The organism is Congzhengia minquanensis, assembly GCF_014384785.1.
In the GTDB taxonomy this organism is placed as follows: Bacteria; Bacillota; Clostridia; order UBA1381; family UBA9506; genus Congzhengia; species Congzhengia minquanensis.
This window is the reverse complement of record NZ_JACRSU010000002.1, coordinates 288358-519043: the sequence shown is the minus strand read 5'-3', so window position 1 is coordinate 519043 and position 230686 is coordinate 288358. Positions and strand designations below refer to the sequence as shown.

General features: G+C 40.0%; 236 protein-coding genes, 2 tRNA genes and 1 pseudogene (2 of these 239 running past the window's edge). 178 read left to right on the top strand and 61 right to left on the bottom strand.

The features are described 5' to 3' along the window. The 10 genes from H8698_RS07555 to H8698_RS07515 form a co-directional block, all read right to left on the bottom strand. Positions 1-1018 carry the start of a hypothetical protein gene (locus tag H8698_RS07555; RefSeq protein ID WP_249311995.1) on the bottom strand. 1625 nt of this gene lie to the left of the window's left edge, so only the first 1018 of its 2643 coding nucleotides appear in the window; it begins with the start codon at positions 1016-1018; its stop codon lies off the left edge, out of view. Beyond that, a complete protein-coding gene (locus H8698_RS07550) occupies positions 1011-1610 on the bottom strand; it encodes a BTB/POZ domain-containing protein (protein WP_249311992.1) in 600 nt (199 codons plus the stop codon). The genes H8698_RS07555 and H8698_RS07550 overlap by 8 nt, the downstream gene beginning before the upstream one ends. A gap of 335 nt (positions 1611-1945) precedes the next feature. Beyond that, positions 1946-3175: a hypothetical protein gene (locus H8698_RS07545; RefSeq protein ID WP_249311989.1), complete on the bottom strand. Its 1230-nt coding sequence runs from the start codon at positions 3173-3175 to the stop codon at positions 1946-1948. Further along, positions 3168-3329, bottom strand: a complete 162-nt coding sequence (locus H8698_RS07540) for a hypothetical protein (protein WP_249311987.1) — start codon at positions 3327-3329, stop codon at positions 3168-3170. The genes H8698_RS07545 and H8698_RS07540 overlap by 8 nt, the downstream gene beginning before the upstream one ends. Before the next feature lie 1137 nt (positions 3330-4466). Then, positions 4467-4754, bottom strand: coding sequence for a hypothetical protein (locus H8698_RS13505; RefSeq protein WP_430393572.1), 288 nt, complete (start codon positions 4752-4754; stop codon positions 4467-4469). 130 nt (positions 4755-4884) lie between these two features. Then, a complete protein-coding gene (locus H8698_RS07535; RefSeq protein WP_249311985.1) occupies positions 4885-5559 on the bottom strand; it encodes a hypothetical protein in 675 nt (224 codons plus the stop codon). Positions 5560-5791: 232 nt separating this feature from the next. Next, complete coding sequence (locus H8698_RS07530) at positions 5792-6523, bottom strand: HNH endonuclease (protein WP_249311983.1); 732 nt, start codon at positions 6521-6523, stop codon at positions 5792-5794. An 891-nt stretch (positions 6524-7414) separates the two neighbouring features. Then, complete coding sequence (locus H8698_RS07525) at positions 7415-9238, bottom strand: hypothetical protein (protein WP_249311981.1); 1824 nt, start codon at positions 9236-9238, stop codon at positions 7415-7417. 267 nt (positions 9239-9505) lie between these two features. Further along, positions 9506-9733, bottom strand: a complete 228-nt coding sequence (locus tag H8698_RS07520) for a type II toxin-antitoxin system HicB family antitoxin (protein ID WP_249311978.1) — start codon at positions 9731-9733, stop codon at positions 9506-9508. Positions 9734-9980: 247 nt separating this feature from the next. Continuing rightward, a complete protein-coding gene (locus H8698_RS07515; protein ID WP_249311976.1) occupies positions 9981-11213 on the bottom strand; it encodes a hypothetical protein in 1233 nt (410 codons plus the stop codon). 2375 nt (positions 11214-13588) lie between these two features. On the opposite strand from H8698_RS07515, the gene H8698_RS07510 reads away from it, so the two are divergent. The 4 genes from H8698_RS07510 to H8698_RS07495 are packed head-to-tail and all read left to right on the top strand — an operon-like array spanning position 13589 to position 14576. Next, positions 13589-13831: a hypothetical protein gene (locus tag H8698_RS07510; protein ID WP_249311974.1), complete on the top strand. Its 243-nt coding sequence runs from the start codon at positions 13589-13591 to the stop codon at positions 13829-13831. Further along, entirely contained in the window at positions 13831-14100 is a 270-nt protein-coding gene (locus tag H8698_RS07505; protein WP_249311972.1) for a type II toxin-antitoxin system YafQ family toxin, read from the top strand. The genes H8698_RS07510 and H8698_RS07505 overlap by 1 nt, the downstream gene beginning before the upstream one ends. 15 nt (positions 14101-14115) lie before the next feature. Continuing rightward, entirely contained in the window at positions 14116-14325 is a 210-nt protein-coding gene (locus tag H8698_RS07500) for a hypothetical protein (protein ID WP_249311969.1), read from the top strand. Beyond that, entirely contained in the window at positions 14325-14576 is a 252-nt protein-coding gene (locus H8698_RS07495) for a type II toxin-antitoxin system RelE family toxin (protein ID WP_249311968.1), read from the top strand. The genes H8698_RS07500 and H8698_RS07495 overlap by 1 nt, the downstream gene beginning before the upstream one ends. A gap of 92 nt (positions 14577-14668) precedes the next feature. On the opposite strand, the gene H8698_RS07490 is transcribed toward H8698_RS07495, so the two are convergent. Further along, positions 14669-14860, bottom strand: coding sequence for a hypothetical protein (locus H8698_RS07490; RefSeq protein ID WP_249311967.1), 192 nt, complete (start codon positions 14858-14860; stop codon positions 14669-14671). A gap of 216 nt (positions 14861-15076) precedes the next feature. Further along, complete coding sequence (locus H8698_RS07485) at positions 15077-15283, bottom strand: helix-turn-helix domain-containing protein (protein WP_249311966.1); 207 nt, start codon at positions 15281-15283, stop codon at positions 15077-15079. Between the two features lie 201 nt (positions 15284-15484). Here H8698_RS07485 and H8698_RS07480 point away from each other — a divergent pair, with 201 nt between their 5' ends. From H8698_RS07480 to H8698_RS07410, 15 genes are all read left to right on the top strand, one after another. Then, positions 15485-15682, top strand: coding sequence for a hypothetical protein (locus tag H8698_RS07480; protein ID WP_249311965.1), 198 nt, complete (start codon positions 15485-15487; stop codon positions 15680-15682). Positions 15683-15744: 62 nt separating this feature from the next. Continuing rightward, positions 15745-16482 carry a hypothetical protein gene (locus tag H8698_RS07475; RefSeq protein WP_249311964.1) on the top strand — a complete coding sequence of 246 codons (738 nt, stop codon included), beginning with the start codon at positions 15745-15747 and terminating at the stop codon, positions 16480-16482. A 123-nt stretch (positions 16483-16605) separates the two neighbouring features. Beyond that, positions 16606-16968, top strand: a complete 363-nt coding sequence (locus H8698_RS07470) for a hypothetical protein (RefSeq protein WP_249311963.1) — start codon at positions 16606-16608, stop codon at positions 16966-16968. 18 nt (positions 16969-16986) lie between these two features. Beyond that, positions 16987-17256, top strand: a complete 270-nt coding sequence (locus H8698_RS07465) for a hypothetical protein (RefSeq protein WP_249311962.1) — start codon at positions 16987-16989, stop codon at positions 17254-17256. A gap of 12 nt (positions 17257-17268) precedes the next feature. Next, positions 17269-17481: a hypothetical protein gene (locus tag H8698_RS07460; protein ID WP_249311961.1), complete on the top strand. Its 213-nt coding sequence runs from the start codon at positions 17269-17271 to the stop codon at positions 17479-17481. Positions 17482-17612: 131 nt separating this feature from the next. Next, entirely contained in the window at positions 17613-17876 is a 264-nt protein-coding gene (locus tag H8698_RS07455) for a hypothetical protein (protein WP_249311960.1), read from the top strand. Between the two features lie 12 nt (positions 17877-17888). After that, the gene (locus H8698_RS07450) at positions 17889-18287 is read left to right on the top strand and encodes a hypothetical protein (RefSeq protein WP_249311959.1); all 399 of its coding nucleotides are present in this window, start codon (positions 17889-17891) and stop codon (positions 18285-18287) included. Positions 18288-18422: 135 nt separating this feature from the next. Beyond that, positions 18423-20066 (top strand): class I SAM-dependent methyltransferase, encoded by a 1644-nt coding sequence (locus H8698_RS07445; protein ID WP_249311958.1) that lies wholly within the window; start codon positions 18423-18425, stop codon positions 20064-20066. Between the two features lie 31 nt (positions 20067-20097). Further along, positions 20098-20520, top strand: a complete 423-nt coding sequence (locus tag H8698_RS07440) for a hypothetical protein (protein ID WP_249311957.1) — start codon at positions 20098-20100, stop codon at positions 20518-20520. Between the two features lie 16 nt (positions 20521-20536). Further along, positions 20537-20818, top strand: a complete 282-nt coding sequence (locus tag H8698_RS07435; RefSeq protein WP_249311956.1) for a hypothetical protein — start codon at positions 20537-20539, stop codon at positions 20816-20818. A gap of 646 nt (positions 20819-21464) precedes the next feature. Beyond that, positions 21465-21659: a hypothetical protein gene (locus tag H8698_RS07430; protein WP_249311955.1), complete on the top strand. Its 195-nt coding sequence runs from the start codon at positions 21465-21467 to the stop codon at positions 21657-21659. 21 nt (positions 21660-21680) lie between these two features. After that, positions 21681-22709, top strand: coding sequence for a tyrosine-type recombinase/integrase (locus tag H8698_RS07425; RefSeq protein WP_249311954.1), 1029 nt, complete (start codon positions 21681-21683; stop codon positions 22707-22709). A gap of 28 nt (positions 22710-22737) precedes the next feature. Continuing rightward, positions 22738-23124 (top strand): hypothetical protein, encoded by a 387-nt coding sequence (locus H8698_RS07420; RefSeq protein WP_249311953.1) that lies wholly within the window; start codon positions 22738-22740, stop codon positions 23122-23124. Between the two features lies 1 nt (position 23125). Further along, a complete protein-coding gene (locus tag H8698_RS07415; RefSeq protein WP_249311952.1) occupies positions 23126-23677 on the top strand; it encodes a hypothetical protein in 552 nt (183 codons plus the stop codon). Between the two features lie 62 nt (positions 23678-23739). Then, positions 23740-24072: a YopX family protein gene (locus H8698_RS07410; protein WP_249311951.1), complete on the top strand. Its 333-nt coding sequence runs from the start codon at positions 23740-23742 to the stop codon at positions 24070-24072. 47 nt (positions 24073-24119) lie between these two features. Here H8698_RS07410 and H8698_RS07405 read toward each other — a convergent pair whose 3' ends face one another. The 5 genes from H8698_RS07405 to H8698_RS07385 form a co-directional block, all read right to left on the bottom strand. Then, positions 24120-24962, bottom strand: coding sequence for a hypothetical protein (locus tag H8698_RS07405; protein ID WP_249311950.1), 843 nt, complete (start codon positions 24960-24962; stop codon positions 24120-24122). Beyond that, the gene (locus H8698_RS07400) at positions 24949-25296 is read right to left on the bottom strand and encodes a helix-turn-helix domain-containing protein (protein ID WP_249311949.1); all 348 of its coding nucleotides are present in this window, start codon (positions 25294-25296) and stop codon (positions 24949-24951) included. The genes H8698_RS07405 and H8698_RS07400 overlap by 14 nt, the downstream gene beginning before the upstream one ends. 409 nt (positions 25297-25705) lie before the next feature. Beyond that, positions 25706-26131, bottom strand: a complete 426-nt coding sequence (locus H8698_RS07395) for a hypothetical protein (protein WP_249311948.1) — start codon at positions 26129-26131, stop codon at positions 25706-25708. Then, a complete protein-coding gene (locus H8698_RS07390; RefSeq protein ID WP_249311947.1) occupies positions 26131-26511 on the bottom strand; it encodes a helix-turn-helix domain-containing protein in 381 nt (126 codons plus the stop codon). Before H8698_RS07390 ends, H8698_RS07395 begins: the two co-directional genes overlap by 1 nt. A gap of 433 nt (positions 26512-26944) precedes the next feature. Continuing rightward, positions 26945-27163, bottom strand: a complete 219-nt coding sequence (locus H8698_RS07385) for a hypothetical protein (protein WP_249311946.1) — start codon at positions 27161-27163, stop codon at positions 26945-26947. Positions 27164-27319: 156 nt separating this feature from the next. Between H8698_RS07385 and H8698_RS07380 the strand changes: the two genes are divergently transcribed. The 6 genes from H8698_RS07380 (at position 27320) to H8698_RS07355 (ending at position 31417) form a co-directional block, all read left to right on the top strand. Continuing rightward, positions 27320-27607 carry a LysM peptidoglycan-binding domain-containing protein gene (locus H8698_RS07380; protein ID WP_249311945.1) on the top strand — a complete coding sequence of 96 codons (288 nt, stop codon included), beginning with the start codon at positions 27320-27322 and terminating at the stop codon, positions 27605-27607. 19 nt (positions 27608-27626) lie between these two features. Next, complete coding sequence (locus tag H8698_RS07375) at positions 27627-27842, top strand: DUF5659 domain-containing protein (protein ID WP_249311944.1); 216 nt, start codon at positions 27627-27629, stop codon at positions 27840-27842. A gap of 91 nt (positions 27843-27933) precedes the next feature. Then, complete coding sequence (locus H8698_RS07370) at positions 27934-28149, top strand: hypothetical protein (protein WP_249311943.1); 216 nt, start codon at positions 27934-27936, stop codon at positions 28147-28149. A gap of 21 nt (positions 28150-28170) precedes the next feature. Next, a complete protein-coding gene (locus H8698_RS07365) occupies positions 28171-28857 on the top strand; it encodes a hypothetical protein (RefSeq protein ID WP_249311942.1) in 687 nt (228 codons plus the stop codon). Continuing rightward, positions 28854-30587, top strand: a complete 1734-nt coding sequence (locus tag H8698_RS07360) for a hypothetical protein (RefSeq protein ID WP_249311941.1) — start codon at positions 28854-28856, stop codon at positions 30585-30587. The genes H8698_RS07365 and H8698_RS07360 overlap by 4 nt, the downstream gene beginning before the upstream one ends. A 14-nt stretch (positions 30588-30601) precedes the next feature. Next, a complete protein-coding gene (locus H8698_RS07355) occupies positions 30602-31417 on the top strand; it encodes a DUF6551 family protein (RefSeq protein WP_249311940.1) in 816 nt (271 codons plus the stop codon). A 163-nt stretch (positions 31418-31580) separates the two neighbouring features. Here the strand turns inward: H8698_RS07355 and H8698_RS13390 are convergent, their stop codons facing one another. Then, positions 31581-31751, bottom strand: coding sequence for a DUF6774 domain-containing protein (locus tag H8698_RS13390; RefSeq protein ID WP_346726834.1), 171 nt, complete (start codon positions 31749-31751; stop codon positions 31581-31583). Between the two features lie 59 nt (positions 31752-31810). Between H8698_RS13390 and H8698_RS07350 the strand changes: the two genes are divergently transcribed. The 37 genes from H8698_RS07350 to H8698_RS07170 all read left to right on the top strand — a co-directional run bounded on the left by H8698_RS07350 (position 31811) and on the right by H8698_RS07170 (position 59706). Continuing rightward, on the top strand, positions 31811-32254 hold the full coding sequence (locus tag H8698_RS07350; RefSeq protein WP_249311939.1) for a hypothetical protein: 444 nt from the start codon (positions 31811-31813) through the stop codon (positions 32252-32254). Further along, a complete protein-coding gene (locus H8698_RS07345; RefSeq protein WP_249311938.1) occupies positions 32251-32766 on the top strand; it encodes a hypothetical protein in 516 nt (171 codons plus the stop codon). Before H8698_RS07350 ends, H8698_RS07345 begins: the two co-directional genes overlap by 4 nt. Continuing rightward, the gene (locus tag H8698_RS07340; protein WP_249311937.1) at positions 32763-32957 is read left to right on the top strand and encodes a DUF551 domain-containing protein; all 195 of its coding nucleotides are present in this window, start codon (positions 32763-32765) and stop codon (positions 32955-32957) included. The genes H8698_RS07345 and H8698_RS07340 overlap by 4 nt, the downstream gene beginning before the upstream one ends. Then, a complete protein-coding gene (locus tag H8698_RS07335) occupies positions 32954-33580 on the top strand; it encodes a hypothetical protein (protein ID WP_249311936.1) in 627 nt (208 codons plus the stop codon). Before H8698_RS07340 ends, H8698_RS07335 begins: the two co-directional genes overlap by 4 nt. A 424-nt stretch (positions 33581-34004) precedes the next feature. Beyond that, on the top strand, positions 34005-34178 hold the full coding sequence (locus tag H8698_RS07330) for a hypothetical protein (protein WP_249311935.1): 174 nt from the start codon (positions 34005-34007) through the stop codon (positions 34176-34178). Next, a complete protein-coding gene (locus H8698_RS07325; RefSeq protein WP_249311934.1) occupies positions 34171-34566 on the top strand; it encodes a YopX family protein in 396 nt (131 codons plus the stop codon). The genes H8698_RS07330 and H8698_RS07325 overlap by 8 nt, the downstream gene beginning before the upstream one ends. A 412-nt stretch (positions 34567-34978) precedes the next feature. Continuing rightward, on the top strand, positions 34979-35596 hold the full coding sequence (locus H8698_RS07320) for a hypothetical protein (RefSeq protein ID WP_249311933.1): 618 nt from the start codon (positions 34979-34981) through the stop codon (positions 35594-35596). Positions 35597-35644: 48 nt separating this feature from the next. Beyond that, on the top strand, positions 35645-36292 hold the full coding sequence (locus H8698_RS07315) for a hypothetical protein (RefSeq protein WP_249311932.1): 648 nt from the start codon (positions 35645-35647) through the stop codon (positions 36290-36292). 38 nt (positions 36293-36330) lie between these two features. Beyond that, positions 36331-37029: a radical SAM family protein gene (locus H8698_RS07310; RefSeq protein WP_249311931.1), complete on the top strand. Its 699-nt coding sequence runs from the start codon at positions 36331-36333 to the stop codon at positions 37027-37029. After that, on the top strand, positions 36996-37334 hold the full coding sequence (locus H8698_RS07305) for a hypothetical protein (RefSeq protein ID WP_249311930.1): 339 nt from the start codon (positions 36996-36998) through the stop codon (positions 37332-37334). Before H8698_RS07310 ends, H8698_RS07305 begins: the two co-directional genes overlap by 34 nt. 95 nt (positions 37335-37429) lie before the next feature. Then, entirely contained in the window at positions 37430-37789 is a 360-nt protein-coding gene (locus tag H8698_RS07300) for a hypothetical protein (protein WP_249311929.1), read from the top strand. Positions 37790-38109: 320 nt separating this feature from the next. Further along, on the top strand, positions 38110-38724 hold the full coding sequence (locus H8698_RS07295; protein ID WP_249311928.1) for a DNA adenine methylase: 615 nt from the start codon (positions 38110-38112) through the stop codon (positions 38722-38724). 27 nt (positions 38725-38751) lie between these two features. Next, on the top strand, positions 38752-38925 hold the full coding sequence (locus H8698_RS07290; RefSeq protein ID WP_249311927.1) for a hypothetical protein: 174 nt from the start codon (positions 38752-38754) through the stop codon (positions 38923-38925). Positions 38926-39188: 263 nt separating this feature from the next. Continuing rightward, a complete protein-coding gene (locus H8698_RS07285) occupies positions 39189-39362 on the top strand; it encodes a hypothetical protein (protein ID WP_249311926.1) in 174 nt (57 codons plus the stop codon). A 43-nt stretch (positions 39363-39405) separates the two neighbouring features. Continuing rightward, positions 39406-39588 carry a hypothetical protein gene (locus H8698_RS07280; protein ID WP_249311925.1) on the top strand — a complete coding sequence of 61 codons (183 nt, stop codon included), beginning with the start codon at positions 39406-39408 and terminating at the stop codon, positions 39586-39588. A 1-nt stretch (position 39589) separates the two neighbouring features. After that, a complete protein-coding gene (locus H8698_RS07275; RefSeq protein WP_249311924.1) occupies positions 39590-40435 on the top strand; it encodes a tRNA(His) guanylyltransferase Thg1 family protein in 846 nt (281 codons plus the stop codon). Positions 40436-40480: 45 nt separating this feature from the next. Then, positions 40481-40924 carry a macro domain-containing protein gene (locus H8698_RS07270; RefSeq protein ID WP_249311923.1) on the top strand — a complete coding sequence of 148 codons (444 nt, stop codon included), beginning with the start codon at positions 40481-40483 and terminating at the stop codon, positions 40922-40924. Between the two features lie 43 nt (positions 40925-40967). Beyond that, positions 40968-41294, top strand: a complete 327-nt coding sequence (locus H8698_RS07265; protein WP_249311922.1) for a hypothetical protein — start codon at positions 40968-40970, stop codon at positions 41292-41294. Between the two features lie 17 nt (positions 41295-41311). Beyond that, positions 41312-42211 (top strand): radical SAM family protein, encoded by a 900-nt coding sequence (locus H8698_RS07260; protein ID WP_249311921.1) that lies wholly within the window; start codon positions 41312-41314, stop codon positions 42209-42211. Between the two features lie 167 nt (positions 42212-42378). Next, entirely contained in the window at positions 42379-43323 is a 945-nt protein-coding gene (locus H8698_RS07255) for an AAA family ATPase (protein ID WP_249311920.1), read from the top strand. A 19-nt stretch (positions 43324-43342) separates the two neighbouring features. Next, positions 43343-43747, top strand: a complete 405-nt coding sequence (locus tag H8698_RS07250; protein WP_249311919.1) for a single-stranded DNA-binding protein — start codon at positions 43343-43345, stop codon at positions 43745-43747. Between the two features lie 9 nt (positions 43748-43756). Further along, positions 43757-44131, top strand: a complete 375-nt coding sequence (locus H8698_RS07245) for a hypothetical protein (RefSeq protein WP_249311918.1) — start codon at positions 43757-43759, stop codon at positions 44129-44131. After that, on the top strand, positions 44121-46037 hold the full coding sequence (locus tag H8698_RS07240) for a CHC2 zinc finger domain-containing protein (RefSeq protein WP_249311917.1): 1917 nt from the start codon (positions 44121-44123) through the stop codon (positions 46035-46037). Before H8698_RS07245 ends, H8698_RS07240 begins: the two co-directional genes overlap by 11 nt. An 8-nt stretch (positions 46038-46045) precedes the next feature. Next, the gene (locus H8698_RS07235; protein WP_249311916.1) at positions 46046-46834 is read left to right on the top strand and encodes a RecB family exonuclease; all 789 of its coding nucleotides are present in this window, start codon (positions 46046-46048) and stop codon (positions 46832-46834) included. Positions 46835-46846: 12 nt separating this feature from the next. After that, positions 46847-50194 (top strand): PHP domain-containing protein, encoded by a 3348-nt coding sequence (locus tag H8698_RS07230; protein ID WP_249312313.1) that lies wholly within the window; start codon positions 46847-46849, stop codon positions 50192-50194. A 235-nt stretch (positions 50195-50429) separates the two neighbouring features. Further along, a complete protein-coding gene (locus tag H8698_RS07225; protein WP_249311915.1) occupies positions 50430-50624 on the top strand; it encodes a hypothetical protein in 195 nt (64 codons plus the stop codon). A gap of 131 nt (positions 50625-50755) precedes the next feature. Continuing rightward, positions 50756-51022, top strand: coding sequence for a hypothetical protein (locus tag H8698_RS07220; protein WP_249311914.1), 267 nt, complete (start codon positions 50756-50758; stop codon positions 51020-51022). Then, a complete protein-coding gene (locus H8698_RS07215) occupies positions 51006-51980 on the top strand; it encodes an HNH endonuclease (protein WP_249311913.1) in 975 nt (324 codons plus the stop codon). The genes H8698_RS07220 and H8698_RS07215 overlap by 17 nt, the downstream gene beginning before the upstream one ends. After that, the gene (locus H8698_RS07210) at positions 51970-52401 is read left to right on the top strand and encodes a nucleoside 2-deoxyribosyltransferase (RefSeq protein WP_249311912.1); all 432 of its coding nucleotides are present in this window, start codon (positions 51970-51972) and stop codon (positions 52399-52401) included. The genes H8698_RS07215 and H8698_RS07210 overlap by 11 nt, the downstream gene beginning before the upstream one ends. A 302-nt stretch (positions 52402-52703) precedes the next feature. Next, positions 52704-53381: an FAD-dependent thymidylate synthase gene (locus H8698_RS07205; RefSeq protein ID WP_346726838.1), complete on the top strand. Its 678-nt coding sequence runs from the start codon at positions 52704-52706 to the stop codon at positions 53379-53381. Positions 53382-53943: 562 nt separating this feature from the next. Further along, positions 53944-54387: a hypothetical protein gene (locus tag H8698_RS07200; RefSeq protein WP_249311911.1), complete on the top strand. Its 444-nt coding sequence runs from the start codon at positions 53944-53946 to the stop codon at positions 54385-54387. A 35-nt stretch (positions 54388-54422) separates the two neighbouring features. Beyond that, a complete protein-coding gene (locus tag H8698_RS07195) occupies positions 54423-54647 on the top strand; it encodes a thioredoxin domain-containing protein (protein ID WP_249311910.1) in 225 nt (74 codons plus the stop codon). Next, entirely contained in the window at positions 54631-56547 is a 1917-nt protein-coding gene (gene nrdD / locus H8698_RS07190) for an anaerobic ribonucleoside-triphosphate reductase (protein ID WP_249311909.1), read from the top strand. Before H8698_RS07195 ends, nrdD begins: the two co-directional genes overlap by 17 nt. Continuing rightward, positions 56537-57010: a 4Fe-4S cluster-binding domain-containing protein gene (locus H8698_RS07185; protein ID WP_249311908.1), complete on the top strand. Its 474-nt coding sequence runs from the start codon at positions 56537-56539 to the stop codon at positions 57008-57010. The genes nrdD and H8698_RS07185 overlap by 11 nt, the downstream gene beginning before the upstream one ends. Continuing rightward, the gene (locus H8698_RS07180; RefSeq protein ID WP_249311907.1) at positions 57010-57210 is read left to right on the top strand and encodes a ferredoxin thioredoxin reductase catalytic beta chain; all 201 of its coding nucleotides are present in this window, start codon (positions 57010-57012) and stop codon (positions 57208-57210) included. The genes H8698_RS07185 and H8698_RS07180 overlap by 1 nt, the downstream gene beginning before the upstream one ends. 642 nt (positions 57211-57852) lie before the next feature. Beyond that, complete coding sequence (locus tag H8698_RS07175; RefSeq protein WP_249311906.1) at positions 57853-58338, top strand: dUTP diphosphatase; 486 nt, start codon at positions 57853-57855, stop codon at positions 58336-58338. Positions 58339-58593: 255 nt separating this feature from the next. Beyond that, on the top strand, positions 58594-59706 hold the full coding sequence (locus tag H8698_RS07170; RefSeq protein ID WP_249311905.1) for a tyrosine-type recombinase/integrase: 1113 nt from the start codon (positions 58594-58596) through the stop codon (positions 59704-59706). Positions 59707-59828: 122 nt separating this feature from the next. On the opposite strand, the gene H8698_RS07165 is transcribed toward H8698_RS07170, so the two are convergent. From H8698_RS07165 to H8698_RS07155, 3 genes are all read right to left on the bottom strand, one after another. Continuing rightward, positions 59829-59904: transfer RNA gene (locus tag H8698_RS07165), tRNA-Arg, on the bottom strand. A 32-nt stretch (positions 59905-59936) separates the two neighbouring features. After that, positions 59937-60578: a redox-sensing transcriptional repressor Rex gene (locus tag H8698_RS07160; protein ID WP_346726833.1), complete on the bottom strand. Its 642-nt coding sequence runs from the start codon at positions 60576-60578 to the stop codon at positions 59937-59939. Between the two features lie 74 nt (positions 60579-60652). Next, a complete protein-coding gene (locus H8698_RS07155; RefSeq protein WP_249311904.1) occupies positions 60653-61066 on the bottom strand; it encodes a zinc ribbon domain-containing protein in 414 nt (137 codons plus the stop codon). Positions 61067-61250: 184 nt separating this feature from the next. On the opposite strand from H8698_RS07155, the gene H8698_RS07150 reads away from it, so the two are divergent. From H8698_RS07150 to H8698_RS07105, 10 genes are all read left to right on the top strand, one after another. Next, the gene (locus H8698_RS07150) at positions 61251-62546 is read left to right on the top strand and encodes a Gfo/Idh/MocA family protein (protein ID WP_249311903.1); all 1296 of its coding nucleotides are present in this window, start codon (positions 61251-61253) and stop codon (positions 62544-62546) included. After that, complete coding sequence (locus H8698_RS07145; protein WP_249311902.1) at positions 62543-63622, top strand: phosphotransferase enzyme family protein; 1080 nt, start codon at positions 62543-62545, stop codon at positions 63620-63622. The genes H8698_RS07150 and H8698_RS07145 overlap by 4 nt, the downstream gene beginning before the upstream one ends. Before the next feature lie 28 nt (positions 63623-63650). Further along, the gene (locus H8698_RS07140; protein ID WP_249311901.1) at positions 63651-65093 is read left to right on the top strand and encodes a nicotinate phosphoribosyltransferase; all 1443 of its coding nucleotides are present in this window, start codon (positions 63651-63653) and stop codon (positions 65091-65093) included. Positions 65094-65122: 29 nt separating this feature from the next. Then, positions 65123-65878 carry an SDR family NAD(P)-dependent oxidoreductase gene (locus H8698_RS07135; RefSeq protein WP_249311900.1) on the top strand — a complete coding sequence of 252 codons (756 nt, stop codon included), beginning with the start codon at positions 65123-65125 and terminating at the stop codon, positions 65876-65878. A 1-nt stretch (position 65879) separates the two neighbouring features. Beyond that, positions 65880-66587, top strand: coding sequence for a hypothetical protein (locus tag H8698_RS07130; protein WP_249311899.1), 708 nt, complete (start codon positions 65880-65882; stop codon positions 66585-66587). Positions 66588-66601: 14 nt separating this feature from the next. Further along, the gene (locus tag H8698_RS07125; protein ID WP_249311898.1) at positions 66602-67708 is read left to right on the top strand and encodes an AI-2E family transporter; all 1107 of its coding nucleotides are present in this window, start codon (positions 66602-66604) and stop codon (positions 67706-67708) included. Positions 67709-67780: 72 nt separating this feature from the next. After that, positions 67781-69052: an adenylosuccinate synthase gene (locus H8698_RS07120; RefSeq protein WP_249311897.1), complete on the top strand. Its 1272-nt coding sequence runs from the start codon at positions 67781-67783 to the stop codon at positions 69050-69052. Positions 69053-69130: 78 nt separating this feature from the next. Then, a complete protein-coding gene (locus H8698_RS07115; RefSeq protein ID WP_249311896.1) occupies positions 69131-69742 on the top strand; it encodes a stage II sporulation protein M in 612 nt (203 codons plus the stop codon). A gap of 25 nt (positions 69743-69767) precedes the next feature. Further along, positions 69768-70646 (top strand): site-specific tyrosine recombinase, encoded by an 879-nt coding sequence (locus H8698_RS07110; protein ID WP_249311895.1) that lies wholly within the window; start codon positions 69768-69770, stop codon positions 70644-70646. Positions 70647-70676: 30 nt separating this feature from the next. Next, positions 70677-71711, top strand: a complete 1035-nt coding sequence (locus H8698_RS07105) for a copper amine oxidase N-terminal domain-containing protein (protein WP_249311894.1) — start codon at positions 70677-70679, stop codon at positions 71709-71711. On the opposite strand, the gene H8698_RS07100 is transcribed toward H8698_RS07105, so the two are convergent. After that, on the bottom strand, positions 71708-72532 hold the full coding sequence (locus H8698_RS07100) for an AraC family ligand binding domain-containing protein (RefSeq protein ID WP_249311893.1): 825 nt from the start codon (positions 72530-72532) through the stop codon (positions 71708-71710). The two genes, H8698_RS07105 and H8698_RS07100, sit on opposite strands and share 4 nt — an antisense overlap. 110 nt (positions 72533-72642) lie before the next feature. Between H8698_RS07100 and H8698_RS07095 the strand changes: the two genes are divergently transcribed. From H8698_RS07095 to H8698_RS07075, 5 genes are all read left to right on the top strand, one after another. After that, positions 72643-74184 carry a hypothetical protein gene (locus H8698_RS07095; protein ID WP_249311892.1) on the top strand — a complete coding sequence of 514 codons (1542 nt, stop codon included), beginning with the start codon at positions 72643-72645 and terminating at the stop codon, positions 74182-74184. A gap of 110 nt (positions 74185-74294) precedes the next feature. Then, positions 74295-74370: transfer RNA gene (locus H8698_RS07090), tRNA-Trp, on the top strand. A gap of 333 nt (positions 74371-74703) precedes the next feature. Beyond that, entirely contained in the window at positions 74704-75081 is a 378-nt protein-coding gene (locus H8698_RS07085) for an SPASM domain-containing protein (protein WP_283245419.1), read from the top strand. A gap of 25 nt (positions 75082-75106) precedes the next feature. After that, complete coding sequence (locus tag H8698_RS07080) at positions 75107-76744, top strand: ATP-binding cassette domain-containing protein (RefSeq protein ID WP_249311890.1); 1638 nt, start codon at positions 75107-75109, stop codon at positions 76742-76744. After that, complete coding sequence (locus H8698_RS07075; protein ID WP_249311889.1) at positions 76741-78321, top strand: ATP-binding cassette domain-containing protein; 1581 nt, start codon at positions 76741-76743, stop codon at positions 78319-78321. The genes H8698_RS07080 and H8698_RS07075 overlap by 4 nt, the downstream gene beginning before the upstream one ends. A gap of 245 nt (positions 78322-78566) precedes the next feature. Here the strand turns inward: H8698_RS07075 and H8698_RS13500 are convergent. Further along, positions 78567-78692 (bottom strand): annotated as a pseudogene (locus tag H8698_RS13500) (S-layer homology domain-containing protein); the annotation flags it as partial. A 291-nt stretch (positions 78693-78983) separates the two neighbouring features. On the opposite strand from H8698_RS13500, the gene H8698_RS07070 reads away from it, so the two are divergent. The 13 genes from H8698_RS07070 (at position 78984) to H8698_RS07010 (ending at position 93058) form a co-directional block, all read left to right on the top strand. Next, entirely contained in the window at positions 78984-79253 is a 270-nt protein-coding gene (locus H8698_RS07070) for a PqqD family protein (RefSeq protein WP_177679299.1), read from the top strand. 34 nt (positions 79254-79287) lie between these two features. After that, positions 79288-80946, top strand: a complete 1659-nt coding sequence (locus H8698_RS07065; protein WP_249311888.1) for an ABC transporter ATP-binding protein — start codon at positions 79288-79290, stop codon at positions 80944-80946. Between the two features lie 52 nt (positions 80947-80998). Then, positions 80999-81982 carry a hypothetical protein gene (locus H8698_RS07060; protein ID WP_249311887.1) on the top strand — a complete coding sequence of 328 codons (984 nt, stop codon included), beginning with the start codon at positions 80999-81001 and terminating at the stop codon, positions 81980-81982. Between the two features lie 16 nt (positions 81983-81998). Next, positions 81999-82190, top strand: a complete 192-nt coding sequence (locus tag H8698_RS07055) for a hypothetical protein (RefSeq protein ID WP_177679800.1) — start codon at positions 81999-82001, stop codon at positions 82188-82190. A 4-nt stretch (positions 82191-82194) separates the two neighbouring features. Continuing rightward, on the top strand, positions 82195-83061 hold the full coding sequence (locus tag H8698_RS07050; RefSeq protein ID WP_249311886.1) for a hypothetical protein: 867 nt from the start codon (positions 82195-82197) through the stop codon (positions 83059-83061). Between the two features lie 7 nt (positions 83062-83068). Then, a complete protein-coding gene (locus H8698_RS07045) occupies positions 83069-84676 on the top strand; it encodes an S-layer homology domain-containing protein (RefSeq protein WP_249311885.1) in 1608 nt (535 codons plus the stop codon). Positions 84677-84688: 12 nt separating this feature from the next. Then, positions 84689-85408, top strand: coding sequence for a YveK family protein (locus tag H8698_RS07040; protein WP_249311884.1), 720 nt, complete (start codon positions 84689-84691; stop codon positions 85406-85408). A gap of 84 nt (positions 85409-85492) precedes the next feature. Next, a complete protein-coding gene (locus H8698_RS07035) occupies positions 85493-85969 on the top strand; it encodes a VanZ family protein (RefSeq protein ID WP_249311883.1) in 477 nt (158 codons plus the stop codon). A gap of 126 nt (positions 85970-86095) precedes the next feature. After that, complete coding sequence (locus tag H8698_RS07030; RefSeq protein WP_249311882.1) at positions 86096-87571, top strand: S1C family serine protease; 1476 nt, start codon at positions 86096-86098, stop codon at positions 87569-87571. Between the two features lie 195 nt (positions 87572-87766). Beyond that, complete coding sequence (locus H8698_RS07025; RefSeq protein ID WP_249311881.1) at positions 87767-88660, top strand: alpha-L-fucosidase; 894 nt, start codon at positions 87767-87769, stop codon at positions 88658-88660. A 62-nt stretch (positions 88661-88722) separates the two neighbouring features. Continuing rightward, complete coding sequence (trkA, locus tag H8698_RS07020) at positions 88723-90111, top strand: Trk system potassium transporter TrkA (RefSeq protein WP_249311880.1); 1389 nt, start codon at positions 88723-88725, stop codon at positions 90109-90111. Between the two features lie 14 nt (positions 90112-90125). Further along, positions 90126-91625, top strand: a complete 1500-nt coding sequence (locus H8698_RS07015) for a TrkH family potassium uptake protein (RefSeq protein ID WP_249311879.1) — start codon at positions 90126-90128, stop codon at positions 91623-91625. Positions 91626-91630: 5 nt separating this feature from the next. Further along, the gene (locus tag H8698_RS07010; protein ID WP_249311878.1) at positions 91631-93058 is read left to right on the top strand and encodes a Sapep family Mn(2+)-dependent dipeptidase; all 1428 of its coding nucleotides are present in this window, start codon (positions 91631-91633) and stop codon (positions 93056-93058) included. Between the two features lie 27 nt (positions 93059-93085). On the opposite strand, the gene cls is transcribed toward H8698_RS07010, so the two are convergent. The 4 genes from cls to H8698_RS06990 form a co-directional block, all read right to left on the bottom strand. Next, a complete protein-coding gene (gene cls, locus H8698_RS07005) occupies positions 93086-94636 on the bottom strand; it encodes a cardiolipin synthase (RefSeq protein ID WP_249311877.1) in 1551 nt (516 codons plus the stop codon). Further along, entirely contained in the window at positions 94620-95309 is a 690-nt protein-coding gene (locus H8698_RS07000; protein WP_249311876.1) for a TVP38/TMEM64 family protein, read from the bottom strand. The genes cls and H8698_RS07000 overlap by 17 nt, the downstream gene beginning before the upstream one ends. A 150-nt stretch (positions 95310-95459) precedes the next feature. Further along, positions 95460-96857, bottom strand: coding sequence for an NAD(P)/FAD-dependent oxidoreductase (locus tag H8698_RS06995; protein ID WP_249311875.1), 1398 nt, complete (start codon positions 96855-96857; stop codon positions 95460-95462). 53 nt (positions 96858-96910) lie between these two features. Continuing rightward, complete coding sequence (locus tag H8698_RS06990) at positions 96911-97486, bottom strand: DUF1836 domain-containing protein (protein ID WP_249311874.1); 576 nt, start codon at positions 97484-97486, stop codon at positions 96911-96913. A 158-nt stretch (positions 97487-97644) separates the two neighbouring features. On the opposite strand from H8698_RS06990, the gene H8698_RS06985 reads away from it, so the two are divergent. The 5 genes from H8698_RS06985 (at position 97645) to H8698_RS06965 (ending at position 104461) form a co-directional block, all read left to right on the top strand. After that, positions 97645-98514 carry a DegV family protein gene (locus H8698_RS06985; protein ID WP_249311873.1) on the top strand — a complete coding sequence of 290 codons (870 nt, stop codon included), beginning with the start codon at positions 97645-97647 and terminating at the stop codon, positions 98512-98514. Positions 98515-98619: 105 nt separating this feature from the next. Then, positions 98620-99471: a polysaccharide deacetylase family protein gene (locus H8698_RS06980; protein ID WP_249311872.1), complete on the top strand. Its 852-nt coding sequence runs from the start codon at positions 98620-98622 to the stop codon at positions 99469-99471. A gap of 1028 nt (positions 99472-100499) precedes the next feature. Next, positions 100500-101771: an AAA family ATPase gene (locus tag H8698_RS06975; RefSeq protein ID WP_249311871.1), complete on the top strand. Its 1272-nt coding sequence runs from the start codon at positions 100500-100502 to the stop codon at positions 101769-101771. Positions 101772-101784: 13 nt separating this feature from the next. After that, positions 101785-102399, top strand: a complete 615-nt coding sequence (locus H8698_RS06970; protein WP_249311870.1) for an RloB family protein — start codon at positions 101785-101787, stop codon at positions 102397-102399. A gap of 13 nt (positions 102400-102412) precedes the next feature. After that, a complete protein-coding gene (locus H8698_RS06965) occupies positions 102413-104461 on the top strand; it encodes a hypothetical protein (RefSeq protein WP_249311869.1) in 2049 nt (682 codons plus the stop codon). A 55-nt stretch (positions 104462-104516) separates the two neighbouring features. Here H8698_RS06965 and H8698_RS13495 read toward each other — a convergent pair whose 3' ends face one another. The 7 genes from H8698_RS13495 to H8698_RS06935 all read right to left on the bottom strand — a co-directional run bounded on the left by H8698_RS13495 (position 104517) and on the right by H8698_RS06935 (position 110295). After that, positions 104517-104726, bottom strand: coding sequence for a TnpV protein (locus H8698_RS13495; RefSeq protein ID WP_430393570.1), 210 nt, complete (start codon positions 104724-104726; stop codon positions 104517-104519). Positions 104727-105083: 357 nt separating this feature from the next. After that, positions 105084-105287 carry a helix-turn-helix domain-containing protein gene (locus tag H8698_RS06960; RefSeq protein ID WP_249311868.1) on the bottom strand — a complete coding sequence of 68 codons (204 nt, stop codon included), beginning with the start codon at positions 105285-105287 and terminating at the stop codon, positions 105084-105086. Then, the gene (locus tag H8698_RS06955) at positions 105280-105708 is read right to left on the bottom strand and encodes a sigma-70 family RNA polymerase sigma factor (RefSeq protein WP_249311867.1); all 429 of its coding nucleotides are present in this window, start codon (positions 105706-105708) and stop codon (positions 105280-105282) included. Before H8698_RS06955 ends, H8698_RS06960 begins: the two co-directional genes overlap by 8 nt. Before the next feature lie 133 nt (positions 105709-105841). Then, a complete protein-coding gene (locus H8698_RS06950; protein WP_249311866.1) occupies positions 105842-106030 on the bottom strand; it encodes a cysteine-rich KTR domain-containing protein in 189 nt (62 codons plus the stop codon). 58 nt (positions 106031-106088) lie between these two features. Further along, on the bottom strand, positions 106089-106991 hold the full coding sequence (locus H8698_RS06945; protein WP_249311865.1) for an anti-sigma-I factor RsgI family protein: 903 nt from the start codon (positions 106989-106991) through the stop codon (positions 106089-106091). Further along, a complete protein-coding gene (locus H8698_RS06940; RefSeq protein ID WP_249311864.1) occupies positions 106991-107683 on the bottom strand; it encodes a sigma factor in 693 nt (230 codons plus the stop codon). The genes H8698_RS06945 and H8698_RS06940 overlap by 1 nt, the downstream gene beginning before the upstream one ends. A 56-nt stretch (positions 107684-107739) precedes the next feature. After that, on the bottom strand, positions 107740-110295 hold the full coding sequence (locus H8698_RS06935) for a stalk domain-containing protein (RefSeq protein ID WP_249311863.1): 2556 nt from the start codon (positions 110293-110295) through the stop codon (positions 107740-107742). Between the two features lie 429 nt (positions 110296-110724). Here H8698_RS06935 and H8698_RS06930 point away from each other — a divergent pair, with 429 nt between their 5' ends. Both H8698_RS06930 and H8698_RS06925 read left to right on the top strand, forming a co-directional pair. Next, positions 110725-110952, top strand: coding sequence for a transposon-encoded TnpW family protein (locus tag H8698_RS06930; protein ID WP_249311862.1), 228 nt, complete (start codon positions 110725-110727; stop codon positions 110950-110952). Further along, complete coding sequence (locus H8698_RS06925; RefSeq protein ID WP_346726832.1) at positions 110953-112653, top strand: recombinase family protein; 1701 nt, start codon at positions 110953-110955, stop codon at positions 112651-112653. Here H8698_RS06925 and H8698_RS06920 read toward each other — a convergent pair. Then, a complete protein-coding gene (locus tag H8698_RS06920) occupies positions 112642-116658 on the bottom strand; it encodes an SGNH/GDSL hydrolase family protein (protein WP_249311861.1) in 4017 nt (1338 codons plus the stop codon). The two genes, H8698_RS06925 and H8698_RS06920, sit on opposite strands and share 12 nt — an antisense overlap. Before the next feature lie 179 nt (positions 116659-116837). Continuing rightward, positions 116838-120842, bottom strand: coding sequence for an SGNH/GDSL hydrolase family protein (locus tag H8698_RS06915; RefSeq protein WP_249311860.1), 4005 nt, complete (start codon positions 120840-120842; stop codon positions 116838-116840). 257 nt (positions 120843-121099) lie between these two features. On the opposite strand from H8698_RS06915, the gene dprA reads away from it, so the two are divergent. Then, positions 121100-122260: a DNA-processing protein DprA gene (gene dprA, locus H8698_RS06910; RefSeq protein WP_249311859.1), complete on the top strand. Its 1161-nt coding sequence runs from the start codon at positions 121100-121102 to the stop codon at positions 122258-122260. Positions 122261-122281: 21 nt separating this feature from the next. Then, positions 122282-124354, top strand: coding sequence for a type I DNA topoisomerase (topA, locus tag H8698_RS06905; protein WP_249311858.1), 2073 nt, complete (start codon positions 122282-122284; stop codon positions 124352-124354). A 42-nt stretch (positions 124355-124396) separates the two neighbouring features. On the opposite strand, the gene H8698_RS06900 is transcribed toward topA, so the two are convergent. Further along, positions 124397-126370 carry an alpha-amylase family protein gene (locus H8698_RS06900; protein WP_249311857.1) on the bottom strand — a complete coding sequence of 658 codons (1974 nt, stop codon included), beginning with the start codon at positions 126368-126370 and terminating at the stop codon, positions 124397-124399. A gap of 165 nt (positions 126371-126535) precedes the next feature. On the opposite strand from H8698_RS06900, the gene H8698_RS06895 reads away from it, so the two are divergent. Then, the gene (locus tag H8698_RS06895) at positions 126536-127609 is read left to right on the top strand and encodes a hypothetical protein (protein WP_249311856.1); all 1074 of its coding nucleotides are present in this window, start codon (positions 126536-126538) and stop codon (positions 127607-127609) included. A 73-nt stretch (positions 127610-127682) separates the two neighbouring features. Then, positions 127683-128657 carry a GDSL-type esterase/lipase family protein gene (locus H8698_RS06890; RefSeq protein WP_249311855.1) on the top strand — a complete coding sequence of 325 codons (975 nt, stop codon included), beginning with the start codon at positions 127683-127685 and terminating at the stop codon, positions 128655-128657. Positions 128658-128668: 11 nt separating this feature from the next. Here H8698_RS06890 and H8698_RS06885 read toward each other — a convergent pair whose 3' ends face one another. Beyond that, positions 128669-129472 carry an AraC family transcriptional regulator gene (locus tag H8698_RS06885; protein ID WP_249311854.1) on the bottom strand — a complete coding sequence of 268 codons (804 nt, stop codon included), beginning with the start codon at positions 129470-129472 and terminating at the stop codon, positions 128669-128671. A 151-nt stretch (positions 129473-129623) separates the two neighbouring features. Between H8698_RS06885 and H8698_RS06880 the strand changes: the two genes are divergently transcribed. The 6 genes from H8698_RS06880 to H8698_RS06855 all read left to right on the top strand — a co-directional run bounded on the left by H8698_RS06880 (position 129624) and on the right by H8698_RS06855 (position 142232). Then, positions 129624-130496 carry an N-acetylneuraminate lyase gene (locus H8698_RS06880; RefSeq protein ID WP_249311853.1) on the top strand — a complete coding sequence of 291 codons (873 nt, stop codon included), beginning with the start codon at positions 129624-129626 and terminating at the stop codon, positions 130494-130496. Between the two features lie 158 nt (positions 130497-130654). Then, the gene (locus H8698_RS06875; protein ID WP_249311852.1) at positions 130655-133672 is read left to right on the top strand and encodes a right-handed parallel beta-helix repeat-containing protein; all 3018 of its coding nucleotides are present in this window, start codon (positions 130655-130657) and stop codon (positions 133670-133672) included. A gap of 16 nt (positions 133673-133688) precedes the next feature. Beyond that, positions 133689-134561 carry a hypothetical protein gene (locus tag H8698_RS06870; RefSeq protein ID WP_249311851.1) on the top strand — a complete coding sequence of 291 codons (873 nt, stop codon included), beginning with the start codon at positions 133689-133691 and terminating at the stop codon, positions 134559-134561. Between the two features lie 76 nt (positions 134562-134637). After that, complete coding sequence (locus H8698_RS06865; RefSeq protein WP_249311850.1) at positions 134638-136152, top strand: oligosaccharide flippase family protein; 1515 nt, start codon at positions 134638-134640, stop codon at positions 136150-136152. A gap of 30 nt (positions 136153-136182) precedes the next feature. Continuing rightward, positions 136183-139755 (top strand): helicase-exonuclease AddAB subunit AddA, encoded by a 3573-nt coding sequence (addA, locus tag H8698_RS06860; protein WP_249311849.1) that lies wholly within the window; start codon positions 136183-136185, stop codon positions 139753-139755. Between the two features lie 206 nt (positions 139756-139961). Next, positions 139962-142232, top strand: coding sequence for a hypothetical protein (locus tag H8698_RS06855; protein ID WP_249311848.1), 2271 nt, complete (start codon positions 139962-139964; stop codon positions 142230-142232). Between the two features lie 41 nt (positions 142233-142273). On the opposite strand, the gene H8698_RS06850 is transcribed toward H8698_RS06855, so the two are convergent. Next, positions 142274-144199, bottom strand: coding sequence for a peptidoglycan-binding protein (locus tag H8698_RS06850; protein ID WP_249311847.1), 1926 nt, complete (start codon positions 144197-144199; stop codon positions 142274-142276). An 18-nt stretch (positions 144200-144217) separates the two neighbouring features. Then, a complete protein-coding gene (locus H8698_RS06845) occupies positions 144218-144973 on the bottom strand; it encodes a hypothetical protein (protein ID WP_249311846.1) in 756 nt (251 codons plus the stop codon). Positions 144974-145250: 277 nt separating this feature from the next. On the opposite strand from H8698_RS06845, the gene H8698_RS06840 reads away from it, so the two are divergent. From H8698_RS06840 to H8698_RS06830, 3 genes are all read left to right on the top strand, one after another. Next, the gene (locus tag H8698_RS06840; RefSeq protein WP_249311845.1) at positions 145251-147842 is read left to right on the top strand and encodes an S-layer homology domain-containing protein; all 2592 of its coding nucleotides are present in this window, start codon (positions 145251-145253) and stop codon (positions 147840-147842) included. A gap of 216 nt (positions 147843-148058) precedes the next feature. Continuing rightward, positions 148059-148667, top strand: a complete 609-nt coding sequence (locus H8698_RS06835; protein ID WP_249311844.1) for a GTP pyrophosphokinase — start codon at positions 148059-148061, stop codon at positions 148665-148667. Between the two features lie 3 nt (positions 148668-148670). Next, complete coding sequence (locus H8698_RS06830; protein WP_249311843.1) at positions 148671-149336, top strand: response regulator transcription factor; 666 nt, start codon at positions 148671-148673, stop codon at positions 149334-149336. Positions 149337-149338: 2 nt separating this feature from the next. On the opposite strand, the gene H8698_RS06825 is transcribed toward H8698_RS06830, so the two are convergent. Both H8698_RS06825 and H8698_RS06820 read right to left on the bottom strand, forming a co-directional pair. Continuing rightward, positions 149339-150160 (bottom strand): DUF2238 domain-containing protein, encoded by an 822-nt coding sequence (locus tag H8698_RS06825; protein WP_249311842.1) that lies wholly within the window; start codon positions 150158-150160, stop codon positions 149339-149341. Positions 150161-150258: 98 nt separating this feature from the next. Next, complete coding sequence (locus H8698_RS06820; RefSeq protein ID WP_249311841.1) at positions 150259-151095, bottom strand: AraC family transcriptional regulator; 837 nt, start codon at positions 151093-151095, stop codon at positions 150259-150261. A gap of 130 nt (positions 151096-151225) precedes the next feature. On the opposite strand from H8698_RS06820, the gene H8698_RS06815 reads away from it, so the two are divergent. Both H8698_RS06815 and H8698_RS06810 read left to right on the top strand, forming a co-directional pair. Beyond that, positions 151226-153037 carry a beta-N-acetylhexosaminidase gene (locus H8698_RS06815; RefSeq protein WP_249311840.1) on the top strand — a complete coding sequence of 604 codons (1812 nt, stop codon included), beginning with the start codon at positions 151226-151228 and terminating at the stop codon, positions 153035-153037. Positions 153038-153148: 111 nt separating this feature from the next. Beyond that, positions 153149-154531 carry an MATE family efflux transporter gene (locus H8698_RS06810; protein ID WP_249311839.1) on the top strand — a complete coding sequence of 461 codons (1383 nt, stop codon included), beginning with the start codon at positions 153149-153151 and terminating at the stop codon, positions 154529-154531. Positions 154532-154553: 22 nt separating this feature from the next. On the opposite strand, the gene H8698_RS06805 is transcribed toward H8698_RS06810, so the two are convergent. The 3 genes from H8698_RS06805 to H8698_RS06795 form a co-directional block, all read right to left on the bottom strand. After that, the gene (locus tag H8698_RS06805) at positions 154554-156824 is read right to left on the bottom strand and encodes an AMP-binding protein (RefSeq protein ID WP_249311838.1); all 2271 of its coding nucleotides are present in this window, start codon (positions 156822-156824) and stop codon (positions 154554-154556) included. Positions 156825-156855: 31 nt separating this feature from the next. Continuing rightward, on the bottom strand, positions 156856-157884 hold the full coding sequence (locus H8698_RS06800; RefSeq protein ID WP_249311837.1) for a 3-deoxy-7-phosphoheptulonate synthase: 1029 nt from the start codon (positions 157882-157884) through the stop codon (positions 156856-156858). Between the two features lie 219 nt (positions 157885-158103). Beyond that, positions 158104-158403, bottom strand: coding sequence for a helix-turn-helix transcriptional regulator (locus H8698_RS06795; protein WP_177677471.1), 300 nt, complete (start codon positions 158401-158403; stop codon positions 158104-158106). A gap of 138 nt (positions 158404-158541) precedes the next feature. Between H8698_RS06795 and H8698_RS06790 the strand changes: the two genes are divergently transcribed. From H8698_RS06790 to murA, 3 genes are all read left to right on the top strand, one after another. Continuing rightward, positions 158542-161511: a GDSL-type esterase/lipase family protein gene (locus H8698_RS06790; protein ID WP_249311836.1), complete on the top strand. Its 2970-nt coding sequence runs from the start codon at positions 158542-158544 to the stop codon at positions 161509-161511. Further along, positions 161508-165386 (top strand): glycoside hydrolase family protein, encoded by a 3879-nt coding sequence (locus H8698_RS06785; RefSeq protein WP_249311835.1) that lies wholly within the window; start codon positions 161508-161510, stop codon positions 165384-165386. The genes H8698_RS06790 and H8698_RS06785 overlap by 4 nt, the downstream gene beginning before the upstream one ends. 220 nt (positions 165387-165606) lie before the next feature. After that, a complete protein-coding gene (murA, locus tag H8698_RS06780) occupies positions 165607-166872 on the top strand; it encodes a UDP-N-acetylglucosamine 1-carboxyvinyltransferase (protein WP_249311834.1) in 1266 nt (421 codons plus the stop codon). Between the two features lie 80 nt (positions 166873-166952). On the opposite strand, the gene spoVAC is transcribed toward murA, so the two are convergent. Next, positions 166953-167402, bottom strand: a complete 450-nt coding sequence (gene spoVAC / locus H8698_RS06775) for a stage V sporulation protein AC (RefSeq protein WP_249311833.1) — start codon at positions 167400-167402, stop codon at positions 166953-166955. A gap of 388 nt (positions 167403-167790) precedes the next feature. Between spoVAC and tig the strand changes: the two genes are divergently transcribed. The 11 genes from tig to rpsI all read left to right on the top strand — a co-directional run bounded on the left by tig (position 167791) and on the right by rpsI (position 177369). Beyond that, positions 167791-169203 (top strand): trigger factor, encoded by a 1413-nt coding sequence (gene tig / locus H8698_RS06770; RefSeq protein ID WP_249311832.1) that lies wholly within the window; start codon positions 167791-167793, stop codon positions 169201-169203. A 26-nt stretch (positions 169204-169229) separates the two neighbouring features. Beyond that, a complete protein-coding gene (gene clpP / locus H8698_RS06765) occupies positions 169230-169826 on the top strand; it encodes an ATP-dependent Clp endopeptidase proteolytic subunit ClpP (protein WP_177680182.1) in 597 nt (198 codons plus the stop codon). A 181-nt stretch (positions 169827-170007) separates the two neighbouring features. After that, positions 170008-171273, top strand: a complete 1266-nt coding sequence (gene clpX, locus H8698_RS06760; RefSeq protein ID WP_249311831.1) for an ATP-dependent Clp protease ATP-binding subunit ClpX — start codon at positions 170008-170010, stop codon at positions 171271-171273. A gap of 54 nt (positions 171274-171327) precedes the next feature. Further along, complete coding sequence (gene rimM, locus H8698_RS06755; protein WP_249311830.1) at positions 171328-171813, top strand: ribosome maturation factor RimM; 486 nt, start codon at positions 171328-171330, stop codon at positions 171811-171813. Positions 171814-171817: 4 nt separating this feature from the next. Then, complete coding sequence (gene trmD, locus H8698_RS13555; RefSeq protein ID WP_346726831.1) at positions 171818-173095, top strand: tRNA (guanosine(37)-N1)-methyltransferase TrmD; 1278 nt, start codon at positions 171818-171820, stop codon at positions 173093-173095. Between the two features lie 16 nt (positions 173096-173111). Beyond that, positions 173112-174005, top strand: a complete 894-nt coding sequence (gene truB / locus H8698_RS06740; RefSeq protein ID WP_249311829.1) for a tRNA pseudouridine(55) synthase TruB — start codon at positions 173112-173114, stop codon at positions 174003-174005. Positions 174006-174018: 13 nt separating this feature from the next. Then, complete coding sequence (locus H8698_RS06735) at positions 174019-174918, top strand: bifunctional riboflavin kinase/FAD synthetase (protein WP_249311828.1); 900 nt, start codon at positions 174019-174021, stop codon at positions 174916-174918. Then, entirely contained in the window at positions 174915-175679 is a 765-nt protein-coding gene (gene thyX / locus H8698_RS06730; protein WP_249311827.1) for an FAD-dependent thymidylate synthase, read from the top strand. The genes H8698_RS06735 and thyX overlap by 4 nt, the downstream gene beginning before the upstream one ends. Then, a complete protein-coding gene (locus tag H8698_RS06725; RefSeq protein WP_249311826.1) occupies positions 175679-176347 on the top strand; it encodes a dTMP kinase in 669 nt (222 codons plus the stop codon). The genes thyX and H8698_RS06725 overlap by 1 nt, the downstream gene beginning before the upstream one ends. Positions 176348-176522: 175 nt before the next feature. Then, positions 176523-176963: a 50S ribosomal protein L13 gene (gene rplM, locus H8698_RS06720; protein ID WP_177679502.1), complete on the top strand. Its 441-nt coding sequence runs from the start codon at positions 176523-176525 to the stop codon at positions 176961-176963. 13 nt (positions 176964-176976) lie between these two features. Then, the gene (gene rpsI, locus H8698_RS06715) at positions 176977-177369 is read left to right on the top strand and encodes a 30S ribosomal protein S9 (protein ID WP_177679500.1); all 393 of its coding nucleotides are present in this window, start codon (positions 176977-176979) and stop codon (positions 177367-177369) included. A gap of 134 nt (positions 177370-177503) precedes the next feature. Here the strand turns inward: rpsI and H8698_RS06710 are convergent, their stop codons facing one another. The 4 genes from H8698_RS06710 to H8698_RS06695 all read right to left on the bottom strand — a co-directional run bounded on the left by H8698_RS06710 (position 177504) and on the right by H8698_RS06695 (position 180649). Further along, a complete protein-coding gene (locus tag H8698_RS06710; protein ID WP_249311825.1) occupies positions 177504-178595 on the bottom strand; it encodes a tyrosine-type recombinase/integrase in 1092 nt (363 codons plus the stop codon). A 197-nt stretch (positions 178596-178792) separates the two neighbouring features. Next, positions 178793-179143 carry a double zinc ribbon domain-containing protein gene (locus H8698_RS06705; protein ID WP_249311824.1) on the bottom strand — a complete coding sequence of 117 codons (351 nt, stop codon included), beginning with the start codon at positions 179141-179143 and terminating at the stop codon, positions 178793-178795. Between the two features lie 21 nt (positions 179144-179164). Continuing rightward, entirely contained in the window at positions 179165-180073 is a 909-nt protein-coding gene (locus tag H8698_RS06700) for an ImmA/IrrE family metallo-endopeptidase (protein ID WP_249311823.1), read from the bottom strand. 117 nt (positions 180074-180190) lie between these two features. Next, a complete protein-coding gene (locus H8698_RS06695; protein ID WP_249311822.1) occupies positions 180191-180649 on the bottom strand; it encodes a helix-turn-helix domain-containing protein in 459 nt (152 codons plus the stop codon). 145 nt (positions 180650-180794) lie between these two features. Here H8698_RS06695 and H8698_RS06690 point away from each other — a divergent pair, with 145 nt between their 5' ends. Both H8698_RS06690 and H8698_RS06685 read left to right on the top strand, forming a co-directional pair. Continuing rightward, on the top strand, positions 180795-181046 hold the full coding sequence (locus H8698_RS06690) for a helix-turn-helix domain-containing protein (protein ID WP_249311821.1): 252 nt from the start codon (positions 180795-180797) through the stop codon (positions 181044-181046). 5 nt (positions 181047-181051) lie between these two features. Next, complete coding sequence (locus H8698_RS06685; RefSeq protein ID WP_249311820.1) at positions 181052-181228, top strand: hypothetical protein; 177 nt, start codon at positions 181052-181054, stop codon at positions 181226-181228. On the opposite strand, the gene H8698_RS06680 is transcribed toward H8698_RS06685, so the two are convergent. Then, on the bottom strand, positions 181225-181563 hold the full coding sequence (locus H8698_RS06680) for a DUF2513 domain-containing protein (RefSeq protein ID WP_249311819.1): 339 nt from the start codon (positions 181561-181563) through the stop codon (positions 181225-181227). The genes H8698_RS06685 and H8698_RS06680 overlap by 4 nt on opposite strands. 78 nt (positions 181564-181641) lie before the next feature. On the opposite strand from H8698_RS06680, the gene H8698_RS06675 reads away from it, so the two are divergent. Continuing rightward, on the top strand, positions 181642-181788 hold the full coding sequence (locus H8698_RS06675; RefSeq protein WP_249311818.1) for a hypothetical protein: 147 nt from the start codon (positions 181642-181644) through the stop codon (positions 181786-181788). A gap of 201 nt (positions 181789-181989) precedes the next feature. On the opposite strand, the gene H8698_RS06670 is transcribed toward H8698_RS06675, so the two are convergent. Beyond that, positions 181990-182190: a hypothetical protein gene (locus tag H8698_RS06670; RefSeq protein ID WP_249311817.1), complete on the bottom strand. Its 201-nt coding sequence runs from the start codon at positions 182188-182190 to the stop codon at positions 181990-181992. 194 nt (positions 182191-182384) lie between these two features. On the opposite strand from H8698_RS06670, the gene H8698_RS06665 reads away from it, so the two are divergent. From H8698_RS06665 to H8698_RS06485, 38 genes are all read left to right on the top strand, one after another. Beyond that, a complete protein-coding gene (locus tag H8698_RS06665; RefSeq protein WP_249311816.1) occupies positions 182385-183176 on the top strand; it encodes a phage antirepressor in 792 nt (263 codons plus the stop codon). 241 nt (positions 183177-183417) lie between these two features. Further along, positions 183418-183654, top strand: coding sequence for a hypothetical protein (locus tag H8698_RS06660; RefSeq protein WP_249311815.1), 237 nt, complete (start codon positions 183418-183420; stop codon positions 183652-183654). 116 nt (positions 183655-183770) lie between these two features. Beyond that, positions 183771-184154 (top strand): hypothetical protein, encoded by a 384-nt coding sequence (locus H8698_RS06655; protein ID WP_249311814.1) that lies wholly within the window; start codon positions 183771-183773, stop codon positions 184152-184154. A 98-nt stretch (positions 184155-184252) separates the two neighbouring features. Beyond that, positions 184253-184696, top strand: coding sequence for a hypothetical protein (locus H8698_RS06650; RefSeq protein ID WP_249311813.1), 444 nt, complete (start codon positions 184253-184255; stop codon positions 184694-184696). A gap of 14 nt (positions 184697-184710) precedes the next feature. After that, positions 184711-184902, top strand: a complete 192-nt coding sequence (locus H8698_RS06645; RefSeq protein WP_249311812.1) for a hypothetical protein — start codon at positions 184711-184713, stop codon at positions 184900-184902. Further along, on the top strand, positions 184902-186113 hold the full coding sequence (locus tag H8698_RS06640; RefSeq protein ID WP_249311811.1) for a DUF2800 domain-containing protein: 1212 nt from the start codon (positions 184902-184904) through the stop codon (positions 186111-186113). The genes H8698_RS06645 and H8698_RS06640 overlap by 1 nt, the downstream gene beginning before the upstream one ends. After that, positions 186110-186838 (top strand): DUF2815 family protein, encoded by a 729-nt coding sequence (locus H8698_RS06635; RefSeq protein WP_249311810.1) that lies wholly within the window; start codon positions 186110-186112, stop codon positions 186836-186838. Before H8698_RS06640 ends, H8698_RS06635 begins: the two co-directional genes overlap by 4 nt. A gap of 112 nt (positions 186839-186950) precedes the next feature. Then, positions 186951-187073, top strand: coding sequence for a hypothetical protein (locus H8698_RS13290; RefSeq protein ID WP_283245410.1), 123 nt, complete (start codon positions 186951-186953; stop codon positions 187071-187073). A gap of 20 nt (positions 187074-187093) precedes the next feature. Beyond that, complete coding sequence (locus tag H8698_RS06630) at positions 187094-189073, top strand: DNA polymerase (protein ID WP_249311809.1); 1980 nt, start codon at positions 187094-187096, stop codon at positions 189071-189073. An 18-nt stretch (positions 189074-189091) separates the two neighbouring features. Continuing rightward, positions 189092-189289 (top strand): hypothetical protein, encoded by a 198-nt coding sequence (locus H8698_RS06625; RefSeq protein WP_249311808.1) that lies wholly within the window; start codon positions 189092-189094, stop codon positions 189287-189289. Positions 189290-189313: 24 nt separating this feature from the next. Beyond that, positions 189314-191713 (top strand): virulence-associated E family protein, encoded by a 2400-nt coding sequence (locus tag H8698_RS06620; RefSeq protein WP_249311807.1) that lies wholly within the window; start codon positions 189314-189316, stop codon positions 191711-191713. A 261-nt stretch (positions 191714-191974) separates the two neighbouring features. Continuing rightward, complete coding sequence (locus H8698_RS06615) at positions 191975-192262, top strand: VRR-NUC domain-containing protein (RefSeq protein ID WP_249311806.1); 288 nt, start codon at positions 191975-191977, stop codon at positions 192260-192262. Beyond that, a complete protein-coding gene (locus H8698_RS06610) occupies positions 192252-193625 on the top strand; it encodes a DEAD/DEAH box helicase (RefSeq protein WP_249311805.1) in 1374 nt (457 codons plus the stop codon). The genes H8698_RS06615 and H8698_RS06610 overlap by 11 nt, the downstream gene beginning before the upstream one ends. Positions 193626-193803: 178 nt before the next feature. Next, the gene (locus H8698_RS06605) at positions 193804-194208 is read left to right on the top strand and encodes a DUF1492 domain-containing protein (protein ID WP_249311804.1); all 405 of its coding nucleotides are present in this window, start codon (positions 193804-193806) and stop codon (positions 194206-194208) included. 197 nt (positions 194209-194405) lie between these two features. Beyond that, entirely contained in the window at positions 194406-194720 is a 315-nt protein-coding gene (locus tag H8698_RS06600) for a hypothetical protein (RefSeq protein ID WP_283245409.1), read from the top strand. Beyond that, the gene (locus H8698_RS06595; RefSeq protein ID WP_249311803.1) at positions 194713-196020 is read left to right on the top strand and encodes a PBSX family phage terminase large subunit; all 1308 of its coding nucleotides are present in this window, start codon (positions 194713-194715) and stop codon (positions 196018-196020) included. The genes H8698_RS06600 and H8698_RS06595 overlap by 8 nt, the downstream gene beginning before the upstream one ends. A 4-nt stretch (positions 196021-196024) precedes the next feature. Then, positions 196025-197398 carry a hypothetical protein gene (locus tag H8698_RS06590; protein ID WP_249311802.1) on the top strand — a complete coding sequence of 458 codons (1374 nt, stop codon included), beginning with the start codon at positions 196025-196027 and terminating at the stop codon, positions 197396-197398. Between the two features lie 13 nt (positions 197399-197411). Next, positions 197412-198887, top strand: a complete 1476-nt coding sequence (locus H8698_RS06585) for a phage minor capsid protein (protein WP_249311801.1) — start codon at positions 197412-197414, stop codon at positions 198885-198887. A 5-nt stretch (positions 198888-198892) separates the two neighbouring features. Next, entirely contained in the window at positions 198893-199078 is a 186-nt protein-coding gene (locus H8698_RS06580) for a hypothetical protein (RefSeq protein ID WP_249311800.1), read from the top strand. Between the two features lie 23 nt (positions 199079-199101). After that, positions 199102-199308 (top strand): hypothetical protein, encoded by a 207-nt coding sequence (locus H8698_RS06575; protein WP_249311799.1) that lies wholly within the window; start codon positions 199102-199104, stop codon positions 199306-199308. 179 nt (positions 199309-199487) lie between these two features. Next, the gene (locus H8698_RS06570) at positions 199488-200087 is read left to right on the top strand and encodes a hypothetical protein (protein ID WP_249311798.1); all 600 of its coding nucleotides are present in this window, start codon (positions 199488-199490) and stop codon (positions 200085-200087) included. A gap of 21 nt (positions 200088-200108) precedes the next feature. Beyond that, complete coding sequence (locus tag H8698_RS06565; RefSeq protein ID WP_249311797.1) at positions 200109-201005, top strand: hypothetical protein; 897 nt, start codon at positions 200109-200111, stop codon at positions 201003-201005. A gap of 120 nt (positions 201006-201125) precedes the next feature. Then, positions 201126-201500, top strand: a complete 375-nt coding sequence (locus H8698_RS06560) for a head-tail connector protein (RefSeq protein ID WP_249311796.1) — start codon at positions 201126-201128, stop codon at positions 201498-201500. Beyond that, positions 201497-201964, top strand: coding sequence for a hypothetical protein (locus tag H8698_RS06555; protein ID WP_249311795.1), 468 nt, complete (start codon positions 201497-201499; stop codon positions 201962-201964). Before H8698_RS06560 ends, H8698_RS06555 begins: the two co-directional genes overlap by 4 nt. A 4-nt stretch (positions 201965-201968) precedes the next feature. Then, positions 201969-202448, top strand: a complete 480-nt coding sequence (locus H8698_RS06550; RefSeq protein WP_249311794.1) for a hypothetical protein — start codon at positions 201969-201971, stop codon at positions 202446-202448. Then, positions 202438-202893: a hypothetical protein gene (locus tag H8698_RS06545; protein ID WP_249311793.1), complete on the top strand. Its 456-nt coding sequence runs from the start codon at positions 202438-202440 to the stop codon at positions 202891-202893. The genes H8698_RS06550 and H8698_RS06545 overlap by 11 nt, the downstream gene beginning before the upstream one ends. Beyond that, the gene (locus H8698_RS06540) at positions 202894-203406 is read left to right on the top strand and encodes a hypothetical protein (protein WP_249311792.1); all 513 of its coding nucleotides are present in this window, start codon (positions 202894-202896) and stop codon (positions 203404-203406) included. 49 nt (positions 203407-203455) lie between these two features. Then, entirely contained in the window at positions 203456-203908 is a 453-nt protein-coding gene (locus H8698_RS06535) for a hypothetical protein (RefSeq protein ID WP_177679972.1), read from the top strand. Continuing rightward, the gene (locus tag H8698_RS06530; protein ID WP_177679973.1) at positions 203905-204462 is read left to right on the top strand and encodes a Gp15 family bacteriophage protein; all 558 of its coding nucleotides are present in this window, start codon (positions 203905-203907) and stop codon (positions 204460-204462) included. The genes H8698_RS06535 and H8698_RS06530 overlap by 4 nt, the downstream gene beginning before the upstream one ends. A gap of 66 nt (positions 204463-204528) precedes the next feature. Continuing rightward, positions 204529-204987, top strand: coding sequence for a hypothetical protein (locus tag H8698_RS06525; RefSeq protein WP_249311791.1), 459 nt, complete (start codon positions 204529-204531; stop codon positions 204985-204987). Further along, positions 204987-205337, top strand: coding sequence for a DUF2085 domain-containing protein (locus tag H8698_RS06520; RefSeq protein WP_177679974.1), 351 nt, complete (start codon positions 204987-204989; stop codon positions 205335-205337). Before H8698_RS06525 ends, H8698_RS06520 begins: the two co-directional genes overlap by 1 nt. Positions 205338-205525: 188 nt before the next feature. Further along, positions 205526-208531 carry a hypothetical protein gene (locus tag H8698_RS06515; protein ID WP_249311790.1) on the top strand — a complete coding sequence of 1002 codons (3006 nt, stop codon included), beginning with the start codon at positions 205526-205528 and terminating at the stop codon, positions 208529-208531. Between the two features lie 9 nt (positions 208532-208540). After that, positions 208541-208939 carry a hypothetical protein gene (locus H8698_RS06510; RefSeq protein ID WP_177679976.1) on the top strand — a complete coding sequence of 133 codons (399 nt, stop codon included), beginning with the start codon at positions 208541-208543 and terminating at the stop codon, positions 208937-208939. Further along, positions 208936-210258 carry a hypothetical protein gene (locus tag H8698_RS06505; RefSeq protein WP_249311789.1) on the top strand — a complete coding sequence of 441 codons (1323 nt, stop codon included), beginning with the start codon at positions 208936-208938 and terminating at the stop codon, positions 210256-210258. The genes H8698_RS06510 and H8698_RS06505 overlap by 4 nt, the downstream gene beginning before the upstream one ends. 12 nt (positions 210259-210270) lie before the next feature. Continuing rightward, positions 210271-212814 carry an SGNH/GDSL hydrolase family protein gene (locus H8698_RS06500; protein WP_249311788.1) on the top strand — a complete coding sequence of 848 codons (2544 nt, stop codon included), beginning with the start codon at positions 210271-210273 and terminating at the stop codon, positions 212812-212814. Beyond that, complete coding sequence (locus tag H8698_RS06495; protein WP_249311787.1) at positions 212811-213503, top strand: hypothetical protein; 693 nt, start codon at positions 212811-212813, stop codon at positions 213501-213503. Before H8698_RS06500 ends, H8698_RS06495 begins: the two co-directional genes overlap by 4 nt. Before the next feature lie 15 nt (positions 213504-213518). Then, positions 213519-214298, top strand: coding sequence for an N-acetylmuramoyl-L-alanine amidase (locus H8698_RS06490; protein WP_249311786.1), 780 nt, complete (start codon positions 213519-213521; stop codon positions 214296-214298). 11 nt (positions 214299-214309) lie between these two features. After that, on the top strand, positions 214310-214711 hold the full coding sequence (locus H8698_RS06485) for a phage holin family protein (RefSeq protein WP_249311785.1): 402 nt from the start codon (positions 214310-214312) through the stop codon (positions 214709-214711). Between the two features lie 479 nt (positions 214712-215190). Here the strand turns inward: H8698_RS06485 and H8698_RS06480 are convergent, their stop codons facing one another. Further along, a complete protein-coding gene (locus tag H8698_RS06480; protein WP_346726830.1) occupies positions 215191-215664 on the bottom strand; it encodes a tyrosine-type recombinase/integrase in 474 nt (157 codons plus the stop codon). A 76-nt stretch (positions 215665-215740) separates the two neighbouring features. Here H8698_RS06480 and H8698_RS13285 point away from each other — a divergent pair, with 76 nt between their 5' ends. After that, positions 215741-215875, top strand: coding sequence for a hypothetical protein (locus H8698_RS13285; RefSeq protein ID WP_283245408.1), 135 nt, complete (start codon positions 215741-215743; stop codon positions 215873-215875). A gap of 598 nt (positions 215876-216473) precedes the next feature. After that, positions 216474-217016 (top strand): GNAT family N-acetyltransferase, encoded by a 543-nt coding sequence (locus H8698_RS06470; protein ID WP_249311784.1) that lies wholly within the window; start codon positions 216474-216476, stop codon positions 217014-217016. A gap of 346 nt (positions 217017-217362) precedes the next feature. Here the strand turns inward: H8698_RS06470 and H8698_RS06465 are convergent, their stop codons facing one another. Next, a complete protein-coding gene (locus H8698_RS06465; RefSeq protein WP_177679498.1) occupies positions 217363-217884 on the bottom strand; it encodes a TetR/AcrR family transcriptional regulator in 522 nt (173 codons plus the stop codon). 131 nt (positions 217885-218015) lie between these two features. Here H8698_RS06465 and H8698_RS06460 point away from each other — a divergent pair, with 131 nt between their 5' ends. The 4 genes from H8698_RS06460 to H8698_RS06445 all read left to right on the top strand — a co-directional run bounded on the left by H8698_RS06460 (position 218016) and on the right by H8698_RS06445 (position 220637). Beyond that, positions 218016-218384: a hypothetical protein gene (locus H8698_RS06460; protein ID WP_177680515.1), complete on the top strand. Its 369-nt coding sequence runs from the start codon at positions 218016-218018 to the stop codon at positions 218382-218384. After that, positions 218385-219014, top strand: coding sequence for a hypothetical protein (locus H8698_RS06455; protein ID WP_249311783.1), 630 nt, complete (start codon positions 218385-218387; stop codon positions 219012-219014). Continuing rightward, positions 219007-219228 (top strand): hypothetical protein, encoded by a 222-nt coding sequence (locus H8698_RS06450; RefSeq protein WP_249311782.1) that lies wholly within the window; start codon positions 219007-219009, stop codon positions 219226-219228. Before H8698_RS06455 ends, H8698_RS06450 begins: the two co-directional genes overlap by 8 nt. A gap of 200 nt (positions 219229-219428) precedes the next feature. Then, positions 219429-220637, top strand: coding sequence for an MrcB family domain-containing protein (locus tag H8698_RS06445; RefSeq protein ID WP_249311781.1), 1209 nt, complete (start codon positions 219429-219431; stop codon positions 220635-220637). An 85-nt stretch (positions 220638-220722) separates the two neighbouring features. Here the strand turns inward: H8698_RS06445 and H8698_RS06440 are convergent, their stop codons facing one another. Continuing rightward, a complete protein-coding gene (locus H8698_RS06440; protein ID WP_249311780.1) occupies positions 220723-221148 on the bottom strand; it encodes a hypothetical protein in 426 nt (141 codons plus the stop codon). Between the two features lie 109 nt (positions 221149-221257). Further along, positions 221258-222361 (bottom strand): protein kinase domain-containing protein, encoded by a 1104-nt coding sequence (locus H8698_RS06435; protein ID WP_249311779.1) that lies wholly within the window; start codon positions 222359-222361, stop codon positions 221258-221260. An 85-nt stretch (positions 222362-222446) separates the two neighbouring features. Between H8698_RS06435 and H8698_RS06430 the strand changes: the two genes are divergently transcribed. Next, a complete protein-coding gene (locus H8698_RS06430; RefSeq protein WP_177680135.1) occupies positions 222447-222869 on the top strand; it encodes a hypothetical protein in 423 nt (140 codons plus the stop codon). Positions 222870-222872: 3 nt separating this feature from the next. Here the strand turns inward: H8698_RS06430 and H8698_RS06425 are convergent, their stop codons facing one another. After that, a complete protein-coding gene (locus H8698_RS06425) occupies positions 222873-223739 on the bottom strand; it encodes a LysR family transcriptional regulator (protein WP_249311778.1) in 867 nt (288 codons plus the stop codon). A gap of 124 nt (positions 223740-223863) precedes the next feature. Here H8698_RS06425 and H8698_RS06420 point away from each other — a divergent pair, with 124 nt between their 5' ends. Beyond that, the gene (locus H8698_RS06420) at positions 223864-224730 is read left to right on the top strand and encodes a DMT family transporter (RefSeq protein WP_249311777.1); all 867 of its coding nucleotides are present in this window, start codon (positions 223864-223866) and stop codon (positions 224728-224730) included. A 29-nt stretch (positions 224731-224759) separates the two neighbouring features. Here H8698_RS06420 and H8698_RS06415 read toward each other — a convergent pair whose 3' ends face one another. The 4 genes from H8698_RS06415 to H8698_RS06400 all read right to left on the bottom strand — a co-directional run bounded on the left by H8698_RS06415 (position 224760) and on the right by H8698_RS06400 (position 228232). Further along, on the bottom strand, positions 224760-225953 hold the full coding sequence (locus H8698_RS06415; RefSeq protein ID WP_249311776.1) for a pyridoxal phosphate-dependent aminotransferase: 1194 nt from the start codon (positions 225951-225953) through the stop codon (positions 224760-224762). Positions 225954-226022: 69 nt separating this feature from the next. Continuing rightward, the gene (locus H8698_RS06410; protein WP_249311775.1) at positions 226023-226748 is read right to left on the bottom strand and encodes an ABC transporter permease; all 726 of its coding nucleotides are present in this window, start codon (positions 226746-226748) and stop codon (positions 226023-226025) included. A gap of 3 nt (positions 226749-226751) precedes the next feature. After that, positions 226752-227504: an ABC transporter permease gene (locus tag H8698_RS06405; RefSeq protein WP_249311774.1), complete on the bottom strand. Its 753-nt coding sequence runs from the start codon at positions 227502-227504 to the stop codon at positions 226752-226754. Continuing rightward, a complete protein-coding gene (locus tag H8698_RS06400) occupies positions 227501-228232 on the bottom strand; it encodes an ABC transporter ATP-binding protein (protein WP_249311773.1) in 732 nt (243 codons plus the stop codon). The genes H8698_RS06405 and H8698_RS06400 overlap by 4 nt, the downstream gene beginning before the upstream one ends. A gap of 185 nt (positions 228233-228417) precedes the next feature. Here H8698_RS06400 and H8698_RS06395 point away from each other — a divergent pair, with 185 nt between their 5' ends. The 3 genes in view from H8698_RS06395 to H8698_RS06385 are tightly spaced (at most 4 nt apart) and all read left to right on the top strand, a layout consistent with a single transcriptional unit that may run on beyond the window. After that, positions 228418-228975 (top strand): RNA polymerase sigma factor, encoded by a 558-nt coding sequence (locus H8698_RS06395; protein ID WP_249311772.1) that lies wholly within the window; start codon positions 228418-228420, stop codon positions 228973-228975. Beyond that, positions 228972-229703, top strand: coding sequence for a hypothetical protein (locus H8698_RS06390; protein ID WP_249311771.1), 732 nt, complete (start codon positions 228972-228974; stop codon positions 229701-229703). The genes H8698_RS06395 and H8698_RS06390 overlap by 4 nt, the downstream gene beginning before the upstream one ends. 4 nt (positions 229704-229707) lie before the next feature. Further along, positions 229708-230686, top strand: partial view of an S-layer homology domain-containing protein gene (locus H8698_RS06385; protein WP_249311770.1) — the beginning only. Its footprint extends 2450 nt past the window's final position; only the first 979 of its 3429 coding nucleotides appear in the window; it begins with the start codon at positions 229708-229710; the stop codon falls past the right edge of the window.

The following is a 230686-nucleotide window of genomic DNA, read 5'->3' as shown; positions in this document are numbered from 1 at the left end:
TTTCGCCATCGTATCCGTATTTAGTTAATAATGTTTTCAATAATGAAATATAAAAGTGACTATTTAAACTGCCGTGCCAAAAGATACATTCATTATTGCTTACCCATCCTTCATACTCATAATTAAAATAATTACTTATTACTGGCGCACCATTTTTGGCACTATATACATCCATTGTATAACAATCAAACATTATAACATCATTTAGATATTTCTGAACATTATTTAAACAATATCCTAACGTTACCCCATCAAGCTCAATTTCCTGTATATTTCTTTTTATCCAAGCTCTTTCAGCCAATCTATCAACATACAACGTGTCTTGTTCCACAATATTTCCATCATTATCACGAATAGAACGAAGCACTGGAAGATTAACAAAACTGCTACTAATCAGTTTGCCGTTTACATTATAAATTTCCGATGGGAGTTCTGACGATGGCATAGTAGGCTGAAAAGGCTCATATGCAATACTATCTATAGCTTCGTCATTATATTCAAATAGGCCAAACTCACTTACAGTATAAGCATCTATAACATCTTCTTCTCCATGCACAATAATTTTTGTTAAAGTACACGTTTTAGTTGCTGTTAAAATACTTCGTTTTCCCGTTGACATTTCAAATGCTTTATATGACATACCAGTACCGAGTACATATGTACTTTCATTAGGATAACTTAAATCATCTTCACCAAAATATATTGAAGAGTAAGAATTAGAGCTATTATTAACACCGTTTGTAATTAAAAGGTATTTTTTTCCTTCCACAACATTAATCTTGTTAATGTTTGATGCTATTGAAAATTTAGAATTAATATTCCCATTCTCATTAGTCAACACACTCATATCTAATAAGTTATTACCCTGTTTTTGCTTTAACTGCCAGCTATCACCTGTAATTTTAAGAAAATCAACTTCCCCGTTAATTGTATCTGCCATATGTAAATTTCTTATTGCAGAATTTCTTTCAGTATATGTCGGCAGTGTGTCAACAAATTGAAATTGCTTTCTAAACATTTGCTGAACCTCCCGCAAATATACAAGCAGTTACATCCCATTTGCCATTATTATAAATAAGAGTGTATGTAATATGTTCATACTCCACTATAGGCTGTAAATAACTTAAAACAGTAGATTTGTTATATTGTGTAGTATCTGAAAAATCTAAAGTTCCACCATAACAAGAAATCGAAATTACTTTACCTTCTTGTCCATTTGTAATTGTAATTACTTTTGTTCCTGTCAAAGTAACAGAAGCATTATCTGATGTAGAAACATCCCAACTAATTGTGTCGCCGGTTGCATCCAATATCTCAGGTGCATGATAACCAAACTTTACATCACTTTCAGTTTTAGTATAAAAATTGCTCATATCTATTGCTGCACCGAGGGTATCCCAATTATCACCATTCCATGCGACATTCATCCCCGGTTCACCATATATTGATTTTGTTTCTATGTTATACATATCTCCAACTTTTGGAGAAGCCGGTAATTCATCTATATTTGCAATACTTCCACGGTAAACCAATGGATTTGGTATAGTGCTTACAATATCATTTATTTCTTTTATCTTTTTCATAAGAAGAGCATAAAGCGTCATATCCATAATATAATTAATTCTCACCCTCCTTATTTATAGTTCCTGCCATCCAGATGAAAACAGCATATATACTTTAATATCACCTTCGTTACGACAAATTAATGTGCTTCCCATAGGGGCGAACTCCTTGTATTTTGCAAATGAACCAGTTCCCCTTTTTGTCATTGTGGGAGCACAATTTACCTCTGACAATTCATCGCAACAAAATTCCATTAGTCCAACATTAGGACTATCTCCACAACGCGTACATATTCCAGGCAAACCTTGTCCCTCCTTCTATTCTCCTAAATTTATATTTAGTTTAATTTCATGTTATATTCATATAATTTACCTCTATTTTATTATAACTTAACATCATAAATACAATCCAAGCCATTGTCAGTAATGACAGATATAATCTGCTCTGGGCGATTTCTCAATCTCTTATCCATACAGTATTCATCAGCTCCACCTGAAAAACATCCTGCTTGAATTACCTTTGTATCATATGAAGTCATCATTGCATTAGTGTGACGATGGCCGGTGTAAATGATGTCTGGTTTCATACCAACATACATAGTTAACTTCTGAACTATGGTATTTAATTCATCTTTGTCACCATGTACACTGAAAATTTTCTGTCCTCGTACACTAAATATAGCAATAGAAGAGTCAATTGTATTTTCGTGGAATTTTACATTTCTAAAATTCTGTAATTTTGCTTGTAAATATGGAATAGCGAGTAAATCCATATTCTCGCCTCTCATATTATTTTCTTTCTTTTCATGTAACCTTGAGTGGTTTCCAGGACAAACAAATACGTTTACATTTTCAAAATGATAACTTAATTCTGATAAAAATTGTGATATGTAATCAGTAATGGTCAAGAACTGTTCAATTAAATTTTGGTTGTTTTCAATCCTCAAAGCTAAGTGGATAACTCCACTCACAAGTTCCGAGAGTATGATGTTTATATTTTCAGAACTATGTCTTAACTGAACTTCCAAAATTTTATCAAGATACCGATTTATTCTACTGCGAAGCACATTTTCGTTAAAAGTATTGAAATAATTATCAACTTCTAATCCGGTATGAACATCAAAAAACGTGCATATAATATCATTATCCGTCTTTAAAATGCCAGTAAACTGTTTAGATTCATCATAGGATAGAGGAGTAGTCTGATATTCAGAAATACTTCGTAGAATCTGTTCTTTGTAACTTTCCTTACGAGCTTCTTCACGAAGAATGCGTTTTAATTCATTGCGTTCATCTCTTGTTTTCACCTTTTCTTTTTCAAGAGACTGCTTCTGAATTTGCAATTCGTTAAAATATTTATCTTCACTCAATTCATTAAATACACCAGCTTCAAAAAATCTTTTTGCCTGTTGATAACATTTTCTGTAAGCTGCTTCCGTCCGATATTGAGATTCATCTTCTCTAAATTCTCTATTTATTAAATCTGCAACACCATTCCAATCAATATCTAACAGACCAGAATCTTTTGCTTGTCCCAACCTCCAAATGAAACTTTCTTCGTTTTCGTTTTCTAATCTATGTACATCAATAATATTACTCACCGCCTTATTCATTATCGTTTATATTGCGGCTGTCAATCACTAAATCTTCGTCAGTTTTAACCTTACATGATAATTCAACGTCTAAACCAGTGAAATCTTTTAAAAGATCACATATTTTTAAATCTTTACCTTCAATTGTAATAACACCATGTTCAACATCAATCATTCCAATAGCTTTTAATGCAACGCATGTGGATTTTCTATAAGTAAGTTCTTTAGCTATCTTTTATCAATCCTTTCCTTACCTAATGCTTGTGACATACGGGGAGTTCTCCAGATTTGGTTAAATCGTTTAACACATTTGGAGTTTCGATACAATAATATTTTGGATGCCTAGAATAAGTTTTGAAAATCTGCTTGTGAAATTTATACCCCTTCTTTTTAAGCATCATAGCTTCATATTTAGAAATTTCTTTCGTTTATATCACTCTTTCTTGAAAAAATTATGCCAAAAGGCATTCGCTTTTCTTTAGTGTGAAAATGCGCCAGAAAATATCACATTTGGTTGCAGAACAAGAACTTGCATCTTGACTAAAAGGTAATGAGCCTTATGTGCTTCTTTTACACTATTCTGCTATAAATGAATAAAAAAAGAAGTTTGGTACGCTGAACAAAAAAGAATCTTACCCAGCATACCAAACAGAAGAAAAAATATATAAAAATAAGAAAAAATACTAATGAGACATAAAAATAATACAAGAATACTCTTTATTATGGCAACAAAATAGGCCTTCGCCTTACATCAAAATATCGTCATAATATTCAGCCACTACTCAACAAAGCTGAGCATAAGGGAGCTACCCTAATACTTCTTTGTCGTTTGCATAAGCAATAATTGTAGCAAAGATTGGTTACTTTGAACTTTCACCCGTCATTCAGAACTTATTATTTTTTTAATCTATTAGTAAAATATAGTTTCAATGTCGATTTGGGCTACTTGTACACTGAACAGATTTTATACCTGCATTTCTGCAATTCAACGACACAACCAACTTAGTGGATTTTCTCTACAATCCTACATGGTTCCACCCATATAGGCATCAAGATTATTCTGCACAGCAGCGTCTATTATGTTGGCAATCTGGCAGTAACTTTTTACGGCAATATTTTTTTGCACTTATACTTAGCTTTGGTGGTTCCCACCTATCCAAAACATATCACTATGTTTCAGAAGATACCATGTGAAAGTATCCCATCATATAATATCTCGCTGTACGTACAATCTCGGCACGGTGACTGGCCGTTCTGCACCGAGGTATTCATCGCCATAAGAAAGAGTATTCTTGTATATTTATTTATTGAATTATACCATTTTGTGCAGTTTCCGCAGTTTTCTCTTAAAATGTTCCGTAAACCCTGCGGAAAGCTGTATTATGTATTCAGGGTCTATATACCCCGATGAACGCAAATTAGAATGATAATCCTTTGAGGATATAACATCTGAACACAATCTCAATCCCGAAAAGGGTTTGATTTCCACTATATTATCTTTATCGCCAAGTTTGTCTTGTACGATAAATTCCAGAGCCTCTAAAACTCTCTCAATTTCATATTTTGAATATCCTGTTTCTTTACATAATTCGTTTACAATATCTTTTTGAGTATACTGTACCTTGTTTTTTATAGAATATCATCTCCATTCACGGCTGGAAGTAGGGTAGTTTTATTAGGATAATAAGTATAAAACTACCCTCTCCCTCCATAGTAACTTAAAAAACTTCCTAACTGTAGGGGTGAAAATCGACCTTTTCGGTTGAATCAAGCCGTTTTTTTGTAATTTTATAGCCAATATTGAATAATTTTAAGTCGTTTCCACCCTCTTCTAATTGCTCAATTTCATCTATTGATTGTATAATACAATCGCTGTAACTGTTATTTCCGCAAGCCCACAATATCTGCAACAGAATATTTTTTATCTGTGTGTTATCTTTATTCTCAAGAGAACATAATAACTGAAACATAGTTGAAAAACCGATAGTCTCTCCGTCTATATCAGACTTGAGCGTATCATATAACATATTAGCCTCGTTCTGCTTTTCTTCTTTGGGCTTATCAGACGCATATAACGATTTGCGGTCAGAAATAAACCTTTTTATAAGACTGTAAATCTTATTTATTTGCTTTTGATTAACATTTGGACTATGATATTTGCCGTTATCCAAAATAGCCACGAACGGCAGCCATGTCTTTTTATATGGGTTCTTTATCCTGAAGCCATTTATTACAGTTTGTAGATAATCCATAGATGTCTGATATTTACAGTAATTCTTTCTTTGAGGATTATAATAGCCCTTCTGACGGGATATATGAGCGAAGAAATGTGGCATTTTCTTTTTATTATACTCATCGCTTAACTCGTCCCTATATTTCTTTCGCAACTTGTCCAATTCTTTCAAGTTATTTATGTCAAACTCTTTCTTTGCCTTATCACTTTTATATTATATCAAATACGCTACATTTGATAGTTGACGTAACCGTCAAGCCTTGTATTTTCACACAAGAATAGACTATATCTTCGCCCTCAACTTAATGATTGGGCGTACACCACTGTCTCTGCGATTTTAGAGCACATAGTCGTTGAACCTTCTCCTATTTAGAGCTTGGCTGCTGATTTTCGATTTTATATTGTTAAAGTAATAAATAATCTTTGCAATATTTTTGCTCTGCGAGTTCTCTTATTCTACAAGCGTCCTCATATGTATCGTATGACCCGAGATATATTCGTTTTCCATCAACATTGAGTTGCGCCGCATACCTATCATATCCCGACACCCTATAAACTCCTGTTCTTCCGCTAGTATTATTAGAACATTTGCCTCGATTAACACAATTCCCAGACCTGCTAATTATTCTTAAATTATCTCGTTTATTATCAAGAGGATTGCGATTAATATGGTCAATTTCTTGACCTTCTTGAGCATTTAGCAAAAAACGATGAATTTTAATTTCTTTTTTATTTACCTTGCCTACGATATATCCATTATTACAATGCCATGTGTAACAAGAAACAATGTTATAATCATCTAAATCAATCATAAATTGTGTTCCATCGAAACATTCAACTGCGCAATAGTTCTCATAAAATGTATATCTATTGCCGTAAAAGAGATTTTGTTTCCTAAAATCTAAAGGCTCTCTCAAATATACTTTCTTATTATTTTGTGGGATATTTAAGATAAATCTTGACAACTGAACATTTTTTCTGTTTATACAACCCTCAATTTGTCCCCTTCTATATCTCCATGTATAACAAGACACTCGTGCATAATCGTCCTTGTCAATTTTAAACTCAGTACCGTCAGCACATATTCCGACAACATAATCATCAATAAATCTATATTTGTTTAGCTTTCTTCTCATGAATTCCTCCTTTCTTTGTTTATTTACTACTTTAACTTTCGTAAACTTAGGATTTGACCATATTTACATGTCTATCATTTTTTCTGCTTTCGCCACATTCACACTTAGGCTATTATTTCATCCTTATGTTGTAGTTGATAGACCTTTACGATTTTCCAGCAATTCAATGTATTAATTTTTACGCATATTACTATACGCCGAGACTAATTCCGCTAATCTCTATACCCGACATAACATTTAACTGGCAAATGTCATAATATAATTCCTTAACATCATCATAAGAAGTTCCGTAATACATCTTATTCCAAAGCAATGAATTGAGTTCTTGCGATAAATTAACTATCTCTCCAATCTTGTTTACAGCCGTTTTAATATCCAAATCAGCCTGTTGTTCTGCTGTATAATACCTCTTTACCTTCTGTGCCTCTACGAAAGAAGCTGAGGTTTTAAATGTGTTGTAATTTCTTTTAGCGGCTCTTATAAGAACCTCGTTGTTAGTGAGTAGCACTGTGTCTGAATCGAACCTAAATACCCTCGGTTTCCCGATATTTATTAGGGGAGTAGAGCACATCTTTAACCTAAAAACTTTAAAATTCATTAATGTTAAAGTTTAGGTTAGTTGGCACTTCAAAATAGAGATTTTCACTCTGTCTCTATGGATTTCATTATCTCTGTTGAGATAGTATATCCTGCTCGTTGCACCTTTTAGAATGTCGCCACTCTAACTTGGCACAGGATTGTCATATGGCATATCAGCCACTTAGATTTTCCCTGTTAGCATAATTCCTAATTATCATTTCCTATAATTCCTAAACGTGAATTACACACCTTATATTTATAAGTTCACCAACTTTATTTTGAGGATGTTACCATCCAAAGCAGACCATCGTATTAATCTGCGCCACTTAATCTTTGCAATGTGTTTTCGCCTATCGAATTTATACACACAATCTCAGGAGTAAGATTAAAGTAACAATCAATCAACCTATTTTCTGTATTATATGGCAGCCATACATTCGACATAGAAATGTGAGGAGACCGAGACCCTAAAATCGTTTTATTGTACTCAAATCTCGTACTATGTATATTGCCTATACCTATCTGTGAATTACCCTTAAATGTCCCTATAGCCTGTTGTAACATCTCAATAGGATTGCCAAGCAGGGTAGAGTAGTTGCCATTCACATAGATGTGACCATTCTTTAAATTCTTATAATAAGACCTTAATAAATCTGTCAAAAACTCCTGATAATACTTTGTTTGAGTAAAATTGTCATTTACACACATAAGGTTATAAACTACCTCATTTTTATCCAACAAAGGCTTATTGACAATATCCATCTCGTCAATATCAGGATATTTGATATAATAACGCACAACAGCAGGATTATCTCGTAATAATTGAGCGAATTGCAATGATGGCTCTAATAACTCTCTTACTTCATCTTTCGATAGCTGCAAAGTATTTATGAGCTGATAATGCGTCTGTACGAGCCTTCCGCCAAAGAAATGCGTCTTTTTGTCATGCTTAACGACACCGAAAGAAGGATATATATAGTCCAACCACTCATCAAATGTGCTAAATTTAAGGTATTTAATGCTGTTAGGAGTGGTAATCAGCTTAATATCCTTAATGTCAGTAGCCCTTGTTTTGCCGTTCAACTGAGAAATCTGTGTAATATTATTATCTTTAAACCACTGCTGTATATTGCAGTTGAAACAGCAAGACTTGAACATCAAGTTCCGCAGCAATACCATTCCATATTCTTCGTATTCCCCAAACAACGACACATCCATTAAGGATTGGCCGTCCCATATACTATTACTGATTTCGCAGGTCGCTTCTTCAGTTTTTAATTGCCCTTCAACATTATAGGTCTTAATAACATCTTCGGTAAAAACACTATCATAGTCGTCAACCAACAAAATGTTTTCTGGCTTTATAGTTATAGTATCAATAATACTGCTTGAGGTAAGGGCTATTGAACCCTCATAAGCCGCAAGGTCAACATCTTGTCCATCCTTAAATTCAACGCCCCCTGAACTGAACCTTAAAAGTGGCTTAAACAATGGCTCGTTGGCAAACAAACACTTGCCCACACGGGCAGAACCGGGAGAACGCTTTAATCTACAATATTCAATACCATCGCATTTAAAGCCGTTTTTATACAAGTATTCTCTTAGTTGAGCATTGGTCATTAAAGTTTTGAGCTCTTTCCTTTTGACAATCTGCGCTTGCGTTGTCCCGTCTTTAAGTGTAATTTCCGCAAACTTAAAGCAGTAGGGGAGGTCTATATCGGTGTTTATAATCCTATTTGCCACCTGTACACCAACGATTTCACCATCTCTATTGGTTGCAATACAATCATCAAATACAAGCTCTCTGTAATCATAACCATACTTTACAAAAGTATTTTTATTCATCTGATTCCATTCTTTAACAGCATATTTGAATGTTACATTGATTATATTCGTAGTATAAAAATGCTTTTTAATCTTAAAAGCGAAGTCGTTGCGTCTGAGTTTCCGCCTATATATATCCTCTAACTCTATTAAATCCAAACTATAATCAAGTTTATTGATAAATTTTCTGAGGTTATACTGACCATTTTTGAGCTTTAGCGTATATTCGCTATCCTCATCAGATATGTAATGAGTCGCAAGGTATATGTCTTTACCGTCAACGCTGGGTATGAACACACCATTATTTAACAATTTATCACGCTCCTTTGTTCAACCATTTCTTTCTACGTATTTATCACTCATCATCGTCCATTGTTTTTAACTCGCCTCCTAACCACTCTATAAGCTGTCGTGTTGTCATAACACATTCTGAATGTATTTTTTCACCAACAACATTTTCAACATACTCATCCCCAGCATATATTCCTTCTCCGCAAATAGAGCAGAAGTCCCTAGTTGAAGGGTAGTTATAATTAGGACAACGTGAATGACAAGGATGCTGACGACATATTGAACACATTAAATCAACTCCCACCTTTCTGGTTCTTTTCCAAAATGTCTACATGCATCAAAATAACTGTCAACACTTTGGTGAAACATTTCCTCTAATTCTTCTACTGATGTACCATGAAAACTTAGTGAATCTGCAATTCCGAAAACTTCGCCAACAAAAATTTGGTCTTCAGCGTCAATTTTTACAATTGCATAGTACCCTTTATATTCCATAATTAATTTGGATAAATCCATTAAACATTACCCCTCTTTTTTTTATAGGCCTCATCCTCAGTAACCTCCATGTATTTTTATATAATATTTTAGATATATTACACTCTACTTATTTGTTATAAGAAAATTTTAAATTTTACACAAAAAAGAAGAGTTGGCTTAAGATCAGTCTGGATATATATTTTTATTTTGTGCTGGTACTTGAATTAAAATAATCATTATAATTTTTGACGAAAAGAACTCAAATCACCAATGATAAGTAAATCTGCTATATTGCGCTATTTTCACTTATCCATTGTTCTAATAACCCTCTCATGCGTACACTGGGTAGATAAATCCATATTTCATTTCCGTCACGAATAGCGGAACGCCATATAAATTGAAGCATTTCAGATAAAGCATAACCGTCTTCATCTATATCAATATTATTAGTAAGAAAAAAGTTTTTTACAAAAGGATTAAGATAACGATTAACTGGATACACGACTGAAGTTCTCTTCTTATATTCATTTGTTGCACGAGAATTAAGCGGTAAATATCCTCTCGTATAGCCTTTACCTTTTAACAACGACTTATAATCTTTAAATGTTGTCCATATATTGTCAGAAGAATTGTCACATCTTATATGTCTAAAAAAGTTAGAAATATTGTTTTTTAGTACTTGCATTGTTGAATTGCCTTTATTCCTAAAATACCATGTTTTAGATAAATCATGCTCTCTGTCACCGATCATATTAAGTTTCTCTAAATCACAGATATGAATCAATTTCCTATAATCATACTTTGGTTTATTTTGATTTTTATCATAAGCTGATAATTGATATGTATCCATTGAATTACCTACTACTGACAAATATGTATATGGTAGTCTATAGTAATCGTAGTAATATTTTTGGAGCTGCAAATCAAATCTGTATGTCAATATGTAAATGTTCCGAAAAGAGTTAAATGTCTCTATGGGGAATAGCCATACCATTAAATTGTCTCCATAACAAACAAGACTACCTAATTCGCATAATCTTTTTTCATTATCAAATTTGCCGGAATAATCCTTATATTTTTCTTTCCATATAAGTTGTTTGGTTTTATGATTAATGTCAACATATGTATTGGTTAGAAGGGTAAAGTCCTGTTTGCTTAACGAGTATTCATCTACAACATTTGCAACTTCATCCATTACTAATGTATAATTTGACGCTCTACATATATCAATTAGTTCATTGTCAAATTTTTGAAATAGAGCATGAGTTGAAACGATATTTTCACCTTTATCAATCATTTTTTTTATGTCATCTAACTTTGTCTGATTTTTTTCAAACTTAGGTGCCTTGAAGTGTTTAGATGGGCAATATTTCTTGTATCTATCAACCTCGTCTAAATACGGTGTTATTACCAAAAATTTGTTTTCTACTCCTGATGCGTTAATATGATTTATAATACTCTGAGATTTTCCCGCTCCCATAATGGCGTCAACTATATTCACATTGCAATTAAAATTCACTAAATTATCTCCTCCTAATCATGTTCCAATAATTTCTCAAATCCTGGCACCTTTTTTAAAAAAATGGTGTCAAGCCAAAAACGTAGTGTTTATCGCACTTTCAGCCTCTACCTGCCGTAGTAGCCTATTCTGTAAAAGTGCCAAAATCAAAAAAATATGTAGGTTTTATGCGGTTTTTAAGGTGTTCCCCTTATAAAAGATATATATAAAAGTGCCAAAATAATTTATATTACAATTTTTAAACATAAACATAATGAATTAACTATAATGGACTTGGCTGTCGTAAGACAGACAAGGGCAAGCCTAACTTTGCGAAGCAATGTTTGGCTAAGGGGGTATGGGGTCTCCCCATATAACAAGTTTTATTACAAATATCATTTATTTACCTCCATAAATGCAGTTCTGATATATTATTCTTTTTTTTATATAAAATTTCTCTATCAAACTATTTCTTTAACAACAGGTTCTTTGTCAAATAAAGTTTCTCTTTTAAAATGACTAATCTCATCTATTAATGTAATTTTTTGAAAATTTCTTTTCACTATATATAATTCCTTATAAATTTTTAATTTTGCACAAAAAATACACACAAAAATCAAAATTTGTGTGTTAAAAATTAAAAGCTTAAAATTATATCTATATTCAATTCTTGTGTTTTAGATATATAAAGTGATACATAAATTATTAAAATTGATTTAAGGCATAATTTTGGACGTATATTGTGGTAATTTAGTTGTGTGGTTTAGTTGATTTGTATAAAATGCATAAAAATATGATTTTATATTTATAAAAATTAGTGATTATAGCTATATATTTATGTGGCTTCGATATATTTTGTAGCCTATTTGATTGTAACAGGCTTGAAAATGTGATTATAATGGCCTTTTCTGATTAAAAGATTTATGTTTGATATAAAAATTTATTGATGAAAATTAGAGTACTTTATAAGATGATTTGTAATTTTCGATAATTTGTGCATTTTATCAAGGTTATTGTGGTGTTATGAGTTGTTATGAAATAAATTTAATAAAATAAGAATAGTGTTATTTGGCTTTGTTGATAGATTTGTCGAAGTCAATAACGAGTAAAATTCGATATTTTTGAGGTATGTTTGAAGAGAACAGATAGGGGCTTTTTAGACTATAAAATCATGTGAAAAAATGTAAACATACCCCCTTTTATAAACCCTTGCTATTACTGGATAAAATAATATATTACGTAATGTAATATACTATTTTAAATGTCTTAATTTAATTATGCTTTATTTAACTAAAATATTGTTGCATTTGCAACATTTTTAAATTTGTTCGCCTTTTCGATGAAATGAATAACGAAATCTGCTTTATATCATTATTAATCAAAACTAATAACAATAAACATTAATACATATAATAAAACATTAATGTATATAAATAATTAATAAAATCTGCTAAATAACTTATAATATCGACTATAAGCAAATAACATTAAACATAGTAACATCATAAATACTACCATAATATACACGAAATCTGTTATATAATAAATATAATAAAAAGCAAAAAACATTAATATAATCTTATACACACAATTAAAAAATAATGATATTTGTTTATAATTAAAATAACATAATAAAACAAGAAACGTTAATATATTAAAAATAATCTTGACATATTAAGGTTAATATGACATAATAATAAATATATACTAAAATTTTCCTAACGCAAGAAACGGTGTCGGTCTTATATATTAGACTGTCGCCGTTTTTTGTTTATTTTTGAAAGTAATTATATTTTATTACTTACAATCTCTAATTATCTTTAATTTGCTTCATTTTTCAGCCTTTTTTAAAAAATCAATATTTTTTTACGGCCATATAAATAGCATACATAATGTTATTCAATTTATATTATTAATACGCTTAAAATTAGCCTGTAACACATTTACACAATGTAATACCTCTTAAAAAATTCCATATATGACAAAAACAAATGATTTAATAATCGTCTTTAATCGTCTTTGATAATATTAAAGTAATATGCTATAATTATAACTGTAATAAAGGTTAAGACAAATTAAAACAAAGCAAAATAAAAAAGTGTACTGTTAGCAGTTTGACGACAGGCAACAGTACACTAAACAAAAAACTGAACCTTGACAATTAAATATAGAGTTGTATTTTTACAATCTCCATGATATAATTATACAAAGCTTTTTGCATATTTAGTATATCAAAACAATATTAAAAAGTCAAGTATAAATAATATCATAGTATGAGGTGTAAGAGTATAACAAAAGACTTTACATTGTTTGCTATTGATATTTACGGCAGAATATGTTATAATATATAAACAATAAATTATATGTTGTTTGTATATCAAAAAGGAGTGATAGTTATGTCAAATCGCGATAGAATTTTACAACTTATTGATGGTGTACCAGATACAAAACTTAGTTTTGTTGTAAAAGTAATTGAATCGTTGCAGGCATACGCAGGCGAAGAATTAAATGGTAATCATTCCCCGAATCAAGATACGATTGACGCAATAAATGAAGTTGCTAATATGCAGGCTACAGGGAAAGGGCAGCATTTCAAAGGAGCTACGAATGATTTCCTTGAAATGATGATGAATGACTAATGCTAAACTTAAACTGGAGTAGTAAATACAAAAAAGATTTCAAAAATTGTATTAAACGAAATTATGATTTATCTTTGATTGAAACAGTAATAAATACATTGCGTATTCCTGAACCACTGCCGGCAAAGTATTATAATCATTTGTTGCAGGGAGATTATAAAGGTTGTCAAGAATGTCATATAGCACCTGATTGGTTATTAATTTATCAAGTATTTGATAATGAATTATATTTAATCAGGACAGGAACACATTCAGACCTATTTGAATAAAAGGAGTGATGAAATATGTCAACAAAAGAAATTATTGTAAATCTTCTTGACAAAATACCAGATTATAAAATTGGTTATGTTTTAGCCTACATTCAAGGCATTACAGCTGATGAAGAAGCTGACGACTTATTTTGTGAAAGAATGGTGCAGAACTATTTGAACGACCCTGACAAAGACGAAAGTTTTACGCTTGACGAGTGTAAAAAGGAATGGGGAATTGATTGATGTATCATATAATCATTAAGAAAAAAGCAAAGAAATTCATTGACAAACTTTCGCAAAATGAACGGAATCGGGTGGTTGCGAATATTGAACGTCTGCCCGATGGCGAAGATATTAAACCATTAAAAGGGCATAAAGGGTTACTTCGTTTACGTGTTGGCCAATATCGTATTATTTACACGGTTAACAATGGTGAATTAACTGTTATTGTTGTTGACGCAGATAATCGCGGCGATATTTATAAAAATCTATAAATTAAATCAAACTAAATAACACTATAAATCAAAACGATGTAAAGTCTAATTATAGGCAATACATCGTTTTTTTGTTTGTATTTATTACTTGATTACTTGTCATTGTATCCGATAGCAGCATTAATCAGGTCAATTATAAAACGATTTTTACTAGTAATATTATTTACTTTAATATATCTATCTAGTGCAGCTACATTTTCTTTTTTCATTTTTATTGATTGCATTTTATATGTTTTAGCGTCGTATTTTTTATTGTATTCTCTTTGTTTTTCGCTGTATGCCATTATCTAACTCCTCTAAATTAAATTATATTACTGCCTATTATAACACGTAATACTGGTGTTGTCAACAACTTTAAAATTGTATGGCAATATGCATAAATACAATGCGTAATACTGTAGCATAATTGTATATATTTTATATAAAAAATACCGTAATACTGTTGACAAATACGTAATACTGTGTTATAATAAATACATAAAGAAAAGAATAAAAAATAATCAATCTTTATCCGGTATATATTCCATGATGTCTCCGGGTTGACAATGTAATAAGCGGCATATTTTATCTATAACTTCAAGTGATATATATTGATGTTTTGATATTTTCGCCATAGTTGCCGATGATACGCCGATTTTAAGCCGCAAATCTTCTTTTGACATTTCAAGGCGGTTAAGCATATCCAAAAGTTTATAATATTTTATCATTTTAAAACCTTCTTTCTAAAAAATATAATGATATTGTACCAAAAGCAGACGAAAAAGTCAAGAATAAAACTAAAAAAATCTTTACTTTATTAAAGAAAATTGTTGACAAAGTAAAGAAAATATGATACAATATCTTTAGAAAGATAAAGAAAAACAATTATAAAACAAATAAAAATTTAATTAATTAAAGGAGAAATCAAAATGAAAACAAATGTAAACACAAACAAAAAAGAATTTATTAACTGGGACGCAATTGTGTCATATATGGATGACGAAATAAGGGAGACTGTACATGCAGAATTAGCTCCATGTTCAGAACATGAATTTTTAAAAAGATATTTAGAACTAGACCCAGAGTTCAAGAAATTGTTAAAAGATGAATTTAATATGGAAGATTAATATAGCAGAATGAAGCGGTTACAAGCTCCGAAAGACCAAAAAAAGCAAAGGAGAATTTAAAAATGACGATTGATGAAATCAGAAATCTTATAGAGGAAGAAGCAAAAACTATGTTTATTGAAGAAATGGAGATAAAAGAACACAATATATATTTTGTGGATTTTGACGAATATTTCGGTTATAGTTGTTTAGTTTTCAAAAACAATCATCATATCTATTTTGCTGATGATTTTGAACTACACCATAAGGGAAAGACAAAAGACGAGTTAAAAGCATTTTACATTAAGAAAATGAACAATATTCTTTTTACTGAAGCAGAAATCACAGCACCGATAACAGAATACACCGAATACGACCGCAAAAGATATTATTTAAATAATTATTATGGAATGCAGGTTGATTATATTTCAATCTTTGGCAATCCTAAAAAACACCCGAATTTTGAAGAAGAAGTAAAAGGAATGATTTATAATCCTGTTGCATTTGCTTATATGTACGATGCGGAATTTGTCAAACATCATAAAGAACTATATCAAAAGTTGCAGGAGCAAAAAGAAAAGGCTGCTACAAGTTATGAATATTTAAAAAATGCTTTTTTATATGAAATGTATAATCACGAATACGGCACAAATTGGCAAGCAGACTATGACACATTATCAGCTTTTTACAATATCCAGTATCATGATGATGACTTGCAAGCATATTTTGATGAATTAAATTTCAATGATACACAAAAACAAGCATATTTAGATGCAAGAAAACAATATTACAAGGAGCAAAAAGAAAATGAAAACTATTAAAAACTATATCTTTACTTTTGAATGGGTGAAAGGTTGCGTAAAGGATTATATCATTAAATGGTGCAAGGAAAACAACATCAATTTTAAAAATGATTATTCCTTTTAAATAAAGGAGAATTTACAATGAATAAGGAATTAAAAAAACTATTAACAGAGGCGAAAAAATCAGGCTGGACAGTTACACAAGAGGACGGAAACGTTTATGATTTTGGTTGGTGGTCACCTGCTGGACAAGATTTTCATATACAAGTTGATACGGAAAACGATGTAGGATACTTTTTACATAATCTATATTCAGTATATAATGATTTTGATGTATCAGTGGAAACATATCTTTGGCTTGATGATACAGGGCATGGAAGAAACGGTGCACCATATGATATGAAAGATGTGTATGAAGATATGGAAACTTGTGAAGAGGCTATACATGACTTATGGGAAGCGTTAGATAATTGTTTGTGCAAATTACCAACGTCTGTCAATTAAAGAATTGAGGGAAGAAAAATGACAGCTATATTACATATAAAAACCCGGCAACATCGTTATAAAATCAATTTGCACCGACTCATAAAATTACTTGCAATAAGTGCAATAATAACCGCATTTATAGCTTTATATATTGATTTTTTCCGTTTTCCTGAAAGTTATTGTACTACATACAACTATCAATTAAAAAACGATTTAGCGGACGGGAACCCTGAAACTATGGAATACTACAATAATAACTATGTATCAAATGGACGTTTACTTTATGGGGATAGGTTTATAAAATAGGAGGATTTAAAAATGAAAAATATTTATGTTGTATTTGATTGTGAGCGGGACGGCAAACGTTACGCAATAGCGGAAACAATCAGAACAGGGGAGAACCTAAAAAACTTTATAGACAGGTACAGCGCCGATATATGCCATTTATGCGAAAGCAGAGCAGAAGCGGAGAAAATAGCCCTTGAATGGAATAATCAGCATACAAACGAAAAAAAGATTTTATATGTGTGACAGAAGCACCACAGACAGATTAGAGGACTACAAAACAAAATGTTTGTCAGAACTTCCGCAAGGAAAGAAAAACAATTTTACAAAAGTCAGTTTAATATTATCTTAAATAACTTATAAGGAGATTTGATGTTATGAAATTTTATACAGAATACAACGGAAATAAATATGAGTTTGAAAGCGGTGCAGAGGCTTATATATTCCACACAGGCATATACAACGAAGTGCCGGAGGAAAGATTGTTAAAATATGTTGCTTTTGTCTTTAGCCTTTATTTGAAGGATAGCAACAGAACACCACTTGGAGAACTTGCAGACTATATAGCGGAAAATTGGGATAAGGTACAAGGCAAGGACAGATGTGAAATACTTGATGTTTTTTATTATTCAATAGTATAGGAGGAATGGAAAATGATTGATGTTGATTTAAAAGAAACCATAAAACAAGACTGCAAATACTCAGAGGCATTAAAACAACATAAACAGGCATGGGCAAGGCATTATTTAAACGGTATGCACGAAGCAAACGACGATTTAAACAATAGTAACAGAAAGCTTATAAAAGCCTATGTAGAAGAATTCCCAGACGCAGTATGTTTACAAATATCCCCCTTAGAACTCTTTAGACCATCAGAAAAGGAACATTTATATAATTTTTGTTGTAATTATATTTTTGACGGTTCAAACGGAAATTTGGAAAAAGTGCAGAATGCGGCGGAATTATTCAATAAAACGACAAGCGTTGAAAACTTGAATAATTTAGAAAGAATACTGAAACGGTCAAACTGTCATGTCTTAGTGTGGAGCTAATAATAACACGTGAAAATACATTGTTATGAACATAATAAAAAAATGATAACACCATAACAACGGAAGCTGAAAGCAATTTAAAGTGGCATTATTATTAACACATAATGAAACGATTTTAAAGAAAGGCAATAAACAATGTTTAATAAAGATTTTTACCCAACACCGGAGCATTTAATCAATAAGATGCTCTCTGGTGTGAATTTAAAAATGATTAAAACAATTCTTGAGCCGTCAGCGGGGAAAGGAAATATAGTTGATAGTATCAAGAAAAAAGAGGGGTTGTTTAGTACATATTATAATAAAATTACTTTTGATATTGACTGCGTAGAACTTGATAAAAATTTACAACACATACTCAAAGGGAAAAATTATAGAGTAGTACATAATGATTTTTTGACGTATGAGACTATGAAGGAATACGACTTAATTATTATGAATCCTCCATTTAGTAACGGTGCTAAACATCTTCTCAGGGCGTTAAAAATGCAGAAGCGTAACGGTGGCGCGGTGATATGTTTACTCAATGCGGAAACATTAAAAAATCAGTGCAACAACGACAGAATAATTCTTTCAAGACTTTTGACGGAATACGGCGCAGAGATTGAATATATATCAAACGCATTTATAGGCGCAGAGCAGAAAACGCCAGTCGAAACGGCACTAATTAAAGTTAAATTACCGGAAGTCAAGAGACAGTCATTTATATTTGATACTTTACAGAAGGAGCAGGAACAAAAAGAAGTTGAATATACAGAGGAAAACAATCAGCTTGTCGAAAATGACTTTTTGGCGGCTATTGTCAAACAGTATCAAATGGAAGTAGAAGCCGGAATCAAACTAATAAAAGAGTTTTATGCGATGAAGCCTTATATTATGGCAGAATTTAAGAAGGACGAGGAAACAGGAGAAACAAAACAGACAGGAGGTTGCATTTTAAGGCTGAATTTAAGTAATAACTGGGACGGACAGTATAACACATTGAATATAAACTCGTTTATCCGAGAAGTGCGCGGCAAGTATTGGAAAGCATTATTTAATAATCCAAAGTTTATCGGACAACTTACCAAAAATTTACGGGACGATTATTACAACAAAGTTGAGGAATTAAAAGATTATGATTTCTCGCTTTACAATATCTATGAAGTTAAAATAGATATGAATAACAGAATTGTCAAAGGCATTGAAGAGGTTATTGTAAAACTATTTGAAAAATTGAGCTATGAGCATAGTTATTCAAACGAATGTAGTAAAAATATTCAATATTATAATGGCTGGAAAACAAACAAGGCGTATATAATCAACAAGAAAGTTATTATACCATTAAATGGATATTGGGGCGGATTTAGACCGACAAATTATAAGGTTATAGAGGAATTACAAGAAATTGAGAAGTGTTTTAACTATCTTGATGGAGTATTAACGGACGCGGTTGATTTGAAAGGGGCTTTACAGTTTGCGGAAGAATGCGGAGAAACAAAAGGAATTCAATTAAAGTATTTTACGGTTACTTTTTACAAAAAGGGGACTTGCCATATTACTTTTAGCAATGACGATTTATTAAAGAAATTTAATGTTTTCGGAAGTCAAAAAAAGGGGTGGCTGCCTCCTACATATGGCAAAAAACAGTATAAAGACATGACAGTAGAGGAAAAGGTGGTAGTAAAAGAGTTTGATGGAAGCGAATCGGAATATAACAAAGTAATTCAGAATCAACAATATTATTTGTTTGATGGAAACTCTGTTTTGATGTTAGAAAGCGATTTGCAAACAACAGAATAAAAGGTTGATTTTAAGAAAAGGGGTTTTTATTATGAATAAGTCTTTTATTATAGAAATGTTAAAAAATTGCAAATCATGGGAAGAGGGAACAATTATCACCTTTAGGCATAAAGATTGGGAGTTGATTTTTAGAAAAGAGGAATCAATTTATAAACCTTTTACTGTCAGCGGAAAGAAACGTAATTCTAATGAAACAATAAGTAGAAGATATACAAATGCTGAAAAGGCTTTTTTACATATATTAAATGGGTTTAATGAAAATACATGGGACAAGGTAAGAGAGGCCGCAAGAGGGCAAGTAGAGTTATATTCCGTAGACGGATATGAAATTGTTGACAGATTTGACGAGCGTTCCGAAGGGGCAAAAGTGGGTTATTCATTATATTACAATGGCAACGAGGACAGCAATAGATGGTTTAATATAGTTATTGAGCCTGTAGAGGTAAGCGAATAGAGAGGAGACGGAAACAATGAAAATAGGCGAGAAGGTTTGTATAAGTGTTCAAGCGCTATACAACACATACGGAGAAAATTTGTCGTGCTGCGGCATTGACAATAATAGTAGAGAAGGCAATTATTGTGATTTGTATTACGGTTTTGGTGAAATTGTATGTATGGATGGGGAAGAATGTATTATTGATGATATTGACAATAAGAACGAAACCGTTACGCTTATAAACGAATGTGGAGAGGAAACAACAACATTTTGGTTGAGTTTTGAGGAATATGGAACGGCTGTATTCAACAGATAAATGTATAGTGAATTATGGTTTTGTGGGATAGCTTTTCAAAGCAATATGAAAATAGCATCAGGACAATTGACGCTTGCAAAATTAAAAAATAGGAAATGGAGAGTTGATATATGGATAAAAACAGTTATATCGTTGTAGCAGTATAGAAAAACGGAAAATATTGTGCCTACGTTATTAAGCACTTTAACAGCAACAATCTATTAAGTACATTGGAAATAAAAGGCATACAGAGTGCTAATATTGTCAGCACAAAAAAGAAAGCATATGAGATTTGCAATGCTTGGAATGAAAGTTACAAGGCAAGAATCAAGCTGATTGTTTTGAACAACTTAGAGAGTGGGCTAAATCCCATTCTGAAAAATGGATTTTTTACCATGATTGTGGAGCTGGTGTTGCATATCCCATACCTATATGCAGACATATATTTGAAGTGAAGATTTATGATAGTCCACCTGACGGTATAGTAGTCGGTATGCTGCTATACCAAAGAGGGCGTAATAGAGGGGAGGAATGATAAATGTAAATGCAGAAGGCTATTTATGTATAACTTTAATATAGTATAAATTATATTGCAATGTCTTTTCAAATGTAATATAATTAATTTAACAAAATAAAACATTAATTTTTAATTATGGGAGGAATTATTATGGCTGGTTTTTTGGCAATAATTGGTGTAATTTATGTAATTTACAAACTTGTTTCAGAGGCAGGGGAAGAACCTTATGAACCTGGATGTATCCGTAATTCATTGCTGTTTAATCAAGATATGAATAAAGTTAGATTTAAAGAGATGTCACAGCGAGAATTGGATCGCAATATAAGAGAGGGAAAATATAGGTGATTTATATAGGGGGCAAGCGTGATGTGTTATAAGGTTGAAACTTATGCAAAATTAGCTACACAATTACGTGATAAAATGCAGGGTATGCCAGAGTTTATTGTAAATTTTATAAACAGCTATAAATCAACGGCAACAAGAAATAATAATTGGTGTATCCTTAAAGGATTTTTAGAATGGCTTTTAGACAGGAAATATATGGTCTGTAAAGACATTTTCAGTATAACTGCATCTGATTTTGCGACAATAACCGTAAGCAATTTAGATCAATATTTTGAATATTTACAGGGTAGTAAAAACAACACACTTGAAACAATATGTACTAAGAAAAAAGTGTTAAATGCATTTTGGAATTATCTTTTGGAAAATGGAAATGTTGAAAAAAATGTTGTAAAATTTGTTTCAAAATCAAAATATAAAACCGAAAAAAAACGCGGTGAAGTCAAAGTTCAAACAGACAAAGAACAGCAAGCATTTTTAAATCGTTTGTCAACGGGAAACAATAACGAATTTGATATTGAACGGAATATTGCTATTGTAAAACTGTTAGCCGGAAGTGGTATTCGATGTCAAGAGCTTATTAATTTAGATGTTTCAGATGTATTTTTGAACGGGGGAGAATTATTAAATGAAGGGGGCGAAACTAAAAGTCCTTTTATAAATATTCTTGGCAAAGGTAATATACAAGAATATGAATCGGTCTTTATATCATCTGAAGCTGCGGAAGCTTTAAACAAATATTTAATCGTAAGAACAAAATTTTTATTGGACAAGCATTCAGAATCAGAAGCTTTATTTTTGTCTAATAGAGGGGTAAGATTGAAAAAGACAGCAATAACAAGCTTTTTCAAACGATATTCTAACGGAGAAATAACACCTCATATGATGAGACATTATGTCGGAACAAAGTTATATGAGTCAACAGGAGATTTAATCTTGGTGCAGAAACAGCTAAGACATTCGAGTCGTGAAACAACTGCTAAATATTATGTTAAAACGAATAAAAACAATCTTATTAGTGCGGTTGGAAATTTGTCTGTGTATAGCAATTAAATGATTACTGTAGAAAGGGGATTTACAAATGGGAAAATATTATTATAGTGATTATGGAATAGTTACAAAAAAAGGGTTTATAGAATTGGAAGATAAATCATGTTGCGGTGGTAGTGGTGAACTTGTGTTTTTAGGAGAGTTTAATTCAATATCAGAAGCAGAAAATGATTTTAATGAATTTAAAGAATGGCAATTTGAAAATGGAATTAAAGTATGCGAAGATGAATATGACTATAATTTGCATTGCTTAAATGTTTATAATAGAGATGACTATTTAGGTGTGATTTATCCAAATACCATTGGGGATATGTTGAAATATCGTGTAGCTCTTAGTAATGGGGAAGACCCAATTTCCGGTGGTTGGGAAGATGGTTGTGGAAATCTCTGCACCTTAGATGGCTGGAATGAGTTATAATATGATAAATGATTATTGTGTAGGTATTGCTTATGGAACCGGATATTTTGTTAATGATGAAAAAGGTTCATATCTGGTTGTGAGAAATCTTGACAAATGGTATGTAGAAAATATTGCAGAAGCAACAGGTTATAAAGCATATGAATCTGCTAATAACATTGAAAGAGATAAAAAGAAACAGTGGGTTGTAAAGGCGAGAAATATACATACGTTGCCATCAATGTCAGATATACAATGCAAAAAAGATTTTTGTAGGGCTTACATTGAGTTACATGGAACAATTGATGTAAGGGTTACAAAGAGCATGTATAAACCACGATTAAGAGTGTATGGCAAAGAGAAAATTATTTCTTTTATTAATAACATTCTTCCAGCAAAAGAAAAGAAAATCCAGTATATAAAAAATCGTGTCAACGAAAAATATATTGGTGAAACTTGTGCTATATATTATCAGTCTAAAGTAGAAATATTGGAAATTTTACAATGGATTGATGGGCAATTAAAAAATGAAAAGGTGTGGGAAAAGTGGAATGATATTATGAAAAATTATTAATCTAAGGAAATGGAAAGAGAAAGATTGTTGGCATTGGAGAAGAAGTATTGAGGAGGTATTAAATGAGAATAAACTTTAAAATTGTAAAAAATGGAGAACAAATCTCATTAAGAGATGCAATAAAAGAAAAATATGTTTCTATTACGGACGAGGGTATATGTAATACCTCAGAAAATATTAAAATTTTTAAATCTACTGGTTTATATGATTATAATTCAAAAGAGATATTTGAAAATGACATACTTATTGATAACAAGGGAAGAAAATACAAAGTAGTAAATATATCTGGAACATTCTGCATTAAAGGTATTGGCAAGAACAAGGATTTTGAACCGTTTGCCTTAAATGGCCTAAAGCTTATTAATAGGGTTGATGGTTTAGAAATAATACAATGAAGGCCGTTTTACTGCAATAATGTAGTAAAACGGCCTTTCCCAAATGGTCAATGAATACAGTCTTGACATGGTAAATATCCATTTTTGATTGCGTCTTCTAATGTTAACTGTTTTAAATTTTCTCTATTTATGACATGACTGCATGTTGGCAAATGATATTTTGTGCCGGTTTTTGTAACGATTACTATATTATTTTGTTTTGTATTTTCATTAACAATATTAATTGATGGCTCAGATGATGCATTAGGTATAAATTCAGTAGTTTTATTTTGTAACGGCTGTGATGTTTGAATAGAATTAGGGATATTATTTTTATCAGAAGAGTCGTGCAAGTAATTCAATCCAAAAACAATCGACACAACTGTAAAAATACTGAATATTGTATATGTAAGCAATTTTTTAAATTTCAAAGTTTGGTTTTTGCGGTTATTTGCCTTAGAAAATTTCTCCCAATATTCTTCGGCACGTCCAAGCGGTATGTGAAAATTAACATTTAAATCATTCGCTTTTTTGAATGTTGTAGGTATTAGTCGAGGAGGGGCAAGCAATAAACAAGCCAGCAGATTAGCTTCTCGTTCATTGTCTGGGTCGTCAGAATCATGTTCCAATATATAATGTGCCAATTCATGAAATACATAAAAGCCCCAAAATTGTGCTGACTCATCATAATAAATTGTGTATTGTGGTTTGTTCCTAGTGCCATAATTACATAGAATAGCAGGATATGAATATAAAGGGCATTGTGAACCAGCATATTCCCCCATATATTCTATTTTCGTTTTACATTTAATTTGAAGCTGATTTGCCAGTCTTAATGGATTGTTAGGTATTTCTTCAACGTAATTTGTGTAAATTTCTGCTATTGAGTTTAATTGCTCATAATTTTTCATTCTCTTCTCCCGCTGGCAAGTGAGCCAACCCTTTCATATAAATTAAGGCGAGATGTTTGGATTCAGAATCAAGAATGTTCCACAGGTCTAAAACATCTAAGCTGTCAACTTTATTGTCATCAAGATAACTAAAAAAAGATGCAAGAGATATACCAAAACCATTACAAATTTTTGCTAAATTATAAATGGTTGGTACATGTGGAGCCTTAAGCATTGCTATTAATGTAGATTGAGAAATTTCAGAACGTTTTGCAAGTTCATAATAAGACCATCTTTTCAACAATCTTAATTCTTCTATTCTTTTGATTACAGACAATTCGTCAAAATGTTCCATGTTTCAGCACCTTTAATCATATTATAGTATATTATAACCAAAAAATAAAGGTGTTATGTATTGGAATAATATACTAATTTATCGTAGTATTTGTTGACAATTTTTGATGATAATGATATAATGCAGATAAAATATGTTATTTCGGAGGATTTTTATGAGAATAAAAAAGAGTTTACTATTGGTTTTGTTATTCTTATTTAAGCCCGGCAGTATTTGATCAAAAGTGTAAATTATTTTAATATATATTTAGATAAATGTATATTGTCTATTAATTGCGATAAAAATGGATATTTTAATATTTTTGATTATGCAGAATTGAAATTAAGTCAACAATTGTGGTTTAATTGATTGAATGTTATGTATATACCGTAAAAATAAAATAGACTCCCTTTATCATCAGGGAGTCTATTTATATTGTAATATATTCCATTCTTTGATAAACTTGCACTGCCTTTTCTATAAAAGAGTCTGGAAGACTTAAAAATTCAGCTATTTGCCATATTAATTGACAGCCATTATTAAATGCATCTTGCAGTTTTTCAAATGGTAAAAACTCTAATATTGCCGTTCTGTCTGCCATATATTCATGTTTTTCTATTAAATCGTGGGGACTATATAATTTGTGCGTTGCGCCGGATTTACAATGTCCATATTCATGTGCCAATATTTCAAATTCTTGATTGGAGTTTTCTATTTTGCTTTTATCAATAAATATTCCATATTTCCCATCTTGCTCGATTGTCGCCGCTTTGTAATTTGTGATAGTGAAAGGGAATACGGAAATATTATCATTTTCTATTTTTTTATATACTTCGGTTAAGTTTTTATTATTCATTATAAAATTCCTTTGTTTTTGTTTGATAATATTTTGGCCATCCGTTTCAATTCATCCTTATCTTCTTCCGTTAAATTTTTTTCCTCTTCATACATTGCATAAGTAAAGTCTGTTGTTGGATGTTTTGTATTTGTGTTTGCATTAGCTGAACCGCCGTAAGCGAGAAAATTAGGAAGGGTATCTTCCTGTTCAAAAAAATAATTCGGGGAAACGTTTAATATTTTTGCACATTCTGCAATTTTAGATTGTGGCATATCTTGTGTTCCTAACTCAATTTTATTTATTGAGCTTCTTGAACTATATTTTAATCTAGTTGCAAGTTCTTCTTGCGATAAACCCATTTCTATTCTTTTTTTTCTTAACCTTTGTCCAAAACTCAATATAAACACCTCTTTCTTTATTTATTATTATAATATAATGTTAAATAAATGTCAACAAATAAATACATTAAGTGGAAAATATATCAACATGCACAAATCAAGCTGTGTTTTTTTGTACAAAATAGATAAAATATCTACAAAACAAAAAAACATGTTGACAAATATGAAACACAGTGCTATAATCTAATTGTAGATAAAAATTCAACAAAAGCGAGGTGATAACAGTGACAAATTCTAAATTACTTTGTGAGTTGATAGACTTATCTAAATATTCAATATCTGATATTGCGTCAATACTTTGCATTAGCGAATCTAAATTAAATGCGAAAATAAATAACATTCAAGAGTTTACAAGTTCTGAAATATTATCAATTAGTCGGGTGTTAAATATTTATAATGTAAGTAAAATTTTTTTTACCCCTTGCGTAGATAATTATGCTACATCACAATTATTTAAGTGCGATGGAGAGTAAACTAAATCTTTATTGGCTGTAACATTAACTTTGCGAAATTGAATGGCTGTCAGCAACACGGCGATACATATTTTAGCTGTTAAATATGTAAGTGTTACTAACGTTACTGAAATAATCAATAATCCAAAAATCTGCAAGGTTGTGCTACAGCCCAAGCCAATAGAAAAAATATTGGACATAAATTCCTCCCTTCGATGAGGAGGAACATCTTAAAATCTATGTTCCCTCCCTATAATATTGCTGGAGATGGATGCAAATAGATTTAAGATTAGTTTAATTTTAGTACAAACCATAGCAAAAGTCAATAACAATTAACAAAGAAATGAGGTACACAAATGAAAAAGAGAAAAAACAATTTTATTAGTATTATCTCTGGTATAGCGTTCTTATATCTAATCGTAATTATTTTTTACATAGTTAAAATTCATATGGACATTAGAGACAAACCAAATTATTCAAATGAAGTTTATCAAATACAAACAGGCGACACCTTATGGGGGATAGCTGAAGCGAATGCGTCTAATAAAACAGATATTCGTGAGTGGATTGCGGAAGTGAAATCTATAAATGAATTGGAATCATGTGAAATTAAAAGCGGAGAAGAAATTATAATCTTAAAATAATTAAAAGGAGATATTAAAAATGAATCAATCAAAAAAATCAGTGACAATATTTAATCAACGACTGGCCGGATTTCTCATGTTACATGGGTTTACCTTATTAGGTATGACGGAAAACAAGTTAGACGCAAGCCCAACAAAAAAGAAAAACGTTTTTTTCTTTAAAAATTCGGAAGATTTACAAAAGGCAATTAACAAATGGGATGAAGAAAGGAAATGTGTAAAATGGGTTATATAGTTTGTAGTTTCGTCTTTTTTGTTGTTGGATTTACTATTTGTTCTATTTTAAACGAAGAGAACTCGCAAAAAAATAAAAAGGGAGATTAAATATGAATCAAAATGCTTTGTTTAATAGAGGGTTAAATAATGAAAATGTTTATGGAAATCAACAGCGTAAAATGAAAAGAAACAGATATTATCAATTAAAAGTTTTAAAAGGTGAATGTGGTGTTGTATCTATTAAAAGCAAACCATGGTTTTGCGGCGAGATGGACAATTGCTGTGACCTTTGCAGGATATGCTATAAGAAAAATATTAATTATTAAGAGTAAGCGGGGTGTTTAAAAATGTCAGTATCATATTCAAAAACCAATCAATGTGTTAGCTGTGGTTGTTACATATCTGAAGATAGGCAAGTTTGTTCTATATGTGAAAAAGAAGAGTTTAAGCCTTATAACTCTAAAAGATTACATAAAGATAAGGCATCTTTGTGGGAAGCGAATAAAAAAGAATTTGATAAAATTATTTCAAGGGAATACATCAGAAATAAAAAATCAATGGATTTTTTGCATATTGACAAAGAGGAATTTAATGAAATTTCTAATGTGATTATTGTCGAAAATCTTAATAAATTTGATGAACTAAAAGGAACATTAAATGCTTTTGTATCTTCGGTTTTAAAGAACAAAATTATTTCGTTCATTAATTCTCAAAACACAAATAAGAGGAAGGCTAACTATTTCACCAAGGGACTTAAAGAAAAAATATCTTCAAATGCAGACATGACTATAGAAGAAACTTTGACAGTTGATATTGATGCTGAAGTTAACGAAGATTTTGGATACATCCCTGCTGCTAATTACATTTCTATGCTATCTGAAAAACAAAAAACAATTCTAATCTTTAAACTATGTGGTTATTCCCATGATGCAATAATGAAAACACTTCACTTATCATATAGACAGTTTAATAATTTGTTGTTAAGTATGAAAATGATTGAGAAAACACAATTGATAAGGAGGATGGATCCATGAATAAAGAGCTTGAAACAAACAGTATTAATATGCTTGTTGAAAATGTAAAAAAAGATGTAGAATCTGGCTCTTTGCTTTTAAATCATCCACTTCAAAGGAAAGCACAGCAATGGACTGCCAGACAAAAAGGAAATTTTGTGCGTCGCATCCTCAGTGAGCAGCATATTCTTCCGCTAAACATTTGCACACAAAGAGACCCTATAACAAATTACGAATATCAATACTTAATTGATGGAAAGCAACGTGTTACAACATTAAATGAGTATATAGAAGATGGATTTGCTATTAGCACCCAGACTTCCAGCTCTATTATTAGGTATAGTGGGGTCAAATATGAAACGAGGGAACGTAATGGAAAAAAAGTTTTATTATATAAACGAGATAAAAATACAAAAAAAATAATCTTTACCCCGGTTTTAGATGAAAATGGTTGCCAACAGTATGGTGAATTTGAAATTGATATTCGTGGCTTAAAATTTTCCCAACTTCCTCCAGAATTACAAGAAAGAATTAAGAGATATAATTTTCCTGTGTTAATAAAAAGGAATTGTTCTGATGAAGAGATACAGCAAGAAATAATTGACTTTAACAGTGGCAGTGCCATGAATAAAGAACAAATGGGAATCAATTTACTTGGTACAAACTGGGCGGCAGAAGTAGCTACATTATCAAACTCTTCATTTATTAAAGACTGCTGTACCTTTACAAGGAATGATGAGGTTAAAAGTAAAATTGAAAGGTCAATAGTTGAAACATTATGTTTGATTTATTTTGAATGGAAAAATCAATATGACCATATGTGTAGTACATTAGTAGACCGGCTATCAAAAGAACATATTAATCAATTAAATGGTTTATTCTCAGAAATGTATGATATTGTCAATGGGGAACCAGAGGTAATCAATTATATTGATAGAAATGAGTTTCATATTGTTCTAGCATGTTTCTATTATTTTAAATCCCTTTCTTATAATAATGTGGTGTTTAAACGTTTCCTTAAAGAATGGGTAAACACATTAAGATTTGAAAAAAACATTGAAGCAGACGATGAATTTATTTCTTATGCTGAAGCGTTTGGAAAGGGGAAAACGGGAACAAAAACCGTAGGTGTTGTAACTGATAAATTAAATGAAATAAATAAAGCATTAGATATTTATCTTAATGCCGAATGTGACGATCTTGTGGAAGATGATTATCAAAACGAAGAAGCTCTCGAAAATAATTTTATATCAAATGAAAATTTATTATCCAATGAACGTTCAACTTTATTCCAAAATTATTATTCTAAGTTTCAAGAATCTAATTTAGCTTCCTTTGTTCCAGAAGTACAAGAAAAAAATCTGTCTGCCAGATGTTTAATGATGGCTGTGCAATCACCATTTTTTGATTTTACGAGTGAATATTTAGAAAAATTTACTCAATGGTTTGATAAAAATGGGAATATAGATATGTCGGAATACTGTTTATTATATGCAGATCAGTTATCAGATATATTACTTACTTTAGATGTCAATTCTTCCCGATTAAATATTAATACGATACCTTTCTTGCTCTTTGCCGTAAAGTATTTTAATGATGTAGAGGAAGATGAATATTTAGAAGATTGGCTAAAGTTATTTATGACAAATGAAATGCCAGATGAGGAATGTTTAGATAGTGCCAATATAACAGCTAAAACAAATTTTGTTGAAAGAAGTATTATAGAGTACTTAAAATCAAAAACAGCATAAGGAGTGACATAAAATTGAAAGTATTTGGTGGAAAGGCTATAAAGACAAATAAAATCAAACCAAATTATGCAAACATTTCATTGGAAAGTTTACATTATGCACCATACCAAAGGAAGCCTAAAGGAGAGTTGGTAAAGGCAATTGCTAATAATTTTGACTGGGATTTATTTGGGGTAATTTCTGTGAGTTATCGTGATGGCAAGTATTGGATTGTAGATGGTGGGCATCGTGTTGCTGGGCTTTCCTTAAAAGATAAATCGGCTAAAGTTTTATGCTGCGTATGGGAAGGTTTATCTTATGAAGAGGAATGTGCAAAATTTTTAAAATTCAATTCTCAAAGAAATTCATTAAATGCGGCAGAAAAATTTCATGCCAAAGTAGAAGAAGGAAATCCTGAAGCCATTGATATTGTAGCTATTATGAAAAAGTTTAATTTTTCATATGCTGGCTCTAATATAACAAATTGCGACATAATTAAACCTATTAATGCAGTTGAGTATATCTATTCAAAATATGGTTCTGAAGTTTTAAATAATACACTTGGTATTATTAAAAGCACGTGGCTTGGAGATAAAGAATCATTAACTTGTAAGGTTTTAAAAGGTATGTCAACATTTTTAAATGAATATCAAACGATAAATTTTACAATTTTAAGAAGAGCTTTAGATGGAATATCTCCAAAAGATTTAGAGATTGAAGCAATTGTGAAGGCGGGAATAAACAAAAAGAAAATTAGTTTGTCTGGAGGCCAATGTAAGTTTTACCATATTTGTTTGGCGATACGTGATTTGTATAACGAAAATGCCCCTAAAGGGAAAAGGATTGCTTAAATGGCATGGTTTTAAAAAAGAATATTTAAGTGTAATTATGGCTGTAAGTACTGCACATCACCCAACGGAGAGGGCACGGACATATTTGACGGAGATAGATTAATTGTTGGCTATGGGGTGTATCGCAAAATTAACTACTGCCCTATGTGCGGGAGAAAATTAATCAATCCTCGTCTTCTCTCCCACACAATTTCCCAGCGGCAAGGATAGTAGCGAGGGAATCTCCCAGCTGAGTAAAGACTGCGGCGAGAATAGAAATTTCCTCTGCGCTGAATGTTTTGGAAATAGCACAAGCGAGAGAAGATATTAAAGTTACTAATTCACATGGATTCAAAAAACCACCCCGTTATCAGTATATGATGATTGCGGCGTGGAGTGAAAAGGAGCGGAATAATGGTAAAAACACATAAGAGCAGCAGATTTGTATTATACACACTTGAAAATATACGGGACTGCGAAGATATAATTTTGCAGATTTTAGACACAAATTCAAATTTTACAAGCGGTGGAAAATGTTATCTCTGCGAGGTTGTCGGGCGCTATGAATATAACAATATCCGCTGCGAGCGGGACTTGACGGACGAGATATGCAGACAGAATGAGGAAATCAGAAGGCAAAAAAGAAAAATAGAGCGGTTGGAGAAAGAACTAATTAAGGAGCGTAACCGTACAATAGGCACTGCGTTCGTGGTGCATGGCAAGTGGGAAATCGCTGATACGGAACGAGGGTCATATATCAGATGTTCAAATTGTCATTATGATGAAGTTGACGGTTTTTCTTCTAATTTTAACTATTGCCCTAAATGCGGCGCGAAAATGGGAGGCAGTGAAGAATGAAAAAATATGAATTAACGAAAGAAAAGAAAGAATTTTTAGGCAGAACACTTTACCGTATAAGGGCGTTAAAGGATTTTGAGTTATTAGACGGCACAATTATACATGCCGGAGATTTAGGCGGATGGGTTGAAAAAGAGGATAATTTAAGCCAGGAAGGTTCTGCATGGGTTTATGGCGACGCATGGGTTTCTGGCGAGGCATGGGTTTATGGCGACGCATGGGTTTATGGCGACGCATTGGTTTATGGCAATGCATTGGTTTATGGCAATGCACAGGTTTATAGAATGGAACATATTATGACTTTTGGCCCGGCTGGAAGCAGGAATGGCACCACTACATTTTATCGCAATAAAAACAATGGTATATCGGTAACCTGCGGCTGTTTTAACGGCAGCATAGAAGATTTTTTAGCGCAAGTCAATGAAACACACAGCGACAACAAACATGGGCAAGTCTACCGTGCAGCGGCGGAGCTGGCAAAATTGCAAATTGATTTGGAGGGGGAGCAATGAATAACTGGATAAGCGTCAAGGACAGGCTGCCAACATGGAAAGACGGTAAAGTCCTTATCTATACTTGTTATGGTATAAGTGTAGCAGAAAAAACAGTCAACGGCAAATGGCAAGGAAAACACGCAACACAAAAACATATTACCCATTGGATGCCACTGCCGGAACCGCCTAAGGAGGCTGAAGAAAAGTGAAATCAGTATTAATAAGCATTAAGCCTAAATATTGTGAGCTTATCGCAAATGGAAGCAAAACAATTGAGGTACGCAAGACACGCCCGAAGATTGAAACACCGTTTAAGTGTTATATTTACTGTACGCATAGTGGCGTTACAGCCAAAGAACGAGACAGGAACATTTATACTGATTTTTCGGGTAAAGTCATAGGGGAGTTTGCGTGTGGCGGCATTACGAAATTGCACAATATCGCAACGGATAAATGGGATTATCTATCTGGAGATGCGCACGAAAATGAAAAAAAGCTGTGTACGCTCGGAGCGCTGCTCACTGAAAGCGAAGTACACAGTTATGCGTGCGGTAAATTTCTTTGCGCATGGCACATATCCAACCTTGTTATTTATGACAAACCGAAAGAGCTGAGTGATTTTAATATGATTGACAAAACAGCAGTAAAAGCGTGCAAATACAGAGAGCGGTGTTATAACAATCCTAATTATACAAACGGTGCATTGCTTTTAGGCGGATATGCTTGTACAAAAAAAGCAGAAATGGACTGGTGCAGGGAATGTAAAATAAAACCGCTGACACGTCCGCCGCAAAGCTGGTGTTATGTGGAAGGAGCAACAAACAATGAATAAATGTCCTTTTATAGCAACGAAAGAGTGTGAAATACCACCATGTAATAGTTGTGTGAATTTCATAAATTGTTCATTTAGAGATATTTGTAGTTTTGATATGCATTCTGGAAAGGAGCTTAAAAAAAGATGAAAAACACGGTAAAATGCGGCCAAAAAGGAGAGTAAAGACAATGGGGTATAAATCAGGCTTAATACAAAAATTAAAATTATGTTATTTTTGGCTTATTACTCCCACACGAAAAAATATGCTTACGTCCACATGCGAATACTGCGGCAGTTCTAATTTAGTTGCTATAAAACAAACACATAGAACTGATGGTAATTATAAAAATTATACATACAAACTCTTATGCATGAATTGTAAAGCCGAATGTGCTGGAACTCAAAGGTGGCATAGACATTCTGAGAGGGAGCGTGAGCAGCAATGACAAACTATGAGCGTGTTAAAAATATGAGCGTGGAGGAAATGGCTAATTTTATTTTGACCATATCTGATGATGAGGAAATCTTTTGTAAAATTATTAACGGCAAATTTATTTATGGAAGCGTTTGCGAGGTGATGCAATGGCTCGAAAGCGAGGTGACGGATAATGCGTGAAATACTATTCAGAGGGAAAAGATATGATGATAAAAATTTGATTTTAAGTGACAGTATTATGCAAACAAGTTATGGCTGTGTGAATTTATGGCATGAAGGGAAATGGATTGAAGTGATCCCCAGAACAGTCGGGCAATATACGGGTTTGAAGGACAAAAACGGCACGAAGATATTTGAGGGGGATATTGTTCAAACGAATAAGTTTTTTCTGTCTGTTGGTCTTAATGCAAAATATGTTATTGAATATGATGTGGAAATTGCTTGTTTTATTGGAACAATGCAAAAAGGTTGCGTTAAACATTTTACAACATTTCAAAACGATAGCGACCAATTTGAAGTAATCGGCAATATCCACGATAACCCGGAACTGTTAAATGGGGAGGATTAGTAAATAATGAAAACAATGAAATTGGGTGACGATATTTTAATTAACAAAGTTATAAGGGATTGCCCTATATGTAATAATACTCACGAATTACAATATAGAAAAAAATTTCCAATGCGATTGTTAAAGGTGAAAAAATAGAAACAGAAGAGTTCTATTTTTTGTGTACTGTCACTGAAGATGAAGAAAATGAATTTGTTTCAGCTAAAATGATGGATGAAAATTTATTGAGGGCAAAGGATGCTTATAGAAAAAAGCGTTTAAAAAAGGTTTAATTTATAAAAACAAACAGTATGCAGAAAATACAGTTTTTGAGGATGGAGTGCAAAAATATAAAAGAGGATACATTTTACAACTAACGGTGTAGAGGTAGAATAAAAGAATTAGCTATATAAGATAAGAAAGGACAGATTATTTGACAAAATTAAAAACTAAAGCAACATTGATAACTACAATAATTGTTATATTTTTTACAACGATTAGCGCAAATGCAACATTCACACATTTTCCACCAAAAGGATTAGGAACTATTCATACATACACGGTTTGGAATAAAATTAGATGGGGAGGAGATTGTAAGAAACTTATTAATTTTACAAAATCAAACAACGCATTATCAGATGCTTATGGGATTGTAAAATATGGCGAATATCTTGCCGGAGCAACTACTACAACGCTTGGACAAGTTGGTGATATGTTACTTGTTGTGCAAGAGGAAGGTATTATTTATCCTGTAATTATTGCAGACATTAAAAATCAAAATGATAAAGGCTGCACAATATGGGGGCATCAAAACGGCAAATGCATGATAGAATTTGAAATTTTATCACAATGTAGAAAATCTTTATATGGGACAAGCGGTGGTTATATCTCTCCTTTAATCAATAAGCCAATTTATAAAGTAATTAATATTGGTTCTGTTTATGATAGTACATATTATTTTAATAATCCAAGACAGGCCGTTTTAGATAATGGGTTAGAAGGATACTTTTTATTGCGCTCTCCATATGAGGGAGCTTACGTTGTTAGATAGTGCATTGGTCTTAAATTGAAGATTTCATTAAGAAAGTATGTGAAATAATTGGCACAATATGTAATTACTGATGGCGAAAAATATATTAAAAGCAACTTTAACGGCAAGGTTACTCAGGCGACAAATATTACTATGGCAGATGTTTTTGATACGAAGCAACAGGCTATGAGCTTCTTGAAAAATTCTATATGTAAGGCTTGGCAAAGAAAGTATTATGTGGCTGAGTATGAAAACGGAGATGTGGTTCAGTGTACAGTGCCGAAACCTCCTAAAACAATTAAAAAGATTACAGATAAGGTGTTTGAGATTAGCGACGAGCCTCTTGGTTTGACTGAATGGGAGCTACGGCTTGACGGTATGCAGAATCTCTTTCAGGATGCAGCTAAAAGAGCTAATGAGCTATCACAGGAAATGAGTGATATTGAAGCCAAAATTGTTGATTGGGAGCATTACATAGAGTTTACGAAGTTAAATGCAAGGGAAGGCTATAAAGCTTATTCTGCTCTGAACCGATTGTTTGAACAACGTAGAGCAATTAAGAATGAGAAAAAGTTGGTTAGTGCCATAAATCGTAATCAAAATTGTTCAAATGGCATGACGGAGATTATCAATGTTTTGGAAGGATTAAAACATCAAAAGTATCGGGCAAGAGCGTTGCCGGAATTGTTTGAGTGCGGTATTGATGAGGTTGTTTAAAATGTGAAATTTGTTACGGAAAACGAGGAGATAAAACAATGGAAATTATAAAAAATATCAATGTTCCTACGGGTCATATACTTATTGTTCAGGGAGATAAAGGGAGTTTGGAGTGTTTATCTATTGGAGATTATGGTAGACAAGCTAATGTTAAAGCTAAATTTTTAGGTCTAAACAAGGATATTGAGGGAGTGCCCAACGGAAAGTGTATGCCGTTGAAAGAAAAATGGGTTGTAACGATTTCCACTCAGTACGGCTGCAATAGTGCTTGTAAGTTTTGTGATGTTCCAAAGGTAGGAAGGGGAATAAACGCAACATATAAAGATATGAAAGAACAAATTGAGGTGGCTCTATCATTGCATCCAGAAGTTAAGGGCACAAAGAGATTAAACATTCACTATGCAAGAATGGGAGAGCCTTCTTGGAATCCTGATGTGTTAAGAGTATCTTACGATTTACATAAAATAACGAAGCCTTATATCGGAAACAGTATGATTCATCCTGTATTCACAACCATGTGCCCAAATAAAAACAGAAAATTATTTAGCATACTCCAAGAATGGACAAATGATATAAAAAATGATGCGTTCCGTGGAGATGCAGGATTGCAGTTTAGCATAAATAGCACATCGGATGAGCAAAGAAACGATATGTTTTCAGGTAATGCATTATCTCTTCGTGAAATATCTGACATTGTAAAGACTTGCCAGCCCCAAAAGGAAGAAAATATGCTTTAAATTTTGCATTAGCAGACAATTATGAAGTAGACGCACAGAAATTAAAGAGTTTGTTCAGCCCCAAGAAATGTATGGTTAAGATTACTCCGCTTCATATGACTCATTCTTGTGAGGAAAACAATATACAAACCTCTAATGGTTATACAAGTTTTGTTCCCTATCAAAAAGCAGAGGCAGATTTAATTGAGGCGGGTTTTGATGTATTGGTCTTTGTGCCCAGTAGCGATGAGGATGAGGGGAGAATTACTTGCGGAAATGCAATTTTAAGTGGTTCAATGCCTGAATGTGTTTATAACATAAGATAGAACAGTTATTTTATAAGAAAAGGAGTTAGATTGTGTGAACATTGAAACAAAATTATCTATAGGGGATCCAATGTACATTATAGAAGTTTTGGAATATGATAAACCAATTATATGTAGCGGATGTGGTGGCGTGGGCTACGGCGGTTCCGCCGTTTCTACGAGACAGAATTATATCCATAGAAGATATAAGTAAAAGGCCGAAATCAAAAAGCGAATATCCTTGTGTAAATGAATATATTGTCACATATAGAGGGATAGAATTGTTTTTAGCGGATATAAATGGTGATTTTTCGGATATTGACGAAATACTTAAGTATTTTGGAAATAGTAAGTATTCTCCGTTAATACATAAAATTAAGGCGCAATCTAAAAAGTTTGATTGGTCGGACGATGTGCCGATAAATCGAATTGACTGCAATACAGAAGGATATAATAAGTTCTTTGACAATTTGTAATAGAAGACGCATTTAAGGTGTGATTGTAAGGTAAGTTTTGTTTTGACATATTTATTAATTCAAATTAGCTTATTCAAGCGAAATTTTGCAAAATGTAGAGAATAATTAAATAAAGATAATTGTACCTGTTTTTAACAGAAATATTAAAAAGAAAGGAAAAATTAGGGTAGCTACTAAGGACATGTCACCTTTCTGGTGAAAGAAAATAAGATACGTTGGAAGTAAGAACAAATTAAGTAAGGATTTAGCACCAATTATCCAGGCTTATGTAACTGATGACACAAATGGTTATCTAGAGCCTTTTGTTGGCGGTGCAAAACATGATTGATAAAATTAAGTGTAGGAAAAGAATAGGTTGTGATATACATAAACAGTTGATTGAATTATTAAAATATGCACAGGAACATGAAACGGAATTGCCAGAAAGAATTTTAGAGAATGAATATAAGGAAGTTAAGCAGAACAAAGAAAATTATCCAGACTGGTATTTAGGTCTTGTAGGATTTTGTGCGAGTTTCGGTGCTAAGTATTTTGGTGGATATGCAAGGGATTCAAAAGATGACAATAGTGGCAAATGGTCTGCTGGTGCAATCAGAAATTTAAAGAAACAGATTTCTAATATTAAGGATGTTAAATTTATAAATTTAAATTTTCAATCGCTACCATTAGATAAAATCAAAAATTATGTTATTTATTGCGACATTCCTTATCGAGGAACTACTAAATATGCTACCGATTCTTTCCCATATGAAGAATTTTATGAGTGGGTTAAGGTAGCAAGTGTAAATAATACAGTTTTGATAAGCGAATATTCTATGCCAGATGATTTTACTTGTATTTGGCAAAAAGAAACTAAGACGTTGTTGGATAGTAATAAATCAAAAGCTGATAAAAACAACATAAGGATTGAAAAACTTTTTACATATATCAAATAAAAATACCAATAAAAAAGAGAGGGTTATATGATAGAGATAGATTCAAGAATTGCAGGTAGAACCATTATGACACCAATAAAATGCATAGACGCATCAATTGTTTACAGGCATAATGTCCCTAAAGGAAAATTAACTCTTGATAATGGATGGAGTGCTGTCTTTGAGTTTCTAATGTTAAATAAAGTAAAAACACATAATTAAAAGAAAGGAAAAATCACAAAGTTCCTATAGGGTAAAGTGCGCACTGCTTATGACGGTAAGCAAGTTTGGAACAAAAGAGATTTATGAATATTCAGCGAATCAGATTTGAAGAAGATCTGACGTTGGATAACATTGGCGGTTTTAAATCAGGAGACAAGATTCAGATGCGATAGCTGCTATCAATACTGACAGAAATTATATCTGTATAGAGAAAGACGTGGATATATTTGATGTTGGCAAGAAGAGAGTGGAGGAATATTTTAGTGAAAGGTAAAGAATTGCAGAAGATATGTGAACAATATCCAGATTTTGATTTTGAATTTTCCTTTACAGATGGATATTCAAAATTTCCTAACATAAGAAGTTTTAATAACTTGGAATTGTGTGATGTTGGACACAGTGACAAAGTGGTTGTTTTAAACGGAGAAGAGAAATAATACCAAAAAACATCGCTTTTATCGGAGTTGGAGGTTGCAGACAATGAGAGATTTTCAGAACGCATATCCTAATGATGGATACACAGAATTTGATAGAGTAATGGCTTGTTGGGCAATCAATCATAATGGATGGCGTAAAGCTAAAAAGAAATGGAGAAGAATAGGTAAGAAGAGAATCAGACGTGAAACACAAAAGATGATTAAGAGAGAATTGGAGGAAGAATAATATGCCGGTACATGATGATTTAGGTATTCGTATGAAGACATTCTACGAGCAGATACCGAAAACTAAGCTAATGAGAAGAACGCCAGTTGCCATCCGCATTGACGGAAAGGCGTTCCACACATTTACAAGAGGATTTCATAAACCTTTTGATGAGATTTTAATGAAGACTATGCAGGAAACCACAAAATTTCTTTGTGAAAATATTCAAGGATGTGTACTCGGATATACGCAGTCTGATGAGATCACATTGATTTTGATTGATTATCAGAAGTTTACAAGTGCTGCATGGTTTGATTACGAAGTACAGAAACTTTGCTCTATTAGTGCAAGTATGGCGACAATAGCTTTTAATCAAGCATTTGAAAGTAATGTTTTTAATTTTGAAGATATGCAACCAAATGATTTTGCCGAACATGAATGGAGCAGGTTATTAGAAGTTTATCGAAATGCTATAGATAAAGGTGCTATGTTTGATGCACGTTGCTTCAATATCCCAAAAGAAGAAGTGACTAATCTCATATATTGGAGACAGTTAGATGCTTCTCGTAACAGTATTCAGATGGTGGGACAGGCTAATTTCAGTCATAAAGAGTTACAGAATAAGTCTTGTAATGATATTCAGGATATGTTGATGACTCATAAAGGTATCAATTGGAATGATTTGCCTATATATCAGAAACGTGGAAGTTGTTGCGTTAAAGAAAGATATGAAGATTACAATGATATTGATTCTACAGACTCTAGTGTGCCAATTAGAACTCGATGGATTATCGACAAAGATATTCCGATTTTCAAAGGCGATGGCAGAGAATATATAGATAGATTGGTTAATGTTGGCGAGGAATAATCCGAATAAACCTGTCTTTTATCTCTTTTTGAAAGGAGTAAATAAATGACTTACAAAGAAGAATATAGAGATTTATTTTCTGTTCCAGAAGATTATTATTTAGCACATTGTATCAGTGCAGATTTTGGAATGGGTAAAGGAATCGTTATAGAATTTAATGAACGATTTGATATGAAGAGAAAGTTACAGAAGACTTATCCTGATTATATCAATCAGTGGCATCATAACAGAATGATTGGTGATTGTATTCAGCAAGATAGAGTATTTAATCTAATTACCAAAGAAAGGTATTGGATGAAGCCTACTTATGAATCTCTAAAAGCTGCTTTAGTAAAAATGAAAGATTTATGTAGCGAAATTTATGTAACAAAGTTGGCCATGCCGGTTATTGGTTGTGGGATGGACAGATTACAGTGGGATAAGGTTTCTGAAATTATCAAAGATGTTTTTAACAATGTAAGCATTGAAATTTTAGTGTGCAAACAGTGAGGTGAGGAAATAGTTTATACAGTACAAATGGATTTATATATAGATGATGAAATTAAATATAGGAGGTTTTATGATGAGACAGATTAGAAGAGGAACTTTTGAAACGAATAGTAGTTCAGTACATAGCATTACGATGTGTTCTGAAACAGATTATGACAAATGGGTAAATGGTGAATTATTTTATGACAGATGGGATGAGGCTTTAGTAGAAAAGACACCTGAAAGAGAAAGTGATGAAGACCATCAGTATTTAACATACGAGCAATTTAACGACTATAAGTATATTGATTACGAAACATTTGAAGATAGTTATAAGACTGCTTCTGGAGAGAAGGTAATTGCTTTTGGATATTATGGAGAAAATAGATAAATAGGAGAGGATGAAGAATGGAATTATTAGGAAGATATGTGAATGGAAATGTGAGAACAATGATTTTTGCAGATGGTACAAAGGTTAGAGAAACTGACGATGACGAATTTATGCCAGCTTATGCAGAGAATATAGACATAAAGATTTGTAATCGTTGTGATAGGGGGTGTAAATTTTGTCACGAAGGTAGTACACCGGACGGTAAGTTAGGTGATATTCTCAATGAAAACTTTGTGGACACGCTGCATCCGTATCAAGAAGTTGCTTTAGGTGGTGGAAATGTATTAGAACATCCTGATTTAATTTCATTCTTGCAGAAACTTAAAGAGAGAAAAGTCATTGCAAATATCACATTGAACCAAGTTCATTTTGAGAAAAATATTGAAGTTGTAGAGAATAGTATAAATGAGAAACTGATTTATGGTCTTGGTGTATCACTTGTAAATCCTACATCAGAGTTTATTGAGAAGATTAGCAAATTCCCAAATGCAGTTATTCATGTAATCAATGGTATATTAAAGCCTTCAGATGTTGAATTATTGGGGAATAAAGGATTAAAGATGTTAATTCTTGGATACAAAAATCTGAGAAGAGGATCTGAATGGTTAGCAGAAGACCATGAAAATATTGTTGTAAAACAGATGTGGTTGAAAGAAAATCTTGCAGACATTGTTAATAAATTCAAAGTATTGAGCTTTGATAATCTGGCAATCGAGCAGCTTGATGTACAGAGATTATTTACTAAAGAAAAATGGGATGAGTTTTATGCAGGCGATGACGGTAAAAATACTTACTATATTGATATGGTAGAGAGAAAATTTGCAAGAAGTTCTACTGCTCCATTTAATAAGCGATATGATTTAATGGATTCAGTGGATGAAATGTTTACTGTTATTAGAAAAGAAACAAAGAAATGATTGAAAGATGCTTATTATTGTAAAAAATTGAACAGTAGCTGATCCGCAGCATCACTTTATCTGTCCTTTCATAGGACTTTACATAGACTTATATAGAGTAATTTTATACTCCACTCTTTAAAGAGTGTTTATATATAAATTTTTATGATTAACAGGAGGACTTTAACTTGGCATTTCAGATAAAAAAGGCAAAGAGAGAGAAAATTTATGTAAAAGTGGCTCTTATGAGTCCAAGTGGCGGTGGTAAAACATATTCAGCACTTAGACTCGCAACTGGCATGGCTAATGAAATTGAAAAACAGACGGGTACTCGCCCTAAGATTTTGCTTGGGAACACAGAAGCAAAGCGTGGATATTACTATGCAGATGAATTTGATTATGACATCGTTGATATTGATGCCCCACATAATCCTGAGAAGTATGTTGAATTTGTAAACTTTGCTGTTAGCGAAGGTTATGGAATTTTGATTATTGATAGTTCTTCTCACGAGTGGGAAGGTAAGGGTGGATGTCTTGAACTTCAACAGCAAGCAGGTGGTACATATCAGGCTTGGGCGAAGGTTACGCCAAGACATAATAAGTTTATCGAAGCTATTGCCGATAGTCCTATTCATATTATTGCAACAATGCGTGGAAAAGACCAGTATGAAGTTGAAAAAGATGAAAAGGGTAAGACAAGCGTTAAGAAACTTGGGGTTGGTGCAAAGCAGAGAGATGGATTTGAATACGAGTTTACTTGCACATTATTGATTGACCAAAAAACTCATATGGCTGAAACACAGAAAGATAATACACATATCTTTGAAAATGAAACCGCAACGCTTCTTAACGAAACATACGGCGAAAAGATTATGCAATGGGCAAATTCCGGTGAAGGATATACGCCCGTAGTAAGAAAAGACGATGAAGACACTGCTACAACAGACAATATTGCAGAAATTAAGAAAGAAATTGTTGCAACTTGTGGTGCTTTGGGTGGAACGAAGAACGAGGAATTGATGACAACATTAAAGGCATTCGTTCCAAGTGGAAACCCCAACGCAATTAAATCAATAGATGATGCAAGGAAATGTTTAGAAAAAATACAGGGAATTAAGGCAGTACAGGCGTAATAGGAGGATATTTTAATATATGAATAAAGTAGCATTGGTTGGAAGACTCACAAGAGATGTTGAAACAAACACTACAGCAGCAGGTAAGTCAGTTGCTCGTTTCTCAGTCGCTATTAACAGAAAGTTTAAGAACGAAGAGGGTAACTACGAGGCAGATTTTATCAACTGTGTAGCATTCAGTAATACTGCTGATTTTGTGAGTAAGTATTTTAGTAAGGGTAACGCAATTGGCATTGCGGGCAGAATTCAAACGGGAAGTTATACCAATAAAGATGGACAGAAAGTTTATACAACAGATGTTGTCGTAGAAGAAGCTGAGTTTGTTGAAAGTAAGAACGCAAGTGGAAATACATCTGCTCCTGCTAATGATGTAAATGATTTTATGCCTGTAGCAGACGGGGACGATGAACTCCCTTTTAATTAAGGCACAGATATGACAGACAAAAAGTATGTCTGTGCCTATGGTCAAAAATGTTTACACCACGGAGAAAAGGTTAATTCCTCAGAATCCGTGGTGATAAACAAAAGACATTACCATTGGGACTGTGCAACGAGAAAACAAGAAATTAAGGAATGTGTGGACTTATATATGTCCTATATCGAAGATAAAGCTCAATATCCATTAGCAATGAGAGCAATAAACACATTGGTTTTCAAGTATAAAGTTCCAATAGAGTTTATTTTGAGAAGTATTGAAAATTCAAAAACTTATTACGAAGATAAACCTGTTCACATTCTATATGGATTGAGAAAAATGTTTTGGGAAAAAGAATTCGGAAATGTAGGTGGTAAGTCGATTGCTAATTGAACAAAAGGACATCGAAAAAGCAAAAAGTAAACTTGGTGATGATAATGCTTTTATAATGGCTGAGTTACTTGAACTTAATGATTTTGACGATAAGAACTTAAAGGCTTGCTGCCCTTATCACAACGAAGACACAGCAAGCTTTATATACAACAAAAAGAATTACTCATTTCACTGTTTTGGATGCAACAAGACAGTTGATATTATAGATATTTTAATGCAGAAAGGAAACACTTTTTTACGATCAGTTAAATATCTCTTTGAAAAAGCTGGTGTTAAATACAGTTTTGGAGAACAAGATGTTAAGACAAAAAGAGATTACAGATATCCTCAAGAAGTGCCTTTAACAGATAGAAAGAATGTTATTGATTATTGGGGTAAGCGAGGTATCTCAAAAAATGTAATTGATTATCTTGATATAAGAGAAGATTCACAAGGTAATGGTGTTTTCAATTATTATGATACAAATGATGTATTGACATTAGTTAAGTACAGACCAGCAAAAACAATCCCTAAAAAGTCTGGACAAGCAAAAACTTGGTGTCAAAAAGATGCTGATACTGCTCCAATATTATTCAATATGAATAGAGTAAACACATCAAAACCTTTACTTATTACAGAAGGTGAAACAGATTGTGCGAGTGCTATTGAAGCAGGGTATCTTAATACAGTAAGTGTTCCGTTTGGTGCTGGTAATTATCACTGGATGGAAGAGAATTGGGACTGGCTAAATGGCTTTGAGTCTATTCTTATATGGGCAGACAATGACGAGCCGGGCGAGGCTATGAAAAAGGAATGTATTTATAGACTTGGCACTTGGAGAACTAAATACATAACGACTCCAAAATACTTTGAAAAAGAAAATGGCAAGAAAATTCCATTGAATGACATTAACGACTGCTTACAGGTAGGTGGTGCAGATTTTGTAATGAATTTGATTTCAGATGCAAAAGATGTTCCTGTAAAAAGCGTTATTGATTATTCGGAGATTGACGAATTGGACATCTCTCAAATGGATGGTGTAAAAACAGGTATTAAGCCATTGGATAATGAGTTATTGAAGATATTCTATGGCTCTCTTACAATATTGTCTGGCCGCCCCGGAAGCGGTAAAAGTTCTATAATAGACCAAGCCATTGCTAACACCATTGATACTGACAAGTCAGCGTTTCTGTTTTCAAAGGAAATGCCTGAAAGAATGAGTGCAAATTGGTTTAATGCCATTATAGCAGGTCGCAGAAATATGGCAGAAAAATCAAGTGCTGACGGCAGAAAATATTATGTTGTTCCCTATGATATTCAAAAGCAAATGCAGAGTTTTTATAGCAAAAAACTCTTTATATACAGAGATGATGAACCAAATGATGTAGCATCTGTTCTTAAATCTGCTGAAGAATGTGTAAGAAAATTCGGTTGCAAACTAATTGTGTTGGACAACCTTATGATGTTGGATTTGCATTGTTCAGAAAGCGATAAAAACACAGCACAAACCAACCTGATAAATAACTTGATTAAATTCGCCGCTAAATTTAATGTGGCGGTAGTTCTTATAGCACATCCCAGAAAAACACAAGACTCAAATTCAGACATTGAAATGTATGATATATCGGGTACATCAAATATTATTAACCTTGCAATGCGTTCCATTGGTCTTAGGCGAGTATCAAAAAAAGAAAAAGACGACCCGAAATCCAAGTGGGGAAAATATGATGTTGTACTGACCGTCATAAAGGACAGGCTTTTGGGCAAAACAGACTTTCAAATGGGTATGTGGTATGACATAGTATCACGAAGATTTTATACAGATTATGATGAATATGATGCAAAATTTGCTTGGGATAAGAAGATTTATACAGAAAAATTACCTTATGTTGATAGGTCGTTAGAAGATGAATTTCCCGACAAATAGGAGAAACAATGAATAAAGATAGTTTTATAATTGATTCGATGGTTTGGAGTTTCTCAAGGTTAAGTTCATATCATCAATGTCCATACGGCTGGCGATTAAAGTACGTTGACTGCGTTGAGGGCGATGAGAATTTTTTTGCTCAATACGGCAGTTTGATGCACGAAATTTTAGAAAAATATGAAAAGGAGGAGTTATCCATATTTGAAATATCGCAATACTATGAGAATAGGTTTAACGATGTTGTCACTTGTGATGCTCCTCCTAATCCGTATATAGACATAAAACAGTCTTATTATGACAAGGGGCTTGATTATCTTGACAATATTGACTTAGACCTTGAAAATTACGAGGTGCTTGGAGTTGAAAAAGAAGTAACGTTTAAGATATTTGACTATGAAATGGTGGGATATATTGACTTACTATTAAAAGATAAAATCAAAGGAGACATAATTGTTTTAGACCATAAAAGCGGTAGTGTTAATTTTAAGAAAAATGGTGAAATCAGTTCATCAGAAAAAGAACACATTTTAGGGTTTAAAAGACAATTATATTTATACTCAATAGGTGTTATTGAGGAATATGGAGTTAAGCCAAAATATTTGAAATGGAATTTATTTAAGGATAGAAATTGGCTTACCTTTGAATTTAAAGACGAAGAATTTAAAGAGGCAAAGAAGTGGGCAGAAGATACGATAAAGAGTATAGAACAGGAAACATCTTGGTTTCCTAACCCTCAAAAGTATTTTTGTAATAATTTATGCGATATGAGAAACTGTGCTTGTGAATATAAACCATAAGGAGATGGTAATATACAAAACTATCATAAACATACTTACTTTTCAAATGTCTTAGTTGCAGATTGTGCCACTTCTTATGAAGATTATGTAAAAAGAGCCAAGGAACTAGGACACAAGGTTATTTCAAGTGTTGAGCATGGGTTTCAATCTAATTATTATGAACCCTATGAATTGGTGCAAAAAAATAATCAAAAAGTAAAAGAGAAGTTTGAAAACGGAGAGATAACAGAACAAGAATACAAAGACAGTTTATTAAAATTTGTTTTTGGTGCTGAAGCATATTGGGTAAAGGATAGAAAAAAAGAATATCCCATAAAAGATAAGGAAACGGGAGAAATCAAGCAAGATAAAAGCGGTAATATTCTTACAAAAAAAGACAGAAGTAATTGTCATATAGTTTTGTTAGCAAAGAATGAAGAAGGTAGAAGAGATATAAACGAAGCTCTTTCCGATGCTAATATAGATGGATATTACGGACAACCAAGACTTGATTTAGAGTTGTTGCTAAGAATTAAACCAGAGAATGTGTTTGTTACAACTGCCTGTATTGCCTATTGGAAATATGATGACATAGAAGAAATTACAAAATGCCTGCATAGTCACTTTAAAGATAATTTCTATTTAGAAGTACAATATCACAATACAGATGCACAAAAACAACTAAATAAAAGAATACTTGAATTGAGTAAAAAGTATGGGATAGACATTATCTTTGGCTATGATAGTCATTACATAGAAGAAAAGGATAACACGGAAAGAGATAATTACATATCAACAAGAAGAAAAAATTACAATATTGCCGAGGATGACGAAATAGGGTGGTATATGGATTATCCTTCAGAAGATATTGTAAGACAAAGATTGTTAAAACAAGGTGTTCTTAACGAAGAAGAAATTAACAGATGTATCGAAAACACAGATGTTATCTTGTCATTTGACGATTTGTATTTTGATAAAGAAATAAAACTCCCCCCTTGCGATTTGAATATGACACAAGATGAAAAAGACAATTGGTTAAAAGAAATTGTTTATGAAGAATGGGATAAAATTAAACCTACTGTCCCCCTCACAAGAATTAAGGAATATGAGGAAGGTATTGAGTATGAATTAAATGCAATCATTGACACTCATATGTCTGATTATTTTTTAATTGACTACAAACTTGTAAAAAGGGGGCTTGAAAAAGGCGGCATAATTACAAAAACAGGTCGAGGCAGCGGTGTTTCTTACTACTCAAATTCTTTGCTTGGATTTAGTAATATAGACAGATTTATTTCTCCTGTAAAACTATACCCCGATAGGTTTATGTCAAAAACAAGAATTTTAGAGACGAGAAGTTTGCCAGACCTTGACCTCAATCTTGGCAATCCTGAAGTATTTGCCGAGGCTCAAGATGAAATAATGACAGAGATATGTGGTAGTGGCGGACATGCATACCCTATGATTTCTTATAAGCCTTTGCAAAAATCTTCAGCTTTTAAACTGTATGCAAAGTCACAAGGTCTTGATTTTGATATTGCAAACGAGATAACGGCACAGATTGCACAATACGAAAAAGCACTAAAACACGCTGATTCGCCTGAAGAAAAAGAACAAATTAACCTTTATGATTTTGTTGATAAAGAATATCATCCGCTTTTAGATGAAAGCAAAAAATACCAAGGAATTATCAATGCAAAATCTCAAGCTCCTTGTGGCTATTTGATTTATGCAGGAGATATAAAAAGAGAGATTGGTCTTATAAGATGTGTTTCTGGCAATGACGATGGTACAGATGAAGAAAAAAGTGTTATCACAACTGTTATTGATGGGATGGTAGCAGAAAACTATAAGTTTGTTAAAAATGATTTGTTGAAAGTTGATATATGGCTTACTATCAATAAGATTTTTGAGAAGATTGGAATTCCTACATATACAGTTCCAGAGATAACTAAGATAGTTGAAAATGATGATAAAACTTGGAAGATATATGCTGACGGATACACTATGGGAATAAATCAGTGTGAGTCTGAATTTGGCAGAAGTTGTTGTATGAGGTATGCTCCAAGGAGTATGCAAGAGTTAACGGCACTTGTCGCAGCACTTCGCCCCGGATTTAAAACCCAGCTTGATAATTTCTTGGATAGAAAGCCATATTCAACAGGAATAAAAGAGCTTGACGAAATTCTTAAAGATAGTTTCCATTACATAATGTACCAAGAAAATGTTATGACATATCTTGGATGGCTTGGTATAGAGCAGACAGAAACCTATGCAATTATTAAAAAAATCAGTAAAAAGAAATTTAAAGAAAAAGAACTAAAAGAGTTAAAAGAGAAACTTTTAGCAGGTTGGATTAAAAACACTGGTGAAGAATGTGGATTTGAAAAGACTTGGGATATTGTTGAAGCGTTTTCAAAATATGCTTTTAATGCTTCACACGCTTACTCTTATGCTTATGATAGTGTTTATGGGGCATATTTAAAAGCACATTATCCTTATGAGTTTTATTCTGTTATGATGCAACACCTTTCGGAAAAAGGAGAAAAAGACAAAGTAACTGCCTATAAACAAGAAATGCAAAGGGCTTTTGGTATTAAAAATGGAAGTTACAAGTTTGGAAAGGACAATAGACAATTTTCGATAGACAAAGAAAATCATTGTATCAATCCATCCTTGCTGTCAATTAAGTCTTTTTCACAGAAAATTGCGGATATATTGTATGAGATAAAAGACATAAAATGCTCAACTTTCATTGAATTACTTGAAGTATTGAGAGAAAACGGAATTGCTGAAGCAAGGATAGTTGATTTGATTGATATTAACTATTTTAGTGATTTTGGTGGAATGGAATATTTAAAGAAAGTTCTTGAACTTTTTTTGATGTTTTACAAAAACAAAAAGTATTTGGTTCAGTATAAAAAAGAAAATGCTCTTAAAAACAATATAGATTTTGACATTATACGAAATCATTGCAAGTCTGAAACACAATTAACCTTTATGGGAATTGATGCAAGAGGTATTTTAAATGAACTCATAAAAGGAATTGAGAACAAAGAAGATTCTTGGAAAGACATAATTCAAAAAGGATTTGCTATTATGGATTATGTTGACATCATTGATAAAAAATTTTCAGGTTATTGTGTTGCAACAGATATAAATGTCGAATATTCACCAAAGATTAAACTTTATGCTCTTGCAAATGGTAATACAATTCCTGTAAAAATTACCAAGAAAATATATGCAGAAAATCCAATTAAGCGTGGCGATATTATAAAAGTTGAGTCACAGTACAAGAAACATAAGAAGAAAAAAGTAAATGGTAAATGGGTAGATAGTACAGAAAAAGAATGGTGGGTTGAAAAATACAAAATTATTTAAAAGGATGTGAAATAAATAAGTATGGATTATAAAGAAGCAACGGGTGAATATATTACACCATCTTACAAAACGATTGATGTAATTCAAAAAAGGGATCTAATGGAGTTATTACAGTCGTCAATCCTTAATGGGTTTAATGAGGAAGATTATATTGATGTAATTAAGGTGTTTCAACGAGTTATTCATAGACTTGAAAACGAGTAAAAAAATAAAACAAAGAAAGGAATAGAGTATTGTGACAAACAAGCAAGAAAAAGAAATAACTAAAGCAATTAAAGCAAGATTGGAGGAAGTTAAAATTCAAGGGATTAAAGTAGGGGCCAAAGGTATTCTTGGAGCTATTTTAAAAATGTGTAATGAAGGTAAAAGTGTTAATGACATAAAAGAGTTTTGTCAGAATTCTTTATATAAACAAAAGAATGGAGAATGAAAAGAATGGAGTGTGATAAATACAAAATTGTCTAAAATGATGGAGAATAAATAAGTATGGACTATAAAGAAGCAAAAGAAAAGATGTTGAATTTCTCAAATGAGCAGATGTAACAGAAAGGAGTTGATTTGATGGTTGAATTTGTGTCATATGACGGTAGATATCCAAATCTTTGCAGGGGCAAACTCATACTAAAAATAGATGGGAAAACAGTTCCAATGCCTAAATATTGTATGAACTCTGGTGGCACTACTTATTTTGACTCAAAAGGTGGCGAACATATTAGTAAGGGATTGTGGAGCATCGATGTTCCACAACAATTTTTAAAGTACAAAGACGAGATAGAAGAATGTGTAAATAACAATGTTTCGCTCGGATGTTGTGGAGGATGCATATAAAAGAGAAGTTTTATGCGATGAAAGTAGGTGGTGTCCAATAGGAAATTTCATAGATTTAACTGGACAAAAATTTGGTATGCTAACAGTTGTTGAAAGAGCCGAAAATAAAATTACACCCAAAGGACATTCATACATAATGTGGAAATGCGTTTGTGATTGTGGTGAAACAACAGTGGTTTCGGGAGCAAGTTTAAGAAGTGGTAACACTAAATCTTGTGGCTGTTATGCTGGTGGCAAATTTAAAAATATGACTGGTAAAAAGGTTGGAAGATTAACCGTGCTTAAGCAAGACGGATTTTCAAAACATGGTTATGCTATGTGGATTTGTCAGTGTGAGTGTGGTAATACTGTTAGAGTGTTTGGGCATTGTTTAAGAAATGGAAATACACAGTCTTGCGGATGTCTTAAAAATGAATCAGCAGCCAAAGTTGGAAAACTTAATGCTAAAACAAATAAATACGACTTAACAGGAGAATATGGCATTGGTTATACAAACAATAATGTTGAATTTTATTTTGATTTAGAAGATTATGACAAAATAAAAAATATAAGTTGGAGTATTGACGCATACGGCTATGTAGTAGGACATTCAGAAATCCATAATAATAAAAAAATTCGTCTTCATAGATTGGTTATGAGAGCAACAGAATTAGATGAAAAAGAGTTTATTGTAGACCATATCAACCATATTACAACAGACGACAGAAAAATTAATTTAAGAATCGTCACACAACAGCAAAATATGATGAATACAAAAATAACAAACCCGAATGGTATAAATGGTGTGTATGCATATAAAGACAAGTGGTGTGCGAGTATTGGTTATAAAAATCAAACAGTTTATTTAGGAGTTTATAACACAAAGGAAGATGCTATTAAGGCAAGAAATGATGCGGAATCTATGTACTATGGCGAATATTCTTATAGAAAAAGTATGGAGGTAGCAAATGCATATTAAAACCATTTATTTGTGTGGCTCAATAACGGGGCTTTCACTGAAAGAAGCACGGGAGTGGCGAATACGAATAAAAAATAAGATTCAAAACTCTGCTAAGGACATTGGCATCCCTATTAAGGTGTTTGACCCCTGTACATATTATAATTACGAAACTACAGATTATGACAGTGAGCATGAAGTACGACAGTTTGAATTACATATGTTGAAGAAATCTGATTTGGTAATTGTAAATCTTGCAAACTTTAGTAAATCAATAGGTAGTAGCCAAGAACTTGCCATAGCAGACGAGTATCGTATTCCGGTGATTGCTTTAAACGAGGACAAGCAAGAACTACATCCTTGGATTGAGGATTGTATTTGGAAGAGTTTTGATGATGAAAATAAGATGATAGAGTATATAACTTACTACTATCTACAATAAATCTAATATTCAATGATATATTATCACGGAACATCAACAATTTTTAATATACATAGGGTGATATTACCACCAAATATAACAGGTAATTTAAGAGAAGATTGGAGAAAAGCAAATCTCAATCAAGTTTATGTTACAGACTCACTATTATCTGCACAAAAATTTGCTTATAAATGTGCAGATAAATATGGTGGTAGCCCTATTGTATATAAAGTAAAACCAATAGGCAATTTATGGAGAAGAAAGGATACAGAGTACCTTGCTGATAAAGCATTGATATTGAGTGTATATAAGGAGGAACAACCATAGGTAAAATTACAATTTTAGAAGAAACAACGCGCAAGCCAATATCTTTAATTGGCAGGAGAAGTGCTATTTGTTACGGTAGCGACATAACGGACGACAAGAAAAATTATAGACGTGGCATGGATTGTATAAAATCGGGACACGGGCGCAGTTTTGAATATGTTAATGTCGAAATGATTATTGACAGCTATAGCTCACGCGTCATCCGTGAATATTACACCCATATTGCTGGCGCACCAACAAGATTGCAGTCATCAACACGATACATAGATTATGCAAATAAAGGTTTTGGTTTTGCAGTACCGCCCAAAATTAAAGCAAACAGAGAGGCATTATCCTTGTATTGCGGAGTTATGAACTATATAAATGAACAGTGTGCAATTTTAGAAAACGACTATAATATACCTAAAGAAGATGTTGCAAACTTACTTCCGCTTGGTATGACTACAAAAATTGTGGACAAGCGTAATCTTCGCAGTTTAGTTGAAATGAGCCACGTCCGTAAATGCAGCCGTGCTTATTGGGAATTTCAAGAACTATTTTACGACATTGAAAATGAGTTGTCAAAAATATCCGATGAATGGAAATGGATTGTGGATAATTTATTTGTTCCAAAATGTGAGTTTTATGGTAAATGTACAGAAAATAATAGTTGTGGAAGGAAAGTGAGAGATTGAAAAAATTTAAAATTCAATTTAAAAATATGGTTTGCGCCGAATGTTTCAATCAATTGTATGTAGATGAAATCTATCGTGGATTAAGAGAACAGTATGAACCTAATACGGGAGCAAAAGGATATACCAGTATATTATTATCAAAATGCAAATGTGGAGCAAAATATAAGATTGTTTTTGATTGCCATGAGTATAAAGACTTCATTACGGCGTGCGTGAATCACATAGTAAAAACGAAATCTGGAGAAAACTTTTGGACGAGGTAGCTTATTGAATAACTATAAAAGAGAATTAAGGAGAAAAGAGTGCTCAAGACATGATACAGTAATTCAGTGCTTTTATACATATAACAAGGAAACAATTACTACGGGTATTTGGATATTAACGCAAGAACAAATAAAAGAGTATTTAAATCTAAATTTTGAAGACAAATTACATTATTTTGATAACTTAGAAAATTTATATACAGGAGGATAAAAATACGAAAAGAATTTTTATTTTAAACGGGGCTGCAACAAGTGGTAAGGATAAATTTGTTGAGTTTGTTAAAGAATTTATTCCATCAATGCATTATTCTTATGTTTCAAATAGTAAAGAAGCTGCTATGGAATATTTTGGCTGGGGTGGAGGGAAAACGGAAAGAGACAGAAAGTTTTTAGCAGATTTAAACACACTGTCTTCTGAATATAACGACCAGCCATTTAAAGATGTAAAAAGTTTAGTAGATGATTTTTTGGATAATGAGCAAATTAGTATGTTTGATGATGAGTATAAGTTTTTATTTATAGATGCTCGTGAAATTTCAGCAATTGACAGAATGAAACAAGCGTTTAATGCAAAAACAGTTTTTGTTATAAGGAATGGAGTAGAAGCTATTAGGTCAAACCATGCAGATGCACAGACTGCAAAAAATTATGATTATGATTATATAGTTGAAAATAATGGTAGTTTTGATGATTTGAGAAACAGGGCAAGAGAATTTGTAGAATATGTTATTCGGTCATCGTGATACATATAAAGGTAAAAATAGAGGAGGATTGGTAGATGATTATATTATATAGTAACAACTGCCCAAAATGCAAAGTTTTAAAAAAGAAATTAGATGATGCTAATGTTAAATATACTGTTGTTGACGACACAGAAATTATGATTTCAAAAGGCATTGATTTACTTCCTGTGCTTGAAATTGATAATGTTATGATGGATTTTGCGACTGCGGTAGAATGGGCAAATAACAGACAGGAGTTAACAAATGGAGATAAATATTAAATTAAACAGAAATTTTACAACGGCGTATAATAGACTACTCAATGAATATGGAACTGAAATGGCAACAATTAATGGTTTTTCAGACGAACAACTAAGCTATACTGATTTTATTGATAATTTTGTTGAAACAGATACGGTTGCCGACTCTTCTATTGATGGTAATGCAAACGTTGGGCAAAAAGATATAGTAACGCTTATTAATGAAATGCCAAAACCCCACCAAAAATTGTTAGCGTTTAATAAGATTTATCATGAACTGAATGAGAAATATGGCTTCACGACTGCAAATGATTGGCTGAAAGCGGAGTGGGATGGGCATTTGTATATGCACGATGCCAACACTACAAGTTTTGTACATTATTGTTTTGCTTATGATTTAAAAGACCTTGCAGAGAAAGGTTTATATTTTATTGATAATTTCAATGCGGAACCGCCGCAACATCTTGAGACATTCGTAGATTTTGTTAAAGAGTTTGTAAGCTGGGCTTGTAATCGTAGTTCAGGGGCGGTAGGACTTCCCAACCTGATTCCATATATGTATTATTTTTGGAAAAAAGATTGCGATGATAATATTTATACAGATAATATAAAACATGCAAAACAGCAAATCCAGAGATTAATTTATGCTCTTAATCAGCCATTTCTGCGTAGTGGTATTCAATCAGCTTTTACCAATACAAGTGTATTTGACCATGCTTATTTAGAAGCCTTGTTTGGCGGGGCAGAGTTCCCTAATGGAACATTTATGATTGATGAAATAGAAGGTATAATGGATTTCCAAAAAGTTTACTTAGAAGAAATGAGTCGTATTCGTTCAAAAAATATGATGACTTTCCCTGTTAGCTCAATTTCTCTTCTTAAGCAGAATGGCAAATTTGTAGATGAAGAATTTGCTCGTTGGGCTTGTAAACACAATATGAAATGGAATGATTCAAACTTGTTTATTGATAGCTCTGTGACTTCGCTTTCAAATTGTTGCAGATTAAAGAGTAACATTGAAGATCTCGGATATTTTAACAGTATTGGTGGGACGGCGTTAAAGGTTGGTTCTGTGAAAGTAAATACAATCAATCTTGCAAGAATTGCTCTTGAAAATAAAACAGAAGAAAAATACTTATCTGCTTTGAAAGAGATGGTAATTTTAGATTTAGAGGCTCTTGACATTGTTAGAAATATCATTAAACGAAATGTTGAAAAGGGATTACTTAAAAACTTTACTCTTGGATTAGTAGATTTTGAACATCTTTATAATACAATTGGATTTATTGGTATTTATGAAACAATGAAGACATTCGGCTATACAAGGATTGACGAGTTCGGTAACACATTTTACACAAAGGACGCAGAAGAATTCGGCCGCAAAATTTTTGAGGTAATTCATACTACTAAATCAGAATTTATTGCTGATAAAGATTATCAAGTAAACTGTGAGCAAATACCGGGGGAAAGTGCGGCGGCTAAATTAATGAAGAAGGATAAATTTTTCTACCCAAGAAAAACTGTAGTAGATTTACCTTTGTATGGCAATCAATTTATGCCATTAGGAATTAAGACAACATTACAAGAACGAGTAAGAGTTGCAGCTTTGTTTGATGGTTTTTGCAATGGTGGAAGTATTCTACATGCCAATATAGAAGCTCCATTTACCACATTTGAACAAGCATGGGATATGATGAATTACATTAGTGACCAAGGTGTTACATACTTTGCATTTAACACTAAAATTCAGGCTTGTAGAAACAATCACGCATTCTTTGGGAAAACTTGTCCTGAATGTGGTAAACCAGTTCATACTGAATATTCGAGAATTGTGGGCTTTTATGTTCCTGTGATAACTTATTCAAAAGAACGAAAGTCGGAATATAAAATGAGAGAATGGGAAGATGTAAATGCGAATTAAAGGACTTATAGAAGAAGACTTTATTCAATATAAAAAGCCTTCAATGTTTATCATTTTTCCCACATGTACTTTTAAATGTGAAAAAGAATGTGGAAGAAAAGTTTGTCAAAATGCTACACTTGCTACCTCTCCAGATATTGAGGTTGGGGTTAAAACAATTATAAATCGTTATGTGAATAACCCTATAACCTCTGCAATAGTCTGTGGCGGACTTGAACCTTTTGATGCATGGGATAACTTATTACAATTAGTGTCATATTTAAGGACTCATTGGAACGATGATGTTGTTATTTATACGGGCTATAAAGAAAAAGAAATACAAGATAAGATTGATATATTAAAGCAATTTCCAAATATAATCATAAAATTTGGGCGTTTTATTCCTAATCAAAAATCGCATTATGACGATGTGTTGGGCGTGCAATTAGCAAGTCCAAATCAATATGCAAGGAGAATTAGCTAATGATGAAAATAACAACAAATCCAGATAAAGAATATGTAACAAATATAAGAGAGAAATTAAAAGAAAATTCAGGACACTGCCCCTGTAGAATTGTTAAATCCCCAGATACAAAATGTATTTGTAAAGAGTTTCGTGACCAAATGGAGAGAGGAGAAGAGGGATATTGTCATTGTGAATTATATAAAATAGAAAAGGATTGAGATTATGAAATTTGAAGTAATCAATGATAGAGGCAGAACTATAATGAGCACTACGTATATTTCTTGCATCCCAAACGACAGAGAGATTGCGTCAATGATAAAAGCGGGATATAAGTTCAAAATTGACGGAAAATCAACAAGCAAGAATAAAATAAAAGACTTAATAGACAAAAGGTCTGATTTAAAATAGATTAATTATGATTAATTGATATAAACTATAATGTTTATATAGCATTAAGAGAGGGCAAAAACGAAGCTGTGTAAGTTAATGTTACACAGCTAGGAAAACGATTTATCGTTTGTTATGTAAATTTAACTCAGCGTTAACTGAATTTACACCAACCTTTAACGTCGCATCATGATAACGCGAAATGGTGCTGAGAACCATCTTTACACATTTGATAACGAGTATTGCTATAACAATAATCGTCAAGCAAACTACAAGGATTGCAAACAAACTGTAAAGACCGTTGCACTGCACAGCAGCACTAATAATACCTTTCAAATAATGTCCTCTCTTTCTGCTACAACTTATAGTGGATTACCACCATCAAACTAAATAGAAGCAGCACAATTATTGTATATAAAATTAAAGCGAGTGTCAATATACATTACAATTTAATAATAAGTAGGAGGTAGTTAATGAACAAATTTGAGAAAGTAAGTTTTAAGAGATACAATTTAGATACCGTACATAGCAGAGAAGAATATGACCGAATAAAATTACCAGAGAGGAGCACACGGTGCTCTGCCGGTTATGATTTTTATTTGCCACATGATATTGTTATTCCATATGGAAGAAGCACGACAATAGCAACTGGAATAAGAGTAATATTAGATGACGATAAATTTTTAATGTTATGCCCAAGAAGCGGTTTGGGCTTTAAATATGGAATATCTCTCGCAAATACTTGTGGGATTGTGGATGCGGACTATTTTTTATCCGACAACGAAGGCCATATTTTCGTTAAACTCGTTAATAATTCACCTTTAGCAAATGGTGAAGATATTAAATTAAAAGAAGGCTCTGCATTTTGTCAAGGAATCATTTGCAGGTATTATGAAACAGATCAAGATGAAACCGATGCAATAAGGAATGGTGGATTTGGAAGCACAGATAAAAAATAAAAAGCAGCTAAGATTAACAAATTTTTGTAAAGAATTTGATGTCCCAAGAACAACGGCGTTAAAATGGGTTCACTCAAATGACTTCCCGGCGTACAATCTTTGCGGGCACTGGTATGTTGATTTAGAGCAATATTATAAATGGAGAAATAAACAACACCTCAAATCTTATAAATATGCTTGACGTTATCCGAGCACATATGATATTATGTAAATGGTATTGTATGTGCTCTATTTGTTAGAATGGAGTGTGTACAAATGAAAAAAAGAGCAGACGGTAGGTATTGCAAACAAGTATTGATAGGATACCAACCAGATGGAAGAAAAAAATATAAAAACATTTATGGTTTAACAATAAAGGAGGTAGAAAAAAAAGAGCGAGAACTAAGGTGTAAAATCGAGCAGGGTAGATATATTGAAAATCAAAATATAACTATCGCTGAATGGGCAAAAGAATGGCTAAATACTTACAAAACAGATGTTGAATATAATACGTTTCAAAGATATAAAGCAGTTATTAAAAATCAAATCAATCCATTGCTTGGAGAATATAATTTATCCAGTTTACGTCTAAATATAATTCAAAGATTAATAAATCAATTGTCAGAGAAATATTCATCATCAACATTACACAAGTTTAAGATAACTCTTAATCAACTGTATAAATGTGCAATTAAACTTCAAATGGTATATGTTAATCCATGCGATGGTTTAGTTATTCCCAAAAAAGAAAACCGGATAAGAGATGCAATACCAAGCGAGTTGATTCCTGTGATTAATCAATTTTGTGTAAATTACAAACACGGAGACTTGATAATGACACTATTATACACAGGGCTAAGAAGAGGGGAACTCATTCCTTTAACATGGAATGATATTGATTTTGAAAATAATTGCATACATGTTAATAAGGCGGTAGAGTATATCGGCAATCAACCAAATATAAAAACTCCAAAAACAAAAAATAGTATAAGAGCTGTTCCTATTTTGGATATATTAAAACCATATTTAATAAAACCGCCGAATACAAAAGTAAACGATTTGGTTTTTAAAAATAGTCTTGGGAACATACATTCATTAGTAAGTATTAGAAGATTATATGCTGATTTTGTAAAGTCGTTTCAAAAGTATCTCAGTGATAACGAAATAAATTTTACAGTAGATTTTACAATGCATCAATTTCGTCATACATATGCCACAATTTTATATAAGGCAGGTGTAGATATTAAAACGGCACAGAGTTATTTGGGGCACAGTTCTATTGACGTAACAATGGATATTTATACACACTTAGACCAAAAACATAAAGCACTCAATGCTGATAAACTAAATCAATTTTTATCACCTACAAACATAAAGTTACAGGCATAATTAAAAATAAAAATCAGTCAAAAATCAGTCAAAAGTAAAATTTAAACCATTACTGATAGAGAGTATTACAAAATAAAAAGCCCCAAAATACGCAAAATAACGCATTTCGAGGCCTTAAAGCTTGGTGCGCCTGATAGGATTTGAACCTACGGCACCCGGCGTCGGAGGCCGGTGCTCTATCCACTGAGCTACAGACGCATGAAAAGGTTTGTTTTTCAAACCTTTTCTATTTAATTTTCGTTTATCTTTGTAATTTTGTAGGATAATGTCATTAAACTGTCGCTTAAATGCACATTCTCTATAGCAACGTCGTCTGGAACCGCAATTTCTGTATATGAAAAATTCCAAAGTCCCTTAATGCCGGCAGAAATCAAACGTTTTGCAATGTCCCTTACTTCACTCCGCGGCAGCGACAGGGCAGCAATGTCAACGGTATTTTGCTTACAAAAATCTTCCAATTTCGAAATATCGCTGACAACAATACCTTTAATTGTGGTTCCAATTTTTTTTGCATCATTGTCAAAAATGCCGATTACTTTAAACCCGCGCTTCTCAAGATTTGCATAATTTACCAGCGCATGTCCCATATTTCCTGCGCCAATAATAATCAAAGAATATCCATGATTTAGTCCTAAAATTTCTCCGATTTCAGCATATAGGTTTGGAACATTATAGCCGTAACCCTGTTGTCCGAAGCCGCCAAAACAGTTAAAATCCTGCCTGATTTGAGAGGCCGTAACGCCCATTTTTTCGCTGAGCGCCGCAGAGGATATCCGGTTCACACCTTGTTTCATCAATTCGCCTAAATATCGGTAATATCTAGGTAGGCGCTTAATGACAACCATAGGCACTTCATTCTGTTCACTTTTCACTTTTCCACCTACATTTCACAAAACCTACAAGATAATATTATAAGGTAATTCTTCACATTTGTCAATAAAAAATTTTAAACCACATCGACCTCAGTAATTTCTTCCACATTTAAATCGTCATCATCCGGGTCGTTGTTTGTAAATTTATAGCCGCAGCCAGAGCAGAACTGCGCGTCGGCCGGGTTGCTTTTCGTGCAGTTAGGACAAATTTTTTCATTTTTTAATGTTGAGCTAACCTCAGAAAGCTCGTCAAGACGATCATAAAGCTCGTTAATTTTTGCAATTGTTTCTTCAATTTTTTTTGTATCCGGTTCAGCTCCGTCTTTTTGAGAAAGGTAAACCAGTTCGCCTAAAACCTTGAAGTTTGTTCCAATTTCCGATTTCGTGTTTACCATGCTGAGCTTCACTTTCGACATTTCTACAAGCTCGCTGGACTTTTTCGCCACTTTATCGGCTGTATTTTTGATTTCTGAGAAAAAATTATCCATTTAAAAAACCTCCTTTAAAGATATGTTTTATTCTTTTAGCGTTTATAATATTATATCATAAATAAAAGCAATGTGAAACATAATTTCAAAAATTTAATATTTTTTTAAATAAATCTGTTAATTTTATTGTAAAATAAGGATAATTATGTTAAAATTGAGTTAGTTTGTTTTGGATGGTGAGAAAATGAAAAAGTTGAAAGCAATCCTGATTGGAGCCGGGCTGCGCGGAATTACATACACAGACTTTATTGCGGAAAACCGAGATAAATTTGAACTTGTAGCCGTGGCAGAGCCGGCAGACAGCAGAAGAAATTATATTAAGAAAAAACACGCGCTTTCAAACGGGCTTTGTTTTACAGACTATAAACCACTTTTAGAAAAGGGTAAAATTGCGGATGTTGCGATTATTGCCACCATGGACAGGGACCATTTTGAACCTGTCATGGAAGCAATTCGTTTGGGCTACGATATTTTGCTGGAAAAACCCATTGCTCCCACGCCAAGGGAGTGCGAGGCCATAACCAGCCTTGCAGAAAAAATGGGTTCGCGCATTTTGGTCTGCCACGTTCTGCGGTTTACACCTTTTTTTGTTGCCTTGAAAGAGATTATCGACAGCGGCAAAATTGGGGAGATTGTTTCCATTTCCCAAATTGAGTGTGTGGGCAATGAACATCAGAGCCACAGCTTTGTCCGCGGCAACTGGGGAAACGAGGCAAAAAGCTCGTTTATGCTGCTGCAAAAATCCTGTCACGACATGGATATTCTGCAGTGGCTGATTGGAACAGAATGCAGACAGGTGCAGTCTTTTGGCAGCTTAACTTATTTCACCGAAAAAAATGCCCCCAACGGTGCGCCAGATTATTGCATTGAGGGCTGCCCTGTGGGAGAAACCTGTCCCTATAACGCTGTGAAGCTTTACTTAAAAAGCGACAGCGACTGGTTCCGTTCTGCCAGCACAAAAATGGTGAACCCGAATGACGATGACGTGAAAAAAGCAATCTCTTCCACACAATATGGCAAATGTGTGTTTCGGTGCGATAACAATGTAGTAGACCACCAGGTGGTAAACCTGCTGTTTGACGGAGGCGTTACCGTTTCGTTTACCATGTGCGCCTTTAACAAGGGAGGCCGAACAATTCACATTATGGGAACAAAAGGTGAAATTGAAGCGCGCTTAGAAGACAACAAGCCCATTCAGATTTATACGTTTGCGGACAAGGCCGTTTCCGAATATGATTATGCCGCAATGGGCGGAGAGGGGCAGGCCGGAGGGCACAGCGGCGGTGACGAGGGAATTATGGAAGCATTTTATAACTACATTGCCAATGGGGAAGCCGGCAAAAATATTTGCACGGTGGAACGCTCCTTAAAAAACCACTACATTGCCTTTGCCGCAGAACATTCAAGGCGTTCGGGCGCGGTGATAAACGTAGAGGACTATATGAATTCTATAAAAAATGAAGAGGATTATTCAATATGATTGAACGTTATTTATCAGATATTTGCGGTGCCTTCGGAATTAAATCGGAGGGCATATCCTTTGGCGGAGGCCACATTAATGACACCTACAGCGCAGAAAAAGACGGCTATCCCTGTGTATTGCAGCGGATTAACACAGAGGTTTTTAAGAATCCAGATGAGGTTATGAGCAACATTTTTCGCGTGACCTCTCATCTTCGCTTAAAACTTAAGACGTCAAACGGCGACGCAGACAGGGGAACGCTTCATTTCTTGAAAACAGCAGACGGCGCTCCTTATTTTAAAGACGGCGACGGCGACTGTTTTCGGGTTTATCGTTTTATTGAAAACAGCATTACGGTTGAAACCGTTTCAAAACCGGCGCAATTTTATGAGGCGGCAAAAACCTTTGGCCGGTTCCAGAACATGCTGGCGGACTTTCCTGCGGAACAGCTTTATGAAACAATTCAACAGTTTCACGACACACCAAACCGTGTGAAACAATTAAACGATGCAATTAACAGCGATTGCTGCGGCAGGGTGAAGGAGTGTTCACCTGAATTAGAATATGCCATGAAGCAGGTGCCTGAGGCGGGCATCGTTTGCGGCGCAATTGCAGAAAGCGCCGTTCCATGCCGCGTAACACATAACGACACCAAGCTGAACAATGTTTTGTTTGATGAGAAAACCGGTGAGGGGATTTGCGTAATTGATTTAGATACGGTAATGCCCGGATCCCTTTTATATGACTTTGGCGACGCCCTCAGGTTCGGCGCCAACACCGCCGCAGAGGACGAAACAGACCTTGACAAGGTGGTTTTTGATTTAAACCTGTTTGAGGCCTTTACCAAAGGGTTTGCTTCGGAACTGAAAAACACCATAACACCGGCGGAAAAAGAGCTTTTGGCGTTTTCGGCAAAGCTTATGACATACGAGTGCGGAATCCGCTTTTTGGCAGACTTTTTAAACGGGGATACATATTTTAAAACAAAATACAGAAACCATAATTTAGACAGAGCGAGAAACCAGTTTCAGCTCTGCCGCCAAATTGATTTGAAGCGGAACGAAATGAATAAAATTGTAAACGAAAGCTTTTAACGAAAGAGCTTAGATGGGAGTCTTTAAAATGAATATTGAAAATTTAACCCTGCTCACTGACTTTTATGAACTGACCATGGCCAACGGATATTTTGAGCATGGATTAAAGGACGAAATTGCCTATTTCGACATGTTTTTTCGAAAAGTGCCGGACGACGGCGGTTTTGCAATTATGGCAGGTTTAAAACAGCTGATTGACTATATTGAACAGTTAGAGTTCAGCGAGGAAGATATTGCATTTTTAAGGAGCAAAAACATTTTCAGTGAAGCATTTTTAACCTATTTAAAAGAGTTTCAATTTGAATGCGACGTTTGGGGGATTCCCGAGGGAACGCCGATTTTTCCCCACGAGCCGATCATAACCGTCCGCGGGCCGGTGATTCAGGCGCAGTTTATCGAAACCATGGTTCTGCTTTCCATTAACCACCAGTCGCTGATTGCAACAAAGGCAAACCGCATTGTCCGCGCCGCAGAGGGCAGAGCAGTGATGGAGTTTGGCTCCCGCCGGGCCCAGGGCTATGACGGCGCGATTTACGGCGCGCGGGCGGCGTATATTGCCGGCTGCTGCGGAACGGCCTGCACCATTTCTGAGCGCATGGACGGAATCCCGGCTTTGGGCACCATGGCCCACAGCTGGGTTCAGCTGTTCGACTCGGAATATGAGGCATTTGCGGCTTATGCAAAAACTTATCCCGATGCCTGCGTGCTTTTGGTGGATACGTATAACGTGTTAAAATCCGGAATACCCAACGCAATTAAAGTGTTTCACGACGTGCTGCTTCCGATGGGATTTCGCCCAAAAGGTATCCGCATTGATTCAGGCGACATTGCCTACCTTTCAAAACGCGCACGGAAAATGCTGGACGACGCCGGATTTTCCGACTGTACCATCACTGCTTCAAACTCCTTAGACGAATATATTATCCGCGACACGCTGCAGCAGGGTGCAAAAATCGATTCCTTCGGCGTGGGCGAGCGACTTATCACGTCTAAATCCGAACCGGTGTTCGGAGGTGTTTACAAACTGGCGGCCGTTGAAAAGAACGGAAAAATTATTCCGAAAATTAAAATCAGCGAAAACACAGAAAAAATTACAAACCCGGGATTTAAGCAGGTTTACCGGCTGTTTTCAAAGGAGAGCGGGGAAGCCATTGCCGATGTTATTACGCTGTTCGGCGAGGTAATTGACGACACGAAGCCCTATGAAATTTTTGACCCGGAACATACCTGGAAGCGGAAAACACTGACAAATTTTAAAGCAGAAAAAATAACGACGCAGCTCTTTTCCGGCGGCAAACGGGTGTATGACAGTCCGAATGTTCACGAAATTAAAAAGCACTGCGCCTTTGAAATTGACAGACTGTGGGACGAAGTGAAACGGTTTGAGTTCCCCCACAAATATTATGTAGATTTGTCGCCTGAACTTTGGGAAATTAAAAATAACTTGTTAAAAAAATATTCTGACGAATAATCGTCGTCAGATTTTAAAGGGAGAACATTATGCTTGCACTCATCACCGGCGCCAGCTCAGGCATTGGCAGGGATATTGCCCGCGTGCTCAGCAAAAAGGGTTACGACTTAATTTTGGTTGCCCGCAGGGAGAACCGCCTGGCAGAACTGAAAAATGAGCTGGAAACAAACGCGGAAATTTTTACGGCTGATTTAACAGAAGAAGCGGAATGTCTAAAGCTTTGCAGCTATGCAGAAAAGCTTGACATAGACCTTTTGGTGAATAACGCCGGAGCCGGGCTGTTTGGCGAATTTACGCAAACCGATTCAGAACGTGAAATTCAAATGATTCACCTGAACATTCGTGCAATGCACATTTTAACCAAGTTTTTTGTGACAAAATTTACGGAAAAAGATAGGGGCGTTGTGTTAAACGTCGCTTCGTCTGCGGCATTTCTTCCGGGGCCGTTTATGGCGGCATATTATGCCTCGAAAGCATATGTGCTTCGGCTTTCCCAGGCAATTAACGAAGAACTTTCGCAAAAAAACAGCCAGGTGTATATTTCTGTGCTGTGTCCCGGCCCGGTGGACACAGAGTTTAACAGCGTTGCTAACGTTCGGTTCAGCTTAAAGGGCTTAAGCAGCGAATATGTTGCAAACATGGCGGTTCGCAGCATGCTGAAGGGAAAAAAGGTGATTGTTCCCGGCTTTTTCATGAAATGTTCCCATTTTTTCTCGAAGCTGTTGCCGGATAGCATTCTGGTAAAGTTTGCAAGTCATTTTCAAAAAAAGAAGACGAGGGGTTAACATGATTATAAGATCCTACAAAGCAGTTGTAAAAGATGGAAAGCAAAGAGATTTAGAACAGTTTTTGGCGGAAAGAAAAGCACTGGTTGAGCGCGATTTTTATAACACGGAGAAAATTATGAACGCAAACGTGTTTTCCTTTCACAGCGAACTGTATTGCTACATAGAATCTATCGGTGAGGAGATTTTGCCGAACCAGCTTTTTTGCGGAATGGAGGAGTTTTTGACAAAATGGCCGGACGGTGAGGACAAATATTTTCATCCTATGACAAATATTTTTCATTTTAACGAGCCGCAGAGCGTGTCCCACTGGGCACGGAAGAAAAAGCCGGACTATTGTTTCGGTATGCTTGCAAAGCTGATTCCGGATTTGGTTTCAAGATATGTTTTTTATCACTACCAGTTTCAGGAGGAGCAGCCGGGCGCCGGCGACAAATATGGAAGCATTTTTTTAAGCGGCGATACAGCGTTTTATTACGGCGAAACGCCGGAGCTGTTTGAGCCTGCCCAGCACACAGGCAGTCTTACTACACACAATACGCCTAAAGGACACGAATGGCAAAAACTGATGGGTTCCCACTTCATCTGGTGGGATGAACGCTTCCCCGCCTGCAACATTTTAGAATATGACTGGGAAAAAAACGGATATCCCACAGGGCAGCGCAACCACCAATGGCTGTATTTAAAAAACATCTTTTCAATTTGTTAGCTTAGGAGACTTAAATGAAATATTTTGAAAGTAATTGGTTCAAACTGCTTATCACAGGAATGATTCTGATTGTTGTGTATAAATCGGTGGACAATATTAATGGCATTTTTTCTTTTTTCGGAACGTTGCTGGGCATTTTAATGCCGGTGATAATTGGCTGTGTGATTGCGCTTTTTGCCTACCGTCCCGTCTGCAAATTAAAAGGGCTTTTGTGCAAGGTGAATAACCGGCTTGTTACGTCTCACTCATTGGTCATCAGTGTTTTAATTGTATATATTATTTTCTTTGCAGTTGTGGCTTTGGCGTTTAACTTCATTGTGCCGGTGCTGTATAAAAATGTGGAAGAGCTGGTGACAAAGCTGCCGGGGTATATCGACAGCTTAAACGGTCTTCTGCGCCATGTTGAGTTTATTCCCCAGGTGGATTTGAGCTTTATTGGTGAAAAACTGTTAAGCTATTTTAATTTTGAACGGCTGAATGAGTATGTTTCTGTCATTACAGGCATTGCAAACTCCTTTGTTTCGTTCTTGGTAAGTATTATTGTTTCGATCTACATTATTTTAGAAAAAGAGCATATTTTGCTTTTTTTCAGCAAGATAAAAAAGCGGTTTCAATTTGACCACAAAACCGATGTGGTGGTTCGGTATATCAAAAAGATTATTAATTTATTCTACTCCTATTTTGCAGGGCTGTTAATCGATTCTGTGTTAATCGGTTCCATTTCCACAGTTGTTTTTGCAAGCTTTAAAGTGCCATATGCTGTGTTTTTGGGTCTTGCCGTGGCAATTGGAAACATGATTCCGTTTTTCGGGCCGATTGTTGCGGCGCTTGTCACCTATCTGATTGGAATGATTGGCTTAGGGCCGGTGAACGCCCTTTGGATTTTGGTGTTCCAGTTTGTTTTGGGTCAGATTGACGGAAACATCATTCAGCCAAAAATTGTGGGTTCTCAGGTTGGCGTCAGCCCGCTTTTGGTTTTGGTTTCGGTGACGGTTTTTGGCGGATTGTTCGGCCCGCTTGGCATGATTTTGGGCGTTCCGATCTGTGCGTCGGCAAAGCTGGTGCTGGAAGATTATTTAGAGGACGGCAAAATCGACGGCGAGAAACGTGAAATAACTTGAATTTTGGATACATTTCTGATATGATATTATAAGAAGTTTTATGGATTTAAATTTTGAAAGGAGAAATTTTTCATGGCAACAAAGGTTGTAATCGGTGCGCAGTGGGGCGACGAGGGAAAAGGGAAAATTATTGATATTTTAGCACAGGAGTCTGATGTTGTGGTGCGTTCCCAGGGCGGAAACAATGCCGGTCACACAGTTGAGGCCAATGGAGTGGAATATAAGCTGCACCTTGTGCCCTCCGGCATTTTGGGTAAAAAGACCCTTTGCCTCATCGGAAACGGCGTTGTGGTAGACCCAAAGGTTTTGCTGGAGGAATTGGATATGCTTACGGGAAAAGGCGTAAGCGTGGACAATCTGCGCATTGACCTGCGAGCCCATGTCATTATGCCTTATCACATTGTGCTGGACAACCTTGCAGAGCGTGCAAGAGGAAAAGGCGACATCGGCACCACCGGCCGGGGAATAGGCCCGTGTTATATGGACAAAGCGGAACGGATTGGAATTCGGATGTGCGACCTTTTTGATGAAGAAGAATTTGTTCAAAAAGCGCGCGCAAACACCAAGATTAAAAATCAGATTATTACGAAAATATACGGCGGCGAACCGCTGGATGCAGACTGCTTTATCCCGCAGTATTTAGAATTTGCAAACAGGCTGAGAACTTATGCGGCCGACACGTCTGTGCTGTTGTACGAGGCAATTCAAGACAATAAAAAAGTGTTGTTTGAAGGCGCCCAGGGCACACTGTTAGACCTGGACTTGGGTACATATCCATATGTCACCTCGTCCCACCCGGTTTCCGGCGGCGTCTGCGTTGGGTGCGGCATTGGGCCTACGCTGATTGACGAGTGCATTGGCGTAATGAAAGCCTACACAACGAGAGTGGGGAAAGGTCCGTTTCCCACTGAGCTGTTTGACGAAACCGGGGAACAAATTCGAAACATTGGCCGCGAATTTGGCACGACGACAGGCAGGCCGCGCAGAACCGGATGGTTTGACGCGGTGATTGGAAAATTTGCCGTTCGCACCAGCGGTCTTACGGGCATTGCCTTAAACAAGTTAGACACGCTTTCCCACCTGCCCACGGTTAAAATCTGCAAGGGTTATGAGGTGGACGGAACTCCCGTTTCAGAGTTTCCGGCAAGCTTAAAAGAGCTTTCAAAATGCACGCCGGTTTACGAGGAGCTTCCCGGCTGGGACGAAGACATTTCCTCTGTCAGGAGCTATCATGATCTTCCGCAGAATGTGAAAAACTATGTTTCCAAAATTGAGGAGCTTTGCGGGTGCAAGGTTTCAATGGTCGGCGTTGGGCCCGGAAGGGAACAAAACATTGTAAGATAAAATTTCTGTTCTGGAATGTGCTCTTTTCTCATAGTATGTATTGTACATGCTTACAAAATGAGAAAAGAGGGATTTTTCTTGATTAAGAAACTGAAAACGCAAATTGCAATTTTAACAGAAAACAACTTAAAAGGCTATATTCTGCTAAGCGTGATTTTTGCCGCCGGAGCGGTGTTGGCGTTTGCATTTCATGGAAAGGGCGCCCAGGAGGAAGAAATAAAACTTTATTTTACGGATTTTATTTCGAACGTAACCAATTCGGGCACAGACGCGATTAAAACATTTAACCTTTCCATGGCAAACTACATTCAGTTTGCAGTTGTCATGTTTTTGTCTTCGGTGACCATTGTTGGGGCACCTGCCGTTTTGATTTATACACTGGTGAAAGGGTTTTCATTTGGAACCGTTATTTGCTGTTTGTTCAAAGCGTTTGGCGCAAAGGCCTTTTTCATTATTTTGTGTGCAATTCTGCCGCATGTTATTATCATCGGCCCCTGCTGCCTGGCTTATGCCTTTCACTGTGCGAAAAGCTCCTATGGCATGTTGGCGGGCAACATCAATTTGAAAAAGAGCTTGCTTACCCCTTTGGGATTTGGCCTTTTGTTTTTGTGCATTGTGAGCATCGGCGCATTGGCGCAGGCATATATCGAACCGCTTTTTATAAAGCTGATTTCATCACAATTTGTTTAATGCAACATTGATTGGAGCAAGAACAATGTTAGATTTGTTGGAACAATATAAAATTTATTTAAACAGCAACAGGCTGTTGGACAACACGGCGTCGGCTTATTTTTCCGATGCGGCCCGCTTCACAGACTATGCCCTTGAAAAGGGAATTTCGGATTTTCGTCAGGTTGACAAGAAAATAATTTCCGAGTTTGTTCTAAAGCTGGAAAAAGAGCACAAGGCCGCATCAACCATTGCCAGGTATATGGCGTCGATGAAACGTTTTTTTGCATTTTTAACGGCTATTCATGCGGTGGACGGCAACCCGGCGGAGGGAATGAAGCCGCCGAAACTGAAAAAAGAGCTTCCCGAAATTTTAACTACCGAAGAGGTTTCGAAATTCTTGGAACAGCCCAACGGTTCAGATCCCAAATCTGTTCGCGACAAGGCCATGCTGGAGCTTTTATATGCCACCGGCAGCCGCGTTTCGGAATTGATTGACTTAAACGTGGGAGACGCCAACATTAAAATCGGCTACATAAGGTGCAGAAAGCACGGAGAAGAGCGGATTGTGCCTATAGGCAGAATGGCGCTTGCCGCCATGGAAAACTATTTAAATTTTATCCGCGATTCCATTGCCGCTCCCGGGGAACAGGCCCTGTTTGTAAACATGGCGGGGAAACGAATGACTAGGCAGGGATTTTGGAAAATTGTAAAATTTTATGCTGGCCAGGCGGGAATTGAAAAGCAAATTACGCCCCACACCTTAAGACATTCCTTTGCGGCACATCTTTTGGAAAATGGCGCGGATCTTCATTCCATTCAATCCATGCTGGGACATTCCGACATTTCATCTACCCAGGTTTATGCAAAATTGATTAATAACAGACTGCGTGATGTGTATGCAAAGGCACATCCCAGAGCTTAAGTTCTTTTACTATACGAAGGAGGAAAACAAATGAAAAAATTTATGAGTGGTTTTTGTTTATTTGCGATGCTGCTTACTGTCTGTTTAACGCCGGTGTATGCTGAGGAGGCTTACACCTGGGTAACGGAGCCGGTTTATGATTATATCGGTCTGCCGGGGACAACCCAGGCGCCGTTTTTTACCTTTATGAAAGACGGCCAGGGCGGATTTTTAAACGGAGGCGGACAGCCTGTTTTTGAGCAGTTTGCGGTAAGCGATATGGCCTCGTCGGCATTTTATTCCTGTGCGGACAACCATGCATATGCGGTGATTCACACAGACGGCGGGCTAACGGTTTTAAAAGATGACGGCACAAAATTTACCGGTGAAGAAGCAAAGGAACTGATTGCTACGATGGAGGTTGTGCCGGAAGAGGAAATTTTAGAAACCATTTCAAAAACGGCAGAGGGCGATTTTGACAAACCGAAAGCCATCAGTTTTTATAACGCCCAGGGCCAATTGCTGTTTGCGCCCATTCAGGCCTTGAATGCCGGTAATTTTCACAGCGGCGTGGCTGTTGTGGAAACAGAAAAAAACGCCTTTTCCCTTTTGGACGAAGCAGGAAACTTAATCCCGGTTCCGGATGTAAAATTGAACTTTACCGGGTTTTATTATGAAGACTTGTGCATTGCGGAAAAAGACGGCAAGTTTGGCCTGATTCAGCTTTCCTATCCCCGCTGCATATCTGTCCGCCTCAATGGAAACAAGGTTTATTTTGATCAGCTTCCTGTCATTGAAAACGACAGAACCCTGGTGCCCCTGCGGGCAATTTTTGAAGCATTAGACGCGCAGGTTACATGGGACGGAGAAACCAGAACGGTTTCCGCTGCAAAAGGGGACAGGTCGGTTTCGCTGACCATTGACGATGTAAATGCCACGTTGAACGGCGCGGCAGAGGTTTTAGATGTTCCTGCAAAGATTATAAACGACAGAACCATGGTGCCCGTGCGGTTTATTGCGCAAAGCTTCGGCGCAGATGTTGATTGGAATCCTGACACGAGAACCGTAATTATTACAGCAAACTAAATATTTTTTCTGTAGGCGTTTGGCGAAACGCCTACATTTTTTTTAAACAGCTTTGAAAACGTCAGAGGGTCGTCATACCCAACAGAGCGGGACACGTCGCCAATGCTCATGGACATGTCGGATAACAGTTTTTTTGCCTTGTCAATCCGAAAATCAATGAGAAACTCCTGGGGGGTAAGCCCGGTCAGCTCTTTAAAAATCACACCGAAATAACTGCGGTTCAGACGCACGTAATTTGCAATTTCTTCAACCGTTACTTTTCTGGAATAGTTCGTTTGAATATAGGCCGCCGCGTTTTTTACATATTCTTCTTTCGAGCTGAAAAATGCTTTCCCCTGAATCGACAGCAGGGAAGAGTTTTCCATTAACAGAGCCAAGAGCATGTAGAGGTATCCAATCATGCGAACCTGGCCGGTTACTGTGTTTCGGTTCAGTTTTTTCAGGCTTGTAAAAATTTGTGAAAAAGAATTTGTGTCTTGGTACTGAAATACCGGGTTTTCCGCAGAAAGCCCCGTTTGAGCAAGATAAAATTCGGCGTTAGCACCGTTAAAACCAATCCACGAGTAGGTCCACGGTTCTTTTTCATCTGCACGGTATGAGGTAATTGTTCCCGGCGTAATTAAAAAGCCCTGCCCGGCGGATAGGGAATAGCTTTTATTTTTGCAATGAAAAATCCCACTGCCCCGGCTGATGAGGTGAAGAAGATAGTGGTCGCGGTTGGCAGGGCCGTAAGAGTGGTTTGGCTGACACTCTTCATAGCCGTATTGATACACCTTTAAATCACTGTTTTTAATTGGGTTAATCCAGATATGTTCCAGCACATTGAGCGCCCCTTTCATACATATCATTATACCATAAACATATAGCAAAAATCCATTTACATTTTATAGTGAAAATAATAGAATTAAAAATAAAAAAGGAGGATATTTTTATGAAATATGTTATGATTTTTCATGCAAATTTAAACTATGCTTACCTCAATCCTGATAAGTATGAGTTTGTAATCCGCAACAGCTATGAGCTGACGTTTGACACCATGGCTGAAAATTTCCCGAACACAAAATATGTTTTCGAGGCTTCCGGCTATACCATTGAGCAGATGGCTCTGCTTACGCCCGACGTGCTGGAAAAGCTCAAAAAAGCAATTGCCAACGGCACCTGCGAATTTATGGGAAGCCCCTATGCACATCCCATGCTGCCGAATTTCCCACAGGAGGACGGCACCTGGGCCATTAAATTCTCAAACGATATTTTCAAAAAGTATCTTGGTATAACGCCTAAGAGCTTTTGGAACCCGGAATGTGGTTGGAGAAGCTATGTTCCCCAGCAGGTAATTGACAACGGATTCAGAAACTTAATCGGCGATTTTGAGGCCTACAGCCGTTCCAGACTGAAAAACGGCCAGCCTGTTCGTCCTGAAATTTTTGAAAAGGAATACAGCGACGATCCGGCGTTCTACAGCTTTGACTTTAAGTATGACTTAGAGGGCAGCGAGCGTGCTATCCATTTTCCGTTCAACAAAATTGAAGGCTATGAAACCGACAGCTTAAGAATGTTCCTGCGCACTGACCGCGTGTGCCAGTTTGCTGTTCGTCACTTCATGGGAATGGAAGGCTACAGCTTTGAAAAATATATGGATTTGATTAAGAAATATTCCCAGCAGAAGCCCGGCGAGCCGGAAGGCGCACTGGTTATTTTTGCAGATGATGCGGAATATATCGGAACAAACGGCTGGTTCAGATTGAAGTATCAGAATAAGCCGGACAATGTGTTTGAAAAGACACCGGAATCTCCTGAAAAGTTAATCCGCTTGGTTAAAGAAGTTGAAAAGCTTGGTGAGTTCATTACATACGACGAGGCCTGCAACAAGTTGCAGCCGTTAGACGATATTTTAAACGTAGACGACGACAACGCATGGCATGGCGCCCGGGCATCCACATGGGCTTCAACCCCCATGGCACGGATTTTGCGTCCCTGGCAGGACTTGGTTCGTGAAAAACTCCATGAGGTGAAAAACACGTTGGACGATGCGACTGTGGAAAAGGTTTGGTATCATTTAACCAACTCCTATAACTCAGATGGCCAGTGGCCTCCCACACTGCCGGACGCTCCGCACATTATTTACCCCTTTAACTATCAATATTGCTTCGAAAATCTTTTGGCGGCAGAACTTTTGGTAGGCGGGGTAGACAGGAACAAGCTCACCTCTTCCCCCATTGATACAATGAAGGAAATTTTAACAATTCAGCAGGATTTGATTTTAAATAAGGCGGACACGTTACTGGCAAGCGGAACAGACGATGAAAAGGCTGCGGCAAAACATGCCAAGGTGTTGATTGAAAAATCGAGAAATCTCGACTCTGTGTCGCTTTCTTCCGATAAAATTCTTTATCCGGCGGAATATACCATCCGCGCAAACATGCTGATTGAAGCAAGAAGACTTGTCGGCGGCGTTGTATTGGAAAGAAACTAACCATATAGTAAAGAAAGACGCATCTGTTTTGGATGCGTCTTTTTGATTAATTTTTTGTTTGGATATTGACAAATTTAAATGTATGTGGTATACTAATATCCGTTGAGTTTAGGGGTATAGTTCAGCTGGTAGAGCAACGGTCTCCAAAACCGTGTGTCGTGGGTTCAAATCCTACTGCCCCTGCCAAGGAAAAAGGCTTGAAACTGGTGATTTTACTGGGTTTTGAGCCTTTTCTTATTTTTTTAGAAATTTCAAAAATGTACGGTAATGCACAGCAATGAACGGTAAAATGTTAGTCAAAATGTTAGTCAGTTAGTCAAAATGTCAGTCAAAAGATTTTAATTAAAGTGTATGTAGCATCTATATTTTTATTAAAAATACTAAATCTATAAATTGAATAAATTATAATATTGAAAATAATACTAAATGAATAATTATAACTTATTGAGTTTATAAAATGATTATTTTGGAAAATTAGTTTGCCGAGTTTTGGATGGTGGAAGAATTTATAAACGGTGTATGGCGGGGAAAAATAAGTTGAGTTTTGACGCTAAAGGTAATATTTATCCTTGTGATAGCTTTGTAGGGATGGAAGACTTCTGTCTGGGCAATATTTATGATGGAATTTTAAAAGATAAACAAGAAAAATTTTTGATTAATAAAGTAGATGACAGACCTAAATGTAATAAATGTTGGGCAAAATATATTTGTGGCGGAGATTGTTTCCATAATTCTTTTTTATCAACTAAAAATATTCTAAATCCAGATCCAATATTTTGCATTATTAACAAAAAATTAATTGAATGTGCCTTAGGGCTCTACTTTTGTATTGGTAAAAATCATGATACAGAGAAATTACAAAGATACATTAAAGCAAAAAAACGGTTTTCGTTCTAATATGATTAGGGAGAGGTAAAAAACTATGTATCATAAAATAGCAAAACAAGTTTTTAGAAAAATCACTGTGATACAAAGCGTTAATTTAATAATATCTATGCTTTTATCTATTGTAGTTGCCCGTTCCCTGGCAAACATATGGACAAGCTTTAGTATTGACAATCAAAAAAGTGTGAGATTATATTTATTATTATTTACAATGGCTTTTTTTTGTCAAATTTTACTAAAGTATATATTCTCAATTTTTATTAATAAACAAAAAATAAAAACGACACAACGTTTCCATGAAATTATGTACTTTAATATAATTAACAGCGGCATAGACCGTGAAAAAAATGTAAAAAACGGAGATGTAATAATTTTTTTTCAAAAAGATGCAGAACAAATTGCATCATATTATTGTATAAATGTGCCGTTTTACATACAATCCATTATGGGCTTTATATGCTATGCCGCTTATTATTTATTTTTTATAAAGAGGCCTCTTGTTATATGTGTACTTTTTATTATTAGTCTTTTTCAGTTTTTGCCACCATATCTTACAAAAAAGTATTTTATCAAAAATTATGCAGCCGCGGGTCAGTTGGAAGGAGAATTGACTCAATGGATTATTTCTGGAGTGTCCGGTTTTTTTTCGCTTAAAATGTTCAATCTTCATAATTGGTTTTTAAAAAAATACGAAGAAAAACAAAGAAAGTTTCAAAAAACTGGGATGATTGCTTCAGCAACTTCTGCAACCCAGACATCTATCGAGCATATGGTTACATTTATTCAGCAGTTAGGATTTGCTGTTATTATCGGCTTTTTTTTAGTGTATCAATGGATTACTTTTGAAATGGCAGTACAATCTATTTCTTTATCAACCAATTTTTATTCTTTTGTTAAAAATTTTTTTACAATTGTAACTCAAAAATCCCTGTATATAGAGGCGATAAAAAGAATTTCTGAAGGCATTTCAAGGGATAACAGCGAGCAAGATTATGATAATAGAAAGGAGACCAAAGAAAGGTTAGAAAAAGCTGCCTTTTCTGCCTCCAATAGATTTAACATTCGTTCATTATCTTATAGAATAAATAATAAAATCTTTTTTGAAAATATTAATTATCAAATATCCGGTACCGGCATTATTTGGATAAAAGGGCCAAACGGCATTGGTAAAAGCACTTTGTTGCTGTTGCTTTTAGGGGAACTAGATAAAAATGAAGGTGAAATAAATTATGGCGATCAAAAAATATATAGGAGAAATGCTTACAAATGCTTTTCATATTGCCCTCAGGCTCCAGTTATGCTTAATATGTCTTCCAAAATACTAATTGAAATGTTTCCGGAAAGAAAAGAAAAAATTTTGTCGCTTTTAAAAGATTTCAAGATAGAAAATAATCTTTTAAGCCAACCTTTAAAGGATTTATCAGGGGGGCAGCGAAAAAAAATTATGCTTTCCATTTGCTTATCTTCTTCAAATCCCATTTATCTTTTGGATGAACCTGAATCTTCACTTGATGAAGAGGCTATTCGTATCCTGGAAAAATATCTAACAGAGCTAAAAGACAAAAAGCTTATTTTTATAATTTCACATGAAAAAAGTTTAGAATATTTGGCGCGGGAAGTCATTGTCATAAACGAGAAAAGACAGATAGTAAAAAAGGAGGAAATGAGAAATTGAAAAAAGACAATTTAAAAAAAGTCTGGATTATAATGTGGCCTGCGGCTATCTTGTTGTACATAAGTTATTTCTTGTTTTCGTTCTTTTCAGTATATATTGCAAATATTATGGGACAATTTGTCGATCATATTTTGGTTAATAATACGACTTCAGCAAAATCAATGTTGATTCAATTGCTGGCGGCATTTGTAATTAGTATTTTTGTAATGCCTCTACTTGATTTATGGGCAAACATTGCTTCTTTTAGACGAGGTCTAATTCATGATAAAATTATATTAAGTGAGTTTATGAAAAAGAAATTCAGTGATATGCGAACTTTTTCTACTGGCACCGCTTCACGAAGACTTCAGTATGACCCAATTGTTTTTCGAACCAGTGTCGTTATGACTCCTACAAGGTGCGTGGCTTATTTAACAACTCTCATTGTTACAGTTGTACTCATGTTTCAGATGAGCTTTATACAGTCCTTGATTTTGATGTTCTTAGTGGGGCTTTCACTCATTTCTACTTTTACACCATCCAATAAAATGGCTAAATTTGCAGAAGAGAGAAAATGTTATGAAGAAAAAATCAATTCGGATAGATTGGATTTAATTCAGTATAGATCCTTTTTTCATACCTCTCATATAGGCAGCAAAGAAGTCAAATATTTATCCGATTCATTTATTCAAGCATTTCAAAGAATTTTAAAAAGAGAAATTTATTTAATCCAAAGTCTGGATTTTTTTCGGGAACTCATCCTTTTACTTGGAATAATCTTTCTGTTTGTTTGGAAAATATTTTTTGGGGGAGATCTCTCGGTAGGAGAAATGATTACCATGTACTCCTATTTCATATCGATTAAAACACTGACAAATCAAATTTGCGGTCACTTAAAAGATTTTGCCCAAATTCCAAAAGCAATTGCAAGAATAGAAGAGTTAGTCTCGAATAAAGAAAAAAATTATCAAAAATGTTTGCCGAAAGAGTGGAACCAACTTTATTTAAAACATGGATTTTTTTCATATGTTCCTAAAAAAATGATTATTAATGATCTAAGCTTTCGTATTTCAAAAGGAGAATTTGTCCACATTAAGGGACAAAATGGTGCGGGAAAAAGCACTTTAATTAATCTCTTGTGTCAACTGGAAACTTTAGACAAAGGGGAGTTTTATCTTGATAAAATCCCTTTAAAAGCATTTAGTGTAAAAGAACTAAGAAATCAAATTGGCATCATGAATCAATTTCCTGATTTGTTTCCGGGTACTCTTTATGAAAATGTTAGAATAGCTAATTTAAATGCAAACAACTCAGAAATAGCTGCTGTTTTAAATAAAGTTGGTCTTTTAGAAATGAAAAGCAGGGTTCTTACAGGAACACGAGAAGAATTGTCAGGAGGGGAACAAAAAAAATTATCTCTGGCAAGATTGCTCCTAAAAAATAATGAAATCATTATTTTAGATGAACCTTTTGAATTTTTAGATGAAAATGGAAGATTTTTAATAAAAAACTTGCTTTTAGACCAACAAAAAACGAGAATAATAATTTCCCATTCTAATTTAGATTTTATAAATATAAATAGCTTAATAGATATATGAATCGGAGCTAAAGAGGACTTTGCAAAGAAAAAACCTCAGCATGGTTGGCGCGTTTCAAGGCTTTCGCCTGATAGGATTTGAACCTACGGCACCCGGCGTCGGAGATAAATGTTCCTGTAAAATGTTATAAAAACTATATCTTAATAATGTGCTAACCATACGGTTTATCAAATATTTTATTTGTTCATTTATAAAACAAAAAACCGTTATTATTTATAATCGTAATAAATAGGGTAGTCAAATGACTACCCTAAATTGTTTTTCATATACCTCAATTTGTTAATCAGTTTATAAATCATCTGACACATCTGCGCTCTATTCAAAGATTCATCAGGACAAAATTTATCTTCCTCAATCCCATTGATAATTCCTAAAGAATAACAATCTGAATTTCGTTATAGAATTTATCATTATCTGCAATGTCTTTAAAAAGTATTTTTATTAGAGTGGGATTAATCATTTTTTTGTCAAAAAAACGTTTACTCGCTTCTTTGCTTCTATTTTTTTTGTGCAGTTTAACATGGGGGAATAATAATTTTACATGCAATTGTATAAAACTGCAAAATATTTTAAATGATGCTTGACTTTTTATGTGAGGTATGTTAAAATTTAGTTAAATCATAATATGAACTTATGATTATGCCTTAATATTGGAGGCAAGTATGAAGATTAAAGACGGTTTCTTAGTAAAAAAAATAGTGGACGACTATCTTGTTGTCCCCACGGGGGACAATATTGTTGATTTTGCAGTTGCAGTTTCGCTAAATGAGAGCGGGGCATTTTTGTGGGAACAACTCAAATCGGACAGAACGAAAGAAGATTTGGTTCGCGCTTTAATGGCTGAGTATGAAGCGGTTGACAATGCTACTGCCGAAAAGGATGTTGTGGAATTCATCAGCCTTTTAAAGTCGCATGGTTTTCTCAGCGAATAACGGCGAAAAAAGCACTGGAAAGGCGGGTTATCCGTTGAAAAGGGACGGGAATTCGAATAAGTGGATTTTTAATAGAATTCGTTCGTATATCCCAAGATTAATTGTTTTAATTATAATTGTAACCGTCATTTCTTATATCAGCGTCCAGTTCGCCTTGGTTTCAAAAAGCTTGATTGACACAGCAACGAAGCAGACGGAAGGCAGTGTTTTCGGCAGCGCGGTGCGGTTGGGTGTTTTATTAGGAATTCAGCTTGTTTTACAAGTTGTATACATTAGAATACATATTAAAACCAGCGGAAAGCTGGCAATGTCTATTCGGACAGACCTTTTTTATTTGCTGATGAAAAAGGATTTTGGCGAGGTTGCCGCAATTCATTCGGGTGAGGTTTTAAACAGGCTGATCAGTGATGTTTCATTGGTTGCAGAGAAAATTACTGAAATTATTCCAAATGTCGTTGCGCTGGTATCAACCGTTGTTTTCAGCTTCGTGGCATTGTATGCATTGGACAGGCAATTTGCAATTGCGTGCCTTGCCTTTGGGCCTGTGGTATTGCTCGCAGCTTATATATATAGAAAAAAAATCAAAGATTTGCATATAAAGTGCAGGGAAAGCGACGGTAAGGTCCGCTCATTCCTGCAGGAAACCATTCAAAACTTTTTGGTAATTAAGGCATTTGGCAGGGAAAGAATCATGCGGAGCAAGTCAGAAGAACTCCAGTATGAGAATTTCAGGCTGAACGTAAAACGTTCTACCGTTGGAATTTTGGCAAATGTAATGTTTTTTTTGGCAGTTACAGCAGGCTATTATGTTGCCCTTGCCTGGAGTGTTTACCGGCTCAGCTTAGGGTTAATCACGTTTGGTACGGTAACAGCCGTGCTTGGCTTGGTAGGCCAGCTGCAGTCGCCGTTCCGTGAACTTGCATCTTTGTTTCCACAGTATTTTATGGTTTTAGCGTCGGTAGAACGGCTGATGGAACTGGAGGAATTAAAAGATGAAGTTCCGCAAACAATTTTAAATGAAGAAGAATTAAATCATTTTAAGTGTATCAAGTTCAAAAATGTGGACTTTTCATATAACACAGTAAAGGTTTTAAAACATGTTGATTTAACCGTTAATAAAGGCGAGTTCGTCGCGCTGTGCGGCAGCTCGGGTGCTGGAAAAAGCACGCTGACAAAACTGATTCTTGCCGTAATAAAACCGGACAGCGGAACAGTTAGCCTTGAGCTTGACGGCGGTGGGGAAATCGCATTTAGCTCCGGTACTAGAAAGCTGTTTTCTTATGTTCCTCAAGGAAATATGATTTTATCCGGCACCGTTCGCGACAATATTACCTTTGCCGATGAAAACCCTGTTGAAGAAAAAGTTCTTCGTGCGGTAAAGCTGGCGCAGCTTTCCGAAGCGGTAGAAAAAATGCCAAAGGGGCTTGATACGGTTTTAGGTGAAAAAGGCCACGGCTTGTCCGAAGGGCAGGTTCAAAGAATCGCAATTGCAAGAGCGCTTTATTATGACGCACCCGTTTTGCTGCTCGACGAAGCCACCTCTGCTTTGGATATTCACACGGAAGAAAAACTGCTTTTTAACTTAAAGCAAATGACAGATAAAACCTGTATTGTCGTTTCACATCGCAAAGAAGTGATGGATGCATGCGACAAGACCTATATTTTGCAGGATGGCACACTTGACGTGCTTTGATAAATTATCCCCGGCTTTTAAATTTTAATAAGCAATAAAAGGAGGAAAAGAAATGGTTAAAACAGGGGTATTCAAAAAGATTGCCGCTTTAACCGCAGCTGTTACGCTGGTTGGTTCTTTTGCTGTTGGGGCAAGTGCTGTCGGAATTTCAACTACGACAACATATGTTCAGGGCTCTGAAAACCAGAAAGTTGCAGTAACAGCAACTGTAACCGACGCCGGCAGCGAGGTTGAAGTGACATACTATGCAACCAACAGTTCTGGCGATGTGGTTTATGTTGACCAGGATACGGCGAGCACGGCCGGATCTGCTACATTTAATTATGTAACAGCCGCAGCCAATTTGAAAAGTGATGTAAAGGTTGGCTACACAGGGGCAACAGCAGCAACACCGTCAGATGTTACAGGCTACACAATTACATGCGGCGACAAATCGTCCGTTGTTCCGACAACAAACGAGGGCGGAACATTTACGTTTGCTTATGCAATGCCAGACGGCAAAGCGTTAGACACTGTTACATCAGACGATGCAACAGTTGTTAGTGCTTCTTACAGCAACGGCACGCTCACGGTTGTCCTTGGCGCTGTAATCAAAGACACAACACTTAACGTTGTAGTTAAAGATGCTACTGTATTAAACCCCACAGGCTCTTATATCCAGGGCGCTGCAATCGTGTCTGACGGAAAAACTGATGAATACACAACAGAAGAAGGTTCCAGCGATGTAACAAGTGCTGCCGGTAACAGAAAACTTTCAGTCATTGGTCAGGTTAAAGACTCTGATGTATACGGCATTATTGTTTCTGAAGCTGCAATTACTGCCGGTAATGTTACAGAGCTTCCTTCAGAAGGTGTGTATCAGGCAAAAGGCAAGAACGCAGATGGTTATTTTGCTGTTCAGCTGATTGACACGGCTACAGAAAATGCAGATTTCATTAAAGCTGGAACACCGTATTATACAGCAATTTATTACGCGACAGAGTCTGGTTATACAATTGTTGCTAACACTAATACGGTTACAGCCGTAGCACAGTAATCGGGAGGTAGAGATAATGAAAAGATATGAAAAACCAAGCATAAGTGTAATTGAATTACAGCTTAAAGAGAATATCGCTGCGGTTCCGACTACGGTTTATAAGGGTTCATCAAAATCAGCTGCGGCCAGCAATAGCAGCTTAGTTAGCATGGCGCTTTCTGAAGGCGGTACAGGTCTTGAAAAAGACGGTGACCTGGTAGTCAGCTAACTTTATGTACAAAATCGCAGGTGTAATTGTAAGGCTGGAAGGCTTAAACAGCAGCTACATCAGCCACAGAATGAAAAATTACAAAATTGAGGCGGGGGACAATGTGTCTGCCGACCTCAACATACACTTTAAAGAAAATAACTGCATCGTAGTGCCGGCGGGAAGAGATTTTCGCCGGCTTGATGCATGGTATTGGATTGACAGGGGCAGCGAAGGGTATTCCGCAGTAAAACAGTATTCAAAATATCGTGCGACTCTTATCAGAGCCGACATAGACAGACAGTGTAAAAACGCTGTTATTGAATATGTAGATATTAAGGACCATCTGGATGTTACCACGGATTATCTTCTGCATTTTGTGCTGGGTGATATTTTTGCTTTTTGTCAGACCGAACACCATGCAGCGGTGCTCCATTCGGCGGCTGTTGCATATCAGGGACAAGCCGTTTTGTTTTCCGCTCCTTCAGAAACAGGGAAGTCGACCCATGCCGGGCTTTGGAAACAGTTTTACGGTGACGACATTACGCTGTTTAACGACGATACGCCGGTGGTGCGAGAGTGTGACGGCAGCTTGTTTGCCTGTGGCTCGCCCTGGAGCGGCAAGACCGAAATTAATGAAAACAGGGAATATCCGCTAAAGGGTATTGTGTTTTTAAAACAGGCACAAACCAACACAATTCGAAAACTGTCAACAGTAGAAGCTGCAGTAAAATTATTGAATGAAACAAGAAAGCCGGTTTTTGAAGCGTTAATGGACAAGCATATGGAAGTTTTAAATAACATTATTACGAAAACGCCTGTTTATGAACTAGGCTGCACCATTTCACGTGAGGCAGTCGATTTGGTAAAAGATACTTTATTTCAGGAGTGATTTTATCGTGAAAAAATCAGTTTCAATGCTCATTTGTTTCATTTTGCTCGTATCGCTTGGAATAAATGTTCATGCAGAAGAATTCAACGATTTGCCTGAAAGCCACTGGGCTTATCAGGATATTATGACATTGGCCGGCGAAGGCACGGTAAACGGCTATGAAGACGGAAGCTTTCAGCCTTCAAAAACAGTGACCCGTGCAGAATTTGTAAAAATGATTGGAAAATGGGACCGGGCTTATGAGGGTACGTTTTCCGACCTTTCTCAAACACATTGGGGCTATGAGTATATTATGTGGTCCGGTTTAGAGCCGGAGGGTAACTATATTTATCCTGACAGGGAAATGCTCCGCAGCGATGTGATTAACTTAATTTGGAAAAGAAACGGCTCGCCTGAAAATAATGACGCGCCGTATGCGATATCAAAACAGGGAACCAACCGGGATGCAACTTCTTGGGGCTATACCATTGGCCTGGTACAGGGCGACGACGGATTTAACCTGCGTTTGGACAAGGCCCTTACGCGGGCAGAGGCCGCCACGTTAATTGTTCGTTCCAGAACAATTATTGCGGAAAACAAGCAATATCATTTTAAAAATGTAGTAAGTGAAAATTTGCTTGCGCAAACTTTTCATAGTGTATTCCCGGGAGAAACCTATGACAAAAATGCTACAATTACCTATGGAGAGCTTGCCCGTGCGGTAATGACGCTCGGTGCAGGCGGAAAGCCAATTTATTATGATAGTTCCAGCCTTGATACACACGATTTGTTTGAGCATGAGTATGCAAAGGATTTGTATGTGCTGGCAAATAAAGTATGGGGCAGTGAATATTACAGTCAGGAGAAAATTGATCAAAACGCGAACCTTCAAGACAGTCTTTCCGGCTTGGTTTACGGCCTGGTGAGAAGAGGCGGCAAAACCGTGAACTTAGGAAAGCTGGACGCGTTTTATGAAGACTGTGTTGATGCGAAAAGCACAACAATGGAAAACCTGTGCCTTTCTTACGCTGCAGCAGGGGGAGTGAAACTGACGGCAGGAGCACGTTTGGGTGCGGAACAGGAAGCAACCCTCGGCGACATTGCGGCGCTTTTGGTTCAGCTTGACGAGGCGGCAGGTTTAGAGTTGGGCTACATAGGTGACGCGATGTATAATGTAAAACTGAATAAAGACCTGTCAGTTTATCCTGCAAATTATGCTGATTATGCTTCCGTTATAGAGGGTGTACCTGTTTCGGTTTATAACTTGAAACAAGAAGCAACGAAGCCTGCGGAATATTACACCAAAGCGAACCAGTGTGCATTTGTTTATACGGCATTTTTAGGCGAGGTTAAAAATATTTTAAAAAGCGAACAGAACGTAAATGTATCCTTTACATTCTATCCTTCTCTAACCTACGAGGAGAATGGAAAAACCGTATTCATTGTCAAATGTACGGCCACCAGCGATACGGTTGATTTAAACAGCGCTTTTTCAAAGTTTTTGAAGGAAAAAACGGACTTAAAAGCAGTGCCGAATAAAGACTTTTTTGTGGCATTTGAAACATATCAGCCTTTGATGGATGTTTACCTCCCCAGCACAGGCGCATTTATTAAATCAATTATCATACCTGACTAAGGAGAAAATTTAATGGAGAAAGAAATAGATATTATAAATTTGCTACGGGTTTATTTGCATCGCTGGTGGGTTCTTCTAATTGGAATTTTGGTCGGAGGCATTATTTCCGGTGTGTTTACAGTGTTTTTTGTTACTCCGATGTATGTTTCCGCAGGGTCTATGTACACGGAAAACAGCAACGATGTGGTTGCAAAAGACGTTAAGGACGTTAATTTAAATACCCTAATGGTCCGCAAGGAACTTGTGCAGACATATGCGGAGGTTTTAACCAGCAACGTTTTTTTAAAAAAGGTTGCCGCTGAATGCGGGCTGGGTTATACCCATGAGCAACTGCTGAGTATGATTTCCATGTCATCAAAAAATGATACAGAAATACTGGTTATCAGCGTAGAGTCGCCGAATCCGCAGCACGCCTATATTATTGCGCAGGTAATAACAAATTTGGCGGAGGATCAAATCAGTTCAGTTGTGGAAGGCGGAAGTGTTAAGCTTTTGGACGAGCCTGAATATCCGCAGACGTTCTCTTCTCCTAATATTGGAAACAATGTGAAAATCGGTATGCTGGTAGGCTTGTTATTAAGCATGATTGCTGTATTTCTTGTAGAAATGCTGGATAATAAGGTAAAAGATGCAGAGTTTATTGCAAAGCAGTTTCAGCTCCCGGTTTTAGGCGAAATTCCGTATTTTGTAAACGACAGCAAAAAAGACGAGCCGGATTTTAAAAAAGCTTAAAATCAATTTGCAGACAGGTTACCGCCAGGCGGTAGCCTGTTTGGTTTTTACTTACGCAATTGTTTTGATTGAAAGGACACCAATATGCTGAAAAAAAGTATTTTATGGATTTTTGTCATTTTTATTTCTGTTCAAATTTTTTCCTTTTCTAGCGCTACCGCAGCACAATCGAACAGCACGAGCAAAAAGGTGACAGAAGTGGTAGTAGAAGTTGTAAAAAAAACACGCAGCGTTCCAAAAGCAAAAGAAGCAACCTTGTTTGAGACATGCCATAAAATTGTTCGGAAAACCGCACATTTCTCTGAGTTTATGCTGCTGGCAATTTTTGTTGCAGCTTTGTGCAGAAGCTATCGTTTTAATATGCACGTCACACTGATCATTTCTTTATTATATCCGCTTTTGTTTGCTGCGGCTGACGAGTTTCATCAGCTGTTTGTGGACGGAAGGAGCGGGCAGATAACCGATGTGCTGATTGATTTTTCAGGGGCATTGACAGGCACTTTAGCCTTTGTACTTTGTCGCTTTATCCTGTTACATATCCGTAGGAAAAAAAGCTCATAAATTCATCATTTTAGATTTTTTACTTTTAACATTTTGTTCATACCAACGTAAAAAAGATGGTTTATTATATAGATATACCAACAAAAGACAAAAATTATTTTAAATCTTTATACGGAGGTAACGACTATGGAAGATTATAACAAATTTGGCGCAAACAATTCAGAAAACCATGAAGATGATGTGAATAAAACCGTATACGGCGAAAATCCTGCGAATGTGGAGGAATGTCAACCTGAAGCCGCCAGCCAATCGGACAACGCGGAGAACCACGAAGGTTATCAGTGGCACGAAGACGATTTTGAACCGGTTATGTGCGGAACGGTGACGGATAAACACGCGTTATCGGTTTACCGGCCAAAAGTAAAAAAACATCCATTTAAAAATCCAATTTTTGTTGCAGTTGTCAGCGCTGTTGTAACGTCGCTTTTGTGTTTCAGTATTTTTGCAATTTCCTTTGATGCATTTACAGGCGGCGATTCCGATAAAAAACCGGCAAGCAACACCCTGTCCATAGCAAACAGCGGTCCGGAAGATTCCGTTAAGAATACCGCAACCACTGCGTCTGGCGGACAAATGGCAATTCCAGACATATACGACAAGGTTTCCCCGGCAGTTGTCAGCATTATTTCAACATCGAAAGCAAACGGCTCGTATCTGCAGAGTTCCACTGCAACCAGCAGCGGTTCCGGCGTAATTTTGACGTCCGACGGATATGTTGTAACCAACAACCACGTTATTGACGGTGCGGCAATTATCACCGTGAAAACAACTGCAAATCAGACCTTTGACGCCCAGGTAGTTGGGAAAGATGAAAGAACAGACCTTGCGGTTTTAAAGGTAGAGTCTGACAAAGAACTGCCATATGCGGAGCTGGGGGATTCATCCTCACTGCGCGTGGGCGACATGGCTTTGGCAATTGGCAATCCGCTTCAAGAGGCGTTAGCCAGCACGTTGACAGTGGGTTATATCAGTGCAATCAACAGAACAATGGTGATAGATGGCAGACAGATGACCATGCTGCAGACCGACGCGGCGATTAACCCCGGTAATTCCGGCGGTGCGCTTATCAACGTTTACGGCCAGGTTATTGGCATTAACACGGCAAAATCTACCGGATATGATGTGGAAGGCCTCGGATTTGCTATCCCGATAAACGAAGCAATTCCTGTGATTGAATCAATTATTGAGCACGGCTATGTTACCGGACGCCCCATAGTTGGCCTGACCGGTATAGACGTAACCGAGCAAATTGCAAAAGCCAACAATCTGCCTATCGGCGTGTATGTCCGCCAGGTTACAGAGGGCGGAGCTGCCGACTTAGGCGGCATTAAGGCCGGCGACGTCATCTTAAAGTTTGACGGCAAAGAAGTTAAAAGCATTGACGAAATTAACAGCATTCGGGACGACCACAAGGCCGGTGATAAAATAGAAATTGAAGTTTCGCGGAACGGCGAAAAACACAGCTTTACTATTGAACTGCAGGAAGAAAAGCCTGTTGATGAAAACGCACAGAACGAACAACAGAATTCTCAGCAGGAAGGCCAGCAGGGCGGACAGCAGTATCAGTTCCCGTCTGATTTCTTCTCCTGGTTTGGCTGGTAAAATTCGTCTATCCTCTCATTTTAGATAGAACCCCCCTCCTTCTATTTTTACAGAAATTATCCAAAAAGGAACAGTGCCACATGCTTGTGGCGCTGTTTCTTTTTGTCTTTATACAATCTATATGTTTTCCTTGACAAACGGGAAACGTTCATATATAATGAACAACGGACGAGAAGTTTTGTTAGGAGGATGTAAATGGACATCACAGAACGGCTTTTTAACCGGCGCTGGGGCGTTTTTACCCACTTTTTATATGGTGAGCCCGGGTCGCAGATACCTACGGAACAGGTGCGTCGCGACTGGAACCTGGCAGTAAACAATTTTGATACGGAAAAACTGGCGCGACAGCTTAATGATGTTGGCGCCGGCTATTATTTTATTACGATAATGCAGGGGCAAAAGTATATGATTGCGCCCAATGAAACGTTTAACAGAATTTGTGGCACACAGCCAGGAGAGGCGTGCGCAACGAGGGATTTAGTTTTAGATTTGTATCAATCCCTTTCCAAATATGACATTGATTTGTGCCTTTACTACACCGGGGACGGCCCATGGAAAGACAAGGTCTGCGGCCCGAAATTCGGTTTGTCCGACCCGCGGGGCAGCGTAACTGCAGCTTTTGTGGAAAAATGGTCGTCTGTGCTGGCGGAATATGCCCAGCGTTACGGCGATAAAATCAAAGCCTGGTGGATAGACGGCTGTTATGACTGGTTAGGATATAACAACGATAATATAAAGCTTTATTATGATGCAATAAAAAAGGCAAATCCCGAGGCTATCGTTACCTTTAACAATGGTGTACAGGAAAGTTGTTATAAATGGTTTTGTGATGAAGACTATACGGCAGGCGAGTTTAACGATTTAAATGTTATTCCCACCCAAGCGTTTTACGGAGGCTCCCGCGCACATATTTTAGCGCCTTTAGGAGCAAAACTGTGGCGCAGCAGGGGTGTGACACACGACAATGCATATTTGAAAGAATATGTAAAAAATGTAAACTGCGCCGGCGGTTTTGTAACCATTGATATCTATATTGACCACAGCGGAAATCTTGATGAAGAACAGTTAAATACCATCAGGGGATTATAAATTTTTAGAAAATTTATTAAAAATGAAATTTATTATATCAGTATTTTTTCGGAGGCGTTAACGTGTCTAAAAGAGAAAATCAAAACGTCGAAAATGGATTGCAGATTATTATTGTAGGTTGCGGAAAGGTAGGCAGTACGCTGGTGGCCCGTCTTTGTGACGAAGGGCACGACGTTACCGTAATCGACAAAAACCATTTTGTAATTCAGGGTATTTGTGAAACCTACGATGTTTTGGGGATAATTGGAAACGGTTCCAGCTACCAGGTGCAGATGGAAGCGGGAATTGAAGATGCAGATTTAATCATCGCCGTAACAGATTCCGACGAACTGAATCTGCTTTGCTGTACCATTGCGAAAAAGGTAGGCCGGTGCTCGGCTATTGCCAGGGTGAGAAACCCGGACTACAGCGAGGAGCTTTACTATCTGCGGGACAAGCTAGGCCTTTCGATGATAATCAATCCCGAGCTTGAGGCGGCGAATGAAATCGCACGCCTTTTGCGTTTTCCAACAGCGCTTTCAATCAATGCCTTTGCCAAAGGGCAGGTGGAAATGATTAAGTTTAAGCTTCCGGAAGGCAACGTGCTGGCTGGAAAAGCGCTATCAAAACTGCAGCAGAAAGACCAGATTTTGATTTGCGCTGTGGAGCGGGACGGACGACTGGTAATACCAGACGGCAACTTCATTTTAGAAGCGGGGGATATTGTTTCGTTTATTTCAACGGTGAAGAATGCCCACGTCTTTTTTAAAAAGATTGGTCTAAAAACCCACCGCGTTTCCAACGCAATGATTATCGGCGGCGGAAAAACCTCTTACTATCTGGCAAAACAGCTGATAGAGATGGGCATTGAGGTAAAAATTATTGAGCTGGACATGAAACGCTGCGAGGAACTGAGTTTGCTGTTAGACGACGCAATTATTATTTGCGGCGACGGTGCCGACGAAAAACTGTTAACCCGTGAGGGGCTAGACCAAACAGAATCCTTTATCCCGCTTACCGGTTTGGACGAGGAAAATATTCTGCTCACTCTCCACGCAAAACGGAACCCGAACATAAAAGTTATCACAAAGGTGAATCGAATTGCTTTCGACAGCGTAATCGACAGCTTAGAGCTGGGAAGCGTGGTATATCCGAAGTATATTACAGCAGAAACCATTATCGCCTATGTGCGGGCAAAACAAAACTCCATTGGCAGCAACATTGAAACCCTTTATCATATTTTTGACGACCGGGCAGAGGCAATTGAGTTTAAAATTGAAAAAGATTCGCCTTTGGCCGGAATTCCGCTAAAAAGGCTGCGGTTGAAGAAAAATTTATTAATTGCAAGCATCGCGCGGCAGGACAAGGTAATTATACCCAATGGCGACGATAAAATTCAAATCGGCGACAAGGTGGTTGTGGTCACAATGCAGGCAGGCTTTCGCGATATCAGCGATATTTTACAAAATTAAGTTGAGGGAATTAAATGAATGTTCGAGCAATTATCTATATTTTGGGCTGGATATTGAACATGGAAGGCGCATTTATGCTGCTGCCTTTTATTGTTTCTTTACTGTATGGAGAGCAAGAAGGTATCGCTTTTTTGCTTGTTGCGGTGCTTTGTATTTTAATTGGAACGCTGACAGTTTTAAAAAAGCCGCGGAACATGGTGTTTTTTGAAAAAGAAGGCTTCGTGACCGTGGCTTTTAGCTGGATTATGTTAAGTATTTTTGGCGCACTGCCCTTTTGCATCAATGGGGACATTCCCAATTTTACCGATGCGCTGTTTGAAACCGTTTCAGGGTTTACCACTACGGGGGCAAGCATTTTAACCAATATTGAGGCAATGTCCCGTTGCGGCCTCTTTTGGCGCAGCTTTACCAACTGGGTGGGCGGCATGGGCGTTTTGGTGTTTCTGCTGGCGATTATGCCCCTTACGAAAGGCGGCTCGCCAATTCATCTTTTACGGGCAGAAAGCCCCGGCCCATCTGTCGAGCGTCTGCTTCCCAAAGTGCAAAACACGGCATTAATACTTTATGTAATGTATTTTGTGCTGTCGCTGGCGGAATTTATTTTGCTTATTTTAGGCAAAATGCCAGCGTTCGACGCAATTACCGCTGTGTTCGGAACGGCCGGTACCGGCGGGTTTGCAGTGAGAAATGCCAGTTTTGCCGATTATTCGCCCTACATTCAATGGGTGGTTGCGGTGTTTATGATGTTGTTTGGCGTAAACTTCGGCATGTATTTTTTGCTGTACTTAAAAAAGTGGGGTAAGGCCGTCCGGTTTGAGGAGGCAAGATATTATTTTTTGATCATAATTGCAGCCACAGTTATCATATTTTTTAATATCTATCCTGTGGAAAACAGCATTGAAAGCACTCTTCGGCACGCCTTTTTCCAGGTGTCGTCTATCATCACCACAACGGGTTTTGCCACCATCAATTTTGATTTGTGGCCTGCGGCCTCAAAAGCAATTTTGGTAACGCTGATGTTTGTGGGGGCTTGTGCAGGAAGCACCGGCGGCGGTATGAAAGTTTCCAGAATTATGATTTTGTTTAAAACCGTGAAAAAGGAACTGATGATTCAGATTCATCCCGGCAGCGTAAAAAAAATTAAGGCCGAGGGGAAAATGGTGAATCACGAGGTTCAGCGGTCTATTAACGTGTTCTTTGTAGCATATATTTTAATCTTCATCGCCTCGGTGCTGCTGCTTTCTTTTGAAAACCAGGATTTGGTGACAACCTTTACCGCGGTAGCCGCTACGCTGAACGATGTGGGCCCCGGAATGGCAGCGGTTGGTCCCAGCGGAAACTTTTCCTTTTTCTCACCGTTTTCAAAATATGTGCTGATGTTCGACATGCTGGCGGGCAGGCTTGAGCTTTATCCGATGCTGATGATTTTTCATCTCGGTATGTGGAGATTCAGCCTGGGGCCGGCAATGAAACGGCGTGTTACACGCATTAAAAATATCAATAGCAGGGGATGATTCATTTGACGCTGACTGATCGGATAGACGAATTTCTTGTAGTTCACAAAAGCGAGATTATTCATGATTTAAAACATTTAATTCAAATACCCTCGGTAAAAGAAGCGGCGGCGCCCGGCGCGCCGAACGGCGCACCCTGTGCCATGGCATTAAATGCTTCTGCTAAACTTTTTCAGCGTATGGGACTAAAAACTAAGATTTTTGAAAACAGCGGATATGCATTGGCAGAGTTCGGCCAGGGGGACAAAACAATCGGTCTTTTCTCCCACTGCGACGTGGTGCCTGCAGGAGGCGGCTGGATTTACACAGAACCCTTTGTTCCAATTGAGAAAAGTGGTTTTATTGTGGGCAGGGGAGCAGAGGATAACAAATCTGGCGTGGTTGCCTCGGTCTATGCGGTGAAAGCAATTCAGGAGCTGGGGTTTTCTTTAAACAGCAAGCTTGCTGTGTTTGTGGGTTCTGATGAAGAAAGCGGAATGAGCGATGCCGATGCCTTTGTAAGGGAACAAAACATGCCGGATGTGTCCTTAGTTCCGGACAACTCGTTCCCTGTTTATGTAGGGGAAAAGGGCACAATGCGCTTTTTTGCGCAGTGCGGTGATCTGTTCCAGCAAGTGCGCAGTGTCAGCGGAGGCTCGGCCTTTAACGTAGTTTTAGATGAGGTTTGCGTGACCATAACTTATACAGACGCGCTGCAAAAGGAATTAACAGAACGGGCGGAACAGAATGGAAAAATTCAGATAAAGCAGAGGGGCAACGAGCTGATTTTAACGGCAATGGGCGTTTCAAAACACGCCTCTGCTCCCGAAGGCTCTGAAAATGCGCTGTTTTGTGCGGCAAACCTTTTAAAAAGCTGTTCTGAATTGCCTCAGGCGGACAGAAATATTTTCAGCGCAGTTACAGAACTTTTAAAGGGGTTTTATGGAGAGCCATTTGGCATTAAGCACCAGGATAAAAATTTTGGCAGGCTCACCTGCGCCAATGGAATTGCAAAAATGGACAATGGACGGTTAGCGTTAAGCTTTGATATCCGCTACGGAACAGAAGCTGACGGCAAAACCATTATTGATAACATCAACCGTGTGCTTACAAGCAAAAATTGGGGCATGACGGAACTGGAAAACAGAGCGGGTTTTAACAATGATGCGGAGAAAGAAGTTGTAAATGCTCTGCTTGCCGCCTATCAAACGGTTAGCGGCGACTATGGAGCAAAGCCGCAATACAGCGCCGGCGCAACCTATGCGGCACATTTAAAAAATGCTTTCAGCGTGGGGACCTGTGCTCCTTATAAATTTAAGCTGCCTGAAACTTTACCTCAGGGGCATGGCGGAATTCACCAGAAGGACGAAATGCTGCACATAGCGGGATTTTTAGAGGGAATTAAAATTTTAATTTTGATGATTCTAAACGCTGATAAAGCAATTCATAAATAAAAACCGGGGATTTTTCCCCGGTTTTTATTACATGAGGGGCGCAAACAGGCGGACAACTTTCTGCACAAAAGATTTTATGCGCCCGCAGGCGCAGTCCTCCGACAAAATTTCACCGCTTGACCTTAACATGTTCAAAAAGTCGTCCCGCATCTGGTTCACAGCAGAACTGTTTAGCAGCAGAACGCCGCATTCAAACTGCAGGTAAAGGCTTCTGTAATCTAAGTTAGCTGAGCCGACCACTGCCACCTGGTCGTCGGAAACAATAGTTTTTGCATGAACAAAGCCGCTGGTAAACTCATAAATTTTTACACCCTCGTCTAACAGCGTCTTATAATAAGACTGGGTTGTGAAATGAACAACGCGCTTGTCCCAGATGTGGGGCGTTAAAATCCGCACGTCCACGCCGCTTTTTGCGGCTAGCGTCAGTGCAGTTACCATATTGTCATCGATAATCAGATAGGGCGTGGTGATATATACATATTCTTTCGCGTTGTTTATAATCTGAAGATAAACCTGTTCGTAAACGTTTTCTAAATCCATGGGGCTGTCTGCAAAGGGAACCACAATGCCGTCGTCTGCAATGTCGCAGGCTGTTTCGTTCCAGGGATAAAACGCCTCATAATTCTCCTGCTGCTGGGTGCACACCGACCACTGCTGCAAAAAGATTAAAGCAAAGCTCCACGCTGCGTCACCTGTTACTTTCACTGCCGTGTCCTTCCAATAACCAAATTTTTCAATTTCATTGATATATTCGTCTGCCAGATTATTGCCGCCTGTAAAAGCAGTTTTTCCGTCAATCACTGCAATTTTACGGTGGTCTCGGTTGTTCTGGCTGGTGGTCAGTAGTGGCTTGAAGGGGTTAAAAACCGCACAGGATATGCCCTTATTCTTTAGAGTCTGACAATAATTTTTCGGCAAAATCCAAAAACAGCCAAAGTCGTCGTAAATAATCCGCACGTCTACGCCGCATTTCGCCTTTTCTTCTAAAATATCTAAAATGGTGTTCCACATTTTCCCCTGATGGATAATAAAATATTCCAAAAAAATATATTTTTCCGCTTTTTTCAGCTCTGCTATGAGATGCTCAAACATATCCTCCCCGGTTGGAAGATATTGCGTTTTTGTGCGACCAAACGCAGGAAAACCCGCATAGGACTCTAAATAGCGGATTTGAGGCTTAAAGTTGCTGGGTACCTCGCCATGGTATGTGTTTTCAGGAAGCCGAAACAGCCCGCGGGTTTTGGCATAGGTTTTTTTCAAAATTCTTTTGATACGTCTGGTGGAGGACTGGTTTGTAAAAAACAAATAGAACAATCCGCCGAATAATGGGAACAGCAAAATTAAAAACACCCAGGTAAATTTATAAGCTCCTTTAAAGCGCTGCATGACAAGACAAAGCGCCACATAAATGCTGACGGCAACAAAGACCCACTGAAGCACAATAAAATATCTGCTGGTAAATGCTGTTAAAAAAATTAAAAAGGCAATTTTCACCAGCAGCATTAAAATGATTAACAGACGTTTGCGAAACAGCGGCCCAAACCAGCTGTGCCGCATGCGATTATTTTTCGTTCCCATATTGTTTTTTCCTTTTCTGATAGAGTGCGTTTCCGATAAAAGAAGCGGCAGAAAGCAACAGTGCAATGCTCAGCGATATAATAAATGTGGGGGAGGTTGGGTCTGTGATGCTCGTTCCCGCAATGGTTGCCGCAATAACGCCTGGAAGCACGCCGGCAAGGCTTCCGGTCATAAACTTCATAAAATCGGTTTTCACCGAGCCCAAATACATGCTGACCAGGTCGACGGGTAAAAAACCAATTATGCGAAGAAAAAAGGAAATGAAAAAATCACTGCCGCGCTGTTTTTCAATCATGTCTGCCACCTTTGGGTGTTTGTCCAAAAGCTTTGTCACCATTGCCGCGCCGGAATAATAGCCAATGGCGTAGGGCAGCGCAAATGCCACCGCCATGCCTGCAATGTTTAACAAAACCGCCCAAAAGGACTGGAATAACAGCCCCACTGCCACTTGCAGCACAATGACGGGAAAGAACACAGAAAGGCTTTTTAATGCGTATAAAATTAAAATAAACAGCACAATGAAAATCGGCGTGGAAGGGGAGTGGGATAAAATATCCTCTGGCGAAAACTTGCCGCCGGACACAAAAAGGAAAACCACCGCCGCCAGCGTCAGAACGACGGGAAGTGTGCGCAGGACGTTTAAAACCATTCTATTTTCAAAAAACTTTTTCAATTTAATTCCTCCGAACCGACGGCTTCCATTACTGCCTTTCCGCGGCCATGGCATGAATAGGCTGCGCTGTATTATTTTATGTGTAGTATCAATAAAATTATGTAACAAAAAATGCATGAAAAATGGTTCCATGCACTTTCTTACTGTTCGTTAAGTTTCGTCTGACAGCTGCCGACCCATCAATACACCCATAACAGACGCCATCATAAGCCCCCGCGTCCAGCCGCTGGAATCGCCCAGACAGTGCAGCCCGCCGATGTTTGTGTTGAGGTTTTTGTCCATCTTCACACGGTTGCTGTAAAATTTGAGTTCAGGCGAATACAGAAGCGTTTCGTCGGATGCAAAGCCCGGCACAACTTCATCCATGGCCTGAATAAAATTAATTATGTTAATCATGGCGCGATAGGGCATTGCCGCTGTGATGTCGCCGGCCACCGCGTCCGGCAAAGTGGGTTTCAGGTTGGACTGGGCCAGCTCTTTCTGCCAGGTGCGTTTTCCGTCTAAAATGTCGCCGAAACGCTGAACCAAAATATGGCCTGCACCCAGCATGTTGGTCAATTCGCCCACCTTTTGTGCATAAGCAATGGGTTGATTAAATGGCTCGGAAAAGTTGTGGGAACACAAAATGGCAAGATTTGTGTTGTCTGACTTCAGTTCTTTATAAGAATGGCCGTTCACCACAGCCAAATCGTCGTCATAGTTTTCCTGGCTGACAAACCCGCCGGGGTTTTGGCAGAACGTGCGTACCTTGTTTTTAAAAGGTTTGGGATAGCCAATAAGCTTCGACTCATAAAGTACCTGGTTCACCTTTTCAATAACTTCGTTTCTAACCTCAACGCGAACGCCAATGTCAACAGTTCCGGGTTGATGGGCAATGTTGTGCTCAGCACAGATTTTTTCCAGCCAGTCGGCGCCCCTACGCCCTGTGGCAACGACGGTGTGGGAAGAAAAAATATCAAAATTTTTCTTGCCGTCTGAAACCGTTACGCCGCGGCACACGTCGCCTTCTAAAATTACATTGATACACTGGTGGCCAAACAAAATCTCTACGCCGTTTGCCAAAAGATATTTCTCAATGGCTAGATATATATCCTGGGCTTTTTCTGTGCCCAAATGGCGGATCGGGCAGTCTACAAGCTTTAATCCGGCTTGGATAGCGCGTTTGCGAATATCCTTCACTGCTTCTGTATTGCCTAATCCTTCCACATGTTCGTCCGCGCCAAATTCCAAATATATTTTATCCGTATAGTCAATGGTTTCCTGGGCGAATTCTTCGCCAATGATTGAGGGCAAGTCTCCGCCCACTTCATAGGAGAGAGAAAGCTTTCCGTCAGAAAAAGCGCCTGCGCCGGAAAAGCCCGTTGTAATGTGACAGTAGGGCTTGCACCCCACGCACTGCTTTGTTTTATCCTTTGGGCAGCGTCTGTTTTCAATAGACTGCCCCTTTTCCACAATCACAATTTTTTGTTTGCTGCCCCGGCGCAGCATCTCAATGGCGGTAAAAATTCCGGCCGGGCCGGCGCCGATTATCACAACATCTGTATTCATGTATGTCCTCCAAATTTTATGTTTAAATTTCCAAAAACAGGTAATTATAGTAATTAAGAATGTGTTTCGCCATTGTCCTGCATGCTGGCAATCCAGCCGGTGAGCAGCTTGAAAATGTTGGCAGAAATGGCCACCTGCAGCACCAAATCGTTCATTCTGTCCTGGTTGTTTTCCGTGAGGGACAAAATAGGCTGGGCCACTGCCGTAATCTGTTCTGTCACATAGGTAAAGGCTTTTGCCTGGTTTTTTACGAATGAGGCGTAAACTGCAGTGATTTCCTCTTCGTTCAAATCCGGCGGAATGATTTTCGAAATCATGGAAATGCTCAGTGTCTGCTTTAAAATGCAGACAATAATTAAATAGGCCAAATGCATTTTAGAATATTTCTTTTTCACCGGAGCAGGAATGATTTTTTGTTTTACATAGTTATTAATCATGGTGGGCGTGATAATTTTATCGTCGTTTGAAACGGCGCTGAAAATGCCCAAATAGTTGCTTAACAATATAATAACCTGGTCCATGTAGAGCTCAATGGTCGGCAGCTCGTCCCAGGTCGGCAAATGATATTCTTTTAACAGGCGCTCGCCCTCAGTGAAAATTTCTGTCAGGCGCTCCTTGCTATATTTCATAAGAATCACTCCTTACATAACTATTTTAACACAGAAGTGCTAAAAAAGCAAGAAAACCATTCCAAATTCTTACATGAAATTAACACAAAACCACTTGACAGGGTTTGCTGTATGTGGTAACATAGTATTGAATACCAGAATAATGGAGGTATGGAAAAATGGCTTATGAAATTATAACAGATTCATCATCAAACCTCAGCAAAAGCATGATTAAAGAAATTGGCGTGCGTATTTTACCATTGTCTTTTTTCATCGGAAACGAGGAATATAAAGGCTATAGAGAAGATGAAGAATTTGATTATGCTTCATTTTATGAAAAACTTAGAAGCAAAGAGAATGTGAAAACTTCGCTTGTCAATACCGATATGTTTATAGACGAATTCGAGAAAGTTTTAGAAGACGGAAAAGATGTGCTGGCAATTTTAATGTCCAGCGGCATCAGCGGCACCTATCAGGCTGCCAAAATTGCGGCGGACACGGTGCGCGAGCGTTTTCCCGACCGGCAGGTTATCGTGATTGATTCGCTGTCGGCCTCTATTGGACACGGACTTTTGGTATATTATGCCGCCAAGCTTCGGGAGGCGGGAAGAACTGTTGAAGAAGCGGCAGACTGGGTTTATAAAAACCGCTTAAAAATGGTGCATCAGTTCACGGTAGATGATTTGTTCTTTTTAAAACGCGGCGGGCGGCTTTCCGGCGGCGTTGCAATTATTGGCACCATTTTGCAGGTGAAGCCGGTGATGCATGTGGATAACGAGGGCCGTTTGATTGTGCAGGATAAGGTAAACGGCAGAAAAAAATCGTTAAACGCCATGTTTGAAATCTTTAAAAAGAACGTGAAAGACCCGCAAAACCAGGTTATTGCCATCTGTCACGGTGACTGTTTAAAGGATGCGGAATATCTTGCGGACAAAATCAGAACAGAAACAGAAGTGAAAGACATTATTATAAACTTTTGCGACCCGGTGATTGGAGCACATTCAGGACCGGGAACACTTGCCCTGTTTTATATGGGGGAAGCGCGTTAATAATAACGAAAAAAAGCGGACGGATTTTCGTCCGCTTTTTTTTATTGACAACACAGGAAATAGGTGATAAAATAAGTTCAAATTTTATTTGTGGGGTGACGAGAAATGAAACTGAACATGCGGTTTCCAGACGGAAAGCCAAAGGCCCTGACCTTTAGCTATGACGACGGTGTTTATCAGGATTTGCGGTTGATTTCTATTTTTAATCAATATGGGCTGAAAGGAACGTTTAATTTAAACAGCGGAAGTTTTGGCCAAATGCCGGGTGACCGGAAAAGTGGAAGAATGACAAAGGAAGACGTGGTTTCGGCCTATAAGGACTCGGGCCACGAGGTAGCGGTGCACGCCTTTACCCATCCGCATTTAGAACAGCTTCCGATTGACCAGGCCACAAAGGAGATTTTAGCAGACCGGGAGAACCTGGAAGAACTGTTCCACACAATTGTCCGCGGCGGCGCGTATCCGTTTGGAAGTTACAGTGATGAGGTTGTGGATATATTGAAAAACTGCGGGATTCGGTATTTTCGGACAACGGCTTCTACGGAGCAGTTTACCATTCCGATAGACTGGCTGCGGCTGCCCGCCACCTGCCACCACAAGAACAAACGTCTGATGGAACTGGCGCAGGAATTTGTAACCGACTCACCGGATTTGAAAGAAGGCTGGCGGCGTGAGCCCTGGCTGTTTTATGTTTGGGGACACAGCTATGAGTTTGACCAGAACACAAAAGACAACAACTGGGACTTGATAGAACGGTTCGCTGAATTTGTCAGCGGAAAAGAGGACGTGTGGTACGCTACCAATATTGAAATTTACGACTATGTTACGGCGTTTCGCAGCCTTGAAATCAGCTTGAGCGAGAAAATAATACATAATCCTACCGCACATACGATATTTTTTGAGTATGAGACAGAAAAACACCAGATCAACCCAGGTGCAACTATTTGTTTTGCATAAAACATCCCCGCCGGTATTAGGTGAATGGTAATAAGGAAGTATTGAAACCATTACCATTTATCGACAAACAGGGTGTAAAGAAAATACGCATTTCACTTGATTACAGCTTGATATGCGTGTTTTCTTTTTTTCTAAATGCTTACGGTCTATATGTCAGCATTTAGAGGTTAAAAAAGCCTTATTTTATGCGGCTTTCAGAGACCGAAACAGCCAAAGTAATGATAGTATATTAAAACCATCAAAAATGCACTTCTAACCGTCCCTTAAGACAGTAAAAGAGCATACATTTCTGTCTGCTTAAAATTCGTTTATCTGTCAACATCAAATTTCAATACCGATTTAGACGGTCCTTGATAAAACCGTAAAGTTAGAAAACAGGCTGTTAAAGCGAATTGCTCAAAAGATAAGTATACTACTTTTATTAAGTGGCATACTTATTTAATTTTATGTCGAACTATTAATATATGAATTCTGAGAGTGTTGAAGGCTTCTTAGACACAGTTTCCAAAAATTTAGACTAGTTTGCAGATGGCGAACTTTCAAAGCTTATGCTTACTACTGCTGAACCTTGAGGTATATCAATTGTAAAATAGCTCTTGAGACATAGCAGTTACCGCGGGAGCAGCATTAACGGCTATGTTTACAATCACCTCTGCTACAGATGTCCTCGTTGAAATTAACCATGGATTAGATTTTTTATTACAAGGTTTAATACGGATTAAAACAATTTAATTGTATAAGAAAAATTTTTTCATTCACGAGTTTGTATATTGGACAAGTAATTAAATATGAGTTTTCAAAAATTAATACTAATACATTTATGTATCTAACTGATAATCTTTTTGATAATCAATTAAAATTAATAACTGCCCATCAAAAAAGTTTTGCTGAACAAAACTGGCAGTAAGGCTATTTTAGCGCTTGTTATTTTGGATATTTGTGAATTTTTCGCAAATATATCAAATAAATGTTGACATTTTTGAGTTTTATGGATATAATGATAATATAATAAGAATGGAGGAATTATAATGTTAGTTGGATTTACATTTGAAAACTTTGCATCATTTTATAATAATACGGAATTTGCGATGACCGTAAGCGGTAATGACAGTAGATATAAGGAATTGAATACATTTTCAACGCCACATGGAGAACTTCTTAAAAGTTGCTTTATGTACGGTGCTAATGGCAGCGGAAAAACAAACTTTATTGGCGCGCTGGCATTTATGAAATATATTGTAACCGCAGAATTAGATGTTCAATCTCGCATTATATCAAAACCGAATCACTTTCTTTTTAACAATGTATCCAAAGATAAGCCGACAAGCTTTTCGATAGCATTTATTATTGAAGGAATTTTGTATGATTATGGTTTTTCGGTATTGAATAACAAAATAATCAAGGAATATCTTGATAAAAAAGATAAAAGAACGGTTAATGTATTTACTCGCAGCGGAAGCAATTTTGAAACTATAAAAATCAATTCAAAAGAATTTAAAAATGTCGAACACGTTATTAAAAATACTCGTGAAGATGTGCTATTCCTTTCATGGGCAAACTTCTGTAATAATGAGATGGCTATGAAAATTTATAAATGGTTTGAGGCGATTCAAATTTTTGATGCTGATGATACCAACCAGCTTTTATCTGTCACTGTTAATTATATGGAAGAACACGAAAATGGCAAAAAAGATATTGTTGAGCTTATGAATAAGCTCGGTATCCCAATTTACGATTTTGAAATGGAAATAACAGATGATAAGATGAGTGAAACGCTTATGGCAGCGCTTAAGAAAAGTTATAAAGAAAAATTTAAAAATATGATGAATGTCAAAAATATTGACTTGAAAGTGAAGCAGAGGGTTTACGACAAGGATTGGGATAATTACACAATATCTGATTTCGGATTTGAATTAGAATCTGCCGGAACAAAAAAACTTTTTGAAATTGCAGGACCAATTATTTCTGCCATAAATAACGGAAGCGTGGTGTTAATTGATGAAATAGACGCACGGCTGCATCCGTCATTGGTGCGCCAATTAGTAATGATGTTTAATTCACTCAGCCAAAATCCCAATAACGCCCAGCTTATCTGCAACACACACGATGTAACCTTGCTTGATGAAGATATTCGCAGAGATCAGATATATTTCCTTGAAAAAGATGAATATGGCGTAAGTAAACTCTACAGCCTTTGCGATTTTAAAGGTATAAGAAAAGACAGTAAAATTTTAAAACAATATTTACTCGGTGTGTATGGCGCCTTGCCTAACATTAAGGATTCGAGCATTAACGGTTAAGGGGGCTTGCAAGATGAACAAATACAAAAGAAAGGCTCCCTCACTTGAATTGCGAGACAAAGTGCTGGTACTTTGCGGCGGTAAGACAGAAGAAATTTATTTTAATAAATTCAAACAGAAGTACAAGTCCGGCTTGAAAAATGTTACGGTAAAGATTACTACATGTAAGTACAGTAATCCAATTGCAATTGTCGATGAAGCTATATCTTTGCAAAATGATTTTGATGAAATATGGTGTGTATTCGATAAAGATGATTTTAAGGACTTTGATGAGGCAATCAAAAAATCGTCACGTTATCCGAAGGTCAACTGTGCATTTTCAAATGAGGCTATTGAATATTGGTTTACGTTATATTTTTCAAACAAAATTGGTCCGATAAACCGCAAAAAGCTAAACGAAATGATAAGTAAACAGTTTGGCATCGAGTACGATAAAAGCAACGCAATTATTGAGCGTGTTTGTGAAAAACTATCTGCTTTTAACATTCAAACTGCTGAGGAATGCGCCAAGCGTGGATATGAGTATCACGAGTTAAACTCAAGTAAAAACTATTCCGATTGGCGCTCCTGCACATCGGTGTTTATGCTGACAAAACGGTTAAGAAAATGGAATGAGGCAAAAAGATAAGGAGGGAATTTTATTGAAAAAAGAGAGTAAAACTGCGTTAGAGCTAATGCGCTTAGAGGGGATTTGTAAACTAATCACAGATAATATTGAAAAGGAAGTTTTAGAAAACAGATATCTTCGTGTTACTGATAAGGGGAAAGTTGATGATTTAGAAAAAGCGATAAAACAGTGTACGAAATCACAACTTATAGATATTATTTCAATATCGCATGAAATAACGGATGATTTAATACAAAAATACTTTGATAATTACAGATATGGTATGAAACCTGGGTTCGTATTGAATTGGGCCAGTGGATTTTCAGGCAAAACATTGACCGAAAATAGTTTGAGAACAGATCTACAAACGCAATTATCTACATATACATACCAAGAAGGCTCATCGTATAAAAATCTGAAGTGTTCTAATGTCGTCAAATGGAATGAACATGGAATACCAGTATTTGAGATAAGTTTAAATTATCTTAAAAAACACAATTACATTGACGAGAATGATAAGTTTAACTATGTGTATGAGATGGTTGAATGTTTTGTTTGGGTGTGTTCCGAAAAAGGTTTCGTCGCAATTTATAATATGCCATCATCTGTTGAAAAGCTAATCAGAAAGGCATTCTACTCGATTTATGGGATAAAAATAATAGGCATATCGTTAGATAAAAAAATATTGGATACTATATTTGATTCATCAAACCGAAAAAAAGTTGCACTAACACAGTTAAAGGACAATCCTAATATGCCTCAAAAAGCCACTTTTTCAGATTCTCAATTTGGACAAAAAGAAACTGAGATTTTGAAAGATTTTAATGATGGATATGGTATTACATCTTGTTTATATGATGAAGATATTAAAGGTGATATTGTTACAATGGGTGTTAACAATAATAAAGGCAAGCTTTATATCAATAAAAATGTAAGTGCTGAGCAATTCAGGCAATGGAGTGTTGATACAATTGTTTCGATTATGAATTACTATTCAGATATATTGTCTGATGCCGGTGTTGAAAAGTTTCATAGTCTTAATTTATTTTCATCTAATGAGTGGAAAAGGATGGGGATTGCTAAAAAAGAACTATTAAAGCAACTCGCACTTGCAATGATAAAAATATCTATCAGCAGCATCGATGTACTTCCTGTAGATATTTCAGCATTAGATTTTTATAAAGCGTTTAGAAACGATAGTCAATATATTTTATACGGAAATTGTTCTACATGCAATGATGACGTGATACCAAAATGTCCAAACTGCAGTTCGCAAAATCTGAAACTTGTAGGCGATAAAATTGTATGTGAATACTGTGGTACCGAACATCGATATTGTGTTTGTGATTGTGGAAATAACATTTTTTACGATGCTATAGATGAAATCATTGCTGTTAATATTCATAACACATTGATAGAAAAAATAGTGGCTGAGATAATGGCTGTAGATTCAAATATACATTTAGATGCAAAAGATACGTATGTTTTGCAAAATGGTCATCTGAAACACATTAGGAAAGATGAATATAATGTCATAATGCCGCAAGATATAGAAGAATTTAAGTCTCTGTATGCCATTGACATCAGAAAAGATATGTTTGAGGAATATAGCAATGATATTGCTAAAATGGGAGAAAAATGCACTAAACCATCAATTGGCGCTTGTAACGAATGTAAATATAATCATGAAATGGAAACAAAAAATTGCATTTTAAAATTATTCACCGTATTTGATGAGTTTATTCCGCAGCCACATCAAGGTCACGAGTTTGGCGACATTAAATTGTCTGTTTCTGTTGGAAGCAAGTCTTACACGTTACAAGGCATATTGAAATCTAATCATTCTAAAATCACTAAATCTTCAACTACCGGTAAAGAGATTTTAAGTCAAGCAATTTCAGGATTGGTAGATGATAGGGTCGAATTATTGGCTATAATTGCACCAGCAACTTTTGATGTGCAGTTGATGGAGAACATTATATTTATTTCCAAACTGACAAAAAAGCATGTTGTTTTTCTTAACAATGATTTTATTTTCAGACTGTACGCTTTATATAATTATAAGTTTTTAAAAGTAGCCTAAGTCAATCGCCCTCGTCGCTTGGTCGCAACGAGGGCTGTTTATATATCTTCCGTTATTATTTTAGGACTTTATATGCATATTCATTCAACATAATTTCTTCTGCAGTATGTTTAAACTGCTCCATAGTAGAAATCCAAGCGAATTGGTCGTTTGCTTTGAGTTCTTCAATTATATATTGTTTAGCAACCAATTCTTTGATGAATGTATTCTTATGATTCGGGTTCAGAGATATTAGGGGATATAGCAATCTCTGATTTTCGTGCATGTTCCACCGTTCTTTTCAAAATATTAATTATATCCTATAAAGCTTTTTATGATTTCTATTTTTACAATATAGTATCAAACCGGTTATATAACTTTTTAATATTTTCAAGTATTTTCCGAGAATTAAATTATCCCATTTGCTCACATAATAATCGCAATATAGTTTTATTATCAAATCAATAATGCCGAATAACGAATCATTGAGCATTTAGAGCAAATTTACCCCTTATTTTATGCGGTTTTCAGAGGTTGAAACAAGCAAAGTAATGATATTATATTAAAACTATCAAAAATGCACTTCTAACCGCCCCTCAAAACAGAAAAAGAGTAACCGTTTTAATGGCTACTCTCAATCCGTTTATCTGTCAATTTCAAATTTTAATATCGCTTTCATCAGCTTTGCCCGTATTTCTTCCGCATACACATAATTGACAATATCGTTCTGTTTTGCAAAATACAGAATATATGCGTTATAATGCGCTAATATTTTTTGCATAGCAACTGTATCGGCGGCAACGGCATTTTTGATTGTTTCAAAGTCGGGCGGAATATATTTATTCATCTTCGCCGCCCTCCATAATCTCACGCAAATTTTTCAAGGCGCGGACATGAATATAGCTGATGTTTTTCTGTGATTTTCCAATCATCTCCGCAATATCTTTCAGCTTGTAATCGGTGAAGTAATACATCAGAATTACATCACGCTTTTTCTTTGGTAATTGTAATAAAGCTTTTCCCAAATCATAATCATTAACAGAAAAGATATATCCAAAGGCTTCAAAGTGATATTGTAAAATAGGGTATGTATCGCATTTCCCGCACTCTAAAAAATAATCGTTTAGGATTTCTTCAAAGGAAACATTGCGCTCTATATATTTGCTGTTTCCTCTGTAAAGATTGATAGCCTGATACCGTATTACCTTTTTGCAAAAGCTGTCAAAACAATGTCTGATATGTTCCTTTTGCTCGTCCGTATATTTCATTGTAATTCCTCCAACATTGATTTTTTGTTTTTCAAAATCAATGCCGGAGGGCGGTGAACGGCAGCAGGGTAAAAGAAAAAGCCGATAATTTGAGATTTCTCTGCAAATTATCGGCTCTGCGTCTGTTGCTTCGTTATAAACTCTGCGTCTTCGCGTCTGGCTCTTTTATAACTTCAATATTAAATTGTTTTGCGTTTACTAAAGTTTCATTTTTACACTTCGGGCAGAACAAGGGAAAGTTTTTTAATTCTGTATCTGCCCGTAATTTTACCCTTGATTTGTTATGACATATCGGGCAAAACAGCCATTTATCAAATTTCATAAATATTTATCGCCCTCCGTTGATTTTTAGTTTTTATTATTTTTATGTGTTAAAAATTCTAATTTGCCAGAGTTGAAAGTGGTGTACCGTTTTCTATTGCAGTATTGATATCCTTTGTGCTTTTGCCTTTCAGCGCTTTCATATTTTCTTCCAAAGTTCCGCCAAACGTATCCGTATATTCTTTCACAGCTTTCAGTCGCTCTGGGGAGGAGTTATATTTTCTGTTTTTTGGCTTTATTTCAAGATTTTCTTCGCTATTTGTATCAATATAGCCTAACACTTCAATCTCGGTATAGATTTCTTCGTTCGTAATCCCCTTTAACGCTGCAAAATTATCTTCAAGCGTTCCGCCGAACGCATTTGTATATGCTTCAACAGCTTTCAATCTTTTTGGGGAAGTGCGGTATTTCATTGCCCTGCTGTTTTCCTCTTTGTTCACATTTTTTACCGAAACTTTCCAATTATCTTTTTTCAGCTTTTCTGATATGGCAAGAACGCGATTGTTTAAGTTTGATTTATCTGTAACGACGTCAATTTCAATATCGTCATTGCGCTCATTCAAATATTTTTTTTCAAAACAGGCAGATACAATTTTATTCATACATTGCTCCGTATCTGCCGTTTGAAGCGGATAGCTTTCCACAAGACTAACAGCGTCCTCGTTCAATGGAACAACGGAAATAACCTTATCGAAGCAATTTACATCAAGCCGCACACTTGGGTTAATATCTATATAGATATAGCTTGACGGGGTGCGGTATGCCAGCGAATGCCCCGAAATCCCCGCAATAAAAATCACGGCGAAGCAAGCGGCGACTGCCATAAATTTTTTATGTGAATAGGCTGTAACATTGATTGTCTGCCCGATTTTATACCCTTTATCCTTTGTCTCGACCATATTTCCGTTTTTTTGAAAAATAATCGCCTTTCCGCCCTTGATGTCCATTACAATGCCCCGCATTATTGCCACCTCCTATATTCGGGGTCAAAATACTCCGAAAGTATTTCATAATTGCCGTTCATAATTAAAATCCCCATAATTAAATATTTCCTATGCCGTTCCAACACCTTTTTATTTACATTCAATGTAGAAAGTACCTGTTTTACAGGAAGTGTTTTTTTCTCATATACAGAAGCAAGTAATTCCTTTTCCCTTACGATATACTTCACAATTTCCACACAGGCAACTCGCGTCTTTCTGAATTTGGGCGCAGCTTTCGGAAGTTCAAAAAATGATATTCCAAACGGCGCAAGCTCCGATTTCAGAGAGAAAATTTCAAGCGCGGTTTCGGACATTTCCGTATTTTTATCCTCTATCTCAAACTCTGTTTCTTCGCCATTATCGTTTTTGGTTGAAAGACTGCTGAACGGCACAACACGGTTATGGCGGATTTTTACCCTATAATAGTCCTTAATTCTGTTATAAATACAAGATTTAGCAAACGAGTGAAAATAGCCTTTTCTTTCCTCATAGCTTGAAACAGCGTCATTAAATGCCGTAAATGCTACGGAAAAAATATCGTCGCTTTCATCTACAAAATGACCGGCCGCCTGTGCCGCACAGCTATAAATGAATGCCATATTTTCTTTGATAAATAACTCTCGCAAAGCGTCGTCCGTCTGTGCTCTCATTACTTTCTCGGCTATTTCCATTCGTTTCTCACTTCCTTGTTCGCCTGTATTCTATTGGTATTCTACCATAAAACGCCCTATTTTTCAATCAGCCACCGAATAAGATTGATTTCATTATCTAAATAAGCGAGAGCAGGAACATCTGTGTGTGCTGCGCCCTCAAATTCAGTCAGCTTTGCGTTTGCGTTTTTCTCGGATAGCTTTTTCATAAAGTCGATGGTATTTTGGGGCTTTACTATCGTATCTTCTGTTCCGACGAAAGTCCATACAGGCATTTGATTTAGGGCAGACAGCATATTTTCCGTAGGACGCATACCGCCGCTGCACGGCGCGATACAACGGAACATATCGGGATAGGAAGCCGCAATATTCCAAACACCCGCGCCGCCTATGCTAAACCCTGTAAGACTGACATTGCTGCTGTCAATTTTATAAGTATTTATCACATTCTGAATAAGGCTCACAACTGGCTGCTTGAATGAAATCCAATCTTGCTGTTCTTCAGGGAGCTGTGGTATCAGAACATAAGCACGAAGATCTCCAAAAACACCATCTGTTAAACTTTGGGTGAATATTCCTGCGGTCAGAAGCTGTTTAGGCTCTACACCTTTTCCGCTTGAGCCGTGAAGATAAACGATTAACGGCATATTTTCTTCGGCGTTTGACGGTGTGTAAAGCCAATAATTTGTTCCGTTAAATTCGTGTAGCGTCATAGGCTCTGAAATAATGATTGTATTGCTGTTTCCGTCCCAATCAACATTAAGGTTAAAACTTTCAGCAATAAAACGCACGGGAACAAGGGTTCTGTCATTTCTTATTTCAGGTGCGGTATCAAGCAAAACCTCATTACCGTTTACATATGCGGCAGTATTTCCGATAGTCATCTCGATAAGTATATCATCTTTTGTTATGGTAATTCCCTGTGTTTCGCCATTCCATATTACTTCTGCTCTGAGCGCTTCCGTAACGGCGCGGATTGGCGCAAGAGTTCTTCCGTTTTCAATTATCGGTTTCACGTTATCATACTTTTCATAATCAATGCTGATACCATTTACAAAAGTGTCAATGGAATAATCTTTTAATTCTTCTTTTATAGCTGCCAGTTCAGCTAAAACTTCTTGTCTGTCAGCAACATCAATATCTTTGAACGACGCTCGTATTTCTTTTAAATATGTAAGCTGTTCGATTTTGGTAGCCTTTACAAGCATCTTCATTTCCCTTAAACGATTGAGAGCGTCTATTTTTTCGGCTTTTTCTTCTAATCTTTCCTGACGCTGCGTGTTTTTATCGCTTGTATTGCTTGAGGTATTCGTTTCTGTCTCCCGTCCGCAAGTCGCTTCTACACTGTTTTCGGACGAGACATTATCGGCAATTTCTATATAAGAAATTGGCTGAACAATATATCTGTGCGTACTGCCCGTTTCCAAATTGCTTATTGTAACAGAGGTTTCTTTTGTCTTTTCAAGCATTTGAACAAATCCCGTTTTATCAAAATATTCAAAGATTTGATATTCCACCGCACCGGCGACAGACTGCCACGAAAGAGTAATGCTGTCAGAAGAAGCGGAGTTAGCTGTTACAATAGGAGCGTCAAGGGTTGCAAGCTCAACCTTTTGTTTTGGTTCAATGCCATTTAATACTTGAATGACACGGAAGCCCACATCTTCATATCCGGCATTGGCCTTTCTGCTTTCCTTGCGGTGTTCTGTCCGGCAATCCGTTCGTTCAGATTTCCACGAGCCGCCTTTGACGCCAAACTCTGTTGTGCTATCAGCATTGTTCCTTACAGTTGAAGTCCACTCCCAAACATTGCCCCAAAAATCAATCGCTCCGTGAGCGCCTCTTGTAACATCTGCATACTGCTCAACAGGTGTTCTGCTGTCATTTATGCCACAATTAAAATCAGCGTCTTTCGGCATATGTCCCGCCGCCAATTCCCATTCGCTTTCATTCGGAAGCCGATAGGTGTTTGTTCCGTCCTGTTCTGTCAACCATTTGCAATAAGCCTCTGCGTCCGCATAGGAAATATAATTTACGGGATAATCGCCCTCGCCTGCGGAATAATTACCGTTTGTCCAATTAGACGGAGCCTGTACGCCTGTTGCTTTTATAAATTCAGCATATTCCGCATTGGTAACGGGTGTACGCTTAACATAAAGGCTTTCACCTGCGCCCATAACAGGGATATACTCATATTGCGCCGCATTAGAAATTTTCCATTTCAAAAGACGCGTATCAGTAAACCGAAGCATACTGCTGTTGATACGGCTCCAATATGTAATATACATTTCCTGTACAATTTCTTCCATTTCAGCAACAATAGCTTCTCCGCTGGGCTTTCCTGCAGTTTCAGCTTTCAGCTCGGCAAGTTTTGTTTCTTTGCGGTCAAGCACCGCATTGTAATTTTCTATAACAATATCCCGCAAATTAAGATAATTTTCTTCTGTTGGATTTTTTTGATATAGAGAAATCAACTGCTTTGTTTCCTCGCTAAGTTCCGGCTGTTCCGTTTCAATGAAATCGCTGTTTTCGTACATATTTGACGCGCCGACTTCCGTAAATACAGCCGAAATCAGCGTTAATGTCATAATTCCCGTTAAAATCAAACTCATAATTTTTTGTGATAGTTTCATAATAGCTCCTCCTTGCATTTCTCGTTTCAAGCCGCTTGTATTACATAATACGAAACGTAAAATAAAAATTTGGGGGATATTTTAAAAAAATTCATGAAAATATTTGGCAGATTTTTATTTTTCACCGTAGTAGTATTGGAAAGAAATTTTGCAAAAATAGTAGTAATATTTCTGCTTTATTTGTTTCCTATATGAAAGTGCAACAAAAGCATAGATTTCATCTGGATAATGAGTAGAGGAACACCAAAAAGGGTTTGGGAATATCCCCAAAATTAAATCAATTTTATGCAAGTGTGGCTACACTTGCTGTGCTTGCTGTTCTTCAAAAACAGCAAGCAAGGTGGAAATTGCCTTTTCGTGATTGGGTACTCAATCGCTGTGCTTGCTCCTCTATAAAATTTAGTTTTTACGGGAAAGGACGGGATAAGATTGGATAAGAAAAATCAAGAAGACAGGTATGTTTCAATATACAAAATCGGTGGTACAACATACGAAGTTGAAACATCATTTTCAGGCACGGAAACACTAAACAATAAAATAATTCGGTTAATGCTTTCTGAAAAAATACAATCAAAAGGAGCTGACAATTCGGGAAAGGCGCGGTATAATTCAAATATACACTCTGTTTTGTCGGACAACAAAAAGGAGGAATGTTAAATGAATAAGTCCGACACAATGACTGCTTTATATTGCAGGCTTTCACAAGAGGACGCTTTGGACGGCGACAGCAATAGTATCATAAACCAAAAAGCAATTTTAAGCAAATACGCAAAAGATAATCAATATCCAAATCCACAATTCTATATCGATGACGGTTGGAGCGGAACAAATTTTGAAAGACCTTCTTTCAAGGAAATGATAAAGGATATTGAGGACGGAAAGGTTAAAACTGTCATTGTAAAGGATATGTCAAGGCTTGGTCGTGATTATCTGAAAGTAGGCTACTTTTCGGAAATATTTTTCCCTGATAATGACGTCCGTTTAATCGCAATCAATGACGGTGTTGACAGCTTCAAAGGTGATAATGATTTTACCCCGTTCAGAAATCTGTTTAATGATTTTTACGCAAAAGACACATCTAAGAAAATCCGTGCAGTGTTCAAGGCAAAGGGACAAGCCGGTGAACATTTGGGTGAACCGCCTTATGGCTATATGAAAAATCCCGATAATAAAAAGCAATGGATTATTGACGAGCCTGCGGCGGAAGTCGTGAGAAAAATTTATGATTTATGTATTGACGGAAAAGGTCCTACGCAGATTGCAAAGATTTTAAGAAAGGAAAAAGTGCTGACGGTAAAATCATATTATGCGCAAATGAAAGGTAAATCTTTGCCGGAAGAACCATATCGTTGGAGTGAGCAATCTGTTGCACATATTTTAGAGAAAATGGATTACATAGGCTGTACGGTGAATTTCAAAACTTATACAAAGTCATATAAACTGAAAAAACGTCTTGAAAATTCCAAAGAGAATTGGGCAATTTTCTACGGTACACAAGAACCGATTATTTCAAAGGAACAATGGGAACGGGTACAGGAATTAAGGCAAAACAAGCGGCGTAATACAAAAACAAATAAGCAAGGATTGTTTTCGGGATTGATATTCTGCGCTGACTGCGGAAGTAAACTTCATTTTGCAACCTGCAAAAGATTTGACAGCGCACAAGACCACTACCGTTGTTCGCAGTACAAAGGTAATACAGGAAGCTGTTCCGTCCATTTTATCCGTGAAGAAACTTTGAAGAAAATCGTACTAAATCAAATTTTTCAAATTACGGCAATGATGTACGACAATGCGGACGAGTTTTTTAATCTTGTGGCAAGGCAGCAGTTAGACGAGCAGGAAAAAGAAATACAATCAAAGAAAAAGCAAATATCAAAAATCCAAAAACGAATTACAGAGCTTGATAAAATATTCAAACGAATTTATGAGGACGATATAACAGGCGCAATCTCACACGAACGGTTTTTGAAATTGTCTGCTGAATATGAAACCGAACAAAAAGACTTACAAAAACAGGCAGATGAATTTCAACAGAAAACAGCGGAGTTTGACAGACAGCAAACCGACTTTAATCAATTCAGACAGATAGTACGAAAGTATGTAGGCATAACGGAATTAACGCCGACGATTGTCAATGAGTTTGTCAAGAAAATTATCGTCCACGCTCCCGATAAATCAAGCGGACATAGAGTACAGAAGATACAGATTGTTTTTAACTTTATCGGTGAATTTATCCCGCAGGACGAATTTATCCCCGATAAAAAGAAAGTTCCGCAGGAATATCATCCTGCGGATATTACTTCCTTATTACCCTCTGCATTTCCGGCGGGGTGTTTTTTTATTTTAATAATCTAATGTTGTTCCTGTAATGATGTTATAAATTAATACCTGATTGCCGGTGCTGTTGGGATGTTTTTGGTCAGAAACAACAATTTTTGCTGTATGTTTTCCCTTTGAACCAAGATTAAAGTTGTTATATCCTAACACAAGCTGGTTTGAAGTGATATTGTTATAATAGGTTTCACCGGAACCAACCTTAACGCCGTCAATATAAACGTCATACCTTCCGCCAACAATATTCAGACCGTGTTCAACGGCGAATACATTGCCTTCAAATTCAAACTCGAAAGAGTCACCAGGTGTTACAGACTTCACAAATTGTTTTGGGTCGGTGCCGCCGGTTGTCCACTTGCTGTCTTCAGCAAAAGTTGCTGTTTGTGAGGTTGTGAAACTGGTGTTCACACCGGTGCTTTCAGGAACAAGTTTATCTGCGCGGTCAAGGGGCTTTTGATAATAGCGTCCTGTTTCTAAGCATTTTTTAATTTCATTAAAATACACTGCATATCCTAAATCTGACGGGTGAACGCTGTCCTTTAAATAGCCGGCCTCTTTTGCATTTGCACCGTTTAATTCACGCTTGAGCGCATCTTTCAAGCTGATTTGCGGTATGCCATAGAATTCCGCCACCTGTTCATGGTAAGCTGTTGGGGTAGTGTAAGTTTCATTCGTTGTATAAAGGAACACGATATACGGAACTTTTTCTAAAGCTAACAGGCTTCTCACGATGCCTTCCATATATCTTCTGGTATCGTTTCCACTGTCGTTTACTGCAAATTCAACAAACACAATGTCAGGATCTTTTGAAACTACGTCGCGGTTTAAGCGGAGCAGGCCATACTGCGACGGTGTGCCGCCAACACCCATGTTGTGCCAGGTTACATCTCTGTCTGCTGTTTTAAAGGTGCTTTCAAACCATTTGCCAGTCAGCGCTGCATAGCAAGTTTCCTTTGAATTTGAAGAACCGGTTCCCTGGGTAATGGAACCGCCTAAAAATACGACGTTCACATGGTCATCGCCTTTAAAGGGATCGTTGTTGGCGTTCATAAAGGTCACTTCCTGCACATCTGCCACAGGTTTCAGGTTTTCGTCCCACAAGAGGAGTTTTACCGTAACGGCGTTAGATAGCACAGAGATATTTGAACCAAATATTTTTTCGCCGTCTGTGAAGTTTACCGGCTCTGAGTTGATTGCAACAAGCTTGCCGTTTGTGTCATACTGCGCAATATATGCGGTGTAGGTGCCTTCAATTCCCGCGGAGCTGATGCTAACCTGCCAGTCGACAGATTTCTGATCGTCGCCAACATAAATTGAGGTGTCTAATGCCATTACCACTTTTCCTGCAAATGTGCCGGTTGCGCTGTGGCCTGCATTGCCATTTACATCAATGGGGATAACTTCAAACTCAAGAGTTTTACCAAACAAATCGTTCGAAGCTTTAATGGTTGCTTTTCCTGCTTCATCGGCCTTTGCCGCTGCGATGAACGAGCGGGAATCGCCATTAACCGCATAGATTTTGATAATGGACTGGCCGCCGGCCTCTTGTGTATCTTTTCCGCTTACCATTTCAAAATCCCATGTAACGGTGATGAAGTCAGACGTTGTAAGATTTGTTTTATCGCTGGTAACTGTTACATTGGATGCTTTAAACTCAGCTTCTTTTTCATCAACAGGAGGCGTAACGGAGCTTTCCTGTTCCACAATGGAAATGTTCGCCAGGCTGAAGTTCGCCGACTCGTCTGTATCAATTGAGAATTCCGGCATGCGGTAGTGGCTGCCTTCGTAATTACATTCATACTCAAATTCATATTTTGTCCAGGTGCTTTCCAATGCCAAATTTGAAGTAAACGTTGCGTCGTTTGTGCTTACCCAGCTTTCACCGTTATAATATTCATAGTTCCACGCGGTGGGGGCTGCCTGGTCTTCGTAGCCGTTTACAGACTTCATTCTACCGAAATAGTCGTCTTTTACAATTTTTTCATTGGCGTTTGTTAGATTCAATGTAGAAGATTCGTGGCTGTTGCCCATAGAACCGGAGAACAGCATGAACGGAACATCACCCGTTTCACCTGTTTTTTCACCGTAGCCAACACCTAAATAATCTGCACTTCCGGGAGTGTTAATTGTTTTTGTTCCGCCGCCGTTCTTCACCGTAATGGTGGTTTCCTCTCCGTTACGTTCGTCCCCGATAATGGAACGGTCCATCACAGGAAGCAGATTTTTGCCGACTGCCGCGTCGTTGTCAGCTTTTGCCCAGAACGAAACGGTATATTTTTTCTTGTTGTCAATTTCAACTTCCTGGTGCATTTTGCCGTCAGCTTCTGTCAGCTTTAAAACATTTTCGTTGGCCAAGCCGGAGGCTTCAGCAAAGGAGCTGTCGGCTGTAATGGTGCCGTCGCCTAAAGCAGACGGGGTAAAGGTATCTGCGCCGGCTTTATAAAAATCGCTTCCGGAGCTTGCTTTTCTTCCGTCATAATGTGAAAAGCAGGCAGTGGAATCAGATGCGGCTGCAACTGACATGTCGCCGTTATACACAATGTTTGTGGGTTCCACTTTAAAATCATCAAGATAAACAACAAAGTCGTTTGCCTTGCATTTCACAGTTTCACCCTGCGCATTTTCATATGAAAAATAAATTGTTTCTCCGTTGTCGGGGTCGGTAACGGCAACATCATTTTTTGGCAGTTTAAATCTTAAATCAAATGTAGTATTCCATTCATTTTCAGAAGACCGGGAAAGAGACTCGTTTAACGTTTCGCGGTAATAGATTTCATAATACTTCCAATCTGTGTCATATTCAATATCCAAGCTTAAATTCGGCCATTTATCTTTCCGGCGCTCTAAGCGCTGTTCAGAAGTCCTCTCCTGAATAATCCACATGGAGCCTTTGGGATTTGCTTTAGCAAATTCCACAACCGCTTCCGATGTTTTAGCCCAAAAGCTGATTTTATAGGTGCGGTTATACCAAAGCTTTTTACTGTTGTCAGAAATTTTAGTATTTAAATCCATCAAACCGTCTTTTGAGCCGCCATATACCATCATAAGTGATTTTGTGGAATCCGGCAAAGCATCGGGCGTATCATCTACAAATTTTACAGAAGCGGCACTTTGGGCTGCGTAGGTAACGCCGTCGCCGCTGCCGGACAGAGTTCCTTGCTCAAAATCGTTGTCCCAGAAAGCCAGTTCTTGGGGTTCCGGCTCCGGCTCTGTGTCGTTGGAATGAGCAGCGGGCTGCAGGCATGCATTGTCTATGGCATATTCAATCCAATAGTCTTTTGACGTTACCGTAGATGATACCGTCACCTCTTTACGGGAATCCTGAAATTCCTGTGTGAAATCGGAAGCGGTGGCAATGGTATGGGCAGCAGAACCAAACCGGAAAAAGAGTTTCATATTGGCCAGCTCGTTGGGTTTTAAATAGCGGCCGCCACTTAAAGCACGCGGCAATGTAAACGTTGTTTTCATTGTGGCCCATTCGCCGGAAATTGTTCCGTCAGGGTTTTTGTCAAAAATTGTGTCACCTTTTACAGAAAAATTAATGTAATATGATCCCGTGTTCTTTTCATCTGTGGTGCACGCTGCGTCTGCGTATGTAGTTGCGCCCTCTGTCATGATAAATACATTAACATTTGGCTGAACTGCATAGTTTTGCGCAGACAAGAGTTTTATGTCCAGTGAAAGCGCATATTCTTTTTCGGGTATCAGTTTCACGCCGGAAATGCCGTCGTTTGAAATGCCCTGGTTGCCGGATTTAACCTCAATATGTGATGCAACTGCACCTTTTGAGCCGTTGGCACCTGGGGTGTAATATGCAGAGTTTACGCCTGCGGTTTGAAATGTTCCATTAGATACATTATCAAGCTTCATATCTGCATAGCTGAAGTCATTCTCATTTTCAAATGAGAAGAAGAATGCCTCATCTTCTTTCAAATATGAAGAGGCATTTGCCGCTTGAACCGTGACAGCGCTGAGCGTGCTCATCAAAAGTGCAAGCGAAAGAATGAGTGAAAAGATCTTTTTCATATACATTTTCTCCTTGTAAATTTTATATTACAATATTATTATATCATATTCAACAAAATCTTCAACACAAATATTGCAAATTATGTGCATATTTTGTGATGAATATTGCGTTATTGTATAAGAAAATCCCCGCAGGATTTATATCTTGCGGGGATTGTTTTTATTATTTTACTATTTTACTATTCTTGTACCCATGAACCGGTCATGATGGTAAAGAAGCGGTTTTGAATGTTACCGCCGGACGAGTTCGGACCGGGAACCATTTTCAGTTCAACCGTATGCTCGCCGTAATCTAAATCGAATAGTGCGGAGTTATCCTTGCACACCCTTTGATAACCGGTTTGACCATTGTAGTGTACGTCAAAGGTCTTTACCAGATTGCCGTCGACACGAACCTCAATGTTTCCGGCGTCGTTGTGCAAACCATATTCAAAGGCAAAAATATCGCCTGTGAAATTAATCGTCATCGTGTCGCCTACGGTTGTGGAATGTACGTAGTTACTTCCGGTGCTCCAGTTGCCATTCAGTTTTACAACGCTGCTGTCTGTGGCGGAAATAAAGTTCACTTCTGCAATAGTGCCGCTGTTTTCCATGAGTTTGTCACTGCGAACTACCGGCCGGTGATAATATCTGCCGCTTTCAATGCAGCGAATCACTTCGTCGACAATGATTTGATATCCGGCGGCGTTGGGATGTGTGCCGTCAGAGAAGAAGTCAGAGGCAGGTTTTCCTGTTTCTGCAAGTACTGCTTTGTAAGCTTCTAAATCGTCAATTAACGGCAGATTATAGAAGTCAGCCACCTGATTGCCGTAACCATTTGATTGGGTAAGGTTTTGGTTTGTGCTGCGCGTAAAGATGATATAAGGTGGATTATCCATTTCCATCAAAGTGCGAACAACACTTTCCATGTTTCTTCTTGTGTCGCGGCTGCCGTCATTTATGGTATGGCTGAAGAACACAACGTCGGGCTCTAACGCAACTACATCGCGCAAAACTCTCACTAAGCTATATTCAGTTGTAGTTCCGCCAACACCTTTATTCGTGCACGTTACTTTTACATTGTCTGTCGCATATGTTTGCTCAAACCACTTACTAACTTTGGTAACCCATTTGTTTTCTTCTGAACCTGCACCTGCGCCTGCGTAAAGCGAGTCGCCTAAGAATACAACGTTAATTTGGTCGTCGCCGGCAAAGGGGTCTTTGTTCACCGGCATCAGTTCAACCGTTTTTACGCTGGCCAACGGTGTGAACGTGTCGCTCCAAACCATCAACTTCACTTTCACTGCACTGTCCAACACGTTAATGTTAGAACCAAAGGTCTTTTCACCGTCTGTGTAAGAAATGGGTTCTAAGTCAATTTTCACAAGTTTATTGTTTGCGTCGTATTGCGCAATATAGGCAGAAGCCGCACCGGTTTCTGCTGCTGTTACGTTCACTGACCAATTGACAGATGTTTTGTTTAAATTAATGGCCAGGTCAGAGGTCATGGCAAGTGTGATTTTGCCGCTAAATAAGGCAGTGGCGCTGTGACCGCAGTTGCCGTTTTTATCTACGGGAATTACTTCAAATTCTAAGTTCTTGCCGAACAAATCCTGTGTTGCTTTAATGTCTGCCCTGCCGGCTGCATCTGCTCTTGCAGCTGCAACAAAGTAGCGGTTTGCACCGTCGTTAGCGTAAATTTTGATAAAAGATTTTCCATCTGCTTCTTGAGTATCTTTGCCGCTTTCCATTTCAAAATCCCACGATACGTTGATAGAATCGGAGGTGGTAAGAGATTCTTTGCTGCTGGTAGCAGAAACGTTTGAAGCTTTAAATTCGGAAGGTGTATCTGCCGGAGGCGGGGTTACAGGTTCTTCTCCAGATTCCTGTTCCACAATGGAAATGTTCGCCAGGCTGAAGTTAACGGCCTCGTCCGTATCAATGGAGAATTCCGGCATACGGTAATGGTCTCCTTCGTAATTGCATTCATAGTCGAACGTATATTCTTTCCAGCCTTCTGTTAAAGCCAGGTTAGAGGAAAACTCATCCTGGTTGTTTGTGCTTACCCAGCTTTCACCGTTGTAATATTCATAGTTCCAAGCTGTGGCAGGGGCTGCTTTTAATCTGGTAAAGTAGTCGTCTTTTACAATTTTTTCACCGGCCGCAGTCAGATTTAAAGTAGTAGAACTATGGCTGTTGCCCATAGGCCCCGAGAACAACATGAATGGAACATCGCCTGTTTCGCCGGTTGTGTTGCCATAGCCCATACCAAGATTATAGTCAGGGTTTGTAGGGTCGTTAATGCTAACCTTTGCGCTGTTATCTTTCGGTGTGATTTCAATTGTCGTGTCGTCGCGCATATCTCCAATGATGGAACGGTCCATCACAGGAAGCAAATTTTTACCAACAGCTGCACCATCGTCAGCTTTCGCCCAGAACGAAACGGTATATTTCTTCTTGTTGTCAATTTCAACTTCCTGGTGCATTTTATCGTCTGCTTCTGTCAGCTTTAAAACGTTCTCGTTGGCAATGCCGGAAACTTCGGCAAAGGTGTTGTCGGCTGTAATGGTGCCGTCACCCAAAACAGCGGGCGAGAAAGTGTCGCTTCCGGCCAGGTAGTAGTCCTGACCGTTATTTTTAGTTCTGCCGTCATAGTGAAGGAAAGGAATTGTGGAATCAGCGGCTTCAGCAATTGCCATGTCGCCGTTATACACAATGTTCGTGGGCTCCACTTTAAAATCGTCTAAATAAATTTCGAAATTCTTGGCTTTTTCCGTTACCGATTCGCCGGCCAATGTTTTATATGTATATGTTTTATCTCCATCTGCGTCCGTCGCGGGTGAGTCGCTTCTGTTACCGGGAAGTTTAAATCTGAAATCGAAAATGGTTGTCCAGCCGTCATTTTCAGATGACCGGGAAAGGGATTCATTCAGGGTTTCACGGTAGTAGATTTCATAATATTTCCAATTTGTATCATATTCTACTTTCAGCTCCATGTTGGGCCATTTGTCCTTCCGGCGTTCTAAGCGCTGTTCAGAGGTACGTTCCTGAATAAAGTGCATGGATTTTCCGGTGTTTTTTGCGTAATCTACAACAGCCTGAGAAGTTTTTGCCCAAAAGCTGACTTTATAGGTTCTGTTATACCAAAGCTTTTTGCTGTTGTCGCCGGTTTTGATTTTAAGGTCTAAAAGGCCGTCAGCGGAGTCTTTATAAACTGCTTTAAGAGCCTTGGTAGAATCCGGCAACTCCTCCGGTGTGTCGTCAGTAAACTCTGGAGTGTAGCTCATGGCTTCGTATAAAAGGCCGTCTTCGCCTGTGCCTAATTTTCCGCTCTCAAAGTCCTGATCCCAAAACGCCAGCTCCCGGGGTTCTGGCTCGGGTTCGGGATCAACAGATTCAGAGGTGTAAGCTGCGGGAAGCAGGCAAATGTCGTCTAACGCATACTCAATCCAGTAGTTTTTTCTAACTTCGTTTGGCCTTACCGTAACATCTTCACGTGTGGCCTGAAATTCAGGTGTAAAGTCAGATGCGGTGGCAATGGAATGTTCCGACGAGCCAAACCGAGCAAAAATCTGAAAATTGGAAAGTTCCCCGGCTTTTACAAAACGGTTGCTGCTAAACTGCGTGGGCACTGTGAAAGTGGCTTTTAAGGTCGACCACTCGTCAGAAATGGTGCCGTCGCTGTTTTTGGTAAACACCGAATCGCCCTTCACTTTAAAAACAGAGTAGTAAGAGCCTGTTGAGGACTCGCCTTCGGTGCATGCCGCATTGCTGTATGTTTTGGTGTTTTGCGTCATAATAAAGAAATTGACGTTGGGGCATACAGCATAGTTATAAGCTGACAACAGCTTAATGTTCATGGAGATTTCATAATCTTTTCCAGGAATCAGCTTGATGTTGTTAACCCCCGAGTTTTGAATTCCCTGGTTCCCCTCTTTTACCTCTGTGTGCACGGCAACCGCGCCGGCAGAGCCGTTGGCTCCGGGGGTAAAATATGTAGCTGCACCTGCTGTTTGAAACGTGCCGTCTGATCCATTGTCAAACTGCATGTCGGGTTCGTCTAAATCGCTCTTGTTCTCAAATGAGAAAAAGAACGCTTCTTCTTCTTTGAAATAAGAAGACGCATCTGCCGCGTGCACAGTGATGGCGCTGAATGAACTCATCAATAGCGCAAGCGAAAGAATGAGTGAAAAGGTCTTTTTCATAAACTTTCTCTCCTTGTAAATTTTAGTATACATTCTTATTATACCATATTTCACAAATTCTTCAACACATATATTGCAAATTATGTGCAAATTTTGCAACAATTATTGCACTTTTTGTAAAAAGCTTCCTTAATTGACACAATTTTATATGAAATAATCATGAATATTTTGCTCTCTGTTAAAAAAATACTTTACAATGGCCCAATTTTGTAGTAATTTAATATAGAAAGAATTTTTTTTAAAATGGGGTGGCTGATTTGGCAGAGTTAGATTTTTGGCTGTGGCTGTCTTTAAAAGAAAATTTGGGACACAATAAAATCACCCATCTTTTAGAAATTTTTGAATCTCCTGAACAAATTTTTAAAGCCGCAAAAAAGAAGCTGGCTGAGGCTGCCGGGTTAAGCAGTGACGAGGTTCATATTTTGTCTGATAAGGATTTAACGTCCTGCGCCCGGGTGAAAGAACAGTGCCGAAAACTTGGAATTCGGATTTTGACCTATGACAGTCCGTTCTATCCGGACAAGCTCCGGCACATTCCAGACCCGCCCTACGTGTTATATGTTTTAAGCCGCAAGCGGATTAATTTAAACGACCGGCCCTGCATTGCCATGGTTGGAAACAGGCTGATGACGGAGTATGGCAGATGTGCAGCAATGGATATTGCTAAGGGGCTGGCTGCGGCCGGCGTTGTTGTCGTCAGCGGAATGGCCCGCGGCATTGACGGCGCTTCCCACTCCGGCGCGCTTTCTGCCGGCGGCATAACAGTAGCGGTTTTGGGCTGTGGCTTGAATATTGCATATCCTCCCGAGCATTCGGAGATGATGGAGGCAATTAGCATAAACGGCATGGTTCTTTCAGAATATCCGCCGGGCACGCCGCCGCTTCCTCAAAATTTTCCTGCAAGGAACAGAATAATCAGCGGCATCTCAGACGGCGTGGTGGTTGTAGAAGCGCCGGAAAAGAGCGGCGCGCTGATAACGGCAAATTATGCGCTTCAGCAGGGAAGGGACGTGTTTGCAGTTCCCGGCGACATTACCCGCGGACACAGCAGGGGAACCAACAGTCTGATTCGTCAGGGCGCTGTTTTGGTTGCATCTGCAATAGATGTTTTAAGCGAGTATGAGGATGTGTACATAAATACATTAAAACAATGCATAAATAATTCAGAGGAAGAATATAAAGAGGAAAAGGAGCCGGACAGCGCAGCTTTTGCGCCGCTTACTGACGCAAGGTACGACGGTCTGTCCGAAACCGCAAAAAATATATTGACGCGCCTGTCGCTTGACCCCGTGCATTTTGACAATTTACTGAATGCAACGTCGCTGTCTGCGGATGAGCTTTCCTCAGAACTTACGATGCTGGAAATCGGAGGATTTGTAAAAACGCTTCCGGGGAAGAACTTTATTTTAAACGTCTGATACAAAAAGAGGAGGCCTAAAATGGCAAACAATTTGGTGATTGTGGAGTCGCCTGCCAAGGCGAAAACAATTAAACAATATTTAGGAAAATCATATAATGTGGTAGCTTCCATGGGACATATCAGGGATTTGCCCAAAAGTCAAATGGGGGTAGATTTAGAACATCATTTTGAACCGAAATACATTACAATCCGCGGCAAGGGCGAGCTTTTGTCAAAGCTGAAAAAAGAGGCAAAAAACGCAAAGAAAATTTATCTTGCAACTGACCCCGACCGTGAGGGCGAAGCAATTTCATGGCACTTGGCAAAGCTTTTAAATATAGATGAAACATCTAACTGCAGAATTACGTTTAACGAAATTACAAAAAATGCAGTGCAGACAGCCATTAAAGAACCGCGCCCCATTGATTTGGATTTGGTGAACGCCCAGCAGGCCAGAAGAGTGTTAGACCGGATTGTGGGCTATCAAATCAGCCCGATTCTGTGGCGCAAGGTGAAAAAAGGCCTAAGCGCCGGGCGGGTGCAGTCTGTTGCCACCAGGCTGATTGTTGACCGTGAGCGGGAAATTGAAAATTTTATTCCCGAAGAATATTGGACGGTAGACGCAAAACTCAAAACCCAGGCAGGAGAAGAGTTTGAAGCGTCGCTAAACAGCTGCGACGGTAAAAAGATCAAACCGGAAAAAGAGCCGGAAGTGAAAGCAATTTTAGACGAGCTGGCACAGCAGGAATTTGTAGTGGACAATGTGAAAAAAGGCGAGAAAAAGCGTAATCCCGCTCCGCCGTTTACCACCAGCACTCTGCAGCAGGAGGCGTCGAGAAAGTTAAACTTTACGGTGAAAAGAACCATGATGGCCGCCCAGAAGCTATATGAAGGCGCGGCGGTGGAGGGCCACGGCACCGTGGGTTTAATCACCTACATGAGAACCGATTCGTTAAGGCTTTCAAACGACGCTATAGCAGACGCGCGGGAGGAAATTAAAACAAAATATGGCGACGCACTGCTTCCGGGAAAGCCAAATGTGTATAAAACAAAAAACAGCGCCCAAGATGCGCACGAGGCAATCCGCCCCACCTATGCGTCGATTAAGCCTGCCGATTTAAAAGAATCGCTTCCCGCAGATATGTATAAGCTTTATAAGCTGATTTGGGAACGGTTTATTGCCTGCCAAATGAAGCCGGCGGTTTATGAAACGGTAAACGCCGATATTAAAGCCGGCAGGTTTGGTTTTAAGGCCAGCGGCTCAAAGCTGGTTTTTAAAGGATATATGAGCGTATATGTGGAGGGACGCGACGACGATAAAACAGAAAAGGACAAGGTGCTTCCGCCCCTTTCAAAAGATGAAATTTTAAAGCTGTTAAAGCTTTTGCCCAACCAGCATTTCACCCAGCCGCCTCAAAGGTTTACGGAGGCAACGTTGATTAAAATGCTGGAGGAAAAGGGCATTGGCCGTCCCAGCACCTACGCACCGACCATCACCACAATTACAGCGCGGGGATATGTCACGCGTGAGAAAAAGCAGCTGCTTCCAACAGAACTGGGTTCGGTTGTTACCGACATTATGACGGAGCATTTTCCGAACATTGTAGGCATTGCATTTACCGCAGATATGGAAAAGGATTTGGACGAAATTGAAGAGGGCGAAATCGACTGGGTAAAAATCGTAGAAGATTTTTACGGCCCCTTTGAAAAGACATTGAAAACGGCAGATGAGAAAATCGGCAAGGTGAAAATTGAGGACGAGAAGTCTGACGTTATCTGCGAAAAGTGCGGTCGAACCATGGTGTATAAAATGGGCAGGTTTGGAAAGTTTTTAGCGTGCCCAGGCTTTCCGGAGTGCCGGAATGCCAAGCCCATTGTGAAAGAAACCGGGGCAGACTGCCCCAAATGCGGCAAAAAGATTTTGGAAAAGAAATCGAAAACAGGCAAAACCTATTTTGGGTGCGAGGACAACCCAAAATGTGATTTTATGACGTGGGATATGCCCGTGGCAGGTGAAAAGTGCCCGAAATGCGGCGGCCTGCTGCTTTCTAAAAAAGGCAAAAAGAAACAAATTGTCTGTGCAAATCCCGACTGCGGTTATACAAAAGAATAAAGAAAAAGGCTGTACAGTAACGCTGTACAGCCTTTTAAAGTTTTAATAGTTAAGCACGGTGATTTGTGCACATTCGATTTTCGGAACAGTAAAGGAAACATATCCTTCTTTTTGGGTAAACGGAATTTCTTCCATTGACGGCGCCAAATAAACCTTTTTAATTTCTTTTTCCGTTTTAATTTTTACATCTATGTCGAATACCGGCACAATGTCTTCAATAATTTCAACACCGCTTCCACGTTTTACAGGAATGGCGTAAAGGGTGTGGCAAACCAGTCTGCTGCTTTCAGCCTGGTCCATCAGCGTGACAACGCCCTGGGCCGGGAGGCTGGTTTCAAGGGTTTTTCTTTCAGCAAGCAGTTTGTCTAATGTGTGCATTACAACACGCTTTGCAATAAGCGAACCCCGGGTTGCATATTCGGTGAAAATTTCCCACCCGATGTATGCGCCGTCCTTGCCTTCCGTTATGCCGGCACCGCCGTAAACGCCGGAAGAGGGGGCGTGTCTGTGAGAGCAAAAATGCTCTGCCGTTCTGTTAAAGTAGGGGTCACGGCGGGAGGCAAGCTCTTCGCCTGTGGTTTCGCATTTATAGCCCTGCGCATAGATGATGTAGTCAGAAATGTCCATATCGGGAATGTCAAAACCGGGACGCAGATAGTCCGGGCAAAATTCATTTTTGCCAACAAATTTTGCACCCAGGTCGAAAGCAAAACTGTCGTTTTCTTTTTTCAAACCAGCCGTGCCGGTGGCTAAAATTTTGCCGCCGTTATCTAAAAACGACTGTATTTTCTTTTGAAATCCCTCATCTAACCGAACGGCATCCGGCAAAATCAGCACGCTGTATTTGTTAAAGTCCGATTCAAAATCCACCACGTCGAACAGATAGTGGCCCTCCAGCAGCATGCGCACAGCGCCTGCCGTTGCACCGGAAACCCTTGCGCTGTCTGATGTTTTATAATAAGTCGCGGCAGCCTCGGTAGAAAACAGGGCAATGTCGGTTTTTGCCGTAACATGATCCAGCCACGGCTCTTTTTCTTCTAACTCTTTATAGGCTGCGCCAATGAGGTTATAGGTGGCCATGTCCATTTCACCGTTGGGGGCTAACTGGTCTCCCACAGAGGATTTTGCGCCGTTGGCCGCGGCTAAGGCCGCCTCGTAGCGCAGTGCATTTTTGTGTTTAAATCCGCCGAACTCACCCCACGATTCGTGAAACTTTCCTGTCATACCCAAAAATTCTTTCCCCAGCCCTTGTGCGTAGCGCGCAGACAGCGGAAAATGGTCGTAGCCCCAGCCGCCGGTGGGCAGGCTTTCCAGTTCTAAATGGGTGTTAAAGTCCGCCAAGTCGCGCCTGCCGTTTACAATGTGGCCGCCGTTATGGAAAACAGGCAGGCCGGGTTTTACAGAATCGATGGTTTCGCGCACACTGCGGCAATAGTTTGCATAAACCCGCTCTGCCAGGTCTAACGCATCGGCTTCGTTTGCAGGGTCTTTGCCCTCAGCAATGAGCTGAGCAACACAAGCGGGACAGTAGCATTTTCTCACCGACATAATATCTAAAAAGATGCCGTCGGCGTCGTAACGTTCACACACCTCTTTAATCTGCGCCAGAAGATAGGGTAAATAAGGCGTGTTTAAACAAAACATATGATATCTGGGAATTGAAAAGTCTGGCATCAATATGTTGCCGTTTTCGTCCCGGTAGTGGGCCAGCCATTCGGGATGTTCCTTTGCAGCTTTTTCGTCGTAACCCGCGCTGATGTAAACAGGCGTTTTCACGCCAATTTCGTGGGCCGCCTCAATCTGCTCTTTTAGTAAATCGAAAGAAAGGCCGGGGTGCATTTCGTTGGCGTCGGACGGATGGTAAGCCCAGCCGTGATGACACTTTGAAAACACGGTGATGGAATTCACGTGTCCGGCTTTTAAAGCTTCCTGAAACTGTTTTTTCGAAAAACGCGAGCCAATGTCGTCAATTTTTTCTGAAGTATGAAAGTCTAAATGTACCTGTCTGAAATTCATTTTTCCGCTCCTTTATTTTCTTAAAAATTTAGGTTAAATAGATTATATACCACGTTGATTTTAAAGTCAACAATATTCATTGACAATCCAATATAAAATAATGCTTGACAGGAAACGAATTTTCAGATAAGGTATAAATAATATCAGGCAGGGGAGGAAACTTTTATGTTAAGTGAAGCTTCCAAAAAACGCTACAGCGCTTTTTGGCAGAACGATGCAACAGACCGTTTTTTGGTATATTTGTCTGCGCCCGATGGCAGCAAAAGCCCGGCACCGGATTTTTCCGGACTGACAGAGGATGAGGTTAACTGGAAAGTACGCATGGATTTTGAATTCCGCGTGCTGCGGGAAAAGGAACGTATTTTGCATACAAATTATTATTGCGACGGGTTCCCAACCATATTTACAGATTTTGGACCGGGTTCCTTGGCGGCTTGCATTGGCGGAAGCTTCCAGGTGGCAAAAGACACTGTTTGGTTTGACCGCAATCCGATTATAAAGAATTGGGACAGCTGTCCCGAAATTAAAATTTATAGAAATTCTGAAATGTGGCAGGCAACGGATACCTATACCAAAATGCTCTGCGAGGCAGGAAAGGGCATTTTCTATACCTCCATTGCCGACATCGGCGGAACGCTTGACATTGCCGCGTCACTCAGAGGCACCAGCGAGCTGTTGTTGGACGTGTATGACCATCCTGAACAGGTAAAGGAACTGGTGAAAAAAATTCAGCCTGTCTGGAAAGAGGCGTTTTTCCATTTAAAAAGTATAACAGACGGCTATCAGGACGGCGTAACAAGCTGGATGCCCATTTGGTGCGAAAAAGCATATTTTCCGCTGCAGTGCGACTTTTCCGCAATGCTGTCTGCGGATATGTTTGAAGAATTTGTCCTTCCGGACTTAATTTATCAAACAGAGTATCTGGATCACTCCATTTACCATTTGGACGGACCGGGTGAACTTCAGCATGTTGACCACCTGCTTTCCATTCCGCGTCTGAACGCCATTCAATGGATTCCGGGGGCCGGCAATGCAGATGTTGCCGACGAATGTTGGTTTGAGCTGTATCAAAAGATACAGGCAGGCGGAAAGGGCTTGGTTTTGTTTGTTAACAGGCCGGAGATGCTTGAAAATCTGTTAAAGCACATTTCGCCCAAAGGCGTTTATATTTATGTGACAGACACAGACGATTATACGGCTAGACAATTAAAGGAACTGGTGGAAAAAACAAAAATATAACATTAAGGTGCAACTGTCTTGTCGGCAATAAAAGCGGATCATATTGAAAATATAAAGAAATGGAGAGACCGTTATGGAATTTATATCATACAAAGACACCTCTGTCAGATTATCGGGGCGGTGGGATACGGAACGGTTCGGCGCGGCTGTAACCACGGCGCCGGGGGGCACAATAGAACTTGCGTTTTGTGGAACATGCGCTGTTTTGCACTTTGACACAGACTGGAACGAACATCCTTTTCCCCATCTGTATCTTAGCGTGGACAATGGTGCGAAAATGGAAACACCTTTAAACCGGTATTTACGGATTGAGTGCGAAACAAGCGGGGCGCATTTTATCACGGTTGTCTTAAAGGGCGCCATGGAGCAGCAGCACCGCTGGCATCAACCGCTGGTGGGCAAACTTTCCTTTTTGGGATATGAAGCAGAAAAAAGCGGCACATTGCCGCAAGACGACCGCCGCGTAATTGAATTTATCGGCGATTCCATCACCGAGGGAGTTTTAATCGACGCATTTTATAACGACGAGCGCATAAACCAGAAAAACAGGCCCAACCAGGACGATGTAACCGCCACCTATGCATATCTTTCCGCCCGGGCTTTGGGGCTGAAGCCGGTCATTATGGGTTACGGCGCAGTGGGCATAACAAAGGGCGGCTGCGGCTCTGTGCCAAAGGTGATAGAAGCATATCCCTATAACTTCAGCGGTTCTTTTGCACAACCGCAAAACCCTGACATCATTGTAATTAACCACGGCGCAAACGACAGGGGCGCCAAGGAGGAAGACTATTTAACAGGTTATTGGGAATTTTTAGAGCTTGTGAGAAAAAGAAATCCGGCTTCTAAAATCGTGGTTTTAAGCGCGTTTTGCGGCGCGTTCCACGAAGCGCTGGGCGAAATGGTGAAGCGGTTTAACGAGCAAAAAGGGGAAACTGTTACATATATCGACTCTTACGGCTGGATTCCGGTAGAGCCTCTGCACCCGCTTCGCGACGGGCATTTTGAAGTTGCCCGGCATCTGATTCCTGAGCTTAAAAAACTGCTTTAAAAGGCCCGGTGTCATGACACCGGGCGGGCAGCCTTTTTTCGGTATGCAGACGGCGGCATGCCGCAGGAGTCTTTAAAGGCGCTGCTGAAATGTGAAAAGTTAATAAACCCGACAGACAGCGCAATTTCAGAAACGCTGTCTGTTGTTGTTTCCAAAAGCTTTTTTGCTCGCAGAATTCTAACGCTTTTAATATAGTCGTTAATGGTCATGCCGGTTTTTTTACGGAATTCGCGGCACAAATAATATTTGCTGGTGTGAACGGTTTTAGAGAGCGTATCTAACGTTAAATTTGATGCAAAGTGGTTATTGACATATCCGATTAGCTGGTCAACGGCGCCGTAGTTATTTTTCGGCGCTGCCGCAGTGGCGGCTTTGCACAGCAGAAATAAATCCAGCACGTTTTTCAATAAGTTCATTGGTGTTGTGTCGGTTTTCATGGAAAGAAAAAGCCCGTCGGCCCTGTTGTTTGCCTCGCCGCTTAAATGAAAATAATTTCCGCCGCGGGTGCCAAATAGGGTATCGATGGTAGTGCTGTCCCCAATTTGTGTAAGCAGACGGTTCATTTCATTTTTCTGAATGACAATTTTGCTCCTGATATATTCGCAATGTTCAGACGGCACAGTCATGTGGGGCAGCTCGCTGTCAATAAAATAAATATTTGCAGGCTCTAAGGGTAAAATTTTGTCGCCGCAGACCACATTTCCGCTGCCGGACAGCACGTGAATTATTTCATAGCTGTTGTCGAAAAAATGGCGTTTGTGGTTTAAAACATCTTTTCCCTGCTGGCGGTATTTCCATTGAATGAATGCGGGCATATCCATCACCTCTGCATAAAGCATAGCACAAATATGGCGCGTTGTCTACTTGAAAAAAGCAATGTCAGCAAAAATTATCGCAATTTCGCAAAAGAATTTTATTATCCCTGTGCTAAACTGAAATTAAAAAATAGGAAAGGATTTATTAAGCATGGAAAAATTTAAAGGCATTTTCCCGGCGCTTTTAACGCCGTTTGATGAAAACAACCGTTTTAACGAAAAAGCGCTGGAACAACTGATGGAGATGAATTTGAAAAAGGGCGTTCGGGGCTTTTATGTTGGGGGCAGCACGGGGGAGGCATTTTTGTTATCTGAATCTGAACGAAAGCAGCTTTACCGGTCTGCGGCGCAAATTGCAAACGGGCGGTGTACGCTGATTGCACACATCGGCGCAATCAGCACCGACCAGGCGGCGGAGTTTGGAAGAACCGCTTTAGAGTGCGGCTATGACGCAATTTCCTCTGTGTCGCCATTTTATTACGGATTCACGTTTCCTGAGATTAAGCAATATTATTTTGATCTTGTAGGCCAGGTGGAATTGCCCATGATTGTTTACAATATTCCCAAATATTCGGGCGTGACCTTAAGCGCGGACAATATCGGCGAGTTTCTGTCTGACGACCGGTTCATCGGCGTGAAACATACATCAAATGACTATTTTGCAATGGAGCAGTTTAAATCGGCCTATCCGGACAAGGTGGTTTTCAATGGGTTTGACGAGATGTTTTTAGCAGGCCTCGCCATGGGGGCAGACGGCGGCATTGGCAGCACCTATAACTTTATGGCAGAAAAGTTTGTAAAAATGCATACGCTTGTGAAAGAAGGCCGCTTAAGCGAAGCACAGCCCATTCAAAAAGAGGTGAACCGCATTATTGCGGCGCTTATAAAGGTTGGCGTGTTAAAGGCCGAAAAAGCAATTTTAAAAATGATGGGAATTGACTGCGGCGCCCTGCGAAAGCCCTTTGGTCAGTTAAGCAAAGAAGAAGAGTCCTATGTTTATGAAACAGTGAAGAATCTGTTTTAAGCTTAAAATAACAAACAGCGTCTTTCCGGCAGGAAAGGCGCTGTTTGTTGTCCCACAATAAAACAGTTGCAATTGGCCGCTTGATTATGTTATAATATAAAATACCGGAGGAATTACTTATTCGGTGTGATATTCACGTTTAGGAAAGGCAGATGGAAATGAACTTAAAAAGAAATGTTACGGCAATCGGATTTATTTTAACATTTATTTTGACAATTAGTATTTGCACGCCGGCATTTGCTGCAAACCAGCTTCCCGCTCCTGCGGGGCCGGTCTGGGGCGAAGGGCTAAATATAAGCTGGAATTCCGTTGAAAATGCGGCAGGTTACGAAGTGGCGATTTATTGCGGCTCAAGAAAGGCAAATTCGGTCACGGTGAAGACCACAGAATTGGATTTGACAAAGCACGTTGGATATGGCGGTACATATAAGGTTCGTGTGGTTGCTTTAGGAGACGGCACAAATTACACAGACAGCGCATTTTCCAGCTTTTCAGAGGATAAGATTTTGCGCGGTGACACTGCTGTAAAGTATGACGTTTATGTAGACGCGCAAAACGGAGACGACTTTGGCGCTGGAACCATGGAAGACCCATACCGCACCATTGAACGTGCCCAGGGATATGTCAGCATGGCCGCAAGTTTAGTGAATTTTGACGTGAACGTAAACCTGCGGGGCACGTTTTATTACGGTGAGGACGAGCTGTCCCGTTTTGTTACGTCAAGAACAAGCAACATTAAAAACCGCGGCGGCTCCGTTGTGGACTCCTACGAAATTCAATCCGCAGTAAGAATTGGAAGCGGAGATAAATTGCGCAATGGCAAGCAGACCATTTATAAAAACTGGGACGGATATGAGGCCACTCTTAGCGGAGGAAAACGCATCGGCGGCTGGCAGCTTTATGACAGCGAAAAAAATATTTGGAAAGCAAATGTGGGAACCGATAAACGGGCACGAGAAGCGCGGCAGCTTTATATCAACGGAAACCGCGCCATGCGGGCACGTTCCGCTTCCATTCCCGAGGGCGCTCTTTTTTCCGACAAAACGCAGTATGTGGGAAAAGACCTCGGCATGCAGAACTGGGAACATTTGGACGATGTGGAATTTGTGTATTACAGAAAATGGTGCAGTTACCGTGTGGGCGTTCAAAGTGTTGCGCCGGAGGGGGACAAATATGTTGTAAATTTCGACCCCCATGCATGGGATTTTGCCACCAATCCCCACTCCTCAAAAACAGAAATTACGTTGACTGACGATTTGGAGTATATTGAAAATGCATATGAGCTGTTAGACACAGAGGGCGAGTTTTACATTAACCGCCACACCGGCGACGTGTTCTATATGCCGGAGCCGGGAGAGGACATGACAAAGGCAACTGCCGTTGTTCCTGTTATCGACGAGCTTTTAGTCATTGAGGGCGACAGCGTGACAAACCGCGCCGAAAATGTTACCTTTGACGGAATTCACTTCACTGAAACAACTTGGCTTCGGCCCAACGGCGCGATGGGGCACCTTTCCAACCAGAGCGATGTCAGCCGTCACGAGGGAAAGCTTTATGAGGCGGCTATTCGGGCACAGACTGTGAATAACGTCAATTTTCAAAATTGTGTTGTAAATAACGCGGGAAATATGGGAATTCTTTATTTAAAGCAGTTTCAAAACTGTACGCTTATCGGAAACGTGGTGCGCGACACCTCCGGCGTGGGCGTGGTGTTAGGCGACCCCAGCCAGGGTTACGGCGGTAACAAGGATTATGCGGCCGACCCCGCCAATGCCAACGAGGGAAATTTGGTTTCCAACAACTACATTCATAACATTGGGCTTGATTTTCCCAGCGCGACCGGGTTTGTCGGCGGCATGCTCCGCAATACAAAAATCACTCACAATGAAATTTCCTCCTGCACCTATTCGGGTATCTCCGTTGGCTGGCACAGCGGCGCCGATCAGGTTGAGGTGGGAAACGAAATCTCCTATAACTTAATTAAAGACGTTTTAACAGCCGGAATTGACGACGGCGGACAGATTTATCATTTAGGTCCCACCGCCGGCGACGAAACCACTCCGGGATGGCTGATTAAGGAAAACCATTTGGTGAACACATATGGCTCGGTTTCGCCCATGTATGCCGATAATTCGTCTTCCTGGCTTACCTTTGAAAGAAACGTGGAGAGCACAAGATATTCTGTAAACGACGACCAGATCCGTGCAGGTTATGCCCAGGGCGGGGGAAATATTTCAAAAAATATTTTATTTAAGGATAACTTTTTTACCAACGGCAGGTTCCGCGACAGCGCCACCAACACCTGGATTGAGGGAGACCGGAAAACGCTGTATAACGAATATGTCGGCAACAAAAAATATCCCAACGAATCCTGGCCGCAGGAGGCATTGGCCATTATCAATAAGGCGGGTTTAGAGAGCCGGTATAAAGACATTAAAACAGACAAGGTAAATTTGATTACTGACGGCAGCTTTGAGCACACCAAAACCAATTATGCCATGCCATGGAAAGCCGCCCAGGCCAAAATAACAAGAAATTCTTCCGAGCGGACAGACGGGTTTTATTCCGGACGGGTTGAAATGACCGGAAGCAGCGGCACCATTTCACAGACGTTTCGGATGGACACCTCGAAATCGTATGACATCAGAATAAAAGCAAAGGGAGACGGCGTTTCCACACACCTTACAGGCGTGTTGACGGTGGGCGGAAAAAGCGCCATTGTTTTAGACGGAGACGTAATCCCGGACAGCTTTACCATGATTGGCTCCCACCTTCGGGCGTCGTCAGATGAACAGGTGTTCGAGGACGTAACCTTAACCATTCGGTTTTCTTCACTTTTAAACGGCGACGCTGTGTATTTGGAGGAGTGCTCTGTGATTGAGGCCGGGCAGGATAAAATCGTCATGAACATCGACACGGTAAATTCCAAGGCCACGGTAGAATATTCCGGGGCAACGGAGAACAACTCTGTTGTCGCTTCTTTGGCGGTTTACAATCCCCAGGGGTCCCTGACGGATATTTTGTGGAACACAGAAACCATTCGCGAGGGAAGCTCTGAAATTTGGGAATATCCCTTTCCTGAAAACACACACAGCGGCGACACGTTAAAACTGTTTTTGTGGGATGCAATATCGCTTAAGCCTTTCGTGCCCTATGAAACGGTTATCATTCCTTAAATAAAGGAGAATGAGTATGAAAAAAACAATTTGTCTGCTCGGGATGCTTCTTCTGTCTTTTGCACTTGTGTCCTGCGGCAGCGCTAAGAAAGAAAAACAGGAAACAGTGGTTCGCAAAACTGCAGAGCAGTTTGCAGGCTATCAGATGGAACAGGCTTCGCTGAAAAAAGCCGGAAACTATGAAGAAGGCGGCGTAAGCGCCGTTGTTACGGGATTGTCTTATGAAGACGTTGTGACAAAAATAAATCTGCACATTAAAAACGACACAGACAGCCCCTTGCGGGTTATGACGGCCAATCTATCTATTAACGGGCTTATGTCAACAGACAGCCTGTTTTCTGAAATACCGGCAAAAAGCGAACAGGATGGATTTGTAGAAATCAGCAACGAGTGGTTCGGCAAGATGGGAATTGAAAAAATAACAGAAGCAGAGTTTGTTGTTAAAGTGTTTGACAGCGACAACAATGAAATTATGCAGTCGGAGGTCATTCGTGTAGAAACAGACGCGCCGGCGTCTTATAAACAGAACTATGACGACAGCGGCTTTGAAATTTACAATGAAAACGGCGTAAAGCTCTCTGCCCGTTCCCTTCAGAAAAGCGAACTTTCTGACAACATGGAAATCGTCTTTTATGCCGAAAACAACACAGACAGCGCAATTTCCATTATGTCTGGCAACGTTTCGGTGAACGGAAAATCAATTGAACCGCTTTTCGTAATGTCTGTGGGAGCAGGTAAAAAGGCTGTGGATACCATGGTTTTTTATGACAAAGATTTAAAGGAACTAGAAATCGGCGAAATTCAAACCGTTGAGGCAAAATTTAAAGCCTTTAACGAGAATTTAGAAACGGTTTTTGAAACAGATGCGGTAAAGGTGCCCATTGCCTAAGCAATCTGTAAAAATCATCATAAACAAAGCTTTTCCCGCATAGGTTTACTATATAGCCTCAAGCGGGGGAATAAAGTTGAAAAGAAAACAAAAATTTATTGCCAATACTTTTTTGCTCACCGTGGTTACGCTGTTTATGCGCGCGGTGGGCGTTTCTTTTAATGTATATATTGCAAACAAAATTGGGGCAACGGGCATGGGCCTGTTTTCGCTGATTATGTCTGTTTATAATTTCGGCGTTACGTTTGCCTGCTCGGGCATTAATCTGGCGGCGACGAAAATCGTGTCGGAGGAGCTGGCTGTGGACTCAGAGGGCGGTGTTCGGCGCGCTGTGCGCAGGTCCGCCGTGTATGGACTGATTTTTGGCGGGGCGGCCTTTTTGTTGATTTTTTTTGGCGCGCCCTTTGCAGGAAATGTTCTTTTAAATGACGAAAGAACGATAAAACCTTTAATGATTTTAGCCGTTTCGCTTCCCTGCGTTGCAATGTCGGCTGCCATCAGCGGCTATTTCACCGCCGTCGGACGGATTTATAAAAGCGCGCTGGTTCAGGTGGCTGAGCAGCTTATCCGTGTGGCCGGCTGTGTTATCCTGCTGGACTTTTTGGGAAGAACTGATGCCCAGGCGGCCTGTAATTCCGTTGTTGCAAGCGGCTGCGCGGCAGAAATTATTTCATTTTTCATGATTTTTATTCTTTTAAAAATTGACATGAAACGATATTCCAAACGCGGCGCAAGCCAGGGCATTACCAGGCGTATGCTGTGGATTGCCCTGCCTGTGGCGGTGAGCTCCTATGTGCGTTCGGCCCTCAGTACCATTGAGCACACCATGATTCCAAAGGGATTAAAAAAACACGGCAGCGACGCTGATACGGCCCTCTCGTCCTACGGAATTGTTCACGGCATGGTAATGCCGCTGATTTTCTTCCCCTCGGCGGTGCTTCAGGCGTTTTCGTCTCTTTTAATCCCTGAGGTCACCCGTTACCACAAAAGGGGGGACACAAATAAAATTAATGCGCTGATAGAAAAATCACTGTATACAACATTGGTGTTTTCCATTGGTGCAAGCGGAATTATGTTCTTTTTTGCAGAAGAAATCGGCATGGCGGTGTATAAAAGCCCAGAGGCAGCTTACTTTTTAAAAATGATTGCTCCGCTGGCGGCGGTGATGTATGCTGACGGCGTGGTGGACGCTGTTTTAAAGGGGTTAAACCAGCAGGTTTATTCCATGGGCTACAACATAGCGGACTCGGCAATCGCCATTGTTTTAATGATGTTTTTGCTGCCTGCTAAGGGGATAGACGGCTATATCATCATTATTTATGTAACAGAAATGGTAAACGCTTTTTTGAGCATTAACCGTCTGCTGCACGTGTCAGATTTTAAAATTCATCCCTTAAAGTGGACGGCGCTCCCGTCTATCGGCATTTTTATGTCGGTCTATTTTGTAAAAAGTTTTGGAGGCGTTCCGACAAGCACAGGAGCAATCATCGGAATGATCTGCGCGGCTGTCGGAATTTATGCAATATTCATGTTGCTGCTTTCCGCCTGGAGCTTTAAAAAAACATTGGTTGCAAAACGCTTCCCCATATGATAAAATAAATCATATGAGGAGGCGTTTTTTGTGGCAAATAGCTGGACAAAAGAACAACAGGCGGCAATTGAATCGAACCATCAAAATCTGCTGCTGTCAGCAGCCGCAGGCAGTGGAAAAACCGCTGTGCTTGTGGGCAGAATTATTGCCCGGCTGACGGATAGAACCGCGCCGATTGCGGCGGACAGACTGCTGGTGGTAACCTTTACAAACGCCGCAGCTGCCGAAATGCGGGAGCGGATTATTTCCGCCTTAACCGCCCTCGCGGAGGAAAATCCGGAGGACCCATTTTTGGCAAACCAGCTTTTGCTGATTAAAAAAGCACAGATTACTACCATCGACTCTTTTTGTATTGACCTTTTGCGCAGAAACTTTGTGGCAGCAAACCTCCCGCCGGATTTCCGCATTGCAGACCCCACGGAAAACGCAGTGATGCGCGATGAGGTGCTGGACGAGGTTTTAACAGAGATGTATGACGATGAAACTTATGCCGGCGACTTTTTTGAACTTTTAGAGTCCTACGCCAACGCAAAGGCAAATGATAAAGCCTTTCGGGAGCTGATTCATTCTCTGTTTCTGTTTGCCATGAGCCTGCCGAATCCGAAGGAGTGGCTCATGCAGGCGGCCGAGGCGTTTCGCGAAAACGAAAATTTTGAAGATACGGTGTGGTGCCGGTTTGTTTTGAAAGAGGCCAAAGCAGAGCTTTTTAAATGCGTATCCGAATATGACTTGATGATTGCGCTAACAGAAAAAGACGGACTTTCGCGCTACCAGTCCATTTTGATGGAGGAGCGGGAACTGTGCCAAAAAGCTGCCATGCAGGAAACCTACGACGGTTTAAAAGCCGCAGTGGAGGACGTTTCATTTCAAACAAGGCCCCGCGTGCCGAAAGACCTGGTTCCAAAGTATGTGGACACCGTGAACGCTATGCGGGACAGAATTAAAAAAAAGCGGATTGGGAAAATCCGGGAAAAGATAATGCCGATTACAGCCGCCCAGCAGGCAGAGGCAATTCAAAACGCTTATCCCGTAATGCGGTGCCTGTCCCAAGTGGTAATAAGACTTTCAGATCGGTTTTTAGAAAAAAAACTGGAAAAGAACATGCTCGATTTTAACGACTGCGAGCACATGTGCCTCCGCGTTTTAACCGATGAAAACGGAGGCCTTTCCGAAACAGCGATTCAAACGCAAAAAAATTATGATGAAATTTATATTGACGAATATCAGGACACCAGCAGGCTGCAGGAAGCAATTTTTTCAGCGGTGAAAGATAAGGACAACCTGTTTATGGTGGGGGACATTAAACAGAGTATTTACCGGTTTAGAAACACCGACCCGTCTTTGTTTAAAGAGAAGCGGGACACGTTTTTAAAAGAGGAAGACGCGAAAGACCGTAAAATTATTCTTTCAAAAAATTTCAGAAGCAGGGAAAACGTGCTCTCGTCGGTGAACTACATTTTTGAACGGATTATGTCGGAGGAATCCGGCGAGATTGACTATAACGAAGACGAAAAACTCTACCCCGGCGCAATGTTTCCGGAAGGGGCAGTCAGCCCGGTGGACACAGACACAGAGCTGTGCTTAGTTGACGTTTCCGCCGTCAAAGAAACAGCGGCAGATCTGGAGACGGAAGATGCGGAAAAGCAAGAGCTGGAGGCCATGTTCACAGCAGACCGAATTGCAGACCTTTTAGAGGGCGGGGAGCAGATTTTTGCTGACGGCGTTTACAGAAAACCGCGCTGCAGCGACATCTGCATTATTTCAAGGAACGTGAAAGACTCCGCTCCAATTTTGGCCGCCGCGTTGTCAGAGCGGGGCATACCCTGTTTTTCTGAAAACACCGGCGGATTTTTAAACAGCTCGGAAATCACTGCGGCCATTGCCATGCTGTCTGTCATCGACAACCCATATCAAGACTTGCCGCTTTTAACCATTTTGCGTTCTGTAATGTTTGGGTTCACGGCAGACACCTTAGCGCGCATTCGGTGCTGCGATAAAACCGTTAGCTTTTACGAGGCCATGCAAATTTGTGCAGAAACAGATTCCCCCGAGGGGGCAGGCGCCCGGGAAGTGCTGGATTTTATTCGGGAATTTATCGGCAAATCAAAATATATGAGCGTCAGCGCTCTGTTGATGGAAATTTACAACACCACCGGGTTTTACGACGCCCAGCAGACGCAGACAAACGGCGCAATCCGCCGCGCAAATTTAAGGCTTTTGTATAACCGTGCAAAGGAGTTTGAGAGTACGGGGTTGAAGGGATTATACAGCTTCATTCAGTTCATCAGCGATTACACCGCTGCCGGCGGGGATTTCGATGCGGCAAAAACCGTAGGCGCAGAGCAGGACGCGGTGCGCATTATGAGCATTCATAAATCCAAGGGGTTAGAGTTCCCAGTGGTTATTTTGTTCGGCATGGAGCGCAAGTTTAACATGATGGACTTAAAAAAGGGCGTGTTATTTCACGCAGGTCTGGGATATGGGCCGAAATATGTGGACACAAAACTTCGAATTACCTATCCCTTTGCGCCCAGGGTTGCCTTAGAAAGCGTTTTGAAAGCGGAATGTGTGGCTGAGGAAATGCGGATTTTATACGTCGCAATGACCCGGGCAAAAGAAAAGCTGATTTTAGTGGGGGCAGTAAATTCCGTTGAAAAAAAAATAAACGCCTGCCCGGAGGCCGGAAAAAAACGCAAAATTTCGGCTGGACTGCTGTCAGAGTGCAGCTCTTATTTAGACTGGATTTTGACGGCGGTTTTAAACCACCCCGACTTCGGGGCGCTCCGCAAAATGTGCGGCACGGAACGGCAAATCTGTATGGACGACAGCAGGTTTTGCCTGAAAATTATTGACAATGCGGCCTGTTTTTTTGCGCAGGAGGAAAAAGAGATCCAAGCTGAACAGGAGGAAAACGGGAGCGTAGTCAGCCGCATTTTGCCGCTGGTGGAATATCAATATCCAAACCTTGCAGACACGGTTTTACCGTCAAAAATTACGGTAACAGAGTTAAAACGCAGAACTCAGGAGCAGGAGGCAGAGGGCGGCGTTTATCTGTTTCAGCCGCCGAAAACGCTGAACCTGCCGTCAAGAAAGCTGACGGGCGCACAAATCGGAACCGCCTATCACACGGTTATGCAGCACATGGATTTGTCCCTGCCGATTGTAACAAGGGAGGACGTGCACTGCCAGATTCAAGCCATTCAGAGCAAAGGCTTTTTAACCGGCGAGGAAGCCGGCGCGGTGAACCCTGACAAAATTTTAAAGTTCTTTTTGTCCAATGCTGGAAAGCTGATGCTTGACGCAAAAACGGTACGGCGGGAAGTAATGTTTGGCGTTTTAGAGCCGGCAAACGAGCTTTTAAAAGAGTTTCACAGCAACAAAAAAATTATGCTGCAGGGCGTTATCGACTGTGTTGCGGAAACCGACGACGGACTGTGCATCATCGACTATAAAACCGATAGAACATTTCGGCCGGAAGAAACAGTGGAGAAGTATAAAATTCAGCTGGATTGCTACAAAATGGCTGCTGAAAAAATATTTCATAAACGGGTCGTGTGCAAAATTCTATATTTATTTGACGCAGATATGGCAATTTTTTTATGAAATTCTGGAATAAGAGGAATTTTTGTGCAATATATGCAATAATTGTTGAGAAATGCCGTTGAATTTTGCAATATTTGTGTTGCGGATTTGACGAAATATGATATAATGATAAGTGATAATGGGCAAAGGAGTACTCCTTTGTTTGTAAGCATGCTTACAAACAAATTCTACTTTGCTGAAATAGAACAATACAAGGAGGAAAAAGCATGAAAAAAATTATGTCAGTTTTGGTTTCAGCAGTGATGCTGTGCGCATTTATGCTTCCGGCTGCTGCCGCAAATACAGCGGTAAACTATTCTGAAAATCTTTATTTGGGATTTGAAACGGAAGACGAAGCTGCTCTGGGAACAGCTGTGTCAAACGCTAAGAAAGAATTAGTCAGCGGCGGCGTGTTTGGAAGCAGCAGTGCACTGAAGGTCACTGTGAGCGACGACAGCGGTTTCGGCGCATTTAAGTATGATTTGTCGACTGTGGTTGGCAAAAATTATAACGTTTCTGTTTATTTAAAACCGGAAGAAATCACATTTGGTACGGTTAAAGCAATTTTTTATCATGACGCATTGAAAAACGGTGAAACGGCAGACGGCTATGAAGAACTTGTCATGAAAGCGGGCGAAACCACAGAAGACGGTTATATCAGATATTATATTGACAATTATAAAATGAATCCGAACGCAAGGGTTTGGGCATCGTCAGCAGACGGCGGTTCGGCGAATTATCCGAAAACAGACAATTTGGCAACAACACTGGAAATCCGCGTGGGTGCACAGGGTACATATATCATGGACGAGTTAAAATGCGAGCCTGCCGATAATAAAATTCTGCAGGCTGACAGCTTTGAGCTTGCCTCCGGTCTAAGCGCAAATTATGCAAGAACGCCATCTAACTCAGACCCGTGGACAAGCAATGTGTTTGCCGCAAAAATGCTTCCCCATGATCAGGCAAAGCATACGCAGTTAGATGGAAATAATTGCCTTTTTATTGTTGGCAGCGGCGAGCAGGGCGCTTTCTTTTCAGACGTAACTTTAATGCCGGCTACCACATATCGCCTGTCTGCAAAGGTTAGAATGAACAACCTTTCTCGGTCAGTCAGGGCCTTTATACACAACCCAACCAATACTGCTATTACCTCGGACACAAATTATTTTTCGTTTACGTCCGGGAAAATGTATGGGCCTGAAACAAAATATGAACAAGACGGCCAATGGCACGAGTTTGAATATTATTTCCGAACGATAAATTCAACGGGAGAAACATATTCAAAGGACGGATTTGTAATCGACCGTATTGGAATTGCTTGTACAAGCGGCGGCTATGAATCTTGGTATATTGATGACATGTGCTTAGAAGAGGTGAACGAGCTTCCATATAATGGCAGCTTTAACCACAATGGATTTACCGGCGACGCCAAAAACGGCACAATAGCTGTTCCTGCATTTGTGGCCGGAGATAAATTCACTACGCTGACTGCTGTCCCTGACGACGGCACAAACGCTGACCGCGGAGATTATTTGAAAGTTTCTTTAGTAGGTGGAAAGAGCAGCGATCCGGATCCCGATAATGCAGAAAAAACAATGGGAACGACACGGCGCTTGCGTGCTGTTGTAAACTTAAAACAGCAGCAGAAATACAGATTGTCGTTCTGGATGAGATTGACGGAAAATTCCACTTTAAAAACTGCAACGGTGTCTGCAATGCACAATATCGGCAAGGTGGAATATGAAGAAGGCGGAACGCCAGCTTATGGCCGCATTACGGTTCCGAACGGCAGCGTTACAACTGAGTGGAAAAAATATACAGCGGAATTTAATGTTCAGAACGCCCAGAAAGTTGGTGACTTGTACCTTAGCGTGAATGGCGATGCGCCAGAGCAGGATACGGAACTTGCAATCGACGAAATAAAACTTGAACCTATCGGCGCTGAATATTATGATGCTTCTGTAACAAAAGCTGGCAACACCTTAACAGCCACAGAAACAACAGGCGCAAACGTTGGCGAAGTTTTAGAAAAGTATTATAACTTTTATGTGTCAAGCGACGGCGTTCACTATGCCAAGGCAGGCACAAACAAAACAGGAAGCTTTGAACTTCGCGGCAGCGACTTTGGCAAGTTTATGAAATCAGAAGTTATTGGAACAAAAGCCGACGGCACGGTTTTAAAAACGCAAAGCAGCCCAATTGAAATAAAAATTACAGGTTATCAGCTTAGCTTTACCAGCAGCTTAACAGACGAAACCGTAACGGCAACTGCAACATACTATCCCGAAAACGACGAAACAATGCAGTTTGACGCGATTATTGCCCTTTACGGATCAGATAATTCCTTGCTTGGGGTTGAACATGTTGCATCGGGTAACAACACGGCTTCTTTAAGCATTGCAAACGTCAGCGGTGCGGTGAAAGCAAAAATCTTTGCTTGGAACACACTGGAGTCTGCAATACCTCTTGTAAAATCGGTGGAACTTCTGGCAAACTAAATAAAAATTATAAAGAGGTGCGATTTTTTCGCACCTCTTTTTTATGCTTTAATTTCGTTATAAATCCTTGTTAACTGATCCCAAGTGTTTTTATCGAACCCATTTTGAGGCAGGTTAAACTGTTTTTGAAAATCGGAAATTGATTTTTGCATCTTCGCATCATATTCACCGTTTATGTTCGGACGGGAGATGTTGGCAAAGGTGTCTGCCAGTTTGTTTAGCATTACTTGTGCGACATATAAAATATCCTGCTCTGTTTCCGGTTGATCATACACCACGCCGTGAGGATATGCCCCCTCCGGTTGTTTCAGTTCATCTGTTTTTTTATTATAGGCGTCCCGAATAGCGCTGAAGGTCTGGCTGTTCACTGTTCCAGTAGCGTTTAAGTCGTTTTCCGCTTGGAATTCTTTCACACGGTCGGTTGTCTGGCCGCCGAAGATGCCGTCGGGTATGCCCGGCAGAGGCTTTTCTGCGTTAATATACCGCAGCATGTGTTGGAGGGAGTAAACCGGTCGGCCGGTTAAGTTGTCAGTGTTTACCTCAATTCCGCGTACACTGTCTTCCTGGCCCTCCTTGAGTTCATAACCCGGGAACTGACCAAAACGCGGCTGTGCTCCCTCGCGGATTTCAATAAACACTTCTTCAATCCTTTCCCATGTTTCGCGGTCTACCACACCGGTTTCCGGCAGGCCAAACAGTCCTTGAAATGTTAGAACGGCGGTTCGGGTGTTGGGGCCAAAATTTCCTGTGGGCGTAACAGGAGATATTTCCGTATACACAAGGGAAATTCCGTTCAAATATTCCTGAAGTGCCTGGACACTGTCACCCCTGGTTCCGGCAGAAAGCAGCATGCCTGGGTAAGGAAGAATTTGAACCGGGGCCTCATTCTGACCGTTATCTGTGGCAATATAAACGCCTTTCACCGCATTATACATGGCTTCCCATGTTCTGTCATCTACAATACCATTTTGAGGCAGGCCAAACTGTTTTTGAAACGCAATAACGCCATTTAGCGTCTGCTGGTCGTAAGAACCGCTGTTGGGCACAAAAGGAATTTGGTTATAATACTCCGCCAAAATGTTCAGCATCAGCTGCATGATGGAAACCTTTTCTCCTGTGTCGCCTTCCGTGATGGCGTCTGGATATTCTAACGATAAACCAAACAAGGTGTTTCCCACGCTGTTTAATTCGTTTAAACGGTTAATGCCTACCACTAAGCTGACCAGCTTATACCACGTGGCACGCCCCACAACGCCGTCTGGCGTGAGGTTAAAAATCCGCTGAAAGGTTTTCACCGCCTCTTCTGTGCTTTCTCCAAAAATTGCATCGGGAACAACTTTGGGAATGAGCGGATAATTTTTTGAAATTATATTTAAAGAATTTTGAATCCGGCGGACATTGGGTCCACGGTCGCCGGTGCTGATGGGATAACCGGGGTATGACTCTAACGATGTTTCAACAGGTACGTCGGTAATGATATTTACATCATCTCCATAATAATATTGAATAATTTGGTAGGGCAGATATCCCTGGTTGGCAAGACTGACCGAACCCCACTGGGAAAGCCCCTCACAGGTGACGGTGGTGCCGTTGCAGAAACGGGCAGCAAGGGGTTCTAAAAAGCCTTCCCTTCTTAAATATGAGTCGAAAATGTCATCCACGATGCGGTTGATGTCGCCAAAAATATTCCTGCCCGGAACGAAGGCCTGGTCATATTGCGTCGTATTTGTAATGTCGAAATTATAACCGCGTGCCCTATAAAATTCTGTGTAGATTTTATTTAAAGCAAACGAAATCTGCGCATAGATATTTGCCCGCAGCGCGCTTTCCGGCCATGTGGGATAAATTTCGCTGGAGGCTACATTTTTGATATAATCAATAAACGAAACCGTTACATTCTGGGCGTTGGATGCAGGCAGTCCCAAATGTACGGTAATAAATTCTGGAATGGTTGCTCCTACCGGCATGTTGTTTTCTCCTTTCTATTATAAGTTTTGTTTTGGAATCACAACGGTCTTTGTTGTGTCGCGCTCATTCACAAATTCGGGCAGGGGAATCATCTCTACGGTTTGAATCGTCAACTCGTCGCCGAAAACCTGAACGTTATCGATCATAGCGGTATAATACATGGGATGGCGCACCGCAATGTTGTAATCTGCGAAAGGGAGGGTGTCTGAGGGCGACTGAGAATCTTCTTTTGCAGGCGCGGGAACCGGAATATTTGGTGTCCTTCCATCTTCATCGGTCAAATAAAACGAAACAACTTTGTTTTCGCCGTCGCGGTTTTTATAAATGATGACGGCGGCCTCCGGCACCGGACGTGTTCCGCGGGCAGAAACTGCCTGCACTAAAATTTCACCCTGACTGTTTTCTGCTGCGAATTCATCGTTTGAAACATCAAAAACGAGTTCTCCATTGGGGCTGGCCGGCTCGGCGGGCACAGGTATCGGTTCGCGGTCTTCGGGGGAGGGGATAACGCGCTCCGTTTGTTCGGTCTCCATTAATTCGCTTTGTTCCATTCTGCTAGCGGGCCGCTCAGTTTGCGGCAGCATGGGTTCCCCTGTTTCAGTCATCGACTCAGTTTGTACCGGTATTCTTTCGCCAGCTGGAGCGGACTGCTCTTGGGTCATTTGGGAGGGCGCCGGCTCCGTATCTGGCTGTTTTGGAGCCTCCTGCGTCTGAGTATCAGGCTTCGGCATGTCGAAATTTTCGTAATATCGTGAGCTTCGAATTGTGGCCATAAAAAAGCTTCCTTTCCGTTTTGTTTTACTGTTTATCTATATGAAATGAAAATGCCAATCATGCATTTCCAATTTTTACATCGTATATTTCGGGAACTTTTGTTTCCGTTTGACGTTGTATATATTGTGAGCAGCGAGGAACGACAAAATAAAACAGACATAACGAATGGCAGACCAGGCTTTGCTTTCTGCCAAATAAAATATTTTATGCATACGCATCACTCAGACAGCAAAGGAACGGCAAAAAGATTTTTTAAAATTCTAAGGAGGAATCTTAATGTTTAAAGCAAAAAAATTGACTTCATTTATACTTTCAGCATGTATGGCATTTGGTTTTGGGGCAACAGCATTTGCAGCACTTCCCAGTGACGCAGTAGACTCAAAATATGCAGATGCAATTGAAGTTTTAGGCGCGCTTGATATCATGGTTGGTGACGCTGAAAGCGGCGCTTTCAGACCTGAAGATACAATCAAACGTTCTGAGTTCGCTAAAGTTGCAGTAACCTCTATGGGACTTGGCAGCATTGCAGAAAACTCGGAATATCCGACAAAATATCCCGATGTGGTAGAAAACCACTGGGCAAACGGTTATATCAATGTTGCGACAAACCAGGGTATTGTAATCGGTGACGACGAAGGCAACTTCCGTCCTGACGACACAATCACCTACGCAGAAGCTGCAACGGTTCTGGTTCGTTTAATCGGACACGGCCCTGCTGCAGAGAAAAAAGGCGGATTCCCGACAGGCTACATTTCGGTAGCATCTCAGCAGGGAATTACGAAAAACGCAGTTGCAAGCAACGACACAGCAGTTGTTAGAGGCATGGTTGCACAGATGACCAACAACTCTTTAACAGTTAAGAAAATGGAACAGACAAGCTTCGGCGGCGACGAATCTTACGAAATCGTTGACAAAACTCTTTTAGAAGACGAGCTGAAAACAAAAATCGTAAAAGGCCAGATTACAGCTGTTGGCACAAGCAGCTTAACCGGCTCAAGCTCACTCCGTGACAACGAAGTAAGAATTGGCGAAAACGTATATGAAGTTGAAAACAAAGCAATGGCCCAGGCGTCTCGCCTCTTAGGCTTCAATGTAGAAGCTTATGTTAGAGAAGACGACAACAAAGACGAAAAACTCGTTTTGGCCCGCGCTGAGAAAAACAAGAATTCGTCCATGAAAATCAATGTTGAAGACATTGAAAAAATTACAGAGGGCGAAAAATTAAGAATTGACTATTGGAAAGATAAAGAAAACGATACAAAAACACAGTATGTGAACGTATCGAACGATGCAAAATATATTTTCAACGGTAAAGCAATTGCATTTGACAAAGCAGAACTTCAGCCTGCTTCCGGCAGCCTGTTAGTTTTAGACCAGGACCGCGACGACGTTTATGATGTTGTGTTCATCGAGTCTTATGAAAACTATGTAGTTGAAGAAGTAATTGCATCCAGCAACAGAGTAACAGACAAATACGGCAAGCCTTCATTGGTGTTAGACCCTGAAGACAAGAACGTGAAGTTTGTTATCACAAGAGGCGGACAGGAAATCAATATCACAGATTTGAAAGAATGGGACGTTCTCTCCGTTGCAACCAGCAAAGATAAAACAATTATCATGGTTGAAGTTACAACCGAAAGCGTAACAGGCAGAGTTGAAGAAATTCACGGCGACAAATATGTTATCAATGGTGAAGACTTCAGAATTGCTGCAAACTATACAGAAGATGTGAACTTAAACGACGAAGGCACCTTCTACCTGGATAAAGACAGGAACATCGCAGCAGTTGACGCTACAAGCGGCCTTTCTTCCAACTACGCTTACCTGGTAGCAGCCGACCTTACAACTGGCTTTGATAAAAACCTCCAGATTAAAGTATTTGATAAAAACGGCGAAGAAAAAGTTATGACTTCCGGCGACAAAATTAAGTTCAACGGCCAGTCTAACAAAACGCCAAACGAAGTATTAACAGCATTAAACGGTGCAGACAGCGACGTTGACCCGCAGCTTGTAACCTATGAAACAAACAGCGAGGGCGTGTTAACACAGATTAACACTGCGAAAGACAGCACAAGCTCTGGTACAATTGATAAAACAACGTTCACACTGAATGCAAAAGATACGTTAAAATACCGCGCTTCCGCGAAAAAACTGGGAAGCTACAATGTAAACAACAACACAATCGTGTTTGATATCCCCGAAGGTGAAACCGACCCGGATAAATATTCTGTAGAAACCATCTCCCTGTTTGAAGATGAAACAGAATACGACGTATCCATCTACGATGTAGGCGAAGATTTAACAGCAAAAGTTATCATTGTTACAAATTCTAATGGCATAGCCAACTTAGAAGCTTCGGCAGCAGTTGTTGAAAAGATTGGTACAACCATCAACAGCGACAATGAAACAGTGGAAAGACTCTACGCGTTCATCGACGGTGAGAAGAAAACCTTCACAACAGCAGAAGACGATATACTGGTAAATGAAGACGGCGACGCACTTGCCGCTGGCGACATCATTCAGTTCAAAACGAACGCTGCCGGCGAAATCGAAAGCATCAGAGTATTATTTGAAGCAAAAGATAAAGCCACAGAAGGCACACAGACAATCAATGAAGACTTGGTAACGGTATACGGTAAAGTCGTTAAGAAGTTTGCAAACTCGATTAACGTGTCTGTAAACGACGGTGCGGTTTCTAACTACAACATCAACGGCGTTAAGGTTTATGAATTCAATTCAAACAAAACCACCAGCCCGATTAAAGTAGTAGAACCCGGTGACATCCCGCAGTACGATGAACTTGACGAAAGCCGCGTATTCATCAGAATTTACAAAGATGAAGTTAAGGAAATCGTAATCGTAAGATAAAGCAGCCGACCAACAAAAAAAATATATCCGGTATCACACAGCCGCAGGAAGAAGCGGGCACAGAGCAATCTGTGCCCGCTTCGACCGTTGCGGCTTATTTTTATTGCAAGACCCCTCCCCCTTGCATCATTCATAATAAATCAAAAAACTTTTAATCTTGATTTAATGAAACAAAAGTAAAATAAAAGCAAAGACACAGGAAAGGAAGGACAAAAATTGCAGGAAAGCTTTTTTGACGGTGAAACAATGCTTTTGTACGAGGGTGCAGTGATTGAGCTTACATCAAGATTTGAGATTATGCAGAGGCAGATTATTATACGGGAAAAACGAAACGCGATAAAGAATATTTACAGCCGTATTAAGTCCGATGAAAGCATTTGTGGAAAGCTTTTCAGAAAAAAATTGCCGAAAACTGCGGAGGCTGCTCAAATGTATTTAAATGACATAGCGGGACTGCGGGTGATTGTTGGGTTTATTGACGATGTTTATCAAATTGCTGAAGCTTTAAAAAAACAGGAAGATATAAACATTTTGTCTGAAAGGGATTATATTAAAAATCCAAAGCCAAACGGCTACAGAAGCTATCACCTGGTGGTAAACCTGCCGGTTAGGACAACAGAAAGCAGTAAAAGAGTGAACGCAGAAATTCAGCTTAGAACGATTGCAATGGACTTTTGGGCAAGCCTGGAGCATGAAATGAAATATAAAAAACATATACAAAATCAAGACCTGATCTGTTCGGAGCTAAAGCGCTGTGCCGACGAAATGGCGTCGGCAGATGTAGATATGCAGGCAATCCGCGACATGATTGCAAAAGGAGAATGAAACATGAAACTGTTATATGCCGAAGATGAAAAAGATCTAAGAAGATCCTTAAGCAGGATGCTGAGAAAACACGGATATGAAACCGACGATGTTCCCAATGGAAAGATAGCAGCACAAATGGGTCTTGCAAACGACTATGATTTAATGATATTTGACATTTTAATGGAAGAAATGAGTGGCATTGAGGCGCTTAAGATTCTACGAGAAAACGGGATTAAAACCCCGGTTTTGCTGCTCACTGCAAAGGATAGCATTTTAGATAAAATTGAAGGGTTGGATGCCGGTGCAAATGATTACGTCACAAAACCGTTTTCCATAGGAGAACTGCTGGCCAGAATTCGTGTTTTGACAAGGGAGAGGGCAGCAGAGAAAGGCCGGTTTGTTTGCGGCAATCTCGTTTTAGACATGGAAACCTCTGAGCTTTCAGTTGGCAGCACCTCCTTTAAACTCAGCAACAAGGAAATTGAAGTGATGAAGCTTTTGCTTGGGCAGAAAGACCAGATGGTTACTACATTAAAATTGAAACAAAAGGTATGGAATGTTGAAACAGACGAAAAAATCATTCCGCTCTACCTCTCATTTCTAAATAAAAAGCTGACCTTAGCAGGCGCTGATTTAAAAATTGCGGAAAAAAGCGGAATGATTTATTTTAAGCAAGTTTCAGATTAATCCTATTTTTTACCGTCTTCGTCAATGGTTGGGATAAACCGCTTGGCAAACTTGCCTTTGCCGCGGTTTTTCACATAGAAAAATCCGATGATGCTGAATATCACCGCACCAACAAAGTTAACCATTAAGTCTTTCATGGTATCAATGAGTCCTATGTCTAAATATCCGCCCAGTCCCAAATCCTGTCCGTTCACTGAAACGCTGTGGATTCCATTAATAACAACCGGCGTGTTGCTTTTTAATGGGTCTAATGTCACAGAGGAAATGGTGTTTACAATAAAGTCCTTTTGCATATCGGTATGGAGCACTGTGTCGCAGAAAAACTCAAAAAACTCCCACAAAACGCCAATGGTCATGGAAAAGCAAAAGGCAACAATGGCCAAATAAAACGGGGAGAGCTGAAACTTAAAATGCGCGTCGCGGTTAACCACATCTAAAAGGGAAAAGCCCACAGCGGCAAACAAAAATCCGTTCAGCGTGTGGAGCATAGAGTCCCAATAGGGGAATTTCATGTAGTAATTATGTATTTCCCCCAAAATTTCTGCCGAGAAAATGAACAAAAGAATGATAATTTCCAAAGTGGACGGAAGGTCAATCTTTAATTTTTTTTCAATCACCGCCGGTGCGATAAACAACAAAAGGGACAGCGCACAAACAAACACATTTTCATATTCTCCCCGGATAGCGGAGAGAACAAGAGAAGCGATCACCAATATTCTTAAAATTAAATATACAAAAAAAGTGCTTTTGTGCTCATGGAACTGACGGTTAACGGAAGCAAAAAAGCCCTCTCTTTTTTTTGCCGCCTGAACATTTTCTTTCAAAAAAACTACCTCCAAAACGGTATCCTGCCGTATAATTTTATTTTTTCTATTATATCAAGAAATTTAAAACAAGTCAATAGTCTGCCAGCCGGCTGGCGTCATGGCGCCTTATATTTTCCCGGCGGTACACCAATCATGCGTTTAAAGACGGTGTTAAAATAATTTTGGTCGGAAAAGCCCAGCATCAGAGCTGTTTCTTTTACACTTTTCCCCTCCTGAAGATATACAATTGCCTTTTTTATTTTCATTAAATTAAAATAGCTCATAACGCCTTTCCCGGCATATTTGCGAAAAATGCTTCTCATGTTTGCCTCTCCTATGCTGCAACGCGCCGCAAGTTCACAAATGGAAAGCTTTTTGTCTAAATTTTGCTCCATGACGTTTAAAATGGTTTGATAGGTTTGGGCGCTCTGTGTTCTGCTTGGCTGCGCAACGTTAGCCCCGTCTGTCATCAGGCGGTGCAACAAATATTCCAGTTTCGTCAAAAACATGCTTGCTTCCAGTTCTTTTCCTTCGATTACACTAGTAAGGAGTCCATTGTAAAAGGTAAAAGTGAAAAACGATTTTGCCCTTTGGCACAGCAATTGAAACTGCTCAACTATTTCAGAAGTTAATTTAAAAATCCGCTCGGACAAATCCGGCATGCGGCTTGCATAAAAGGAGACAATGAGTGCCTGCATGGAGGTACCTCCTGCCGGACGCAAATTGTGAAATTCCATAGGCGGGTGCACCACCGCCTGACCGTGCTGCAGCAAAAACACATTGTTTCCCGCAACAATCTCTGCCTGTCCGCCAATAATGCACACAACTTCCCAAAAGTCGTGCATTTCTCCCTCATAATAAAAATCACTTTTGTAAATTGAGTCATGAAAAGTCACAATTGCGTCTAATTGAATTTGTTTAGAAATAATACATTTTTTATACTGTTTTTCCATAACGGCTCCAAATATCAGAATTTAAAGAATTTATCCCATATTTTCTATATATATTTAAATTCGTCTGCATTATAATTCCATTATAGGCAATGCAATTTCATTTGTCAATTATGAAAGGAGAATTTCAGTTATGGAAAAACATGCGTTCGACTTATTAAAAGAAAAGGTATTTCAATTGGTTGACTTTCATTACGACGGGGAAATAGAGCAGATAGACTGCAACTGTGTGTTTGCATCGTTAAGAAACGGCAGAGCGCAGGCGGGAGGCCTGTCTGTTCCGCAGACGGCACGGGCGTTGTTTTTATTTGCACAAAGTGTTTCTCAGGGTAAAACAGAGTTTGAAATCAGGCAGAAGCCGGCGTTTTCTAATCTTGGCGTAATGCTGGACTGCTCCAGAAACGGCGTTATGCGTGTGGAAAAGGTGAAAGAGTTTATTGACTATATGGCCTGCCTCGGTATGAATATGCTGATGCTTTATACAGAGGACACCTATGAATTGAAAGAATATCCCCTATTCGGCTATATGCGCGGACGCTACAGCGCAGAGGAACTGAAAGAAATTGACGATTATGCCTTTGGTATGGGCGTTGAACTGATTCCCTGTATCCAGACGCTGGGACATATGGAGCAATATTTAAAATGGCAGGCTGCAGCAGAGGTGAAAGACACAAAATCGGTTTTGCTGATTGACGAACCGAAAACCTATGAACTGATTGAATGCATGATAAAAACCCTCCGCGGCATTTTCCGCACAAAGAAAATTCACATTGGCATGGACGAAGCATGGGACATTGGTTTGGGAAATTATTTGAAACTGCATGGGTATACCGAGCACACCGTTATTTTAAACCGGCATTTAAACAAAGTGTGTGACCTTTGTAACAAATATGAGTTTCATCCCATGATGTGGAGCGATATGTTTTTCCGTCTGACATCTAAAAACGGCGATTACTACGTCCCGGACAGTGAATTTTCGGAAGACATGATTAACAGTATTCCGGATGTGGACATGGTTTACTGGAACTACGGTGGTGTGGATAAAACGAACCATATGAACATGATAAAAAAACACAAAGAACTGAAAAAAAACACGTTCTTTGCCGGAGCAAGCCACACTTGGTTCGGGTTTCTTCCTTTGAGCCGTGAAACAATCAATTGGGCAGAAACAGCGCTTAAAACATGTATTTCAGCAGAAAATATTGACACGGTGTTTACCACACTGTGGGAAGACGGCGGCTGTGACACCAATCAGTTTTACGCATTGCCGCTTTTGACGGCCTATTCAGAATTCTGCTACCGCGGCATAGACTGCAGCCGAGAAGAGATTGCGTCTGCCGCCGAATTTTTGACAAAAATACCGTCATCCTTAGTTGCGGCAATGGAAAACGCAACGCCCACAATAGAGGGAAAACGGATGTGGGCACGCTCTGTTGTCCTGGGAAATATTTTTTACCGCCTGTCACTTTCGGAAGAAGATTGCAGACAGTATATGAAAATCGGGAAAGAAACTGCTGCCCTTTATGAAGCGGCAGAGATGAAACATGACAAAAATAAAAATTTTTACCGGTATTGCCGTCTGCTCTTTACCATTCTGCAAAAAAAGGCGGAACTGATGCTGAAGGTTGACGAAGCATATCGGAACGGAGACAAAGCATATTTGGCAAAAGCAGCAGATGTGCTGATTCCCGCGTTAAGCCAGCTGTATAAAGCCATGGAAGAGCTGCATAGTTCTGAATGGATGCAGACCTATAAGCCTTTCGGCTATGAGGTAATCTGCGCACGCTACGGCGGACAGATTATGCTGAATCAAAATGCTTCCAGAAGAATTAAGGCTTATCTTTCAGGTGAGATTGACAAAATAGAGGAATTAGAGCAAACAAAACAAAATACAGCCCCCCCTTTTAGCGGGGTAAACTACTTAACCGCGTCTGTGATAAATTAACGGCGCCGCCAACACGGAATATTACATTTAAATTACTGAGAAAAACCCCTTGACAGAAGAAACGGAACTCTTTATAATTAGCCTTGCAACTTAAAAAAATGAGGGTTATTTATGGTTCATGACATGACTGCGGGAAGTCCCGCAAAGCTGATTTTAAAGTTTTCTCTGCCGTTTTTCTTCGGCTCACTGTTTCAGCAGCTTTACTCCACGGTGGATATGTTGATTGTCGGGCGCCTTTTGGGTTCAGACGCATTGGCGGCCGTGGGTGCAACGGGAAACATGTGTGCATTTATCATTTGGGGCGCCTGCGGCGCCATGACGGGGTTTTCGGCGGTTACTGCACAACGGCTGGGTGCAAAAGACGGAAACGGCGTGAAGGTGTCGTTTTTTGTGTCGCTGGTGTTAATGGCAGCAATCAGTCTGGTGTTGACTCCTTTAAGCATGGTTTTTCACAAGGAAATTTTGCTTTGGATGAAAACACCCCAGGAAATTTTGGGTGACGCATCGTCATACGTGTTTGTCATTCTGGCGGGAACAGTGTTTACCATGTGTTATAACCTGCTGTCAGGCATGATTCGCGCCATGGGAAACAGCAAAATTCCGTTTTACTCCTTGGTGTTAAGCTCAGTTGTAAACATTGTTTTGGACGTGTTTTTCATTGCTGTGGTACATACTGGCGTTTGGGGTGCGGCGCTGGCAACGGTAATATCACAGGTTGCCGCATGTATTTTTTGCGCCGCGGCGATTTTGAAAAAGTTCCCAGACCTGATTTTTTCAAGACAACAATGCATTTTTGATAAGATAATTGCCGGCCGATGCCTGCGCATTGGAATTCCCATGTTTTTTCAGAACTCACTGATTTCCGGAGGCGGCATGATTGGGCAGAGTGCGATTAATTTGTTTGGCACGGCGGCCATTGCCGCTACTACCGCAGTTGGGCGCATTATCAATATTTTGTTCGGTCTGTTCAATTCTGTGGGGGCCGCAATGGTGACCTATGTGAACCAAAACGCCGGGGCAGGGAACATAGAACGCATTCACAGGGGCGTTAAGGTGTCTTGCTTCATCTCTGTTCTTTTGGGGGCTTTTGCCGCGCTGGTGATGCTGCTGTTCGGAAAAAATCTTGTTTTATTGTTTGTTAGCGGGGACAAAAATGTAAAAGAAATTGTGCAGTTTTCTGTGCGGTATATTTTATTTATGGTTCCTGCGTTTCTGTTTGTGTCGCCGGTGGAGGCGCTTCGGAACACCATGCACGGAATCGGCCTTTCCATTATTCCGGTAATTGCCTGCGCCATTGAGCTTGTTACGCGTACAACGCTGTCTTTGGTAACGCAGTATGTAAAAAGTTATACGCTGGTGTGTCTCATTGAACCCTCGGCCTGGACGGTTGCCGTGATACCCTTAGCCATTACATATGCGGTGTGGTATTGGAAAAATATACGAACGGTGCGTAAACGGGAATTAGACCAGCAGCAAATAAGCCCATCTGTTTAACAGATGGGCTTATGTTTTTTGCTTATTTTGTTTCCCTTAATTCCACACGCCTGATTTTTCCGCTGATGGTTTTCGGAAGTTCTTCTAAAAATTCCACCACCCGTGGATATTTATAGGGCGCTGTGTGGGTTTTTACATAATCCTGAATTTCCTTTTTCAGCGCATCGGATCCCTGTGTATTTTTGGTCAGCACAATAGATGCTTTTACAATCTGTCCCCTAATTTCGTCCGGCACAGCTGTAACGGCACATTCTAAAACATAGGGAAGCTCCATGATAACGCTTTCAATTTCAAACGGCCCAATCCGGTAGCCGGAGGATTTAATCACATCGTCAATCCTGCCCACAAACCAAAGGTATCCATCTTCGTCGCGCCAGGCTAGGTCGCCGGTGTGATAAAGTCCGTCGTGCCAAGCCTTTTTCGTGTTTTCCTCGTCGCCGTAATAGCCCATAAATAAACCGCAGGGTTCATTTTTGTCGGTTCTTACAACAACCTCGCCGGTTTCACCAACGCCAGCACTTGTGCCGTCGTCTAACACAACATCCACATCGTAAAGCGGGGAGGGTCTGCCCATTGAGCCTGGCTTTGCCACCATGCCGCGCAGTGTTCCAACTGTAAGGGTGGTTTCTGTCTGCCCAAATCCTTCCATCAGGCGCAGCCCTGTTGCCTTTTTCCACTGTTCATACACTTCCGGGTTTAACGCCTCGCCGGCGGTTGTGGTATATTCCAGAGAAGAAAGGTCATACTGCGACAAATCCTCTTTAATAAAGAAGCGGTACATGGTTGGGGGGGCACAGAAAGTGGTAATATTATATTTTTTGAACATGGGCAGAATGTCGTCTGCCTGAAACTTATCAAAGTCATACACAAAAATTGCTGCTTCACACAGCCATTGGCCGTAAAGCTTTCCCCAAAGGGCTTTTCCCCACCCAGTGTCGGAAATGGTAAAGTGAATTCCGTCAGGGTTTACGTTGTGCCAGTATTTTGCCGTGATAAAATGTCCCAGCGGATATTTGTGGTTGTGTGTTGCAATTTTCGGATATCCTGTGGTACCCGACGTAAAGAACATAAGTAACGGGTCTGAGCCGCAGGCAGAATCGGGTTTTCTTTCATATGTATCGGAAAATGCAGGCATTTCCTCGTTAAAGTTGTGCCAGCCGTCACGCTGGCCGCCAACTAAAATTTTTGTAATTTTTTGATAGTTTTTCTCCGCTAAATCCACCTGATGGGATACGTCGGTGTCAGCCGTGCAGACAATGGCGCTGACGCCTGCAGATTGAAAGCGATAGTCAAAATCGTGTTCCACCAGCAGGTGAGTGGCAGGAATGACAACTGCACCAATTTTGTGCAGCGCCAAAATAGAGAACCAGAATTGGTAGTGCCTTTTCAGCACCAACATAACCCTGTCGCCCTTTTTAATGCCCAGCGATTCAAAATAATTCGCGGTCATGGAAGAATACCGGCTGATGTCACGGAACGTAAACCGCTTTTCCTGCTTGTCGTGAGAAATGAACAGCATTGCCAGTTTATCGGGGCATTTCTCCGCCAGCACGTCGATACAATCAAACGCAAAATTAAACTCCTCTGCGTTGTGAAATGAAATGTCAACCAAACGGCCTTCTTTGTCTTCCACCGTGTTAATGAACTTGCTGTAAACGTCAGCATCCGTTTGAAAATTTTTATAGGGCATGTCGTCATACGCAGTGTTATCGCCCAATGCGTCTACATCTTTCATGACGATAGCATAAATCTCAACGTCGTTACCGTCCATAGCCACCATTCTGTGAGGCGTGGCACTGTTATAATAAATGGTGTCGCCGGCTTCTAAAATTTCCGTGTTGCTGCCAACAGTCATCTTAAGGCGGCCTTTCACCACAATGTCGAACTCCTGTCCCTTATGGGAAGAAGCTTCGCCCTCACCGGCATTTTCAAGGTAAGGAATAATAACGTGATAAGGCTCCGACGTTTTGTTTTTAAACATAGAGGCCAGATTTTTATATTCATAGCCCTCTTTCCGCGTAATGGGCAGGCCGCCGCCGCGCCTTGTAACCTCGTAGCTGGTCAGCGTGGGACTTGCGCCTTTGAGCAAATCAGTCGGATCCAGGTTGAGGCACTTTGCGCACTTATAAATGAATGTGAAATCAAAGTCCTTCTCTCCGTTTTCATAAGCTTTATACTCGTCTGCGGTAATATCTGTGTTTTGGGCCATAATTTCTTCTGAAAGACCCAAAATCTCTCTGGCGTTTCTAATTCGGAGAGCCACATCCTTTAAATGCTCATTGTTGTCAACCATTGCAATTCCTCCTTAAAAAATTTTTTTTAATTTAAAGCAGGTCGGCGATATCTAAAATCAGCCGTTCTGTTTTTTCCCATCCTAAACACGGGTCTGTGATGGATTTTCCATACACGCCGTCTTCAATTTTCTGGCTGCCGTCTTCAATATAGCTTTCAATCATAAAGCCTTTCACAAACTGCTTAATGTCGTTCGAGTGCCTGCAGCTGTGAAGCACCTCTTTGCAAATTCGAATCTGTTCTAAATATTGTTTGTTTGAGTTAGAGTGGTTGGCGTCAACCACTAAGGCCATGTTCTGCAGGTTTTTTGCGGCATAAAGGTCGTGCAGACGGATTAAATCCTCGTAGTGGTAGTTGGGATTTGCCTGGCCGTGTTTGTTCACAGAACCGCGCAAAATTGCATGGGCGTAGGGGTTGCCTTCTGTCTTAACCTCCCAGCCGCCATAAATAAAGGTGTGGCCATGCTGGGCCGCGATAATGGAGTTTAACATAACGGAATAGTCTCCACTGGTGGGATTTTTCATTCCCACAGGAACATTAATTCCGCTGCAGGTTAAACGGTGCTGCTGGTTTTCCACAGAACGTGCGCCTACTGCAACATATGACAGCAAATCGGAAAGGTACCTGTAATTCTCAGGATACAGCATCTCATCGGCACAGAAAAAGCCGGTTTCGGCAATTACGTCTGTATGCAGCTTCCTGATTGCTAAAATACCATGAAGCATGTCCGCTTTTTTTGTGGGATCTGGCTGGTGCAGCATGCCCTTATATCCTTCGCCTGTGGTGCGGGGCTTATTTGTGTAAACACGAGGTACGATTAAAATTTTATCAAAAACTTTATCCTGCAACTTTTTCAGCCGTGTGCAGTAGTCTAAAACTGCAGTTTCATTGTCTGCTGAGCAGGGGCCGATCAGCAGAATAAACTTGTCAGACTCGCCCGTAAAGACTTTTTTCACCTGGTCGTCAAACTGCTGCTTTTTTGCTGCATATTCCGGTAAAAGCGGATATCGTTCTTTGATTTCCTCCGGACCGGGCAACTCTCTGATATAATTCATCTGCATCGTCTCAAAACCTCTTTTCAAATAATTTTGCAGTTTATCGTCTGCAATAGGAATATTAGCATAATTTGCAGCGAATGTCAAATGTTTTAGGCTATTTAAAATCGCAAAAGCAAAAAACAATAAAAATCTAAAACACACTTTGTTTTTTATGTGAAAAATGGCAGTTTTGTTTTAAACGAAATTTGTAAATGGAAATAAATGTTTCTTATATTTTGCTTTTTATTCTTGATTGTCAAGCTGTTTGTTCTTGTCAAAATAATTTAACAAGCTACAAATAATTGCAATTTCTTCATCGCTTAAATTATCAAGCGACAACATGCGTTTATTGTCGACCTCCAGTAAATAATCTGTCGTTACGCGGAACAACTTAGCCATTAAAATTATGTGTTTCATTGCAGGTGCAGAAGTTTGATTTTCCCATGCCAAAACGCTGGTACGCGCAATATTTAGTTTTTTTGCCAAATCTACCTGACTTAAATGGTATTGTTCTCTTAACTTTTTAATTCTATCACATATCATATTATCAATCCTTTCAAATTTAGTCTACTGAAAAATGATGTCAATATACACATCATTCAATGATGTGTATATTGACATTTGATAAAAACTATGTTAAAATAACTTCAGTTTCAATTATAAATGAGAGGAGAAAGTATAATGAAAAAGTATGTATGTTCTATTTTAACGGCATTGCTGATGTTAATAGCTGTATTTCCTTGTGTTTTTGGTGTAGACAGCTTAGATTTATCTGACTCTATGCATTTAACCTTTGAATTGGATCAAGAAGACATCAAAGCAAGCTATGGTGCTTCCCTTACAAAGATAAGCGGAGGATTTGGAGGCTCTTCTGGCTCGTTGTCAATTACCAATGGTACAGATGAAAAAGGCGGTTTTTTTAAGAACGGACTCAGGTTATATTCCGGCAGGGAATACCTGTTTTCTGTAAACGTTAAATCGGAGGAGCTACTTGGGAATCCTCGTGTCACCTTATTTTTTCACTATGAAGAGGAAAATGAAAACGGCGAAATTACATCATCCTCCGGAACAGGATATCAAAGCGTGCGCCTTGTAAACCGTGAGAATGTTGGAAATGGCTGGGTTAGATATTTTAACACCTATACAGTTGCTGAAACCTGCACAACAGGCAACGGGCAAGCCAAGATTTATTCGCCGGATTGCAGCATCGACTTCCGGGGTGGTTCGGCAAATGTCAGCTTTCTCGCGGATGATTTCATCGTTGAACCGGTATATCCTGCAGAAATGGTACATGAAAATAATCTTTTGCTGCACGAATCCTTTGACGGTACAGCTGTTGCTTTAAAAGGCATGGGCGCTGCGATGTCCCTGCAGGAAGCAGGCGGTATGGATGATTCCGGCTGTATCTCTGTCGTTCCTTCAAACGGAAACGGCGGTGTTATGTTAAATTCAGCATTATCAATTATTCCCGGTGCGGTTTACAAAATCTCCTGGTTTGCCAAGGCGAGCAACGAGTCGGCTGTTGGTAAATATCTTGCGGGATACTTTGATTTTTCCGGCATTAAGAACGAAGACGGCACAACTGTTTTTTCCGCAAATCAAAATTCTTCATATGTAAGAAATTATTCAAAGCTTGCCATGTCAGATGCGCATGGCACCGTCACAGCGTTAACTAAGGATTGGCAGTATTACGAGTGCATTTATAAGCCGAATAACTGGCTTTACAGTGTGTACAGCGAATTACCAGCAACGTTCTACACAAGAATTTTTGACGATTTATCCGGACAGGGAAGCGGAACGGATTGCAGTTTTTTGCTGGACGAAATAAAAATTGAAAAACTGGACACGCCATTTAACGGAAATTTCTCTTTTCCGTTCGAGACAAAGGGCTTGTGGAACGGATTTCAGACCGGATCCAATGTGAGCGATACCTGGCTGAAGGGAGAGAATACGCAGGTAAGCGCAGTAACTGCTGACAATCCGTATATTACAGTGATTCAGTCCGCAAACAGCAGCAATGAGAACGATCTGGAAACCCGGGGCATCCGGCAGTATATATCCAGAACTGCCGGTAAAAATTATATTTTATCCTTTCGCGCAAGGGCACAGGAAGCGGGGCATACGCTTGTGCCGTATATTAAAACACTGAATGCAGATGGAACCGAGCATTCTTTGCAGCTAACAAATGCAGACGGTTCACTGCCTGCACTGTCTGATACATGGCAGGTTTTCAAGCTAAAGTTCACCGAAAGCGCCAATATAGGCAGCGGAATGCTTGGTTTTTCTGCTGACAGCGGCGCCAATACTTCGGATTTTGCTTTTGATATTGATGATATTATACTGAAGCCTATTTCACCGGAATTTACAGAAATCCCTCTTACCGGCAGCTTTGAGGTGGGTAAAACCATTACCGCAGGCGTAACGACCGAGGGGACGAATTCCAAGGTTCGGTATAAAGTGATGTCCTCTTTGGACAATGTTCATTTTTCATGTATTTCACAGGGACTGATGACACAAAATACAATTTCACATACTATCACAACAGGTAATGTAGGAACATATATCCGTTTTGAGTTTGCCGGTATAGTAGATGGAAGCTTTGCTCCAAAGGTTGTGACGGAATCTGGCTATATTTCGGGAGCTTCATTAAAGTTCACTTCCACCTCCGGTGACAGCTTTGTTCAAGCAGAGGCAGCGCTTCATCAGAATCAGTGTGTCGGTAAAAGGATAAAGCTAATTGCTGCTGCGTATGGAAAAGACAGAGAATTGCTTAACATCTCTGAATTTTGTGCGTTGTATGACACCTTGACGGACGGAAAATTGACCGTTCGTGTTGAAAAAAACACAGAAACAGTGATGGTTAAAGCATTTTTATGGATTGATGAAACGTTGGAGCCGATTGTTCACGCAAAGGTGCTGGGCGGAACAGAAAATGCAGTTCTGCCCTTGAAAGTTTATCTGATTGGCGACTCAATATGCTATGATTACGGCACAGAAGTGACTCAACGTGTGGGATGGGGAACAAAATTTGATGATAGCTTTGTCAGCGGCGTTACGGTTGATAACTGTGCTGTACGCGGCGAAAGCTCCCTTACATATCTTTATGCAGAACGGAATCCCGCGGATGAATCGGCAACACACAGATGGTGGCATCCCAATAAAAAGTGGGATGAAATACTCACAGACAGCACGCCGGGAGACTATTGCCTCATTTCTTTAGGCACAAATGACAAAAACTATTATACCGGCGGAAATTTCACCATTGGCTGTTCCAAAGAACAATATCGTAAAAATTTGGAGCGGTTTATAAATGAGGGCAGAGAAGCAGGATTAAATATCTTGTTTGTAACCCCGATTCCCGCAATTGGCGTGGCGACTACTTTTAACTCAATTTCGGACTATGCCGGCGTTATGATTGAGGTAGCAAATGAAAATAATGTAACGGTTTTGGACTTAAACAAAAAAATGTATGATTACTGCATGGAAATGGGGGCGGAAACTGCTTTTAACACATACTACTGTTATGAAATGAATGATAGTATCCATATAAATGATGAGGGCGCTAAACTGGTGAACAGCTTCATTTTGGAGATGCTAGAAGCCTCTGTGAGTCCTCTGAAACAATTTATTAACAGGGAGGAACAGAAATGAAAAAAGCATTTGTTTTGTATTTAACTTTTGTTTTAATGCTGTCTACTTTCTTGCCGGTTCTGTCCGGCGCAGAAAATAATGAAACGGTAAATGATGTCACAATTTGCGGCTTTGAAACACCGGACGGATATTCGGCAATTTATACCGCAAACCATGTGTGGCAGGCAGGCGGATATGCCGGTTCTGACGGTGCATTAAAAATATCTCAGGGAACAAATAAAATGTCGGGTGTGGCGATTAACGGCATAAATACCGTTGTGGGAACAACATATGATATTTCCATAATAGTAAAACCGCCGCAGGATAATCCGAACGCACTTGACAAATGTCATGTGGTGGTGTATCATAGCTGGTATGATGAGGGAGACAACGGCGAAATGGTCATTTCGCCGCAACTTTCAGGCTATCACGAAATGGCACTCCCCGTAAAAACCGATATGGGCGGCGGTTGGTATCAGTATTCTGTGAAATATACCGTTTCCGAAACCTGTAATGTATGGTCTTCGGGAGCTGTTTCTGTACATAATGTTTACGGAACGGCAAGTAAACTGGAATTCCGTGGGCAGACCACAGATGTTGAATATATGGTAGACGATTTCATATGTGTTCCCGCAGCTCTTAATGAAGAAACAACTGAGGGGGACCATTCGGTTTTGATTGATATTGATTTTGAGAATGGTTTGGAAGGGATGACAGGGGCAGATTGCACGGTTTCTCTGTCACCTACAGGCGGAGTCGGCGGTTCTGCTCATCTGAAAGCTGCGGCCGCCGGCACCATGGGGGGCGTTAAATATGACGGCCTTACCATTGAACCTGACAGAGTTTATAAGTTGTCTTGGTGGGCTAAGGCAGATAACGAAACGGCATTAAACAAGTATCTTACCGGTTACTTCTTTTTTAGCGGCGGATTTGGTTGGACAGAGGATTATCACGTCAGAGAAAATTCAAAGCTGTTTATGAATAATGAAGACGGTGAAAATCCTACTCTTACATACGATTGGCAGTATTTTGAATGCTACTACAAGACTCAGAACTCGGCCTATGTTGCAGGTGAAACGCTTTCAGCGTACTTTTTTACAAGACTGTTTTCCACGCCTACCGGTGCAAACAACGGCGAGGGTTGTGAATTCTCAATTGATGATATTAAACTGGAAAAACTCGCGGCACCTTTCAACGGCGCCTTTGATTTGCCGCACACGTTTGAAACCTCCTGGAACTCACCTGTGACCTATTATCCGACTTGGCTTGTCGGGGAAAATACTACGGCATCTTACAATTTCGTTGAAAATCCGTATCTTACGGTAACGCAGTTTGCAAATTCCGCAGGTGGAGAAGACACAGACACTCGTGTGCTGAAACAGTATGTACCCAGAAAAGCGAATACCGAATACAAGCTTACATTTAGGGCGAAATCTGATACAGAGAGTGTCAATCTTGTTCCGGTTTATACAACCTTTGATGGTGAAAAAACAGCAGAGACAGAGTTGTTGACACTTACAGACGGTGGTTATCCCGCACTTTCTGCAGAGTGGCAAAACTATGAGATTCTTTTTTCTACCGACGAAAAGACGAGCAATGCGGTTTTGGGCTTTTCAGCCGAGGCAGGAGGTAACACAGAATCGCTCAGCTACGATATTGATGACATTGCGCTGGTTGAACAAGTTCCCGTAATTGATGCGGTTCCTTTAACCGGAGAGGTAAAAAACGGAGGCGTCATTTCAGCAGGCGCCGTTTCGCGGATAGATGGAACAAACATATTATATCGTATATTATGCTCGCGGGATAACGTTAATTATACAACTTTAAAGTATGGTTTTTTGACAGAGAAAACAATAGATTATTTGTTGACAGAAAATGATTCCGGAAGGTATATTAAAATGGAATTTATCGGTATTTGCGGCGACACAGTTACAAATAAAATCGTGACAGAGCCGGTATTTTTCGGCGGTTCGTTTGTAAATTTTACATCAGATATTTATAGCGATGAGCTTTCCGCACAGGGCAGTATTATGGATGAAAGCCTTCTGGGAACGGAGGTTTTAGCGATTATTGCAATGTATGATGCAGAGGGAGCACTGCTTGGTACTTATCAAAATAAGCAGTACACAGATACCATACAAAATGGCAGAATCAACGTATCCGGTTCCAGACTGTCCGGCACTTGCCGGGCGAAAGCGTTTTTGTGGAAAGGAGACGGGACGTTGACGCCGCTTGCGCAGACAAAGGAAATATCTCAAATGAAAAGAAATAAAAACGTAATGGTGAACATTGCCGCAGACGGCTTGGAGAGTGCGGTAATCAGGAGCACATCATCCGAACCGGAAGAATATGTGAAAAATACGAAAGAATACATTTCCAATTATCTGCAAAACGCACCGGTAGGCAGAATGTTATTTAATGTTTGTTACAGCCGGTCTGTTGTGGACAGCGATGCAATTGATTCCATGCTATATAACGTAGAAACAAATAACGACGGAACGGCAAAACGGGATGAAAACGGAAATGTGATAAAAACAGTTGCACCCGTGTGTGAATCTACGAGCATGCTCAGCAAGTACAGGGCAATGATTGAACGCGGTATTGATGTTGTTGACATGGCGATTGACGCAACACATGATTTCGGAGCAGAGGCATGGGTTTCTGTTCGCATGAATGACCATCATTATCCTAATGATCCGGGATTTAATTCCTCGTTCAGGTATAACCGCGCCGCAGAGGTAGGCGTTAACGGTTCAAGAGGTAGCATGGATTATACAAAAAAAGCAGCGCAGAACTATTTTAAGAGCTATATTATAGAGCTTTGTGAAAAATATGATATTGACGGTATTGAATTTGATTATCTGCGTTCCTGCCCGATTATGTCAACAGCAGATGAAGCCGGCAGACAGGAGTTAAACCGCTATATCAAAGAGCTTCGGGACACTGTGAATGCCATAGCGGAAAGCCGCGGAAAAGAAATTAAAATTTCTGCACGGATTTATCCGGAAGAACAGATGAACATAAATTATGGCGTAGACGCTGCGCAATGGATTGCAGACGGCTCAATTGATGTTTTGACGGTTGAGGGATGGTATATTCCCACCTACTATCACATTCCTGTTCAGGAGTGGCGCTCGAGCATTAATGCGAAGAATACGGAAAATCATCCATACAGTCTTCTGTGCGGAACAGACTGGGCCGTGCGTTGTGATTCGCGGGCGAAGGAAGGATACATCATGTGGATTACGCTGGAACAGTTTAAGGGATTTGCAAGTGCAGCTTACGAGAAGGGTGCTGATGGCGTTTATTTCTTTAACCATTTTGCACCAAACAGCGACTCCGGAGGTTCAACGTATTATATTGACAAAAACGGCGTAAAAACGAGAAAAAGTATTTTAACCGAAAAACTAAAATCTGCGGCATCACAGAAAGAAGCAGAAACAGGAATGCGGGCCTATGTTAATACCTGCAGAGATTATTCAAATACGCTTTATCCAATCGCACTGTCAGACTCATTCAGCTTTGTGATAAACACAGGAAGCAGGCCGGAAAGCGGTTATTACACAGTTTTGGTTGGAATAGACGCAATGGAGGGCTTTGAAGAAAACCTTCTGACGGTAACAGTAAATGGTGGTTCGGCAACGCAAATCGGCGATGTGCCTCATGTACCTGGATTTATTTGGAGTGCATCAACGTCAAGTGAGCCGGCCGCAAGCCACGTTTCAGAAACGGCACCGCGGGTTATGCAGTTTGTGGTTGATGATCTTTCCGCAATTCGCAATGGAGAAAACACCGTAACAATTACCAATCCATCGGGAAAAACACAGAGCACTAAATGGCTTGAAATTCAGGTGGATTCCACTATTGGGGCTGTGCCGTTAGAAATGGCAAATTAAAAATATAAGCAAATGATGCAGCGGGATTCGAAATCCCGCTGTGTTAATGTGCAAAAGCAATATACAGCAGAAATCGTGTAGCGGTAATTTAAAACATATTAAAATGGAAAATTTTATATTTTAATTTACCAGTTTAATCCTCCCTATTCTAATTATGTTTGGTATTTATCCCGTAAAAAAGGTTATAATTTTAATGTAGAAGAAAATCAGGGGGGATAAAATGGGGAAAAAAGACAAATTTATCATTCAAAAAACAGACAGGCTTTGCGGGACAGTTGAAGTATCGGGCTCGAAAAACGCGGCCATTCCAATTTTGGCCGCCACGCTTTTGGCAGAGGGAAAATCTACCTTAAATAACGTGCCCGGTCTTACTGATATTACAGTGATGTGTGAAATTCTCAATTGCTTGGGCGCCCGCGTTAGTTTTGACGGCGCTAACAACGTAACCGTGGATGCGCAAAATTTAGACCACACCGTTGCACCTTATGACCTGACATCGAAAATGAGAGGCTCGTTTTTGGTCATGGGGCCCCTTTTGGCCCGTATGAAAAAGGTTCGCTTATCACTTCCCGGCGGATGCCCCATCGGCTCGCGGCCGGTTGACCTGCATCTTAAGGGCTTTGACGCACTTGGCGCTGAGATAACAAAAGGCTTTGGATTTGTTGAGGTCACATGTAAAAAGCTTGTAGGCAATAAAATCTATTTGGATTTTCCCAGCGTTGGCGCCACAGAAAACATTTTAATGGCTGCTGTGGCTGCTGAAGGCGTAACGACCATTGAAAATGCTGCGGCAGAACCTGAAATTGCCGATTTGGCGTGCTTTTTGACGTCTATGGGCGCTGATATCAGCGGCGCGGGCACAGACTCTATCACCGTTCACGGAGTGAAAACGTTTCAGCCGGTGGAATATTCCATCATGCCGGACAGAATTGAAGCGGGCAGCTTTATGATTGCTTCTGCAATTACCAACGGAGATATTACCATAAACGGTGTTATCCCCGAGCATATTAAACCCCTAACCGCAAAGCTGTGCGAAATCGGCGCTGAAATTGACGTAAACGGCAACTCTCTAAGAATTCGGGGAAACGGGCACTACACCGCAACAGACGTAAAAACCCTTCCGTTTCCTGGTTTTCCAACCGACATGCAGGCGCAGATGATGTCGCTTTTGTCGGTATCTGACGGCACGGGCATTGTGACAGAAACGATTTTTGAAAACCGGTTTATGCATGCGCAGGAGCTGTGCAGAATGGGTGCAAACATTAAGGTGGAAGGACACTGTGCTGTAATTGAAGGAACGCCGGAGCTTACAGGAGCAAAGGTTGTTGCAAGCGACCTGCGGGCCGGTGCAGCGCTGGTGCTGGCAGGATTAAACGCCAAAGGGACAACAGAGGTATTAGACATTTACCACATTGACCGGGGATATGAAAACTTAGACGGAAAGCTTCGGTCTTTAGGTGCAGACATTCAGCGGGTATCCTATTAAATTTACGGCTGAGACAAGCACTCAGCCGTTTGTTTTTTTGCAAAAAGCGCCATCCGGCATTATGACGGATGGCGCTCTGGTTAAAAGAACGACATAATATAATATACAATACCTGCAACCACCGATGAGGTGATACCATAGACTAAAACGGGGCCTGCGACGGTGAACATTTTAACGGCTAAGCCTAAAACCAGTCCCTCGCTTTTAAATTCCATGGCCGGCGAAACAATGGAGTTTGCAAAGCCCGTTATAGGAACAATGCTTCCTGCGCCGGCATACTTTGCAAGCCGGTCGTAAAGGCCAAGGCCCGTAAAGAATGCACCTAAGAACACCAGTGTGGTTGAGGTTCCCATGGCGGCGCCCTCCTCATCGAAACCCATTGCCTGATACCCATTTAAAATGAGCTGTCCGATCACGCAGATGAGGCCGCCGACGATAAAGGCCCAAATTACGTCTTTCACAATTGGTGAATTGGGTGTTTTTTTATCTACATAATCCTGATATTGTTTATCCGTCATATTATTTTTCATAAACAAAAGTTCCTTCCTACCTTATTTATATGCACAAACCATAACTGCCCGGCTGGACAGTGCGTTGGGACCGCTTTCGGAAAAATTCATGTAAAGTCCGAAACTTAAAGCGCATATAATGAATAAAGCAGCAAGAATCCTGGCATAATTTTTTAAAGTCATAGTTTTAAGTCCCTTCCTTTCTTTTCGTTTGTATACAGGTATTGTTTGAAAAAAAGAAATATTTTATTCCTTTCTTTAAAAATAAATCATAATTCATTTGTTAAAATATGAACAAATACTTACATTTTTAACAATTTTAAGTTTTTCTTGAGGAAAGACTTGAAATCAGTGCAGCCTGTGTGCTATAATACACAAATGAGAAGTTTTAACAGGGAGGATAAAGACATTGCCAGCAATATTAGAAAAGAAAGAAAACAATACGGTAGACTTTACCATTACGGTTTCAAAAGAAACCTTTGGGGCTGCCGTGGACGAGGCATTCAAAAAGAACGTTAAGAAAATTTCGGTTCCCGGTTTCAGAAAGGGAAAAGCGCCAAGAAAACTGATTGAAAAAACTTATGGAGAAGGCATATTTTTTGATGAAGCGGTTGATTCCGTTCTGCCCGCAGCATATGATGATGCGGTGAAAGAACTGAATTTAGAGCCTGTTGACACACCGAAAATTGACATTAAAGAAATCGGAAAAGACAAGGATTTGGTTGTTTCTGCAAGCGTTACCGTAAAGCCTGAGGTAAAACTTGGTGAATATAAGGGTTTAAAACTGGACGACATTGTACATACTGTAAGTGATGACGATGTTGATGCCGAGCTTTCAAAACGCCAGGAAAAAGGCGCAAGACAGGTTACGGTAGAAGACCGTGCAGTGCAGGAAAAGGACACGGCAACCATCGACTTTGAAGGCTTTATCGACGGCACAGCGTTTGCCGGCGGCAAAGGTGAAAATTTTGAACTGGTAATCGGCAGCGGTCAGTTTATTCCCGGATTTGAAGAACAGATTATCGGAAAGTCTATTGGTGACGAATTTGACGTTAACGTTACGTTCCCCGAAGACTATCATTCGGAAGAACTCAAGGGAAAAGCGGCTGTGTTCAAAACAAAGGTCAACGCAATCAGCTATAAAGAGCTCCCTGAGTTAGACGACGAGTTTGCAAAAGATGTGAGTGAATTCGATACGTTAGCGGAGTTAAAAGAAGATATTAAAAAGAAATTGCAGGAGAGTGCTGACGCACGTACAAAACAGGAAAAGGAAAACGCCGCTGTGGATAAGGTTGTAGAAAACATGACGGTAGACGTTCCTGAGTGCATGGTGAACACACGGATTGAAAGCACCATTCGCGAAAACAACGCCCGTATGGCACAGCAGGGAATTTCTTTTGAACAGTATTTAGGGTATATGGGCACGACTTTAGACCAGTTTAAAGAACAGATTAAGCCAAACGCCGAACTTCAGGTTAAAGGTACACTTGCTTTAGAGCAGATCGCCAAGGAAGAAAACATTGAAGTGAGCGAAGCTGATTTAGAAGAACAGCTCAAAAAAATGGCAGAGGCCTACAGCATGGAACTGGAGAAGGTTAAGGAATTTATGCGGGAAGAGGACTTAGAGAATATCAAAGCCGACCTTAAAATTTCCAAAGCGTTAGATTTTATTGTGGAAAACACGAAATGGTCGAAGCCTGCGGCAAAGAAACCTGCAGCAAAAAAGGCGGCTGCTGACAAAGCAGACGCTAAAACGGCAGAAGAAAAGCCCAAGAAGACCACAAGAAAGAAGAAAGCGGAAGAAACAAAAAGCGAAGAATAAATTTTTAGCCTACGGAGGTAATTTTAATGAGCTTAGTACCGGTGGTTGTGGAACAGACAAGCAGGGGTGAGCGTTCCTACGATATCTATTCCAGACTTTTAAGAGACAGAATTATATTTTTAAGCGAGGAAGTGAACGACGTAACCGCCAGCTTAGTGGTTGCGCAGATGTTGTTTTTGGAAGGCGAAGACCCTGACAAGGACATTCAGTTTTACATCAACAGCCCCGGGGGTTCCATTACTTCCGGCATGGCAATTTATGACACGATGCAATACATAAGGTGCGACGTGTCTACCATTTGCGTTGGCATGGCGGCCTCTATGGGTGCGTTTTTGCTGGCGGCTGGGGCACCCGGAAAGCGGTTTGCCCTTCCCAACAGTGAAATTATGATTCATCAGCCCTTAGGCGGCATGCAGGGCCAGGCGACGGACATTAAAATCCATGCCGACAGAATTATTAGAATTAAAGAAACATTGAACAAAATTTTAAGCGAGCGGACTGGAAAACCGATTGAGCAAATTCAGCAGGACACCGAGCGTGACAACTTCATGTCGGCCGACGAGGCCGCGGCCTATGGTTTGATCGACAAAGTCATTGTTTCAGGAAGAGAAATTCAAAAATAAAGTGTGAGTCTTACAAAAAGGGGCTGTTATTATGACAGCCCCTTTTTAAGAGAGTGAACCTTTCGGGTAACAAAACAACCCGTGATACATAAAAGTATAATAGTATTATCTTTTTGTTGTGTGCAAATTCTGCCCGAAATTTGTATACAGAAAAAAAGCGGGCAGAAAGGCTGTGTTTCATATGGCAACGAGAAATGATGAAGACTTGAAAATTCGCTGCAGCTTCTGCGGGAAATATGAAAACGAAGTTCTGAGAATGTTTGAAGGCCCAAACGTTTGTATTTGCAATGAGTGCATTGCGCTTTGCAACCGTTATTTGGGCGAAAATTTTGACATTTCCGAGCCGGAGGTAAGTTTAGGCGGACTTCCGAAGCCAAAAGAAATTAAAGAAATTTTAGACCAATATGTAATCGGTCAGGACAAGGCGAAAAAAACGCTTTCTGTGGCGGTTTACAATCATTATAAGCGCATTGAAAATAAAAGCGGGGCACACGACGTGGACATTCAAAAGTCCAACATTCTCCTGCTTGGCCCTACCGGTTCGGGCAAAACACTGCTGGCACAAACGCTGGCAAAAATTTTAAACGTTCCGTTTGCAATTGCAGACGCCACCACTTTAACCGAGGCGGGCTATGTTGGTGAGGACGTTGAAAACATTTTGCTCAAGCTCATTCAGGCAGCAGACGGTTCAATTGAGGACGCTCAGCGCGGCATAATTTATATCGACGAAATTGACAAAATTACCAGAAAGTCTGAAAATACGTCCATTACCCGCGACGTCAGCGGCGAGGGTGTTCAGCAGGCGCTCCTTAAAATTTTGGAGGGAACGGTGGCCTCTGTGCCGCCCACCGGCGGAAGAAAGCACCCCCACCAGGAATTTTTGCAGATTGACACAACCAACATTTTGTTCATCTGCGGCGGCGCGTTCGACGGCATTGAAAAAATTATCAGCAGAAGAACCATGTCAAAATCTATGGGCTTCGGCGCAGACATTAAAAGCAAAAACGACTATAACGTGGGCGAGGTTTTGGCAAAAATTGAACCCCAGGATTTGCTGAAGTTCGGAATTATTCCGGAGCTGATTGGCAGACTGCCGGTTGTTGCATCGCTTGACATGCTGGACAAAAAGTCGTTGGTGCGCATTATTAAAGAACCCAAAAATGCGATTTTAAAACAGTATAAAAAGCTGTTTGAGATAGACGGAATTACGCTGAACATGGAAGAAGACGCCATTGAAGCCATTGCCCAGAAAGCACTTGACAGAAAGACAGGGGCCAGGGGACTGCGCTCCATCATCGAGGAGGCCATGCTGGATATTATGTACGAACTTCCGTCGGAGGAAGACGTTGAAAGCTGCACCATTACGAAAGAATGCGTAACGGAGCACAAGCCGCCGGTGGTTTCCCGGAAACAAGCGCTGATAGACGGCGACTCGGCAGCGTCGTAAAATATAAAGAGGCTGCCTTTTATAAGACAGCCTCTTTTTAATAGAGGGATGAAAATGGAACTGATTGAAATTGGAAAAATTGTTGGTACCCACGGCATTAAAGGCGAAGTAAAGCTTGCTCCCTGGACCGACGATTTATATGATTTGTTAAATATGGAAGAATTCTACTTGCAGGACGGAACGCCTCTTCACGTGGAGCTGTCCCGTGTGCATAAAAATACACTGATTGTGAAGTTCCGGGAAGTGGCAGACATGAACGAGGCAGAGATGCAGAGGGGCAAGATTTTGTTTACTGAAAAGCTGCCGCTGCCGGAGGGCCGGTATTATATTAAAGACTTAATCGGTCTTGACGCGGTGACGAACGGGTCTGTGTTCGGCAAGCTTACCGAGGTTTTTAACACCGGCGCCAACGATATTTATGAAATTAAGACCATAGACGGCAAAACCCTTTATCTGCCGGTTATTGACGGCGTTATCGACAGGGTGGACCTGACGCAGAACAAAATTTATGTGACAATTCCCGAAGGGTTAGAGGACTGATAAAATGCGGTTTGACATTTTAACGCTGTTTCCCGGCATGGTACAAGCTGTTTTGGGCGAGAGTATCATTGGGCGGGCACAGGCAAGTGGACTGATTGAATTAAATTACATAAATATCCGCGACTATGCAAACAACCGCCACAACCGGGTGGACGATTATCCTTACGGCGGCGGCGCCGGAATGGTAATGCAGCCCATGCCGGTGTACCGTGCATTTGAAAGTATTAAAAACGAAACCGATGCAAAGCCTTATGTGATTTATATGTCGCCCCAGGGCAAGGTGTTTCACCAAACGGATGCGGTGCGCCTTTCTAAAAAAGACCATATCGTGCTGTTGTGCGGCCACTATGAGGGCGTGGACGAGCGGGTTTTGGAAAAAATTGTGGACGAGGAGCTTTCAGCCGGGGACTATGTGCTGACGGGCGGCGAACTTCCTGCCATGATGGTGGTAGATGCAGTGGCAAGAATGATTCCGGGTGTTTTGGCTTCAAACGAGTCTTTTGAAAACGAGTCGTTATATGGCGGGCTTTTAGAGCATCCCCAGTATACGCGCCCGCCGGACTTTTTAGGGAAAAAGGTGCCGGAGGTGCTGCTTTCAGGCCACCATGTGAACATTGAGGCATGGAAACGGAAAGAATCGTTAAAACGCACACTTTCTAAACGTCCTGATCTTTTGGAAACAGCAGAACTGAGCAAAGGTGACAAGCGCATGCTTGACGATATCAAATCGGAAATGGAAGGAAAACACATGAATCTCATTGAAAAACGCAAATCGAGCAAAACCATATACGACGGTAAAATTGTCCGGCTGGAAAAAGACACGGCTCTGCTCCCCGACGGGCGCGAGGCCACCCGGGAGGTGGTGCGTCATCCGGGCGGCGTTGGCGTTGTGGCGCTGGACGAAGACGGTTTTGTTTATCTGGTTCGGCAGTTTCGATATCCGTTTATGAAGGAAACGCTGGAAATCCCGGCCGGAAAACTGGACAAGGGGGAAGACCCAAAGGAGGCCGGAGCACGGGAACTGATGGAGGAAACCGGCTTAACCGCCGGAAACATGGAGCTGTTGGGCTCGTTTTACGCAAGCCCGGGTTTTTGCGACGAGGAAATTTCAGTTTTTTTGGCTACAGATTTAGAAAAAGGAGAGGCCACCCCTGACGACGGCGAGTTTTTAACGTGTGAAAAATTTGCGCTGGATAGGCTGACAGAAATGGCAGCGGAAGGGGAACTGAAAGACGCGAAAACGGTAATCGGTATTTTAATGACGAAAAATAAGTTACTTTAAATAAAGGAGAACTTCGTTGTTTGGAATTTTAAACGTTTATAAACCAAAAGGCATGACATCTCATGATGTGGTGTCGTTCATACGGCGGACGTTTCAAATGAAACGGGTAGGGCACACGGGAACATTAGACCCGGATGCGGAAGGCGTTTTGCCCATTTTGATGGGAAAAGCCACCAAGCTTTCCGACCTGGTGATGGCGGAAGAAAAACGCTATGCGGCCCGCGTTCGGTTAGGCGTGGTGACAGATACCGACGATTTAAGCGGAACGGTGTTTGAAACAAAGAACGTTGCGGTTACAGAAACGGAGCTAATTCAGGCGGTGCAGAGCTTTGCAGGCGAAACTGAGCAAGTTCCGCCAATGTATTCCGCCATAAAGGTAAACGGTCAAAAGCTTTACCAGCTTGCAAGAAAGGGCATTGTTACCCAGCGCAGCCCCAGAAAAATTACCGTTTTTTCCCTTGATGTGTCTAATTTTAACGGAACCTCTTTTGACCTTGCGGTTCACTGCTCAAAAGGCACTTACATACGGGCGCTGTGCCGCGACATCGGTGAAAAATTAGGCACAGGGGCGGCGATGGAGTCTTTGCTGCGGACGCAAAGCGGCATATTTTGCTTAGGAAATTCCCACACCCTTGAAGAAATTGAGCTGGCTGCGAAAAACGGAACCGCCGAACAGCTGCTGATTTCACCAGACGAGGCGCTGTCTGGCTTAAAGTTGGTTCAAGCAGACGAGGCAAGCGCGGCAAAGCTAAAAAACGGGATAAGGCTTCGACCGGAACAATTGCACATTTGCGATTTTTGTGAAAACGAATTATTTCGGATTTACAGCGGCGGTGAGCTGCTGTGTATTTTAAAAGTGATGAAAGACGGAAGCCAGTTTGTTTTGGCAATGGACAAAAGTTTTTATTAGGGGGCGTTTTAGCTTGGAAAACACAGACAGAACTGCCGTTACCATCGGCAATTTTGACGGTATTCACAAGGGTCACCAAAAGCTTTTGCAAAATCTTAAAACGCTTTCAAAACAAGAACATCTCACTCCGGTGGTTTACACCTTTTTAAAGCACCCGATAAACTGTTTAAAAGGCGAAGGCACGCTAAAAACCATTACAGACAAGGCGCAAAAGGAAGAAATTTTTTCAGAACTTGGCCTTGATACAGTCATTTTTGAAGCATTTGAAAACGTGAAAGACCGAATGCCGGAGGACTTTGTGAAGCAAGTTTTGGTGGACAAGCTGCACATGAAGCTTGCGGTTGTAGGAGAAAACAACCGGTTTGGCAAAAATTCTGCCGGAGATGCCGCCCTTTTGAGCAGGTTGGGTGAACAGTATGGCTTTTCTGTCCATGTTGTAAAGCCGCTTTTGATGAACGGCGTGGTTTGTTCGAGCTCTGAAGTGAGAAATGCGGTTATAGATGGCAGCATCGGCCTGGCAAACCAGCTTTTGGGAAGGCCATACAGGTTTACCGGAACCGTAATTACCGGAAAAAAATTGGGCAGAACCTATGGTTTTCCAACGGCCAATATCCTTGTACCCGAGTGGCGCTTAACACCGAAATACGGCGTATATGCCACCACAGCATATGTTGCAGGCGTGCCATATCAGGCAATTACAAACGTGGGAACCACAAGCTTCGACAAGGTGAAAATCGAGCGGGTGGAAACCCATCTCATCGGGTTTGACGGCGACCTATACGGGCAGACCATCACCATAGATTTTTTGCGCTGGATGCGCGGATTTGTTTCTTATCAAAGTGTAAAAGATTTAGAAAAGCAATTAGAATCAGATAGAGAAGACCGACTGAACATTACGGAGGTAGAACCATGAGAGTAACGCTATTACAGCACACAGGCGAACCGGAGAAAATTGTGGCGGCCGCTGCAAAACTCTGCTATTCCGACAGCGGTGTGGACAACATTTTAGACGGGCTGACAGACGAAAAAACCGATAAGTTTTTAAATATGCTGATGAATTTAGGCCATGAAAGCCCCATTGAACACGTTTCGTTTACCTTTGGCATCGAGGGGGTAAGCCGCAGTCTGCTTGCGCAAATTACCCGGCACAGACTCGCAAGCTATAGCGTAAAATCTCAGCGCTATGTAAAAGAAGGCATGTTTGAGTACATAATTCCGCCGGAAATTGAGGCGATTCCAGAGGCAAAAAAAGTGTTTTTGGAAACTATGGAACAGGAACAGGCGGCCTATGACAAGCTGACAGAAATTCTGTTTCAGAAACACTTTAAAGCATTGAGAGAGCAGGGAATGGATGAAAAACAGGCCAAAACCAAGGCAGAAAAGGCGGCAATTGAAGATGCACGCTTTGTTCTGCCCAACGCCTGCGAGACAAAAATGGTCGTTACTATGAACGCAAGGAGCCTGATGAACTTTTTCCGCCACCGCTGTTGCAGCAGGGCGCAGTGGGAAATTCGCGCTCTGGCAAACGAAATGCTGAAGCTGGTTCAAGAGGTTGCGCCGACGCTGTTTAAAAAAGCAGGGCCGTCCTGCGTCAGCGGGCCGTGCCCCGAGGGGAAAATGAGCTGCGGCAAGGTGGAGCTTATGCGCAAAACCTATCTTTCGGAGGCAAAATAATGGGCAGGCTGATTGTAATTGAGGGTGTTGATTCCAGCGGCAAGGAAACCCAGGCAAAGTTGTTGTATGAAGCATTGAAAAAAAAGGGGAGCCAAGTGCAGTTGGTGTCTTTTCCAGACTATGAAAGCGATTTTTGCCTGCCGGTGAAACGGTATCTGGCAGGCGATTTGGGTGAAAACCCAGGAGATGTGAATGCCTATGCGGCGTCTGCATTTTATGCAATTGACCGGTATGCAAGCTTTAAAATGAAATGGGGCGCTTTCTATGAAGAGGGCGGCACGATTGTCTGCGACCGGTATGTCACATCAAACATTGTGCACCAGGCGATGAAAATTGATGGTGATAAAACAGAATTTATCGATTGGCTGTGCGATTTTGAATATGGCAGATTGGGGCTGCCTGTGCCTGACACCGTGATTTTTTTAGACATGCCTCCGCAATATGCGAAAATGCTCATGGCAAACCGGAAAAATAAAATCACGGGAGAAGCGCAAAAGGATATTCACGAAAAAAATGAGACATATTTAAAAGCAGCATACGAAAATGCGTTGCATGTGTGCGGTCATTTGGGCTGGAACAGAGTTTGCTGCGCTGAGAATGGTAAAATAAAAGAAATTACAGAAATTCACAGCGAAATTGTGAGTTTTTTAGAAAAAAAGTTAAAATAGAGTTTGAGCATTTGAAAGCAAATGAAAGTAAATGAGAGAAAAACGGACTTTGTAAAACTTATTTTGATTTTTATAAAAAAAGTACTTGACAAATGTAAATATTTGTTTTATAATATTTAACGTTGCGATAGAAAGACAGATGAATTCTGTTTAAATTTAGGAGGTTAAGCAAAATATGAGTACATCTTATATGGCGAAAGCCAATGAAGTGGAAAGAAAATGGTACATTATAGATGCTGACGGTAAACCGTTGGGCAGAGTAGCAACACAAGCAGCAAGCATCTTGAGAGGAAAGCACAGGCCTGAATTTACTCCTCATGTCGACTGCGGCGAATTTGTTATCATCATCAATGCAGGCAAAGCCGTGCTCACCGGCAAAAAGCTGGACCAGAAAATCTATTACAGACACACAGGTTATGTGGGCGGCTTAAAAGAAGTGAAATACAGCAAGCTCATGCAGGAAAAACCTGAATTTGCAATGATGAAAGCTGTAAAAGGCATGCTTCCGCACAACACACTGGGCGCGAAGGCTTTAACAAGACTTAGAGTATATGCCGGTGCAGAACATGATAACGCAGCACAGAAACCTGAAGCTTGGGCTTTAGAGATTAAATAAGGAGGAGAAATAAATGGCAGACTTTTTCTATGGTACAGGAAGAAGAAAGAAATCCGTCGCAAGGGTAAGACTTTTGCCCGGTAAAGGCGATATTATTATAAACGGCAGACCTTTAGATGACTATTTTGGTCTTGAAACACTGAAAATTATTGTAAACCAGCCTTTGGTTTTGACAAAAACAGAGGGCAAGTTTGATGTTTATGCAAACGTTGTAGGCGGCGGTTTTACCGGTCAGGCGGGTGCGATTCGTCACGGCATTTCAAGAGCACTTTTAGAAGCTGATGAAGCAACCTACAGACCGCTTCTGAAAAAAGCAGGTTTCTTAACCCGTGACCCAAGAATGAAAGAAAGAAAGAAGTACGGACTCAAAGGCGCACGTCGTGCTCCGCAGTTCTCCAAGAGATAAATATTGCTTATTTACAAACCCCGAAAACAGCGTGTTTTCGGGGTTCTTTGTCTTTTGGGTTCTTGTAAATTCCTTTAAAAATTTAGCTATATGACACACATATGACACGCATATGACACATATAATAACTTTGGCTAAAGTTTATTTAGTTCTTCTCTTAGACGTTCAAATTCAAAATGAGTATATACTATTTCGCCGATGCCTTTTCCGCTGTGGCCTTGAATTTTTCTTCTCATTGCCTCATCAAGCCCTTTTTCTTTCCACATTGTAGTAAACGTATGTCTTGTATCGTCTGGCGTATGTTCTTTGGTTTCACCCCTATCGTTTTTGTATTTTAAAATATTCATCTCCGACAATAGAGGGCACCAATATGTTTCTGTAAATTGCCCATGGTTATTTTTAAACATTATCTGTTTTCCATTGAGTTGAGTTATCAAATATGCAGAATCATTTTTATTCATCCAGTTGATGAAAAAATGAAATACTTTGTCATGGATAGGTATTTTACGGACAGCATTATCATTCTTGCCTTTTTCAATAAAAATTGATTTTTCTTTAAGATTAACCATTTGTTTCTTTAAATTAAATAATTCACCTGGGCGTACCCCTGTATATATTAACATAAGAATAACTTGAATATACTCGTTTTTTTCAGCCCAACGCCACATTGTTTCTAATTCATTATGTGTAAAGCGGAAATGTTTATTGCTTTTTTGTGGTTTTCCAATATTAACATACTCAACAATATGTTTATCCTTGCCTATAATTTCATGCATTACAGCATAGTCGTACATCTGATTAAATAAAACCTTTAGCTTTCTTAATGTAGGGTAATTTTTATTGGAATCATCCACAACACTTTGCAGATGCGCCAATTTAATATCTAAAAAATTCATATTTTCAATACCTGCACATAGTTTATACGCCGCTTCATACCCATTAATATTAGATTTACTGATTTCTTTAAATTTTTGATCAGTCATTTTAATATATATTTCTTTAAATGTTATATCAGGTCTTAAGTCATAAGGGTTAGAATTATATTCGGCCAATGCTTGAAGTGCCTCCTGCCTCGTTTCAAAATAGCCAATTGTAATGAATTGTTGTTTTAGTTTATTGTTATCGTTATCATCAATAATCCATTTGGCTGTTTTTCTCGCTCTCCACGGCTTTCTTCTTTTACCAGAAAGCTTTGAAACATTTCCGTATCCATTTGGCAATCGCATATATCATTTCCCTCTCAAAAAAAATCTTGATTTTTCAAAGAATGAATGATATAATAAAAAATATCAAATCATCCTTGAAATGCTTGCTGGCTTTCATTTTTGATTTGGTTTTCAACCTGAACTCCTTGTGTTGCAGCACTGGGAGTTCTTTTTAATTATTTTACACCTATTGCAGTAGGCTTTTTATACTTTTGGTTTTATTTTAAAAGCGAGATAACGCCAAATATTGTTGCAATTATAATTATAGCAACTATGATGAAAGGAGCAACCAGACAGCCACACGCAGCGTCATTTATTATTTGATTTGGTGTTTTTGCGCCACAGTGGGGACAAGCGTTAGCTGTTTTTGCAATATCAGCTCCGCAAGTTTTACATTTCGTCATTTTTGAAAACAGTTTTGTACCGCTCCCAACATCAGAATTAAGGTAATCTAATATTTTTGAACCTTGCTCCTTACTGATTATAGAACCGCAATTTTTACAAATTTTTGTAGATTGAGTAATTTCAGCTCCGCAGTATTTACAAAATCTTTTTTGTTCCTCGTTCATCATAGTCCCCCTATTTTGTAGTTATTCACAGTCCTTACACTTACGGTACCCGACAGCGATGGCTTCATCAAGGTACATAGTAACGGCGTTTTTTGGTATATAATAGCAATTAGGGTCGGTGTGATACACGTCGCCCGTTTCTGCTTTCCAGACGATTTGCTCTAATTCTTTTGCTGTGACTTTGGTTACTGTTACAGGCTCCATCTCTGTCACTTTTGTAATTGGTATTGTTATAATATCCGGCACATCTGATTTGCTATTATTTAAATACAGACCTAATAAAATGCAGGCAACTACAATGGCTGCAGCAAGGCCAAATACTGTTAGCTGTGGACTTCGGCACTCTCCCGCCTGATTGGACTTTATATATCCGCTGTATTGTAAAATAAGTTGCTTTTCCGTCGCAAGCAGTCGGTCTTGTCTATCTTCTTCCAGCAAACGGTATGCCTCCGCTGCTGACTTGCTGTCCAGTCCGGTAAGACGTGCTAAGACACAATCTGACATACCGCCGATTTCGTGTAAAATGCATGGCGGCGCCACAGTGTAATATGCAAACGCCTCAGCTTCACGCTCCTGCTCTTCGTTTTCCGCAAACCTTACTTTGCCGGAACGTTTATGCTTTGCTTTTATGTGTCCTAACTCATGGTAAATGGTATGTAGCTTCTTTCCATAACATAAATCGTCGGAATATAGGATAGCCGTGAAATCATCACAGACTACGGAAATCCCGTCATTCTGCCTCATACCCTCCAAAACCTCAGGCCATACATCAGCCGGCATCGCTCCCTGAATAGATTCGGCCGCCGAATAAGCAGCTAAAATAATGTCCTGTTTTTCGAGTACAGCCTCCAACTGCTCAATTGGTATGTTTAATTCCTTAAATTGAGCCTCCAATAAAAACCTGTACGACAACATTTTAATGTTTTCCATAAAGCAAATTTCCCCCTTAAATAATTTTAAAAAATCTAAAATTATTATAGCAAAAGATGTCGTTGCTTGTCGATAATTGGCAAACACTAAAATGTCATAATTTAGATTATTTAATTTTTAATCTCTAATTTCATTTCTCATTGCTTTAATTACACCCTCAAGAGCTGTAAACTCTGCTTGTGTTAGTTCATAGATTTTTTCATTATATGCTAAAATACCTTTATCCTTTGGGATTGACGATTTCACGACTGACCCTTTCCCCTGAGAGCCGTGTATCGTGTAGGTGTTTGTTGCGCTGCTTTTAATATCTGCTATTACTTTTTTCTTTGCCAAAAAAGAACTAACTGGTGACTTGTTGCTTTCTTCTAATGATGGGTCTGGTTCCCAACCCATTATATATGAAGGAGTAGAATTTAAAACATCAGCTAATTTTATTGCAATAGTTCTTTTTATATCAATTTCTCCAGTTTCATATCGATTGACCGTAGCTTTTGTTACACCGATTTTATTTCCAACTTCTTCTTGAGTTAATCCGAGTTGCTCTCTTAATTGACGTATTCTGTCACCAATGTTCATTTTTCTCACTCCTCGTTAACATTATATATTGTTTTTTGTAAATTGTCAATACGTTAAACGAAACTTTTTTCAAAAAAAGTGTTGACATGTTACGGAAAACGTGATATACTGTAGTTACGTTAAAAGAAACCGAGGAGGTGTTGATATGAATCAACAATATATGACCAAAGAAGAAACCAATAGGTTTAAAGCGTATATGGTAATGGCCGGATATAATATTACAAGTCTTGCTAATAAGCTTAATTTGAGCAGAGAATCCCTATCTATGCGTATTAGTGGAAAAATTGATTTTGGAAGAAAAGAGATGGCCGACATAGCTAATATCCTTAGAGTGGACCCTAATATTATTTTTTTTGGTCATGAAGTTACGTTAAAAGAAACCAATCGCAAGGGGTGAGACGAGTGGCACGTATAAACAAGGTTGAAGTGGCAGAGGAAAACGGAAAAACAAAGCTTTTTATTAATGACGAAGCTTTGCACGGCGTGACCTATTTTAAACTGGAAAAGAAAAGCCCCGCGGATTTTGCAGAGCTTACATTAAAGATTGATATGTTATCAGGCAATGACAATTCAGGTTAATTGAACATACCGCTTAAAATTCCATCGATAAGACTTGTGACGGAGCTTATAACGACAGAACGAAGACCGGATTTTATTTTTGACCACGCGTTATCAGACCTTATTTTTGCCAAAACTTCATGGCCTTTTGCGCTTAAATCAACGATACTGAAACCGCCATCTACATATTGTCTGTATCGTTCAAACAGTTCGGCATTGTTGCATTGCTTCGCGTGATATGAGATTTCCTCTCTGGAATACTTATTTAATTCTGGATAATTATTTGGGGACATGATGCTTTCGCGCTCTTCGGTTAAAAGCAAAATATCTCTTATGCAATCAGGATTAAGTTTCATACGATATCTCTCCTTTCATGGATAGTGTATCATAAAAAAGCAAAATTATCAACTAACAATTGCAGGAGGTGACGAGTAATGCCGCGTTGGTACACCGTTGTTGATTGGATAACAAGATTGATTATTTCAATTGTTATTCCAATAATTGTTATTGCTGTTGTTATGCATGAAAGCCCTATCCGCATAATTGAAGCGTTATTAACGTTGTTATCAAAGCAACAATGACCGCAGGAGGTAATAAAATGTCTAAAAAATATCAAATAGTTAATTGCCGGAAGCAGGAGCAGTTGGAATTGTTTAAATATTACCTGCATGAGAAAGAAAAAAGAAACGATGCCGAAAGACGCGGAAATTATTGGCGTAATGTTTCATGCGTCGCAATCGCTGGTTTAATGTCTTTGTTAGTGTCATTAATATTTAGGCTCTTTATTTAGTCACAATCCAAAACATCAATGAGGCTATAAAACCGAATATACCGCCCAAAACGGCGCTAAAAGTAGCAAGTAACCAATCATGTCTAAATTGTTTCTTGCGTAATTCTTTATCCATCATTTCTTTATGTATTTTCTGTTGAATTGCAGGCGGTAATATTTTACCTTTGGCAATATCCGGTAAATCCAATTTCATCTAATCACACCTTTCGTGTTGATTATATCATAGAGAAATTGTAAAATCAAGAAACTGAACTAACCTTGTTTAAAGCAAGGTAACGCACATCACAAATTAATAATGATAAAAGTGTTGTCCTGGACGGACGCGGCATTGTATTACACCGTGCGTTATCTTGTTTTATATATAAATTTTAGGAAAGGAGGGTTCACATGAACCAACTACAGATTTTTAAAAACGAAACATTCGGAGAGGTTAGGACAATTGAGGAACAAGGAAAAATAGTGTTTTGTGGTAGTGATATAGCTAAGGCTTTAGGTTACACAAATCCGCAAAAGGCAGTAAAAGACCATTGCAGGGAAGATGGGGTAACGTTTTGTTCGGTCACCGATAATATCGGCAGAACACAGCAGGCAAAGTTTATAAGCGAAGGCAATGTTTATCGCCTAATCACTCACAGTAAGCTTGAAAAAGCACAAGAGTTTGAAAGCTGGGTATTTGATGAGATATTGCCCACAATACGCAAGACAGGCGGTTATGTCAGCAACGACGAAATGTTTATTAATACTTATCTTCCGTTTGCGGACGAGCAGACAAAGCTGTTGTTTAAAACCACACTGAATACAGTAAAACAGTTGAACAGCAAAATTGAGCAAGACAAGCCAAAAGTGTTATTTGCTGACGCAGTGGAAAAAGCGCATACCTCAATCTTAATTGGTGACCTTGCGAAACTTATCCGCCAGAACGGCGTTGAAATGGGGCAGAACCGGTTATTTTCGTATCTTAGAAATCAAGGATTTTTGATTAAATCTGGTGAGAGCCGGAACATGCCAACACAAAAGGCTATGGAGCTTGGTTTGTTTGAGGTAAAAGAACGAACCATCAGCAATCCTGATGGTACCGTCCGCATTACCAAAACGACAAAAGTAACAGGAAAGGGACAGACTTATTTTATTAACAGGCTTATAGGTCAAAGGTTCGGGCCATGCAGTACAATTGGTTGAAAATCATAAGAAATGGAAGGAAGATATAAAATGAAAACAGAAGCTGCAACTTCTAAAATATCAGTAGCTATGGCTGCAAAACTAATGCATGTAAGTAGTCAGTTTGTTAGAGTTGGCTTACAATGTGGTAAATTACCATTTGGAAACGCTATACAAATATCGGGCGGGCGGTATACATATTATATAAGCCCCAAAAAATTTACTGAATATACAGGCATAAATTTAGAAAGGAGTGACATACATGAACAGAAAAAAAGCGGAACGTGCAGTTAAGAACGTCATAGTAATTGCCTTATTTGCATTTTTGTTTGCGGTGTTTTCCAGCTTGATTTCAGGTTGCAGAAAAGACGGAAAAGTGCAGATTTACGAGGTAAAAACCAGCGGCGTAATGTATCAGACGTCGGCAGACAACAAGCGGTTAAAAGAGCCGGTGAACACGGAAACCGTATATTTGGTAGTTGGGGGTGAGGAACAATGATTGCAAAAAGAAAGCCCCTTGTGTTACCAGCACAAAGGGCAAGCGGAATTAACCGCTAAGAAAAACCATTAATTAAAGTATATCACATAATATTGGAAAAATCAAGAGGTGATTTTGTGAGTAACGCAACAAAAATGTATGAACATATCATATACGGTGATGAAATTGTGGTATTTGAAACAACAAGGCATAAAGAACTTGAAAAGCTGTTCACCGGTTCGGTCAAGGCTATCAAAAACACCGTATCCGAGGAACTCAAACTGGCAATCGAGGCACTAAATGATATGGCGTTTGATTTGATGTATAGCGCTTACCACTGCGGCATAGCACGCGGCATTGAAACAGCCGTAAATTTGCAAGAATTGTTGGAGGCTCCGTGCAAAGTGGCAGAATTATCGGACAGTACTGCGCTCCCTCTAAATAAAGCCGAAGCGCTTGAAGTTAAAGCGATTAGCGCGTATTTAGATAAGGCGCAGAAGCCGGCCAAGGAGTGTGACTGATATGCCATACTACCACACCTGCCCGGATTGTGGTGCGAACCTTGACCCGGACGAGAAATGCGATTGTAAAGAAAAATTATATGAGGAGGATTTTACCCATGTTAGAAATGAAATTAACCATCACAGCCCCCGACCTTTCGGCGGCCATCAACAATCTTGCACAAACAATGAGCGCCCGCGTGCCGGGCTTACAGAATGGGACGTCGACCTGTGCGGAAGCTACCAACACTACCTCTGTGGGTGCTGACGCTGTGCCGGCGGCAAACCCTATTCAGGTAACTGGTGTACCAACGAGTGCGGTTCCTGTGGCGCCTGCCCCTACGTCGGTACCGGTTGAACAGACCGCGCCGGTTCCGACAGCAGCTCCGGCGTATACGCTGGAAATGATCGCAACAGCCGGAACGGCATTGATAGACGCGGGAAAAATGAAGCTGCTTACGGACTTGATTGCGCGCTACGGCATCAGCAGCATTACAGAGCTTGACCCATCGCAATATGGTGCGTTTGCTACCGAATTAAGAACGCTGGGCGCACAGATATAAAGGAGGATTAGACAGTGGACAAATTTGTGATTATAACCCCGGGATTAAGGGACAGTAAAAATAAAAATGTGATTCGGGTAACACCGTCTTGCTATAGCAAGATAGCCGAACTAAGTGACCGAACCGGTGTTTCAATGTGCAGAATCATTGGACAGTGCGTTGATTTTGCGTTGGACCATATGGTTGACGAGGAGTGTGAAGGATAATGCCGACACCGGAAAAACACGCTTTGCTGTCTGCGTCTTCTGCCTCCCGCTGGCTGAATTGCACAGCGGCCCCCCATTTTGAGGAACAGTTTCAGAAAACAACCTCGGAATATGCCGAGGAGGGCAGGCTTGCGCACAGTGTTTGCGAGCTAAAAGTTTTAAAAAAGTTTACGCCTATGAGCTCACGCACCTTTACAACCCGATATAACAAGCTGAAAAAAGACCCTCTTTATAACGTTGAAATGGACAAGACCTCGGAACTTTATATTGAACATCTGACAGAGGCCGCAATGATGTATTCAAGGCCGCCGGCCGTGACCGCTGAGGTTGTCGTGGATTTTTCAGACTATGTACCGGGAGGGTTCGGCACCTGCGACTGCGTTATGATTGGCGGTGATACCCTTAACATTACTGATTATAAACACGGCAAAGGTGTTTTGGTATCAGCCGAAAACAACCCGCAAATGAGACTGTACGCGCTGGGTGCGCTGAAACGGTACCAACCAGTTTACGGCAATACCATAAAAAATGTGCGTATGACAATCATACAACCGCGAATTCAGAGCGAGCCCAGTGTGGAAACAATAACTGCCGATGCACTGATTGCCTGGGGGGAAACGATTCGTCCTATCGCGCAGCAGGCGTATATGGGGCCGGGGGATTTTCGTCCCGGCGAGCATTGCCGCTTTTGCAGAGGCAAAGCGCAGTGCCGCGCCCGTGCGGATGTAAACACCGCCCTTGAGGAGTTTAAGGACTGTGTGCCGCGAAACTGCAGTGCACCGTCTTATGGTGCCAACACCCTTACCGATGATGAAATCGGTGATTTGCTCGTCAGGGGAAAAGAGCTTGTAAAATGGTATAACGATTTAGAAGACTACGCTTTGCAAACAATTTTAAACGGCGGGCAGATTTCCGGCTGGAAAGCCGTTGCTGGCAGAAGCGTTCGCACCTTTACGGACCAAGACGCCGCAATTGAAGCGGTTCTCGCCGCGGGGTATGATGAGGCTCTTGTATATGACCGTAAGCCCAAAACGCTGACTGCGCTGGAACAGCTTATGGGAAAAGCTGAATTTATGGACAAGCTCGGCAGCTTTGTAGTCAAGCCGCTCGGCAAGCCAACTTTAGCCCCGATGAGCGACAAAAGAGAGGCATACAATCCTGCTGCGGCTGATTTTGCAGAGGCGGCACAGTCATCGGGTGGCATCGAATGAGCCACTTTGATGATATAGAAGATTACTACTTTGAAAAATACTATATAGACCAAAAAAGGAGAATGAAAACGATGTATCAGAATATTGCGACAAAAGTATTAACCGGAGAGGTTCGCCTCTCTTATGCAAATCTTACCGCGCCGCGCGCAGCACAGGACGGCGGAGAACCAAAATACAGCGTTACGCTGCTGATTCCGAAAACTGACACCGCAACAAAAGCGGACATCGACGCGTCGATGAAAGCCGCCTATGAGGACGGCGTGAGCAAAAAATGGGGCGGCGCCCGTCCGCAGCCCAAGGTTATCTTGCACGACGGTGACGGTCTTCGTCCGTCTGGCTTGCCGTTCGGCGACGAATGCAAGGGGTGTTGGGTTCTTACTGCGTCCTCTAAAAATAAGCCGCAGGTTGTAGGAATTGACAACATTCAGTGTGAGCTTGCACCGCAGGACGTTTACAGCGGCATGTATGCCAGAGTCACAATCAATTTTTACGCTTTTGACAGAGCCGGAAACAAAGGTGTTGGCTGCGGTTTGGGAAACGTGATGAAAACGAAAGACGGCGAGCCGCTTTCCGGCGGTGCTTCCGCTGTGTCTGACTTTGCGGATGTAGGTTCCTCTGTTGCCGGGCAGGATCAGCCCTGGGCGCAGCAGTCCCAGCAGTACGCCGCACCGGCGCAGCCCGCAAATGGCGTAAGGATAAACCCGATTACCGGACAGCCGATGTAACAATACTTATAGGAGGCAGATATGGATATAAAAAAAAACAATTATAAGACTTGACGGTGCGGTTACTTCATTATCCATGCTGATACAGACTTTCAGTGCTTTGGATACGGCGATGTCAAGCGGAGATTCTGTCGTAGGAAATGACGCACTGTACCATCCCGTGCAGGAACTAAACCGAATTGCCGAGAACATGGATGCACTGGTAAAAGATTTAATCAAACAAATCAAACAATAACACAAAAGGAGGCAAAGGGCGTGCATCATTTAAGCATTGACCTTGAAACATTTTCTACTGTGCCGATTGCAAAAGCCGGCGCGCAAAAGTACATAGCGAGCCCGGACTTTGAGATTCTGCTCTTTGCCTATTCCTTAGACGGCGCTCCGGTGGAGGTTGTAGACTTTGCCCAGGGTGAAATGCTCCCTGCTTGGGTGGCCGAGGCCATAACCTCCCCGGAATACATAAAGCATGCGTATAACGCTCCCTTTGAGTGGGGCTGCCTGTCAAAATATATCGGCAGGCAGCTTCCGCCGGAGCAATGGCGCTGCACCATGTTTCACGGTTTATATGCCGGTTATACAGCGGGGCTTTCCGCCACAGGCAAAGCGTTGGGGCTGCCGGAAGACAAGCAAAAGCTGAACGCAGGAAAAGCGCTTATCCGTTATTTTTGTGTGCCATGCAGTCCTACAAAAACAAACGGAGGGCGCACGCGGAACTACCCGCGCCATTCTCCGGAGCGGTGGGAGCTGTTCAAAGAATACTGCAAACAGGACGTTGTTACGGAAATGGAGATTGAGAGGCGGCTTTCTGCAATCCCCGTGCCGGACTTTGTGCAAAAAGAATGGGAAACAGACCTTATTATTAACAGCCGCGGCGTTGCCGTTGACATGGATTTGGTGAACGGCGCACTTGATTTAGGCAACTCGGTTCGGTCACAGCTGATGCAGGAGGCGGCGCAGCTTTCCGGCTTGGACAACCCCAACAGCGTTTCGCAGCTCACGGGCTGGTTTGAAACGGAAATGGACGAGGCGATTTCGGACCTTAGAAAAAGTACGGTTGCTGACCTTTTAGAACGTAAAAACAACAGCGGCACCGTACAGCGCATGCTCGAAATTCGGCAGGAGCTTGGCAAGACCAGCACCAAAAAGTACGATGCGATTGACGCTGCAGTTTGTCCGGACGGGCGTGTGCGCGGGCTCTTACAGTTTTACGGAGCCAATCGCACAGGAAGATGGGCCGGACGTCTGGTACAGGTGCAGAATTTGCCGCGTACCTACACGGAGCCGTTAGAGCTTGCCCGCGACCTCGTAAAACGCCGCAGCCTTGACGCCCTAAAGGCTGTTTACGGCGGTGTTTCCGATACATTGTCGCAATTAATACGCACAGCGTTTATTGCGTCCCCCGGTAACGCTTTAATTGACGCGGATTTTTCAGCCATTGAGGCCCGGGTGATTTCATGGCTTGCCGGCGAGGATTGGCGGCTTGAGGTTTTCCGCACTCACGGCAGAATATATGAAGCCTCAGCCTCGCAAATGTTTGGCGTGCCGCTTGAGCGTATCAAAAAGGGCAACCCGGAATACGCTCTGCGCGCAAAAGGAAAGGTAGCGGAGCTGGCTTTGGGATACCAGGGCAGCACGGGGGCGCTCATCAATATGGGTGCGCTTAAAATGGGTATTCCGGAGGAAGACCTGCCGGATATCGTAAACAGATGGCGTGAAACCAACAGGCGAATCCGGGACCTATGGTACAAAATGGACGCCGCAGCCGTGCAGGTAATTTCTCAGGGCGGCAGTGTGGGGCTTAATTGCCTTGTTATCGCCCGTGAGTTTGACTACAACCAAAATACCGACTGTATGACAATAACTTTGCCCTCCGGACGTAAGCTCTATTATATCGCTCCGCAGCTCGGCTTAAACCGCTGGGGAAACCCGTCCATTACCTATATGGGTGTGAACGATAAAAACAAATGGGGCCGCATTGAAACATACGGCGGCAAGCTTGTTGAGAATTGCGTGCAAGCCATTGCCCGTGACTGCCTGGCGCAGGCGATTGAACACCTGGAGGAAGCAGGGCTTCCCGTTATATTCCATATTCACGATGAAGTTGTAATTGATTGCCCGCCCGACGCTGCCACGCTGGAGGAAGTCGTGCGGATTATGAGCCGCCCTATTCCCTGGGCGCCTGGGCTCCCTCTGGGTGCAGACGGCTGGGTTGGCACGTACTTTAAGAAAGATTAAAACAAAGAGGTGCGTAAAATGGGTGTAATAAGAGAGGACTGTTACTGGTACAAACACAAAATGAGAGGGCAACGTGGCTGCGGCGTTTTAAACTGTTTGCAGTGTAAAAACGGTGCATGCAGCTTTTATGAAACCGAGGCTGATTATGAAGCGCGGCAGGATAAATTTGATGAGAAACAGAATGCAATTGCCCGTAAGGGACTATTTTTTCACTGAACACGATAAGGGGCGTTCAACAAAATGAAAAACGACAGAAAAATAACAATTTCAGCCGGCAGCAGCCGGCGTTCTACATTATGGACAGCCCAAACTCTGATGGTTTCGGAGCTGTGGAACAAACTGAAAACACCAACAAGGGGCACAGAAACCCTTGCAGAATATATGAGGCTGAAAAAGTCGCAGCAGGATGACTTAAAAGACATAGGCGGCTTTGTGGGCGGCAGCTTAAGCGGCAGCCGCCGTAAAGCAAACAGTGTGATTGGGCGCGACATTATCACGTTAGACCTTGACAACATATCCGCAGGCGGCACAGATGATGTGCTGCGGCGTATAGACGGTTTGGGGTGCGGGTATTGTGTTTACAGCACGCGGAAACATCAGCCTGCAGCGCCCCGGCTGCGCGTTCTCTTTCCGCTCGACAGAACCGTAACCGCAGACGAATACGAGCCCATTGCCCGTAAAATGGCGGCAATGATCGGCCTTGAGTTTGCCGACCCCACAACCTTTGAGGTTAGCCGCCTTATGTATTGGCCCAGCTGTTGTTCTGACAGTCAATACATATATGTTTATGCCGACAAGCCGTTTTTGCAGGCTGACGGACTGCTTGCACAGTACGCAGATTGGCACGACGTTACGCAGTGGCCGTCTATTCCCGGACAGCAGGCGTTTACCAAACTGGCGGTAAAACAAGGCGACCCGGAAGGCAAAAACGGCGTTGTGGGTGCTTTTTGCCGCACCTATGACATACACCGTGCGATGGATGAGCTGCTCCCCGGTATCTATGAGCCCGCCAGCACCATGCCCGGCAGATATACATACCTGGGAGGATCTACCACCGGCGGCGCAGTGCTGTATGATAACGGCAAATTTTTATACAGCCACCACGCAACGGACCCATGCGGCGGCAGACTGGTAAACGCCTTTGACCTTGTGCGTTTGCACAAGTTCGGAGATAAAGATGACGAGGCGCAGGCCGGCACTCCAACAAACCGTCTGCCCTCTTACACCGCTATGTGCGCCCTGGCTGTCGGCCTGGCAGATGTTTCGGCGCTTATGAGCCAGGAGCGTTACGAGGAGGCAATAAAAGACTTTGACGGTGTAGCAGCGGACAACCTGGACGACCCTGCAAACTGGATGTGTCTGCTTGCAAAGAATGAGCAGACCGGAGCTATTAAAGCTACCATTGATAATGTATGTATTATTCTGGAGCATGATCCTATGCTGAAAGGCAAGTTTGCCCTCAACCTCTTTGCCAACCGCGGCGAGGTGCTGGGCTCTCTTCCTTGGGATAACCGGGAAAAACGCCGTCTTTGGGATGACAACGACAACAGCGGTCTGTATTGGTATATGGAAAAAGTGTACCGAATAACAGGCAACGGCAAGATAGACGCTGCACTGTCACTCCATTCAAACAACCACAGTTTTAATGAAGTGCAGGATTACCTAAGCGGCCTAAAAGGAAAGTGGGACGGTGTGCCCCGCCTCGATACCCTTTTTATTCATTACCTTGGCGCAAAAGACACAGCTTATAATCGTGCCGTTACACGTAAAGCCTTTACGGCGGCGGTTGCGCGTGCCATGACGCCGGGGTGCAAGTATGACAGCATGGTAATTTTGGCAGGTCCGCAGGGCATCGGAAAAAGTACTCTGCTTGACAAAATGAGCCGCGGCTGGTTTAACGACAGCATCCGCACCTTTGAGGGGAAAGAAGCATCTGAACTGCTGCAGGGCGTGTGGATGGTTGAGGTATCGGAACTGGATGCGTTCCGGCGCACGGACGTTGCCCGCATTAAGCAGTTTTTGAGTCTGAGAGCTGACCGCTTTCGCGCAGCATACGGACGCAATGTTAAGGAACTGCCGCGGTCGTGCGTATTTTTCGGAACCACAAACACAGACGAATATTTGCAGGATACTACGGGGAACCGTCGGTTTTGGCCGATTGACACCGGAGAAATACCCAGCACCAAAAGTGTGTGGAACGATTTAGACCGTGAAATCGATCAGATATGGGCTGAGGCAATTGTCCGCTGGCAGACAGGAGAACCCCTGTTTTTAAGCGGAGAGATAGAATCAGACGCAAAGGCGAAACAGGAAGAACACAGAGAAACATCCAGCCGCGAAGGTATTGTGCGTGAGTTTATGGAGCGCAAAGTGCCGGAAGATTGGAGCAAGTGGACACTTGATAAACGCCGTATTTTTTGGGGTGGCAACGCAGCAGGAGACTACCGTTTGGTGGAACGCGAAAGCGTGTGTGCCCTTGAAATTTGGTGTGAGGCGTTCGGTGGAAACATGAAGGACATGAAGAACACGGACACCCGGGAAATAAACGCCATTATGGCTGCAACACCCGGTTGGAAAAAGGAAACAAGAACAATGCGGGCGGGGCCGTACGGCGTGCAGAGAGGCTTTAAAAAGCTGTAACAATTGCCTGTAATAATTAAAAACTGTGTGTAACAAAAAATTGAATTGTTACGCGATTGTTACGCCAATTGTTTCAGCTGAAATCCGCATAAAACAAGGGGTTTTAGATGTTTTGTAACAATGTAACAATTATTTATATAATATATTAAAAATAGAGAAATAGAGAATATATATACTCTCTAATCCGCCTAATCCGCCTATATACGCGTGTTATAGAAAAAATTGTTACTTTGTTACGTTTGCAAAAAAAAGGAGGTTTAAATGCTTGAAAAAGAAATTGAGCGCCGTATGGTACAGATGGTGAAACAGCGCGGAGGTCTTTGCTATAAATTTGTGAGCCCCTCAAACCCGGGGGTGCCGGACAGAATTATAATCACACCGGATGGCAAGATAATATTTGTGGAGCTAAAAACAGAGATTGGCAGGTTATCAAAACTGCAAACATGGCAAAGAAGCGAAATGCAAAAACGAGGGGCTGATGTCAGGGTCGCTTATGGATGGCCCGCCGTTAAGGCGCTTGTCGAGGAGGTAATCCCGAATGGAATATAAACCGCATAATTACCAGGCGTATTGTATTGAACGAATTGTGAACGATTCTGCAGTCGGGTTGTTTCTTCGGCCGGGGTTGGGGAAAACCTCAATCACGCTTTCGGCGATTAACATACTGCGGTATTTTCGGTGGAGCGTCTGCAAAGTCCTGGTTGTAGCGCCGAAAAAGGTTGCAGAAGGCACTTGGAGCAAAGAGGCTGCAAAGTGGGATCATTTAAATCATCTGCGTGTTATTACCGTGCTGGGCAGTGCATCAAAACGCGTGAAAGCGCTGAACACCCCGGCAGATGTTTATGTGATTAACCGGGAAAATATTCCGTGGCTGGTGGACTATTATAAACAGGCGTGGCCGTTTGATATGGTGGTGCTGGACGAAAGCACCAGTTTCAAGAATGGCAGGAGCAAACGGTTTAAGGCGTTGAAGCTGGTGCGCCGATTTATGAGAAAAGTTGTGCTGCTTACCGGCACGCCGTCCTCAGCAGGGCTTGAAGACCTTTGGGCGCAGGTGTACCTGTTGGATGAGGGGGTGCGGCTTGGTAAGACCATAACGCAATACCGGCAAATGTATTTTGACGCCAACACACACGGCGGGCATTTTACAAGCTATTCGCCAAAGGAAAGCGCGGAGGCTGCTGTTTTAAAGGCGATAAGTGATATTTGTGTATCGATGAAAGCTGAGGATTACTTAGAGCTCCCGGGGTGCATAGACCATGAAATCCCCGTTGTGCTTGACGGTAAAGCCATGAAAGCATATAAACAGTTTGAGCGTGATTTATTGCTTGAGCTTGACGAGGGCACAGTTACTGCCACGGCGGCGGGGGTTCTTACCGGCAAGCTGCTGCAGTTTTGCAGTGGCGCCATTTATGATAACGACAAAAAGGTTATACACCTCCATGATTGCAAACTTGACGCCTACATGGAATTGTTGGAGCGTATTGACGGCGAGCCCTGCATCACCTTTTATGGCTTTCAACACGATAAAGAGCGCATATTGGAGCGTCTTGCCAAAACAAAGCTGCGTGTGCGTGTGTATAAAGGCACAGAGGATGAGGACGACTGGAACGCCGGAAATATTGACGTGCTGCTGGTACACCCGTCAAGCTGTGCATATGGGCTTAACCTGCAGGCCGGCGGCCGGCACATTATTTGGTTTACGCCAAACTGGAGTTTTGAATTAAACGACCAGGGCAAGTGCCGTTTGTGGCGGCAGGGGTCGCCCTATGACAAAATTTATAACCATTTTCTTGTTGCACAAGGTTGTGTGGATGAAGATGTTTTAGATGCGATTCAGGAACGGGCAGGAACGCACGAAACCGTGATGAATGTATTAAAAGCCAGGATAAAAAAAGCAAAGGGGGCTTGATGATATTGAGCAATTATTATTGCCCTAAATGCGGCGGTATGGATTTTTTTATTGCTGAAAAAGGCCCGCATAAAGGGCTCTATTGTGTTCGATGCGGGAAGTGGATTAAATGGTTGGGTAAAAAAGAGTATATAAAATTTCATAACATGATGAGCGTGAAAAAAGGAGTGTGAACCGATTGAGCACAAAGGAATGGCTGTCTAGGGCATGGAAGATAGACAATGAGATAACAGCGTTGGAGCGGGAGTTATTATCCGCTAAGGAGCGTATGTTGTCCGTTACTGCACATTACAGCGACATCAAGGTACAGACATCTAAGAGTAATAAAACGGAAGACGCAACGCTAAAATACATAGAGTATAAAAACAAGTTGGAATGTCACATTGATGATTTGTATGCGGTTAAGTGTGAGATTGCCGATGCAATTTCTAAAGTGACAAATCCAACTTATCGGACACTTTTGGAGTTAAGGTATTTACGATATATGACTTGGGAAAAGATTGCCGTTGAGTTGGACATAACCTTTCAATGGGTGCATGTATTACACAAAAGAGCATTAAAAAAAATAAAGACAGTTGATTGAAATTGATACCCAATCTATGATATAGTTCAAAATGTAATAAAAGATAATCAAAGACGCTCCCTGTGGGGCGTCTTTTTGCGTGCCGGACATAATCGCCGGCGGATGGGTTGGAGGGTAAAAGTTAATTAGAAAAGAGGTGAGCCGCTATTGCAAAAGGCAAGTATCAAAAGTGGTTAGAGCCTGACGGATTGCTGCTTTTGGAAGCTTGGGCAAGGGACGGCTTAACCGATGAACAGATTGCGGATAAAATGGGGATAAATACGGCGACATTATATCGCTACAAAGAAAAGTATTGCGAGATTTGCGAGGCCCTAAAAAGGGGCAAAGAGGTTGTAGACGTTGAAGTCGAAAATGCACTGTTGAATTTGGCAAAATCAGGAAATATCACAGCCATTATATTTTGGCTGAAAAACAGAAAGCCGAACGTATGGCGTGATAAACAGAAAGATGTTGGTGATGAACACTTAGAAGACGTATCTGACGCGGAAAGCGAAGTGTTTGCTGATGATTAAGCGCACGAAAACGCTCCATTACAATTGGAGCGACAAACACAAAGAATATATGCGCCGGACACAGCACAGCGCCATGAACATTGCCGAAGGCAGTATCAGGAGCGGTAAGACCACTGACAACATTTTCTGCTTTGCACATGATTTAAAGCGGTCACACGACAAGCTGCATTTGGCTACAGCCTCCACACAACCCACGGCAAAGCTGATTATCGGCGACTGTGACGGTTACGGCTTAGAGCACATATTCCGGGGCCAATGCAAGTGGGGCAAGTATAAGGGCAATGAATGTCTTAAAATATGCGGAAAAGATACAAACTACAAAGAAAAAATCGTGTTGTTTTGCGGCGGGGCCAAAGCGGACAGCTACAAAAAGTTTCGCGGCATGTCAATTGGCCTTTGGATTGCAACGGAGATTAACCTGCACCACGCAGACACCATTCGAGAGGCCCAGCGCAGGCAGATTAACGCAGACATAAAGCGGTTTTACTGGGATTTAAACCCGGAAAGCCCAAATGCTGAAATCTATCAGGAATTTATTGACGTTTACACTAAAAAGGACAAAGACGGTGAGCTTAAAGGCGGTTTTAATCTCGTCACCTTTAACATCTTTGACAATGTTAATTTGTCGCAAGATAACCTCGACGCTGAAATATCGAAGTATGAAAAAGACAGCGTGTTTTATAAGCGGGATATTTTGGGCGAGCGCTGTACTGCTGACGGCATTATCTTTAAGGACTTTGCGGAACACACAGATAAATACATGATTGCGCGCTCTGATTTTCCAAACCGGTTCAGATGGGTTGACGTTGGTTTTGACATTGGCGGAAATGGTTCTGCGTATTCCATGTGCTGCAGCGCACAGGGGTATGATGGCGTTATATACGTCTTGAGAGCACAAAAAAAGCAGGCACAAGACCTGCCAATGGAACAGGTGGAACAATTTGTGTTTGAATTTATTGATGGAATACAGCAGGATTTTGACGTTAGAATTGACAATGTAAATTGCGACCATTCAGACGTAATTATTAATACGCTAAATGAAAAGCGGTATATTTTCGGCAAGACATATAAACCACCCATAGAAGACAGGCCGTTCCTTTTTTCCGTGCTGATGGCACAGGGGAAGTTTAAGCTTGTTGAAAATGAATGCAATGACTTAATTGATGAACTGCAAAATCTTGTCTATGACGATAAGGCGGACAAGGCCATACCGCTTGATGATGGAAGCATGCAGATAGACACATACGACAGCATGACATATTCCTGCGCTGGGAATTGGCACTATTTAAACGAGGGGTGAAATTTTGAGAGACACAATGAAACGCTTTTGGTATAATCTTTTGCAGCGGTTGGACAGCAAGATAAATCAATGGCTAAACAAGGGCAAACACGGTGACAGAGCGTTAAATGCGGATGATGATACTGTGGTCAACTTTTTTGTGATGGTGTTAAAAAAAGTTTTAAACCATGTATTTATGCAATGCGATTTCGAGCTAACTACCGACAGTAAGGTTGCCGAGCCGCTCATTGAGCTATGCGAGGATTTACAAAAAAACTGTTATAAAATTGGTTCTTATATGCTTGGCGGCTCTGATACACCGCAGCGGATTTCTGAATGCTGGGTTGTACCGTATTTTGAAACAGTAAACGGCGAAAGAAAGCTGTTTCACAGTTATTTAAGCGGCGACCGGATTTGCATTACGGGAATGGCCGGAAACCGGATAACAGAGTGCTATATGATTATAGACGCTGTCCGGCGAAATGACAAAGCATATTTTTTGTGCCGCCGTCACAATCTGGACGAGCGTGGAACGCTTAAAATTACATTTTTTGTTGCGGACGAGCAATCAAGAGAGATTACGGCAAGTATCCCGGAATGGCAGAGCATTACGCAGACTGAAACAACATACGCAGGGGCAAACAATATTGGATTTGGTCGTTATAAATCACCTGTTTTGGCTTTTGGGAATGACACATACGGAAAGCCATTAAATTATGGCTGTGCGGTCATTGAAAAGCAAATACAGACGGTTTTGGAGCAAATACGGGTGGAATTCAAATCCAGCGGTAAAAAACTGTTTCCCGATGAAAGTATTGTGCGCCGGAGGGATAAAGCCGGAAATCCGATTGGCATGTGGTGTCTTGATGAATATATCTATCCAATTCAGCATAAATCAGGGATTACGCAAAATATGATTGATGAATTTTCTCCGGAAATCCGTGAAAGCTCCTATTATGCACACTTAACAAAATTGCTGGAACAGTATCAAAATCTGATGGGAGTTAATGAACTGATTACCCATGAAAAAAGCGGCAGCGCGGCCACGGCTACCGAAATACGCACGCTGAATATTGATAACATCAGTCTGGAAGACAACATCAGGAAAGCTGTGCAGGACGGCAATATGGAAACATTAAAAGCCGACAGCATGTATCTTGGTATCCGTGAAGATTTATGGACTTATGATGAAACATGGACAGATATTTATGACGACGAGCAGCAGCGGATTGATAATAATATCAAGATGCGGCAGGAAGGAGCGATGGAACAAATTGATTTGATAAAATATTGGTTTCCGAACCTTTCGGACGAAGAAGCTCAGGAAAAGCTTGAACGCATTAATATGGAGCGTCAGAATGGCACGCAGTCGAGTATTGAAAGCATGTTAAACATGTGAGGCGGTGGGATAAATGCCGCAGATAGACGAACAAAAGTTAAACGAGTATGCCGACGCAGTTTTTAACCGGTGCAATTATTTCAACGATTATACGTTATCCACAATTGGCAGACGCATTAAATCAATCGGGCAGCTTAACACTGCAGACCAAATCGCGCTAAAAAACATGGCGGACATTTCCGGCGATATGGCGGCAATCACAAAAAAGCTTGCCGAAATTACAAAAATGAACATATCCGACATTGAAAAGATTTATACTCAGACAGTGACGGACGGTGTAAACTCATATAAGCCGTTGTATGATTTTAAGGGCATGCAATTTGTGCCGTTTGAGCAAAACGAATTTGCACAGCAATTAGTGCGTAATTGGGCTGTGCAGACAGCCGAGGATATGATAAACCTCAGCCGCACGAAGGCGTTATGTTTTGATAAATATAATTTGGCCGGAGATGTTATTGGGTCTACTCCGCTTTCCGGCGCATTCCAAAAGGCGATTGATGACGCTGTAATCGCAGTATCCACCGGCACCACGGATTTTAACACGGCAATGCGGGAAACAGTTAAGAGGTTGGGAGGCTCCGGCGTTAAGGTTACATACGGAAGCGGGGTAAACCGTTCTCTTTCCGGCATGGTGAGGCAAAATCTGTTGTATGGGGCAAAACAGGTGGCACAGGCATATGATGAGCATGTCGGGGATCAACTGGGCTGTGACGGCTTTGAAGTAGATTACCATGCACACCCGCGTCCCACACATGCTTTTATGGGCGGCGAGATGTATTCATATGACGGCGATGTCACAGTCAACGGCAGGACATACAAGGACGGCGCAGAGGCACTTGCAAGGCTGGGCGATTATGGCTGTCTGCATTTTAAAACAGACGTAATTTTGGGCGTATCTGAGCCGCGTTATGATGCACAGTGGCTTGCAGAACAAAAGGCAAAAGACAATACACTTATTGAATTTAACGGAAAACAAAAGACAGCCTATGAATGGCAGCAGGCGCAAAGGCGGATAGAAACGGAAACGCGCAGACAGCGGGATATAGCGTATATGGCAAATGCAAGCGGTGACAAAGTGCTTGTAAGGCAATGCGAGGATAAAATTATTGCTTACCGCAAAACATATGATGATTTGTGTGAGACTGTCGGTCTGGAAAAACGGTATAATCGCATGGCGACATATTATCCAAAACCTGTTGACAAAACCGATGGAAATGGTATAATAAAGACAGCTAATGGTTTACAGGTAAAAGGGTTGACTTCTCACGCTCGCGAAAGGGCAGCAGAAAGAGGCGTAACAAATTCGGCAATTGAAACTGCACTTCAAAAACCTTTGGTTGTCAAAGAACCCATAATTGATGTTTACGGCAGAAAAAGCCAAAGATTTATAGGGGAAAATGCAACCGTGAATATTAACCCTGATACAGGAACGATTATTACGACATGGAAGACGGGCAAGGCAACAGTCAAAAAGTATAAGAAAGAGTGATTTTTATGAATGAGATTCAAGTCAAGTTCATGCAAAGTCTTGGGTTGAATTTAGATATGCCATACGATGTTATTGAAGATAAGGTTTCGGACTTTTTGGAACGAAACGGATTTGACGAAGATTATAACATTACCGAAGAAGGAAAAGTTTGCGAAAGCATATTAGATTATATCGGAACCATTGGCGACTAATGCCGCTTCCTTGAGAAAGGAGAATGAACATGTCGGAACGGGATTTAAAAAATATGCGCTCTTTAGATGAAGCGGCGGAAAAAGCCGGTGGATTTGTTTCATTTTTAGATGAAAAGGATATTAGATATGACATCAGAAAAATTAATAAATATTGTAAAGATAAGGGTATTGAGCCGGTTGACCTAACCATTAGAGAATTAAATTCTTTTATTATTAAGTCGCCGAATTGAAAATGTTGATGTTTTAAGCACTTTGAACTTTTGAAACAACGGTTCAGGGTGCTTAATTTTTACCGTCTTTAAGCAACAGACGTTAAACAGGCTTATTTTTTATGCACTCAGTCGGGAGTATAACCGATTAATCCAAACTGTGGAAATCACAGTATAAACAAATTTTAGGAGGATTTTATATGCAGAACATTCACGAAATTTTGAAGGCTTACGGATTAGAAATCCCCAGCGACAAAAAGGCCGAGTTTGATAAGGCTGTGATTGAGAACTATAAAACGGTTGCTGAGGTTGAAAAAATATCGGATAAGCTGGAAAAAGCAAGCAACGACTTGATTACGCAGAAAGAAACCGTTACTACTCTCACCGGAGAATTGCAGGCATTAAAGGATAATAACGCAACCGCCGAGGATTGGAAAGCGAAGTTTGAAACGCTGCAGGCTGATATTTCCGAAAAGGAACAGGCAGCAAAAGAGGAAAAGGAAAAGGCAGAGCGCGAGGCAAATATTTTGAGCCGTTACAACGCCGTATGTACGGATAAAGACGGCAAGCCGCTTGAATGGTCGCACGAAGCTATTAAGGACAGTTACTTGCAGAAATTTACCGATGCTTTGGCTGATGAGGCCAATACGGGGAAATCTGACGCGGACATTTTCCACGCTTTAACGAAGGATGACGGCGCGGCGTTTAAGGGTGTGCAAGCAGAGGTGACGCTAAAGGGAGCCTCCCCGCTTGATGGCATAGACGACGCTCAGGCGCGGTCTATAATGGGATTAAAATAATTTTAAAAGGAGAGAAAATAAATGGCAAACAGTATTGCACTATTTAAAAAGTACATTAACCTGCTTGATGAAGTGTACAAGCAGAACGCAAAAACTTCTATTTTGGACGGGGACAATACCCTTGTTCAGATGGGAGCAAACGCAAACGAGATTGTAATTCCGAAAATTTCAATGGACGGTTTAGCGGATTATTCGCGTAACAGCGGGTATGTTGACGGCGATGTGACGCTGACAAATGAAACCGTGAAATTCAACTACGACAGAGGCAGGGCGTTCACCATTGACGCAATGGACAACGAGGAAACCGCCGGCGTTGCCTTTGGCAAACTGTCGAGCGAATTTATTAGGACAAAGGTTGTTCCCGAATTGGACGCTTTCCGGTTTGCGGCATATGCCGGAACCACAGGCATTTCAAAGGTATCAACCGGCACAACGCTTTCTACCGGTGATAATGTAATTTCAGCGCTGAGAGCCGCAACAACCAAAATGGACGAAGATGAAGTACCGATGGAAGACAGACATCTGTTTATCACACCCACATTGCACGGTTTGGTGCAGGATTTGGATACTACAAAATCCAGAGAGGTTATGAGCCGGTTTTCTGACGTAACACTTGTTCCGCAGACACGTTTCTATACCGCAATTGACCTATATGACGGCGTAACGGACAACAGTGGTTCGGAAGGCGCAAATGAAAAGGTTGGCGGTTATGTGAAAGCGTCTGCCGGCAAGGACATCAATTTTATGGTTATCCATAAACCCGCACTGTTGCAGTACACAAAACACACAGTTAACAAAATTATTACCCCCGAGGAAAACCAGCACGCCGATGCATATAAATTCCCGTATCGTGCATATGGCTTAGCGGACGTTTACGAAAACAAAGTTGCGGGTATTTACCTGCATCACAAAGCGTAAGGGGTGGGCATATATGGCAAGAACAATCGGGCTGGTTAATCCAGCCAAAGTAAAGCCGGAGGCCCCGAAGAAAGAACCGGTTAAAACAAAGCCGGAAAAATAACGGAGGTATGAGGCGGAATGTATCTTGGACATGATGAATACGAGGCTATGGGCGGCACTCTTGATAGTTCCGCCTTTTTTATTTACTCGCGCAGGGCGGAATATATGATACGGTCGCAGGCAGGCGGGCAGACCGGAGAGCGCATAGACAATCTTTCAGAAATCCCGGAGGCCGTGAAGGACTGCATTTTTGATTTGGTATCCTTTCTGTCAAATTATGCAGGAGACAAACAGGTGGCAAGTGAAAGCCAGTCACAAGGCGGTACGAGCGAAAGCTATTCTTACGTTACAAAAACAGACGCGGAAATATCTGAAAGGTGTGGAGAAATCATAGGACAATATTTCTACGGCGGCGGTTTAGGACATCTGCTATACCGGGGGGCATGTATGTGATTGGTTTAAGCAATTTAAACAGCGAGGTATTTACAATCATTAATCAGATACCAACATCACAAACGGTTGCGACCAAATCTGCGTGGGTAAAGCACACCTTAACCATGTGTGGAAAGAAAGATGGGCTGTATGACAAGACCAGCGGCGCAATGGTTTTTAAGGCCAATACATGGACAGCATTTATTTATAACTGGGAGCAGTACAAAAAGCCGTTATGGACAGACGGTGGATATTATGCGCTGGCTGATGAGAAAAAGGGCGGGCATTTTACTGTTAATGTTGGAGATTTGCTCATCTTTGCAGAGATTCCAGATGCAGTTCCGAAAACCTTACAGGAGTTTAATGCGCTGCGGGATAAATACAAGGACAACGGCGGGATTATAACCGGTTCGGAGGTCTATATCAATTACAAACCAAACGGCGCGCCGTGGAGTACGAACCATATTGAAATTATAAAAGGGTGATGAAATGTCCTTATCAAACATTACAGAATGGCTGAAACAATGCCCGCAAATGGCGAATTTATTTAGTATTTCCGCAGAGGGTAACGATGGTGATAATCTGATAACTCCGTTTTCTTCAAGCGACAGAGCAAGCATAAGCGAACAAAAGGATATAACGGGGTTTTATGAAGCTGATATTGTCCCGTTTGTTTCGGTATATGAAGAATACCAAATTGATTGTTTCCGCATGGCGTATTCCAACGAGGATAACTATAACATTATGTCATACGAAGACGTAAAAGCGGTTTGCGACTGGATTGAAGCGCAAAACCTTACAGGAAATTTCCCGGAAATAGGCGAACAAATCGTCCGGGTAGAGCCAAAACCGTTTTTGCCGTCTGTCCGATTTCGTGATGTAGATGCAAACCTCGTAGGTTATTACTTCACGCTGCGGATTACTTACGTTAATAAAATGAAGAGGCGAGGCGTGGAGTATGAAACGTAGCAGTATTACCATTGAGTTAAATATGCCCAAAATCTTAAATAAAGTCGAAAATGATAAATTTGGAAAGGCGCTTGCTAAAGAATGGGCAGGGTTAGTCAAACAATTTGTACCACATAATGAAGGGTTTTTAGACGGTTCAATGGGTGGTGCATCAGTTGTAATTGAGCCATTTCTAATACACTATAATTCAGATTACGCTGAATTCATGTATAACGGAGTGGTGTATGTAGACCCTGTGTATCATTGCGCTGGATTTACGAAGGACGGCGGCGTAACATGGAAAAGTAGGCATGATGTAAAAAAAATACCATCAAACCGCACTTTTAATTACAGAAAAGACAAAAACTCTTACGCTACCGACCATTGGGATAAAGCTGCGGAAAACGCGGGAGAAAAAGACAAGTTAATAAATTTTGCAAATGAATATTTAAGGAGGAAAATGTAAATGGCAGCAACAGATTTTAATACCGGGGCAGGCGTGAAAGCCCCACGAAAATTACTTATGACATTTGTAGATGTCGGTACAAGCTCGTCACCGGAATGGGAGCTTGTAGGGCGCGGCGTTGAGGAATCAGCAATTGAACTCAATCCGAACACAGAAACCATCACGGATATCTGCGGAATCACAGAAACGAGCGTTGAGAAATGGGAGCCGAACCAGACTTTTGAACCTAACACGGTGAAAGGCGGCTCTAAGCTAAATTTTAAACTACATCAAATTTGGCAAGACAAAACGCCGGAATTATTATCCCAGTTTGACGTGCTTATCGTATATGCCTATATTGGCGAAAGTTCTACGTTTGAAGCAGAACTCCAGAAAAACTGTACGATTAATATTACGTCAATCGGCGGCAGCGCATATGTTGATATGCCCATTGAAATTTCTTACAGCAATGACATTACTAAGGGAACCGTGGCTATCGCTAACGGGGTTCCTACATTTACGGAAGCAGAATAACTGTAAGGGGCGGCGATTTGCCGCCCTAATTTTATAGGAGGTATAAAATATGGCACATAAGATTACCGTTGGCAGCGGGCTTGAAACATTTGAAATAGAATTTGTGGATAGAGGCGTAACGGCTGAAATAGCCTTTAACCCATCGGACCCGGATTTGCCTAAGCGACTGTATGAGGCTCAAAACATAATTGACGAAAAGACAAAAAATGTAAAACAATATGAAGTTGACGAAAACGGAGTTCCGAATATTGAAGGGGCTGTTGATTATCTAAATGAGGCTAATCAAATTGTGTATGATGCAGTCGATTATGCATTCGGCAACAAAATAAGTGATGTATTATTCCAGCATTGCAGCCCATACGCCATTGTAAACGGAGAATATTTTATCTGGACTTTTTTTAACGCTATGGCACCTGTGCTGGAAGATATTATAAACAAAAGCCAGAAAAAAGCAAACGAAAACATGAATAAGTATCTTTCTAAATATATGAAGAAACGATGATAAATTATAGTTTACCCACAGAAATAATTATTGATGGTGTTATATATCCTATCAACAAAAACGGCGATTACCGAATGATTTTGGACGTAGTTTCTGCACTTAATGATGAGACGCTTTCCGAACAAGACAAGGTGCGTACATCATTATGCATTTTTTATGACTTCAACATACCCCCAGATACACAAAAAGCCGTAGATGAAATGATGCTATTTATCAATTGTGGCGAGGCGGACGAACAGAAAAAGCAAGACGCCCCAATAATGAATTGGGAGCAAGACTTCCCCTTGTTGGTTTCCCCGATTAATAGGACGCTGGGCTATGAAATAAGGTCTGCCTCTTATCTTCATTGGTGGACCTTTATAAGCGGCTACATGGAAATCGGGGAGTGCCAGTTTGCCACTGTGGTTAATATACGTCAGAAAAAGCGTAAAGGAAAAAAATTAGACAGTTGGGAACATGAGTATTATACTAAAAACAAGAAAAAGGTAGACTTGAACGTCAAGTTTGATAAAATGGAACAGGAATTTATGCATGATTTGTTCGGTGTTGAATGAAATCCACTTGTAATTTAAGTAAATTTAGTATATAATGTATTAAATTACTAGGGGGAGGAATTCAAAATGAAAACTTGTACTGTATGTGGAAATAAAGTACAAAATATTGGAGGTCATATAATTCGTGGAAAGAGTAAAGAATGGGTATGCAGAGAATGTTTAAAAAAAGCAAATGTTAGTGTCATGCAGTTTGGGTTTCAGAACATTACACCAGGACAAATTATGGCAAGAATTAACGGAAATGAAATTATTGATACTCATACTCAAGCTTCTGAGCCACAAGATATTCCACAAGAAAATTTTGCACAAACACAAGATGCCGTAGTTGAGCAAAATAATGCTGGCGGCATGAGATGCCCACGATGTAAAAGCACCGAAATGCAAATAATAAGTGATGTGGAAGGCAAAGGTGCGAGCTTTACAAAAATTTGTTTATGTGGAATATGCGGACTTGCAGGAGCGGGCAAGACAACTACAACGCATTACTGGGTTTGCAAGAAGTGTGGAAACAAGTTTAAAATGTAATGGACTCTACAAAACTATGGATTAAACTAATGGATATTGCAAGGAAATATTGGGGCTGCCATCAATTCCCCGAAAGAAGTTTTTTCTTTAGAGGTTACCAATTTCCGGTGTGCGCAAGATGTACCGGCATAATGATTGGTTACATAGTTTCCATTATTTTGCTTTTGTGTAAGGTATTCTTTTCATGGAAGCTTTCAGCTGCATTTCTCCTGTTCATGTTAATTGATGCAGGGTTGCAATACCAATTTGGGGTTATGTCAACAAATAACAGGCGTCTTTTAAGCGGGATGTTGTTCGGAATCGGTTTTTGGGAACTTATAGCATGTATTATTAGAAGCATTATTTTATAAGACACTCTTATTCCCAAGTCGCTCCTATTATAGGGGCGTGGATTGAAATATCTATGAATTTTATTGAAAGAGCATGGCATATTGCCGATAATCGAACAGCAAATAGCAAGCTAAAAACAAAATAAATCAACCACGTTTTCGGACGTGGTTTTTTTATGTACAAAATAAAAAGCAAAGGGGGAATTTTGATGGCGCATGATGGTAAAATAACGCTTGCAACAGAAGTTGATACGGATGGCATTAAATATAGCGAGAACGATATTAGAAAGGCCGCTGACAAAGCTGGGAAGGGATTTAAAAATCTCGGAATTACTCTGCAAAAGGCTCTTTCAAAAGGAGATACCAAAGTCGCTCAGTTAACGAATAACTTCCGCAAGGCTACGGCAGAGGTAGAAAAACAAGCGAAAAAGGTAGACGAATTAAAAAAACGTCTTTCTCAACTCGAAAGCGGTGAAGTGAACATTGAAAATAAAAGTATTTTAAAAATACAGTCCGATTTTGACGAAGCCACAGCAAGTGCAAAAAAGACGAAAGCTGAAATTGACAGGGTTTATCAGCAATTACAGGAGTTGCAAATGAATGCATTTACGGCACCGGATACAGGCGAAGTTTTGTTAACGCCTGAACAGCAAGCCGAGTTTGATAAACTTAATGCACAGCTTGACGAATTGGAGCCAAAACTTACGGCGACGAAAGAAAAAGCCAATGGTATGGGGAAAGCGTTAAAAAACGCAGTAGGTACAGCAACGCAGGCCGAAATTAAGAAAACAAACGATACATTATTATCTGCCAACAACAAACTTAATGATTTATCTACTAAAGCAAATATTGCGGGGCAAAAGCTTGAAAATGCTGCAAAAAAACCGAATAGACCCATAGCTGTTTTGACAAGCGGGTTTGATAGGCTGGGAAAAAGATTACTCGGAATAGCAAAACGGGTGGTAGTATTTTCGTTAATTATAAAAGCACTTAGAAGTGTTACCGCGGCAATAAAAAATGCAATTATGTCAGATGACAAATTCAGAAATTCTGTTAACCAACTAAAAGCAGCATTTTGGGTGGCGTTCGCACCGATATATGATTTTGTTATTCCAGCATTAAGAAGCTTTATCGGTTATCTAACCAAAGCGGTCGTTGCCGTATCAAAACTTTTTGCAAAATTAAGTGGAAATACGTTTGGCGCAATGGTTGAAAGCGGTAAGAACTTAAAAAATCAGTCTACAGCCTACCAGCAACAACAGTCAGGCGGTAAAACTGAGGAAGAAAAACGTATAGAAAACCAAATAAAAGCCTTAGAAAAACAAAATAAGGAGCTTAATAAACAAAAAAAGGCGAAACAAAAGATACAACAACAGCAGGAAAAGGCAAATAAACGTTACCTTGCCGATTTTGATGAAATTAGTATTCTTTCAGAAGACAAAGATGAAAGTGAATTAGATGTTCTCGATGAAAAAATTGAAAAAAATGATGAGATAATCGACCAACTACTAGAACAATTAGACCTTATTCAAGAGCAAAAAGAGGCAAACAAATCGACGGACGCAGATTTTGATAGTCTAAACGGTTTGGACAATATGAAAATGAATGAGAAGTTGGAAAAGGCACTTAAACTTACTGGCGCTGCTTTTATCGCTTTAGGAACAATATTATTAATATGCGGTCATATTGGTTGGGGCATTGGCTTTATTTTAATGGGTGCTACGCTATGGGGAATTGCGGAAGCGTCTTCAGATAACGGTGAAACGATAGGCGAGTCAATTTCAAACTTTTTTAAGGAAAATGCGGCCTTAATTATTGGAGTTAGCATTGCCATGCTCGTTATAGGTATTATTATGTGTTGCTGTGGACATGTTACACCATTGTCTATAGGTCTAATTTTAGTTGGCGCAGTCGGTCTTGCAGCGGAGGTGGCATTAAATTGGAATTTCATCACAGAGAAGGTATCGGAGTTTTTTAACAATAATGCTGCTCTAATTGTTGGGGTAAGCCTATCCATGCTTGCACTTGGTGTAATTCTATGCTGTTGCGGTATCGTTAACGCCTTGTCAGTAGGATTAATAGTAGCTGGTGCCGTTGGTATAGCCGCCGAGGTTGCTTTAAACTGGAATTTTATTGTAGAAAAAGTTCAAAACTTTTTAAATGATAATGCTGCCCTGATTGTTGGAATAAGCTTGGCTATGCTTGCGCTGGGCATAATTTTGTGTTGCTGTGGAATTGTTAGCCCATTGTCCATTGGATTAATTGTGGCGGGAGCAGTAGGTATAGCTGCGGAAGTAGCTTTAAATTGGAATTTCATCACAGAGAAGGTTAATAATTTTTTAAATGAAAACAGCGCATTGATAGTTGGAATCAGCGTTGCTTTGCTAGTTCTTGGTATCGTTCTATGTTGCTGTGGCATCGTTACTCCGTTATCTATTGGCTTAATCGTGGCTGGTGCTGTCGGACTGGCGGCGGAAGTAGCTCTGAATTGGGAATTTATATCAACTAAGGTAACAGAGTTTTTTGATAAGAACAAGGCATTAATAGTTGCGGCGAGTGCTGCCATGCTGATTTTAGGTATTATTTTGGTGATGACAGGAGTAGGCCTCCCTTTAGGCATAGCTTTAATAGCGGCTGGCGCTGTCGGGTTGGTTACTGAAGCGGCTCTAAACTGGGATTTTCTTGTTGATAAAATAAAAGAGGTTTGGGAAAAAATTAAGGCATTCTGGAATGAACATATTGCAAAGTATTTTACAGCGGAATGGTGGGGCGCGCTTTTTGCCAATATGTTAAATGGAGCAATAAATATATTTGAGATGTTTTTGAATTTTTTAACAGCAGGAGTTCGAGAGCCGTTAAACGGTATTATCAAACTTATTAATAAAGTTGCCGATTTTGCCGGCTTAGAAAGTATTGATATACCGCAAATACCATCGGTAAGTTTACCTCGCCTTCCGGTTCCGGCATTAGCGGCTGGTGCTGTCATCCCCCCAAACAAAGAATTTCTTGCCGTTTTAGGCGACCAAAAGAGCGGTACTAACGTGGAGGCGCCATTATCCACGATTAAACAGGCTGTTGCAGAGGCAATGGGTGAAAATGGAGGCGGAAACCAAACCGTTATCCTGCAGATTGATGGCCGTGAGTTTGGCCGTGTTGCACTCGACCAGATGAACCGCGAATCAAAACGAGTTGGCGCAAGTATTTTCAGCGTATAGGAGGGCATTATGGACTACATTGTTATAAACGGAAAAAAATACGACGATATTACGATTTCCGTAAGTAGGAGTTTTGAAATTTTGTATTCTGAAAACACAGGCAGAACAGCTTCACCCGGTGCGCCAATGTCGCTTGACCCATATGGTACATTTTACAATTACAAAATTACCTTTGCCCGCAAGACGGGAAAGGAGCAAGTATATGATGCGTTATGGGAATACTTGTCTACACCCAGAGATTATGGGATACCCGTAAGGCTTGTATATAATCAAAGCACCATAAGCTTTAATGCATATGTATCAAACGGTTCACAGGAGCTGGCAAGTATTAATACAAAAACAGGCCTTGTCAAGTGGAAAAGCTTTGAAGCGACGTTTATACCAATGGAGGCGAACAGATTGCCATGAACGGAAATATAACGGTAAAGTACGGTGATGAAGAAACCGGCATATTTGTAATTGATAACCTAATTTTAACTGCATCGGTAATACAGGAAACAAGAAAAATTGCGACAGAATTACCTGCAAGCACACTGGATTTAGAACTTGATGTAAGAGATTATGAAAATTTTGAATTTGCTGTAACAAAACCGTTATATATTTACAGCGATACATCACTTATCCAGAAGACTTTTATCACGGAAGCAAAGAAAACAAGCCAATACAGATGGATGGTAAACTCCACAGATTACATCGGCATGATGGACTACCTAACATACGACGGTAAGTTTTATTATCAACAAACGTTTGAAGCCGTTATGGAAGACTTGTTCAGTGGGACAAATATACCGTATTACATAGACAATTACACGAAGCAACTTACAGTGTCGGGTCAAGTTGCCGCCGGGACCGTGCGTAGTGCTTTGCAAGAGATTTGCTTTTCGTTTGGAGCTTATGTAACAACCGCAAACTGCGACGGCGTAACGGTACAACGTCTTAGTAGTGATGTGTCACAAAACATTAGCACCGATAGAATTATGGCGGGGATAAATGTTGAAAACAAAGAAACAATTACGAAATTATCTATTGGATATTCAAATTTTGTTTCAAGCGAAGAAAGTATTTCGGTAACAAAATCATTCGATAATGACTTTATAACTGAAAATCTTGGGAAATGGGTTACATTCAATCTTGATGTTCCGTGTGAATTTAAAAATAGGTATATTGTCGGAAATTATTATTCAGAACGCAACATTACAGGACAAGAGGGAAGACACGATTTATTTACTGATTTTGAAACACATCCGCATTATTTGAAAGCAAAGGTTGTGGAAGAATTATCAGATGGAATTGTTGAAGGAACTAAAACTTTAGACGGTGGCTGGCTTGCTTTTGTTGCCTATCCTTATATGTCAGTAGACGGAGGAGTGTTAGAAAAGCAAAATCCTGTTGATTCGGCGTTACCCATAATTAATGAAAAATCACTAAACACTCTCGGGACAATGACATCTGAAAATGCTCAAACTGCGCTCGATAGAATTTTTGATAACCTAACCGTTGGGCTTAAAATTGATGCTAAAATTATAGATGGGAGGAATTACCTTACATACGGCTCCTTCAAATTTGGAGAAAAAATATATGGGTTTGAACACCAAAACCCCATCAACATTGGGGACATAGTAACAATTGAAACACCTAATAACGGGATACAAACCGGTTTTGTGCAGAAAGCAACATATAAACTATTCGGGAGCACAAAAGTTGTAAAAAGCTGTGAAATAATTTAGGAGGAGGTAAAAATGAACGAACGATATTTTGCGGAGAAACAAGACGGCGTTAACACAATACATGCCGAGGATTTTAATTTGGCGTTTGGCGACATTGCAGACGATATGGCAACCCTTGAAGCAGAGGCCGCGGCATCTGATGCGCACATTAAAAACGCATCAAATCCACATAGTGTGACAAAGGCACAGATTGGTCTTGGAAATGTGGACAACACAAAAGACGCGGACAAACCGGTGAGCACAGCAACGCAGGCAGCCCTTGATTTAAAGGCCAACGCGGCAGACGTGTATTATAAAAATGTCTTATACACTAAAAACGAAACAGACGCAAAGCTTGCGTTAAAAGCAAACTCAGCGGATATTTACACGAAGCCAGAGGTTGACGAAAAGATAAGTTCTGTTTCGATTTGGGGCGGAGCGGTTTCAAGCTGGGAAGGACTTCCGACGAACCCTAAGCCCGGAACGTATTGTTATGTGTCAAGCGATATTGCAAACGGTGCGAAATATTCAGGAAAAGCGTCGGATTTCTTTGTGATTGACAGTTTGCCTCTTGGAGGGGACGGAATATACATTTGCGGACTTAAAACGGGGTTTATTCTGGATACGGCTTGTGTTGGTACGAATTCCGGCCTTGACGCGGTGTGCGTATATAATGCCGCGCGCAGTAAAGTTGGAGAGATTTGGCCTTACGATACCGGAGGCAATTACCCTTTAAATTTTAGTATTGAACTGCTTGGGTTATCGTCTGCAGACGACACGGTGACGTTTTACTTGGGTTATTGGGACGGGACAAGCTTTCCTGCAAAGATTGAGAATTTTTCGGCAGGGAGCATGATTTTCTGGAACGGAACAGAATGGTGCGGTGTGGCGTCTGCGGATTTAGCAGGTGAAGTAAGCGGAAAAGCGGATAAAATTAAGACAAATCCGCATGGGGGAATATATGGCTATCCATTAATTGTGACCGACCACTTAGCAGGGGAAGGCCCTATATCTTTAAAGGTTTACGGTGCAAGTGACGGCGTTGGGGACTTGGTTGCAAGCGGGGATTATACCGGAAAGTACGCAATCCCAATTACAATACGTGGAAAGAACCTATTCTCGACAAAGAGTATTCAAAATACCTCCTCTACCATTAATGGTATAACATGGACCATTAACGATGACGGGTCTATTACTGCAAACGGGACAGCGACAGCAAATTCACACTATAATGCGGTTAAGCAGGCTGACGCCATTTTATTTCCGGCAGGGGATTATAGCTTTAGTACGACATATGAACATTATAATCAAATACAGTTCAAAATAATAACTTATGTGGACGGCGCGGCAACAATTTTAACGCAAACTTTAGGTAAGGATTCACCGGTGTTTACTTTAGCGGATGATACATACTTGTGTTTTCAATGTACGATTGGGTCAGGCAAAACATTGGATAATGTAACAATTTATCCGAGAATAGAGTATGGAAAAGTGTTAACGGAATATGAGCCCTACGGAATAAGCGCCGAAAAGACAGTTTACACAGACGCGCCGCTTACAGAGGGGGAAAGTGTTGAAATCACAGATATTGTAATGCCTGAGAGCGCAAAATTGTTCATCAGCGCAAATACTACCGTTCCTCCTTCCGGAATGGAATTATTATACTATCAAGATATGAACAAATTAGTAGGTGAATTTGCATCAGGAGCGCATCCTCTTATGGGTAAAAAAATACTATGCTTAGGCGACAGTATTTTTGGAACGAAAAACACAGAAGTAAGTGAATTTTTCAAAAGCATTACAAAAGCGAATGTGTATAACTGTGCTTTAGGCGGTACGAGAATGGCACAACATGAAGAAGGTTGGGATAATTGGAGTATGTACCGTTTTGCGTATTCTATCGCCAACAATGATTGGGCGATACAGGAAAACGGGCTAAGTCATACAAACGTGCCGCCGTTTGCAGAGGAAAGATTAGCATTCATTAAAACACTTGATTTTAACGATATTGATGTAATAACGATAAATCACGGAACAAATGATTGGAGCGGAAGTATTACGCTTGATAATGACAGCAACCCGTTAGACACAACAACGTATATGGGTGCTTTACGGTATTCAATCGAAACGATATTGACGGCATATCCGCATTTAAAGATTGTAGTTTTATCGCCCTGTTGGCGTTATTGGAAAGATGCAGACGGGAATTTTACAAACGATTCGAATACAAGGACAAATACAATAAGTGAAACATTATTGACTTATGTCAACAAAGGGAAACAAGTAGCGGCAAATTATCAACTTAACTGGATTGATTTATACCATATTGGATTTAATGAATTGACAACTTCCATCTATTTCCCGTCTACCGACACCACGCATCCGAACAATACTGGTCGTTTGGCAATCGCAAAGAAAATGGCAGAGTGTATGGGTGTGACATTTGCAGAAGATTACACAGATTCTCTTAATTATGCAGACAAGACATATGTTGATAATGCAATAGGTGATATAGAAACCGCGCTTGACAGCATTATAGCGATTCAAAATGAATTAATAGGCGGTGATGGCGAATGAGCATAGCAGACAAGCTGACACAAATTGCAGAAAATGAGCAGGCGGTGTTTGAGGCAGGGAAAAAGAGTGAATATGATACATTTTGGGACGCTTATCAGGATAACGGAAATAGAACAGAATATACTTATGTGTTTGCCGGTGTCGGGTGGACGCAAGACTTGTTTAAACCTAAATATGATATAATACCTACTATACAGCAGGGCATGTTTAGCTACTCAAAAATTGTTGACATCAGACCGCAAACAATAGGAGTTAATGTTGATTTTTCCAGGTGTACAAATTTTCAATATTTGTGCCGGTATTCCAATGTCAAATATATTGGCGTGATAGATTGTTCCAGTGCTATAGCTGGCGATTTTATATTTAACTTTGCAGAAAACCTTGTAAGCGTCGAAAAAATAATTATGCCGGAAAATATGACTTGGGCTGGGTTTGCGGATAAGAGTTTTGAAAATGCTAAAAAGCTGGAACATATCCGCATTGAGGGCGTTATTCGGCGAAGCACAAATTTAAGCTGGTCGGTGGTGCTAAAAAAAGAAAGTATTACGAGTATTGTTCAAGCATTGTCAGACACGGCGGAGGGACAAACAATTACATTTAGCCAGACCGCGAAAGAGGCGGCGTTTACGGACGCAGAATGGGCTGTATTGATAGGCACGAAACCAAACTGGACAATTGCGTTAGCATAAAGGAGGGTTTATAAAATGTTTAAAATCGTATTAGATGCGGGGCATGGACGGAATACGCCGGGGAAACGGTGTTTAAAATCGTTAGACCCTGCCGAGACCCGGGAATGGGTGTTAAACGCCCGGATTTGCGATAAGATGGAACGGCTGCTTGCAAATTACAGCGGGTATGAGCTTTTGCGGGCAGACGACAGGACAGGAGCGACAGACGTTGCGCTGAAAGCTCGGACGGATGCGGCCAACCGGTGGGGTGCGGATTTGTATTTATCTGTTCATCACAACGCAGGGTTAGGCGGCAGAAACGGCGGGGGGCCTGAGGTTTATGTTTATACTTCGCCGTCGGCAAAGACAGTGGAATATCAAAAGATAATACACGATTGTTTTGTGGAGCGGGCAGGGAAATTTGGGAACCGTGCAAACGAAATGCCCCGGAAGAATTTGCATGTGTGCCGGGAGACGCATATGCCGTCGGTGCTGATTGAGTGCGGATTTATGGATTCGCCCGGTGACGTTCCGTTGATTTTGTCGGAATCGTTTGCGTACAAAGCGGCGCAGGGGCTGACTGAGGCATTGGTACAAATTGGAGGCTTAAAGAAAGTAAAGGAGGAAACAAGCATGGCAGAATGTAAATTTACAGACATCAGCGGGCACTACGGAGAAAAGCAAATTCGGGAAGTGTTTGAAATGGGAATCATGAACGGAGTGGACGAAACCCACTTTGAGCCGGACAAGCCGGTAACGCGGGCGCAGGCGGCTATCATTGCGCGGAACGTTGTGCGGTATATTACGGGAAAGTAGGGGTTTTACATATGGACAATATCATTACATGGATTAAGCTTGTGGCCGGTGTGATAACCGGTTTATTATCCTATTTATTCGGAGGGCTGGACATGCTGTTTACGGCGCTGCTGGTGTGCATTGCGGTGGACTATATCACGGGAGTTTTAGCGGCGCTTTATGAAAAGCGGCTCAACAGCGAAGTGGGTTTCCGCGGCATAATAAAAAAGGTCGTTATTTTGCTGATTGTGGTTTTGGCACAAATGATTGAAAACGCTGCGGGAATTACGGGCATACGGGATATTGTTATTGGTTTCTACATAGCAAACGAGGGGATTTCCGTTTTGGAGAACGCCGGCAGAATGAACGTGCCGGTGTGCAGAAATTTGACGCAGTATTTGGAGCAGTTAAAAAGCAAAGAAGAACCGCAATAGGAAAATTTATCCCTTGATTTTTTTAATCGGCTGGGTTATAATGGTATTAGACATCTGTAGGTAGGACATAATTTTTCATAATAATCCCCCGGCAACCAGCCTGATGGAGCATATACCTTAACGGACGGGTATTCCATTCAGACTGGTTGCCACCCTTTTTATGCGTTAATTGAAGCTTATATAGTATCTAAAAGCCTTTAAGATTTTAATTATATGACACACATATGACACAATTATGGCTTGAAGCGTGCGTATTACGGCATAAAAAGTTCTCCAAGAGATAATCTGCGAACTTTTCACGACTATCGAAAGCCTTTATTTACGGGGTTTTTGGAGTTGTCAGTTGGACAGAGTTGCAGTCAAAAGTGTGCAACAAGTAACACACAAGCGACAAACAAACAACAAAATTCTCAATTTAACAAGGGTTTAAAAAGAGATGTTTTTCTCCACAAAAGAAAGACATCTCTTTCTTTTTTATCTTAAATTTTATTGATTGCATTTACAAGCTCCTCAATGTCCAAATGAGTATAAATTCTTTCGGTGAGCGTCATAGCACCGGAATGTCCTACAATCTTTTTAATTGTAGTTTGGGAAACGTGGGCTTCCGCAAGCATTGATATACAAGTATGTCGGCAGCAGTGCGGAGTTTGCTCAAGTCCCAGATTTGTCATAAGCGGTAAGAAATAACTATCATAGTAATTGCGGTATTTGAATTGTTCCCCATTTTCAGTATGTAAAAGGTATTCGCTGTAGGTATCATTATACCAAGCCTTAAAGAATGGTAATACCTTGTCGGCAATGGGGACTTTTCTTATGCCGTTTTCTGTTTTGCTGGCTAAAACATCAAAATACTGTTCATCAAGATAAACATTTTCTTTTTTAAGGTCAAGCAGTTCGGATATTCTGACACCTGTGTAAAACTGCTCCCACTGAGCAGGAGCGTGAGGAAGCACGCAAAAAATATCTTGATGAAAGAGGTGTACCTGAGAGTTTCAGGTGGTAATTCCTCTTTAAGAGATATTTACAGGAATGTGGCACATTCCTGTGTCGGTAATGAGGAAAGAAATTGACGATTTACCGAAATGCAAAGCAGTAAATTTTACGGCAGAAAATTTATTGATTTGCGGCGTGTGTGGCTACAAGCTGCACACACTTCGGCTGTAGCCGAACAAAGACATATAAAACAAAATTTATAGAGCCGTTCATAAAGCGTATTATGAAAATAATTGAAAACCTTGCAAAGCGGTGTTATAGGGCAGAGAAAATTGCTGAACAGGCAGAAGCAAAAATCAAGCCTTAGCAGGCAGATAACGAAAGGCTTAAAAGTCTGCTTTGGAATAAAAATTTAGCACTTTCAAAAGCAGAGGTAAAAGCCAGAGATTTTAATAAAATTCAAAAACATTTCGGCAGAGAAACAATAAATCAATGGCTAAAAGAAATTATAAGGCTTGGCAAAAACAGAAGTAAAAGCAACAGAGATATTGAAAGATAAAATATTTTCTCTTAATAACCTGTACGGGAATGTGGCACATTCCCGTGTGAGTGGTTATAAATGTAATGCAATAGAATCCCATTTTTGCGGTTGGGAATATAAAACCATTCCCTTGCTCAATTCGTAGTTTGCAGACCGCATAAAATGGGCATTTTTCAACCTCTATTGCGTGACGTTTTTCAATATTATATTTTTGTATATATTGATAATTGAAAAATGACGTATGTATGATATAATAATATAAATAATAATTTGTGATGGTGAAATAAGATGAAAAACAAATATATTCAGCTTGTTCCAGCTGACTTATCACTTGCAGAACAAGTAGTTAATTACTATAAGAGAAACAGAGATTTTTTAAAAGTCTTTGAGCCTGTACGAAACGAGGAATTTTTTTCGCTTGAACATCAGCGAGAAGTCTTAAAAAGGGAAATGTTTGAGTATGAAGAAAAGACAGCATTCCGCTTTTATATTATACCAATAGAACATCCCACAAAAATTATAGGTATAATTGGATTAAACAATGTGGTATGGGGAGCCTTTTGCTCTGCTTTCTTGGGTTATAAATTAGACAAAAATTTTTTCAATAAAGGATATATGTCTATGGCTGTAGAAATGTTAACAAAATATGCGTTTGAAGAATTAGGTTTACATCGAATAGAAGCAAATGTAATGCCGAAAAATCAAGCCTCATTGAGAGTGCTTGAAAAAAATCATTTTACAAACGAAGGGATTTCAAAGTATTATCTTAATATCAATGGGATTTGGGAAGACCATGTCCATATGGTAAAAATAAATTATGCTATGCACTAAATTTCAGTTTATAAACGAATTTAATCAAGTTCTATTGTTCCACATAACAGGGCAAAAAGAGTGTAAGAAAATTATATAAAACTTATTTTGATAAAAGCATTGATTTTATTGTGGCTTTGATAAAAACAGCAGTAATATGATGTTGTGAATAGTCCTGCATAAATAACATACAAGCAACAAAAAACAGAGAAGACCCCGTAAAATAGGGCTTTTTGAGATGATGAAAATTCTCAAAGAGATAATCAAACATTCAGAAAACCCCTGTTTTCAAGGGTTTTCTTTTTTGTATAATAAATTGCCCTGTAACCACAAATGGTTCCGGGGCAGTTTTATCAATATGGAAAAATTAGAATTTTCTGCTATATTCACTTTTAATAACCTCTGTGATTTCTTCCGGACTTTCTTTGCAACCGCTGTTCAGCCATTTTTTTAATACTGCATTAAGTCCGCTTTTAAAAAATTCTATGTGATAGTCAATATATTTCATATCAAAATATTTTTGAGCCATCTCGGTATCTAAACCTGTAATATTCATATTGATATTTCCTATTTTGAAATAGGTTTTATAAAATAGCTGATTTTCTTTTATATGATGAAACAGACGCGAAAAATCGTTGCTTCGTGTTTCTGTTTTAATTTCATTTGCATACAATGATAAAAATTCTTCTTCAAGATGTTTGCACACTTTATCAGCAAGATCGTATATGTCTATATAGTTTGAATAGAATGTACTTCTGTTTAGACTTGTAATTTTGCAAATCTCGGAAACAGAAATGTTATCAAGCTCTTTTGTTTGCAATAGCACTATGAACGCCTTTTCTATTTTGTCAATACTTTCTTTTCTTCTTTTATTATTTGGTGTATTCATAATATCCTCCATTAAACCAACAAATGTTAAAAAATTGATGATTGTTTTTTTATATTAAATTATATTATACTATAATTACATTAAAAACACAACTGTTGTTTTAATAAATTAAATTTTTGGAGGTTTTTCTTATGAAAAAAAGTAATTTTGTAGCCCTTGTATTAGGAACTGTAAGCGGAGTACTGTTCGCACTTGGAATGTGTATGGCTCTTCTTCCTGACTGGAATGCATTCAAGCCGGGAATTATATTCGGTGCAGTCGGCATAGTTTTAGGACTTATAACTGTATTCGTGTGGAGGAAAATGGAGCGTAAAGCACCTATCAAGATAAGTGGCAGAACAGTTGGTATCATCTTTCTTGCAATTATAGGCTCATTAACATTAGGAGTTGGTATGTGCTTTTGTATGGTATGGGAAAATATCGTGCTGGGTACAGTTATCGGTCTTGCAGGAATAATAGCTCTCTTAATGCTTATACCAATAACAAAAGGCATTAAATAAATGAATATCATAAGAATGCTCAAAGGCAGCAGGAAACAGATATTTCAAGTTGCTTTGTTAAGCTTTATTGTAAATTCTCTGTATGCTCTTGGAAACTTTGCTCTTGGAATTTGGAGCAAATCATATTGGTTTTTAACTATGGGAGCATATAATCTGATATTGGCAATAATGCGTGTTTCTGTTGTGCTGTCTAACAAGAAGAATGAAAAAAATATTTCGGAAATTTTTATTCAAAGGTTTATTGGAATAATGATTATTTTGCTTGGCTGTATATTATGCGGTAGTGTATATTTAAGTATCAATTTTGATGTTGCACATAAGTTTCACGAAATTATAATGATAACAATAGCAACATATACATTTACTAAAATTACACTTGCAATTATAAACTATGTAAAAAGAAGCAAATTCAATTCGCATATTATATCTACGATTAGATGTATAGCATTGTGCGATGCGACAGCATCATTATATTCTTTGCAAAAATCAATGCTTGTTTCATTTGAGGGAATGACTGTAAATGATATTCGTCTTATGAATATCTTAACTGGTGCCAGCGTGGTCATCATAGTTGTCGTGCTTGGTGTGTTATTGATAAAAAAATCAAAAAAGGAGATTAAAAATGGCTAAATCAAAAATAGTAAAAGGAGTTCAGAAAATTTCTGACGGAGTAGTCAATGGTTACAAAAAAATCGAAACCGGAGTTGTTGACGGATATAGAAAAATTGAAACAGGTTCTGTTGAGGGTTACACCAAAATGGAAGATAAATTTGTAGATGCGTTTTTAACCAAAGACGGCGAAACTGTTGAGGAAGCAAAAAAGAGATTAAAGGGTAGTAATTAAAATCTGTGTGATGCCCGAGAAATCCCGTAAAATAGGGCTTTTTGAGGTGATGAAAATTCTCAAAACGATAATTTTTTGTTTCTTTTAAGTATTTTATCTTGTTTTTTGTTTCAAAAAGAAAAGTTTATTGACAAGGAATTATAGCAAATGGTATACTTTGAATATTCTAAAAATCAGCATAGGGTTAAAGAGGTTTTGCTATGAAAGATATGTTTGAAAGAGTGTGTAAGAACTATATTTTAGAGTCAAAAAATGATTTAAAAAATAATAGGTTAGCTGAATATATTCGAAATGATATTCCGCAAACAATTTATAAGGAGTTACAACTTAATGAAAGTAGTTATTTCATTAAAGCATCTCCAGGTCAAGGGGGATGGAGTAATATACCTTGGATTGGTATATTTGATAGGGATATATCAATATCTGCAGCAAAGGGATATGACATAGTATATCTTTTTTGCGCAGATATGAGTGGTGTGTATCTATCACTCAATCAAGGATGGACCTATTTTAAAGAACGATATGGGAGCAGAATAGGAAAGCAAAACATACAAAAAGTTTCTACTTCGTGGAAAAAGATACTATCGTCGTCATTAAATAATTTTTCTTTTGAACCGATTGATTTGAAATATAACGGTAACGCCTCAGATTTACCGCTTGGTTATGAATTGGGCCATATATGTGGTAAGTTTTACAATGCATCTGCACTACCATCAGATCAAGTTTTCATTGATGATTTACGAAGTATGCTAGCAATTTTGCAAGAACTTAAAGGTAAAATGTGTGATTTGTCGATACAAAATACAAATGATTATATTTTAGCAAGAGACAAAATTGGAGGTTTTTTTGAATTTGAAGATAAAACAGACCCATTAAATAGCTTAATAGTTGATACATCTTGCCTTACTCTTGCGTTAAAAAAACCACAAGATTTAAAGTTAAAAACAAATAAGACAATTTCTAAAAAAAGTGGGAAAAAAGTAAATTTTATTAAAAAACAAATTCGAGACACCAAACTAGGACTTATTGGCGAGCTTATGGTATTAGAATATGAAAAAGAACGTTTGGAAAGTATTGGGCGTTCTGATTTGATTAAATACATAAAACATATATCCAAGGAAGAAGGGGATAAGGCGGGTTTTGATATTTTATCTTTTGACAAAAATGGAAGTAAAATATACATTGAGGTGAAAACCACTACGGGGGCGGAAGATACTCCATTTTTTATTTCGCAAAACGAATTAGATTTTTCAAAGAAAAATAGTATTAACTACTATTTATATCGGGTATATAATTTAAGTGCGAAAAAAAAGTCAGCATCATTTTATATTGTGAAAGGAAATTTATTTGAGACGTTTCAATTTAACCCTGTTCATTATGTTTCAGCAAGTATTGATCGTGTAATTTGATATAAATTCTACAGGAAATAATTTATTTTTATTTAGGTTCCCCCCGAAAACACGTTGTTTTCGGGGGATATTTTTTTATTAATCTCTACTTTAATCCTGCCTGTGATTTGCTTGAAACGACGCCATCCTGGAAATAAATCATTGCGTTTGCACCAATGTCGCCTTCGCCCCACCAGGAACACATAACAGTAGTTGCACCCATTAAATCCATGGTCGACTCTGAGGAAGGTTTTGCACCAATTAGCGCAATAACGTCTTCATAGCGCATCCCGGTATCTATTTGCTCATACATTGCAAGACTAATTTTGCCGCTTGCATTTTTTTGTTGTTGTGTTGTATCAGGCTGGGCTGTGGACTGCGGTTCACTGGTTTGGGCAGTGCTTTGCGACGGCGCAGTCTGAGTTGTCGTGTTTTCCACTGACTGCTGAGTGGGAACGTTCTGCGAATTTCCACAGCCGCCCATAGACATTACAATTAAACTTAAAAATAAAAGTGCTGCTAATTTTTTCATTTTAATTTTCCTCCTTTGTTTCACGGTTTTATAAATAGAAATCCCCAAAAAACCCGTTGCATATATTATACAACGGGTTTACTCTGTTTTGTTATACAGTCAGTATAATTTATTTTAAACCTGATTGAGACTTACTTGTCACTGCGCCGTCACGAAACTGGATTATGGCGTTTGCACCAATGCTTCCTTGGCCCCACCAGGAGCATGTCAGCGTTTTTGTTCCAAACAGCTCCATGGTAGATTCTGAAGCGGGCTTATCGCCAATGAGGTTTAAAACGTCTTCATAACGCATTCCTAATGTGATGCTGTTAAATTTTTCAAGAGTCAGCTTTCTTCCTGATGAGGGCAGCGGCGTTGTGCTAACTGTTGCGGCAGCCGGCGTGTTTCCTGCGGCACCGGCCGGTGCCGCGTTATTTGCGCTATTGTTTTGTAAGGGGATTAAGTAAGACAGCGTGGCAATGACAATACACGTAAACAGCGCCCCGCTAAGCGCGACGAAAACATCTCGCCTTGTATTTTGCCCATTCATTAACGCATTTTTGAGCCTTTTCACGCTCTTATACCGCTTGTTACCGTCGATTTCAATGCATTTTTGAATGATGGAGCGCTCTTTTCCAGAATATAGTTTTTCGCTGGGAAAAGCATTTGTTAGCATATAGTTAAACACCACGCCAAGCGCGTAAATATCCGTGCGTTCATCCGTCTGCGTAAAGCCAAACTGCTCCGGAGCCGCATATCCAACCGTGCCGAGAATATGCGTATCAGCGCCCTTATTTACCTTTTTTTCCCTTGCAATTCCCAAATCAATTAAATAACAGCCGTGATGTCCTATGATGATGTTCGATGCTGTAATGTCCCTGTGTATAATGCCGAAAGCATGGAGGGCCTTAACGCCGTTGCATAGGGTAATCATATGTGATTTGGCTTCCTGTATGCTCATCACGCCGTCGCGGGACAATTTGTTGTTCAGAGAAATTCCGTTCACATATTCCATAATCACATAGTCGTTTTTCACTTTATAGACGGTCGGAAGCCCAGAAATTTGCAAACCAACCAGCCGTTTGTAGATATGGGCGGCGCCTTTGCCTACAATTTTTTTTACATAGATGCCGCCAGTTGAGCTTTCCCGCACCAATGCCGTTTTTTCGTCGGCTGACAAAAATTCAATAATTTCATATTCTTGCTCGATGAATTTTTTTGTATATTCATTCATACCTCCACCTCTTGACAATTATATTACCATATTATTATAATAAAGTCAAAACATGTCGAAATTTTTAAAAGGAGATTTTTTATTCATGAGAAAGAGTACGCAGGAGCTGCTGGAAGTTTTAAAAAGAAGTCCGTCACTTAAAAATTTTTTAATTGAAAATGAAGACGATTTTGCAGACATTACTTTGTCAGAATTTATCAATTCCTTTCTATCACAAAAACAGCTGAACAAAAGTGAGGTTATTCAAAGCTCCAACCTTACGCAGGTATATGGCTATAAAATATTTTCCGGTGAACGGATACCCCAGCGGGATAAGGTTTTGTGCCTTGCGTTCGGCTTAAAACTGAATTTAGACGAAACACAGCGCATGTTAAAAATTGCAGCCGCCGGAGCACTTTATCCCAAGGTACGCCGCGACAGCATCATTATGTTTGCAATAAAGGAACACACAGACCTTTTCACCTGCAACGAAATGCTGTATGAACTTGGAGAAGATATTTTAGAGTGACCGTTACCGATAGCTTAAATATTCCATAAATTTTTTTACTGCAATGGAAGCTGACTTTTTGTCCCGCACGGCAAGACCAATACTGCGGTAAGCCGGAACATCCAGTTCTTTTGCCACAATGCGGTAGGGAACCCTTTTTAAAATGAGCTCCGGCAAAATGGCTAATCCTAAACCGCTTTCAATCATGGACATTATGGCGTAGTCGTCCCAGGTGGTAAAGTGTACGTTTGGTGTTAGGCCGCTCTTTTCAAAAATTTCTGATACTTCGGCCTTGGCTCCTTTTTCGAGCAGCATGAACGGTTCTTTGCAGAGCTCCGATAGGGGAACGGCTTCACTGCCGGCCAGCCTGTGGTTTTCGGGCAAAACAGCCAAGAGTCTGTCTGTTTCTAAAAAAAATGTTTCAAGAGCAGGGGAGGCCGGCAGACGCAGAAATCCGCAGTCTACCCGCCCCTCTAAAATCCATGTTTCAATTTCTGTATAGTCGCCCAGCAACAGTTCATAGTCAATGTTCGGATAATCTTTTTGAAACGCTTTGATAATATTTGGCAGCCAGTGGCTTGCCACGCTGGAAAATGTTCCAATGCGAATCAGGCCGGTTTTAAGACCGCTGAGCTCATCTACCTGAAGCTGAAGCCTGCGGTATTCAGCACACAGGCTTTTTGCGTAAGGAAGCAGCGTCAAGCCGTCTGACGTGAGCTTAACACCCGTCTTTCCACGCTCTAAAACCGTAGTGTTCCATTCCGTTTCTACATCATTTATCATACGGCTGACGGCAGACTGGGAATAGTTTAAAACTTCAGCTGCTTTTGTAAAGCTTCCATATTCAACAGTTGTAACAAACGCAAAATATTTTGATAAATTCATATCCATTTTGTAAACTCCCCCAATTATATCCATTCTAAAATGTAATGATAAATATTTAAAACATTCGCTTTTGTAATTGATAAGTTTATGATATACTATGCATAAAGATTTGTCAATAGGAGCGATGAAAATGGCAAAGAACTATATTAAATATATTTTAGCGCTGTTGCTTTTTGGTTCAAACGGAATTGTGGCAAGCAAAATCACGCTTGAAAGCAGCAACATTGTGCTACTTAGAACGTTTGCAGGCAGCTTGCTGCTAATTGTGGTGTTTATGCTGTCTAAACGAACAATTTGCTTTCTTCAATTTAAAAAGGATTGTTTCAATATAGCAATTTCCGGCGCGGCCATGGGTGCAAGCTGGATGCTGCTGTACGAGGCCTACATACAAATTGGAGTTGGAACGGCTTCACTGATGTATTACTGCGGCCCTGTAATTGTTATGCTTCTCTCTCCAATACTCTTCCGGGAAAAATTAACCGGAATTAAAATAGGCAGTTTTTTTGTTGTATTGGTAGGAATTTTATTCATAAACAGCGGAGCAGAAGAGATTAGGGGAAACGCCGGGGGCGTTGTTTTGGCAGGTATGTCGGCGGTGATGTATGCTGTCATGGTAATTTTTAATAAAAAAAGCGTTCATGTTAAAGGGCTGGAAAATGCAATGATACAGCTGTTTGTTAGCTTTCTTACCGCCGCAGTGTATGTTGGTTGCAAAACAAACGAAGTTATACAAATTAACAGCGGGGATTGGGTCTATATCCTCATTTTGGGCCTGGTGAATACAGGCCTGGGCTGTTACCTTTATTTTTCGTCTATCGGAGCGCTACCTGTTCAAACAATTGCAGTGTGCGGCTATTTAGAACCGCTTTCGGCTGTGCTGCTGTCAGTGTTTGTTTTAAAAGAAACGCTGCTGCCTATGCACATTTTAGGAGCTGTTTTCATTCTTGGCGGAGCGGTTTTTGCCGAGATTTTTGGGCATAGAAAAACAGGGACATAACGTAGTCCCTGTTTTTTTTATATTTATGTCTATCTGTTGGGATACTCCGTTTCCACAAATTTGCGAATGACGGGAATGGAACGCTTCACCTTTTCAGTGTCGATACAATAAGCAATTCTAAAATATCCGGGACAGCCAAAGGTATCTGCCGGCACAAAAACCAAATCATATTTCAGCGCTTTTTCGCAGAAGATTTTTGCGTCCTCCTCTAAGGCCTTGGGGAAAATGTAGAACGTTCCGCCGGGCCGAACAACCGTAAACCCTAAATCAATCAAAACATCGTATAGCAGATTCATGTTGGTTTCATAAACCGACAAATCGGCGGTTAAGCCGCAGGTTTCGCCCACGGCCAGCTGAATAATGGAAGCGGGGCAGTTGTGGCCAATTCCGCGGGAAATCTGTCCGCACATTACCACCATTTCTTTCGCATAGGGGCATTTGGGGTGAATTGCCACATATCCAATGCGTTCTCCCGGCAGGGACAGCGATTTTGAGTAAGAGTAGCAGCTTAAAGTATAGTCATAATAGTTTGACACATACACAATTTCGTTGCCGTCAAAGGTAATTTCACGGTAGGGTTCATCGGAAATAATATAAATTTCGTGCCCGAACTCTTTCGATTTTTCTGTTAAAACAGCGGCAAGTTTCTTTATTGTTTCCTCGGAGTAAGCAATGCCAGATGGATTGTTCGGTGTGTTAATCAGCACGGCCATCACTTTTTTGGTAAGCATTTGTTCAAAGGCCTCAAAATTAATCTGAAAATCTTCTGTATTCGGTGGAACAACTTTTAACACTGCGCCGGATAAATTTACATAAGGGTTATATTCCGGAAAGAACGGCGCGAAGGTGAGCACCTCGTCGCCGGGCTCTGTTACGCAGCGCAATGCGTGGGCAATGGCGCCTGCCGCGCCCGCCGTCATAAAAATGTGGTCCTGCGTATAGTCCATGCCGAACCGCTGGTTTAAAGACGCCGCAATTTTTGCCCTGACGGAAGGGATTCCCAGGCTTTGGCTGTATCCGTGCAGGTCAATGGGGTTGCTTTCTTTCAAAAGCTTTATCATCATGTCGGTAAACGCCGCCGGCACCGGGACTGACGGGTTTCCGAGACTGAAATCGAACACATTTTCATAACCGATTTCCGCGCCCCTTGCAGTGGCAAATTCTGAAAGCTGACGGATAACCGATTTTGCGCTTAACATGTCTTTATATGTCTTTGCAATCATAAGTCATTCCTCCTGTGTTTTAAAAGCGTATATAATCATTATAGCACAGAGAGAAAAGCAGAGCAAGACCTAAATGTCCCTTTTTAAAAGCCACAGGCTGCCGGAGGCCGTGAACAAAACAAGAAAGGCCAGGCAAATGACAACAAACTGCAAATTTCCGTTTTCCATGAGCACCTGGGGCGCATTTGAGCGCATGCCATAGGCCATCAGCGCATATGGGTAGATATGGCCAAACCCCTTTGCAAGCGCAACAAGACCGGAAATGCCGCCTGCCAGCGCAATCCCAACAGGAAGCGCAAAGCTTTTTAAGACGGCGGAAAGCATGAGCTGAACCGATGCCATCACCATGCCCCCCAGTGTTCCGCAGGCCAGCCACAAAATTAAGTCTTTCGGAATGGGTTCTGAAATTCCTGCAATTTTACCCGATACAATGAACAAAAGCCCAATCCAAAGCTCGCTTAACACCAGCATCAGTGAAGCGGTGACGAGCTTTGAAACAAACACCTGCCACGGCTTTATCGGCATCGTTAACAGTTTGTTCCAGTTGTGGTTGCTGTTTTCAAGCCGCATGAGATAGGAGCAGTAAATCCCCAGCATAATGGGGAGAAAGAAATAGCAGGTAAAAAGCGTATGCTGCGTCCACAGACTATACCAGCCGTTTTTTAAAATGCCGATGTTTGCCCGGTAGTTGAGTGTGCCCAATAAGGCGGGAACAATGGGCATGAACAAAAACGCAAGCCAAATTGGCGAGCGTTTCAGTTTCATTCTGTCTGCATAAATGAGTTTTAAAATCATTTGTTAAACCTCCTTTTTTATAAATAAGCTCCGTCCGATTCTATACAGCACAAGGCACACCGCCAGCAAAATGACAAAAGAGAGCCAGTCAAAGTCATAAAGATAAAAGGTGCTGATGCGCGTTTGGCTGTCCCAGTCGCTTCCCACAAACTGCAAAACGCCGTAATATCCCCATAAAAGGGATTTTCTCAGCCACGGAAGCTGGGGCAAAAACATGGAAAACACGCCCAAAAATTCCCCGATTACGCCTGCAAAAAAAGGGACTGCCTGATTTTGAAAGAGCATGGAAAGCGTGTGCTGAAAAATGTAAATGGCAAGGCTTGCTGCAATGGTGAACAGCCAATAGACGCTGTAAAGCCTAAAAGGATATACGCCACCAAACCCTTTGACACAGCCAAATATAAAGACCGACACAAACTGTATCACCATGCATGCCAAAACAATGGAAAAGCCGTATAAAAGCTTTGCGTCGAACAGCTTACCTCTGGGCACAATGGTGCAAAGCTGTTTTAGCATGCATCCCCGGTGTTCAATGTCGGCAAGGCGCGAGGCCACCACCGTCATTAAAAAGGGCAGAAAAATGGCATTGGTCAGCGGCAGCTGATATAAAAACATCATCCAGCCCTTTAAAATTGCGTCTTCAGAAAAGTTGCCGTAGAAAATCCAGGCCAAATCCAGAGCCGTTATCAAAAGCGACGTGAGCAGGAGATATTTCTTTTTCGTTTTTTTATGTTCTGTTTTCAAAAGGGAAATCATAAGCTTCCCTCTTTTCCTGTAAGTTCTAAGAAAATTTCTTCCAAATTTTTTGTTCTGTCCATGTTGTGCAGGGCAGATAAACTGCCCTGAAATTTTAGTTTTCCTCCCGCAATAATGCCAATATCCTCCGCCATCTGGTCGATTTCTGAAAGAAGGTGGCTCGACACAATCACCGTCATGCCAAATCGTTCGGGAAGGCTTATAATCAGCTCCCGCATTTCCTGAATTCCGGCGGGGTCAAGCCCATTTGTCGGTTCGTCTAAAATTAATAGCCTGGGGAAGGAAAGCAGGGCAGATGCCAGCCCGAGCCGCTGTTTCATTCCCAGCGAATAGGCCGATACCTTTTTTGAGGCTTGGCACTGAAGACGCACAATAGATAACACCTCGTCGATGTTTTCTTTTGGCACGCCCAGCAGCATTTGTTGAATTTTTAAATTTTCTTTTCCCGTCAAATGTCCATAATAAGAGGGAGTTTCAATTAGGGAGCCGATATATTTTAGCGCCTCCAGCCTGTTTTTCGCCGTAATTCGTTTGCCAAACAGATCAATTTCTCCCTGGGTGGGATGTATCAGCCCCAAAAGCATTTTCAGCGTGGTGGATTTTCCGGCTCCGTTGGGGCCTAAAAAGCCGTATATTTTTTCCTCAAACACCACCATATCCAAATTGTTTACAGAAAAACAGTCGCCATACCGTTTCGTCAACCCGTTTGTATGTACGATTTCTTGCATAAACTTCATTCCTTTCTTTTTTAAGCTGATTTCATTGTAGCACGGCTACCTTTCGCCAAGCTGAATGAAACCTTACGGCAACCTTAAATAAAATTTTGTGGTATAATAAAAATAAAATGCAACCATCGCAAATAATTTCTTACAGTATAGATGTAGGGCCGCTACACAAAGGAGACTGAAAAACCATGGAGGATGAAACAATCATAGGCTTATATTTGAAACGGGACGAGGAGGCAATTCATGCGTCGTCGTTAAAATATGGAGCGCTGCTGAAATCGGTTGCATACCGCATTTTAAACAATTCTGCCGACGCAGAGGAATGTGAAAACGACGCATATTTTGCGGCGTGGAACGCAATACCGCCGGCACAGCCAAAGTCGCTTGCGGCATTTTTAGGCCGCATTGTGCGAAACCATGCATTAAACAGGTATGACTATTACACGGCAGACAAGCGAAACCGTGCTTTCGACCTGATTTTGTCCGAGCTTTCGGAATGTATCCCTGCGCGGGATACGGCGGAGGGCAGCCTTGAAGAGGGAGAAACGGCCGAACACATAAACAGGTTTTTAAAACATGCCGACAGCGCAAAGCGGGCTGTGTTTGTCAGAAGATATTGGTATTCCGATACCATAAAAGATATCGCTTTAAGATACCATTTCAGTGAAAGCAAGGTTAAGTCCATGCTCATGCGCACGCGCAGCGGGCTAAAAAAATATTTAGAAAAGGAAGGCGTTACACTGTGACAAATAAAGATTTATTTCAGGAAATTGGCAATATAGATGAAAAATTTGTTTTAGAAGCCGGCGGCCCGGCAAAAAAAATACGCAGAATCAGGCTTTCAAAAATTGCGGCGCTAGCCGCTGCGGTTGTTTTAATCTGCGGTTTTTCTGTTTGGGCGGCAAGCAGCATTATTGCGTCGCGGTCCGGCCAGTCCAGCAGCATACCCGACTATTTTTCACCGCCCAGCGCACAAACCCTGCAAAAGGATTTGGGTTTTTCGGCCAACATTTTGGCCGCGTTTCAAAACGGATTTCAATTTCAATCCGGAAATATTTCAGAAGATGAAAGCGCAGATGCAAACGGAAACGTTCTTGAACAGTATAAATCTCTGGGATGCTGGTACAAAAGGGGGAAGGACAGCATTTCCATTTATATCGACGGCGCGGCTATAGGCGAAAACAATAGTTTAAGCGAAACTGTTGCACAGCACCGCGGCAGTGACATTGGCTATTACGCCTATGTAAACAAGATGGTGCCGGGAGATTATAAAAAGACAAAGCAGGATAAACTGGACGAAACCGCAGGCAAATATGTTTTTAGCTACGGCAGCAACAAAATTGAAACCGTTCAGGTGCAGATTGTAACCTGGAGCTATGGGGGATTAAACTACTCTCTCTGCGCTATGGATACAGAACTGTCTGCAGAAGAACTGGTAGAAATGGCAAAAGAATTTATTGACGGTCAGGAGTGATTTTATGGTAAAAAAGATTTGGACCTTGATTGCAGCAGCAATTTTGTTATTTAACATGCAATGTGTGGCTTTCGCGGACGAAGGATATGCACAGACAGGATTTACGCTTGTTTCCCAGCAGTATATTGAAAATTTAAGCGGCACGGCATATTATTTTAAGCACATAAAAACCGGCGCTGAAGTTGTTTATGTAGACAACGGCGCCGAAAAACGGGAGTTTTCCATTGGGTTTAAAACCCCGCCAAAGGACAACAAGGGCGCAAACCACGTGCTGGAACACAGCCTGCTGTGCGGCAGCGAAAAGTATCCTGTAAAGAATATTATGAGCTACTTGAATGCGAATGCCTTGGCAGAGGAAATTAACGCCTATACGTCTGACGACTGCACCTATTACACGGTGAAAACAAAAAATGAAACAGAGTATTATAATTTAATGGACGTCTACTTAAATGGTATTTTCCACCCGCTTTTGCTCACGGAAGAAAATATTTTCCGCCAGCAGGGAATCCGCAAAGAATATCAAGACGGGGCGGTGCAATATAACGGTGTGGTTTATAACGAGCTGCGGATTAAAAGCTTAGAGAGCTCAGAAAATTCTGTGAATTTTTTAGCGGATAAGCTTTATACCGCGCTTTACGGCGAGACAACCCCTGCCTTTAACAGCGGCGGCACGGTGGAGGACATAAAAGATCTTACATACGAAGACCTTTTAAGGGTTTACCATACCTATTACACGCCGTCTAACAGCATGACCTGTCTTGTAGGCAAACAGGACATTTTAAAGTCCCTTTCCCTGTTAAACAAATTTTTTAACGATTCGGTACAAAAAAACATTTCAATTGCATTTCCCGATACAAAACAGACGCCGGCTGAACCAATTTGTGAATTCAACATTACAGGGAATACCAAAACCGTGGACATTGGCTTCATGTCCTCAGGCGTGCCGATGCACAGTGTGAAAGAGGTTTACGCAAGAGATATTT

Excerpts from the sequence above, each read along its gene's own strand:
- H8698_RS07550 (WP_249311992.1), bottom strand. The coding sequence starts at position 1,610 with ATGGATATGACGCTTTATGCTCTTCTTATGAAAAAGATAAAAGAAATA.
- H8698_RS07545 (WP_249311989.1), bottom strand. The coding sequence starts at position 3,175 with ATGAATAAGGCGGTGAGTAATATTATTGATGTACATAGATTAGAAAAC.
- H8698_RS07540 (WP_249311987.1), bottom strand. The coding sequence starts at position 3,329 with ATGATTGATGTTGAACATGGTGTTATTACAATTGAAGGTAAAGATTTA.
- H8698_RS07530 (WP_249311983.1), bottom strand. The coding sequence starts at position 6,523 with ATGAGAAGAAAGCTAAACAAATATAGATTTATTGATGATTATGTTGTC.
- H8698_RS07520 (WP_249311978.1), bottom strand. The coding sequence starts at position 9,733 with ATGGATTTATCCAAATTAATTATGGAATATAAAGGGTACTATGCAATT.
- H8698_RS07510 (WP_249311974.1), top strand. The coding sequence starts at position 13,589 with ATGTCAAATCGCGATAGAATTTTACAACTTATTGATGGTGTACCAGAT.
- H8698_RS07505 (WP_249311972.1), top strand. The coding sequence starts at position 13,831 with ATGCTAAACTTAAACTGGAGTAGTAAATACAAAAAAGATTTCAAAAAT.
- H8698_RS07500 (WP_249311969.1), top strand. The coding sequence starts at position 14,116 with ATGTCAACAAAAGAAATTATTGTAAATCTTCTTGACAAAATACCAGAT.
- H8698_RS07495 (WP_249311968.1), top strand. The coding sequence starts at position 14,325 with ATGTATCATATAATCATTAAGAAAAAAGCAAAGAAATTCATTGACAAA.
- H8698_RS07490 (WP_249311967.1), bottom strand. The coding sequence starts at position 14,860 with ATGGCATACAGCGAAAAACAAAGAGAATACAATAAAAAATACGACGCT.
- H8698_RS07485 (WP_249311966.1), bottom strand. The coding sequence starts at position 15,283 with ATGATAAAATATTATAAACTTTTGGATATGCTTAACCGCCTTGAAATG.
- H8698_RS07480 (WP_249311965.1), top strand. The coding sequence starts at position 15,485 with ATGAAAACAAATGTAAACACAAACAAAAAAGAATTTATTAACTGGGAC.
- H8698_RS07475 (WP_249311964.1), top strand. The coding sequence starts at position 15,745 with ATGACGATTGATGAAATCAGAAATCTTATAGAGGAAGAAGCAAAAACT.
- H8698_RS07470 (WP_249311963.1), top strand. The coding sequence starts at position 16,606 with ATGAATAAGGAATTAAAAAAACTATTAACAGAGGCGAAAAAATCAGGC.
- H8698_RS07465 (WP_249311962.1), top strand. The coding sequence starts at position 16,987 with ATGACAGCTATATTACATATAAAAACCCGGCAACATCGTTATAAAATC.
- H8698_RS07460 (WP_249311961.1), top strand. The coding sequence starts at position 17,269 with ATGAAAAATATTTATGTTGTATTTGATTGTGAGCGGGACGGCAAACGT.
- H8698_RS07455 (WP_249311960.1), top strand. The coding sequence starts at position 17,613 with ATGAAATTTTATACAGAATACAACGGAAATAAATATGAGTTTGAAAGC.
- H8698_RS07450 (WP_249311959.1), top strand. The coding sequence starts at position 17,889 with ATGATTGATGTTGATTTAAAAGAAACCATAAAACAAGACTGCAAATAC.
- H8698_RS07445 (WP_249311958.1), top strand. The coding sequence starts at position 18,423 with ATGTTTAATAAAGATTTTTACCCAACACCGGAGCATTTAATCAATAAG.
- H8698_RS07440 (WP_249311957.1), top strand. The coding sequence starts at position 20,098 with ATGAATAAGTCTTTTATTATAGAAATGTTAAAAAATTGCAAATCATGG.
- H8698_RS07435 (WP_249311956.1), top strand. The coding sequence starts at position 20,537 with ATGAAAATAGGCGAGAAGGTTTGTATAAGTGTTCAAGCGCTATACAAC.
- H8698_RS07430 (WP_249311955.1), top strand. The coding sequence starts at position 21,465 with ATGGCTGGTTTTTTGGCAATAATTGGTGTAATTTATGTAATTTACAAA.
- H8698_RS07425 (WP_249311954.1), top strand. The coding sequence starts at position 21,681 with ATGTGTTATAAGGTTGAAACTTATGCAAAATTAGCTACACAATTACGT.
- H8698_RS07420 (WP_249311953.1), top strand. The coding sequence starts at position 22,738 with ATGGGAAAATATTATTATAGTGATTATGGAATAGTTACAAAAAAAGGG.
- H8698_RS07415 (WP_249311952.1), top strand. The coding sequence starts at position 23,126 with ATGATAAATGATTATTGTGTAGGTATTGCTTATGGAACCGGATATTTT.
- H8698_RS07410 (WP_249311951.1), top strand. The coding sequence starts at position 23,740 with ATGAGAATAAACTTTAAAATTGTAAAAAATGGAGAACAAATCTCATTA.
- H8698_RS07405 (WP_249311950.1), bottom strand. The coding sequence starts at position 24,962 with ATGAAAAATTATGAGCAATTAAACTCAATAGCAGAAATTTACACAAAT.
- H8698_RS07400 (WP_249311949.1), bottom strand. The coding sequence starts at position 25,296 with ATGGAACATTTTGACGAATTGTCTGTAATCAAAAGAATAGAAGAATTA.
- H8698_RS07395 (WP_249311948.1), bottom strand. The coding sequence starts at position 26,131 with ATGAATAATAAAAACTTAACCGAAGTATATAAAAAAATAGAAAATGAT.
- H8698_RS07385 (WP_249311946.1), bottom strand. The coding sequence starts at position 27,163 with ATGTCCAATATTTTTTCTATTGGCTTGGGCTGTAGCACAACCTTGCAG.
- H8698_RS07380 (WP_249311945.1), top strand. The coding sequence starts at position 27,320 with ATGAAAAAGAGAAAAAACAATTTTATTAGTATTATCTCTGGTATAGCG.
- H8698_RS07375 (WP_249311944.1), top strand. The coding sequence starts at position 27,627 with ATGAATCAATCAAAAAAATCAGTGACAATATTTAATCAACGACTGGCC.
- H8698_RS07370 (WP_249311943.1), top strand. The coding sequence starts at position 27,934 with ATGAATCAAAATGCTTTGTTTAATAGAGGGTTAAATAATGAAAATGTT.
- H8698_RS07365 (WP_249311942.1), top strand. The coding sequence starts at position 28,171 with ATGTCAGTATCATATTCAAAAACCAATCAATGTGTTAGCTGTGGTTGT.
- H8698_RS07360 (WP_249311941.1), top strand. The coding sequence starts at position 28,854 with ATGAATAAAGAGCTTGAAACAAACAGTATTAATATGCTTGTTGAAAAT.
- H8698_RS07350 (WP_249311939.1), top strand. The coding sequence starts at position 31,811 with ATGGTAAAAACACATAAGAGCAGCAGATTTGTATTATACACACTTGAA.
- H8698_RS07345 (WP_249311938.1), top strand. The coding sequence starts at position 32,251 with ATGAAAAAATATGAATTAACGAAAGAAAAGAAAGAATTTTTAGGCAGA.
- H8698_RS07340 (WP_249311937.1), top strand. The coding sequence starts at position 32,763 with ATGAATAACTGGATAAGCGTCAAGGACAGGCTGCCAACATGGAAAGAC.
- H8698_RS07330 (WP_249311935.1), top strand. The coding sequence starts at position 34,005 with ATGACAAACTATGAGCGTGTTAAAAATATGAGCGTGGAGGAAATGGCT.
- H8698_RS07325 (WP_249311934.1), top strand. The coding sequence starts at position 34,171 with ATGCGTGAAATACTATTCAGAGGGAAAAGATATGATGATAAAAATTTG.
- H8698_RS07310 (WP_249311931.1), top strand. The coding sequence starts at position 36,331 with ATGGAAATTATAAAAAATATCAATGTTCCTACGGGTCATATACTTATT.
- H8698_RS07300 (WP_249311929.1), top strand. The coding sequence starts at position 37,430 with ATGATAAACCAATTATATGTAGCGGATGTGGTGGCGTGGGCTACGGCG.
- H8698_RS07295 (WP_249311928.1), top strand. The coding sequence starts at position 38,110 with ATGATTGATAAAATTAAGTGTAGGAAAAGAATAGGTTGTGATATACAT.
- H8698_RS07290 (WP_249311927.1), top strand. The coding sequence starts at position 38,752 with ATGATAGAGATAGATTCAAGAATTGCAGGTAGAACCATTATGACACCA.
- H8698_RS07280 (WP_249311925.1), top strand. The coding sequence starts at position 39,406 with ATGAGAGATTTTCAGAACGCATATCCTAATGATGGATACACAGAATTT.
- H8698_RS07275 (WP_249311924.1), top strand. The coding sequence starts at position 39,590 with ATGCCGGTACATGATGATTTAGGTATTCGTATGAAGACATTCTACGAG.
- H8698_RS07270 (WP_249311923.1), top strand. The coding sequence starts at position 40,481 with ATGACTTACAAAGAAGAATATAGAGATTTATTTTCTGTTCCAGAAGAT.
- H8698_RS07265 (WP_249311922.1), top strand. The coding sequence starts at position 40,968 with ATGATGAAATTAAATATAGGAGGTTTTATGATGAGACAGATTAGAAGA.
- H8698_RS07260 (WP_249311921.1), top strand. The coding sequence starts at position 41,312 with ATGGAATTATTAGGAAGATATGTGAATGGAAATGTGAGAACAATGATT.
- H8698_RS07250 (WP_249311919.1), top strand. The coding sequence starts at position 43,343 with ATGAATAAAGTAGCATTGGTTGGAAGACTCACAAGAGATGTTGAAACA.
- H8698_RS07245 (WP_249311918.1), top strand. The coding sequence starts at position 43,757 with ATGACAGACAAAAAGTATGTCTGTGCCTATGGTCAAAAATGTTTACAC.
- H8698_RS07235 (WP_249311916.1), top strand. The coding sequence starts at position 46,046 with ATGAATAAAGATAGTTTTATAATTGATTCGATGGTTTGGAGTTTCTCA.
- H8698_RS07220 (WP_249311914.1), top strand. The coding sequence starts at position 50,756 with ATGGTTGAATTTGTGTCATATGACGGTAGATATCCAAATCTTTGCAGG.
- H8698_RS07210 (WP_249311912.1), top strand. The coding sequence starts at position 51,970 with ATGCATATTAAAACCATTTATTTGTGTGGCTCAATAACGGGGCTTTCA.
- H8698_RS07200 (WP_249311911.1), top strand. The coding sequence starts at position 53,944 with ATGCATTATTCTTATGTTTCAAATAGTAAAGAAGCTGCTATGGAATAT.
- H8698_RS07195 (WP_249311910.1), top strand. The coding sequence starts at position 54,423 with ATGATTATATTATATAGTAACAACTGCCCAAAATGCAAAGTTTTAAAA.
- nrdD (WP_249311909.1), top strand. The coding sequence starts at position 54,631 with ATGGAGATAAATATTAAATTAAACAGAAATTTTACAACGGCGTATAAT.
- H8698_RS07185 (WP_249311908.1), top strand. The coding sequence starts at position 56,537 with ATGCGAATTAAAGGACTTATAGAAGAAGACTTTATTCAATATAAAAAG.
- H8698_RS07180 (WP_249311907.1), top strand. The coding sequence starts at position 57,010 with ATGATGAAAATAACAACAAATCCAGATAAAGAATATGTAACAAATATA.
- H8698_RS07175 (WP_249311906.1), top strand. The coding sequence starts at position 57,853 with ATGAACAAATTTGAGAAAGTAAGTTTTAAGAGATACAATTTAGATACC.
- H8698_RS07170 (WP_249311905.1), top strand. The coding sequence starts at position 58,594 with ATGAAAAAAAGAGCAGACGGTAGGTATTGCAAACAAGTATTGATAGGA.
- H8698_RS07155 (WP_249311904.1), bottom strand. The coding sequence starts at position 61,066 with ATGGATAATTTTTTCTCAGAAATCAAAAATACAGCCGATAAAGTGGCG.
- H8698_RS07150 (WP_249311903.1), top strand. The coding sequence starts at position 61,251 with ATGAAAAAGTTGAAAGCAATCCTGATTGGAGCCGGGCTGCGCGGAATT.
- H8698_RS07145 (WP_249311902.1), top strand. The coding sequence starts at position 62,543 with ATGATTGAACGTTATTTATCAGATATTTGCGGTGCCTTCGGAATTAAA.
- H8698_RS07140 (WP_249311901.1), top strand. The coding sequence starts at position 63,651 with ATGAATATTGAAAATTTAACCCTGCTCACTGACTTTTATGAACTGACC.
- H8698_RS07135 (WP_249311900.1), top strand. The coding sequence starts at position 65,123 with ATGCTTGCACTCATCACCGGCGCCAGCTCAGGCATTGGCAGGGATATT.
- H8698_RS07130 (WP_249311899.1), top strand. The coding sequence starts at position 65,880 with ATGATTATAAGATCCTACAAAGCAGTTGTAAAAGATGGAAAGCAAAGA.
- H8698_RS07125 (WP_249311898.1), top strand. The coding sequence starts at position 66,602 with ATGAAATATTTTGAAAGTAATTGGTTCAAACTGCTTATCACAGGAATG.
- H8698_RS07120 (WP_249311897.1), top strand. The coding sequence starts at position 67,781 with ATGGCAACAAAGGTTGTAATCGGTGCGCAGTGGGGCGACGAGGGAAAA.
- H8698_RS07110 (WP_249311895.1), top strand. The coding sequence starts at position 69,768 with ATGTTAGATTTGTTGGAACAATATAAAATTTATTTAAACAGCAACAGG.
- H8698_RS07105 (WP_249311894.1), top strand. The coding sequence starts at position 70,677 with ATGAAAAAATTTATGAGTGGTTTTTGTTTATTTGCGATGCTGCTTACT.
- H8698_RS07095 (WP_249311892.1), top strand. The coding sequence starts at position 72,643 with ATGAAATATGTTATGATTTTTCATGCAAATTTAAACTATGCTTACCTC.
- H8698_RS07085 (WP_283245419.1), top strand. The coding sequence starts at position 74,704 with ATGGCGGGGAAAAATAAGTTGAGTTTTGACGCTAAAGGTAATATTTAT.
- H8698_RS07080 (WP_249311890.1), top strand. The coding sequence starts at position 75,107 with ATGTATCATAAAATAGCAAAACAAGTTTTTAGAAAAATCACTGTGATA.
- H8698_RS07070 (WP_177679299.1), top strand. The coding sequence starts at position 78,984 with ATGAAGATTAAAGACGGTTTCTTAGTAAAAAAAATAGTGGACGACTAT.
- H8698_RS07060 (WP_249311887.1), top strand. The coding sequence starts at position 80,999 with ATGGTTAAAACAGGGGTATTCAAAAAGATTGCCGCTTTAACCGCAGCT.
- H8698_RS07055 (WP_177679800.1), top strand. The coding sequence starts at position 81,999 with ATGAAAAGATATGAAAAACCAAGCATAAGTGTAATTGAATTACAGCTT.
- H8698_RS07050 (WP_249311886.1), top strand. The coding sequence starts at position 82,195 with ATGTACAAAATCGCAGGTGTAATTGTAAGGCTGGAAGGCTTAAACAGC.
- H8698_RS07040 (WP_249311884.1), top strand. The coding sequence starts at position 84,689 with ATGGAGAAAGAAATAGATATTATAAATTTGCTACGGGTTTATTTGCAT.
- H8698_RS07035 (WP_249311883.1), top strand. The coding sequence starts at position 85,493 with ATGCTGAAAAAAAGTATTTTATGGATTTTTGTCATTTTTATTTCTGTT.
- H8698_RS07030 (WP_249311882.1), top strand. The coding sequence starts at position 86,096 with ATGGAAGATTATAACAAATTTGGCGCAAACAATTCAGAAAACCATGAA.
- H8698_RS07025 (WP_249311881.1), top strand. The coding sequence starts at position 87,767 with ATGGACATCACAGAACGGCTTTTTAACCGGCGCTGGGGCGTTTTTACC.
- H8698_RS07015 (WP_249311879.1), top strand. The coding sequence starts at position 90,126 with ATGAATGTTCGAGCAATTATCTATATTTTGGGCTGGATATTGAACATG.
- cls (WP_249311877.1), bottom strand. The coding sequence starts at position 94,636 with ATGGGAACGAAAAATAATCGCATGCGGCACAGCTGGTTTGGGCCGCTG.
- H8698_RS06995 (WP_249311875.1), bottom strand. The coding sequence starts at position 96,857 with ATGAATACAGATGTTGTGATAATCGGCGCCGGCCCGGCCGGAATTTTT.
- H8698_RS06990 (WP_249311874.1), bottom strand. The coding sequence starts at position 97,486 with ATGAAATATAGCAAGGAGCGCCTGACAGAAATTTTCACTGAGGGCGAG.
- H8698_RS06985 (WP_249311873.1), top strand. The coding sequence starts at position 97,645 with ATGGCTTATGAAATTATAACAGATTCATCATCAAACCTCAGCAAAAGC.
- H8698_RS06980 (WP_249311872.1), top strand. The coding sequence starts at position 98,620 with ATGAAACTGAACATGCGGTTTCCAGACGGAAAGCCAAAGGCCCTGACC.
- H8698_RS06975 (WP_249311871.1), top strand. The coding sequence starts at position 100,500 with ATGTTAGTTGGATTTACATTTGAAAACTTTGCATCATTTTATAATAAT.
- H8698_RS06970 (WP_249311870.1), top strand. The coding sequence starts at position 101,785 with ATGAACAAATACAAAAGAAAGGCTCCCTCACTTGAATTGCGAGACAAA.
- H8698_RS13495 (WP_430393570.1), bottom strand. The coding sequence starts at position 104,726 with ATGCACGAAAATCAGAGATTGCTATATCCCCTAATATCTCTGAACCCG.
- H8698_RS06960 (WP_249311868.1), bottom strand. The coding sequence starts at position 105,287 with ATGAATAAATATATTCCGCCCGACTTTGAAACAATCAAAAATGCCGTT.
- H8698_RS06955 (WP_249311867.1), bottom strand. The coding sequence starts at position 105,708 with ATGAAATATACGGACGAGCAAAAGGAACATATCAGACATTGTTTTGAC.
- H8698_RS06950 (WP_249311866.1), bottom strand. The coding sequence starts at position 106,030 with ATGAAATTTGATAAATGGCTGTTTTGCCCGATATGTCATAACAAATCA.
- H8698_RS06945 (WP_249311865.1), bottom strand. The coding sequence starts at position 106,991 with ATGCGGGGCATTGTAATGGACATCAAGGGCGGAAAGGCGATTATTTTT.
- H8698_RS06940 (WP_249311864.1), bottom strand. The coding sequence starts at position 107,683 with ATGGAAATAGCCGAGAAAGTAATGAGAGCACAGACGGACGACGCTTTG.
- H8698_RS06935 (WP_249311863.1), bottom strand. The coding sequence starts at position 110,295 with ATGAAACTATCACAAAAAATTATGAGTTTGATTTTAACGGGAATTATG.
- H8698_RS06925 (WP_346726832.1), top strand. The coding sequence starts at position 110,953 with ATGAATAAGTCCGACACAATGACTGCTTTATATTGCAGGCTTTCACAA.
- H8698_RS06920 (WP_249311861.1), bottom strand. The coding sequence starts at position 116,658 with ATGAAAAAGATCTTTTCACTCATTCTTTCGCTTGCACTTTTGATGAGC.
- H8698_RS06915 (WP_249311860.1), bottom strand. The coding sequence starts at position 120,842 with ATGAAAAAGACCTTTTCACTCATTCTTTCGCTTGCGCTATTGATGAGT.
- topA (WP_249311858.1), top strand. The coding sequence starts at position 122,282 with ATGGCAAACAATTTGGTGATTGTGGAGTCGCCTGCCAAGGCGAAAACA.
- H8698_RS06900 (WP_249311857.1), bottom strand. The coding sequence starts at position 126,370 with ATGAATTTCAGACAGGTACATTTAGACTTTCATACTTCAGAAAAAATT.
- H8698_RS06895 (WP_249311856.1), top strand. The coding sequence starts at position 126,536 with ATGTTAAGTGAAGCTTCCAAAAAACGCTACAGCGCTTTTTGGCAGAAC.
- H8698_RS06890 (WP_249311855.1), top strand. The coding sequence starts at position 127,683 with ATGGAATTTATATCATACAAAGACACCTCTGTCAGATTATCGGGGCGG.
- H8698_RS06885 (WP_249311854.1), bottom strand. The coding sequence starts at position 129,472 with ATGCCCGCATTCATTCAATGGAAATACCGCCAGCAGGGAAAAGATGTT.
- H8698_RS06880 (WP_249311853.1), top strand. The coding sequence starts at position 129,624 with ATGGAAAAATTTAAAGGCATTTTCCCGGCGCTTTTAACGCCGTTTGAT.
- H8698_RS06875 (WP_249311852.1), top strand. The coding sequence starts at position 130,655 with ATGAACTTAAAAAGAAATGTTACGGCAATCGGATTTATTTTAACATTT.
- H8698_RS06870 (WP_249311851.1), top strand. The coding sequence starts at position 133,689 with ATGAAAAAAACAATTTGTCTGCTCGGGATGCTTCTTCTGTCTTTTGCA.
- H8698_RS06855 (WP_249311848.1), top strand. The coding sequence starts at position 139,962 with ATGAAAAAAATTATGTCAGTTTTGGTTTCAGCAGTGATGCTGTGCGCA.
- H8698_RS06850 (WP_249311847.1), bottom strand. The coding sequence starts at position 144,199 with ATGCCGGTAGGAGCAACCATTCCAGAATTTATTACCGTACATTTGGGA.
- H8698_RS06845 (WP_249311846.1), bottom strand. The coding sequence starts at position 144,973 with ATGGCCACAATTCGAAGCTCACGATATTACGAAAATTTCGACATGCCG.
- H8698_RS06840 (WP_249311845.1), top strand. The coding sequence starts at position 145,251 with ATGTTTAAAGCAAAAAAATTGACTTCATTTATACTTTCAGCATGTATG.
- H8698_RS06830 (WP_249311843.1), top strand. The coding sequence starts at position 148,671 with ATGAAACTGTTATATGCCGAAGATGAAAAAGATCTAAGAAGATCCTTA.
- H8698_RS06820 (WP_249311841.1), bottom strand. The coding sequence starts at position 151,095 with ATGGAAAAACAGTATAAAAAATGTATTATTTCTAAACAAATTCAATTA.
- H8698_RS06815 (WP_249311840.1), top strand. The coding sequence starts at position 151,226 with ATGGAAAAACATGCGTTCGACTTATTAAAAGAAAAGGTATTTCAATTG.
- H8698_RS06810 (WP_249311839.1), top strand. The coding sequence starts at position 153,149 with ATGGTTCATGACATGACTGCGGGAAGTCCCGCAAAGCTGATTTTAAAG.
- H8698_RS06805 (WP_249311838.1), bottom strand. The coding sequence starts at position 156,824 with ATGGTTGACAACAATGAGCATTTAAAGGATGTGGCTCTCCGAATTAGA.
- H8698_RS06800 (WP_249311837.1), bottom strand. The coding sequence starts at position 157,884 with ATGCAGATGAATTATATCAGAGAGTTGCCCGGTCCGGAGGAAATCAAA.
- H8698_RS06795 (WP_177677471.1), bottom strand. The coding sequence starts at position 158,403 with ATGATATGTGATAGAATTAAAAAGTTAAGAGAACAATACCATTTAAGT.
- H8698_RS06790 (WP_249311836.1), top strand. The coding sequence starts at position 158,542 with ATGAAAAAGTATGTATGTTCTATTTTAACGGCATTGCTGATGTTAATA.
- H8698_RS06785 (WP_249311835.1), top strand. The coding sequence starts at position 161,508 with ATGAAAAAAGCATTTGTTTTGTATTTAACTTTTGTTTTAATGCTGTCT.
- murA (WP_249311834.1), top strand. The coding sequence starts at position 165,607 with ATGGGGAAAAAAGACAAATTTATCATTCAAAAAACAGACAGGCTTTGC.
- spoVAC (WP_249311833.1), bottom strand. The coding sequence starts at position 167,402 with ATGAAAAATAATATGACGGATAAACAATATCAGGATTATGTAGATAAA.
- clpP (WP_177680182.1), top strand. The coding sequence starts at position 169,230 with ATGAGCTTAGTACCGGTGGTTGTGGAACAGACAAGCAGGGGTGAGCGT.
- clpX (WP_249311831.1), top strand. The coding sequence starts at position 170,008 with ATGGCAACGAGAAATGATGAAGACTTGAAAATTCGCTGCAGCTTCTGC.
- rimM (WP_249311830.1), top strand. The coding sequence starts at position 171,328 with ATGGAACTGATTGAAATTGGAAAAATTGTTGGTACCCACGGCATTAAA.
- trmD (WP_346726831.1), top strand. The coding sequence starts at position 171,818 with ATGCGGTTTGACATTTTAACGCTGTTTCCCGGCATGGTACAAGCTGTT.
- thyX (WP_249311827.1), top strand. The coding sequence starts at position 174,915 with ATGAGAGTAACGCTATTACAGCACACAGGCGAACCGGAGAAAATTGTG.
- H8698_RS06725 (WP_249311826.1), top strand. The coding sequence starts at position 175,679 with ATGGGCAGGCTGATTGTAATTGAGGGTGTTGATTCCAGCGGCAAGGAA.
- rplM (WP_177679502.1), top strand. The coding sequence starts at position 176,523 with ATGAGTACATCTTATATGGCGAAAGCCAATGAAGTGGAAAGAAAATGG.
- rpsI (WP_177679500.1), top strand. The coding sequence starts at position 176,977 with ATGGCAGACTTTTTCTATGGTACAGGAAGAAGAAAGAAATCCGTCGCA.
- H8698_RS06710 (WP_249311825.1), bottom strand. The coding sequence starts at position 178,595 with ATGCGATTGCCAAATGGATACGGAAATGTTTCAAAGCTTTCTGGTAAA.
- H8698_RS06705 (WP_249311824.1), bottom strand. The coding sequence starts at position 179,143 with ATGAACGAGGAACAAAAAAGATTTTGTAAATACTGCGGAGCTGAAATT.
- H8698_RS06700 (WP_249311823.1), bottom strand. The coding sequence starts at position 180,073 with ATGGAAAACATTAAAATGTTGTCGTACAGGTTTTTATTGGAGGCTCAA.
- H8698_RS06695 (WP_249311822.1), bottom strand. The coding sequence starts at position 180,649 with ATGAACATTGGTGACAGAATACGTCAATTAAGAGAGCAACTCGGATTA.
- H8698_RS06690 (WP_249311821.1), top strand. The coding sequence starts at position 180,795 with ATGAATCAACAATATATGACCAAAGAAGAAACCAATAGGTTTAAAGCG.
- H8698_RS06680 (WP_249311819.1), bottom strand. The coding sequence starts at position 181,563 with ATGAAACTTAATCCTGATTGCATAAGAGATATTTTGCTTTTAACCGAA.
- H8698_RS06675 (WP_249311818.1), top strand. The coding sequence starts at position 181,642 with ATGCCGCGTTGGTACACCGTTGTTGATTGGATAACAAGATTGATTATT.
- H8698_RS06670 (WP_249311817.1), bottom strand. The coding sequence starts at position 182,190 with ATGAAATTGGATTTACCGGATATTGCCAAAGGTAAAATATTACCGCCT.
- H8698_RS06665 (WP_249311816.1), top strand. The coding sequence starts at position 182,385 with ATGAACCAACTACAGATTTTTAAAAACGAAACATTCGGAGAGGTTAGG.
- H8698_RS06660 (WP_249311815.1), top strand. The coding sequence starts at position 183,418 with ATGAACAGAAAAAAAGCGGAACGTGCAGTTAAGAACGTCATAGTAATT.
- H8698_RS06650 (WP_249311813.1), top strand. The coding sequence starts at position 184,253 with ATGTTAGAAATGAAATTAACCATCACAGCCCCCGACCTTTCGGCGGCC.
- H8698_RS06640 (WP_249311811.1), top strand. The coding sequence starts at position 184,902 with ATGCCGACACCGGAAAAACACGCTTTGCTGTCTGCGTCTTCTGCCTCC.
- H8698_RS06635 (WP_249311810.1), top strand. The coding sequence starts at position 186,110 with ATGAGCCACTTTGATGATATAGAAGATTACTACTTTGAAAAATACTAT.
- H8698_RS13290 (WP_283245410.1), top strand. The coding sequence starts at position 186,951 with ATGTCAAGCGGAGATTCTGTCGTAGGAAATGACGCACTGTACCATCCC.
- H8698_RS06625 (WP_249311808.1), top strand. The coding sequence starts at position 189,092 with ATGGGTGTAATAAGAGAGGACTGTTACTGGTACAAACACAAAATGAGA.
- H8698_RS06620 (WP_249311807.1), top strand. The coding sequence starts at position 189,314 with ATGAAAAACGACAGAAAAATAACAATTTCAGCCGGCAGCAGCCGGCGT.
- H8698_RS06615 (WP_249311806.1), top strand. The coding sequence starts at position 191,975 with ATGCTTGAAAAAGAAATTGAGCGCCGTATGGTACAGATGGTGAAACAG.
- H8698_RS06610 (WP_249311805.1), top strand. The coding sequence starts at position 192,252 with ATGGAATATAAACCGCATAATTACCAGGCGTATTGTATTGAACGAATT.
- H8698_RS06595 (WP_249311803.1), top strand. The coding sequence starts at position 194,713 with ATGATTAAGCGCACGAAAACGCTCCATTACAATTGGAGCGACAAACAC.
- H8698_RS06585 (WP_249311801.1), top strand. The coding sequence starts at position 197,412 with ATGCCGCAGATAGACGAACAAAAGTTAAACGAGTATGCCGACGCAGTT.
- H8698_RS06580 (WP_249311800.1), top strand. The coding sequence starts at position 198,893 with ATGAATGAGATTCAAGTCAAGTTCATGCAAAGTCTTGGGTTGAATTTA.
- H8698_RS06575 (WP_249311799.1), top strand. The coding sequence starts at position 199,102 with ATGAACATGTCGGAACGGGATTTAAAAAATATGCGCTCTTTAGATGAA.
- H8698_RS06570 (WP_249311798.1), top strand. The coding sequence starts at position 199,488 with ATGCAGAACATTCACGAAATTTTGAAGGCTTACGGATTAGAAATCCCC.
- H8698_RS06565 (WP_249311797.1), top strand. The coding sequence starts at position 200,109 with ATGGCAAACAGTATTGCACTATTTAAAAAGTACATTAACCTGCTTGAT.
- H8698_RS06560 (WP_249311796.1), top strand. The coding sequence starts at position 201,126 with ATGTATCTTGGACATGATGAATACGAGGCTATGGGCGGCACTCTTGAT.
- H8698_RS06550 (WP_249311794.1), top strand. The coding sequence starts at position 201,969 with ATGTCCTTATCAAACATTACAGAATGGCTGAAACAATGCCCGCAAATG.
- H8698_RS06545 (WP_249311793.1), top strand. The coding sequence starts at position 202,438 with ATGAAACGTAGCAGTATTACCATTGAGTTAAATATGCCCAAAATCTTA.
- H8698_RS06540 (WP_249311792.1), top strand. The coding sequence starts at position 202,894 with ATGGCAGCAACAGATTTTAATACCGGGGCAGGCGTGAAAGCCCCACGA.
- H8698_RS06535 (WP_177679972.1), top strand. The coding sequence starts at position 203,456 with ATGGCACATAAGATTACCGTTGGCAGCGGGCTTGAAACATTTGAAATA.
- H8698_RS06530 (WP_177679973.1), top strand. The coding sequence starts at position 203,905 with ATGATAAATTATAGTTTACCCACAGAAATAATTATTGATGGTGTTATA.
- H8698_RS06525 (WP_249311791.1), top strand. The coding sequence starts at position 204,529 with ATGAAAACTTGTACTGTATGTGGAAATAAAGTACAAAATATTGGAGGT.
- H8698_RS06520 (WP_177679974.1), top strand. The coding sequence starts at position 204,987 with ATGGACTCTACAAAACTATGGATTAAACTAATGGATATTGCAAGGAAA.
- H8698_RS06515 (WP_249311790.1), top strand. The coding sequence starts at position 205,526 with ATGGCGCATGATGGTAAAATAACGCTTGCAACAGAAGTTGATACGGAT.
- H8698_RS06510 (WP_177679976.1), top strand. The coding sequence starts at position 208,541 with ATGGACTACATTGTTATAAACGGAAAAAAATACGACGATATTACGATT.
- H8698_RS06505 (WP_249311789.1), top strand. The coding sequence starts at position 208,936 with ATGAACGGAAATATAACGGTAAAGTACGGTGATGAAGAAACCGGCATA.
- H8698_RS06500 (WP_249311788.1), top strand. The coding sequence starts at position 210,271 with ATGAACGAACGATATTTTGCGGAGAAACAAGACGGCGTTAACACAATA.
- H8698_RS06495 (WP_249311787.1), top strand. The coding sequence starts at position 212,811 with ATGAGCATAGCAGACAAGCTGACACAAATTGCAGAAAATGAGCAGGCG.
- H8698_RS06490 (WP_249311786.1), top strand. The coding sequence starts at position 213,519 with ATGTTTAAAATCGTATTAGATGCGGGGCATGGACGGAATACGCCGGGG.
- H8698_RS06485 (WP_249311785.1), top strand. The coding sequence starts at position 214,310 with ATGGACAATATCATTACATGGATTAAGCTTGTGGCCGGTGTGATAACC.
- H8698_RS13285 (WP_283245408.1), top strand. The coding sequence starts at position 215,741 with ATGTGGCACATTCCTGTGTCGGTAATGAGGAAAGAAATTGACGATTTA.
- H8698_RS06470 (WP_249311784.1), top strand. The coding sequence starts at position 216,474 with ATGAAAAACAAATATATTCAGCTTGTTCCAGCTGACTTATCACTTGCA.
- H8698_RS06465 (WP_177679498.1), bottom strand. The coding sequence starts at position 217,884 with ATGAATACACCAAATAATAAAAGAAGAAAAGAAAGTATTGACAAAATA.
- H8698_RS06460 (WP_177680515.1), top strand. The coding sequence starts at position 218,016 with ATGAAAAAAAGTAATTTTGTAGCCCTTGTATTAGGAACTGTAAGCGGA.
- H8698_RS06455 (WP_249311783.1), top strand. The coding sequence starts at position 218,385 with ATGAATATCATAAGAATGCTCAAAGGCAGCAGGAAACAGATATTTCAA.
- H8698_RS06450 (WP_249311782.1), top strand. The coding sequence starts at position 219,007 with ATGGCTAAATCAAAAATAGTAAAAGGAGTTCAGAAAATTTCTGACGGA.
- H8698_RS06445 (WP_249311781.1), top strand. The coding sequence starts at position 219,429 with ATGAAAGATATGTTTGAAAGAGTGTGTAAGAACTATATTTTAGAGTCA.
- H8698_RS06440 (WP_249311780.1), bottom strand. The coding sequence starts at position 221,148 with ATGAAAAAATTAGCAGCACTTTTATTTTTAAGTTTAATTGTAATGTCT.
- H8698_RS06435 (WP_249311779.1), bottom strand. The coding sequence starts at position 222,361 with ATGAATGAATATACAAAAAAATTCATCGAGCAAGAATATGAAATTATT.
- H8698_RS06430 (WP_177680135.1), top strand. The coding sequence starts at position 222,447 with ATGAGAAAGAGTACGCAGGAGCTGCTGGAAGTTTTAAAAAGAAGTCCG.
- H8698_RS06425 (WP_249311778.1), bottom strand. The coding sequence starts at position 223,739 with ATGGATATGAATTTATCAAAATATTTTGCGTTTGTTACAACTGTTGAA.
- H8698_RS06420 (WP_249311777.1), top strand. The coding sequence starts at position 223,864 with ATGGCAAAGAACTATATTAAATATATTTTAGCGCTGTTGCTTTTTGGT.
- H8698_RS06415 (WP_249311776.1), bottom strand. The coding sequence starts at position 225,953 with ATGATTGCAAAGACATATAAAGACATGTTAAGCGCAAAATCGGTTATC.
- H8698_RS06410 (WP_249311775.1), bottom strand. The coding sequence starts at position 226,748 with ATGATTTTAAAACTCATTTATGCAGACAGAATGAAACTGAAACGCTCG.
- H8698_RS06405 (WP_249311774.1), bottom strand. The coding sequence starts at position 227,504 with ATGATTTCCCTTTTGAAAACAGAACATAAAAAAACGAAAAAGAAATAT.
- H8698_RS06400 (WP_249311773.1), bottom strand. The coding sequence starts at position 228,232 with ATGCAAGAAATCGTACATACAAACGGGTTGACGAAACGGTATGGCGAC.
- H8698_RS06395 (WP_249311772.1), top strand. The coding sequence starts at position 228,418 with ATGGAGGATGAAACAATCATAGGCTTATATTTGAAACGGGACGAGGAG.